Annotated in this window: 164 protein-coding genes and 4 pseudogenes; 108 read left to right on the forward strand and 60 right to left on the reverse strand. The window is 62.5% G+C overall.

Going from position 1 to position 165,007, the window contains the following annotated elements; all coding sequences use genetic code 11:
- Positions 1-169: 169 nt before the first annotated feature.
- The 5 genes from imuA (at position 170) to PSUB009319_RS14020 (ending at position 8,277) form a co-directional block, all read left to right on the forward strand.
- Positions 170-1,135 (forward strand): translesion DNA synthesis-associated protein ImuA, encoded by a 966-nt coding sequence (gene imuA / locus PSUB009319_RS14000; RefSeq protein ID WP_124382837.1) that lies wholly within the window; start codon positions 170-172, stop codon positions 1,133-1,135.
- Complete coding sequence (locus tag PSUB009319_RS14005; protein ID WP_124382838.1) at positions 1,068-2,651, forward strand: DNA polymerase Y family protein; 1,584 nt, start codon at positions 1,068-1,070, stop codon at positions 2,649-2,651. The genes imuA and PSUB009319_RS14005 overlap by 68 nt, the downstream gene beginning before the upstream one ends.
- Before the next feature lie 7 nt (positions 2,652-2,658).
- The gene (locus PSUB009319_RS14010; protein WP_124382839.1) at positions 2,659-5,892 is read left to right on the forward strand and encodes an error-prone DNA polymerase; all 3,234 of its coding nucleotides are present in this window, start codon (positions 2,659-2,661) and stop codon (positions 5,890-5,892) included.
- A gap of 526 nt (positions 5,893-6,418) precedes the next feature.
- A complete protein-coding gene (locus PSUB009319_RS14015) occupies positions 6,419-6,961 on the forward strand; it encodes a helix-turn-helix domain-containing protein (RefSeq protein ID WP_124382840.1) in 543 nt (180 codons plus the stop codon).
- Positions 6,962-7,107: 146 nt separating this feature from the next.
- Positions 7,108-8,277 carry an SLC13 family permease gene (locus PSUB009319_RS14020; protein WP_374704196.1) on the forward strand — a complete coding sequence of 390 codons (1,170 nt, stop codon included), beginning with the start codon at positions 7,108-7,110 and terminating at the stop codon, positions 8,275-8,277.
- Between the two features lie 76 nt (positions 8,278-8,353).
- Here the strand turns inward: PSUB009319_RS14020 and fusA are convergent, their stop codons facing one another.
- Together fusA and PSUB009319_RS14030 are read right to left on the reverse strand one after the other, a co-directional pair.
- Complete coding sequence (fusA, locus tag PSUB009319_RS14025; protein ID WP_124382842.1) at positions 8,354-10,456, reverse strand: elongation factor G; 2,103 nt, start codon at positions 10,454-10,456, stop codon at positions 8,354-8,356.
- Positions 10,457-10,584: 128 nt separating this feature from the next.
- Positions 10,585-11,325, reverse strand: coding sequence for a Crp/Fnr family transcriptional regulator (locus tag PSUB009319_RS14030; RefSeq protein ID WP_124382843.1), 741 nt, complete (start codon positions 11,323-11,325; stop codon positions 10,585-10,587).
- A gap of 143 nt (positions 11,326-11,468) precedes the next feature.
- Between PSUB009319_RS14030 and PSUB009319_RS14035 the strand changes: the two genes are divergently transcribed.
- Entirely contained in the window at positions 11,469-12,002 is a 534-nt protein-coding gene (locus PSUB009319_RS14035; RefSeq protein ID WP_124382844.1) for a DUF962 domain-containing protein, read from the forward strand.
- Between the two features lie 15 nt (positions 12,003-12,017).
- Here PSUB009319_RS14035 and PSUB009319_RS14040 read toward each other — a convergent pair whose 3' ends face one another.
- Positions 12,018-12,845 (reverse strand): crotonase/enoyl-CoA hydratase family protein, encoded by an 828-nt coding sequence (locus PSUB009319_RS14040; protein ID WP_124382845.1) that lies wholly within the window; start codon positions 12,843-12,845, stop codon positions 12,018-12,020.
- Positions 12,846-12,865: 20 nt separating this feature from the next.
- Positions 12,866-13,204, reverse strand: a complete 339-nt coding sequence (gene fdxA / locus PSUB009319_RS14045) for a ferredoxin FdxA (RefSeq protein WP_124382846.1) — start codon at positions 13,202-13,204, stop codon at positions 12,866-12,868.
- Between the two features lie 744 nt (positions 13,205-13,948).
- Here fdxA and PSUB009319_RS14050 point away from each other — a divergent pair.
- Entirely contained in the window at positions 13,949-15,418 is a 1,470-nt protein-coding gene (locus PSUB009319_RS14050; RefSeq protein ID WP_260392983.1) for an MFS transporter, read from the forward strand.
- A 431-nt stretch (positions 15,419-15,849) separates the two neighbouring features.
- Here the strand turns inward: PSUB009319_RS14050 and PSUB009319_RS14055 are convergent, their stop codons facing one another.
- Both PSUB009319_RS14055 and PSUB009319_RS22925 read right to left on the reverse strand, forming a co-directional pair.
- Positions 15,850-18,252, reverse strand: coding sequence for a beta-glucosidase (locus PSUB009319_RS14055; RefSeq protein WP_124382848.1), 2,403 nt, complete (start codon positions 18,250-18,252; stop codon positions 15,850-15,852).
- Positions 18,253-18,310: 58 nt separating this feature from the next.
- Positions 18,311-18,478, reverse strand: coding sequence for a hypothetical protein (locus tag PSUB009319_RS22925; protein ID WP_185453472.1), 168 nt, complete (start codon positions 18,476-18,478; stop codon positions 18,311-18,313).
- A gap of 559 nt (positions 18,479-19,037) precedes the next feature.
- Here PSUB009319_RS22925 and PSUB009319_RS14060 point away from each other — a divergent pair.
- Entirely contained in the window at positions 19,038-20,084 is a 1,047-nt protein-coding gene (locus PSUB009319_RS14060; RefSeq protein ID WP_124382849.1) for a porin, read from the forward strand.
- A gap of 271 nt (positions 20,085-20,355) precedes the next feature.
- The gene (locus PSUB009319_RS14065; protein WP_221620964.1) at positions 20,356-21,528 is read left to right on the forward strand and encodes a beta-propeller fold lactonase family protein; all 1,173 of its coding nucleotides are present in this window, start codon (positions 20,356-20,358) and stop codon (positions 21,526-21,528) included.
- A gap of 31 nt (positions 21,529-21,559) precedes the next feature.
- Here PSUB009319_RS14065 and PSUB009319_RS14070 read toward each other — a convergent pair whose 3' ends face one another.
- The 5 genes from PSUB009319_RS14070 to gudD all read right to left on the reverse strand — a co-directional run bounded on the left by PSUB009319_RS14070 (position 21,560) and on the right by gudD (position 26,732).
- The gene (locus tag PSUB009319_RS14070; protein WP_124382850.1) at positions 21,560-22,327 is read right to left on the reverse strand and encodes a FadR/GntR family transcriptional regulator; all 768 of its coding nucleotides are present in this window, start codon (positions 22,325-22,327) and stop codon (positions 21,560-21,562) included.
- A 350-nt stretch (positions 22,328-22,677) separates the two neighbouring features.
- A complete protein-coding gene (locus PSUB009319_RS14075; RefSeq protein ID WP_260392984.1) occupies positions 22,678-23,502 on the reverse strand; it encodes an NAD(P)-dependent oxidoreductase in 825 nt (274 codons plus the stop codon).
- Positions 23,503-23,534: 32 nt separating this feature from the next.
- Complete coding sequence (locus tag PSUB009319_RS14080) at positions 23,535-24,299, reverse strand: aldolase/citrate lyase family protein (protein WP_124382982.1); 765 nt, start codon at positions 24,297-24,299, stop codon at positions 23,535-23,537.
- 164 nt (positions 24,300-24,463) lie between these two features.
- Positions 24,464-25,348 carry a 2-hydroxy-3-oxopropionate reductase gene (glxR, locus tag PSUB009319_RS14085; RefSeq protein WP_124382851.1) on the reverse strand — a complete coding sequence of 295 codons (885 nt, stop codon included), beginning with the start codon at positions 25,346-25,348 and terminating at the stop codon, positions 24,464-24,466.
- 46 nt (positions 25,349-25,394) lie between these two features.
- Positions 25,395-26,732, reverse strand: a complete 1,338-nt coding sequence (gudD, locus tag PSUB009319_RS14090) for a glucarate dehydratase (RefSeq protein ID WP_124382852.1) — start codon at positions 26,730-26,732, stop codon at positions 25,395-25,397.
- Positions 26,733-27,079: 347 nt separating this feature from the next.
- Between gudD and PSUB009319_RS14095 the strand changes: the two genes are divergently transcribed.
- The 6 genes from PSUB009319_RS14095 (at position 27,080) to PSUB009319_RS14120 (ending at position 32,590) form a co-directional block, all read left to right on the forward strand.
- On the forward strand, positions 27,080-27,382 hold the full coding sequence (locus PSUB009319_RS14095; RefSeq protein WP_124382853.1) for a hypothetical protein: 303 nt from the start codon (positions 27,080-27,082) through the stop codon (positions 27,380-27,382).
- 51 nt (positions 27,383-27,433) lie between these two features.
- Positions 27,434-28,420, forward strand: coding sequence for a TRAP transporter substrate-binding protein (locus PSUB009319_RS14100; protein ID WP_124382854.1), 987 nt, complete (start codon positions 27,434-27,436; stop codon positions 28,418-28,420).
- A gap of 12 nt (positions 28,421-28,432) precedes the next feature.
- Positions 28,433-28,954: a TRAP transporter small permease gene (locus PSUB009319_RS14105; RefSeq protein WP_260392985.1), complete on the forward strand. Its 522-nt coding sequence runs from the start codon at positions 28,433-28,435 to the stop codon at positions 28,952-28,954.
- The gene (locus PSUB009319_RS14110; protein ID WP_124382855.1) at positions 28,945-30,297 is read left to right on the forward strand and encodes a TRAP transporter large permease; all 1,353 of its coding nucleotides are present in this window, start codon (positions 28,945-28,947) and stop codon (positions 30,295-30,297) included. The genes PSUB009319_RS14105 and PSUB009319_RS14110 overlap by 10 nt, the downstream gene beginning before the upstream one ends.
- A 171-nt stretch (positions 30,298-30,468) precedes the next feature.
- On the forward strand, positions 30,469-31,446 hold the full coding sequence (locus tag PSUB009319_RS14115; RefSeq protein ID WP_124382856.1) for an aldose 1-epimerase: 978 nt from the start codon (positions 30,469-30,471) through the stop codon (positions 31,444-31,446).
- A 70-nt stretch (positions 31,447-31,516) separates the two neighbouring features.
- Positions 31,517-32,590 (forward strand): Gfo/Idh/MocA family protein, encoded by a 1,074-nt coding sequence (locus PSUB009319_RS14120; protein WP_124382857.1) that lies wholly within the window; start codon positions 31,517-31,519, stop codon positions 32,588-32,590.
- Between the two features lie 200 nt (positions 32,591-32,790).
- On the opposite strand, the gene PSUB009319_RS14125 is transcribed toward PSUB009319_RS14120, so the two are convergent.
- Together PSUB009319_RS14125 and PSUB009319_RS14130 are read right to left on the reverse strand one after the other, a co-directional pair.
- Positions 32,791-33,246 carry a universal stress protein gene (locus PSUB009319_RS14125; RefSeq protein WP_124382858.1) on the reverse strand — a complete coding sequence of 152 codons (456 nt, stop codon included), beginning with the start codon at positions 33,244-33,246 and terminating at the stop codon, positions 32,791-32,793.
- 80 nt (positions 33,247-33,326) lie between these two features.
- Positions 33,327-34,337 carry a zinc-dependent alcohol dehydrogenase family protein gene (locus tag PSUB009319_RS14130; protein ID WP_124382859.1) on the reverse strand — a complete coding sequence of 337 codons (1,011 nt, stop codon included), beginning with the start codon at positions 34,335-34,337 and terminating at the stop codon, positions 33,327-33,329.
- 155 nt (positions 34,338-34,492) lie between these two features.
- On the opposite strand from PSUB009319_RS14130, the gene PSUB009319_RS14135 reads away from it, so the two are divergent.
- Positions 34,493-35,725 carry an MgtC/SapB family protein gene (locus PSUB009319_RS14135; RefSeq protein WP_124382860.1) on the forward strand — a complete coding sequence of 411 codons (1,233 nt, stop codon included), beginning with the start codon at positions 34,493-34,495 and terminating at the stop codon, positions 35,723-35,725.
- Here PSUB009319_RS14135 and PSUB009319_RS14140 read toward each other — a convergent pair whose 3' ends face one another.
- Positions 35,726-35,908: a DUF2892 domain-containing protein gene (locus PSUB009319_RS14140; protein ID WP_124382861.1), complete on the reverse strand. Its 183-nt coding sequence runs from the start codon at positions 35,906-35,908 to the stop codon at positions 35,726-35,728. It abuts the gene before it with no gap.
- Positions 35,909-35,941: 33 nt separating this feature from the next.
- Positions 35,942-36,409 (reverse strand): CBS domain-containing protein, encoded by a 468-nt coding sequence (locus PSUB009319_RS14145; RefSeq protein ID WP_124382862.1) that lies wholly within the window; start codon positions 36,407-36,409, stop codon positions 35,942-35,944.
- Positions 36,410-36,695: 286 nt separating this feature from the next.
- On the opposite strand from PSUB009319_RS14145, the gene PSUB009319_RS14150 reads away from it, so the two are divergent.
- The 6 genes from PSUB009319_RS14150 to PSUB009319_RS14175 are packed head-to-tail and all read left to right on the forward strand — an operon-like array spanning position 36,696 to position 40,427.
- Positions 36,696-37,196, forward strand: coding sequence for a universal stress protein (locus tag PSUB009319_RS14150; RefSeq protein ID WP_124382863.1), 501 nt, complete (start codon positions 36,696-36,698; stop codon positions 37,194-37,196).
- Positions 37,197-37,236: 40 nt separating this feature from the next.
- Positions 37,237-38,076, forward strand: coding sequence for a universal stress protein (locus PSUB009319_RS14155; RefSeq protein ID WP_124382864.1), 840 nt, complete (start codon positions 37,237-37,239; stop codon positions 38,074-38,076).
- Between the two features lie 33 nt (positions 38,077-38,109).
- Positions 38,110-38,763: a BON domain-containing protein gene (locus PSUB009319_RS14160; RefSeq protein ID WP_124382865.1), complete on the forward strand. Its 654-nt coding sequence runs from the start codon at positions 38,110-38,112 to the stop codon at positions 38,761-38,763.
- Between the two features lie 46 nt (positions 38,764-38,809).
- Positions 38,810-39,340 carry a flavodoxin family protein gene (locus tag PSUB009319_RS14165; protein ID WP_124382866.1) on the forward strand — a complete coding sequence of 177 codons (531 nt, stop codon included), beginning with the start codon at positions 38,810-38,812 and terminating at the stop codon, positions 39,338-39,340.
- A gap of 46 nt (positions 39,341-39,386) precedes the next feature.
- The gene (locus tag PSUB009319_RS14170) at positions 39,387-39,749 is read left to right on the forward strand and encodes a TraR/DksA family transcriptional regulator (RefSeq protein WP_124382867.1); all 363 of its coding nucleotides are present in this window, start codon (positions 39,387-39,389) and stop codon (positions 39,747-39,749) included.
- 30 nt (positions 39,750-39,779) lie between these two features.
- On the forward strand, positions 39,780-40,427 hold the full coding sequence (locus tag PSUB009319_RS14175) for a BON domain-containing protein (protein WP_124382868.1): 648 nt from the start codon (positions 39,780-39,782) through the stop codon (positions 40,425-40,427).
- A gap of 87 nt (positions 40,428-40,514) precedes the next feature.
- Here PSUB009319_RS14175 and PSUB009319_RS14180 read toward each other — a convergent pair whose 3' ends face one another.
- Positions 40,515-41,315, reverse strand: a complete 801-nt coding sequence (locus tag PSUB009319_RS14180; RefSeq protein ID WP_124382869.1) for a helix-turn-helix domain-containing protein — start codon at positions 41,313-41,315, stop codon at positions 40,515-40,517.
- Positions 41,316-41,567: 252 nt separating this feature from the next.
- Between PSUB009319_RS14180 and PSUB009319_RS14185 the strand changes: the two genes are divergently transcribed.
- From PSUB009319_RS14185 to mgtA, 3 genes are all read left to right on the forward strand, one after another.
- On the forward strand, positions 41,568-42,956 hold the full coding sequence (locus tag PSUB009319_RS14185) for a PAS domain-containing sensor histidine kinase (RefSeq protein WP_124382870.1): 1,389 nt from the start codon (positions 41,568-41,570) through the stop codon (positions 42,954-42,956).
- Complete coding sequence (locus tag PSUB009319_RS14190; protein ID WP_124382871.1) at positions 42,953-43,600, forward strand: response regulator transcription factor; 648 nt, start codon at positions 42,953-42,955, stop codon at positions 43,598-43,600. Before PSUB009319_RS14185 ends, PSUB009319_RS14190 begins: the two co-directional genes overlap by 4 nt.
- A gap of 484 nt (positions 43,601-44,084) precedes the next feature.
- On the forward strand, positions 44,085-46,712 hold the full coding sequence (gene mgtA / locus PSUB009319_RS14195) for a magnesium-translocating P-type ATPase (RefSeq protein ID WP_124382872.1): 2,628 nt from the start codon (positions 44,085-44,087) through the stop codon (positions 46,710-46,712).
- 31 nt (positions 46,713-46,743) lie between these two features.
- On the opposite strand, the gene PSUB009319_RS14200 is transcribed toward mgtA, so the two are convergent.
- The 5 genes from PSUB009319_RS14200 to PSUB009319_RS14220 form a co-directional block, all read right to left on the reverse strand.
- Positions 46,744-47,394 (reverse strand): phosphoribosyltransferase, encoded by a 651-nt coding sequence (locus PSUB009319_RS14200; protein WP_124382873.1) that lies wholly within the window; start codon positions 47,392-47,394, stop codon positions 46,744-46,746.
- Between the two features lie 4 nt (positions 47,395-47,398).
- Entirely contained in the window at positions 47,399-48,082 is a 684-nt protein-coding gene (locus PSUB009319_RS14205; protein WP_124382874.1) for a dienelactone hydrolase family protein, read from the reverse strand.
- A 35-nt stretch (positions 48,083-48,117) separates the two neighbouring features.
- The gene (locus PSUB009319_RS14210; RefSeq protein WP_124382875.1) at positions 48,118-48,582 is read right to left on the reverse strand and encodes a cyclic nucleotide-binding/CBS domain-containing protein; all 465 of its coding nucleotides are present in this window, start codon (positions 48,580-48,582) and stop codon (positions 48,118-48,120) included.
- 22 nt (positions 48,583-48,604) lie between these two features.
- The gene (locus PSUB009319_RS14215; RefSeq protein ID WP_124382876.1) at positions 48,605-49,090 is read right to left on the reverse strand and encodes a hypothetical protein; all 486 of its coding nucleotides are present in this window, start codon (positions 49,088-49,090) and stop codon (positions 48,605-48,607) included.
- Positions 49,091-49,274: 184 nt separating this feature from the next.
- Positions 49,275-50,825 carry a bifunctional aminoglycoside phosphotransferase/ATP-binding protein gene (locus tag PSUB009319_RS14220; RefSeq protein ID WP_124382877.1) on the reverse strand — a complete coding sequence of 517 codons (1,551 nt, stop codon included), beginning with the start codon at positions 50,823-50,825 and terminating at the stop codon, positions 49,275-49,277.
- Positions 50,826-50,952: 127 nt separating this feature from the next.
- Between PSUB009319_RS14220 and PSUB009319_RS14225 the strand changes: the two genes are divergently transcribed.
- Genes PSUB009319_RS14225 through phbB form a run of 4 tightly spaced genes read left to right on the forward strand, consistent with a single transcriptional unit; the run spans position 50,953 to position 53,963 of the window.
- Positions 50,953-51,990, forward strand: coding sequence for a zinc-dependent alcohol dehydrogenase family protein (locus tag PSUB009319_RS14225; protein ID WP_124382878.1), 1,038 nt, complete (start codon positions 50,953-50,955; stop codon positions 51,988-51,990).
- A gap of 47 nt (positions 51,991-52,037) precedes the next feature.
- Complete coding sequence (locus PSUB009319_RS14230; protein WP_124382879.1) at positions 52,038-52,691, forward strand: nitroreductase family protein; 654 nt, start codon at positions 52,038-52,040, stop codon at positions 52,689-52,691.
- 8 nt (positions 52,692-52,699) lie between these two features.
- Entirely contained in the window at positions 52,700-53,209 is a 510-nt protein-coding gene (locus PSUB009319_RS14235; protein ID WP_124382880.1) for a hypothetical protein, read from the forward strand.
- A 7-nt stretch (positions 53,210-53,216) separates the two neighbouring features.
- Positions 53,217-53,963, forward strand: a complete 747-nt coding sequence (gene phbB, locus PSUB009319_RS14240) for an acetoacetyl-CoA reductase (RefSeq protein WP_124382881.1) — start codon at positions 53,217-53,219, stop codon at positions 53,961-53,963.
- A 25-nt stretch (positions 53,964-53,988) separates the two neighbouring features.
- Here the strand turns inward: phbB and PSUB009319_RS14245 are convergent, their stop codons facing one another.
- Positions 53,989-54,306, reverse strand: coding sequence for an HPF/RaiA family ribosome-associated protein (locus PSUB009319_RS14245; protein ID WP_124382882.1), 318 nt, complete (start codon positions 54,304-54,306; stop codon positions 53,989-53,991).
- Positions 54,307-54,690: 384 nt separating this feature from the next.
- Between PSUB009319_RS14245 and PSUB009319_RS14250 the strand changes: the two genes are divergently transcribed.
- From PSUB009319_RS14250 to PSUB009319_RS14265, 4 genes are all read left to right on the forward strand, one after another.
- Positions 54,691-55,284 carry a rhomboid family intramembrane serine protease gene (locus tag PSUB009319_RS14250; protein WP_124382883.1) on the forward strand — a complete coding sequence of 198 codons (594 nt, stop codon included), beginning with the start codon at positions 54,691-54,693 and terminating at the stop codon, positions 55,282-55,284.
- A gap of 64 nt (positions 55,285-55,348) precedes the next feature.
- Entirely contained in the window at positions 55,349-56,137 is a 789-nt protein-coding gene (locus PSUB009319_RS14255) for a polysaccharide deacetylase family protein (protein ID WP_124382884.1), read from the forward strand.
- Positions 56,130-57,392, forward strand: coding sequence for a putative glycoside hydrolase (locus PSUB009319_RS14260; RefSeq protein ID WP_374704197.1), 1,263 nt, complete (start codon positions 56,130-56,132; stop codon positions 57,390-57,392). The genes PSUB009319_RS14255 and PSUB009319_RS14260 overlap by 8 nt, the downstream gene beginning before the upstream one ends.
- On the forward strand, positions 57,347-59,740 hold the full coding sequence (locus tag PSUB009319_RS14265) for an exo-beta-N-acetylmuramidase NamZ domain-containing protein (protein WP_124382886.1): 2,394 nt from the start codon (positions 57,347-57,349) through the stop codon (positions 59,738-59,740). Before PSUB009319_RS14260 ends, PSUB009319_RS14265 begins: the two co-directional genes overlap by 46 nt.
- A gap of 52 nt (positions 59,741-59,792) precedes the next feature.
- On the opposite strand, the gene PSUB009319_RS14270 is transcribed toward PSUB009319_RS14265, so the two are convergent.
- The 3 genes from PSUB009319_RS14270 to PSUB009319_RS14285 all read right to left on the reverse strand — a co-directional run bounded on the left by PSUB009319_RS14270 (position 59,793) and on the right by PSUB009319_RS14285 (position 61,826).
- Complete coding sequence (locus PSUB009319_RS14270) at positions 59,793-60,119, reverse strand: hypothetical protein (protein WP_124382984.1); 327 nt, start codon at positions 60,117-60,119, stop codon at positions 59,793-59,795.
- Positions 60,120-60,366: 247 nt separating this feature from the next.
- Entirely contained in the window at positions 60,367-60,855 is a 489-nt protein-coding gene (locus PSUB009319_RS14275; RefSeq protein WP_124382887.1) for a hypothetical protein, read from the reverse strand.
- 593 nt (positions 60,856-61,448) lie between these two features.
- The gene (locus tag PSUB009319_RS14285; protein ID WP_260392986.1) at positions 61,449-61,826 is read right to left on the reverse strand and encodes a hypothetical protein; all 378 of its coding nucleotides are present in this window, start codon (positions 61,824-61,826) and stop codon (positions 61,449-61,451) included.
- A gap of 417 nt (positions 61,827-62,243) precedes the next feature.
- Between PSUB009319_RS14285 and PSUB009319_RS14290 the strand changes: the two genes are divergently transcribed.
- Positions 62,244-63,176 (forward strand): 1-phosphofructokinase family hexose kinase, encoded by a 933-nt coding sequence (locus tag PSUB009319_RS14290; RefSeq protein WP_124382889.1) that lies wholly within the window; start codon positions 62,244-62,246, stop codon positions 63,174-63,176.
- Positions 63,177-63,266: 90 nt separating this feature from the next.
- Here the strand turns inward: PSUB009319_RS14290 and PSUB009319_RS14295 are convergent, their stop codons facing one another.
- The gene (locus tag PSUB009319_RS14295; protein ID WP_260392987.1) at positions 63,267-63,839 is read right to left on the reverse strand and encodes a BCAM0308 family protein; all 573 of its coding nucleotides are present in this window, start codon (positions 63,837-63,839) and stop codon (positions 63,267-63,269) included.
- Positions 63,840-64,118: 279 nt separating this feature from the next.
- Between PSUB009319_RS14295 and PSUB009319_RS14300 the strand changes: the two genes are divergently transcribed.
- Positions 64,119-65,414, forward strand: coding sequence for an erythromycin esterase family protein (locus PSUB009319_RS14300; protein ID WP_124382890.1), 1,296 nt, complete (start codon positions 64,119-64,121; stop codon positions 65,412-65,414).
- A gap of 64 nt (positions 65,415-65,478) precedes the next feature.
- On the opposite strand, the gene ftsH is transcribed toward PSUB009319_RS14300, so the two are convergent.
- The 3 genes from ftsH to PSUB009319_RS14315 form a co-directional block, all read right to left on the reverse strand.
- Positions 65,479-67,416: an ATP-dependent zinc metalloprotease FtsH gene (ftsH, locus tag PSUB009319_RS14305; protein WP_124382891.1), complete on the reverse strand. Its 1,938-nt coding sequence runs from the start codon at positions 67,414-67,416 to the stop codon at positions 65,479-65,481.
- Positions 67,417-67,571: 155 nt separating this feature from the next.
- Positions 67,572-67,826: a hypothetical protein gene (locus PSUB009319_RS14310; protein ID WP_124382892.1), complete on the reverse strand. Its 255-nt coding sequence runs from the start codon at positions 67,824-67,826 to the stop codon at positions 67,572-67,574.
- Positions 67,827-67,840: 14 nt separating this feature from the next.
- Positions 67,841-68,341 carry a lecithin retinol acyltransferase family protein gene (locus PSUB009319_RS14315; protein ID WP_124382893.1) on the reverse strand — a complete coding sequence of 167 codons (501 nt, stop codon included), beginning with the start codon at positions 68,339-68,341 and terminating at the stop codon, positions 67,841-67,843.
- Positions 68,342-68,681: 340 nt separating this feature from the next.
- On the opposite strand from PSUB009319_RS14315, the gene PSUB009319_RS14320 reads away from it, so the two are divergent.
- The 23 genes from PSUB009319_RS14320 (at position 68,682) to acnB (ending at position 98,778) form a co-directional block, all read left to right on the forward strand.
- Positions 68,682-69,104, forward strand: a complete 423-nt coding sequence (locus PSUB009319_RS14320) for an Hsp20/alpha crystallin family protein (RefSeq protein ID WP_124382894.1) — start codon at positions 68,682-68,684, stop codon at positions 69,102-69,104.
- Positions 69,105-69,121: 17 nt separating this feature from the next.
- Positions 69,122-70,486 (forward strand): MBL fold metallo-hydrolase RNA specificity domain-containing protein, encoded by a 1,365-nt coding sequence (locus PSUB009319_RS14325; protein WP_124382895.1) that lies wholly within the window; start codon positions 69,122-69,124, stop codon positions 70,484-70,486.
- A complete protein-coding gene (locus tag PSUB009319_RS14330) occupies positions 70,483-71,427 on the forward strand; it encodes a ribose-phosphate pyrophosphokinase (RefSeq protein ID WP_124382896.1) in 945 nt (314 codons plus the stop codon). The genes PSUB009319_RS14325 and PSUB009319_RS14330 overlap by 4 nt, the downstream gene beginning before the upstream one ends.
- Positions 71,428-71,453: 26 nt before the next feature.
- Positions 71,454-71,732, forward strand: coding sequence for a DUF1488 domain-containing protein (locus PSUB009319_RS14335; protein WP_124382897.1), 279 nt, complete (start codon positions 71,454-71,456; stop codon positions 71,730-71,732).
- Positions 71,733-71,751: 19 nt separating this feature from the next.
- Positions 71,752-73,299: a thymidine phosphorylase family protein gene (locus PSUB009319_RS14340; RefSeq protein ID WP_124382986.1), complete on the forward strand. Its 1,548-nt coding sequence runs from the start codon at positions 71,752-71,754 to the stop codon at positions 73,297-73,299.
- A gap of 15 nt (positions 73,300-73,314) precedes the next feature.
- Positions 73,315-73,959, forward strand: a complete 645-nt coding sequence (locus PSUB009319_RS14345; protein WP_260392988.1) for a hypothetical protein — start codon at positions 73,315-73,317, stop codon at positions 73,957-73,959.
- 300 nt (positions 73,960-74,259) lie between these two features.
- Positions 74,260-75,345 carry an efflux RND transporter periplasmic adaptor subunit gene (locus tag PSUB009319_RS14350; RefSeq protein WP_124382898.1) on the forward strand — a complete coding sequence of 362 codons (1,086 nt, stop codon included), beginning with the start codon at positions 74,260-74,262 and terminating at the stop codon, positions 75,343-75,345.
- Positions 75,345-78,458 carry an efflux RND transporter permease subunit gene (locus PSUB009319_RS14355; RefSeq protein WP_124382899.1) on the forward strand — a complete coding sequence of 1,038 codons (3,114 nt, stop codon included), beginning with the start codon at positions 75,345-75,347 and terminating at the stop codon, positions 78,456-78,458. The genes PSUB009319_RS14350 and PSUB009319_RS14355 overlap by 1 nt, the downstream gene beginning before the upstream one ends.
- The gene (locus PSUB009319_RS14360; RefSeq protein ID WP_124382900.1) at positions 78,455-79,711 is read left to right on the forward strand and encodes a TolC family protein; all 1,257 of its coding nucleotides are present in this window, start codon (positions 78,455-78,457) and stop codon (positions 79,709-79,711) included. The genes PSUB009319_RS14355 and PSUB009319_RS14360 overlap by 4 nt, the downstream gene beginning before the upstream one ends.
- A gap of 45 nt (positions 79,712-79,756) precedes the next feature.
- Positions 79,757-80,281 (forward strand): cytochrome b, encoded by a 525-nt coding sequence (locus PSUB009319_RS14365; RefSeq protein ID WP_124382901.1) that lies wholly within the window; start codon positions 79,757-79,759, stop codon positions 80,279-80,281.
- Positions 80,282-80,316: 35 nt separating this feature from the next.
- The gene (locus tag PSUB009319_RS14370; protein WP_124382902.1) at positions 80,317-82,608 is read left to right on the forward strand and encodes a heavy metal translocating P-type ATPase; all 2,292 of its coding nucleotides are present in this window, start codon (positions 80,317-80,319) and stop codon (positions 82,606-82,608) included.
- Positions 82,609-82,613: 5 nt separating this feature from the next.
- A complete protein-coding gene (locus PSUB009319_RS14375; protein WP_124382903.1) occupies positions 82,614-83,258 on the forward strand; it encodes a hypothetical protein in 645 nt (214 codons plus the stop codon).
- 50 nt (positions 83,259-83,308) lie between these two features.
- Positions 83,309-83,749: a universal stress protein gene (locus PSUB009319_RS14380; RefSeq protein WP_124382904.1), complete on the forward strand. Its 441-nt coding sequence runs from the start codon at positions 83,309-83,311 to the stop codon at positions 83,747-83,749.
- A 67-nt stretch (positions 83,750-83,816) separates the two neighbouring features.
- Complete coding sequence (locus tag PSUB009319_RS14385; RefSeq protein ID WP_374704198.1) at positions 83,817-84,290, forward strand: universal stress protein; 474 nt, start codon at positions 83,817-83,819, stop codon at positions 84,288-84,290.
- A 252-nt stretch (positions 84,291-84,542) separates the two neighbouring features.
- Positions 84,543-86,291: an alpha/beta hydrolase gene (locus tag PSUB009319_RS14390; protein WP_124382905.1), complete on the forward strand. Its 1,749-nt coding sequence runs from the start codon at positions 84,543-84,545 to the stop codon at positions 86,289-86,291.
- Entirely contained in the window at positions 86,292-87,806 is a 1,515-nt protein-coding gene (locus tag PSUB009319_RS14395) for an efflux transporter outer membrane subunit (RefSeq protein ID WP_185453473.1), read from the forward strand. It begins immediately after the preceding gene.
- Positions 87,803-88,876, forward strand: coding sequence for an HlyD family secretion protein (locus PSUB009319_RS14400; RefSeq protein ID WP_124382906.1), 1,074 nt, complete (start codon positions 87,803-87,805; stop codon positions 88,874-88,876). Before PSUB009319_RS14395 ends, PSUB009319_RS14400 begins: the two co-directional genes overlap by 4 nt.
- Positions 88,840-91,656 carry a ribosome-associated ATPase/putative transporter RbbA gene (rbbA, locus tag PSUB009319_RS14405; protein ID WP_124382907.1) on the forward strand — a complete coding sequence of 939 codons (2,817 nt, stop codon included), beginning with the start codon at positions 88,840-88,842 and terminating at the stop codon, positions 91,654-91,656. The genes PSUB009319_RS14400 and rbbA overlap by 37 nt, the downstream gene beginning before the upstream one ends.
- Before the next feature lie 12 nt (positions 91,657-91,668).
- The gene (locus tag PSUB009319_RS14410; RefSeq protein WP_124382908.1) at positions 91,669-92,820 is read left to right on the forward strand and encodes an ABC transporter permease; all 1,152 of its coding nucleotides are present in this window, start codon (positions 91,669-91,671) and stop codon (positions 92,818-92,820) included.
- Between the two features lie 9 nt (positions 92,821-92,829).
- The gene (locus PSUB009319_RS14415; RefSeq protein ID WP_124382909.1) at positions 92,830-93,336 is read left to right on the forward strand and encodes a hypothetical protein; all 507 of its coding nucleotides are present in this window, start codon (positions 92,830-92,832) and stop codon (positions 93,334-93,336) included.
- Between the two features lie 9 nt (positions 93,337-93,345).
- The gene (locus PSUB009319_RS14420; protein ID WP_124382910.1) at positions 93,346-94,791 is read left to right on the forward strand and encodes a bifunctional enoyl-CoA hydratase/phosphate acetyltransferase; all 1,446 of its coding nucleotides are present in this window, start codon (positions 93,346-93,348) and stop codon (positions 94,789-94,791) included.
- On the forward strand, positions 94,788-95,966 hold the full coding sequence (locus PSUB009319_RS14425; RefSeq protein ID WP_124382911.1) for an acetate/propionate family kinase: 1,179 nt from the start codon (positions 94,788-94,790) through the stop codon (positions 95,964-95,966). Before PSUB009319_RS14420 ends, PSUB009319_RS14425 begins: the two co-directional genes overlap by 4 nt.
- 226 nt (positions 95,967-96,192) lie before the next feature.
- Complete coding sequence (gene acnB / locus PSUB009319_RS14430) at positions 96,193-98,778, forward strand: bifunctional aconitate hydratase 2/2-methylisocitrate dehydratase (RefSeq protein ID WP_124382912.1); 2,586 nt, start codon at positions 96,193-96,195, stop codon at positions 98,776-98,778.
- 91 nt (positions 98,779-98,869) lie between these two features.
- Here the strand turns inward: acnB and PSUB009319_RS14435 are convergent, their stop codons facing one another.
- A complete protein-coding gene (locus PSUB009319_RS14435) occupies positions 98,870-100,090 on the reverse strand; it encodes an ISL3 family transposase (protein ID WP_124382913.1) in 1,221 nt (406 codons plus the stop codon).
- Between the two features lie 161 nt (positions 100,091-100,251).
- Positions 100,252-101,955 carry a hypothetical protein gene (locus tag PSUB009319_RS14440; protein ID WP_124382914.1) on the reverse strand — a complete coding sequence of 568 codons (1,704 nt, stop codon included), beginning with the start codon at positions 101,953-101,955 and terminating at the stop codon, positions 100,252-100,254.
- A gap of 351 nt (positions 101,956-102,306) precedes the next feature.
- On the opposite strand from PSUB009319_RS14440, the gene PSUB009319_RS14445 reads away from it, so the two are divergent.
- Genes PSUB009319_RS14445 through PSUB009319_RS14470 form a run of 6 tightly spaced genes read left to right on the forward strand, consistent with a single transcriptional unit; the run spans position 102,307 to position 109,428 of the window.
- On the forward strand, positions 102,307-103,200 hold the full coding sequence (locus tag PSUB009319_RS14445; RefSeq protein WP_124382915.1) for a LysR family transcriptional regulator: 894 nt from the start codon (positions 102,307-102,309) through the stop codon (positions 103,198-103,200).
- Between the two features lie 60 nt (positions 103,201-103,260).
- Positions 103,261-104,415: a putative 2-aminoethylphosphonate ABC transporter ATP-binding protein gene (locus tag PSUB009319_RS14450; RefSeq protein WP_124382916.1), complete on the forward strand. Its 1,155-nt coding sequence runs from the start codon at positions 103,261-103,263 to the stop codon at positions 104,413-104,415.
- Between the two features lie 7 nt (positions 104,416-104,422).
- Positions 104,423-106,198, forward strand: coding sequence for a putative 2-aminoethylphosphonate ABC transporter permease subunit (locus PSUB009319_RS14455; protein WP_124382917.1), 1,776 nt, complete (start codon positions 104,423-104,425; stop codon positions 106,196-106,198).
- Positions 106,199-106,241: 43 nt separating this feature from the next.
- On the forward strand, positions 106,242-107,120 hold the full coding sequence (gene phnX / locus PSUB009319_RS14460) for a phosphonoacetaldehyde hydrolase (protein ID WP_124382918.1): 879 nt from the start codon (positions 106,242-106,244) through the stop codon (positions 107,118-107,120).
- Between the two features lie 55 nt (positions 107,121-107,175).
- The gene (locus tag PSUB009319_RS14465; RefSeq protein WP_124382919.1) at positions 107,176-108,192 is read left to right on the forward strand and encodes a putative 2-aminoethylphosphonate ABC transporter substrate-binding protein; all 1,017 of its coding nucleotides are present in this window, start codon (positions 107,176-107,178) and stop codon (positions 108,190-108,192) included.
- Positions 108,193-109,428, forward strand: coding sequence for a TIGR03364 family FAD-dependent oxidoreductase (locus PSUB009319_RS14470; protein ID WP_124382920.1), 1,236 nt, complete (start codon positions 108,193-108,195; stop codon positions 109,426-109,428). It abuts the gene before it with no gap.
- Between the two features lie 90 nt (positions 109,429-109,518).
- Here the strand turns inward: PSUB009319_RS14470 and PSUB009319_RS14475 are convergent, their stop codons facing one another.
- Entirely contained in the window at positions 109,519-110,202 is a 684-nt protein-coding gene (locus PSUB009319_RS14475; protein WP_124382921.1) for an HAD family phosphatase, read from the reverse strand.
- Between the two features lie 45 nt (positions 110,203-110,247).
- On the reverse strand, positions 110,248-111,183 hold the full coding sequence (locus tag PSUB009319_RS14480) for a LysR substrate-binding domain-containing protein (protein WP_124382922.1): 936 nt from the start codon (positions 111,181-111,183) through the stop codon (positions 110,248-110,250).
- 230 nt (positions 111,184-111,413) lie between these two features.
- Here PSUB009319_RS14480 and PSUB009319_RS14485 point away from each other — a divergent pair, with 230 nt between their 5' ends.
- The 4 genes from PSUB009319_RS14485 to PSUB009319_RS14500 all read left to right on the forward strand — a co-directional run bounded on the left by PSUB009319_RS14485 (position 111,414) and on the right by PSUB009319_RS14500 (position 116,676).
- Entirely contained in the window at positions 111,414-111,833 is a 420-nt protein-coding gene (locus PSUB009319_RS14485; protein WP_124382923.1) for a F0F1 ATP synthase subunit epsilon, read from the forward strand.
- A gap of 273 nt (positions 111,834-112,106) precedes the next feature.
- Complete coding sequence (locus PSUB009319_RS14490) at positions 112,107-114,089, forward strand: TonB-dependent siderophore receptor (RefSeq protein WP_124382990.1); 1,983 nt, start codon at positions 112,107-112,109, stop codon at positions 114,087-114,089.
- A complete protein-coding gene (locus tag PSUB009319_RS14495) occupies positions 114,086-114,667 on the forward strand; it encodes a YfiR family protein (protein ID WP_124382924.1) in 582 nt (193 codons plus the stop codon). The genes PSUB009319_RS14490 and PSUB009319_RS14495 overlap by 4 nt, the downstream gene beginning before the upstream one ends.
- Positions 114,664-116,676, forward strand: coding sequence for a bifunctional diguanylate cyclase/phosphodiesterase (locus PSUB009319_RS14500; RefSeq protein WP_124382925.1), 2,013 nt, complete (start codon positions 114,664-114,666; stop codon positions 116,674-116,676). The genes PSUB009319_RS14495 and PSUB009319_RS14500 overlap by 4 nt, the downstream gene beginning before the upstream one ends.
- 38 nt (positions 116,677-116,714) lie before the next feature.
- Here PSUB009319_RS14500 and PSUB009319_RS14505 read toward each other — a convergent pair.
- Positions 116,715-117,533: pseudogene (locus tag PSUB009319_RS14505) on the reverse strand (EamA family transporter); the annotation flags it as partial.
- A 342-nt stretch (positions 117,534-117,875) separates the two neighbouring features.
- Here PSUB009319_RS14505 and PSUB009319_RS14510 point away from each other — a divergent pair.
- From PSUB009319_RS14510 to PSUB009319_RS14520, 3 genes are all read left to right on the forward strand, one after another.
- Entirely contained in the window at positions 117,876-118,340 is a 465-nt protein-coding gene (locus PSUB009319_RS14510; protein ID WP_124382926.1) for a hypothetical protein, read from the forward strand.
- Positions 118,341-118,356: 16 nt separating this feature from the next.
- Positions 118,357-118,617, forward strand: coding sequence for a hypothetical protein (locus PSUB009319_RS14515; protein WP_124382927.1), 261 nt, complete (start codon positions 118,357-118,359; stop codon positions 118,615-118,617).
- Positions 118,618-118,684: 67 nt separating this feature from the next.
- The gene (locus PSUB009319_RS14520) at positions 118,685-118,879 is read left to right on the forward strand and encodes a hypothetical protein (RefSeq protein WP_124382928.1); all 195 of its coding nucleotides are present in this window, start codon (positions 118,685-118,687) and stop codon (positions 118,877-118,879) included.
- A gap of 61 nt (positions 118,880-118,940) precedes the next feature.
- On the opposite strand, the gene PSUB009319_RS14525 is transcribed toward PSUB009319_RS14520, so the two are convergent.
- The gene (locus PSUB009319_RS14525) at positions 118,941-119,933 is read right to left on the reverse strand and encodes a DNA-binding protein (protein WP_124382929.1); all 993 of its coding nucleotides are present in this window, start codon (positions 119,931-119,933) and stop codon (positions 118,941-118,943) included.
- Positions 119,934-120,337: 404 nt separating this feature from the next.
- Here PSUB009319_RS14525 and PSUB009319_RS14530 point away from each other — a divergent pair, with 404 nt between their 5' ends.
- Entirely contained in the window at positions 120,338-121,012 is a 675-nt protein-coding gene (locus PSUB009319_RS14530) for a cytochrome c family protein (RefSeq protein WP_124382930.1), read from the forward strand.
- A 199-nt stretch (positions 121,013-121,211) separates the two neighbouring features.
- On the opposite strand, the pseudogene PSUB009319_RS14535 reads toward PSUB009319_RS14530, so the two are convergent.
- Positions 121,212-121,945: pseudogene (locus PSUB009319_RS14535) on the reverse strand (IS6 family transposase).
- 91 nt (positions 121,946-122,036) lie between these two features.
- On the opposite strand from PSUB009319_RS14535, the gene PSUB009319_RS14540 reads away from it, so the two are divergent.
- The 6 genes from PSUB009319_RS14540 to PSUB009319_RS14565 all read left to right on the forward strand — a co-directional run bounded on the left by PSUB009319_RS14540 (position 122,037) and on the right by PSUB009319_RS14565 (position 126,035).
- Positions 122,037-122,834 carry a hypothetical protein gene (locus PSUB009319_RS14540; protein WP_124382931.1) on the forward strand — a complete coding sequence of 266 codons (798 nt, stop codon included), beginning with the start codon at positions 122,037-122,039 and terminating at the stop codon, positions 122,832-122,834.
- Between the two features lie 81 nt (positions 122,835-122,915).
- Positions 122,916-123,254 carry a hypothetical protein gene (locus PSUB009319_RS14545; RefSeq protein ID WP_124382932.1) on the forward strand — a complete coding sequence of 113 codons (339 nt, stop codon included), beginning with the start codon at positions 122,916-122,918 and terminating at the stop codon, positions 123,252-123,254.
- Positions 123,254-123,673, forward strand: coding sequence for a DUF2231 domain-containing protein (locus tag PSUB009319_RS14550; protein WP_124382933.1), 420 nt, complete (start codon positions 123,254-123,256; stop codon positions 123,671-123,673). Before PSUB009319_RS14545 ends, PSUB009319_RS14550 begins: the two co-directional genes overlap by 1 nt.
- Positions 123,674-123,720: 47 nt before the next feature.
- On the forward strand, positions 123,721-124,440 hold the full coding sequence (gene folE, locus PSUB009319_RS14555; protein WP_124382934.1) for a GTP cyclohydrolase I: 720 nt from the start codon (positions 123,721-123,723) through the stop codon (positions 124,438-124,440).
- Positions 124,441-124,511: 71 nt separating this feature from the next.
- Positions 124,512-125,237 (forward strand): ferredoxin--NADP reductase, encoded by a 726-nt coding sequence (locus PSUB009319_RS14560; protein ID WP_124382935.1) that lies wholly within the window; start codon positions 124,512-124,514, stop codon positions 125,235-125,237.
- An 87-nt stretch (positions 125,238-125,324) separates the two neighbouring features.
- Entirely contained in the window at positions 125,325-126,035 is a 711-nt protein-coding gene (locus tag PSUB009319_RS14565) for an RNA polymerase sigma factor (protein ID WP_124382936.1), read from the forward strand.
- Positions 126,036-126,230: 195 nt separating this feature from the next.
- Here the strand turns inward: PSUB009319_RS14565 and PSUB009319_RS14570 are convergent, their stop codons facing one another.
- The 10 genes and pseudogenes from PSUB009319_RS14570 to PSUB009319_RS14610 all read right to left on the reverse strand — a co-directional run bounded on the left by PSUB009319_RS14570 (position 126,231) and on the right by PSUB009319_RS14610 (position 135,675).
- Positions 126,231-127,127, reverse strand: a complete 897-nt coding sequence (locus PSUB009319_RS14570) for a hypothetical protein (protein WP_124382937.1) — start codon at positions 127,125-127,127, stop codon at positions 126,231-126,233.
- Positions 127,124-127,330 carry a transposase gene (locus PSUB009319_RS14575; RefSeq protein WP_374704199.1) on the reverse strand — a complete coding sequence of 69 codons (207 nt, stop codon included), beginning with the start codon at positions 127,328-127,330 and terminating at the stop codon, positions 127,124-127,126. Before PSUB009319_RS14575 ends, PSUB009319_RS14570 begins: the two co-directional genes overlap by 4 nt.
- 122 nt (positions 127,331-127,452) lie before the next feature.
- Positions 127,453-127,646, reverse strand: a pseudogene (locus tag PSUB009319_RS23275) (hypothetical protein); the annotation flags it as partial.
- Between the two features lie 465 nt (positions 127,647-128,111).
- Positions 128,112-128,789, reverse strand: a complete 678-nt coding sequence (locus PSUB009319_RS14580) for a TIGR04283 family arsenosugar biosynthesis glycosyltransferase (protein WP_124382938.1) — start codon at positions 128,787-128,789, stop codon at positions 128,112-128,114.
- Entirely contained in the window at positions 128,786-130,909 is a 2,124-nt protein-coding gene (locus PSUB009319_RS14585) for an FAD-dependent oxidoreductase (RefSeq protein ID WP_306308031.1), read from the reverse strand. Before PSUB009319_RS14585 ends, PSUB009319_RS14580 begins: the two co-directional genes overlap by 4 nt.
- Before the next feature lie 32 nt (positions 130,910-130,941).
- Positions 130,942-131,904, reverse strand: a complete 963-nt coding sequence (gene arsS, locus PSUB009319_RS14590; RefSeq protein ID WP_124382939.1) for an arsenosugar biosynthesis radical SAM (seleno)protein ArsS — start codon at positions 131,902-131,904, stop codon at positions 130,942-130,944.
- A gap of 23 nt (positions 131,905-131,927) precedes the next feature.
- Positions 131,928-133,016 (reverse strand): inorganic phosphate transporter, encoded by a 1,089-nt coding sequence (locus tag PSUB009319_RS14595; RefSeq protein ID WP_124382940.1) that lies wholly within the window; start codon positions 133,014-133,016, stop codon positions 131,928-131,930.
- A 25-nt stretch (positions 133,017-133,041) separates the two neighbouring features.
- A complete protein-coding gene (locus PSUB009319_RS14600) occupies positions 133,042-134,079 on the reverse strand; it encodes a methyltransferase domain-containing protein (RefSeq protein WP_124382941.1) in 1,038 nt (345 codons plus the stop codon).
- 60 nt (positions 134,080-134,139) lie between these two features.
- A complete protein-coding gene (locus tag PSUB009319_RS14605; protein ID WP_124382942.1) occupies positions 134,140-134,778 on the reverse strand; it encodes a TIGR04282 family arsenosugar biosynthesis glycosyltransferase in 639 nt (212 codons plus the stop codon).
- 174 nt (positions 134,779-134,952) lie between these two features.
- Positions 134,953-135,675: a hypothetical protein gene (locus PSUB009319_RS14610; protein WP_260392990.1), complete on the reverse strand. Its 723-nt coding sequence runs from the start codon at positions 135,673-135,675 to the stop codon at positions 134,953-134,955.
- Positions 135,676-136,024: 349 nt separating this feature from the next.
- On the opposite strand from PSUB009319_RS14610, the gene PSUB009319_RS14620 reads away from it, so the two are divergent.
- From PSUB009319_RS14620 to PSUB009319_RS14650, 7 genes are all read left to right on the forward strand, one after another.
- Positions 136,025-136,459, forward strand: coding sequence for a c-type cytochrome (locus tag PSUB009319_RS14620; RefSeq protein ID WP_124382945.1), 435 nt, complete (start codon positions 136,025-136,027; stop codon positions 136,457-136,459).
- Between the two features lie 10 nt (positions 136,460-136,469).
- On the forward strand, positions 136,470-136,856 hold the full coding sequence (locus PSUB009319_RS14625; RefSeq protein WP_124382946.1) for a thioredoxin family protein: 387 nt from the start codon (positions 136,470-136,472) through the stop codon (positions 136,854-136,856).
- A complete protein-coding gene (locus tag PSUB009319_RS14630) occupies positions 136,856-137,584 on the forward strand; it encodes a cytochrome c biogenesis CcdA family protein (protein ID WP_124382947.1) in 729 nt (242 codons plus the stop codon). The genes PSUB009319_RS14625 and PSUB009319_RS14630 overlap by 1 nt, the downstream gene beginning before the upstream one ends.
- Positions 137,585-137,705: 121 nt before the next feature.
- Complete coding sequence (locus tag PSUB009319_RS14635) at positions 137,706-137,915, forward strand: DUF2892 domain-containing protein (protein ID WP_124382948.1); 210 nt, start codon at positions 137,706-137,708, stop codon at positions 137,913-137,915.
- Positions 137,916-137,918: 3 nt separating this feature from the next.
- Entirely contained in the window at positions 137,919-138,452 is a 534-nt protein-coding gene (locus PSUB009319_RS14640; RefSeq protein WP_124382949.1) for an RNA polymerase sigma factor, read from the forward strand.
- Between the two features lie 43 nt (positions 138,453-138,495).
- On the forward strand, positions 138,496-139,056 hold the full coding sequence (locus tag PSUB009319_RS14645; protein WP_124382950.1) for a carboxymuconolactone decarboxylase family protein: 561 nt from the start codon (positions 138,496-138,498) through the stop codon (positions 139,054-139,056).
- A gap of 109 nt (positions 139,057-139,165) precedes the next feature.
- A complete protein-coding gene (locus PSUB009319_RS14650; RefSeq protein WP_124382951.1) occupies positions 139,166-140,023 on the forward strand; it encodes a peroxiredoxin in 858 nt (285 codons plus the stop codon).
- A gap of 70 nt (positions 140,024-140,093) precedes the next feature.
- On the opposite strand, the gene PSUB009319_RS14655 is transcribed toward PSUB009319_RS14650, so the two are convergent.
- Genes PSUB009319_RS14655 through PSUB009319_RS14665 form a run of 3 tightly spaced genes read right to left on the reverse strand, consistent with a single transcriptional unit; the run spans position 140,094 to position 142,122 of the window.
- The gene (locus PSUB009319_RS14655; RefSeq protein ID WP_221620965.1) at positions 140,094-140,312 is read right to left on the reverse strand and encodes a hypothetical protein; all 219 of its coding nucleotides are present in this window, start codon (positions 140,310-140,312) and stop codon (positions 140,094-140,096) included.
- On the reverse strand, positions 140,309-140,923 hold the full coding sequence (locus PSUB009319_RS14660) for an RNA polymerase factor sigma-70 (protein ID WP_124382952.1): 615 nt from the start codon (positions 140,921-140,923) through the stop codon (positions 140,309-140,311). Before PSUB009319_RS14660 ends, PSUB009319_RS14655 begins: the two co-directional genes overlap by 4 nt.
- A 56-nt stretch (positions 140,924-140,979) precedes the next feature.
- A complete protein-coding gene (locus PSUB009319_RS14665) occupies positions 140,980-142,122 on the reverse strand; it encodes an FAD-dependent oxidoreductase (RefSeq protein ID WP_124382953.1) in 1,143 nt (380 codons plus the stop codon).
- 194 nt (positions 142,123-142,316) lie between these two features.
- On the opposite strand from PSUB009319_RS14665, the gene mtnP reads away from it, so the two are divergent.
- Positions 142,317-143,189 carry an S-methyl-5'-thioadenosine phosphorylase gene (mtnP, locus tag PSUB009319_RS14670; RefSeq protein ID WP_185453474.1) on the forward strand — a complete coding sequence of 291 codons (873 nt, stop codon included), beginning with the start codon at positions 142,317-142,319 and terminating at the stop codon, positions 143,187-143,189.
- A gap of 45 nt (positions 143,190-143,234) precedes the next feature.
- On the forward strand, positions 143,235-143,936 hold the full coding sequence (locus tag PSUB009319_RS14675; RefSeq protein ID WP_124382954.1) for a TVP38/TMEM64 family protein: 702 nt from the start codon (positions 143,235-143,237) through the stop codon (positions 143,934-143,936).
- A gap of 63 nt (positions 143,937-143,999) precedes the next feature.
- Here PSUB009319_RS14675 and PSUB009319_RS14680 read toward each other — a convergent pair whose 3' ends face one another.
- Together PSUB009319_RS14680 and PSUB009319_RS14685 are read right to left on the reverse strand one after the other, a co-directional pair.
- Entirely contained in the window at positions 144,000-146,450 is a 2,451-nt protein-coding gene (locus PSUB009319_RS14680; RefSeq protein ID WP_124382955.1) for a cation-translocating P-type ATPase, read from the reverse strand.
- A gap of 25 nt (positions 146,451-146,475) precedes the next feature.
- Positions 146,476-146,697, reverse strand: a complete 222-nt coding sequence (locus tag PSUB009319_RS14685; RefSeq protein ID WP_124382956.1) for a heavy-metal-associated domain-containing protein — start codon at positions 146,695-146,697, stop codon at positions 146,476-146,478.
- A gap of 127 nt (positions 146,698-146,824) precedes the next feature.
- On the opposite strand from PSUB009319_RS14685, the gene PSUB009319_RS23280 reads away from it, so the two are divergent.
- The gene (locus PSUB009319_RS23280) at positions 146,825-146,956 is read left to right on the forward strand and encodes a hypothetical protein (RefSeq protein ID WP_260392991.1); all 132 of its coding nucleotides are present in this window, start codon (positions 146,825-146,827) and stop codon (positions 146,954-146,956) included.
- A 165-nt stretch (positions 146,957-147,121) separates the two neighbouring features.
- Here PSUB009319_RS23280 and PSUB009319_RS14690 read toward each other — a convergent pair whose 3' ends face one another.
- Entirely contained in the window at positions 147,122-147,343 is a 222-nt protein-coding gene (locus PSUB009319_RS14690) for a hypothetical protein (RefSeq protein ID WP_124382957.1), read from the reverse strand.
- 349 nt (positions 147,344-147,692) lie between these two features.
- Between PSUB009319_RS14690 and PSUB009319_RS14695 the strand changes: the two genes are divergently transcribed.
- Genes PSUB009319_RS14695 through PSUB009319_RS14725 form a run of 7 tightly spaced genes read left to right on the forward strand, consistent with a single transcriptional unit; the run spans position 147,693 to position 150,974 of the window.
- Complete coding sequence (locus PSUB009319_RS14695) at positions 147,693-147,956, forward strand: glutaredoxin (RefSeq protein WP_124382994.1); 264 nt, start codon at positions 147,693-147,695, stop codon at positions 147,954-147,956.
- Positions 147,956-148,378 carry a heavy metal-responsive transcriptional regulator gene (locus tag PSUB009319_RS14700; RefSeq protein WP_124382958.1) on the forward strand — a complete coding sequence of 141 codons (423 nt, stop codon included), beginning with the start codon at positions 147,956-147,958 and terminating at the stop codon, positions 148,376-148,378. The genes PSUB009319_RS14695 and PSUB009319_RS14700 overlap by 1 nt, the downstream gene beginning before the upstream one ends.
- A complete protein-coding gene (locus tag PSUB009319_RS14705; RefSeq protein WP_124382959.1) occupies positions 148,375-148,644 on the forward strand; it encodes a thioredoxin family protein in 270 nt (89 codons plus the stop codon). The genes PSUB009319_RS14700 and PSUB009319_RS14705 overlap by 4 nt, the downstream gene beginning before the upstream one ends.
- Entirely contained in the window at positions 148,634-149,329 is a 696-nt protein-coding gene (locus PSUB009319_RS14710) for a cytochrome c biogenesis CcdA family protein (RefSeq protein ID WP_124382960.1), read from the forward strand. The genes PSUB009319_RS14705 and PSUB009319_RS14710 overlap by 11 nt, the downstream gene beginning before the upstream one ends.
- A 9-nt stretch (positions 149,330-149,338) precedes the next feature.
- Positions 149,339-149,737: a hypothetical protein gene (locus PSUB009319_RS14715; protein ID WP_124382961.1), complete on the forward strand. Its 399-nt coding sequence runs from the start codon at positions 149,339-149,341 to the stop codon at positions 149,735-149,737.
- A gap of 26 nt (positions 149,738-149,763) precedes the next feature.
- The gene (locus PSUB009319_RS14720) at positions 149,764-150,078 is read left to right on the forward strand and encodes a heavy-metal-associated domain-containing protein (protein ID WP_124382962.1); all 315 of its coding nucleotides are present in this window, start codon (positions 149,764-149,766) and stop codon (positions 150,076-150,078) included.
- A complete protein-coding gene (locus PSUB009319_RS14725; RefSeq protein ID WP_124382963.1) occupies positions 150,075-150,974 on the forward strand; it encodes a transporter in 900 nt (299 codons plus the stop codon). Before PSUB009319_RS14720 ends, PSUB009319_RS14725 begins: the two co-directional genes overlap by 4 nt.
- 244 nt (positions 150,975-151,218) lie before the next feature.
- On the opposite strand, the gene merA is transcribed toward PSUB009319_RS14725, so the two are convergent.
- The 4 genes from merA to merT are packed head-to-tail and all read right to left on the reverse strand — an operon-like array spanning position 151,219 to position 154,016.
- The gene (merA, locus tag PSUB009319_RS14730) at positions 151,219-152,904 is read right to left on the reverse strand and encodes a mercury(II) reductase (RefSeq protein WP_124382964.1); all 1,686 of its coding nucleotides are present in this window, start codon (positions 152,902-152,904) and stop codon (positions 151,219-151,221) included.
- 37 nt (positions 152,905-152,941) lie between these two features.
- Positions 152,942-153,361, reverse strand: a complete 420-nt coding sequence (gene merC / locus PSUB009319_RS14735) for an organomercurial transporter MerC (protein WP_124382965.1) — start codon at positions 153,359-153,361, stop codon at positions 152,942-152,944.
- Between the two features lie 15 nt (positions 153,362-153,376).
- Positions 153,377-153,652 (reverse strand): mercury resistance system periplasmic binding protein MerP, encoded by a 276-nt coding sequence (merP, locus tag PSUB009319_RS14740; RefSeq protein ID WP_124382966.1) that lies wholly within the window; start codon positions 153,650-153,652, stop codon positions 153,377-153,379.
- Between the two features lie 13 nt (positions 153,653-153,665).
- On the reverse strand, positions 153,666-154,016 hold the full coding sequence (gene merT, locus PSUB009319_RS14745; protein ID WP_124382967.1) for a mercuric ion transporter MerT: 351 nt from the start codon (positions 154,014-154,016) through the stop codon (positions 153,666-153,668).
- A gap of 71 nt (positions 154,017-154,087) precedes the next feature.
- Between merT and merR the strand changes: the two genes are divergently transcribed.
- Both merR and PSUB009319_RS14755 read left to right on the forward strand, forming a co-directional pair.
- On the forward strand, positions 154,088-154,507 hold the full coding sequence (merR, locus tag PSUB009319_RS14750; protein WP_124382968.1) for an Hg(II)-responsive transcriptional regulator: 420 nt from the start codon (positions 154,088-154,090) through the stop codon (positions 154,505-154,507).
- Entirely contained in the window at positions 154,504-155,304 is an 801-nt protein-coding gene (locus PSUB009319_RS14755; RefSeq protein ID WP_124382969.1) for a YiiX/YebB-like N1pC/P60 family cysteine hydrolase, read from the forward strand. Before merR ends, PSUB009319_RS14755 begins: the two co-directional genes overlap by 4 nt.
- Positions 155,305-155,463: 159 nt before the next feature.
- Here the strand turns inward: PSUB009319_RS14755 and PSUB009319_RS14760 are convergent, their stop codons facing one another.
- Positions 155,464-155,679 carry a hypothetical protein gene (locus tag PSUB009319_RS14760; RefSeq protein ID WP_124382970.1) on the reverse strand — a complete coding sequence of 72 codons (216 nt, stop codon included), beginning with the start codon at positions 155,677-155,679 and terminating at the stop codon, positions 155,464-155,466.
- A 396-nt stretch (positions 155,680-156,075) separates the two neighbouring features.
- Here PSUB009319_RS14760 and copK (PSUB009319_RS14765) point away from each other — a divergent pair, with 396 nt between their 5' ends.
- From copK (PSUB009319_RS14765) to PSUB009319_RS23475, 3 genes are all read left to right on the forward strand, one after another.
- On the forward strand, positions 156,076-156,360 hold the full coding sequence (gene copK / locus PSUB009319_RS14765) for a periplasmic Cu(I)/Cu(II)-binding protein CopK (protein WP_124382971.1): 285 nt from the start codon (positions 156,076-156,078) through the stop codon (positions 156,358-156,360).
- Positions 156,361-156,486: 126 nt separating this feature from the next.
- The gene (gene copK / locus PSUB009319_RS14770) at positions 156,487-156,777 is read left to right on the forward strand and encodes a periplasmic Cu(I)/Cu(II)-binding protein CopK (protein WP_124382972.1); all 291 of its coding nucleotides are present in this window, start codon (positions 156,487-156,489) and stop codon (positions 156,775-156,777) included.
- On the forward strand, positions 156,767-156,976 hold the full coding sequence (locus PSUB009319_RS23475) for a transposase (RefSeq protein WP_374704200.1): 210 nt from the start codon (positions 156,767-156,769) through the stop codon (positions 156,974-156,976). Before copK (PSUB009319_RS14770) ends, PSUB009319_RS23475 begins: the two co-directional genes overlap by 11 nt.
- Here PSUB009319_RS23475 and PSUB009319_RS22930 read toward each other — a convergent pair.
- Positions 156,930-157,208: a hypothetical protein gene (locus PSUB009319_RS22930; RefSeq protein WP_185453475.1), complete on the reverse strand. Its 279-nt coding sequence runs from the start codon at positions 157,206-157,208 to the stop codon at positions 156,930-156,932. The two genes, PSUB009319_RS23475 and PSUB009319_RS22930, sit on opposite strands and share 47 nt — an antisense overlap.
- Before the next feature lie 17 nt (positions 157,209-157,225).
- Between PSUB009319_RS22930 and phaZ the strand changes: the two genes are divergently transcribed.
- From phaZ to PSUB009319_RS14795, 4 genes and pseudogenes are all read left to right on the forward strand, one after another.
- Positions 157,226-158,455, forward strand: a complete 1,230-nt coding sequence (phaZ, locus tag PSUB009319_RS14780) for a polyhydroxyalkanoate depolymerase (RefSeq protein WP_124382973.1) — start codon at positions 157,226-157,228, stop codon at positions 158,453-158,455.
- A gap of 54 nt (positions 158,456-158,509) precedes the next feature.
- Positions 158,510-158,923, forward strand: a pseudogene (locus PSUB009319_RS23285) (transposase); the annotation flags it as partial.
- 157 nt (positions 158,924-159,080) lie between these two features.
- Entirely contained in the window at positions 159,081-159,377 is a 297-nt protein-coding gene (copK, locus tag PSUB009319_RS14790) for a periplasmic Cu(I)/Cu(II)-binding protein CopK (RefSeq protein ID WP_124382974.1), read from the forward strand.
- Between the two features lie 47 nt (positions 159,378-159,424).
- Positions 159,425-160,576, forward strand: coding sequence for a patatin-like phospholipase family protein (locus PSUB009319_RS14795; protein ID WP_374704201.1), 1,152 nt, complete (start codon positions 159,425-159,427; stop codon positions 160,574-160,576).
- 65 nt (positions 160,577-160,641) lie between these two features.
- On the opposite strand, the gene PSUB009319_RS14800 is transcribed toward PSUB009319_RS14795, so the two are convergent.
- Both PSUB009319_RS14800 and PSUB009319_RS14805 read right to left on the reverse strand, forming a co-directional pair.
- Entirely contained in the window at positions 160,642-161,292 is a 651-nt protein-coding gene (locus tag PSUB009319_RS14800; protein WP_124382975.1) for an NrsF family protein, read from the reverse strand.
- Positions 161,292-161,921, reverse strand: coding sequence for a sigma-70 family RNA polymerase sigma factor (locus tag PSUB009319_RS14805; RefSeq protein ID WP_306308032.1), 630 nt, complete (start codon positions 161,919-161,921; stop codon positions 161,292-161,294). The genes PSUB009319_RS14800 and PSUB009319_RS14805 overlap by 1 nt, the downstream gene beginning before the upstream one ends.
- Before the next feature lie 160 nt (positions 161,922-162,081).
- Here PSUB009319_RS14805 and PSUB009319_RS14810 point away from each other — a divergent pair, with 160 nt between their 5' ends.
- The 4 genes from PSUB009319_RS14810 to PSUB009319_RS14825 are packed head-to-tail and all read left to right on the forward strand — an operon-like array spanning position 162,082 to position 164,573.
- Positions 162,082-162,402, forward strand: a complete 321-nt coding sequence (locus PSUB009319_RS14810; RefSeq protein WP_124382976.1) for a DUF2282 domain-containing protein — start codon at positions 162,082-162,084, stop codon at positions 162,400-162,402.
- Between the two features lie 14 nt (positions 162,403-162,416).
- Positions 162,417-163,307, forward strand: coding sequence for a DUF692 domain-containing protein (locus PSUB009319_RS14815; RefSeq protein WP_124382977.1), 891 nt, complete (start codon positions 162,417-162,419; stop codon positions 163,305-163,307).
- Positions 163,279-164,106 (forward strand): DNA-binding domain-containing protein, encoded by an 828-nt coding sequence (locus PSUB009319_RS14820; RefSeq protein WP_124382978.1) that lies wholly within the window; start codon positions 163,279-163,281, stop codon positions 164,104-164,106. Before PSUB009319_RS14815 ends, PSUB009319_RS14820 begins: the two co-directional genes overlap by 29 nt.
- Positions 164,103-164,573 carry a DoxX family protein gene (locus PSUB009319_RS14825; protein WP_124382979.1) on the forward strand — a complete coding sequence of 157 codons (471 nt, stop codon included), beginning with the start codon at positions 164,103-164,105 and terminating at the stop codon, positions 164,571-164,573. Before PSUB009319_RS14820 ends, PSUB009319_RS14825 begins: the two co-directional genes overlap by 4 nt.
- The last annotated feature ends 434 nt before the right edge of the window (positions 164,574-165,007 follow it).

Raw genomic sequence — 165,007 nt, forward strand, 5'->3', positions numbered from 1 at the left:
AGCGCGCTCTTGCGCTTGGCCGTCCAGCGCTTGATGTCTTCTTCCATCTTCGTGCTCATCGTCGTTTCTCCTATTGTGACGTGAGCAGGTTTTTCACTGGGTCAATACACTCGCTTACTTGTGATACTGTATATTTATACAGTATTCATCGGCTTGTCTTGGCGTTCCCATGTTTGCGCTGTCCCCATCTCTTTTTCTCGCCGAAGATAAGGCGGAATCTCCTGTCACCGCTGGATGCGCGGTGCCGGGGCCGCGCTCGCCTGCGTCGAAAATCCGAACGGTGTCCTTGCCCGAAACGCTGCACCCAGCGTTATGGCGTGCGGGCCGTCTGGCGGGGGGCGGCGGACGCGTTCTGACTACCGGTTATGATCTGTTGAATGCCGAGCTGCCCGGCGGTGGCTGGCCTCTTGGCGGATTGACCGAGCTGCTGTGCTCGCAATCCGGCATCGGTGAGTGTCGGTTGCTGCGCCCAGCTTTGTCTACGTTGTGCACAAGCGCAGGGCGCATCGCGCTTATTGCCCCGCCGTATTTGCCGAATGCGGTGCGGTTGGTTGGGTGGGATTTTTCTCCTGAACAAATCGCCTGGGTGCGCACTGACAAACCGACCGATTTGCTATGGGCAGCCGAGCAGGTTCTGCGCAGCCAAGCCTTCGGTGGTGTGCTGATTTGGCTGAATCAGGTGCGCCCCGGGGCGCTGCGCAGGCTGCAAGTGCTGGCGCAGGCTGGCGAGAGTGCCATCTGGGTGTTCCGGCCGGCACAGGCGTTGCGCGAATCATCGCCAGCGGTGCTGCGGTTGGGGCTGGAGCCCGCCGGTGCCGATGCGCTGTCCATCCTCCTCCACAAGCGACGTGGGCCGTTGCGTGAATCGCCGTTGTTGCTGCCGCTGGCTGATCCTCTTCAGGCTGGTCGCGCTTCCGTCCGTCCGTTGCCTGCGCAGCCTGCCGAACCGTTCACCATGGATCCAGCCACGGCGAGGCTGCTGGCTGCGCTTTCGTCTTCTTCGTCTTCTTCGGCTTCTGCTGCGTTTGATTCTTTGTCAGGCGCTTCCGATCAAAACATTCCCGACCATGCCGTTCTGGATCGCGGTGCATCTGCCCCGTCTCCCACTCGACGCGCTTCGACCCCAGTGGCCTGACCCAGCCGCGCTACCTTTGCCGGTAATGGTGCTGGAGCAGGAGCGTGTGGTGTCGGCCAACCGTCTGGCGATGCGTGAAGGCGTACATGTGGGCCTGCGCCGGGCGGGCGCACAGGCATTGGCGCCGCACGCCATACAGCTTGACCGTGACGTGGGGGCCGAGGCGCGATTGATGCAATCGTTGGCGCTGGCGCTGTTGGCATTTACGCCGTATGTCACGTTGGACGTGGTGGATGAGGCGACCGTGTTGCTGGAGGTCGAGGCCAGCTTGCGTTTGTTCGGCGGGCATCGTGCGCTGTGTCGAGCCGTGAAGTATTGCGCGGTTCGGTTGGGCGCCCTACCGCAGCTTGGCTCCGGGCCGACGGCACGTGGTGCAGCATGGCTTGCCAGTGGGCAGCCGGCGCCATTACGTGGGCGTCGTCGCACAGTAGCGCGTCAGGGGTGTGCGCGGCGAGCGGTGCGGCAGGAACGCTTGTCTGCATTGCTTGATCAATTGCCGGTCGATGCGGTGGCGCGTCTCACGCGGCCCGATTGGCTTGAGGGCCTGGGCTGTCGCACGCTTGCCGATTTGCGTGATTTACCGCGTAGTGGCCTGCGCCGGCGCTGCGGGCCATTGCTGGTGGATACGCTCGATGCGGCGTATGGCGACGGCTACGAGAGCTTTGCGTGGTTTACTGCGCCACTGCGTTTCGATGTGTCGTTGGAATTGTTGGGCCGCATCGATAGTGCGGAAGGTGTGCTGGCCGCATCGGAGCAGTTGTTGTTGCAGTTGGTCGGTTGGCTGTCGGCGCTTCAATTGGGCGCCAAGACGTATCGGCTCACGCTGGAGCATGAACGCCGGCGCGGTCGGAGCAGTGAGGGTGCAGCCTCATCCACGCCTGTGGAGATCGCGCTGGCGCAGCCGGTTCGTACGCTGGCGCACTTGTCGCGGGTGCTGCATGAGCGCGTGCATCGGCTCACGCTGATCGCCCCCGTGGTTGAACTGCGCCTGACGGTGACTGACGCTACGCCGCTTGTGCCGCCCACGGCATCGCTGTTTCCCGAACCTGGCGGCCGCGCTGAAGATGCTGCGCGCCTGATCGACACGCTCATCGCCCGGCTGGGTGCTGAGAACGTGCGTTACCCACAGCCGTGTGCTGACCATCGTCCCGAGCGCGCCAACCACTGGGTTGAGGTGAATGCCGCGACCACCGCGCAGAGTCGTGCCGCGGCGCGTCAGGCATTGGCGCAATGGCACGCGCAGCAGCCGGAACGGCCGCTGTGGCTGCTGGAGAAGCCGATTCCGCTGCTGACACGTCAACACTATCCGTATTACCGCGGGCTGTTGCGGCTGGTGTCGATGCCCGAGCGCATCGAATCCGGCTGGTGGGACGACGACCTCATCAAGCGCGATTATTTCATCGCGGAGGGAGAGCGGGGCGTGCGCTATTGGGTGTATCGCGAGCGCGTTTCTGCTGGCAAGGTCAGCGCGGGAGATGAAGACGCCCGCTGGTATCTGCACGGCCTGTTTGGTTAAGCGCATCATGGCGACAGCTACACCACTCCCCGCTCTGCCCGACTATGCCGAGCTGTATTGCATCAGCAACTTCACGTTTCTGATCGGCGCGTCGCACCCGCACGAATTGGTGGAGCGTGCCAAGCTGTATGGCTATCAAGCACTGGCGCTGACCGACGAATGTTCTGTGGCGGGCACAGCGCGCGCGCTCGTGGCGTCGAAAGAGCACGACCTGAAGCTCATCATCGGTAGCCGTTTCACCGTGCGTGATGCCGATGGAGAACCCTGGCTGCGGCTGGTGCTGCTGGCGCAGAACATCGAGGGTTACGGCAACCTGAGCGAGGTCATCACGCATGCGCGATTGGCGGCACCCAAGGGCGAGTATCGTTTGTTGGCCGATGACTTGGCCGCGCCCAAAGGTGAGCTTGCCCACCTGCGCGGTGTGCCCGACTGCCTGGCAATCCTGCTGCCTGACTACGACCCTGATCCGCAGCAACTGCTGGCCCAGACGTGGTGGTGCCAGCACGTATTCGATGATCGGCTATCGATTGCACTGGAGTTGCCGCTACGCCATGCGGATGATCGTCATCGCGGCACGGTCGCGGCAGTGTCGGAACAGATCGATGTGCCCATGGTTGCGACCGGTGGCGTGCAGATGCACACGCGCCAGCGCAAGCCGCTGCACGACGTGCTGACCGCTATCCGCCTGTCCAAACCACTTTCTGAATGCGGGTTGGAACTCGCCCCCAGCGCTGAACAGGCGATGCGCACGCGCATGCAGCTCGGGTTTTTCTATCGGGGTGAGCGTGGTGAGAAGGCTTTGCAGCGTGCGGTGGAGTTGGCCAGCCTGTGCACATTCGAGCTAGACCAGATCAAATACGAATACCCACGCGAAGTTGTGCCCGACGACATGACACCTGCCGCGTATCTGCGTGCGCAGACCATGGCCGGTGCCGCGCGACGCTATCCGAATGGTGTGCCCGATAAGGTCGTCGCGCAAATTGAGGAAGAGCTCGAGCTGATTGCCGAACTGGAGTACGAGCCATTCTTCCTCACCGTCTATGACGTGGTGAAGTTTGCCCGTAATGAGGGGATCCTGTGCCAGGGGCGCGGCTCGGCGGCCAATTCGGCGGTGTGTTTCTGTCTGGGAATCACCGAAGTGGATCCGAGTGACGGCAATACGTTGTTCGCACGCTTTCTCTCGCGCGCACGCAATGAGCCGCCCGACATTGACGTCGATTTTGAGCACCAGCGCCGTGAAGAGGTCATCCAATACATCTACAACAAGTACGGCGTGACACGCACGGCTTTGGCGGCCGCGCTCATCACTTATCGCACGCGTAGCGCACTCCGTGACGTGGGCCGCGCGTTGGGCATTGACTTGGGGATTGTCGAGCAGGTAGCCAAGGGCCAAGCATGGTGGGACACCCGCAAGGAATTTGCCCAGCGTGCAGGCCAGCAGGGGCTGGACCCCGAATCCCCGCTGGTGTTGCGCTGGGCTCAAATGGTGGATCAGTTGCGTGGGTTTCCGCGCCACCTGTCGCAGCACGTTGGTGGATTTGTGATCGCGCAGAACAAGCTCTCTCGCTTGGTGCCGATTGAGAACGCGGCCATGGAAAACCGCCGCGTCATTCAGTGGGACAAAAACGATCTCGAGTCACTGCGTCTATTGAAGGTCGACGTGCTGGCGTTAGGCATGTTGACGGCGATTCGGCGCACGCTCGATATGGTGGATGCACTGCCGGGCCGCCGAGCGCATTACAAAACGACCGACAAGCTCGCCATGCAGAACCTGCCGGGCGAGGACGAAAAAACCTACAACATGATTTGCCGCGCCGAGACCATCGGCGTATTCCAGATCGAATCGCGCGCGCAGCAATCGATGCTGCCGCGCTTGCGTCCACGCGAATACTACGATCTGGTCATCCAGGTGGCCATCGTTCGCCCTGGGCCGATTCAGGGCGGCATGGTGCATCCATACCTGCAGCGACGTGAGGCCGTGCGTAATGGCAATACCGATTGCGTGACGTACCCCGGCCCCGAGGTGAAGGCGGTGCTCGAGCGCACGCTGGGTGTGCCGATTTTTCAAGAGCAGGTCATGGAGATCGCCATGGAGGCGGGCGATTTCACGGCCGATGATGCCGACCGCCTGCGTCGCGACATGGCCAACTGGAATCGCAAGGGGAATCTCACAGAGCACCAGGAGCGATTGCTGAGGGTGATGGTCGAGAAAAAAGGCTATGACCGTACTTTTGTTGAAGCGCTGTGCAGCCAGATGGAGGGCTTTGCCGAATACGGCTTCCCAGAAAGTCATGCGGCGGGCTTTGCCAAGTTGGCCTACGTCAGTAGCTTTCTGAAATGCCACGAGCCTGCGGCGTTCTTTGCTGCGTTGCTCAACAGTCAGCCGATGGGATTCTATTCGCCGTCACAACTGGTGCAGGAGGCGCAGCGTAGCCGGGTGCGTGTGCTGCCGGCAGATGTGACGGCCAGCGTCTGGGACAGCACGTTGCATCCCCGTACCGATCCCGGTGTCGATGGCGTGGAGCAGCCTGACATCCGCCTTGGCCTGAGTCGCATCCGCGGCATGCGCAAGCCGGCTGCCGAGCGCATCGAAGCGGCTCGCGCTCAAGCGCCGTTTATTAGCGTGGAGGATCTCGCTCATCGTGCGGCGCTCGATCGCCATGACTTGAATGTGCTGGCCGCTGCCAATGCGCTCAAGCCGTTGGCTGGGCACCGTCGCCAGGCGTTATGGCAAACACTCGCATTGCAGGAGCCCGGACAGGATCACGTGTTGCTGCGCCAGGCACGTCCGGTGGAAGCGCCGCTCGTTCTGCCGGCCCCCCCCATCGGCGAAGAGGTGATGGCCGATTACGGCAGCCTGGGGCTGTCGTTGCAGAGCCATCCTGTCGGGCTGCTGCGCGCAAAGCTCGAACGCATGCGCTTTGCCACCGCCGCGACGCTGGCCGGCTATCGTAACGGGCAACTGGCACGCGCCTGCGGCATTGTCACAGTGCGGCAGCGGCCGGGCACAGCCAACGGCACGATCTTCGTTTCCATTGAAGACGAGACGGGCGCCATCAACGTCATCCTCTGGCCGCGCTTGGTCGAGCGCCAGCGCCGCGAGCTGCTGAATGCGCAATTGCTGGGCGTCTACGGCAAATGGCAATGTGAGCGCGAAACTCGGCATCTGGTCGCCCAGCATCTGGTGGATCTGACCCCACTTCTGGGGCGCCTCGCCACTTCCAGCCGCGATTTTCATTGATTCCCACCCAGGCCGAACCGACCGCCGCGTCACCTCCGGCACGGCAATTGCGTGATGAAAGGCACGCGCAGCCGTCTGGCCGTGACGTAGAGGGCCCACGCAGCTTTCATCGGTTGCGCCCCCTCCAATCGGTGGATAGGGCAAGCGCGGATCGACGGAACGTGATACGGGTGTAAGGATTTGCGCTTGGAGCGTCACAAAAATGGCATGCCAAGCGAAGAAAACGGCATTTATGAGGGAACTGACCTTCAAGGCGCCTTGTCCCCATCAATGGGGTGGATGAGATGCGTTTTCATCACGCGTCGATATTGGGTGCAGTCGAAATTACGTCTACTCTGTAGAAAACACATCACGGAGGCAGCCTCCCCAAAATGTGTGCAACGGCGTGCATAGACGCAACCACCGCCGCTGCCGCGCTGTGTACGACCGCGGATGAAGGTGCAGCCCACCCGACCCGCATATTTTCAGCCCATCGTTCGGGTTCAGGCCCGGCGGTGTTTCCCATCTCAGGTGCAGGAGCGAACAGATGGAACAGCCTTTCAAGCAGTTACACAGTCTGCGCAAGTCGCGCAAGCTCAAACAGGAAGATGTCGCCAAGATGGCCGGTATCTCCCGCGAGGCGTATTTGCGCGCGGAATCCGGTCGTGCCGATCCCCGCCTGTCGACGCTGATGGCCGTGGCCGGCGCGCTGGGGCTGGAGGTCGTTCTGGCTCCGCGTGAAGCCGTGGCCGAGATCGAACGCGTGATCGCCAGTCACCCGACCCAGCCGACCCAAGGTGGCAGTGGGACGGAAGCCGGCCACGAGCGTTCAGAACACGGTTCGATGGGAGGCGCGGGCGGTGGTCATGGTTTGGCAGGCCAGTATCGCGGGCCGGAACGCCATCCGCAGTCGGCCTATCATCCGGGCGCCACGCATAGCCAAGCCGGCCAGCAAGGTGCACCGCATGCCGGCGGCAGCGCCGAAGACCGTTCGCGCATGACGTCTTCCGACAGACCGGCCGCTGGCGGTTCCGCGGGCAGCTCGGATCGCCCGGGCGGCTCGGGCGGCTCGGGCTCGCGCGAATCGTAAGCTGAACCCTCTCGTACATGCCGGGCACGCAGGCGCGCGCCCGGTTTGCGATTGAGCGCACGAGGCAGGCGCACGTACAATCAGCCGGGCAAACCGCGCCCTGTTGGTTTGTGCGCGTTTGCGCCAACGTTTTCTCCTTCCTCTGTATGCAGGACGATTTGTCTCGCACGCGGTCACGCATGTCCATCGCGCAAGCCGTGCCGCAACACCCGCCGTTCTGGCACAACCTCAAACAAGACGTTTTCTTCTGGTCGCTGCTGGCTATCTGCAGTGCGCTGACGCTCGCAGCGCCCAAGCGCATCGTTGAATATCCAGCACTGATTGACTGGCACACCATTGCCGCGTTGGCCGGTTTGCTGATCCTGACCAAGGCGGTGGAGGCGAGCGGCATGCTTCAACTGCTTGGCCGACGCCTCGTCGATGTGGTCAGCAGCCAGCGCGTGCTTGCGCTCAGCCTGGTGGCGGCTTCGGCGGTGCTCTCGACGGTGCTGACCAACGACGTGGCGTTGTTCGTGATCGTGCCGCTTACCGTCGGCTTGCGGCGGGTCGCCAGCCTGCCGGTGGCGCGGCTGGTGATATTCGAAGCGCTGGCGGTCAATGCGGGTTCGGCACTCACGCCGATCGGCAACCCGCAGAACCTCTTCCTGTGGCATCAATCGGGGCTGTCGTTTGGCGCGTTTGTCTGGCAGATGGCGCCGATGGTCTTGTTGCTGATGGCCTTGTTGCTGGCGGTGACGTGGCTCGCGTTTGCCTCGCATGAAATCCATCTGCATGCCGAAACCGACGACGTGGAATTGCACAAGCGTCTGTTGGTGCCGGCACTCGTGTTGTACGTGCCGTTTCTGGTGCTGACCGACCTGGGCCACCCGCTGGTGGCGGCCGGCGGACTGATCGTGCTCTACCTCGTCGGGGCGCGCTATGTGCTGGCGCGGGTGGACTGGGGGCTGCTACTGGTGTTTATGTTGATGTTCATCGACCTGCGGCTGGTGGCTCAGCTTGGCATCGTGCGGCAGGCGCTGGACGCGCTGACGTTGAACAATCCGATGCATCTGTACTGGGCCGGCATTGGCGTGTCCCAGTTCATCAGCAACGTGCCGGCGGCGATCTTGCTGGCTGAGTATTCGCATGACTGGCCGATGATTGCCTTTGCGGTGAGCGTGGGCGGGTTCGGCACGCTCCTCGGGTCATTAGCCAACCTGATTGCGTTGCGCATGCTGGGCGAGCGGCGTGCCTGGTGGGTGTTTCATGCGTACTCGATGCCGTTTCTGCTCGCTGCGGCGGGCCTCGTGTATACGTGGCTGGTGTGGTTGCGTTAGGCCGGCACGGTATCCCAATCTTCGTAAAGCAGTGCGGCCGCACAAGGCGGCCGCGCTGGATAAAGCGAACGGCGTATCAGACTTTCTTGGCTGATATCACCGCCTCAGACACATTACGCGGGGCCTCAGCGTAGTGCTTGAACTCCATCGTGTAGGTTGCGCGGCCTTGTGTGGCGGAACGCAGCGCGGTGGAGTACCCAAACATCTCTGCCAGCGGCACCTCAGCCTTGACGATCTTGCCGCCGCCGCCCGCAATATCTTCCGTGCCCTGCACCATGCCGCGCCGCGAAGACAAGTCGCCCATCACGTTGCCCATGTAGTCTTCGGGCGTTTCCACTTCCACGGCCATCATTGGTTCGAGCAGGATGGGGCCAGCCTTGCGCATCGCGTCTTTGAAAGCCATTGAGCCGGCCATGCGGAACGCGTTTTCGTTCGAGTCCACGTCGTGGTACGAGCCGAAGGTCAGGCGCACCTTCACGTCCACCACCGGGTAGCCGGCCAGCACACCTGTATTGAGCGTGTCGCGAATGCCCTTGTCCACCGCCGGGATGAACTCGCGCGGAATCACACCACCCTTGATCTCGTCGACAAACTCGTAGCCCTTGCCCTCGTTCGGCTCCAGCGTGATGACCGCGTGACCGTACTGGCCGCGTCCGCCCGATTGTTTGACGAACTTGCCTTCGACGTCTTCGGCGGCCTTCTTGATGGTTTCGCGGTAGGCCACCTGCGGTTTGCCGACCGTTGCTTCCACACCAAATTCGCGCTTCATGCGATCGACCAGGATTTCCAGATGGAGCTCGCCCATGCCCGAGATGATGGTCTGGCCGGATTCCTCGTCGGTCTTCACGCGGAACGACGGGTCTTCCTGCGCCAGGCGGTTCAGGGCAATGCCCATCTTTTCCTGGTCGGCCTTGGTCTTGGGCTCCACGGCCTGGCTGATGACGGGCTCGGGAAATTCCATGCGCTCCAGCACGATCACGTGTTCCGGGTCGCACAGCGTTTCGCCGGTCGTCACATCTTTCAGGCCCACGGCGGCGGCGATGTCGCCGGCCAGCACTTCCTTGATTTCTTCGCGCTGATTGGCGTGCATCTGCAGGATGCGGCCCAGACGCTCCTTTTTCTGCTTGACCGAGTTGTAGACGGTGTCGCCCGAATTGATCTTGCCCGAATACACGCGGAAGAACGCGAGCTGGCCGACAAACGGGTCGGTCATGATCTTGAAAGCCAGAGCCGAGAAGGGCTCGCTGTCACTGGCGTGGCGCTCGAGCGGTTCGTCCTTCTCGCCATGACCCTGGATAGACGGAATGTCTACCGGCGAGGGCAGGTAGTCGACCACCGCGTCGAGCATGGCTTGCACGCCCTTGTTCTTGAACGCAGAGCCGCACAGCATCGGTTGGATTTCGCCGGCAATGGTGCGCTTGCGCAGAGCGCGCTTGATTTCTGCCTCGGTCAGCTCTTCGCCCCCGAGGTATTTGTTGAGCAGATCTTCATCCGCCTCCGCTGCGGCTTCGACCATTTTTTCGCGCCATTCCTGTGCGGTGGCCAGCAGGGCGGGATCAATGTCGGTGTACTCGAACTTCACGCCCTGCGAGGCATCGTCCCACAGGATCTCTTTCATCTTGACGAGATCGACCACGCCGCGAAATCCGTCTTCTGCGCCAACAGGAATCTGGATCGGCACCGGGTTGCCCTTCAGGCGCTCGCGCATTTGGCGCTCGACACGGAAGAAGTCTGCGCCAATGCGGTCCATCTTGTTGACGAACGCGATGCGCGGCACCTTGTACTTGTTGGCCTGGCGCCAGACGGTTTCAGACTGCGGCTGCACGCCGCCCACGGAGTCGTACACCATGCACGCGCCGTCGAGCACGCGCATGGAGCGTTCCACCTCGATGGTGAAATCGACGTGTCCTGGGGTGTCGATGATGTTGATGCGGTATTCCGGGCGGTCGCCGGCCATGCCGCGCCACATGCAGTGCGTGGCCGCCGACGTGATGGTGATGCCGCGCTCCTGCTCCTGCTCCATCCAGTCCATCGTGGCCGCGCCGTCATGCACCTCGCCTATCTTGTGATTGACCCCGGTGTAGAACAGGATGCGCTCGGTCGTGGTGGTTTTACCGGCGTCGATGTGCGCCGAGATGCCGATGTTGCGATAGCGCTCGATGGGGGTCTGGCGGGGCATGATGTTTCTCTTCCCTTGAAGGACACTCGCAACGCCGACTCCGCACCATGCGAAGGGCGAATGTGCGAGTGGGAACACATTATAGGATTGGTCCTATCTCATCGCCTGTAGGGGTATTGGTCGGAATTTCACCCTCGTGCGGCCTCATATGCCAGCTTATGCGCCACTTCACGCAGGCCGGCAAAGTCCAGCAACTCGATTTCCCCATAGGCAAGTTTGAGAATGCCACGCGCCTGGAAATCCTTGAGCACGTGGTTGACGGTCTGACGAGACAGCGCCAGCAGTTGCGCAAGCTGCTCCTGTGGCACGCGCAGCACTCGGCGGCTGCCCAGGCGCAGGTCGCCATAACCGTCGGCCATGAGTAGCAGGCGCCGCGCCACGCGCACAGGGGCGGGCAGCAGGGCGGTTTCTTCCAGCACCGCAAAGGTCAACCGCAGCTTGTGGGTCAGCAGCAGCGCGAAGGCGTGCACCAGGGCCGGAGTGTCGTCCAGCAAGGCGATCAGCGCGGTTTGTGGCATATGCAGCAATGTCGTAGTGCCGTCGGCGCGGGCGTCGTGCGTGCGCGGCTGGCGATCGAACACGCCGATCTCGCCAAACCAGTTGACGGGTTCGAGCACCGCCAGCAGGGCTTCGCGCCCATCTGCGCTGGTGGCGCCAATGCGGATCATGCCTTCCACCACGCAGTACAGGCCGTCGGGCGGGTCGCCGCGCAGGAAGAGGATTTCTCCCGCCCCCAGGCGTCGCACAGCAGCAATGCCGATCAGCGCGTCCTGCAAGGGCGCCTCCAGCGTGCCGAACCAACTGCTTGCGTGCAGGCGTTCGCGGTACGGCGCTGCGTCCAGCGTGGACAGTGTGGCGGGGCGATCCATGGGGCTGAGGAAAACCTCGGAAACGTGGAATTTGTCGGCTATGCGACAGAGCGCTGTGCCATCCACTGACTAGGATGAAATGATCATAACGAGCGCGCGGCTGGAGCGTCCATGCTGCAAACGCACAAAAACCGGAGACCCTCATGCGGACCCTGTCTGATCATCTTTCCAACTACGCCGCCTATCACCAGGACGGCCGCAATATCGCCACGCATTTCGTCGGCATTCCGGCGATTGTGCTGGCGGTAGCGGTGCTGCTGTCTCGGCCTGTGCTGGCAGACCTGTCGAGCGTGGCCGTGACGCCCGCGTTGATTGCGCTAGCGCTAACGACGCTGTTTTACCTGCGTCTGGATGCGATGTTCGGCGTGGTGATGTTCGCACTCATCGGCGTGTGTGTATGGGCGGGTAACCGTGTGGCCGCGCATTCAACGGCGGCTTGGTTGTCAGTGGGCATTGGCCTGTTTGTGATCGGCTGGATCATCCAGTTTGTCGGCCATTATTACGAAGGGCGCAAACCGGCGTTTGTCGACGATCTGGCGGGTTTGGTGATCGGGCCGTTGTTCCTGGTCGCGGAAACAGCGTTTGCTCTGGGTTTGCGAACAAAGCTGCGCGACGAGGTGATCAGCCGCTCGCGCGCGATGCGTGCCTCGATGGGGAGCAAGCACGCTACCGCCTGAGCGTATCGCTTGCGCTTATTTTCTTTCGAATTGCGTGGCCGGTTGAAAGAGCGGCGCGCGGTTCTGCATCCCAGCCAACACCGCCTCGCGCTGGTTCGCCCCGCCGATCAGCCGGTCTTGCTCGACCGACTCGGCCAGCAGAATGGCCGCAGTGTCGCCATCTTGCACCACACGCATCAGGCGCTTGCCGGCGCGAATGGCGTCTGGGCTTTTTTGCGCGATGTCACGCGCAGCCGCCAGTGCCGCTGCGCGTGGATCGTCCACTACGTGTGTCGCCAGGCCCAGGGCGCAGGCTTCTTCGCCGTTGATGACGCGGCCGCTGTAGATCAGCTCGCGCAACTGGTCCGGGCGCACCAGGCCGCGCGTGAGCGCCATGCCGCCCATGTCGGGCACCAGCCCCCATTTGATTTCCATGACAGACAGGCGCGTGTCGGCGCTCACGTAGCGCACGTCTGCGCCCAGCGCGATCTGCAACCCGCCGCCGTAGGCAACGCCATGCACTGCGGCCAGCACCGGTACCGGCAGATCGCGCCATACCGTGCAGGCGTACTGCGGCAGATTGGCGACGCCATGCGTGCGCTTGGCGAGACGGCCGGCGCTGATATCTGCGTTGGCGTCGTGGTTGCCCAAGCTGGCCATGCTGCCCATGTCCAGCCCTGCGCAGAAGGCGCGCCCCTCACCGGACAGCACCACGGCGCGCAGGTCTGCTTCGTTCATCAGGCGCTGCCCAATGGTGACGAGCGCCTCGAACATGGTCGGGTCGATGGCGTTCATCTTCTCGGGGCGGTTGAGCCGGACTTCGGCCACGCCAGCGTTGATGCTGAGCAGGATGCGATCAGTCATGGGGAGCGTTGTCCTCGGATTTATTCGGGGGCGATGACCAATGCGTTGCGCTTGTCCTTTACCTGCGCCCAGCGAGCATGGTCGACCAGTGGCGGTTGCACTTTGGTCAGGCGCGGCCAGTCGGCGCGGCGTGAGAGCTGCGCGTTCAAGGCGATGAAGTCTTGCTGATCGGCCGGCACTTCGGCTGCCGGATAAATTGCGCCCACCGGGCATTCCGGCACGCAGATCGAGCAGTCGATGCATTCATCCGGATCGATCACCAGGAAGTTCGGGCCAGCGTGGAAGCAGTCCATGGGGCAGACCGCCACGCAATCGGTGTATTTGCACTGGATGCAGGATTCGGTGACGACATAGGGCATAACGGCGCGGGGTGTTCAAAATCTGTTCAAAACGCGTTCGAAATTATGCCGCATCGATCTGAACTCTGACAGGGGGCAGTCCGCGCGAGTCTGCATGCAATGCGGCCATCTCGTCCGAGGTGTGGCCGAGCAAAGCTTTTGTGTCTATATGCCCTTGTTTGAGGCAGCTATAGCTGAGCTGCCAGTTCCGGATGGTTGAGCGGTCCTGGCCGGAAATGAGAGCTAAGAGCATGGCGGTTTGCAGCCATAAGGCGACCTCGGGTGCGCATTTGTATATGGATCAAAACGCATCGAGCGTCATGTGCCAGCGCAACCGACTTGCTGAACATGCGGACCTTTGCCAGTTTTTAACAGCATCCCTAACGTGAACGGCAATCCGACGCGTCTCTTGTGATATGGCGAGAAATTATTGAATGGTGCTGTGTTGTAGTCCGCGCCATTGCTTGATGATGATCTGCCCCAACAGCGAACGCCGACGTCGTTATAATTTAATAACTCTAGTCGCTACCTGACTTGGCAAAGAAGTGGAACTGGCGATGCTTGGCGCAGGAGCTTTCTGCAACGTCCATTGCTTTTCACCGACACGGTTTCTTGTCGGAAGCGGGATTCTTTTGGCAACAAGCATCTGTCTTTGCATCGAGAGCAAGGATTGTCATCGGGGTTTGCCTTCATTGAAGGTTCTAAAGGTTGTTCTTCCCAATGCAACACAGGCCATTGCTGAGCAGCCATCCGGAGTTGTCTGCGGTGCGCGTCTATCTCATCGGACTCGCGCTCGGTTGCTCCACGGGCGTCGATTTCTGGGCGAGCGCCATGATGGGTGTCGCCGGCACCCATATTCGTGGCGGCGTGCACGCCTCGCCCGAAGACTTTCTCTGGGCCATGACGTCATATGCGGCGGCGGCAGTGGTGGCGAACCTTATGCTGCGCCGCCTCGCGCACGACATCAGCTACCGCGGCTTCACCGTGACTGGCTTGGCGATTGCCGCCGCAGGCGCCGTACTTTGCGCCTTGAGTCGTAATCCGCTCGAATTGGCTCTTGCGCGCGCTGTCCAAGGGTTCGGAGCTGGCGGCTTGTTTGCTGCCTCACGCATTATCATCCAACTTGTTGCGGCCCGGCAGGAGCGGCTCCCTCTGTTTATCGGGTTCAACGCGGGTAGCATGGGGCTGCCAGCGGCGGCGCCGTGGATCACCGCACAACTGGTAGAGAACGCAGACTGGCAGATGATCTTCGTTGTCCAAGCGGCGATCGCCCTGGTGACGCTGGTTTTTGTCTTAACCACGTATCCGCCACGGTTGACCGCCACACTATCGCCTTGGGATGTTGAGTACCACGCGATGGACTGGGCCACCGTGATCCTGTTTGGCGCCGGCGCCCTGGTTCTGTTGCACGGATTGGGCGATCTACGGTTTTACGAGCTGGCCAGTTCCCCCTCGGTGGCGCTGACTCCGATCATTGGGGTCATGCTCTTTGTTCTGGGTTTCTTCTATTTATTCCGCCATCCGGACCCGTGGCTCAATCCAATGCTGTTGCTGGGCCGCCGTTTTTTAGTCGGACTCGCTTTCTACGCACTCTATTATTTCCTGAGCGGCCTGTGGACCTATGTCATTTCGACGATGCTACAGAGCGGACTCGGGTTCACGTTCCAAACTACGGGCACGGTCTTGAGCGCCACCTCGTTACTGGGGTTTGGCGCAGCCGCCATATTTACCATCTGGGGTACAGCATTGCCCGGTGCGCGCCGCTATATCGCGCTCGGCTATCTGATCTTTGCCTTCGCGGCCTGGCTGCTCGCGCAGCGGATGATGCCAGGCGCGTCGATCGCGGTCATCTTACCGGTGCTTGCCCTGCAAAGCTTGACGCTGCCGTTCATCCTGATGCTTGTGGCGGGGCTGACATGGGCCGAATTCACAGTGGAAGATTTCGCCCATGGCTACCAATTCAAGAACGTAGTGCGGCAGATCGCGTCGGCTGCGGGAACAGGGATGGCAAGCCTCTGGCTGCAATATGAGCAGGTCATGGCGCGCACGCATCTAGTGGCGAAGGTTACGCCCTACGATTTAAAGGGGGTAATCGAGCCCTCAGAGTTGGTGCGCTTGTCACGATTGATCGATCAGCAAGCAACGCTGATCGGCACTGGCAACCTGTTGGCGCTCCTCGCATTCGCCTGCGCGGTGATTGCCATGGTTGCAGGACTGCAGCGCGTCTTGAAGTAGTTCGCGCGATCGGTGGTTCGCACACTGCGTATCGCCGGCCCCCTCCGACACGGGATACGCGTGGCGTTACGACGCAGGCTTCGTACCACCTTGCGTTGCAAGGATGTGTGCCACCGTGCGCAGCGCAACGGCAAGGCCGTTTTCGGTGGAATTGCAGGTGCCGGCTGTGGGTAAGACGCCCGTGCTGGCAAAGTACAGATTCTCGTGATCGTGACTCCAGCCTCCTCCGCTGAGCGCGCGGCCACGCCGCCGTTGAACTGCGCGTGCCAGTCGTCGGGCAATGCTGGGCGGTCTGCTGTTCGCCTATATCGTCTCGCAGAGGAGGCGAAAGAAAAACGCCACGATGCAAATCGTGGCGTCAAGGAGGAGACAGCTTTGCAATTAGGCGTTGCGTGATTGATGTCAGCAGTCTTTGTTGAAACCTTTCCAGCTTATTGTGTGATCGTGCCGGCCAGCGTCAGCTTTCTGGACGAATTCCCGACAAATACAGAAGACGCGCCGCTCGCGGGTTTCCAGAGTTGTGCGTCCTTGTCCCACGTGCTCAAAGGATGGTTGCTCGCATTCGGGTCGATCGTGATCGACACGGTTTTTGACGCACCCGCATCGAGCCAGACTTTCTGGAAGCCGATCAAGCGCTTCGGAGGCTCTCCGGTCGCGGACGGCAATGCAACGTACACCTGCGGTACTTCGGCGCCTCGCAGCTTGCCAGTATTCGTTACGACAGCCGTGACGTTGTACGTACCGTTCGCCCCAGGTGAGACCGTGGCATTCGTGATCGTGAAGCTGGTGTATGACAGCCCGAAGCCAAATTCGAAGGCAGGATTCTTGTTCATGGCGTCATACCAGCGGTACCCCATGTTCAGTCCTTCCGAATAGGAGACCGTCGGGACGCCGTTGATTGCGACGCCGGGGTACTGCACTGCCGAGATCGCATCCATGAAACCTTGTCCGGCTTGCGGAATGGTTACGGGCAGTTTGCCGGAGGGGTTGGTTACGCCAAAGAGCAGGTCCGCGACGATATGCCCGTCTTCCTGGCCAGGGAACCACGCTTCAAGAATGGCGGCAGGGGCAGACGTGCCGCCCGTCAGGAGCGATGGATCAAGCGATTCGGCCGCGTTGTCCTTGAGAACCAGAACCGTGTTCTTGTTTGCCGCGACGATGCTCTGAACCATTGCGAAGGTATTGCTGCTCTTAACCGTGCTGGTCGTGGTCAGCTTGTTGGCTTTCGGGCCATACCAATCCAGCGTATTCAGATATTTTCCCGGATCCAGAGTCAAGCCCGTGCTGTCCGTGAACGTTGTCTGGTCCGCACCTTCTTCAGCGATCGCGCCGGCCATCACGATCACAGCATCGGCGCCAGCCGCCGTCGATTGCACCTGGGCAAAACTGACCGATACACCGTCGATGGTTGCATTGACATTGGCATCGTCGACCAGGGCGAGATGCACTTTTGCCCCCGAATTTCCAAGGCTCGTCAGCACGTCTTGAATGCCTTGCACCGGCGACACCGTGTAGAACGGGACCACATCGGAACTGCCGCCACCAGCCCCCATCACTTGGCCCACGGTACTTCCGCCGGCCACGGCCTGCTGCGCATAAACCTGGGAGGCTTTTCCGATCACCACCACGTTTTGCACCGACTTGCTCAATGGCAGCACGCCATTGTTCTGCAGCAGCACGGCAGATTGCTCGCCAATTGTCTTGGCGCTTGCGCCGCCGGCGGCTTTATCGATCGGGGTCTGTACCAGTGGCCGATCAAAGATGCCTGCCTTGAACATTTGCGTGTATCGCCGTGTCAACGCAGTGTTCATATCGGATTCCTTGATCTGCCCGGCCGCGAGTGCCGCGTTGAGTTTGTCCGATGTCCACCACGTCGTCACGCCCGGGATGTTCACGCCAGGCATCTCGTGGTCCATGCCAGCGAGCATCGTCGCGGCAGTGCTATGCGCAGCAAAAAAGTCGGACTGCACGTAGCCTTTGAAACCCCATTGGTCGCGCAGGATCGTGGTGAGAATCTGCTTGTTCTCGCACATCGAGAGCCCGTTGACGGCGTTGTACGAGCACATGGCTGCGCCAACCTGGCCGTCCTTGACCGCCATTTCAAACGGCAGCAGATAGAGTTCATGCAAAGTGCGGTCGTCGATGTTCTCCTGAATCGTCATGCGATTCGTTTCCTGTTCGTTCGCGACCAGGTGCTTCGCCATCGCGATCATCCCGTGCGACTGCACGGCCTGGATTTCCGCGGTCGCCATGGCACCCGCCAGATAGGGGTCTTCGCCCATGTACTCGAAATTTCGACCGCCAACCGGCAATCTGGCCAGGTTAACGCCAGGTGCCTCGAAAACGTGAAGCGCGAGATTGTTGCCTTCCGTTCCGATGACATTGCCAAACTGAGTTGCCACACCAGGGTCGAAAGAGGCCGAAACCGCAATTGCGGACGGCAATGCAGTGGCCTTCGCTGAACTCGGATCGGTGAACGCTGCGAAGCCGCCTGCGGTGGATGTGGATACGCAGTCGTTTTGGCCGATGCCAACCGGACCGTTCGTGATGCGCAGCGTCGGAATGTGATATTTGGGCAATCCAGGAACGTGACGGGCTCCATAGCATTGGGGGAGTTCGGCAATGACTCCGGGTGCACCGACGAGCTGCTCTTCCTTGTCGGCCAGGGCCATTGCCGCCACCAGCAGGGCGGCGCGCTGCTCCGGTGCGAGCGCGGTATTCATCCATGCGTCAGTCGAGGCGGTCGTGCTATCCGAGCCGCCGCCGCATGCGGCCACAAATATTGCGATGCCAGCGGCAATCGCTGTTCGCTTATTCAAAGAAAATCTTTTCATAGTCTCACTCCTCTTTTGGTGGTGGTTGCCGATTGCGATTGAATGGTGCGTTGTTGTATCAATCCAGGAGCAGTACCGCGGGCTTGGCGCGCGCCGAAAGCGCGGGTTGATCGCTTGCTGCCTGATTGTTCGCATCGGATTCACCGCCACCGCAAGCGGTGATGCCCAGCGCCACGCCTAAGGCTGAACCCCAAAGCGCCAGGGGCTTGCCGATTTTCTTGCTCATGCTTCCGTCTCCTCTGCGGGGTGGTTGTTGCTGATTGCGGTTGAATGGCGCGCTTATTCAAGGCGGGCGCTCTCGTGATCTCAATGCGTGGCCTGTGCCAATCACGTGCCTCGTGTCGAGCGGCGGGATGACACCCAATTGCATGTTTGGTCGCGTGGCGAAGGACCGATATTTCGAAATGCCGACCGGGCCTACTGTCGTGCATGAACCGTCTCCCGGTCCGGGCGCTGGTGTGCCTGTCACTCGGCGATGCATCCGGCCAGTGCGCTCCCTTGTCATACTATGACGTACGACTGATGGTAGTGATCAGACAACTTGAGGGCAAGCTCAAGGATCTAGGTGTATTCCATTAAATGGCTATAAGTACCGCGCTATACAGCCATTAGACTAGTTATAGCGGTTGTCGGTAAGGCGCTACGAGGCTGCGATTGGGTGAGTGTTGATGTTGCGTGATCGGATGTCAATATGTAGGATGTCACATGACATGAGTGTGCGGAAAACACTGCGAAAAGGGTGTTGAGCCGAAGCTCGGTCCAATCTAAAACGACAGGAGGAGAACTTGAAAAAGCAGATCACGACGTTTGCAGCATTCGGAGCGCTGGCGACTTGCGCGCATGCCGCACCATCGGGTGTCAATCTGTATGGGTTGGTAGACACCACCATCCGATACAGCACGAATGAGAGCGCAGCAGGAAACAGCAAGCTGCAAATGACCGACGGCGTTCTGACTGGCAGCCGTTGGGGTATGTACGGTGCTGAGGACCTGGGCGGCAACTACCAAGCCATCTTTGTTCTGGAATCGGGCTTTGCCCCGGACACCGGCAACAGCTTGCAAGGGGGCAGGCTGTTTGGCCGCAAAGCCTACGTTGGTCTGCAGGGAGACTTTGGAACGATCACGCTGGGCCGCCAGTACACGGTCATTCACGAAGCGATCGCGAGTACCGATGTCATGGCGCTGGCGAACCTGGGGCTGGTGGGATTCCAGGGAGGTAATTACACCGGCGGCGTACGTCAGGACAACATGCTCAAGTACACGGGCGTCTTTGGCGGATGGACTCTGGCAGCCCAGCACGCGTTTGGCGAGGTTGCGGGGAGCTTCACCAGGTCGTCGTCCACAGGGGGCAGCGTGACTTATGCCGATGGCCCCTTCAAGGTGGTTGGCGGCTATCAAGTCATCCGCAACACCACGACGTATTTCGTGCCGACCCCGAACAGCGATCAGAAGGTGTGGATGCTGGGCGGCACCTATAAGATCGGGCCGGCCACGCTCTTTGCAAATTACGTCAATAACCGTGTGGACGCCGCAGACTACCGGAACCAGACGATTGACCTGGGTGTGAACTACGCAATCACGCAGGCAGTGTCACTGATGGCACTTGGCAACTACGATCGACTCCAGCATGCGGGGAACTCAGGCCGGCGTTTTACCGGCGCGGTGATGCTTGATTACGCTTTCAGCAAGCGCACCGATGTGTATATCGAGTCCGACTACACCAAGCTGAACGGCGCCTGGACCACGCTGGCTGGGCAATCCAATTTCACCACGCCATTCTTCGGGAATAGCACCCGGCTGGGTGTCATGGCAGGGCTGCGCCACAAGTTCTGAGTCATGCTTGCGCTCGAGCCCGGCTGCCTGGTGGGGGCAGGGAGGGGGCGCATCCAGACAACATCCGCCATCTGAATGGATTTTGCGAGCCGCGACCTGGCGTCGTGGCTGTGCCATCGTTGGGCTGCGTTGGGAGGGTGGGCCTGATCGGTTGGTTCACAATCCGCGAACATCCGCCTTCGGAGTCATCGTTGAATGGATTGGCCCACTGCGTGGCCAACCTTTCTATCGAAGGAGGCGTGTTTCAACAAGCACCCGAGCAGAAACAACTATGCAACAACTGAGGCGAATGATTTTTCCGGCAGCGCCAGTGATGCCACTGACCTCCGCCGGCGTGGCGGGCGCACGTGGCAAGACCTACGTTTATGTCTCGAACGCCGAGGACGGCAATATCGACGGTTACGAGATGGACGTCTCGACCGGATCTTTAACCTCGATTGGAAAAACGCAGGCTGGCAAGCTGGTAATGCCAATGGCGCTCAGCGTAGACAAGAGGCACCTCTACGCCGTGATCCGCTCGCAGCCCTTCGTCGTCCTGACTTATGCGATCGATGCGCTGACCGGACATCTTTCGCAGCAAGCAAGCGCGCCGTTGCCCGACAGCATGGCGTATGTTTCCACTGACTTGACGGGGCGATTCCTGTTCACGGCGTCGTATGGTGGTAACAAGATTGCGGTCAACCCAATCGAAGCCTCCGGTTTGGTGGAGTCCGGTGCGACCCAAGTCATTCCAAGCGGAGAGAACGCGCACTGCATTCGCGTGGACCGCTCAAACAGGTATGGCTACGCAGCGAATCTTGGCAGCAACCAGATTCAGCAATTTCGATTTGATGCCAATAGCGGCAGATTGACCGAGAACCCCACCCCACGGGTCAAAGCGCGGCCTGGAGAGGGCCCGCGCCACCTCGTGTTCTCGCCAGACAACACGTCTCTGTATGTCCTGAACGAGCTGTCGGGGAATGTCGCGCAATTTTCGATCGACGACGCAAGCGGCGTGCTGACAGAAGTGGCTTATACCGGGACGGTGCCTCCCGATTCGCCACTCGAACCAGGTTTTGCGCGCACAACGATCGCGGCTGCGGTATCGCCTGCGAAGAACGCGCAGACTGCCGGTGACGAGAAGGCGCGCATCTGGGCGGCCGATCTTCAGATCACGCCGGACGGGAAATTCCTCTACGCGTCCGAGCGCACCGACAGCAAGATCGCGCTGCTTGCTGTAGAGGCGGGCACCGGCAAGCTGAAGTACGTCAAGAACTACCCGACTGAGACCCAGCCGCGCGGCATGCGTATTGACCCGAGCGGAACGTACCTCATCGTAGCTGGCGAAAAATCTGACCGTTTGGCGGTCTACAGGATCGACCGGGATAACGGTGAGTTGGAATGCGTTGGTCGCATTCCGGTGGGGCGTGGCGCGAACTGGGTGGAGATTGTCACATTACCTTGACCCGGCTTCAGCGGCAGTCTGTCGGGAACGCTCAGACGCTGTTCGGCACAGACGCATCAAGGGCAGACGTGCTGGATTGCGCGTGGGCTCGGCGCAATCTGTCACGGCTGTTCGTCAGATGCATGCGCATCGCGGCCCGGGCCGCCTCCGAATCCCGATGGAAAATGGCATCGAAAATGCTGCGGTGCTCGCGGATGACAGTGGCGCGTGCTTCCGGTGAATTCAGGTAGCTAACCTGCGACGGATCGATCCGGCTGCGCGGAATCAGCGTCTTGTCGAGTTGAGAGAGCACGGTAACGAAATGCTGGTTACCGGTAGAGCGCGCAATGGCCAGGTGAAAGCGCAGATCCGACGCCATGCTGTCGTTGCCGGCGGCCTTATCCTGTTCAAGCGCGTCCAATGCAGCGCGGATGGTCTCAAGGTTTTCAGGGGTGGCCCGCTGTGCAGCCAGACCGGCGCATTCGGTCTCGAGCGCAACGCGCAACTCCAGCATCGCCAGAATGTCCTGCAGCGTGGAGGCGGTTCCCAGCTGGATCGTGTTTTCTGTGCGAGGCTCCAGCACGAAGCTACCGATACCGTGCCTCGTTTCAACGAGCGCGTTGGCCTGCAGTCGCGAAATGGCTTCGCGCACCACCGTGCGGCTCACGCCCAACGCGTCCATCAGCTCGGATTCGGTGGGCAGCTTGTCGCCAGGGCGCAGGGCTCCTGAGAGAATGCGTTCTTTGACGTGGTCGACGACGACCTCCGCCAAGCTTTGGGTCCGCCGCACGAACGGTTCTGGGGCGCCAGGGGTGAGCATGCCGTCTCCGGTGCGTGGGTTCCGAGTTCGCCGAGGGTTTGATTGCATCATTGTCATAATTATAGTCCTGCGCGTGCCACGCGGCGACACGCACCGGGCGCTGCGGACCGTACACTCCGCGCTGCGCAATTTGAGTGATTCGACGTGCATACTACGCCGCCGTCGTGCGCAACCTCGTCATCCAGAAAGATTTCGACGGCCTTTGGAGCACGACGATCTACCTGATCATCTGCGCCCGATTGCTGCCTGCAATTAGCCAGTGGCCCGCGCTTGCCGCAAGTTGCGCAAGATGTGCTCGCCTGCGTTATCGCGGCATTTGTCCGGTGCGCAACAGGCGTGAATCGCGCATCTCAGTCGCGCGGGGTGACCGTCACGAATTTCCCCCCTTGATAAATGGCGGCGGGATCCAGCGGGTCGATTGTCGGTTGGCGCGCTTCGACCGTGGCACGGAAGTTATCTGAGGTGTCCTGCGGTCGATAACCGATGTGCCTGGCGTGGCGGTTGTCCCACCAGCTGCTTTGATTGTCCGAGACGCCATAAATGATCGTGTGTCCAACGATCGGTGCTGTGAGCGCCGAGACGATCAGTCGTTCCAGGTCATCGAAACTCAGCCAGGTCGATAGCATGCGTCGGTCCTGTGGTTCCGTGTATGAAGACCCGATGCGCAAGCTGACGGTTTCGATGCCCCATCGATTCCAATAGAGCTCGGCCAGATTTTCGCCGAATACCTTGGACAAGCCGTAATAGCCGTCGGGCTTGGCGGGCATACGTGTGTCGATCACCTCATCTTGACGATAGAAGCCGGTGACGTGATTCGAGCTGGCGAACACGATGCGCTTGGTTCGGTGCTTGCGCGCAGCTTCGTAGAGGTTGACCATGCCGACAATATTGCCGGCCAGAATCGGTTCCCAGGGCTGTTCGGTCGACACGCCGCCCATATGGACGACTGCATCGACGCCTTCCAACAGGTCTGTCACCTGCGCTTTGTCTTCAAGCGCAGCGATGACGATCTCCTCGTCGGGTTGCGCTTCGCCCATGGGGCTGCGATGACTCAGGCGCAGTGTGTCGCAATAGGCTTTGAGGCGAGGGCGCAGTTCTCGCCCGAGGTTGCCGGCGGCGCCGGTCAGTAGCAGCCGTGGCACGCGCAGCGCGGTGTTCTGTAGGTTCAGCATCATGCCTGAAACGGTTCTTAAGGGTTCACAACGTCTCACGCCCGGAAGCGAGCGGCCAGATTCTGGGCGCTGTCGCGCAATAGATTTTGGTCTGCGCCGACGGCAACGAACAGGCAGCCTTGTTCAACAAAATGGCGCGCCAATGACTCATCTCCGGTCAGGATGCCTGCGGCTTTGCCGCACGCGCGGATACGCTGGATCGCATCGTCAATCGCGGCCAACACTACCGGATGTTTGGGATTGCCCAAGTGCCCGAGCGCGGCCGACAGATCCCCTGGGCCAATGAAGACGCCGTCGATGCCGTCGACATTGGCGATGGCCTCCAGATTTTGCAGCCCCTGTACCGTCTCCACTTGCACGAGCACGCACAACTCCTCTGTGCAGCGCTGCCCGTAGTCTTTGACGCGACCGTAATGGCTGGCGCGCGGTGCGCCTGCGAAACCGCGCACACCATGCGGTGGGTAGCGCGTATAGGCGACGGCATTGCGTGCTTCTTCCTCGGTCTGCACGTAGGGCACCAACAGCGTCTGGACACCGACGTCCAGCAGCCGTTTCATAGTCACCATGTCATTCCAGGGCGGCCGCACAATAGGTGCCGCCGTGCCACCGGTCATGGCCTGCAGTTGTGCAAGGATGTCAGGCACTTCATTGGGAGAATGCTCCATGTCGAGCAGCAGCCAATCAAAGCCGCAGCCCGCCAGGATCTCTGTACTGATGTTGCTGCACAAGTGCGACCACAAGCCAATCTGTTTTTCACCGGCCAGGATTGCGTGTTTGAAACGGTTGATGGGTAGTTCCATGGTGTGCGCAGCCGAGTGGGACCGTTGATAGGAGCGAGTTGGCGCGTCGGTTGCCAGCGCAGTCTGGATCAGCGGCCTGCAAATCGTTGAGATGGATTCACGCAAGCCCCGTGGTTGCCGCGTGATCGAGGGCACCGAAGAAAACGGTGCCCTTCCGTATCGACTTAGTTACCGGCAATTTGAAAGTTGGCTGCAAACTCGAGCGCCCGAACCAGACCGGAGTGATCCCACCCGGCACCGCCATGTGCGACGCAACTGCTCATCAACTGCTGCGCACTCGCGGTATGCGGCAGGCTTAACCCCAAGGTTCGCGCGCCTTCCAGGGCGAGATTGAGATCTTTCTGGTGAAGCTCGATGCGGAACCCCGGATTAAACGTGCGCTTGATCATGCGTTCGCCATGCACTTCCAGAATGCGGCTTGCGGCAAAACCGCCCATCAGCGCCTCGCGCACTTTGGCTGGATCGGCCCCGGCTTTGGCAGCAAAGAGCAGCGCTTCACCAACTGCCTCGATGTTGAGTGCCACGATGATCTGATTGGCGACCTTGCAGGTTTGGCCATCACCGTTGCCGCCGACTAGCGTGATGTTCTTGCCCATGCGCTCGAAGAGCGGGCGCACCCTTGCAAAGGCGGTTTCACTGCCCCCCACCATGATGGTGAGGCTGGCGGCCTTGGCGCCCAATTCGCCGCCGGAAACCGGGGCATCGAGGTAATCGCAACCCAGGCTGTTGATCTTTTTGGCAAAAGCCTTGGTGGCGATGGGCGAAATGGAGCTCATGTCCACAACGGTTTTCCCGGCGCTCAGTCCTTTGACCAAGCCCGACTCGCCGAAGAGCACTTCTTCTACGTGCGGCGTATCCGGAACCATCAGGAAAACGATGTCTGCAGCCTGCCCGACTTCCGCTGCCGTGGTGCACGGCGTGGCACCTTGCTCCAATAGCTCCGCGGGCACTCCGCTGCGAGACTGGGCGAATAACGTGTGGCCAGCAGCCAGTAGATGGCTTGCCATGGGCGCGCCCATGATCCCCAAACCGATGAAGCCTAGTTTCATTATTCCGCTCCTAATGAAGGAAATATCGTATAGCGTTGCGCGTGCCTTATCGGACCATGCAAGGCATCTTGTTGTTGTACTGCCAGCCCGGGATCAGGTACTGCATTGCTGCGGCGTCGTTACGGGCGCCGAGGCCATGCTGAAGATAAAGCTGGTTCGCTTTCATGACCGCTGTCATGTCGAGCTCGATGCCAAGGCCAGGTTTTTTCGGAACCTCGATATAGCCATCCTTGATTTGCAACGGATTCTTGGTCAGGGACTGGCCGTCTTGCCAGATCCAGTGCGTATCAATGGCAGTGACCTTGCCGGGCGCCGCGGCCGCGCAGTGCGTAAACATGGCCAGCGAGATATCGAAATGGTTATTGGAGTGCGAGCCCCAGGTCAGATCGAACATCTGGCAAAGCTGCGCCACGCGCACCGAGCCTTGCAGCGTCCAGAAATGCGGGTCGGCCAACGGAATGTCGACCGACTGGAGCTGAATGCTGTGAGACATTTCACGCCAGTCGGTGGCAATCATGTTGGTTGCGGTCGGCAATCCGGTGGCGCGGCGGAATTCCGCCATGACCTCGCGACCCGAGAACCCGCCTTCAGCGCCGCAAGGATCTTCGGCATAGGCCAATTCCTTCGATCGATCGCGCAGCAGTCGGATCGCATCTTTCAGATACCAGCCGCCGTTCGGATCGAGCGTGATGCGGGCTTCAGGAAAGCGCTCGTGCAGGGCGACGATGGCTTCCACTTCCTCTTCACCCCGCAGCACGCCGCCCTTGAGTTTGAAATCCTGGAACCCGTAGCGGGCCTGCGCCGCCTCGGCGAGGCGCACCACGGCTTCGGGCGTGATTGCGACTTCATGGCGAATGCGCAGCCACTCGTCTTCGGCGTCCGGATTGCTTTGGTATGGCAGCGCTGTCTTGGTGCGATCGCCGACGTAGAACAGGTACCCCAGAATTTGCACGCGTTCGCGCTGTTGGCCTTCGCCAAGCAGGGCTGCCACAGGCACGTTCAGGTGTTTGCCGACCAGGTCGAGCAAGGCGCTTTCCACCGCAGTGACCGCGTGAATCGTGATACGCAAGTCAAAGGTCTGTTGGCCTCGGCCGCCTGCGTCGCGGTCCGCAAATGCGGCACGAACGCTATTGAGGATGCGGTTGTAGTCACCAATAGGCTGACCCTCAAGCAATGGGCGCGCATCCTCAAGTGTCTGGCGAATCTTTTCGCCGCCCGGGACTTCGCCCACGCCGGTATTGCCGCTGGAATCCGTCAGGATGACAAGGTTGCGTGTGAAATACGGACCATGGGCGCCGCTCAGGTTGAGCAGCATGCTGTCGTGACCCGCAACGGGGATCACCTGAATTTGAGTGATGGTGGGGGTATTGGCTGATGTTGGCATGGTATTGCACTTGTTAGATGACGTCGTACAACTATACGTTAGATCGATTAGCGAGGGAACCCCCTTTTTTTACAGTGGATTGCAAGGGGGTCGACCCTAGGGGCAGCACTGATTGCTGGCGCAGTCGCCTGCTCGCTAGATTTGTTGTTTGACGCTCAGTACGGCGCCGATTCCAGTCTGTCCGGGCGCTCCTGGGCACCAGGGTGAGTGGTGCAGGCTTGCATTTTTTCTGCGGGTAAACGCTAGACCATAATTCTCGGCCGGGATGATAGACTTCCTAGTCATATGACAACATATAACATGGTTGGTGGAAAAGACTAAGAGGCTAGGAGTAAGGGAAAGGGCAGGTGGTTTCCCTTGATGCTTGCAACGGGATGGCTCGCGTGAAGTATGGCGGTGTTGCTTGTCCGTCTTGCCGGCCAGCGTGTGATAGCGGGAACCGTGATAAGTCGTCTTTGTCGGTTAAAACTTTTGGCTTGGATGGACGCGACGTATATCGGCATTCATTCTTAGCAAAGGCAAGTCGGGTTGATGTGCCGTGGTTTTTCTCCGGCGTATTGGCAAAGGCAAACGACGTTTTGATGCCTGTCGGCCTGGCGGATGATTCGGTTGAATCGATTGAACGAAATAATGAATATGTGCTTGAGTAAAATTTAAGCCACCAGAATTAGAAATTCATGACGTATAAGATAGGAGATCACATGAAAGTTCAGTCTAAGATCATTGCGGGCCTGATTGGTGCAACCGTGCTTGCGCTTTCGGCTTCATCAGCAATGGCGCGTGTATTCCGTTCTTCGGAAGTTCACAACAAGGATTTTCCGACCACCCAGGCGGTTCGGTTCATGGGTGAGAAGCTTTCGCAGGCTACCGGCGGAAAGGACCAGATCAAGGTTTTTGCTGATGGCGCGCTGGGCTCTGAAAAGGACACGGTCGAGCAGGTCAAGATCGGGGCGCTGGACATGGTGCGTGTGAGTTCAGCGTCGTTTCACGGCATCGTGCCCGAGTCCGTCATTCCGTCCTTGCCCTTCTTGTTCCGTGATATGGAGCACTTCCGCAAGACCATGTACGGCCCGCAGGGCGACAAGATTCTCGCCGCCTTCGAAAAGGCGGGTTTCATCGGGCTGGCGCTCTATGAAAGTGGCGCGCGGTCGGTGTACGCGAAGAAGCCCATCTACTCGGTGGCCGACATGAAGGGGCTGAAGATTCGTGTGCAACCTTCAGATTTGTTTGTGAGCCTGGTGAATGCCGCCGGGGCATCGCCCACGCCGATGCCGTTTGGCGAGGTCTACACCGGCCTCAAGACCGGCCTGATCGACGCTGCTGAAAACAATATTCCGTCTTACGAAGAAGCCAAGCATTTTGAAGCGGCTCCTGTCTTCTCGGAAACCATGCACGTCATGACGCCTGAGGTGTTGGTGTTCTCGAAGAAGGTCTGGGATACCTTGTCCAAGGAAGAGCAGACTGCGATTCGCAAGGCCGCGCGGGAATCGGTGGACTACTACGTGAAGCAGTGGAGCGTCCGCGAGAAGGATGCCGCGCAAGCCGTGGTCAAGGGTGGGGCCAAGATCATTCCGGCGGCCAAGATTGATCGCAAGAGCTTTGTCGATGCCGAGCGTCCGGTTTGGGACAAGTTTGCCACGACGCCAGAACTCAAGAATCTGGTGAGTGAAATCGTGAATACAAAGTAAAGCTTGAGTCCGATGGCCTTCATCATGGGTTGGTTAAAGAAGTGCAATGCGATCCTCGAACGGGGCGTGCTCTATGTCGCCGGAGCATGCCTCGCAGGATTGGGGATCATTGTGGTCTACGGCGTGGTGCTGCGGTATGTGTTCAACGCCTCACCGCCATATGTGGAGCAATTGGCTCTGCTGCTGGTGATCGCAGTGGCCATGTTTGGAGCGGCAGCCACGGTACGCGAAGCCGGTCACATCGGATTGGATTCGCTTGTGAACCGGCTGCCAAAGCTCGCGCAATTCTGGTGTGGTGTCGCGGTTGATGTGCTGATCATCGTGTTCGCAGTGGGTTTGTTCACCGGAAGCGTGCAGATGAGCCTCTCCACGCGTCACGACATGATCCCGACGCTGGGCATCTCGGAGGCCTCGCGCTATATCGCGCCGATTGTGGCGAGTGTGCTTATCGCGCTGTTCTCACTTGAACGCTTGTTGAATGCCTTTGCCAAGGATGCCTTTGCCAAGGACAAGGGAGTGGTATCTTGGAATTGACTGTACTGTGCCTGAGCTTTGTCGCCTTCCTGCTGCTGGGCGTGCCGGTTGCATTCGGCATCGGCCTGGCCTGCCTCGCCACTTATCTGGTTGAGGGCCTGCCGCTGGAAACGTCGATTCAGATGATGGTTTCCGGAATGAATGTCTTCTCATTCCTCGCCATTCCGTTCTTCATCTTTTCTGGCGAGCTGATGCTGCATGGCGGCATTGCGGACCGGATCATGAATTTTGCGCGAAGCCTGGTCGGCCACTGGCGTGGCGGGCTGGGTCTGGCAAACGTCATGGCCAGCACGCTATTCGGCGGGGTTTCAGGCTCGCCGGTTGCCGACACTTCGGCAATGGGCGGGGTCATGATCCCGATCATGAAGCGTGAAGGCTATAGCGCCGATTACGCAGTGAACGTCACCACCCACGCGTCGCTTGCCGGCGCGCTGATGCCGACCTCGCACAATCTGATCATTTACGCCTTTGCGGCTCAAGGCGCAGCAGGCGCCATCGCTGGGCACACGATCAAGGGTGTTTCCATCGGCGATCTCATGTTCGCCGGGTTGATCCCGGTGTTCTGGATCATGGTGTGCATGTTGATTGCCGCGTACTGGCAAGCCGTGCGAAACGGTTACCCCAAGCGTGCAGACGGTTCCTCGCTCGTCGAGAAATTCCCGGGCTGGCGCGCGGTGCTGACCTACCTGGTTGCTGCGGTGCCAGGTCTGCTGGTGATCGCTGTGATTCTTGTGTGTGTGATGGGCGGGATCACAACGGCCACCGAGGCGGCAGCAATCGCGGTGTGCTACTCGTTGTTTCTGACGGTGATCGTCTACCGCACCATGAGTCGCAAAAGGCTGGTCGAATCGTTGATCAAGGCATCGAAGACCACCGGCATCATCCTGTTGCTGATTGGCGTGTCTAACATGCTGCGCTGGCAGATGGCGTATCTGGAAATCCCGGAAGCGATCGAGGCCGCTTTGATGCATGCCACGACGACGCCATGGCTGATGTTGCTGTACATCAACATCATTCAGATCATCCTGGGCATCTTCCTGGATATGGCGGCGCATATCCTGATCACGACGCCGCTGTTTCTCCCGATCGCGATTGCGATGGGTGTTGGTCCGGTGCAATTCGGCATGATGCTGTTGCTCAATTGCGCACTGGGGCTGGTGCATCCTCCGGTGGGAACCGTGCAATTTGTCGGCTGCGCAATCGGTAAGATTTCAATTGGCGAAGCGACAAAGACTGCGTGGCCGTACTACTTGGCAATATGTGCTGCGATCACCCTCGTGACCTACGTTCCGGCGTTTTCTACGTGGTTGCCATCGTTGATCACAGGGCACCCGGTTTTCTAGCGTATTGCTTTTCGCTCGGCGCGCAGAGGGTCGACGAAGAGAGTCGGGAGGGGCATGCCTTAACGGCGTGCCTCTTTTTTTCTTATGCGTTTCGGGCGGGCTTTGGCTTGTTGGCAGACGCTGAAGCCGTCCTCCGATGCCTTGCGCAACCGATTTAAAAAGGGGCTGTAGATGCGCGCAATTCCGTCTCGTATTTCAGGTGCCCTCGCGCCGGGCCCTGCCTGGCTGGCGCCAGGTCCGGTTCATACACTGCGAGCTGGTGCGCTGACGATGACGATTGCACCCGCCGCGGGCGGGCGCATTGGCTCGCTGAGTTCGACCACGGCAACCGGCAATCGTATTGACTGGCTTGTGCCGATGCCGGACGCTTGCCTGCAAAACGGTTTCGATGGGCTGGCATGGCCCAAAGCGGGTTGCTATCCGCTGCTGCCGTTTTCCAATCGTATCCGGGGTGGCCGCTTTCTTTGGCGGGGGCGCGAAATCTGCCTGGCCCCGCATCCTGGGCAAGCCCATGCCATGCACGGCATTGCCCACGCACGCGCTTGGCAGGTCGAGCAACTGACGCAGTCGTCCATCCAGCTTAGCCTGCGCTACTCACCCACGCCGGGTGGTTGGCCATGGGCTTTCTTCGCCATGCTCACATTCGTATTGACGCCTGAGGGGCTGCAAGCGGAGATGGTGCTGCACAACGAGAGCGACAGCGATATGCCCGCAGGTGGTGGCTTTCACCCGTACTTCGCGCGCACGCCGCGCACGCGGGTGCAATTCGATGCCGACACGGTGTGGCCAATGGATGCGGAAGAGGTCGCCACAGGGCGCAGGCCTATCGGCCCCGATGAGGATTTCCATGATGGACGCTTGCTTCCCGAGGATAGCTTCAGCGTTTATTACGGCGATTGGCATCAGGTGGCCAGCGTGTTTGGAGACGGCGGATCCACGCTGACGTTGCGTGCGGATGATCCGCTCACGCACTTCATCCTGCACGCCCCCGGGGGCAGTCCTTACTTCTGCCTCGAACCGGTCTCGCACGTGGCGGATGCGCTTAACCTGGCTGCCGATGGGTGGGAGGGGACCGGTTTGCGTGCGCTCGCGCCTGGTCAGGCATTACGGCTGACAATGCAGCTCACATTGTGCGCGGGGCAGTCCTGAAGCGGACAGCGCAACGGGTTGCTGTAGGGCATCAGGTCTATTGGAAATCGCTTGCGTCAGGAAAATCAACATGAGCGCCACTGATCAACAACAAACGATCGGCTTCGGGCTGGTCGGAGCCGGGATGATTGCCGGTTATCACGCGCGGGCCATTCATGCGGCGAGCCACTCGCACAATATCCGGCTCGTAGGCGTGGCGGGTTTGAACGAGGCGCGTGTCCGCGATTTCGCCATGCATCATGACATTCCGTTCCATACGACGGAGCTTGATGCATTGCTCGCGCGCCCTGACGTTCACGTGGTGTGTATCGTGACCCCGAGCGGCGCCCATCTGGAGCCCGCGCTCAAGGCCATTCGTGCTGGCAAGCACGTGATTGTTGAAAAGCCGCTCGAAGTGACGTTGCAGCGGGTGGACGAGATGATCGCGGCGGCCAATCTGGCTGACGTCAAGCTCGCCGCGATTTTTCAGGCGCGCTTCGGGCGCGGCGCGCAAGCCGTCCGGGCAGCACTCGACGCCGGCCGCTTCGGCCGCCTCTGCCTCTGTAGCGCGTATGTCAAATGGCATCGCAGCGTTGATTACTATCGCGGCTGGAAGGGCACCTTAGCGCTGGACGGCGGCGGCGCGGTGATGAACCAGGCAATTCACGCGCTCGACTTGTTACAGTGGTTTGCCGGGATGCCGACCGAAGTGTTCGCCTGGACGACCCGGCGCGTGCATGTTGCGATTGAAGCAGAAGACACCGCATGCGCTACGTTCAAGTTTGCGAACGGCGCGCTCGGCGTGCTTGAGGCGACGACGGCTGCCTACCCGGGATGGGAACGGCGCATTGAGGTCTGCGGTGAGCGTGGTTCCGTTGCGATCGAGGATGACCGCATCGTGTGCTGGGATTTTGCGCAACCCGATCCAGAGGATGCCGCGCTCGTCGCGCAATCCTCCCAGGCGGGCTCGGCGTCGGGCGCAGGGGCGCCGAACCAGATCAATATGGACGGGCATCGGAAGCAGATTGAAGAGCTGATTGACGCAATACGCACTGGAGCGGCACTGACGATCGACGCCACGCAGGCACGCAATACGGTCGCCCTGGTACGCGGCGTTTATGCATCCGCGCAGGAAGGCAAACCGATCAGGCTGGCAACCGGCTGACCCGTGGCGGGGCAATCATTGCAGCTTTGTTGCATCAGACCATCGTTATGAGTGCCAGCTCGCTTTACGTGATGTCTGCAGCAGCGCGAGAAGTCAATGCGCTGCCCATGCACGCTCGCTCAGCCCGGCATTGTGCCGCTCGTGTTTTTCGGGGCGAAAAATCACGCAAAAACGTCGGCAAATCATGATTGCCAGCCGCGTCACTCATCGATTTCGCTGCGGACCATCAACACCGGCTTGTTGGTTTTGCGCACCACGCCTTCGGCCACGCTGCCCAGCACCAGATGCTTGAGCCCACGTCGGCCATGTGTGCCCAGCACGATCAGGTCGGTGTTGGTTTCATTGGCTTCCGCAACAATCGTTGCGGAGATCTGCCCCGGCACAATGGATTTTTCCAGCAACTTGGTCGAATGCTTGACGCCCGCTGCGTCCAGCTTCTTTGATACCTCGGCCAACGTGTCTCGGCCATATTCGACCACTTGCCTGGCGTAGGCAATCGAGTCGGCTCCAACCATGTCGAAGGTCACGTCGCTGCTGTCGGCGACAAACAGGGCTTCGACTTCCGCGCCCGTCGCCTTGCTGACCACAATGGCTTGGTGCAGCGCAAGGTAGGACGCGTGGCTGCCGTCGACGGCGAGCAGAATTCGCTGATACATGGTGATCTCCAACGCGTTGCACAGTCGGGCACCGCTTGTTATCAGCGTAGACAGCGTAGCGCCCAGGCTGTTGATGCGTGTCAAATGTCTTCCGAAGACACCCGCAGAACGGCAGCGCCGGCCACCCGCCCGGCGCGGAGGTCTTCCAACGCGGTGTTGGCGTTTTGCAATCGATAGGGTGTGACGTGAACCTGCAAGGGGATTTTCGCCGCGAGGCGCATGAGCGCGAGTCCATCAGCTCGCGTCAGGTTTGCGACGGAGACAAGCTTGCGCTCTTCCCATAGCAACCGGTACGGAAACGCCGGGATGTCACTCATGTGAATGCCGCCGCAAACGACCGTGCCACCTTTGACCACGGCCTGCAGCGCTTGCGGTACGAGCGCGCCGATCGGTGCGAAGATCAGCGCGGCGTCGAGCGGTTCCGGTGCGGGGGTGCCGCTGGCGCCTGCCCACCTGGCACCGGTGTCCAGCGCAAGTTGCTGAGCTGCAGTGTCGCCGGCCCGGGTGAAGGCAAAGACTTCGCGTTGCTCCGCCACGGCAATCTGCGTGATGAGATGGGCTGCGGCGCCAAAGCCGTAGATGCCAATCCGGCGCACATCTCCGGCCATGCGCAGCGTGCGGTAGCCGATCAGGCCGGCGCAGAGCAGCGGAGCAGCATGGGCATCGTCGTACCGCTCGGGAATCGGCAGGCAATACCGCGCGTCGCAGACGACATACTGCGCATACCCGCCATCGCGCGTATATCCGGTGAAGGCGGGGTGGTCGCACAGGTTTTCGTGGCCGTGCATGCAGTACGGGCAGACTCCGCATGTCCAGCCGAGCCACGGCACGCCGACGCGCTCGCCTGGGGCAGGCGTCGTCACGCCTTCGCCGCACGATTCGACGATGCCGACGATTTCGTGACCGGGAATGAGGGAGGGCTTCGGGGTGGTCAGTTCGCCGTCCACGATATGGAGATCGGTGCGGCAGACGCCACACACAGACACAGCGATCCGGACTTCTCCCGGCCCGGGTGTGGGCATCGGCACACGGCGCCAGACCAATGGTTTTCTTGCTTCTTCCATCACCATGGCCTGCATTGGTTCAGACATGGCCGTCTCCGAGTGTGGCGCGTCTGTCCAGTATGGATGGGGCGCGCGGGGCTGTCGCTCTTGCGCTCGACCATCGACTGCGCCAGATCAATCGGAAAGCGTTGCCGCGCGCGATACTGAATAAACGCAACGCAACTGCCATCCGTATCCACTGAATGTCTTCACTGCTGTCTTTCTCGGTTGCCTTGGGCGTGGGGCTGGCGATTGGCCTTGAGCGCGAGCGTAGTCACGCCGCCAGTACAGAGCTGCCGGCAGGCATGCGAACGTTTGCGATTGGCGCACTGGCTGGTGCCATTGCGGCGAGCTTGCCGATACCGTTTTCTGTGCCAACCGTCTTGCTGACGGTCTCGGTGTTGGCGGCCCTGGGGTATCACCATTCAGCCAATGTTGACCCTGGTGTGACAACGGAACTTGCGCTGGTTGTGACGACGCTATTGGGCGCCTATGCCGTGAGTGAACCTGAGATGGCGGCCGGTCTTGGCACAGTCCTGCTCGTCCTGCTCTACGCCAAAGCGGGCTTGCACCGGTTCGCACGCTCTGTCATTACTCAGCGTGAACTTGCCGACCTGCTGATCCTTGCCGTGGCGGCATTGCTGATCTGGCCTGCGGTTCCGGATCGAGCCATGGGGCCATTGAACGCCTGGAATCTGCATACGCTCTGGCTGGTTGCGCTGCTGGTCATGCTGACCGGCAACGCAGGCCATTTTGCGACGCGATGGTTTGGAGAACGTATCGGCTTGCCGCTTGCGGGCCTGTTCAGCGGGTTTGCATCGAGTGTGGCAACAATCACGGCCATGGCCGCGCGCGTCCGAAAAGATCATCGCCGCGTTGACGGTGCGGTTGCCGCAGCGCTGCTGTCCAACGTTGCCACGCTGGTGCAGATGCTGCTGCTGATTGCCGCCATCAACATCGACTTGCTGCGCGTGCTGGCTGGTCCGCTGGCGGCGGGCATGATAGCGATCGTGGCATGGTCTGCTCCATGGATATGGCGCGGCAGTGAGCCGCTTCAGGGGCAGGAGGCGCCTGAGAGCTCGGCGTCATCCATCAACTGGCGCGTTGCGATCGGTTTTGCGCTATGGACGGCGGCGTTGCTGCTTGCCGCAGCCGCCGCGCGCGCATCGTTCGGGACAGCAGCGGTGGTGGCCGTCACCGTGTTTGGTGCGTTTGCCGATGTGCATGCCGCGACCGCATCCATTGCGACGCAGGTTGCTGTCCACACGCTGCAGACCTCGACGGCAGGTGCGCTGGCGATGCTTGCGCTGACAGCCAACACGTTCTCGAAGGTTGTTGTGGCCATCAGCGGAGGCCGTGCTTTTGCCGGCAAGGTGACTGCCGGTCTGCTGACCATGCTCCTGTCTAGCTGGGCAGTGTTCTGGTTTGTCGCCTAGTCAATCACGCCCAATGCCCAGCACCCAATAGAGCGGACACATGCGGATCAGGCCCGTCACCAGCGGTATCAGCCCCAGCCAGCCCACCCATGCAGGTACCTTGCCAAAAAACGCCAGCAGGATCATGACGATGCCGATCAAGATGCGGACGACGCGATCCGCGGTTCCGACATTGGGAAACATGGCAATTCTCCTGAGGAATGGCTGGGTGATGGCTCAGAGAATCAGATCGGACGGCACGTGCTGGCGAGATTCGGTCGCGTTGTCTCGGCCCAGAATGCCGGCCAGCAAGGTCCATTCGCCGCCCATCGCGCGGATGGTGTCGTCCAGGCTGAGCATGCCCACCAGCCGCTGCTGACGATCGATCACTGCCAGACGGTGCAGGCCGTGGCTCAGCATCGAGCGCAAGGCTTCACTGATCACGGCGTCATCGTGGATGGTCAGAAGGCCCCGGGTCATGACTTCCGATACGGCGGTCTGGGTGCAATCGCTGCGGCTGGCAATGCCGTGCACCACCATGTCCCGGTCTGTCACGATGCCCACCACGCGCGAACCGCCGGCGGTGTGTTCCGTAATAAGCAACGCCCGCACGCTTTCGTCCCGCATCAAACGGGCGGCCTGCTGCAGCGTCGCCGTCGCTTGGACGTGGACGATGCGGCGGGAGCAAATCTCGTCGACCCTCATGCTGAACTCCGATGCGCGTACGTTTTCACTATAAGAACGGGCCGGTGTCAGAAGTTGATCCCGCACAAGGTGCCGTGAGCTTTCCAAGACTGCGCCAAAAGGGCAGCGGATAGCGGACGAGTCTATCGAGCACTCGGCTTAAGCCATTGAGGCAGATCAAGTGGCGTTGCGCGGGGGGGCTGTGAGCCAAACGCTGATGTAAATCAAGGGGTGATCCGCCTGGTGGTCCAACATGGAATTTAGCGAGCCCGCTTGGGGCAGATCACGGATTCGATGGAGGCACATCATGTACGACAGGATTCTGGTAGCGGTGGATGGCAGCCCTACGGCAGATCGTGCGCTGGACGAGGCAATTCAACTTGCACAAAAGCTTGGGTCTGAGCTGGTCATTGCTCACGTGGTCGACAACTCGTATCTGATGTACGACGTTGGCTACATCGATGTCGGCGCCTTTACCGAGGCATTGGTCAAACAAGGCAAGCAAATCGTTGCCGACGCGCGGGCCAAAGCCGAAAAGGCAGGTGTGCACGTGCACAGCGTGGTGGTTGATGATCCCATCGGAACCTTTGATATTGGCACTGCCATTGAGCAGGCGGCCCACAACGTCGGCGCTCAAGCCCTGGTGCTGGGCACGCACGGGCGTCGCGGTTTCCAGCGTTTGTTCCTGGGCAGTGTGGCCGAGAGCGTTGTGCGCCGGAGCACGCTGCCGGTGCTGCTCGTTCGTGCGGTGCAGACGGAAACACCGCACGTGCCTACGGAACCGCTGAGCAATGCCGTCATTGCCTAGCCGGGCACCGCATCCTTTGACACGACATCGGGATCTGATCATGAGCTATGCCAGCGTGATGGTGCATCTGGACCGCAGCGAACGCGCCAGCCACCGCCTCAACCTTGCGGCCCAGTACGCACAGGCGCACGGCGCCAAACTCGTCGGCATCTATGCGAGCTTTGCGCCAAGCCTCAGCTGGTTCTACATGATGGAGAACGCTGCACGCTATCTGGAGGAAGACCGTATCCGGCGCGACAGCATCCGGGACGCCGTGCACGCGCGCTTTCGCCAGGCGACGCAGAGCCTTGGGGTGGAAACCGAATGGCGTGCAATGGAAGGCGACCCCGTGGCACTCGTACTGCGCGAAGCGCGGGAGACTGATCTTCTTGTCGTCGGACAACGCAACCATGATGAGCCGGATGAATTTGTCGCCGGCGATTTTGTGGAAACCCTGATCCTGGAGTCGGGCCGCCCGGTGCTGGTGGTGCCGTATGCGGGCAACTTCACGGCATTGCCGCAGCGCGTTCTGGTGGCCTGGAGCGGTGGCCGCGAATCGGCCCGCGCGCTGCACGACGCCATGCCGATGATGACGGGCGCAAATGTGCACGTGCTGCAGATCAGCAGCACGCAGCCAAAGCACTGGGCCGAAGAAACCACGGTGGGTCAGGTGGCGCGTGCGCTAAACGCGCGCGGCATTCATGCCACGGTGGAAGAGGCCAACTGCGCAGATTCCGACACTGCCGTGGGTGAGTTGCTGCTCTCGCGAGCGGCCGACTTCAATGCCGATCTGATCGTGATGGGCGCCTACGGGCACAGCCGCCTGCGCGAACTCGTGCTGGGTGGGGTGACGCGCACCCTGCTGAAGACAATGACCGTGCCGGTGCTGATGTCGCACTAAGCCTTGATCCCGATTGCGCATCAGGAGATCACCATGAAGAACGATATCCAGCTCAAGCACGATGTCGAAGAAGAATTGCAATGGGACCCGGCGGTAGATGCCAGCCGCTTTGCGGTGCAGGCCAAGGACGGCGTCGTCACGCTCTCCGGCAGCGTCGACTCGTTCGCCGACAAGCATGCCGCGGAGGGAGCGATTGGGCGTGTTGCCGGCGTGACCGCGCTTGTCATCCATGTGGATGTGCGTATACCGCCCAATATGGAGCGCCCGGATGATGAGATTGCGCAGGCGATCAGCAGTGCGTTGCATTGGAATGCATCGGTGCCGCCGGATGCTGTCCAGATCACTGTCGAAGACGGAGCCGTGACGCTGCGCGGTGAAGTCAACCAGGACTTCCAGCGCCGTGCCGCGCTGGACACCGTGCGCAGAGTGCGCGGCGTGAAGTCCGTGGCCAATGCGCTGACATTGCGCGCCGCTTCCGGCCCGGCCGATCTGAACGATCGCATTGCAAAGGCTCTGCAACGCCTGGCTGCGGTCGACGCCTCGCGCCTCAATGTTTCCGTGGCGGACGGAACGGTGACCCTGTATGGGCCGCTGCGCAACCTCAACGAGTGCCGTGCGGCCCGCGAGGCCGCATGGGACGCACCGGGCGTGCGTGCCGTCGTCGATCAGATGTGGGTTGGCTCCTAGAGGCGATTGCCCCGTTCCACTGCTTTCGAAATCCCTGGAGTACGAGATGGAAAAGAAGCTGATTGTGTACTACTCGCGCACCGGTACGGCACGTCAGGTGGCCGAGCAGATGGCTGCGCAGAGCGGATGGCAGCTTGCCGAGGTGACGGACGAGCATCCGCGCGCCGGCTTCCTGGGAGATGCGCGTTGTGTCATCGAAACGATATTCCATGCACGCGCCAAATATCGCTATGAAGGTCCGCCGCTTGGTGAAGTCGAGCACGTGATCGTGATCGCACCGATCTGGATGGGCCACCTGGCTTCGCCCATGCGGGACTTCCTGGTTGATCAATTGCCGGTGTCCAGGCACCTGTCCGTGATTTGTGTCATGGCGGCCCGCGGGGCATTCAGTGCTGTCGAAGAAATCATGCGTATCACCGCCACTATTCCTGCGCCGGTGCTCGCGCTGTTCCAGCGCGACGTGCTCAGCGGGTTGTCGCAGGAGGAGATCGCGGGCTTTATCGATCAGGTGAAGACCGCCGGCCGGTGGGAGCAATCGAGACAGCGTCCAGCGTGGCTGTCGCCAACGGAAGCCTGAAGCCGCATACACCGCTCGACGCTGAATCAACAGAAGGAGACTGGGCATGACCCGCTTTACCGAGGCGCAATGGAAACGGCTGAGGAGCTTGCTCGACGAAGAGGAAGCACGCGTGCAGCGCCAGTTGTCGGCGCTGAGTCCATCGGTGGTGCCGGTGCCGCGTGAGGCACCGTTCGAAAACGCAGATCTTGCCGATGAAGAGGCCGGGGACCAAACGAACGACGTCATGCTCGCCCGTTACCGAAGCGAGCTTGAGCAACTGAACGCTGCACGCGAGCGTATGCAGCAGAACAGCTACGGTATCTGCGTCGATTGTGGCGAAGCGATTCCGTTTTTACGCCTGCAAGCCCAGCCGACTGCCACGCGCTGTCTGCCTTGCCAAACAGCGCGTGAGCGCCGCTGGGCATAGCGAGGCGACTCTATCTAGCAGGAGCAAGGTATGAAAAGCGATCTGGGTATCAAGCAGGACGTCAACGACGAACTGCTTTGGGAGCCTGCGGTGGATGCCGCAGCGGTGGGTGTAGAAGTGGACAACGGCGTGGTGACACTGACCGGCCACGTGCACAGTTACATGGAGAAGCTCGCAGCCGAGCACGCAGCCGAACGTGTTGCTGGTGTGCGTGGTGTCGTGCAGAAGATCGAAGTCCGCCTGCCGGGCGCGTACACCGATGCGGACGTTGCTCAGGCGGCCCGCTCCGCACTTGAATGGCATGTCAGCCTGCCGTCCAACCGTATTGAGGTTCTGGTCGAGAATGGCTGGGTGACGCTGTCGGGTGAGGTGGACTGGCCCTACCAGAGCGAACTGGCCGCTCACGCCGTGGGGTCGCTGCGTGGTGTGGCGGGCCTGATCAACCGGTTAAGTATCAAGACGCGCGTGGCGCCGGCCAATGTCGCCGAGCAGATCGGCGCCGCACTCAAGCGGCATGCCGCGCGTGAGGCCGGCCACATCCGCGTCTCCGTCCAGGGTGGCACGGTGACGCTCAGCGGCCACATCGGTTCCGCATCGGAGCGGCGTGCGGCCAAAGGCGCGGCATGGTCCGCGCCTGGTGTGACAGAAGTCATCGATCATCTCCAGATCGCGACGTAAGGTTGCAAACCAGGCAGGAAAACAAACACGCCGCCCCACCAGAAAAAAGTGGGGCGGCGTTTTTTGTGTTTGTAGTGAGCGGAGCGATCAAAGCTCCGTCAGTGCCGCCTTGTCAGTCAGTTCGATGTTCTTGCCGCTCACGACGATCCAGCCTTCGCGGTGGAACTTCGACAGCGCACGGCTGACAGTCTCAAGCTGCATGCCAAGGTAGCTGCCAATTTCTTCGCGGGTCATGCGCAGCGTGAAACTCGAAGCGGAGTAACCGCGGTCCTGCATGCGCGTAGAGAGGTTCAGCAGGAAGGTCGCAACACGCGCTTCCGCGCTCAGCCCCGCAAGCAGCAGCATGAGTCCTGACTCGCGCACGATCTCTTCGGCCATCAGTTGGTGAAGGCGATGTTGCAGTGGGCGGATGTCCTGGCACAGGTCTTCAATGCAATGGAAGGGCATAGAGCAGACGGTACTGTCTTCCAGGGCAATTGCATCGCAAGTGTGACGGTCGGCGGCAATGCCGTCGAGGCCAAGCGTTTCGCCCGACAACTGGAAGCCGCTGACGTGGCTTGCGCCGTTGGGATGCGACACCACAGTCTTGAACGAGCCTGAGCGGACGGCATACAGCGCATGGAAGCTATCGCCGGCGCGAAAGAGGGCTTCGCCTTTGGCGATCTTGCGCCAGGTGTGAACCATTCTGTCCAGGCTATCTCGTTGCGCGGAGGGCACGGCGCTCGCGATGCACGCCCATTGCATCACGCAACTGCTGCACTGGCTGTTGGGAACCAGCGGCGTTGTCAGATGGGCCTGCGTTGCATCGCGCACAAGCCTGAGCGGGGCAAGCGTGGCAGGACGGCGGGTGTCGACGGGTGCTTGGTGCTCTGCAGTATGCGGGATCATGGGGCGGCTCCGGGAAGGTATCTGTGGTCTTTTGGCACGCACCCCGGGTGAGGTGGTGGGTATCCGGCCACTGCGCTTCATCAACGCCGGTGTCCGTAAGTCCAGTATCGGAGGCGCGGCGTTTGCGCGAAATCAGGCGGCGCTGAGATGCGCGTCGGGATGCTCCATGCCCTTGTCAGGGTTTCCTGACAGCGGTGGCAGGGTTTTTCAGAGGGCGTCTCCATCACATGGCTAGTATCTCTCGCCCCCGGAATGGACTATGTTGTCTGCATCCCGACCTTTTGGCGGCGTTCGGTGGCGGATCAAGACAGTCAATCCTCGAAGGCAACGCGCAGGCGCCTGTTGCAGTTGCAATCCAGCTCAGCAGAACTCGTGGTTGGGGTGCTGGCGATCCTGCTGCTGGCAGCGTCCGTCATGCGGTTGGCGCTGGCACTTCAGGCCAGAGACGCCGCGTTTATTTTTCTAGCCTCGGCAAGTATCGCTGCGATCCTGGCGCTGGTGTTCTACTGGCTCCGGCTCAGGAAGCTACGCGCCGCCGTGGCACGTGATCTGACCCACCTGGAGAAGAGCGAAGCGCGGCTGGCCGGCATCATCCGCTCGTCCATGGAAGCGATCATTTCGGTGGATGAAACGCAACGCATCGTGCTGTTCAACCCCATGGCCGAAACACTGTTCGGATGCCCGGCCCGTCATGCCATCGGCCGCCGGCTGTCTGACTTCATTCCCGAGCGCTTTCGCGGCGCGCACGAGGCGCACGTGCGGCGCTTTGGGGTGACGGGGGTATCGGAGCGCCAAATGGGCAAGCAACGTCCGCTATTTGCCTTGCATACGGACGGGCGAGAGTTCCCGATCGAGGCGTCGATTTCCCAGATCGAAGTGAACGGCGGCAAGCTTTTCACCGTGATGCTGCGGGACACCACAGAGCGTGTCCGCGCAGAAACGGCGCTGCGGCGCTCGCAAGAGGAGTTGCAGCATCTGTCGGACAGCATTCTGGCCACGCGGGAAGAGGAGCGGCATCGTATTGCACGCGAGCTGCACGATGATCTGGGCCAGCGTCTGAGCGCGCTCAAGATGGATATCTCGTTGCTGGCGGGCGATCTCCAGGCTGCAGGGAGCGACAAAGGTTTGATTGACCAGACCCGGGCGATGCAGCATGTCATCGACGAAACGATTGCAGCCGTGCGGCAGATCTCCGCAGACCTTCGGCCGCCGCTGCTTGACGAGCTGGGCCTTGTGCCGTCCATTGAGTGGATGGCCAAGAATTTTCGTCAGCGCTTTGGCTTGGTGGTCAACGTGCATGCGCAAGAGATGTCGATGCCGGAGCACGCCGCAATCTCGGTCTTTCGGATCGTGCAGGAGGCGCTCAACAATGTCGTGCGCCATGCAGATGCCACCCGTGTGGAAATCGAGTTTTCGCAACAGGACGACATGCTCGAATTGTTCATTCAGGACAATGGACACGGCTGGAGCGGGGCGCCTCCGGCAGCGGGCGAACGCAAGCCGCTGGGGTTGCTTGGTATCCGCGAGCGGGCTCGGCTCCTGGGTGGGCAAGCGACGATCACACACACACCGGAGGGCGGCTTTCGCCTGGCCGTGCGCTTTCCCGCCGTTCATGAAACTGACGCGGAGGCCAGGATATGATCCGCGTAATGATTGCCGACGATCACGCTGTGATGCGCGATGGCGTGCGTCATATTCTGGAGCGCGCCGGGGATTTCGAGGTCGCATGCGAAGCCTCGGATGGTACGCAGGTCCTGCAACTGGTGCGTGACCATCAACCCCAGGTGATCGTGCTCGACCTCTCGCTGCCCGGACGCAGCGGACTGGAGCTGCTGCGGCAACTGCACGATGATCACCCGAGAGTGCGCGTGCTGGTGCTGACCATGCACGCTGAAGAACAGTACGTGGCGCGCGCCTTCCGTGCGGGCGCGGCCGCTTATCTGACCAAGGAGAGCGCCGCAACTGAACTGGTCACCGCTCTGCAGAAGGTGGCCATGGGCGGCACGTATGTCAGTCCGCCCATGGCGGAGAAGCTTGCACACAGCCTGGGCGAGCCCAGCGAGGAAGCTGCGCACACCCGATTGTCCGACCGCGAGATGGAGGTCTATCGCCGGCTGGTGCGTGGCGAGCCGCAAACCGACATCGCCGCCAGCCTGTGCGTAAGCGCAAAGACCATCAGCACCTACAAGATGCGGCTGATGGACAAGCTGAGGCTCTCCAGCGAAGCCGCGCTCGTGCGTTACGCCATACGTCATCGTTTGTTTTCTGACGACGATACGCTGTAGCGCGCAGGCCGAAGCCGGTGCCATGGCACATGCCAGCGAGTTAAGTCTCGCTGTGCAATTGGCGGAGCACGCACGGCAACCCCCCCCAGGTGACGACGACCGTTGCGTTGCATCAAGCCCTGACGCGCGTCCTGCGCTCTAATGATTTGCACATCCGGGTGCTTTGCCCGCAATTTCCCATGCACACCATGCCAACGCCGTCTCAATCTGCTGCAGTCAAGATCGGCTTGCCTCCATACGTGCCCATGGCGTGGGTGTCGATGCAGCCGGTATCGCCTCAGAATGTTCAGGGAAAGCGTGTTGTGGTGGCGCACGCAGCGGTGCCGAATATGCTGCGCAGTGCGTTGATTGCCGCGTTGCCCGGCCATCGCCAAGCAGCTCGAATACCTGGGCGGCGCCATCGGTGCCGGGATCGTGCCGCCGCGCCGCGCCGATCTGTGCGCTTCGCGGTTCGCCATACGGCCTGCGCGCCAGGAGGCTACTGATGCGCGGCAAGCCACGCTGGCAAGCGCTGCCCAATGTGTTGTCCGCACATTCACCGGCCGACGATCTCTCGATGTGGTCGGCACTAGCCTCGCAAGACGTGCTGGAGCGGCTGGAGACGCAGCCGCACGGCCTGACGCAGCAAGCCGCCGCACAGCGCCTGCGTGAATACGGGCTCAACCGTGTGGCCAATGGCCATCACGAGGCTGTGCTGATTGAGCTGGCGCGCCGTTCGGTGAATCCGCTGAATCTGCTGCTGATTTCGCTGGCGGGCGTCTCGGCGGTGTTGGGCGATGTACGGGCAGCCGTGCTGATTGCCGTCATGGTGGTGCTGAGCGTTGTGCTGGGCTTTCTGCAGGAGCATCGCTCGAACCGGGCGGCGGAGGCACTGCGCCGCATGGTGCATACAACGGCAACGGTAAGGCGCATCGGCTCAGACGGCGCTGAAACGAGCCAGGAAATTCCTATCGAGCAATTGGTGCCGGGCGATATCGTCCAGCTTTGCGCCGGTGACATGGTGCCGGCAGACTTGCGGCTGCTCAGCGCGAAGGACGTGTTCGTCAACCAGTCTGCCCTGACTGGCGAGGCCATGCCACAGGAAAAGCATGCGGAGCCTTCCGACAGCCACCCTGCAGCAGATTTCGATCGGCCCAATCTGTGCTTCATGGGCAGCGCCGTGGTGAGCGGCTACGCGACGGGCGTTGTCCTGACCACCGGCCACCGGACCGCCTTTGGTCATGTGGCCAACCTGATTGCCGCGCAACGCGTGCAGACCAGCTTTGATCGCGGCATTACCCGGTTCACCTGGCTGATGCTGGCGCTGATTTTGGTGATGGCGCCCACCGTCTTTCTGATCAATGGACTGACCAAGGGCAACTGGTTCGAGGCCCTGTTGTTTGCGGTGGCCGTGGCCGTTGGCCTGACGCCCGAGATGCTGCCGATGATCGTTACCGTCAATCTGGCCAAGGGCGCCATTGCCATGTCACGCAAGAAGGTCATCGTGAAGCGGCTGAATGCCATCCAGAACTTCGGTGCGATGGATGTGCTGTGCACCGACAAGACCGGCACGCTCACGCAAGACCGCATCATCCTCAAGCATCACCTGGATTTGCGTGGCGAAGAATCCGACCAGGTGCTGGAGTATGCATTTCTTAACAGCTTCTATCAGTCGGGCCTGAAGAACCTGCTGGACGTGGCCGTGCTCAAGCACGTGGAGCTGGAGCAGAGCCTGGATGTGCATGCGCGTTTCCAGAAAATCGATGAACTGCCGTTTGACTTCGAGCGCCGGCGCATGTCGGTGGTACTGGCGCGGGACGACGGCACGCACGTGCTGATCTGCAAGGGTGCTGTGGAAGAGGTGCTGGCCGTCAGTGCGCGTTACGTCAGCGGTGACGAGGCTGGCCCGCTGGAGGCAAGTCATCTCGAACAGACGCGGCAACTGGCGGAGAACCTGAATGCCGACGGCTTCCGTGTCGTGGCTGTTGCTTACAAGGAGATGCCGCCCGAGCAAAGCCAGTACGCCATGGCGGACGAGTCGGGGTTGACGTTGCTGGGGTATATCGCCTTTCTCGACCCACCACGTGATACGGCTGCGCCAGCCATTGCAGCCTTGAAGGCCAGCGGCGTGGCAGTCAAGATCCTGACGGGGGACAACGCCATTGTTGCGCGCAAGATCTGTCGCGAGGTCGGGCTGGCCGTGGAACCGGTGGTGCTTGGCACCGAGCTGGCTGCCATGTCACCCGACCAGATGGCCGATATGGCTGAACGCGCGTCGGTCTTCGCCAAGGTGTCGCCCGCGCAGAAGGCGGCCATTGTCGAGGCCCTGCATCGCAGGGGCCATGTCGTGGGGTTCATGGGCGATGGCATTAACGACGGGCCGGCGCTCAAGGCCGCGGATGTCGGCATCTCCGTGGATAGCGCGGTCGATATTGCCAAGGAGTCCGCCGACATCATCCTGCTGGAGAAAAGCCTGGCCGTGCTGGGGGAGGGCGTGACGGAAGGGCGCAAGGTGTTCGGCAACATCGTCAAGTACATCAAGATGGGCGCCAGCTCAAACTTCGGAAACATGTTCAGCGTGCTGGGCGCCAGCCTGTTTCTGCCCTTTCTGCCAATGGCACCGGTGCAGGTGCTGCTCAACAACCTGCTCTACGACTTCTCGCAAACCGCCATTCCGACCGACAACGTGGACGACGATTACCTCGTCAGGCCGCGACGCTGGGAGATCGGCAGCATCCTGAAATTCATGCTGTACATGGGCCCCGTCAGTTCGTTGTTTGACTTTGCGACCTACGCGCTGCTGCTTGGCGTTTTTCACGCGTGGGCCGATCCGTCGCTCTTCCAGTCGGGGTGGTTTGTTGAATCGCTCCTCACGCAGACACTCATCATCCACATCATCCGTACGAGCAAGGTGCCGTTTGTGCAAAGCCGTGCAAGCACTGCCCTGGTGCTGACCAGCGTTGCCATTGCCTGTGTGGGCGTAGCCATGCCGCTAACCCCGGTCGGCGCATTGTTTGGCTTTGTTCCGCTGCCAGCGGCCTACTGGCCCTGCTTGGCGGCAATCGTGTTGGCCTATGGGTTGTGCGCTTACGTGACAAAAGCTTGGTATGTGCGCAGGTATGGTCTGGATTGATGCCGGGCGTGACGCGGTTGCCGAAGTCGGGTCAGCTCGCCTTGCGTTCGGTTTGCGCGGATGCGCCCAGCGCTGCACGCACCTCGGCATCTTCGACTTGCGGAAAGTTGTCGTAGTGGAGGCCGACCGCGCGGAAGCCCTGCGGCGCGTAGAGGCAGACGACATCGTCGGCCAGCGGCCGAATGTCTTCCAGGCTATCGGGTGCGGCCACAGGCACCGCGCAGATGAGGCGTTGCGGATGACGCTGGCGGATGGCGTGGAGTGCCGCCTTCATGGACGCCCCGGTCGCCAGGCCATCATCGACCACGATCACAACGCGCCCCTGTACGTCATATGGCTCACGGTGGGGGGTATAGAGCGCACGGCGCCGGCGGATGACGTCCATCTGTTCGGCGCTTTCCTGCTCGAGATATGTCGCATCCGCGCCGATGCGGCCCGCGTACGGCGCGATGTAACTCCAGCCGCCTTCCTCAACGGAGCCAACCGCCAGTTCGGGATTGAAAGGCGCCCCGAGCTTGCGAACCAGCACGACATCAAGCTGACCATCGAGTGCGGTTGCGATAAGTGCGCCCATGGGAACGGCGCCCCGCGGGATGGCCAACACCAGAGGATGCGTGCCCCTGTACTGGTCCAACGCATTCGCCAGCATGCGCGCTGCATCCAATCGATCTTTGAATCGCATGGGGTTACCTCGCGTGTTGTTGGGGTTGCGTGACCGAGCTCAGATGACGGACAAACCATGCCCGCGCCAGTTCGGCCACTTGTTCGAGCGCGCCTGCTTCTTCAAAAAGGTGCGTTGCGCCGGGCACCGTGTCGAGGGCTTTCTCACAATGCATCTGGCTCAAAGCTTGCCGGTTGAGGTCGAGGACGTCCAAATCGGCTGCGCCGACGATCAGCAGGGTCGGGCAGGCGAGTTTGCCCAGCGCGCGCTGGCCGGCAAGATCCGGGCGGCCGCCGCGGCTGACGACCGCTTCGATCGGGCAGGCGTCGTCCGGCTCGGCTGCCGCCAGGATCGCGGCTGCGGCACCGGTGCTGGCGCCGAAGTATCCGAGGCGCAACCTGCGTTCGCGGGCAATGCTGCCTACCGCGTGTGTGGCTGTATGCAGCCGCCGCGCCAGGAGAGCGATGTCGAACCGGCATGAGGCGTGTGCCGCCTCTTCGGCGCTCAGCAGGTCGAACAGCAGTGTGCCCAGTCTGGCAGCGTGGAGTTGATCGGCAACATACCTGTTGCGCGGGCTGAGCCGTGAACTGCCGCTTCCATGCGCAAAAATCACCAAGCCGACCGCGTTGACCGGGCAAGTCAGGCTGCCCTGGAGCACGGCGTCGTCAGCCACGATGTCCATGCTTAGAGAAAGCGGCTCGGCGTTCATGGAGCGGAGTTCCTGAAATTGGGGTGGCAGCCGGATTACACGCTCAGCGGCGGCTGGACGCTACCGGTCGTTTCGCGCTCACGCTCGTTATGAACGAGGCGGGCGATCAGGCTCCATTCTGTGGCCATCGCGCTCAGCACATCGTCCAGAGACAGCACGCCAATCAGTGCGCCGTCAGACGTCACGCCAACACGCCGGACGCCGGCGGAAAGCATTTCCTGCAACGCGTCGCTCAGGCTTGCATCGAGCGGTACGTTGAGGATGCCGCGGCTCATGACATCGGCCACGCAGGTCTGAGACGGGTCAATGCCAACGGCGACCGCATCGAGCACCATGTCGCGATCCGTGATGACGCCGATCGCGCGAGCCCCAGAGGGGGTGTTCTCCGTCACCACCAGCGCACCGACATGTTTTTGGCGCATCTGCTGCGCCGCCTCCTGGAGCGTGCACGAGAGCGGAATGTGGACTGCATTGTGTGAATAGACGTCCTGAACTCGCATGATGGGCTCCTTGGCCTGTCGATCAGGCGGCCTGCTCAGCTCTTGCCTTTGCGGGGCGTGCCGGTCCGTTCTTCTTCGCCTCGGAGTCTGGCAGAGCCATGAGGTTGAAACTGTCAAAGAAGGCCTTCAGCGAATCGGAAGAGGCGGCAAACAGTTGGGAGGACGATTGCCCTTCCGGTTGTTGCATCTGCTGAGTCCATTCCGTCAACCGGCGCAAATAGGCGGCCTGGAGCTTGTTCGTAAAGTCGATCCATGTCTGCAGCGCCGCGGCGCCGTGGGTCGATTGCATTTTCATAAAGATGCTTTGTGCGGTGGCCAGCGATGTCCAGTCATGCGTGCCGCTCAGTTCATGTTCCAGCTCGCGCACATCTTCCAGCGCAGCCTCGGCCAGCTTGAGGCGGAATTGGGCCAGGTCGATTTGCACCTCGAGCATGAAGCTGGCGGTGCGGCTCATATCGCGCATGGCGGCGCATGCCAGGTTGCATGCCATATCAGCGGGTTGTTGCATTGTGATCTCCGGTGGGGTTTTGGCGGGCAGGTGAGCAGGGCCGCTGAATGCGGTATCCCTATGCAGCGTAGGCACTCTGCAAGTGTGTGCGTTGATATGGCGCAAATTGGCGGCCGCGCGCGAAACATCATCGCTCCAGCGCTTGGTTTCAAGGCACTTGATTGCCTGAGCCTGCCTGGTGAAATCACTGCCCTCTGCTTCTGATGTAAGGCACCACGTTGGACATGTCGCCAAGGACGACATGTGCCCGCTCTTGCATGTTGAGCGGTTGTTGTGTGGCGATCTGGGCTTCCAGCACATGCAGGTCTGCCTCGGATGCGTCGAGCCCGCTGCGCATGCGAGCGCGGATGCGCGTGCGCAGCGTTTGGACGTCGGCAACGCAGTCTACGATGGCCACTGCCACGCCCAATCGGCGGGCCAGCGAGAAGAATCGTCTGCGCTGGTGCTCGGCCAGGAACGTGGCATCGGCAAGCATCGGAAAACCGGCGCGTGCCCCCAGCTTGCAGACAGCGGCCAAGCGTCGATAGGTACGTTCGACTGCACGCGGCAGGTACCGATCGACAGCGGCAACATACCGGAAGCGTTGGCGTTCCACGTCGGAGCGCACGCGGATCATCCCTTCTGCTTCGGCAAGCTGTGCGGCGCGGGTGGATTTTCCGCTGCCGGCAAGGCCATGCATGAGAAGAATGCAGGCGTCGTCTCGGCAGAGCAGCGCCCGGCACAGCTCAAGCATGCGGTGTGCCTCGCCGCGCGGCCTGGCAGCCAAATCGGGTGTTCCCTCCAACTGATGGGCGCGCTCCAGCAGCACCCGGGCGCGCACGAGCGCGCGCATCGATGCGTAGAAGGGCAGTACCGCCAACCCGCCATAGTCGCCACATCGTTCGAGATAACGGTTGATCAGGCGATACGCCAGCCCATGCAGACCCGCGGCGAGCAAGTCCATGAATAAAAAGGCGGTGTCGTACATGGTGTCGATCGACCGAAGCGACGGTGAGAATTCCAGGCAGTCGAACGGCGTTGGCTGGCCACTGATCAACACGATGTTGCCCAAGTGCAGATCGCCATGGCATTCGCGGATGTGGCGGCTGCGCCGGCGTGACGCGAATGTCTCTTCGAGGCGATCTGCGCGCTGGCGAAGAAGCGATACGGTGGCCGCCGCAATCAGCGGTTCAGTGCTGAGGGCAATGACCCCCGCTGCGCAGTCCTCAAGCACGCGCCGAATGCTTGCCGGTGTTCCATCGTCTGACCCAGGGCCGCAGACAGGCGCGGTTGCGTGGAAGTCTGCAATCAGGTCGGCCAGCGCGTCGATCTCTTCCGGGCGGAGTCGCCCATCATGCGCCAATGCACTCAGTACGTCCTGCTGGGCAAACCGGCGCATGCAGACCGCGTACTCACAAGGTGTGCCTTGCCCATTGACGCGGATGGCGCCCGTGGCCGGATCGAGCGAAATGGGCACCACGCCAAGGTACAGCGCAGGGGCAAGGCGGCGGTTGAGGCGGCATTCCTCCTCGCAATCGTTTTGCCGCGCGCGGAGCGTCGAAAAATCGACGAAGTCCAGCTTGATCGGCTTGCGCACCTTGTACGCAAATTCTCCGGCCAGGAGGACCCACGACAGATGGGTTTCGATCATCTGCAAATCCGCAGCGGGGTGCGGATACGCTGCCGCTTCAAGCATGCGAGTGACCAACGCGTCGGCTGGCTGCGTGCGTGCAATGGTGGTGGCTTGTTCGGCCATGCGCGGGTCTCGCCTCCTGATACTGGAGATCAATATCGCGCGGTTGCTGCCATGCGCCCTGACGTAGATCAACGTCCGCGCAGGGTGGTTGCCTAGCATGGAGTCATCGTCCTCTTCGGTGATTCCCATGAAAGCACTCGTCTACGAAGGGCCCGGCAAAATCACGCTGTCAGAGAAGCCGAAGCCGGAATTGCAGACACCCGGAGACGCAGTGGTGCGCGTAACGTTGACGACCATCTGCGGTACCGATCTGCACATCATCAAGGGCGACGTGCCGACCTGCGAGCCAGGGCGCACGCTGGGCCACGAAGGCGTGGGCGTGGTGGAATCAGTCGGTGCGGCCGTGACATCGCTCCAGCCGGGTGACCACGTGCTGATCTCATGCATTTCGTCTTGCGGAAAATGTACCAACTGCCGGCGCGGCATGTACTCGCACTGCGAGACGGGCGGCTGGATCCTGGGCAATCGCATCGACGGTGTGCAGGCCGAATACGTCAGGATTCCGCACGCCGAGACCAGCCTTTACAAACTGCCGCCTGGCGTCGATGAAGAGGCGCTGGTCATGCTGTCAGACATCTTCCCGACCGGGTTCGAATGCGGCGTACTCAATGGCCGCGTCCAGCCTGGCAACAGCGTGGCAATTGTCGGTGCGGGACCCATTGGGCTGGCCTCGTTGCTGACGGCGCAGTTCTACTCGCCGGCGCAGATCATCATGATCGACACGAACGCGGCGCGGCTGGAAGTGGCCGGCCGGCTGGGCGCAACGGCCTGCATCGACGTCTCCGGTGAAGACGCAGTTGCCGCCGTGAAGCGGCTGACGGATGGCGTGGGGGTCGATTGTGCGATCGAGGCGGTGGGCGTGCCAACCACGTTCGAACTCTGCCAGCAACTGGTTGCGCCAGGCGGGGTGATTGCGAACATTGGCGTGCATGGCGTGAAGGCCGATCTGCATCTGGAAACGTTGTGGAGCCAGAACATTGCCATCACCACGCGGCTGGTGGATACGGTCAGCACACCGATGCTCCTCAAAACGGTGCGCGCAGGCAAGCTGCTTCCGGGGCAGCTCATTACGCACCGGTTCAGGCTCGATGACATCCTCACCGCCTACGACACCTTCCGCAACGCCGCGAAGACTCAGGCGCTCAAGGTGATCATCTCCGCCTAGGCGGCAACACGTGTCCGACGGGTTTTCAGTTTTGTGAGGGGGATGCCATGAGCGAGGCGGTGCTTCTGTCTTATGACCCTGTGCAACATCTACTGCCGCAGCCAACGTCTCACGCCGCGCCGTCAACCATTGCGCTGGCGCCGCCGCTACTGGATGGCGGCAACACTCTGACCGCGGCGCTGACCAAGCGGAAAAGCGTGCGCGCGTTTGCGCCCACGCCACTGTCATTGCAGCAACTGAGCGAATTGCTGTGGGCGGCGAACGGCATCAACCGCCCGGCAACAGGCGGGCGCACCGCACCTTCGGCGCATGGCCTGAACGAGATCGATATCTACGTCGCCCTGCCAGAAGGCGTTTATCAATACGAACCTGTGGCGCACCGCTTGCGGCTCAAGCATGCCGTGGACGCGCGCAACCTCACCGGGTATCAGGATTTTGTGGGCAGGGCGCCGCTGGATCTGGTGTACGTGGTGAACCATGCGCGTGCAGATCAGATGCCAGAAGCCGTGCGCGAAACCTTTGCCGGCGTAGCGGCGGGGGCGATCTCGCAAAACGTGTCGCTTTACTGTGCCTCGGCCGGGCTGGGCTGTGTAGTGCGTGGCTGGCTTAATCAGCGTCTTTTGGCAGAAGCCTTGTCACTCAATGAAGATGAAGTTCCGGTGCTGGCACAGACGATCGGCCGCCCTGGCGCAGAGCAATGAGGTATGAAATGAGCCAAGCATGTCGTCTTTTGCCACGCTGCCTTCTGGCCGCGTTGGCTTTGGCCGCGAGCGCGCACGCGGGTGCAGTTGGGCCGGACGCGGTGGCGGCTCCGGAGGTCCGCTCCCAGAACGAAATCGCGTATGTGTCGGGCGGTGTGGGGAGCGACGAGCGCGACACCATGCGCGCGATGGCGCGTCGTTTCAATGTGCGGCTGAACGTGGTGTCGGTCAAAACCGGCGAGGCGCTGTCGGATGTGGATGTCTCGGTTGCGGATGATCGCGGCAAACTCCGTTTGCGCGTGCGCACGGAGGGGCCGCTTTTGTATATGCAATTGCCTCGCGGGCGCTATCAGATAACGGCTGCGTATCAAGGTGTAATGCAGACCCTGAGCGTTCGCGCAGGCGCGCAGCCGGTTGATGCCGTTGTGCGGTTGCGTGTCGAACCGGGAACAGACCGGTGGCTCTTGTGTAAGCGTGGTTGCCCCCGCGCCGGCCGACATCCGGCGATAGCGCGATGAGGCCGTCATGACAGCACAGCGCATTGCGCTTATCACCGGTGGCATGGGCGGGCTGGGGGAAGCCATTGCCATCCGTCTTTACGCGCAAGGGCATCGGGTTGTGGTCACCCATTCGCTGGGCAATACGCATGTGACCTCATGGGTGGCAGAGCAGCATGCCCAAGGGCGTCTGTTTCAGACGTTTTCGGTGGATGTGGCTGACTACGACGCTTGCCAACGCTGTGCATCTGAGGTGCTTTCGATCGTGGGCCCGGTCGACATACTGGTGAACAACGCCGGTATCACGCAGGACATGACCTTCAAGCGCATGACGCTGGATGCCTGGCGGAACGTGCTTGCCACCGATCTCGACTCCGTCTTCAACATGACCAAGCCGCTGTACGCAGGCATGATCGAGCGCGGTTGGGGCCGCATCATCAACATCTCGTCGGTCAACGGATCGCGGGGCGCGTTCGGGCAGACGAACTACGCGGCGGCCAAGGCCGGCATACACGGGTTCACCAAGGCACTGGCCCTTGAGTGCGCCGCAAGGGGTGTAACCGTGAACACGATTTCGCCCGGTTATCTCGCCACCCGAATGACGCGCGATATTCCTGACGAAATCATGCAAGAGCGGATTCTTCCGCAAATCCCGATAGGACGCCTGGGCAGGCCGGAAGAAGTGGCTGCCTTGGTGGCCTTTTTGTGCGGCGAGGACGCTGCCTACGTTACGGGTGCCAACCTGGCCGTGAATGGTGGCTTGCACATGCAATAGCGCGTTTGCACGCCCACGATATGCCTCAAGACTGTGACGAGCGTTTGCCATTGGCTTGCACGAGCATGCGTTCCACATGCGTGAAAGCTTCGTGAAGCGCGACGTATGGGTCTTCGTTGGACGTGTTGCTCGAAACATGCGTCTGATGCGGTGTGAACACGTGGATGTGGACGTCGAATGGCTTGCCATGGTGCTGATGCTTGGCTCCCACGGCCAGGCTGACGCGGCAGCGCAGCAGATCGCCACGAAGACGCTTCAGGCGCTCCACACGGTCGATAACCGCTTCTTCGACGGCCTTGGAATGCGGAATCCCCTGGAACGAAATATCGACTGGCACGCTCATGGTTTGGCTCCGGTTGGTCTGGTTGCTGGTGTGGACATTGATGCTTCATTTTTGATCGCACGATTTCCGGCACCTTGACTCGGATCAAACCAACCGGCGCGGCCGGCGGCATGTTGCGGTGCAGACACAAATAGCCCGAGGTGGTGTGTGAGTTCGGTCGTCACATGGTCCGCTTCAACAACGGACGCAGCGTGTCGAGCGAGTGCGCATTGAGTCCGTTTGCTTGCCCCAGCCACGTACAAGCGCACCTTCCGACTTTGCCGGGCTGCATTCAATGCCGCGCGTGGCTTTGCAGGATCACGAAACGCTGTCGAACCGGCTTGCGCGAGATCAACCCGGCAAACGCGCGCCGCCGTATCGTGGGCAGAGATCAAGGGTGCTTTCATGATCAAGCTGCTCATCCTGATGAACGTGGTGGTGTTCGTTGCGGAACTTTTTGCGGGAGACGAGTTGCTGCGTACCTTTGCGCTCTGGCCACTCGGCATATCGGGCGGCGGCATGCGGAGCGGATTCATGCCGTGGCAACCGCTGACATACGCCTTCCTGCATGCAAATGGTGCGCATCTGGCGCTCAACATGTTCGGTCTCTACATGTTCGGGCGCGACGTGGAACGCACCGTGGGAGCGCCTCGGACTTGGCTGCTCTATCTATCCAGCATCTTGAGTGCGGCGTTCGCGCAAATCGCTTTTACAGTCTTCAGCGTTCTGCCGGCGGGTCCGGTCATTGGCGCGTCCGGGGGCGTATTCGGATTGCTTCTCGCTTACGCCGTCCTGTTTCCCAATCGCATGATCGTTCCGTTGATCCCGCCCATCCCGATGCCTGCGTGGGCGTTTGCAACGCTCTATGCAATCGTGGAGCTGACACTCGGCGTGAGCGGAACCGAAGTCGATGTCGCGCACTTTGCCCATCTGGGCGGCATGGCGGGCAGCGGGGTGCTGCTTTGGCAGTGGTTGCGCGGCACACCACGCGAGTCATAGGTCATAGGCTGTGCAGGGTAGACGAGGCGGGCTATCCATTCATCCTCCTTCGGAGCTGCGGCTGATGAACACCTGGGTCTTCTCGTTGTGTTGCGCGCTTCTGATGCTTGCGTGCCCCGGTGCCAACGCAGAGACGCCCGCCATGGAGCCACATGTGGTGGTGCTCGTTTATCACCGCTTTGCATTGACGGCAGATAGCACCATGACGGTTCGGATGCAGACATTCGAGGCGCATCTACATGCGATCGAGGCGGCTGGTTATCGCATCGTTCCGCTAGCGGACATTCTGCGCTGGCACGAAGGCAAGCAAGACGCACTGCCCGCGAAGGCTGTTGCCATTACGGTGGATGACGGCCATCGGTCTGTGTACGAGACGTTGTGGCCCGCGCTGCGCGGCCGGAGCATACCCGTGACGCTGTTTGTGTACCCGTCTGCAATCTCAAATGCCGCATACGCGATGACCTGGCCCCAGTTGCGAGAGCTTGCCCGCACCGGCCAGTTTGAGGTGCAGTCTCACACCTACTGGCATCCGAATTTTCGCGTGGAACGTATGCACCGAGGCGCCGATGATTTCGTCAAGTTCGCCCACGACCAGTTGCGCCGCGCAAAGGCGCGCATCGAAACAGAGATCGGGGTCCCGGTGCACGTACTGGCGTGGCCGTTCGGCATCCACGATCCTGAACTGGAGCGCATCGCCCGAGAGGCGGGCTATACCGCCGCGTTCACTCTGGACGCGCGGCCGCTGCGGGCGAGTCAACCCGCCCTGGCACTGCCTCGATACCTGATTACCGATGACTGTGGAGCGCGATGCATGACGCGCATTCTCAATGCAGCCGGGGGCAATCATGAGTAGCCGCTTGTGCCTGTGGCTTGCAGCGGTGTGGCTCTCTTGCGCGCAGTTTGCGGGCGCGGCCGAGATCAGGGTGGTCGACGCACAGACTCACCTTCCTGTGGAAGGCGCTTTCACATTCGTTCAGGGCGAGAGCGGAACGACCGATGCTGCCGGCCTGGTCGCCATTCCGGCATCGGCGGTGGATGCACGCGCGGTGGTCAGCGTCCGCGCGCCTGGCTATGCACGTGCCGAGCTGGTGCTTGGCGGCCCGCAGCCCGCAGTCGGGATATCGCTCAAGCCGATCAGGCCGAAGGCGGTTTATCTGTCGGTACAGGGCGTATCCAACCGATCCTTGCGCGATGCGGCTGTCGCCCTTCAGGGCGAGACGGCCATCAATGCGCTGGTGATCGACATGAAGGGCGACCGGGGAGATACACCTTATCCGAGTGCAGCCCGTGTGACAGCGGGCGCGGCCCCCGAACAGAACAACGGTGTGGCCCGGATCAACCAGTTCGCCGCCGTGATTCGGCAACTCCGTCTACGTGGCCTGTATCTGATTGCGCGCATCGTCGTCTTCAAGGACGACCGCTTGGCCCGGGCGCATCCCGAATGGGCCGTGCGAGACCGCGATGGAGAGGTCTGGCGCGATCGTGAAGACCAACAATGGATCGACCCCGGTGTGCAGGCCGCCTGGGCCAGCACGCTTGACGTGGCGGAAGAGGCTGCAAGACTCGGGTTTGATGAGATCCAGTTCGACTATCTTCGTTTTCCGGACGCCAATGGCTTGCAGTTTCACCAAGCCAACACGCAAGCACACCGGGTTGCGGCCGTTACGGGTTTTCTTGCGCGGGCCAGAGAGCGGCTGCGGCCGTACAACATTTACCTGGCGGCGGACATTTTCGGCTACGTTTGCTGGAACACCGACGACACAGCGATCGGCCAGCAGATCAACACACTGGGCGCTGTGGTCGACTACATCTCGCCCATGCTCTATCCATCTGGCTTCACGTGGGGCTTGCCCGGCAGCAGAAACCCCACCGAAAAGCCTGGCGAGATCGTCTCGCGTTCCCTGGCGGAAGCGAAGCGCCGCACAGGTTTGCCGGGCGTGAGGTTCCGGCCATGGCTGCAGGCGTTCCGGGACTATGCTTTTGATCGTCGTGAGTTCAATGCCGAGATGATTCGCGCCCAAGTCGACGCTGCCGATGCGGAAGGTACCAACGGGTGGATGCTATGGAACGCGCGCAATCGTTACGACCCAGCCAATTTGCCGCGATAGTCGCGGTACTGGCGGTGGTGCTGCTGGCCTGCACGCAGACCCTGCGCGCCGAGCCCGCCGCCACCGGCCTTGGGCCGCTGGGCACGCCTGTGCCCATGCGCGAACTGGAAGCCGTGGTGGCGGCGCAGATTGCCGATGCCAATGTGCCCGGGGCGGTCGTGGCGATCGGTGATGCCAGCGGGTTGCGCGAACGCGTCGCGCTGGGCGAGCGATCTGTTGGACTCGCCGCTGAGCCGATGACCGAAGACACCATCTTCGATCTGGCATCGCTCACCAAGGCAGTGGCCACTGCCACGGCGGTATTGCAGTTGGCAGAGCGAGGACGTTTGGAGTTGGATGCACCTGCCAGCCGTTACTGGCCCGCCTTCGCAGACGGAGGCAAGGCGCGCATCACAATACGGCAGTTGCTCATTCACACATCCGGTTTGCCTCCCGGCCTGGCCGCCCGAGCGGAACTCCGGAGTCGCGCCACGGTGCTTCACGCGATCGGGATCATGCCGCCGATTGCGGAGCCGGGGCTCCGTGTCATCTACAGTGATCTCAACTATGTTGTGCTGGGCGAGATCGTCCAGCGTGTCAGCGGGATCGGGCTGGACGCATGGTGTGCGCAGCAGATCTTTCGACCGCTTGGCATGCGCGACACCGCATTCCGTCCGAGCCACAAAGCGATCACCCGCATCGCGCCAACCATCATTCGCAACGGACGATGGCTTCGCGGCAAAGTGCATGATCCGACGGCCGCTGCACTGGGTGGTGTCTCCGGCAACGCGGGCCTGTTCTCCACGGCGGATGACCTCGCGCAGTTCGCCAGGATGCTCCTCAACGGGGGCCGCTTCGAGGGGCGCCGTATCCTGCAACCGGACAGCGTTGCCCTGCTGTTGACGCCAGACGCCTCGACTGCAGTGGAGGCAACACGCACGCTGGGATGGGAAGTCCAGGCGCCGTTGACGCCCAACCGCTATCGCGCGCCGCGCGCGGGGCTCCTCCAGCACCTGGGCTATACCGGCACCGGCTTATGGATCGACTTGGTAACGCGCAGATTCGTGATTGTGCTCACAAGCCGGCTGTATCCGGACGAGCAGGGTAACGCCATGCCGTTGCGTGAAGCCGTGCTGAATCTGGTGTCGAGCACCGCGCCGCCGCTCTCCGGCGAGCAGATCGCAGTGCGCGCCCCCACCATGGCCGATGCGGTGAACAGTGCCGGACGCCGCTTACCCATGGCGGTCGGCCCCGTGCGATCAGGTATCGATGTATTGGAGGCCAGCGGCTTCGCACCGCTTGCCGGAAAGCGGGTCGGCTTGGTCACGAACCACAGTGGCCTGGATGCGCAGGGGCGGCGCACCATCGACGTACTCAGTCAGGCGCCGGGCGTGCGGTTGACGGCGATCTTTGCACCGGAGCATGGCATCGGTACGGATCTCGACGCGCGCTTTGGCGACACGATCGACACACGCACCAACGTGGTCGTCCATAGCCTGTATGGCAACAGCAAAGACATACCACGCAGCGCGCTGGCCGATATCGACGTTCTGGTGTTTGACCTCCAGGACGCCGGCGTACGCTTCTTTACCTACCTTGCCACCCTGGGGGCGACGCTGGAAGCCGCAGCTAAGGCCCACATCCCGGTGCTGGTGCTGGACCGTCCCAATCCGATACGCGGTGATCTCGTTGGTGGGCCGGTATCCGATACGGCTGACCGCTCATTGACAAACTATGTGCCTCTGCCGCTTGTGCACGGCATGACGATCGGCGAGCTTGCCAGATTGCTGAATGATCAGTTGCACATCGGCGCAGCGCTGCATGTCGTGGCCATGGAGCAGTACGACCGCGCAATGCGCTTTGCCAATACCGGGCTGGGTTGGGTTCCGCCATCACCAAACCTGCGCGATTTTGCTGCCTTGGAGCGGTATCCGGATGTGGGGTTGATCGAGGGCGCAAGTGTCAGCGTGGGCAGGGGCACGTCGGCGCCGTTCGGCATGGTGGGAGCACCGTGGATGGACGGCACAGCGGTAGCGGAAGCACTCAATGCCCTGGATACCGGCGCCACCTATACACCCGTCCATTTCGTTCCAGCGGAGGGGCCATACCATGGCCGCTCGTGCTCGGGTGTGGCGATCCACCGGACGTCAGCGCTGACGCGCCCGGGCCGCATCGGTTTGGCGCTGGCCCGGGTACTGTCGCAACGCTATCCGGAGCATTTCAAGTTGGAGGCGATCCGCACGTCCGTTGCGTCGGAGACGGTCTGGGCGATGCTGCGTGATGGCGTTTCGCTAGACGCGATCGAGCATGCCTACAGCGCACAGACCGATGCCTTTCTCTCGCAGCGAGCGCCCTATTTGCTCTATTGACGATGGCAGCCACGCGCGCAGATGGAGCCCGCTGGGGCAATAACAGATGCTGCTACTTCATCTGATTGCCGCCATCCGTGTATGGGTCACGTTTGCCCTTTGCGCCTTCTGTGTACGGGTCAAACTTGCCGCGCCTCGACCCTTCTGTGTACGGGTCACGTTTGCCCTTTGCACCCTCTGTGTACGGATCAAACTTGCCGCGTCTTGATCCCTCTGTGTACGGGTCGCGTTTGGCTTGTTTAGCGCCGTCCGTGTAGGGGTCCACCTTGCGGGCCGCCTGTCCTTCGCCGTTCTGTGCCGCGTCGGGCTTACTCTGTGCGTACGCTGCAGTGGAAGCCGCTGCGACCACGAGCAGAGTCATCATGAGTTTTCTGCGCATTTTGTGCTCCTGCAAACAAATCAAATCCAACCGCTGGATCAAAAACCTGTTCTATCCACCACGTGCTTGCCCGATGGCTATTTCAAGAATAGGCAGCTGCTAGAGACCCTCGTTGACAGGAATCAAGCGGCTTTCTTTCGTCGATGCCATGCATGGCACATGGTTTTCGGCATTAGGCATTAGGCGTTCGGCATTAGGCGTTCGGCTTTTGTTTTGGCCGCCGTATTCCCATTCGCCCGGACAGCCGTCAGGCGCCTTGCGCGCTCTTGGGCGTTGTTTGCGGCTGCGACAGCGATCGGGTTTGCGTAGCCGATGCGGCTATCACGTTGAAGGTGTTGACCAACGTCTGCCAGGCGTCGAGGGACGCGGTCAACAGTTGTGCGGCAGGCGCAGCCGCCCCGGGCCGATGTTGGAACGGGGTGCTCCACTCTGTCGCCTGGCGCAGATAAGACTGCTGTGCGTCATTGAGAAGGTCGCCCCACTGGCGGGCAGCGTTTGCGCCCAGGCTGGCTTGCAGCTCCATGTATGCGCTCTGCGCCGAGGCCAGTGCGTTCCAGTCTTTGATGGCATCCAACTGGTCTTCCAGTTGGCGCAGATTCTCTAGCGCGGTTTCTGCCATCTTGACGCGAAGGCGCGCGAGCTGAAGCTGGCTACCGACGAAGAACTCGGCTGCGCGGCTGGCGTCGCGCATGGTGGCTCGGGCAAGGTTACAGACTGCATCAGTAGGCTGCGGCATCACGATCTCCGGTTGATAAGACTGCAGGGTAGGCACTTCGCCGTGGCCGGAATTGACCTGACGCAAGTCTCTGGATCGGCTTGCCGTATGCCCCTGACAGGACGGTTTTCCTGAGGCGATTGGCTGCCTGAGCCCCCCCAGAAAAAACTTCGGATGGCAGTGTCCGGCATCGGATCTGCTGGGCAGACCGGCGCCTAATCCAGATCCCACGCTGGATAGTCCGACAGAACGTCAGCCCGCGAGCGGCATGCGAGCAGCGGGTCGTCCGGTCCAATCCAGGCCGCGCGCACGTTCGCGCAGACGTCACGAAACCGCGCAGTGCTGATGCCCATGCGATTGGCTGCCGTTGCCCAGTGTGTAAAGACTTTTGAATGAACAGCCAGATACCTCTGGCGCATGTCTGGTTCTCGCGGAAACATGCCATCGGCGGGAGAAAAATCGGGGCACCTCAAGTAGAGGTTGAACCAGAAGAGCGCCGCATACGCCCGGAGAATCTCTTCCACTGACTCTGGACACGCCGGATTGAAGGCGACATGGGGGCACGGGCAATCGGTCTCACAGAAATATGTCGTACGCATGTTCGCGCGCCCCGGTTATCCGACGTGCTGAGGGTGCGTGGCGACGGAATACGCGCGCAGCGGATTGGCGATGGCGTCCACCGTCACCGTCATCTCCAGCCCACCAACGCCAGGCAAGCGGAGCAGGGCCATCTTCAGGTAGGTCAGTGGGCGGGCATTGCAGACGTGGCCAGTCATGCGAATGCGTCCATGCTCAGCGCTGATATGGATTTCGTTTGCCAACGTCGGGGCAAACCAGTTGGCGGCCGTCTTTGCCAAGACGGCAAGCGCCGGATCAGGGAGCAGACAGGCATTGGCATCCGGAAGAAATACCGTTGCCAGCGCATCTTCGTTGATGTGCCGAACGGGTGCCGCTTTCGCGAGCTGATGATGGATGGCTGCGGGAGCGATCATGGCGAAGGCGGCGTGTCAAAGTGTCTTGCCACCACTGTAGGAGACTGCCTGGAAGCGCACTTGATCGTAAGCAAAGCTTGATGATCAGGGTGCAGTGCTGGCAGAACCGAAGTCGAGCGATGGTTCCTGTATCAAGCCGGGCGTTTCTGTGCATGCACCCGCTCGCCTGTTCGAGACAGCCCGTGCAAACGCATCGGTGGACACGGCCGGCGCCGGGTGTGCTTGACGTAAGCAGGTATTGCGTTGTTGAGGCAGGTCAACGCGCGCGACGCAGTGCCCAATAGGCTAATAGATCAGTTCGCTTTGATGCGGCTTCGCTGTTGAGCCTGGGTTGATTTCCCTAAGAGGGCGACGGGATCGAAACGCGGATGTGCAGCATGACCACCGGCTGCCCTCCGCAGCTTCTTGAGGTGTGCAATGCCGGAAATTGTCACGCTTACGGTCAATCCCGCAATCGACATCGCCACGTCGGTGGAGCGCTTGACGGATACCCACAAGATGCGCTGCACCCCGGCGCGCTGTGACCCCGGAGGCGGCGGAATCAACGTTGCCCGCGTTGTTCATCGCCTGGGTGGGGATTGCCTGGCCATTTACCTTGCCGGCGGCCCGGTGGCCGAGCGATTGGGGCGTCTTCTGTCGGCAGAGGGCTTATCGTTCGTCGCCCTCGGGATCGAAGGGCAGACGCGCGAGAATTTTTCCGTGACGGAACTGTGCAGCCACCGCGAGTTCCGGTTCGTGATGCCGGGGCCGGCCGTCTCGGAAGCGGAATGGCAGCGCTGCCTGGAGTATCTGGATGCGCTGCAACCTGCGCCGCGCTACCTCGTGCTAAGCGGAAGCCTGCCGCTCGGGGTGGCCGACGATTTCTACGCGCGCGCCATTGACAGGGCCAAGGTTCATGGCAGCCGCGTCGTACTGGATGCCTCGGGTCCGGCATTGCGCATGGCATTGCCGCATGCGCCATACCTGATCAAGCCCAGCCTGAACGAGCTCCGACAACTCACAGGGCGCGCGTTGGAGACGGAAGCGGATTGCAGGCAAGCTGCTCGAGAGATTGTCCGCAATGGGCACGCGCATGCCGTCGCGCTCACGCTGGGCGCAGGCGGGGCCATGCTCGTCACGCAAAAAGATGTTGTCCGCTCACGTGCGGTCGCAACGTCATGCCTGAGCACCATTGGGGCGGGTGACAGCTTCGTGGGCGCAATGGTGTGGGCGCTTAACCGGAATGCCGGGATACACGAGGCATTTCGATACGGCATGGCCGCCGCTGCAGCAGCGTTGGGCCATGCCGGTACTGAACTTGGCAGCGCCGCCGAGATCGAGCAGCGCTATGCAGAGGTCTCCGTGTCTTGAGGCGCGCCTGCCTGAGCTTGATGGATCGGGGCAAGCCGCCGCTTGGCTTGCAAGGGCGGCTGGTGGCGTTACGGAGCGTCCCTCCTGATGCTACCGGCTCCATTTCACGTGCAGTTCGGTTTCTGCGTTGCCATAGTCAAACGTCAGGTGCCCGTGGAATGCATGGTGGATTGCGTGGCCGATGTCGCGCGCCAGATGAAAACCGGTCGTCAGGATGTCCGTGCCGCTGCTCGTGCATTCGACAGCCATGATGCGTTCCATCGGATGATCCAGGCGCAGATCTGCCTCGCGGTGGCGAGCGAGCGTCAGGATCTCTTCCCGATGGGCCGCCTCAAAGTCCCCCGACAGGTGGATTCGGGCTGCCGGCATCTGGTCGGCGGCACGCTGGCATGCCGAGCAGATCAATGAAGTTGCCCCCGGTGGTGGACTGCGCCACAACCAGCGGCCCTTGAGGTAAACGGCACCGCAAACCGGGCAACAGCTTGCGGCCGGTGCCTTGTCGGGTTGCCGATACCGGTTGTGGATCGGCTCAACGGCAAATGGGCTCCAGCGTGCCGGCCGCACTCGTTCGGATTGAGAGCGTTGTTTCATATTGACTCCTGTGAGGGCGAATTCCTCCGGCCTGCTGCAGAGCAGAATCTGCAACACGGTGGCGGTGGACAATTCTCAGAGTACTTCCCGCCGCGCGACGCAATTTGGGCTGAGTCAAGTCCGTGCGTAACAGTGCCCATCGAGCCAGGCTTCAGTCGAGCCGCATCGCGCCAGCAGGCACCACAGCCAACACGGCAAGCAGCGGTTCGGGCGGCGTTCAAGTGGGGTGCATCTTCCATGGCGTCCAGACGCCCACGCCGAGTCGCCCGCAGCTTGCGATAGCGCAATCAATGTGCGGCGGCGCTGTCTAGACTGCAGATACCACCGCTGCATCCGTGGAGCCCATCGCCCGTGTCTGCCCCTCTCACACCTTTCCTTGGCGTGCGCGAAGTGGCCAGCCGCCTCACCGGCAGCGCCGCCGACTACGACCACCTGCTGGAGATGGCCCGCGCAAAGCGCTACGTTCTTCTTGGCGAGGCTACGCACGGAACACGCGAGTTCTATCAGACACGTGCAGACATCACGCGGCAGTTGATTGTGCAAGGCGGCTTTGACGCCGTCGCTATTGAGGGCGACTGGCCCGACGCCTGGCGCATCAACCGCTATGTTCAGGGCGAGGGCACAGACACCGCTGCCGAGGCGCTAGGCGATTTCCAGCGGTTTCCTGAGTGGATGTGGCGCAATCGGGAGATGCTCGACTTCATCACTTGGCTGCATGCGCACAACGCGGCCCTTGCTACCCCGCAACGTGTGGGCGTTTATGGGTTGGATCTGTACAGCCTGTACCGGTCCGCCGAGGCTGTCGTCGAATACCTGCAGAAGACCGATCCGGAACAGGCAGCGGTGGCACGCATGCACTATGCGGCGCTGGACCACGTGCGTGAACCAATGACGTACGGCTACGAAGCTGCCGCAGGTTTGAGGTTGCCAGCGCAACGCGAGGTGATCGAGCAACTGCGCCGGTTTCGGGCGAGCGAGGCCAGGTTGATCGAGCAGGATGGCACCGCCGCCATCGACTCGCATTTCTTTGCCGAGCAAAACGCCATCGTCGTTGTCAACGCAGAAGCGTACTACCGCGAATCATTCGGACGCCGCGTCAATACGTGGAACCTGCGCGATGCGCACATGGCACAAACGCTGTTCGGTTTGGCTGCGTATCGGCAGCGCCGTGGCGGCGACGGGCGGATCGTCGTGTGGGCGCACAACTCCCATGTGGGTGATGCGCGGGCAACGGAATCCGCCAGCCGGCATGAATGGAACCTTGGGCAACTCGTGCGTGAGCAGGTTGGCGGTGCCGCATTGCTTGTCGGCTTTACGACCTATACCGGCCACGTATGCGCCGCATCCGAGTGGGGCGGCGAGGCCGAGCGGAAATGGGTGCGGCCAGCGCGGCCGGACAGTTGGGAGCATCTGTTCCACAGCACTGGGCTGGATCGCTTCTTCCTTCCGCTTGGCGATGCGGCGGCAGATGTGTTTCGCGAGCCGCTGCTGGAACGGGCAATCGGTGTGCTGTACTTGCCGAAGACCGAGTACGCCTCGCACTATTTCGATGCGGCCATCGGCGCGCAGTTTGACGCGCTGGTCCATCTGGACGAAACCTCTGCCATCGAGCCTTTGAGCACTTTGAGCACCGCGCTGCTACCGTGACCACACGTGTCCGCCGGGTTGCATTGCGTGTGTCATGTGTCATGTGTCATTTGGCCAGTGCAGGTTACTGCGGCTGTTGCGCGGGCAACGGCGCGTGAGCGCTGGCGGGGGCGCCCGCTTCTGACTTCGGAGTCGGCATTGGGGTCACGTTGCCAGCCAGAATCATGTCCAGGTCGTGGCGGTCAGCCACCTCTTTGTCCAGCAGCATGCGTGACAGCGCTTCCAGTTTGGGGCGCTGGCCTTCGAGCGTGGCCCTCACGCGGGCACTGGCATCGGACAACACCTTGCGGACTTCCGCATCGATCAACTGCGCTGTGTCTTCGCTATATTCCTTGCGCTCGCGCTGCATCAAGCCTGCCCCGGCGAGCAGCGGGTTCGGTGTCTGCTCATAAGTGGCCAGACCAAGCTGTTCGCTCATGCCGAACTGGGTGATCATCTGGCGGGCCATGTCAGTTGCGCGTTGCAAGTCATTTTGCGCACCGGTCGATACGTCGTGGTACACGATCTGCTCGGCAATGTAACCGCCCAGCAGCACGTCGAGCCGGTCCAGCAATTCACTGTGCTTGAGCAGGTAGCGGTCCTCCGCCGGGGTCTGTTGCGTGTAGCCCAGGGCGGCGATACCTCTTGGAATGATGGAAACCTTCGAAACGCGATCGGCCAGGGGCCTGTGCTCGGCCACGATGGCATGGCCTGCTTCGTGGTAGGCGATGGTCTCCTTTTCCTTGGCGTTCATCACGCGGTTCTTCTTCTCCAGGCCGCCCACGATGCGGTCAAGCGCCTCGTCAAAGTCGGCGGTCTGCACGGCGGGTTTACCGTCGCGCGCGGCAAGAAGTGCCGCTTCATTGACCAGGTTGGCCAGGTCGGCACCAGCAAAGCCCGGCGTTCGAGCGGCGATCTTGCTCAGGTCGACATCGGCCCCCAGCGTGACGTTTCTGGCGTGGACCTTGAGAATCTGCTCTCGCCCTTTGAGGTCTGGACGGTCAAGGGCGACATGGCGGTCAAACCGGCCGGGACGAAGCAGGGCAGGGTCGAGTATTTCGGGCCGGTTCGTTGCGGCCATGATGATGACGCCCTTGTCGCTGTCAAAGCCGTCCATCTCGACCAGAAGCTGGTTCAGCGTCTGTTCGCGCTCTTCATTGCCGCCAACCAGGTTGAACGCACGCGTCTTGCCCAAGGCATCGAGTTCATCGATGAAGATGATGCACGGCGCCATGGCTTCAGCCTGACTGAACAAATCCCGCACGCGCGCCGCACCTACGCCAACGAACATCTCAACAAACTCCGACCCGCTCATGCTGAAAAATGGCACGGCTGCCTCACCAGCAACTGCCTTGGCAAGCAGCGTCTTGCCCGTTCCGGGCGCACCCACAAGCAACACACCCTTGGGAATCCTGCCGCCCAAGAGCTGATACCGCAGGGGCTCTTTCAGAAAACTGACGATTTCCGACAGCTCTTCCTTGGCTTCGTCAATGCCGGCAACGTCGGCGAAAGTCACGCCGGTTTCCTTTTGCATGTAGATCTTTGCCTTGCTCTTGCCGATTTCCATCAGCCCGCCGGCGGCTGCCCCGCCCATGCGCCGGATCAGAAAGCTCCAAACAGCGAAAAACAGGAGCGCAGGCACAACCCACGACAGGAGCGTGCTCAACCATTTGTTGTCTGGCCGGCCGACAAACCGCACCTTGGCCGCCTCCAGTTCCTGAACAAGGGCCGGGTCATTCACGCGAAGGGTCTGGAAAGGATGGTCGCCCTTGCCCGTACGCCGGATGACATCGATCTGCTGCTGCGTCAGCAACGCCTCGACGCCTTCCGTCGAGAAGGTGCCGGTGATGTCCTGGTCACCAATGGCAACGTCCTTGATCTTGCCCGCATGCAAGAGGAGCTTGAAGTCGCTGTAGGGAAGGGTGTTGACCTGCTCGGACATGAACAGCGTTTGGAACGCCAGCATGCTCAACGCGACGATGACGGCGTACCAGAGCGAAAACCTTTGTTGCTGCGGCTTCATACTCTCTTTCACTTTCTCACCTTCGCATGGTCTCGTCCGCCAGCCGATATCCCGGTCGAACCTTGATGTTCGTGCTTGGGCCGGAAAGTCGGTTGATGCGGATCAATCAGGCCCCAAGTCGGTGTTGCCTTCCCGAAGGAAGACTTGCTTTGCCGCTATTGGTGGCGGACGTGTGGCGGACGTGCGGCGGACGTGCGGCGGACGTGCGGCGGCGGAAACAGCCTCCAGCAGCCCGCCTGATGACGGAAGAAGATGATGACAAACGGGCGGGCGGATGTCGTCAGCTCCACCCGCACGCAGCCGCAATCAACGCCAGGGCAATGCAGGCGCGTGATTTGCAGATGCGGTGTGTCGCTCAGGCCAAACCACTTGGCAATCAGCTCGCGCAACGAGGTGTCGTATTGGGGCATGGTGCTTGCCGGTGTCATGCGGCCTGAGCCTGTGGCTGCGCAGTCCGCCAATCGGAGGGCAGTGTCAGCAGCATCAGCTTGAATAGCGTGCGCGCAGCCCGCAGGGGGCTTTTCAGGCACGCCTCCACCTGTGCGCTGCGGCATTCTCCAAACAGGCACCACGAACAGAAGTGCTCGCAGTTGTTGGTCAGCAGCCGATAATCGCTTTCGCCCAGGCGCGAACCGGCACGGCGGGCGACTTCGTCGCCGTTGTAGCAGGGGCTGGCGTCGCGCTGGATGCTCACTGCAAAACCGCATGCAAAGCTGCCAATGGAGATACGCTCCACCGGCCCCCGGCGCTGACGGCGAGAAAAGCCGGCGTAGTGAATCACCTGCCCGTTGCCGACATAGATGCCATGGTGTTCGTATCCATCGCGTTCTGCCACAAGGTGTGCGCCAACGGGAAGCACTGTGTCAAAAGCGGCAAGGTCGTGCGAGTCGTTCCACTGGACGATGCATTCAATGTTCTGGCTCATGGCGCGCTCCGTTGTGCTGGCTGGGCGGTGTCGGGCACCGGGGGGCGATTCGACAAGGCGCTGCGTTGCTTGTTGGCCTGCCACCAGTATTGGCGGCACGCTCGCCAGCGTCATGCAGGCTGTGCTGAGAATGCTGTCGGAACTGCGGGTTCTCATGTCAGGAAAGCCTGACAAGGTGGCCGGCACCTCAGAAGCGATGTGCTCGATACGAGCCCCAAGACACCCACGCGACGGCCACCGTGCGCCGCCGTTGATCTGCCGCAAGGCGCTCCGGCACCACCGTGCCACGATGAATCTGCTGGTCCCAAGATCCCCAAGGGCCGTTCATCAGGAGGCAGTCATGAGTCAACTCAAGCGTTATGACCCGTTCGCCATTGAACCGGTTGGCGACATTTTCCAAGGGCTTCTGCGCTCGTTCCGCGGCGGCATGGATGGCGCGCTGCCGTTCAAGGTGGATGTGACAGAGTCTGAGAAGGCGTACAGCGTGGTTGCGGAAATCCCGGGCGCGAAGAAAGAAGATATCGACGTGACGGTCGATCGCGGGACGGTCATGATCTCGGCCAAGGTGGAGCGCCAGTCCGAGCAGAAAGAAGGCGAACGCGTGATCCGCAGCGAACGCTATAGCGGCTCGATGCAGCGCATGTTCACGCTGGATGCGGCAGTCGATGAAAACAAGGTTGACGCCACGTACGAGAATGGGTTGCTGCGTGTGACGCTGCCCAAGAAGGAAGCGTCACCACAGCAGCGCGTCACGATTCGCTGAGCGCCAGGGGGTGCGGCATGCGGCTGCAATTTCTTGGCGCGACCGACACGGTGACCGGCTCGAAATATGTGCTCGAGACCGGCGAGCACCGTGTCATGGTCGACTGCGGGCTGTTTCAGGGCTACAAGTCTCTGCGCTTGCGCAACTGGGACAAGCTTGCCGTCAACCCGCACCACATCAATGCGGTTGTGCTAACGCATGCCCATATCGACCACAGCGGCTACTTGCCGCTGCTGGTCCGTAACGGGTTCCACGGCCCGGTCTATTGCACGAAAGGTACGGCAGAGCTGTGCAACATCCTCTTGCCTGATAGCGCTCGGCTTGCGCAGGAGGATGCAGAGTACGCAAATGCCCACGGGTTCTCGCGCCATCATCCCGCCTTGCCGCTCTATGACGAGAAAGACGCTGCCAAGGCATTACGCCGCTTGCATCCTGTTAGCTATGGCGAGCGCTTTCCCGTTGTCGACGGCGTGGAAGCCGAGTTCCACCGTGCAGGGCACATCATCGGGGCGGCCACGGCGACATTGTTGGCCGAAGGCCGTCGCATCGTCTTTTCTGGCGATCTGGGGCGGCAGGTCGATCCGGTCATGCGGCCACCGGAGCTGATAGCGCAGGCCGATACCCTGCTGGTCGAATCGACGTATGGCGATCGCGTGCATCCAGAAGGTGACCCGCTCGATGCGCTCCAGCAGATTGTGCAGCGGACAATCGGGCAGGGCGGCACGCTGCTGATTCCTGCTTTTGCCGTGGGCCGTACGCAAGAACTGTTGTATTGCCTCTATACGCTGATCCGCGAGCACCGGATTGCGCATGTGCCGATCTACCTCGACAGCCCGATGGCCGAACTGGCGACCGAGGTGTTTGCGCGTCACGTTGACGATCTGCATATTGGGGCTGCCGACTGCCAGGCTGCTTGTGCGTTGGCCATCCCGGTGCAGAGCCCGGAGCAGTCGATGCATCTGGGGAACGATCGCGCGCCCAAGATCATTCTTGCGGCCAGCGGCATGGCAACGGGTGGCCGCGTGCTGCATCACCTCAAGAGCGTGGGTGGCGGCAAGCGCAACGCCATCCTGATGTCAGGCTTCCAGGCGGCCGGCACCCGGGGCGCCGCTTTGCTGGCGGGCCAGCGGGCGTTGCGCGTGCATGGCCGTGAGGTGGCTATTCGTGCTTCAGTCGAGCAGATCCAGAATCTTTCCGCCCATGCGGATGCCAATGAACTGATGACCTGGTTGCGCGGTTTCACGCAGCCGCCACGGCAGACCTTTATCGTGCATGGCGAGCCGGCCGCCAGCGACGCCTTGCGCCAGCGCATCGAGCATGAACTGCAGTGGCCCGTCTGCATGCCGGAGTATCGCCAGTCTTACGATCTGGAGGGCGCATGACCGCCCCGGCCGTGGGTTTGGACCCGCAGCGTGTGCTGATTGCCATGCCGGGCTGTGAAGCCGCCACCAAGCGACTTGCCATCCCGCTGCGTGCGGAGTTGGGGCATGCCGCAGTCAGCCACTTTCCGGATGGCGAATCCTACGTGCGGCTCTACACGCCGGTGCGTGGCGTGGAAGTCGCCATTGTCTGCACCCTCGATCATCCGGACGAGAAACTGTTGCCGCTGCTTTGGCTGGCGATTGCCGCCCGCGAGAGCGGCGCGCTGCGCGTTGGACTGATTGCGCCGTACCTGCCGTATATGCGACAGGACGTCATCTTCAATGTGGGCGAGATTCGCGCTGCAGAACACTTTGCTGGCTTGCTGAATCCCGTATTCGACTGGCTTGTCACGGTGGATCCGCACTTGCATCGCATTTCGCATTTGTCGAATGTCTATCGGATGCCGACGGTCGCTGTGGAGGCTGCGCCTGCCATTGCCGCATGGATACAGTCCCATGTACAGGCGCCGTTCCTGATCGGGCCCGACGACGAAAGCAGGCAGTGGGTCGAGCATGTGGCCGGCATTTGCCAGGCGCCATGGGCAGCATTGGCCAAGACGCGGCACAGCGCGTGGCGGGTGGAAATTGCGGCGTTGCCACACATTCCGCCAGGGTGCGTGCCCGTGCTTGTGGACGACATCATCTCGACCGGGCGCACGATGCTTGCCGCAGCGGATTTGCTGCGGCAAGCCGCCCAACCGCAGCCCGTTTGCATTGGGGTGCACGCCGTGTTCGCCGCCGACGCGTACAGCCAACTGTGTGCTGCCAGCGCGGATGTCGTCACGTGCGACACCGTCCAGCATCCCTCGAACCGGATTGCGTTGACGGGGCCGCTGGCCGACGCCATTTCACGCATGTTTGATTACCCGCTGCCTTCGAGCAAGCAGGTGCTTGTCCGATAAGCGCGCTTTCGCATCTGGAGGTCATCATGAAACAGATCCGCTTCCTGCCTGACGACCCGACATATTGCGCAGCAGGGCCACGTCTGCAATGCGGCGCGTCGGTCGACGGCAGCTTCGCAAGCTACGCAATCACGGCGGAGGCTCTGGAGGACCACTTTGGCGCGCGCTCCTGTCAGTCGGACGACCTGCTCAGCGCGTTCCGGGTGCACCGCGGTGATATCGAAAACGTCGCACGTGCATTGTTCGAGCAGACAGGTTCCAAGGAGATCACGCTGCACAGCGGGCATTTTCGCTTTGCCGGCTGACGCGCGTGCCATGAGTGCCATGCGTGCTGCCACGCTGCCCTCGGTTGATGCGCCGACGACGCCATGTGAGCACCTCACGTTCAAGGCGCTTGGGGTCGACACATGGCAAGAACATGTCATCTACATGCACCCCGACAGCGCGATCTGTCGATCAGAGGGTTTTGCCGCGCAGGCGCGTGTGGAAGTCCGCATTGGGCAACGATCGCTGATCGCTACGCTGAACCTGGTGGGGTCGGGGCTGCTGGAGAAGCATGAGGTCAGTCTGTCAGCCAGCGCGGTGGATTCGTTGATGGCGCGCCCCGGGGACGAAGTGGGCGTCACGCATGCGCCGTCGCTTGAGTCTCTGCGGGCCCTGCGTGCCAAGATCTATGGCGCGCATCTGGACGCAAGGCAATTGCAGGAGATCATCGCTGACATCTCGCACGAGCGCTATGCCGATGTGCATATCGCAGCATTCCTGAGTGCTTGCGCGGCTGGCCGCATGACAGTCAGAGAGACCATCGACCTGACACAAGCAATGGTCGATTCTGGCGAGCGCTTGCAGTGGGATCGCGCGGTCGTGGCGGACAAGCACTGCGTGGGCGGTCTGCCCGGCAATCGCACCAGTCCCATCGTTGTTGCCGTCTGCGCGGCGGCAGGGCTGTTGTTGCCCAAGACCTCGTCACGCGCCATCACCTCGCCAGCGGGCACCGCTGACATGATGGAAACACTCACCCGCGTCAACTTGAGCGCCGCGGAGCTGCGCGCTGTTGTGGGGCAGGTTGGCGCGTCGCTCGCGTGGGGCGGGGCGTTGAGCCTCAGCCCGGCAGACGATGTATTGATTCGCGTGGAAAGGGCGCTGGATGTCGACAGCGATGCACAGCTCGTGGCGTCTATTCTCTCGAAGAAGATTGCAGCGGGATCGACCCATGTGCTGATCGATGTGCCTGTGGGTCCCACGGCCAAAGTCCGCAGTGTTGAAGACCTTGAGCGCCTTGAAATGCTGCTCAAACGTGTGGCCCAAGCGTTTGGCGTTCAGGTGCTGATGCTGCGTACGGAGGGCACGCAGCCGATTGGTCGGGGGATTGGCCCCGCGCTGGAAGCGAAAGACGTTTTGGCTGTGCTCCAGAGGTCTCCAACGGCGCCATTCGACTTGCGGGAGCGATCTCTATTACTGGCTGGCGCATTACTTGAGTTTTGCGGGACAGCCGCCGCCGGAACCGGCCTCGACATGGCAACCGGCTTGCTGGATAGCGGTAATGCATGGCGAAAGTTCGAGGCGATCTGCGAAGCGCAGGGTGGCTTGCGCATCCCCGGAGAGGCCGTCTTCCGCCGCGACGTCGTTGCCGAGCAAGATGGCATCGTCACCAACATCGATAATCGCCACCTTGCGCGCATCGCAAAACTTGCGGGCGCGCCGATGCGCCAAGTCGCGGGTGTGCAGATGCATGTGCGACTGCGCGATCAGGTGAGTGTGGGGCAACCGATGTTCACCATCCACGCACAAGCCTCGGGCGAGCTGGAGTATTCCTCGGCATATGCGTTGACGCATTCTGTGGTGGGTCTGTCCCCAATGGGAATCGTCTGACCTCAAGCTGTCTTGATGCATGCCCATGAAGCCCGGGGCAGCGTATCGATTGAAGACGTGCTTGCCGCATCGTTGGCTGCAGCTCCTGAACACGTAACGATACGCATGCGAGTTGCATGCCAGCCGCCGCCGGGTGAGCCGGTTGCCCGGCGCCGCCATACCCATGGCACATTGCGTTACAATTCAAAAATGCCACGTGCGACCGCAAGCATCTCGCTTCGGGCCATGCTGTTGTTGACCATCGTGTTGATGCAGCTGCTAAGCCCGCTTCTGCACGGCCATCTCGGAACTCCGAAACAATCTGGCCTGCACGTGCACGCCGCACTTCCTGCCGCGGTTGATTCTCATTTCCAATTCACGTCGTTTGCCCACCGTTCCCCCTCTGATGAATCGGTCTGGACCGGTCTTCATGACTGGGCGTTGACGAGCCATGAACCCTTCGAGGTGGATGTCGAGCCTGCCATTGGTCCGGCGAAGCTAGCCGCATTTCTGTGGGCAGCGTCGGCCGCCGGGGTATCCGCTTTAACGTTCCTGCTGCTTGCGGCGCTTGCTGGCGCCGCTGTCTTACGTCCCGCCTATCGGCCAACGCCAGTTCGAGCGCGCTCGCGCGACCGCGTCAATCGGCCCCCTCCAGCCCAAGCGCCCCCGCTGCAGTCCTGATCCGTATCCGGTTGACGGCCGGCGGGGCGTGTTGCACCGCAACTTGTTGACTTGCAACAAGCTCCTCGTGTTTGCATTGGCGATGATGAATGTGTCAGAAGCGCTGCCTTCTGGTGCGTTGGGCTCGTCCAACGCTGCACGGCGGTAGTGACTCCGCTTTCCACTGGCCATCCACCCGAAAAAGTTGGTCGTTCGCATCGCATGGAGCTGTTGAACGACGGTTGGTCTTCAGGTCGCTCGCGTATGCGCGGCAATCAGAGGTGGCGTCCATAGCGTTGCCTCCGAGGATTGGAGTCAGGCATGTATTTCAAACGAATCGTCGCGGCCAGTGCGTGTATTGCCCTGACTGCGTTTCCTCTTGAGCAAGCCGCTGCCCAAGCAGTTGCTCAGACGCTGCCACTGTCGGCTGAACAGGCGCGCGCGCTCGGTGTGCGCTTGAGCCCGGTCGCCGCTTCTTCGGGGTTGGAGGTCGGCACGCACGCGCGCGTTGTCTTCAAGCCGGATGCGCAGTATGTGGTGGCGGCCCCATACGCGGGCATGGTGCCCCGGGTGTTGGTGTCGGTGGGGCAAACCGTTCGCGCGGGCCAGCCGCTGGCAGGCTTTCTGAGCCCGCAGCTCTTCGAGACCAGCCGCGCACTGACGGAGGCCAATTCGCAGGCGCGGCTCGCACAGCAATCGCTCGCCCGCGACAAGGCGCTGTACGACGACGGCATCATCGCTGCAAGCCGCTGGCAGGCAACGCAGGCGAGGGCCGGCGAAGCCAATGCCATGGTCAAGGCGCGCCGGGCAGAGCTGGCCTCCGCGGGCATCGCATTCAGTGGCGCGGGTGGCGAAGCGCAATTGGTCGCGAGCCGTGGCGGCGTGGTGGCCGAAGTCAATGCTGTTCCGGGCACGCGAGTAGAAGCGGCGGCACCGCTTTTCAGGATCGTTGATCCGACCGCGCTGGAACTGGACATGCTTGTCGGCCGCGATATACCGGTGCCCCCTACAGGTGACCGCGTGGAGGTCGCGCAACGCGGCGCGGCCGGTGTCGTCATTGGCGTTTCGCCCTCCGGTGATGGCACAGCAGGTGTGCGTGTGCGCGCATCGCTGGAGCGACGTGGGGACTTGCGCGCAGGAGAGAGCGTCAACGTCACGCTCAAGCTGCGCGGTCCGGCCAATGCAAGCGGCTCGGGACTGTTGCGGGTTCCTGTGGCTGCGTTGGCCTACGTGCGAGGCGTGCCGGGCGTATTCGTCGCGACCGACAAGGGCGTCCGCTTCCAGGATGTCGCAGTTGCCAGTACAGACGAGGCTGTCGCCGTCATTCGTGCCAACCTGCCAGCGGGTACACGCGTAGTGGTGACAGGTGTTGGGGCGCTTAAGGGCTTGCTGGCAGGAGAACAGTGATGTTGCCCCGCCTGATTGAGTTCTCTTTGCGCCAACGCGTGCTGGTGCTGATCGCGGCCGGTGTGCTTGCTGCGGCCGGCGTCTGGGCGTATCTGAACCTGCCGATCGACGCGTTTCCCGATATCTCGCCGACACAGGTCAAGGTTGTGCTCAAAGTGCCGGGCATGACCCCGGAGGAGGTTGAGCAGCGGGTCTCGACGCCAATTGAGCAGGAGTTGCTCGGCCTGCCGCACAAGACGATCGTGCGCTCGGTGTCCAAATACGGCATCAGCGACGTCACCGTCGATTTTGAAGAGGGGCAGGACGTCTATTGGGCGCGCCAGCAAGTATCGGAGCGTCTGGCCGGCTTGGCGCGCGATCTGCCGTCGACCGCTGTGGGCGGGCTGGCGCCCATCACCACGCCGCTGGGCGAGATGTTCATGTTCACGGTGGAGGGCGATGGCTACTCATTGGCCGAGCGGCGCCGCGTGCTGGACTGGGTGATTCGGCCGGCGCTGCGCACCGTGGCAGGCGTGGCCGACGTCAACGCCCTCGGCGGCGAAGTGCGCAGCTATGAGGTGACACCGGACCCGGCCCGGTTACGCGCCCGCTCCATCACCCTCGAGCAATTGCGTCAGGCGCTGGACGCCAACAATCGTAACGACGGGGCAGGACGGCTGGATCGCGGGGACGAGCATTGGGTCGTGCGCGTAGAAGGTGGCGTACGCGGGCTGGATGATTTGCGTGCGATTGTCGTGGTGCCGGCACAGAGCCAGTCTTTCGCCCCTGCTGTCACGGTTGGCGATGTGGCGACCGTGCGGCTGGGCGAGGCCACGCGCAACGGCGCTGTCAGCAAAGACGGCAACGGCGAAGCGGTTGAAGGATTGGTGCTGGGCCTGCGTGGCACCGATGCCCGCAAGCTGGTTGAGGCAGTGCAGGAGCGGCTGGATGCGCTCGGCCCACAGTTGCCAAAGGGCATGTCGACCCACGTTTTTTACAACCGCGGCGAGCTGGTGACGCGCGCGGCCAATACCGTGGTTCGCGCCTTGATTGAAGCCAGCGTGCTGGTCGTCATCACGTTGTACCTGTTCCTGGGCGGCGTGCGGGCGGCGCTGGTAGTGGCAGCCACACTACCGCTGTCGATGCTGGCGACCTTCCTCCTGATGCGCTATGTGGGCTTGACGGCCAACCTGATGAGTCTTGGTGGGCTCGCCATTGCACTGGGCATGCTCGTAGACGCAGCCGTGGTGGTGGTCGAGAACATCGAAACGGCCATGGCGCGCGCGCAAGACCACAAGACAGATCCTGCGCTACGCGGAGCGGTCATCCGCCATGCAGTGGCAACGGTAGCGGCACCCATGCTGTCCGGTGTTTCGGTGATTGCCATCGTGTTTCTGCCGCTGCTGTCATTGCAAGGTCTGGAGGGCAAGCTCTTCGGGCCGGTGGCGCTCACCATCGTGCTGGCGCTGGCCTCGTCCGTGGTGATTGCCTTTACGGTGGTTCCGGCGCTCGCGTCTTTGCTTTTGCTTGCGCATGCAGATGAGCCGCCTTGGTTGATGCGTAAGGTCGCGAGCGGTTTTGCGCGAATCCAGGCATGGACAACAACGCATCGCCGCATTGTATTCAGTCTGGCAGCGGCGGCGTTGGCGCTGGCCGTGGTGTTGTACATGTCGGTCGGCAAAACGTTCATGCCGACGATGGATGAGGGCGATCTGATTGTGCAACTGCAGAAAGCGCCATCCGTTTCGCTAGCGGCATCGCTGGACATCGACCAACGCGTGCAGCAGGCGCTGCTCAAGGCGGTGCCGGAAATACGCTCGATCGTCGCACGCTCGGGTTCGGATGATCTTGGCCTGGACCCGATGGGCCTGAACGAAACCGATACGTTCCTCGTGCTCAAGCCCAAGGATCAGTGGCGCGGCAGCAAGGAAGACATTGCGATTGCGATCCGGCGCGTGATGGAGCGCTTCCCCGGCGTGATCTACGGGTTCACACAGCCCATTGAGATGCGCGTCTCGGAGATGCTGACCGGCACGCGCGGTGACGTTGCCATCAAGCTTTTTGGCAGCGATCTTGCCGCTATCGATGCGGCGGCGCAGGCCATTGCTACCAAGGTCCGCACCATCCCGGGTGCGGCTGAGGTGATCGCGCCCAGCAACAGCGGCGTGCAATACCTGAAGGTGTCGCTGGACCGGGCTGCGGTCGGCCAGGCGGGCTTTTCCGGCGATGCGCTGCAGGCGCAACTGCGCGCGCTGATCGAGGGCGACCGGATTGGCGTGGTGCCCGAGGGCATCGTCCGCACGCCGTTGATCTTGCGTGGCGGCGCAGGCTTGCGGCAGGCACCAGAAAACCTGACCAACCTCCTGGTAACGGCACCAGATGGCAAAGCATGGCCGCTCACCTCTCTGGCGCGTATCGAACGCGTGGATGGACCTGTGCGCATCAACCATGAAGACGGTGCCCGCTTTGCCGTCATCCAGGTCAATGTGGATGGCCGAGACCTGGCAGGTTTCGTGCAGGAAGCCCAGGCAGCAGTTGCTGGCATTGGCACGTTGCCAAAGGGGTTGCGGGTAGTGTGGGGCGGCCAGTTCGAGAACCAGCAACGCGCCGCAGCGCGCCTTGCCTTGGTTGTCCCGTTGGCCCTGGGCGCCATCTTTCTTTTGCTGATGTTGACGTTCCGCTCTGTGCGGCAGGCGGTGCTCGTGGTCGCCAACATTCCGTTCGCGCTAGTGGGGGGCATTGCAGCGTTGCGGATGTCGGGCGAGTACATGTCAGTGCCAGCCTCCGTAGGTTTCATCGCGTTGCTCGGGATCGCGGTGCTTAACGGTGTGGTGCTGGTTTCGCACTTCAACACGCTGCTGGAGTCTGGCCTGAGCATGGCAGAAACCGTACGCGCGGGCGTGCGAGACCGTCTGCGGCCCGTCCTGATGACGGCCTGCATTACCGCACTGGGGATGATTCCGCTACTGCTGGCCAGCGGGCCAGGGTCAGAAATTCAGCGGCCGCTGGCGATCGTTGTATCGGGCGGACTGATCTCTTCGACCGCGCTGACGCTGCTGGTTCTGCCCCTGCTGTTTGAACGCTTTGGGTTGCCACGGCTGCGTGCGGCCGCCGGGCAGGGAGATTCGCAATGAGGTTGGATCTGTTTCGCATCGCATTGGCTGGAGCGAGCACGACGCTGCTTTGGAGTGCCATAGCGCAAGCGCAGGTTTCGCCAGGCTATCTCCCCCCGGAGAGCGCGGTGCGCGAGGCCGTCGCGCAGTCGCCAGACGTGCTGGCGGCAGAGGCCCGCCGTGATGCCGTACTGGCCCGGGCTGAAGGCATTCGCGCCGGCACGGCGGAAACTGTTGTGCGCGCAATCGGCCAAGGGCGCCGGGTGCGCGACCCTTCCGAGCGCCATGCCGAAGGGCAGATCACTGTGGAGCGGCCATTGCGGCTGTGGGGCAAAGCACAAGCCGATGGGCAGCTTGCCGATGCGGCTGCCGAGACCGGTCAGCTTGCCGTGAAGGATGCGCGCCATGAGGCATCGCGTCAGATTCTGGCCCTCTGGTTTGGTGCCGTGCGCGCAGGGCAGGCACGCCAGACCGCACAGGAGAATGCCAAAGCGGCCGCCGATTTGGCGGCGCTGACGGCCCGAAGGGTTCAACTTGGCGATGCCTCACGCCTGGATGCCGAACTGGCCGCAGCCGACCGCGCGCGCATGCAAGCCGCGCTGGCGACAGCCGCCGCAGCGGAACAGACAGCGCAGGCGGAGTTGCAAGCCCGGTTTCCGGGGCTGAGCCATCCCGCGTTTGGCGCCGATACCGCGCTGCCCCCATTGCCGCAGGAGCCACCAGATCGATTACGTACCGAGTACATTCAAGATAGCCACGAATACCGGCTTGCCATGGCAGAAGAGGCTCAGGCACAGCAACAGGCAAAGCGCGCAGATCTGGAGCGTCGGCCTGACCCGACTGTCGGCATGTTCGTTACGGTGGAGCGCGGCGGTGCGGAACGCATCATGGGCGTGAGCGTTGCCATGCCGATCGGGTCGGCGCATCGGCGCTCAGCGGCTGAGGCGGCCGCTGCTGACGCAGAAACGGCTGCACAGCGCAGGCTGGGTGCTGCGCGTCGGCTGGGCGCCGAATTCGATGTGCTTTACGGCAACTTGCAAGGCAAACGGACGAGCACGCAAGCGCAGATGGAAGCGGCTACGCTGCAGAGAAGCGCATCCGACAGGGCAACGCGCGCATATCGTGCAGGTGAGTCGGGCTTGCCTGAACTGCTGGCGGCACGCCGTAGTCTGGCCGAGGCCCTGCTGGCCGAACGGCTCGCCCGCATCGACCTGCTTGAGGCAGACAGCCGCCTCAAGCTTGATCTGCATCAGATGTGGGACTTTGATGATTGATCTGCAACAGCCTGGCCCCTCCCTCAACGCATCCTGGATAACGCTATGCAATCCGAACTGAAATACGCCCTCCCCATGCGCTCGCTCCATTGGCTGGTGGTTCTGGCGGTGTTGGTCGCCGTTGTGGCCATCGAAATTCTCGACTTCTTCCCTAAAGGCAGCGCCACGCGTGCCGCGCTGTTCATGGTCCATCAGACTGCGGGGCTGACTGTGCTCGCGCTGATGGTGCTGCGCTTGTTGGCCCGATTTGGCATTCAGGCGCCGCCCCCCGTCCCTGGCTCACCGTTGATGCAGCTTGCAGCACGACTCACTCACGGCGTGCTCTATGTCCTGATGGTCGGGATGCCCGTTCTGGGCCTGTTGGCACTGGCCTGGGGAGGCAAGCCGATTCAACCGTTCGGGTTGAATTTGACGCTGGCGCTCACGCAAGACAAGACGTTGGCGAACTTGTCCAAAGAGGTTCATGAGTCGGGTGCCACGCTCGTCTATATCGCGGTCGGGCTGCATGCCGCCGCGGCGCTCTGGCACGAGTTCATCCTGAAAGACCGGCTGCTGCGCCGCATGATCTAGTGCGCATGAAAATGGCCCCGACAGGAAACTCGACAATGCGCGCCACGCGCCTGCTGGCCAACGTTGCATTGCTTGCCTTGTCGGCGCTGACCTTGGTGGCGGGGTTATGGGCGCAGTACCTCGGTGTTGATGCACTGGCGCGGCAACTCTGGCTGATTGGGGTCGTTCCGAACTGGCTGGCGCTGGTTGTCACGATTGTCCGATCGCTGATGCGGCGGCAGGCTGGGGTAGACATTCTGGCGGTCATGTCGATCAGCTTTGCGCTCTTGTCAGGCGAGGTGCTGGTCGCCGCGGTGATTGCATTGATGCTCGCGAGCGGGCGCGCGCTGGAAGATTTTGCTCAAGCGCGTGCGCAGCGCGAAATGACTGCGTTGCTCAGCCACGTGCCCAAGTGGGCCAATCGCTTCGATGGCGGACAGTGGCGCCAAGTCAGTCTGGAGAAGGTTCAAGCGGGTGACCGGTTGCTGGTTCGGCACGGCGAAGTCGTGCCGGTGGACGGCACCTTGTCTGAGCCTGCCGATCTTGATGAATCCACGTTGACGGGAGAATCACTCACCAGCCATCGCCTGGCGGCAGATGCAGTTTGCAGCGGCGTGCTGAATGTGGGCGCCGCTTTTGAAATGATCGCAAGCGCGTCGGCCGAGAAGAGTACGTTCGCGGGCGTTGTCCGGTTGGTCAGTGTTGCGCAGGCCGAGCGGAGCCCTTCCGTCAGGCTGGCGGATCGCTACGCGTTTGCTTTTGTGGGCTTCACGGTTTTCCTGGCGGGGGCAAGCTGGATGCTCACCGGTGATTCGGCCCGCTGTCTAGCCATACTCGTCGTGGCCACGCCGTGTCCGCTGATCCTGGCCGTACCTGTCGCGATCGTGTCAGGCCTGTCGCGTTGCGCCAAGCGAGGCGTGCTGGTCAAAGGCGGGGGCGCTCTGGAACGGCTTGCGTTGGCCGACACGCTGTTTTTCGACAAAACAGGGACGCTGACCAGCGGATATGCACGACTTGTCGACATTGAGTGTGCGCCGCAATATGCGTCCGATGTTGTACTGAGTTTGGCAGGGTCACTCGCACAAGCATCGAATCACGTCACGGCAGAGGCCGTCGCCAAGGCCGCGCGCGAACGTGGCGCCACGCTGGGGCTGCCGAGCGCGGTCGTCGAAAGCCCCGGCGCAGGTGTTCGCGGCCACGTTGACGGACACATCATTTCCATCGGCACGTTGCCTTATGTCTTGGGCTCGTCTGATGTGCCTTCCTGGATAAAAGGGTTCGTCAAGCGCGTGAGCTACGCCGGTGCGGCGGCTGTCTTTGTCGGTGTAGACGGTGAACTGGTGGGCGGATTGCAGTTGATTGACCGCGTCCGCCTTGAGGCGCCTCGTGCGCTGCGGCTTTTGCGTCAAGATGGCATCACACGACAGGCGATGTTGACCGGCGATCGGCCGGACGTTGCCGAATCCGTGGGCGCCATGTTGGGGGTGACAGAGGTTTATGCGGCACTGTCACCTGCGGCCAAGCTTGCAGCGATTCGGGGTGCCCGCGCTGACGGCAAGGTGATCATGGTTGGCGATGGCGTCAACGATGCGCCCGCGCTCGCCGCTGCCGACATTGGCGTGGCAATGGGCGCGCGCGGCGCTGCAGCCTCTTCGGAAGCCGCTGACATTGTCTTGTTGGTGGATCGCCTGGATCGCCTGGTTGACGCCGTCCGGATTGCGCACCGCACACGCCGGGTAGCGCTGCAGAGCGTGATGATCGGCATGTCGCTGTCGCTGCTAGCCATGGTTGTCGCAGCGCTCGGTTACCTCCCGGCGTTGGCAGGCGCAATGCTGCAGGAGGTCATCGACGTCCTGGCCATCGCCAATGCGCTGCGAGCGCTGCGGCCAACCGAAGATGAAGCGGCACGGTTACTCGCCTCTGCCGAGGTTGAGCGCCTCAAGGCCGAACACGCAGAGCTTGAGCCCATCATGAGCCGAATCCGCCTGATTGCAGACTCGCTACCCCATATGGCGGGCGGTACTGCGAGAGCCGAGTTGTTAGCGTTGAATCAATCTTTGGCAGACGTCTTGTTGCCGCATGAACGCCGAGACGATACCCAGCTCTATCCTGACGTGGCCCGCCTGCTTGGCGGAAACGATCCGATGGCCGCAATGAGCGCCATGCATCGCGAGATATTCCGCGTGACGAACCTGCTGGGCAGGATCGTTGCGGATGTTTCCGCCGATGGCCCCGATGCCGTTGTCACACAAGAGCTGCAGCGCTTGTTGTATGGGCTGGATGCCATCCTGCGGTTGCATTGCGCGCAGGAAGACGAGATGTTCCATGTGCTCGGTGCTGAGGCTTGATCGTCATGGCAAACCTGCTCGTATTGTTCGCAACCATCCTTTTGTTGAACGTGATGCCGGCCTTTGCGCCGCCGACGTGGATGGTGATGTCGTGGATCGGCTTCTCGCGGCCAGATGCCAATGCAGTGCTTCTTGCGGGCATTGCCGCTTGCGCAGCAACCGTCGGCCGCCTGGTGTTGGCGCGGCTCTCTTGCGCGCTTGTGCGCAACCGCTGGATGCGTGAGGCCGATCGTCAGAACATCGATGTTGTGCGCGCCTGGCTGGAAGCCCGCAAAGGTATGACGGTCGGGCTGATGCTGGCGTACGCATTCAGCCCGTTCCCCTCCAATTACATCTTCATTGCATACGGTTTGACCGGGATGCGGCTATGGTTGATCGGGCTTCCGTTCTTTGCTGGCCGCTGGATAAGCTATCTGACCTGGACGCACATTGCCCAGATTGGCGCCCGCTATCTGGCTGACGAGACCGAGGTGGGCGGGGTCTATATGGGAGCGTACTTTGTCGTGTCCCAGGTCGTGTTTCTGGCGTTGGTTTATGGGTTCGCCAAAGTGGATTGGCGGTACTTCTTGCAAGCGAAGCGCTTGCGCTGGCGGCAACCAGAATCCGTTGCAGCATCTTCCAAAGATGCACGAACCAAAGCAGAACGCTGATCTGCTTCTTCTCTGTATCGCCACCCAAGGCGCAATTTCAGGAGATCGACATGTACAACATCATCTTGGTCGCAATCGACGGCAGCCCAACATCGCAGCGCGCTCTGGATGAGGCGATCCGGTTGGCGGCTGCGCTTGGCTCAAAGCTGGTCATCGCACATGTCATCGACAATGCCCATGTCAAATGGGATCTTGGCTCTCTGAGCACGCGACAGATTACCGATACGTTGATCCGGCAAGGGCACACGCTTGTGGCACAGGCGCTGCACACCGCGCAACAAGCGGGTATTGAGGCCTCAGTCGTGACCACAGACGACCCGCTGGCTTACATCGAGGTCGCAACGGAACTCGAGAAGCTGGCATTGCAGGTTGAGGCGCAGGTCATGGTGCTGGGTACTCACGGCAGAAGGGGCGTACGGCGAGCGCTGCTGGGCAGTGTCGCTGAAAGCGTAGCCCGGTCGTCGTCGTTGCCGGTGCTGCTGGTCCGTTAGGCGGGGCCGCTCATGCGGGAGCGCCGCCTCGACGTCTGTTGATTGAGATCAGCGCGTACGATCGCGCATGCAGTACGTTGTCAGTATCCACCGACTCGGAAAGGCTATCGAGATGACCCAGAACATTGTTTTGGCCACTGACGGTTCTGCTTACTCAGATGCAGCTGCGCGTTGCATCGCCAGCCGCCAATTGCTCATGCAAGACATTACGGTGCATGTGCTTCATTGCACGCCGGAGGTCAGTGGAGAAGTGAAGACCTTTCTCGGAAAGGCTGATCTTGCCGCGTGGCATCGGGAGGAGAGCGAAAAGGCGATGGCCTCTGCCGTCGAGATCCTGCGCAACGCAGGTATTCCCTTTGAAGCGCATGGATTGATCGGGTTCGCTCCAGAGCGCATTGTTCAATACAGCCGTTCGGTTCAGGCCGGAGCAATCGTCATGGGTTCACATGGACGCGGTGCATTCGTTGATGCCGTGCTGGGGTCCGTGGCCAATCGCGTTGTCGCGCGGGCGCCATGTCCCGTTCTTCTCGTCAAAGAATAGGGGCATCCGAAAACGGGTTATGAGCGTGTCGTTGTGCTGTAGTCAACCCGATTGCGGTAAGACCACTTCGCGCGCCACCGCCGTGTGTTGCCACCACAACTGCTGTGGCAACTGCAAGAAACCGCAGATGTCGTTTCTGTGAAACTGTCTAGAGTCCGCACTCTTGTCTCGGTTTGAGATGTGTCAACTCTGGGCGGTGGCTGCTGGCATCTAATGGATTGCATATTGGCAATCGTTTGACGCCCCCGAACCATGCGCACCGCCCCCGTGCCGTCTTTGCCGACTGCAGAGCAAATCGATCTGCCGTTTCACGCCGCCCTTGCTCGCACTTCGAATTCGCTGTCGCTTGCATCCATGCAACTGGCGCTGCTCGATTGGGCACTGCATCTGGCCGTTTCGCCCGGCAAGTGTCTGGATCTGTGCCGCCTGGCGCTGACGCAGGCCGAACGACTCGACGGCTACATCCGGAACTGCATGGCCTGCGGCCCGCAGGACGTGTGTCTTTGCATCCAGCCGCCGGCACGCGACCGTCGTTTTCTGGCTGACGAGTGGCGCCTGTGGCCGTTCAACGTGCTGCATCAGTCCTTCCTGTTGACCGAGCAATGGTGGGAGGCGGCCACGCACGGTGTGTGGGGTGTCGCCAAGCACCATGAGGACGTGGTTGCCTTTGCTGCGCGTCAATGGCTCGACATGATGTCGCCAGGCAACCAACTGGCAACCAACCCCGTTGTCCTGCGTCGGACCTTTGAGCAGCACGGCACCAACCTTGTGCGCGGCGCGCTCAATGCGCTTGACGATCTGGAGCGCTCCATGAGCGGCGCACCGGCTGCGGGTACTGAACGCTTTATGGTGGGCCGCGACGTGGCCATAACGCCCGGCAAGGTGGTTCTGCGCAACCGCCTGATCGAGCTGATCCAGTACACGCCGACCACGCGCAAGGTCCAGGCCGAGCCCATCCTGATCGTTCCGGCATGGATCATGAAGTACTACATCCTGGATCTGTCACCGCAGAACTCGCTGATCCGCTATCTGGTAGAGCAGGGCCATACCGTGTTCTGCATCTCCTGGAAGAACCCGGACGAGGCTGATCGTGACCTCGACATGGACGACTACCTCAAGCTCGGTGTTTTTGCCGCGCTCGATGCCGTGAATACCATCGTGCCGGGCCAGCGCGTACACGCTACCGGCTACTGCCTTGGTGGCACGCTGCTGGCCATTGCCGCGGCCGCCATGGCACGCGATGGCGATGCTCGGCTGGCGTCCATGACGCTCTTTGCCGCGCAGACAGACTTCTGCGAGCCGGGCGAACTGGGCCTGTTCATCGACGAGGCGCAGGTCAGTCTGCTTGAAGCACAGATGGAGCAGACCGGCTATCTGCGCGCCAGCCAGATGGCCGGAGCCTTCCAGATGCTTCGGTCGTACGACTTGCTGTGGTCGCGCGTGGTGGGTGAATACCTGCTGGGCGATCGCGCGCCCATGAACGATCTGATGGCCTGGAACGCTGATGCCACGCGCATGCCCGCACGCATGCACAGCCAGTACCTGCGGCACCTGTTCCTGAACGACGACCTGAGCGAGGGCCGTTACCCCGTCAACGGCAAGCCGGTGGCCTTGAACGATATCGACCTTCCCATTTTCGTGGTGGGCACGCTGACCGACCACGTGGCGCCGTGGCGCTCGGTCTACAAGCTGCATCACCTGACCGAGGCGGCGCTCACGTTCGTGTTGACAAGCGGCGGCCATAACGCCGGCATCGTCAGCCCGCCGGTCAATTCGCATCGGCGGTTTCAGATGCAGACGCGCCACGTCGGCGAGACATCGGCGGCGCCAGATGACTGGCTGGTATCCGCACCCACGACCGACGGTTCGTGGTGGCCGGCATGGCATGCATGGCTGGTCGGGCATGCATCGGGCGCGACACTGGTGAAGCCACCGACGATGGGCGCCCCAGGACTGCCGCCACTGGCCGATGCGCCCGGCAGCTACGTGCTGGAGAAATAAATGCGTGTGCAGAAACAACGCGGGGCGTGTGGCAGGGGCGCCGGCATGCGTGTGGTCACTACGGCGGTCACCACCACTGTGCTGGCACTGTCGGGTTGCATCTCGATGGCGCCGCCTTACGAGGCGCCCGTGCTGCCCGTGGCCCAGCACTACGAAGCCGACGATGGCCGTGACGGCCTGTCAGCCGCGGCCACCGGCTGGCAGGCGTACTTTACGGACACGCGCCTGCAAGCGTTGATCGGGCAGGCGCTGGAGAACAACCGCGACCTGCGCACTGCCGTGCTGCGCGTGGAAGAAGCGCGTGCTGCGTTTGGCATCCAGCGGGCGGAGGCATTTCCGCACCTCGACGCTCAGGCTGGCATCAACCGCCTGAGCATTCCGTCGGACCTGAGCCCCTTCGGCATGCCGATACGTGTAAGCCAATACCAGGTGGGGGCCGGTGTCTCCAGTTGGGAGATCGATTTCTGGGGGCGCGTGCGCAACCTCAACGACGCCGCACTGGAAAGCTACGTGGCTTCCGACGCCGCGCGCCGTGCGGTGGCGCTTGGGCTGATCGCACAGGTGGCCGACAGCTATCTGGTGCTGCGTGAACTGGACGAGCGCATCGCGCTGGCGCAACAAACCGTGGACAGCCGGACCGAGACCCTGCGCATCTTCTCGCGCCGTGTGGCGGTGGGGGCGACTTCACGATTGAACCAAACGCAGGTTGAGACCCTGCTGACCCAGGCGCAGGCACTGCTGACGCAATTGCAGCAGGCGCGCGACGCGCAGGCGCACGGGCTGGCGTTGCTTGTCGGCAAGCCCATCGACTTGCCGCCGCTGGCAGAGCCGCTTGATGAACACCGCATGCTGGCCGAACTGCGCGCAGGCTTGCCTTCCGATCTGCTGACCCAGCGCCCGGACATTGTTGCCGCAGAGCACCGGCTGCGTGCCGCGCATGCCAGCATTGGCGCCGCCCGCGCAGCGTTCTTCCCGCGCGTGGCGCTGACCGGCGCTTACGGCACGATCGGTCCGGAACTGGGCAATCTGTTTGCACCCGGCACACGCGCCTGGGTTTTTGCCCCGAGCATCAGTCTCCCGCTGTTTGAGGGCGGCAAGCTGCGCAGCAACCTCGACCTGGCAGAAGCCCGCCGGGACCTTGCCGTGGCGGGTTACGAGAAGACCGTGCAGAACGCTTTCCGCGACGTGTCCGACGCGCTCTCCGCACGCAAGTGGCTTGCCGAACAGCTTGACATCGCGCAGGCCGCACTGGCAGCGCAGACTGAACGCGCGCGGTTGTCGCAACTGCGCTTTGACGCAGGCGCATCGACGTTCCTGGAAGTGCTCGACGCCCAGCGCGATCTGCTGGCTGCGCAGCAGCAACTGGTGCAGGTGCGCCGTGCGCTTCTCTCTAGCCGCGTTGGCCTGTATGCGGCGCTGGGTGGCGGCACGCAAGCCGCTGAGTCCGCATCCGAACCGCAACCCCATCTGAGCCTGACGCCGCCCCCGCGCGTACCGGGCGGAACAACACCATGACCATAACTTCCCAACAACGATGGATTGCGCTGCTCGCTGCCGCCCTGGTGGTGGCCGGTGGGGTGTTCGCGTGGAAGGCTTTACGGCAAGAGGGGCCCGGCAAGGGCTTTGTGAGCGGCAACGGCCGCATCGAGGCCACCGAAATCGACGTGGCCACCAAGCTACCCGGTCGCGTGCAGGACATCCTGGTGGATGAGGGCGACTTCGTGACGGCCGGCCAGCCGCTTGCGCACATGCAGGTGCAGACGCTGGAGGCGCAGCGCGACGAGGCCCAGGCGCGGCAGCAGCAAGCTGTCTCTGGCGTGGCGAGCGCACAGGCCCAGGTGGCCGTACGCGAGGCGGATCGGCAGGCCGCACTGGCGCAGATCGCCCTGCGCGAGAGCGACCTGGATGCCGCGCAGCGGCGGCTGGCGCGTTCCGAAACGCTGTCGCACGAGGGGGCATCGTCGATGCAGGAGCTGGATGACGACCGCGCCCGCGTGCACAGCGCCAAGGCCGCACTGGTGGCGGCCCGCGCGCAAGCCGAGGCGGCGCAGGCAGCGGTATCGGCAGCCCGTACACAGGTGGCGGGCGCCGGTGCCACCGTCAAGGCGGCAGACGCAACCGTACTGCGCATCAAGGCCGATATCGATGACAGTGCCTTGACCGCCCCGCGCGACGCACGCGTGCAATACCGCATCGCCCAGCCTGGCGAGGTGCTGGCTGGCGGCGGACGCCTGCTCAACCTGGTGGATCTGTCCGACGTCTACATGACCTTCTTCGTGCCGGAGACGGACGCCGGCCGCATCGCCATGGGCAGCGAGGTGCGTATCGTGCTCGACGCCGCGCCGCAGTATGTGATTCCTGCGCGCGTGTCGTTTGTGGCCAGCACCGCGCAATTCACCCCCAAGACCGTTGAGACGGCCAGCGAGCGCCAGAAGCTGATGTTCCGCGTCAAGGCGCAGATTGACCGCGATCTGCTGCGCAAGCACCTGAAGCTGGTGAAGACGGGCCTGCCCGGCATGGCGTGGCTCAAGCTCGACGCGCAAGCCGAATGGCCGCCCAACCTGGCAATCAAGGTGCCGCAGTGACCACGCTTGCCGATCCGCCCGCCTTGCACGACGCGCGCCTTGTGGCACCGGTCGCCAGCCTTGCTGGCGTGAGCCTGCGCTACCGAAAGACGCTGGCGCTGGATGGTCTGACGCTCGACCTGCCTGCCGGCTGCATGGTCGGGCTGATCGGTCCGGACGGCGTGGGCAAGTCCAGCCTGCTGTCATTGGTGGCCGGCGCGCGGGCCCTGCAGGACGGCACCGTGCATGTGCTGGGCAGCAACATGGCCGATCGCCGTGCGCGCGCCGCGGTCGGCCCGCGCATCGCTTACATGCCGCAAGGGTTGGGGCGCAACCTGTACCCCACGCTGTCGATCGAGGAGAACCTTCAGTTCTTCGGGCGCCTGTTCGGCCACGATGCTGCCGAGCGTCGCCGCCGCATTGATGCACTCACGGCCAGCACTGGCCTGCGGCCGTTCCTCTCGCGGCCTGCGGGCAAGCTGTCGGGCGGCATGAAACAGAAGCTGGCGTTGTGCTGCGCGCTCATCCATGATCCGGACCTGCTGATCCTCGACGAGCCGACCACGGGCGTTGATCCGCTCTCGCGCAGGCAGTTTTGGGACTTGATTGCCCGTATTCGCGCTGGCCGCCCAGGCATGAGCGTGATTGTGGCCACGGCGTACATGGAAGAGGCCGAACGTTTTGACTGGCTGGTCGCCATGGACGCGGGGCGGGTGCTTGCCACCGGCACACCAGCCGGCCTGCGCAGCCGCGCCGGTACCGATTCCCTTGAAGCCGCGTTCATTGCACTGCTGCCGCTGACGCGCCGGCAGGGGCATCAGGCCGTGGTGGTGCCGCCCTTGTTGGCCGCCGCAGAAGACGATGTGGCCGTGCAGGCGAACGGCCTGACCATGCGCTTTGGCGACTTTGTGGCGGTTGACCACGTCGACTTCCGTATCCGTCGCGGAGAGATCTTCGGTTTTCTCGGCTCCAACGGCTGCGGCAAATCGACCACCATGAAGATGCTCACCGGCCTGCTGCCTGCCAGCGAAGGTCAGGCGTGGTTGTTCGGCCATCCGGTCGACCCGAAAGACATCGACACACGCCGGCGCGTGGGCTACATGTCGCAGGCGTTCTCGCTGTATGGCGAACTCACCGTGCGACAGAACCTCGTGCTGCATGCGCGCCTGTTCCAGGTGCCCGAACTCGAGCTGCAGTCGCGTGTGGCTGAGATGCTGACCCGCTTCGGGCTCCAGGAGGTGTCCGACAGCCTGCCCCAGAGCTTGCCGCTGGGCATGCGGCAGCGCCTGTCGCTGGCCGTGGCGATGGTGCACAAGCCTGAACTGCTGATCCTGGATGAGCCGACCTCCGGTGTGGACCCGGTCGCGCGTGACATGTTCTGGCGCCTGATGATCGACCTCGCCCGGCGGGATCGCGTGACCATCTTCATCTCAACGCACTTCATGAACGAGGCCGAACGATGCGACCGCATCTCGCTCATGCATGCCGGCCGCGTGCTGGTGAGCGATGCGCCTGCGGCGCTGGTGCACGCGCGTGGCACACAGACGCTGGAGCAGGCGTTCATTGCCTATCTGCAGGAGGCTGCCGAAGCGGCTGCGGGCGCCGACGAGGTTGCCGCACCGCTGCCGGCGCGCGCAGCCGAAGCCAACGCGCTGAGCGGAACGTCCGCCCACCGCCGCTTCAGTTTTGCGCGCGCATTGAGCTATTCGCACCGTGAGACGCTGGAACTGCGCCGCGACCGCGTGCGCGCCACGCTGGCGCTGCTGGGCACAGCCATCCTGATGTTCATCATCGGATACGGCATCAGCCTGGATGTGGAGAACCTGACCTACGCCGTGCTCGACCGCGACCAGACCGCGCTCTCGCGCGACTACACGCTCAATCTGGCGGGCTCGCGTTATTTCATCGAAAAACCTCCGATTCACGACTACGCTGAGCTGGACCGCCGCATGCGCAGCGGCGAGTTGTCGCTGGCGATTGAGATCCCGCCGGGCTTTGCGCGCGACGTGGAACGCGGCGCGGCCGTGCAGATCGGTGCCTGGGTGGATGGCGCCATGCCCACCCGCGCCGAAACCGTGCGCGGTTACGTGCAGGCCATCCACCAGCTCTGGCTGGCCGATGCGGCCGTGCACCGGCTGGGCATGCGGCTCACGCTGCCAAGTACCGTTGAAACGCGCTATCGCTACAACCCCGACGTGAAGAGCCTGCCCGCCATGGTGCCCGCTGTGATCCCAATGCTGCTGATGATGATTCCCGCCATGCTGGCGGCGTTGTCGGTGGTGCGGGAAAAGGAGCTGGGCTCCATCATCAATTTTTACGTGACACCGGTGACGCGTGCGGAATTCGTGTTGGGCAAGCAGGTGCCATATATCGTGCTGGCCATGCTGAACTTTCTCTTGCTGGCGCTGCTGGCGGTGACGGTGTTCGGTGTGCCGATCAAGGGCAGCTTTGCGACGCTCGCATTGGGGGCGCTGATCTTCGTGACGTGCTCGACGGGTTTCGGGCTGTTTGCCTCCACCTTCACGCAAAGCCAGATCGCGGCCATGTTCGTCACCATGATCGGCACGATCATTCCATGCGTGCAATTTGCCGGGCTGCTCAATCCTGTGTCGTCGCTGGAAGGGGCGGGTGCGCTGATCGGGCGCGTGTATCCGGCCACGCATTTCCTGACCATCAGCCGGGGCGTGTTCAGCAAGGCGCTGGATATGGGCGCGCTGGGCAGCGCATTCTGGCCGCTCCTGGCGGCGGTGCCGGTCATTCTGGGTGCCACATTGCTGATGCTGCGCAAGCAGGACCGGTAGGAGCACCACGCCATGCCAAGCCTTCTGACCGATCGCCGCACCGCTCGCCTGAGCAACATCTTCCGGCTGGGCATCAAGGAATTGCGAAGCCTGTTGCGCGACCCGATGATGATGGTGCTGATCGTCTACACCTTCACGCTGTCGATCTACGTGGCGGCCACCGCCATGCCCGAGAGCCTGCACAATGCCTCGATCGCCATCGTCGATGAAGACAGCTCGCCGCTGTCAGCGCGCATTGTCTCGAGCTTCTATCCGCCGCATTTCCGCACACCGGCGCTCATTCCGCTCACCGAGGTGGACCCGGGCATGGACAGCGGCCGCTACACATTCGTGCTCGATATTCCGCCCGATTTCCAGCGTGACGTGCTTGCCGGGCGCGCTCCGTCAATCCAGCTCAACATTGACGCCACGCGCATGAGCCAGGCCTTTACCGGCAACGGCTACATCCAGCAAATCGTCTCGGGCGAGGTGAACGCGTTCCTGCAGCGTCACCGCGCCGCGCCCGCCACGCCGGTCGATCTGGTGCTGCGCACGCGCTTCAACCCCAATCTGGAACAGACGTGGTTCGGCTCGTTGATGGAGATCATTAACAACGTGACCATGCTGTCGATCATCCTGACCGGCGCCGCACTGATCCGCGAACGCGAGCACGGCACGATCGAGCATCTGCTGGTGATGCCTGTCACGCCGTTCGAGATCATGATGTCCAAGGTCTGGTCGATGGGGCTGGTGGTGGTGCTGGCCGCGCTGGTAGCACTGGTGTGCGTGGTGCAGGGCGCGCTGCATGTACCGATCGAGGGCTCGATCCTGCTGTTCATGCTGGTGACCACGCTGCATCTTTTTGCCACAACCTCCATGGGGATCTTTCTTGCCACGGTGGCGCGGTCCATGCCGCAGTTCGGCATGCTGTTGGTTCTGGTGCTGCTGCCGCTGGAGTTGCTCTCGGGCGGTACCACCCCGCGCGAGAGCATGCCCACTGTGGTGCAGTACATCATGTTCGCCGCGCCGACCACGCAATTTGTCTCGGCGTCGCAAGCCATTCTGTACCGGGGTGCGGGGCTGGGGGTCGTGTGGCCGCAGTGTCTGGCCATCTGCGTAATCGGCGCCGTGCTGTTTGTCGCATCACTGACGCGCTTTCGCCAAACCATCAGCCAGATGGCTTAAGGAGCCAATATGGATACATCCGCCAACCTTCCTCTCGCGCTCCAAAAGGCGCACCTCGCATGTGGCCTGCAGACGTTGGGTTTGCTCAAGGCAGCGCGGCAGCGCTGGTATGAACTGGGTGCCGAGCTGCTGGCCGAAGACGTTGCCCGCACGGAGTCTGCACTGGCTGCGCTGCAAAGCGTTGAAGACTGGAACGCGTTTGCAGCATTGCTGCCCAATGCATTCTGGCAGACCAATCAGCGTGCCGTGCAGGTGCTGCAGGGTGTGCTGCAGACGGCTATCTCGAACCAATCGAGCCTGGTGGCAGATTCTCAGCGCGTCATGCTGGAATGGCAGCAGGCTTGCGTACGCGCACTGAGCACGGCGGGCAATGCCATGCCGGTGCACACGGCGCTGCAGGGCATGCTGTCGGCGTTGGGCGCGCAGGGCGACACATTCATCCGCTCCGCATTCGTGCAGCCAAACCTTGTGCCTGCGCCCGGCAAGAGCAACGGTCAACTTCACAAAGCTTCCTGACGAACACGCATGGGCCCCGATCATTTGCCTGCACCGCCGGCGTTGCTGCCGGCCGGTGATCTGAGCGTGGTGCGCAATCGCACCTTTGACGAAATCGCCATTGGCGACACTGCCGCCATGCTGCGCACGCTAACGGCGGAAGATATCCAGCTCTTTGCGGTGCTGTCGGGGGACGTCAACCCGCAGCATCTGGACCCGGAATTTGCGGCATCCACGCGCTTTCATGGCGTGATTGCGCACGGCATGCTGGGCGGTGCACTGATTTCCGCTTTGCTTGGGACCCGGTTGCCGGGGCCGGGAACGATCTACCTTGGGCAGACGCTGCAATTCCTTGCACCGGTGCGCGTTGGCGACACCTTGACGATCCGCGTGACGGTGGTCAGCAAGGAGGAGGAAAAAAAGCGGCTCAAGCTGGCATGTACTTGCACAAATGACAGCGGCACGGTCGCCATCACGGGGGAGGCCGAAGTCATCGCGCCCACCGAACGGATTGAGCGTGCGCGTACCACGCTGCCTGATGTGCGTATTACCACCAGCGGTGACGGCATCCACCGGCTGCTCGACCATGTGCGCCCCCTTGGGGCGATCCGTATGGCTGTGGTTCACCCGTGCGATGCGCTGAGCCTGTCTGCCGTGATGGACGCGCGCACTGAAGGCCTCATCGTGCCCTGTCTGGTCGCACCCCGTGCCAAGTTGATGCGCATAGCCGCCGAGGCCGGCCTGGACCTCAGCGACATGGAAATCGAAGATGTGCCGCACAGCAGCGCTGCTGCCAGCCGCGCAGTGGAGCTTGTCACGCAGGGCAGGGCAGAAGCGCTCATGAAGGGCAGCCTGCATACCGACGAGCTGATGGCGGCGGTGGTGTGCGCGGAGTCAGGGCTGCGTACCAAACGTCGGATCAGTCATTGCTTTTTGATGCAGTCGCCAGCGTATCCGCGGCCGTTTATCGTCACGGATGCTGCCATCAACATCGCACCGACCCTGGAGCAAAAGGCGGACATCATCCGCAACGCCATCGATCTGGCCCATGCGATTGGCGTTGAACGGCCTCGGGTGGCGATTCTTGCAGCGGTCGAGACCGTGAACCCGCGTATGCCCGCCACGCTCGATGCGGCCGCGCTGTGCAAGATGGCAGACCGCGGCCAGATTGAGGGCGGTGTGCTGGACGGGCCACTGGCTTTCGATAACGCGGTATCAGCCGCCGCAGCGCGCATCAAGGGCATTGTTTCGGAAGTGGCAGGGCAGGCCGATGTGCTGGTGGTGCCCGATTTGGAAAGCGGCAACATGCTCGCCAAACAGTTGGAATACCTGGGTGGGGCCGCCAGCGCGGGCATTGTGCTCGGCGCCCGCGTGCCCATTGTTTTGACCAGCCGCGCTGACTCGCGCGAATCGCGCATCGCGTCGTGCGCCATTGCCACGTTGCTGGCTCACCGCTACCGCAACTTACCCCCATGAACGATTGCATCGCCGTACTGAACTGCGGCTCGTCGAGCATCAAGTTTGCGTTGTTCGATGCCACCCTGCATCCATTGCCGCGCACGCCCATGTGGAGCGGGAAAGTGGAGGGCATCGGCACTGACCACCCCACGGCGACAGCGGCTAGCGCGCCGACGCAGGCGCTGGAGCTTGACGCTGCGCAGCCGTATCACGCGGCGCTCATGCACATTCGCCAGCGTGTCGAGCAAAGGCTGGGCGGCCGTCGGCTGCTGGCCGTGGCACATCGGGTCGTGCACGGCGGCTCCAAGTATTTCGCGCCGGTACGTGTGAACGCGGAGGTGCTTTCCGATCTACGCAGCTACATTCCGCTGGCGCCGCTGCATCAACCGTTTGCACTGGAGGCCATCGAGGCGCTTCTGTCGAGCTTGCCTGACGTGCCGCAGGTGGCCTGCTTCGATACGGCGTTCCACAGCACGCTGCCACAGGTCGAGACGATGCTGCCACTGCCCTACGCCGCATGGGAGCGTGGTCTGCGGCGTTATGGCTTTCATGGGTTGTCGTACGAATACATGTCGATTGCTTTGCCGCAACGGCACGGCGATATCGCCCTGGGGCGCACCATCGTCGCGCACCTGGGCAGCGGTGCCAGCCTGTGTGCAATGCATGGGCTGAAGAGCGTGGCTACAACCATGGGGTTTTCCGCGCTGGATGGCCTGATGATGGGAACGCGGTGCGGCTCGCTTGATCCGGGTGCGGTGCTCTACATGATGGAGACGGAGCATCTTTCCCCCGCACAGGTCGGCAACGTGCTGTATCACGAATCGGGGCTGCTGGGCGTGTCAGGGTTGTCTTCCGACCCGCGCGATCTGATTGCGCACGAGGCCGACAACCCGCGGGCAAAGGCAGCGCTGGCGCTATACGTGCGCCGGATTGTGCGTGAGATCGGCGCCCTGGTGGCGGTGCTCGGTGGCCTGGATTTTTTGGTGTTTACGGCAGGTATTGGTGAACACAACGCCGTACTGCGCGAACGCGTTGTGGGCGCACTCGGTTATTTGGGCGCTGCACTGGATGACGCGGCCAACCAGGCGCATGCAGCAATCATTTCCAGTTCAGCGAGCGGGATTCGCGTGGCGGTAGAGCCGACAAATGAGGAATGGGTGGCAGCACGGCACGTGATTCAGCGCAATCTGTAGGGCGGTCACGCTCGTGACGTGCTGTGCGGGGGTGTGCAGAAATCGCCCAGAACCATGCAGCATCGATCTGAGCCCCACAGGGGCTCGCATCGTTGACTCTTATATAAGATATAAGACATTTGACCGCGTGGGGGTATTGCGATTAGAATCGCGCCCAAGCGGCGCCCGGAACAGCTTCGGGCGCCTGAAAAGACTTCCCCGGTAACGTCATCTCAGCAGGTCTCCCATGCTTGAAAACTTTCGCGCTCACGTGGCCGCCCGCGCCGCGCTCGGTATTCCTCCCCTGCCGCTGACGGCTCAGCAAACCGCCGAACTGGTGGAGCTGCTGACGAACCCGCCCGCAGGCGAAGAGCAGACCCTGCTCGACCTGATCACTCACCGCGTGCCTGCTGGCGTGGACGAAGCCGCCCGCGTGAAGGCCGGCTTCCTGGCCGCCGTGGCCAAGGGCGAAACCGCCTGCCCGCTGATCTCGCGCCAGCGCGCCACCGAGCTGCTCGGCACGATGCTGGGCGGCTATAACATCGCCCCGCTGATCGAGCTGCTGTCGGATGACGCCGTGGCCGCCGTGGCTGCCGATGCGCTGAAGAAAACCCTGTTGATGTTCGACCAGTTCCATGACGTGAAGGAACTCGCCGACAAGGGCAACGTGCACGCAAAGGCCGTGCTGCAAAGCTGGGCCGACGCCGAGTGGTTCACCAGTCGTCCGGAAGTGCCGGAAAGCCTGACCATTACCGTGTTCAAGGTCACGGGCGAAACCAACACCGATGACCTGTCGCCGGCCCCGGACGCCACCACCCGCCCGGACATTCCGATGCACGCACTGGCGATGCTGAAGAACGCGCGCCCTGGCATCACGCCCGAAGAAGACGGCAAGCGCGGCCCGGTCAAGTTCATCGAATCACTGAAGGAAAAGGGCCACCTGGTTGCGTACGTGGGCGACGTGGTCGGCACCGGCTCCTCGCGCAAGTCGGCCACCAACTCTGTGCTGTGGTTCACGGGCGAAGATATCCCGTTCGTCCCGAACAAGCGTTTCGGCGGCGTGTGCCTGGGCGGCAAGATCGCCCCGATCTTCTACAACACGATGGAAGACGCCGGTGCGCTGCCAATTGAGCTCGACGTGTCGCAGATGGAAATGGGCGACGTGGTCGAACTGCGCCCGTACGAAGGCAAGGCGCTGAAGAACGGCGCCGTGATCGCCGAATTCCAGGTCAAGTCCGACGTGCTGTTTGACGAAGTGCGCGCCGGCGGCCGCATTCCGCTGATCATCGGCCGCGGCCTGACCGCCAAGGCGCGTGAAGCGCTGGGCCTTGCACCGTCCACGCTGTTCCGCCTGCCACATCAGCCGGCCAACAGCGGCAAGGGTTTCTCGCTGGCCCAGAAGATGGTCGGCCGCGCGTGCGGTCTGCCGGAAGGCCAGGGCGTGCGCCCGGGCACGTACTGCGAACCGAAGATGACCTCGGTCGGCTCGCAAGACACCACGGGCCCGATGACCCGCGACGAATTGAAGGACCTCGCTTGCCTCGGCTTCTCGGCCGACCTCGTGATGCAGTCGTTCTGCCACACGGCCGCGTATCCGAAGCCGGTGGACGTGAAAACGCACCAGACGCTGCCGAACTTCATCAGCAACCGTGGCGGCATTGCGCTGCGCCCCGGCGATGGCGTGATCCACTCGTGGCTCAACCGCATGCTGCTGCCCGACACCGTCGGCACCGGCGGGGATTCGCACACGCGCTTCCCGATCGGCATCAGCTTCCCGGCAGGCTCGGGCCTGGTCGCGTTCGCGGCCGCCACTGGCACGATGCCGCTGGACATGCCGGAGTCCGTGCTGGTCCGCTTCAAGGGCAAGATGCAGCCGGGCGTCACGCTGCGTGACCTCGTCAACGCGATCCCGCTGTACGCGATCAAGCAGGGCATGCTGACGGTCGCCAAGCAAGGCAAGAAGAACATCTTCTCCGGCCGCATTCTCGAAATCGAAGGTCTGCCCGACCTGAAGGTCGAGCAGGCGTTTGAATTGTCGGATGCGTCTGCCGAGCGCTCGGCCGCCGGTTGCACGGTCCACCTGAACAAGGAACCGATCATCGAGTACCTGAACAGCAACATCACGCTGCTGAAGTGGATGATTGCCCAGGGCTATCAGGACCCGCGCAGCCTGCAGCGCCGTATCGCGGCGATGGAGCAGTGGCTGGCCGACCCGCAACTGCTGCAACCGGATGCCGACGCCGAATACGCGGCCGTCATCGAGATCGACCTGGCCGATATCCACGAACCCATCGTGGCCTGCCCGAACGACCCGGACGACGTGAAGACGCTGTCTGACGTTGCAGGCGCGACGATCGATGAAGTGTTCATCGGCTCGTGCATGACCAACATTGGTCACTTCCGTGCCGCGTCGAAGCTGCTCGAAGGCAAGCGCGACATTCCGGTCAAGCTGTGGGTCGCACCGCCCACCAAGATGGACCAGAAGCAACTGACGGAAGAAGGCCATTACGGCGTGTTCGGCACGGCCGGTGCGCGCACCGAAATGCCGGGCTGCTCGCTGTGCATGGGCAACCAGGCACAAGTGCGCGAAGGCGCGACGGTCATGTCGACGTCGACCCGCAACTTCCCGAACCGTCTGGGCAAGAACACGAACGTGTACCTGGGCTCGGCAGAACTGGCGGCGATCTGCTCGCGCTTGGGCAAGATCCCGAGCAAGGACGAGTACATGGCCGATATGGGCGTGCTCAGTGCCAACGGCGACCAGATCTACAAGTACATGAACTTCGATCAGATCGAGGACTTCAAGGAAGTGGCCGACACCGTGAAGATGTAAGTGCGTTGTCGCGGCTACGGCGGGTTGTTTTTGCCGTAGCGGTATGAAAAAGGCGCCGTCGGCTGAATGCCTGCGGCGCCTTTTTTTTGGTTCATCGAGGAATTCCGGGGAACGCGGCGCGGATCTTGAGGAAGAAGTATTCCTCGTCGCGGTACCCATAAGCCCGGCGTTTGATGACCTTGATGGTGTTGTTGATGCCTTCAACGACGCTGGTGTTGAGCGGGTGGCGGCAGCGGGCCAGAATTCCATGCCAATAGACTTGCAGGCGCTGGGCGAACAATTGCAAAGCGGCGATCCCGCTCTGCCGCGCCTGCTCAAACCATTGCTCCCAAGCCTTCTGCGCCCACGCGGGCTTGCGATAGAACCAGAGCCGTTTGAGTTCGTCGCGTAGCACGTAGACGCACAACAGTGGCTGGTTGGCGCTCAGCAGCTCCTTCAAGTGCACCGCCTGCTCGGGTCTCAGGTTGTGGCGATTGCGCAGCAACAGCCACCGGCTCGACTTCAGAACCTTGCGGGCCGGCTTGTCATGCCGGAGTTGATTGGCCTGGTCCACCCGCACCCGGTCGATCACCTCACGCCCGTACTTGGCCACGACGTGGAACAAGTCGTAGACCACCTCGGCTTGCGGGCAATGCTCATTGATCTCCAGTTCGTAGGCAGTCGTCATGTCGATTGCCACCGCCTCGATGCGCTGGGCGACACCTTCGGGAAGCTGTTCGAAGAAGGCGCGGGCGGTCTCGCGAGAACGCCCTGGGCCGACCCAGAGCACCTGCCGCCCGATCGGATCGACCACCACCGTGGCATAGCGATGGCCTTTATGGAGTGCGAATTCGTCCATGGCCAGATAACGGATCGTCGACCAGTCCGGTTCGGCCACACGCGCTCGCAAGCGCATCTTGTCGATCGATTTGACCGTGTGCCAGCCTAGATCGTAGAACGCGGCCACCGCCTGTACGCTACTCGACTGCAGTAGCTTCTCGCACGCCTCTGCGAATCGCTGCGTCACTCTTTGGTAGCGGCCCAGCCAGTCCAGCTTCTCCAGTCGCGGTCCGCCGCAACGTTCGCACCAGACGCGCCGGCGCGGGACGTGAAGCACCACCCGGTACTCGAATAGCGGCAGATCACGTACCCGCCGAACCGTCGTCTCATGGATCTGCGAGCAACGCGCACCGCACTGCTCGCAGTGCATGACCTTGCTCACTGGCTTCAGATAGAGCGATAGCGTATGGCTCTCGCCTTGCGGCCACTCCACGCGTTCCAGGCGGTAACCCTTCCAGCATCCCAACGCCTGCAGTGTCTTGCGATCCAGCATTCCTCCTCCCAACACCTGTCCTTGTCGGCGTCAGCATACGGAATGTGGCAATTCAGACCCACGGAATTCGTCGAAGAACCTTTTTTTTTCCTGCGGCGGTGCGCAGGCTGAACGGACGGGTGACGGGCCAAGGGAGCGGTCTCCCTCGGCCGTACGGCGCGTCAGTGGATGATGATCGATACCGTTGAGTACGCCGGTACCGTGATGGTCTCGCTATACGTGCCGGCCTTCGTGCCACGTGCGACCGGGAACTGGCCGAAGCCTTGCAGCGTGGCCGGCACGGAGGTCGGCATGGTGCGCTGGCCGCTGTAGTTCGGGCCGTTCAGCGCGGGAATCGAGAAGCCGCTGTCCGAGCGTGCCGGATACGCGAAGCCCGATGGGCTGCCCGGCACCGGCAGCAATGCCACTGCCGTGCCCCAGCGGCCAAGCGCGTCGCCCAGGCCCGTACCGCCGCCGGCCTGGATGGCGCCGCTCAGCACCGTGGCCGAATCCGTCGATGAGAAGTTCTGCAGCAGGTTGGTGTAGTACGCAATGCCGTACTGGCGCAGCAGGAAGCCGCCCAGGCTGCCCGAGATCGGATACCCCGGGCACGACGACGACAGCGACGGATCGAACGCCGTCAGCGAGCAGTCGTACGCGCTTTGCAGCCAGGCCGGGAAGCGGCTGTCACGCACGTTGTTGAAGTTCGGGTCGATCTGGCTGGAGAGCACGTCTTCCATCGTCATCGCCGTCATTTCTTCCAGCCACGTGCCGTACATGTACTGCGAGCCGTGCAGCACGCCGCGCTGGTAGAAGTTGGCCATATGCGTGAACTCGTGGCCGAGCGTCGAGATGACGGTATTCAGCCCGTCTGTGCCACCCAGGTAGACGGTTTCCGAATCCACATACAGCGACAGCGACTGATTCGACAGCGGCTGCGAGCTGGTGGTGAAGTTGTTGCGCGCCCAGAAGTAACCGATGCGGCCATAGGGCTGGCCATCGGGCTGGATGTTCAGCACCACGATGTCGAGTGCCTGGTTCGGATCGATCAGGCTGGCCGAGCTGGAGTAGCTACCCCACGGCTGGCCGACCAGGGAGGTGGCCAGTGTGTAGATCGACTGCGTGCCCGAAGCAAACTTGGTGATGAGCGTGTTGATGGTGCCGTCGGTGATCTTGCCGGTGCCGTATTCGCTGTCTTCCACCCACAGGTTGACGATGCGGCCATCGGCAGCCGTGGCCTGCTGACGCAGTGTGGTGGTGCGCACGGTGGCAGTGCCGTCTGGTTGCTGGTGGTTCCACGTGCGCTGGGTGCCGACGCTGGACACCGACTGCGGGCGGAGCGCCGTGCTGTTGGACGCGCCCTGCGTCTTGAGCGGGCCGGCACCGGTGGCGTAGCCGTCCAGCGCGTGGAGGTTGAAGCCGGAGATCTGGCGGTCGAACGCGGCGTTGGCGTCATTGCCGGCCACGTCCGCGGCGGTCTTGGGGATCGGTGTGCCGGTGGCGTTCAGCAGACCCAGGCCCGAGAGCGATACGGACGGCATCGGCTGCGCCGCTGCGCTCTGGTTTGTGTAGATGAGCGTCACGCTCTGGCCCGTGAGCCCTGCAATCGACACCGGAACCGAGCCGGCCGAGCCGCCCGTATTGGTGGCCTGCCACACGCCCACGCCCGAGCCAGCATACGTATTGCCCAGCGCACCGCAGTTCGACCCGCTGCACGCCGATGCCACGGTGATATTGGCCGATGAGCGTTGCGTGGCAGCCGGGGTGGCCCCCGAGTTGCCGCCCCCACCGCCCCCGCCGCATGCAGCCAGGGCGCCTGTTGCTGCCACCATCATCGCGATGGTCCATTGCTTCGTGCCGCGCACGTTGTTGCTGCTGCGTTCCATCCACTTCTCTCCAAATCCGCAAGTACCGAATGCCGGCGCGGGGGCGGCTCGTGACTGCCCTCAAGCGCAACATGCGGACGGATTCTCAAGGTGACGTGGCGGATTCGATTCGTGGAAATAACGGCCTCACAGCCCTCAATTCCCCCCAATGTGGGGGTGCGCGAAGTTTGCATTGTCGAAAAGGTTGAAAAAGTCGTAGCCCCGGGGTGTAGAAGCAGAAAACGGAGGAGGGCACCCAGCGCCACTTGAGCGACGCGCCGGTCCGCTAGAATGGGCCGCTTCTTGTTCCCAGCGCATTCATAGATAGCGCCTTCCTCGTCTCGGAGGGGGCGCTCAATACTTTCCCCGCCGATGCTCGTTGCGCAGCTCAAATCGTTCTTCATGGTTGCTCGCCTGGGCAGCATCACGCTGGCCGCCAAGCAGCTCGGCCTGTCGCAGCCGACCGTGACTTCACAGATACGCGCCCTGGAAGAGGCTTATGGCGTGGAGCTGTTCTACCGCGGCGGGCGCCGGCTGGCCCTGGCAGACGCAGGTGTGCGGCTGATGCCGCTGGTCGACCAGCTCGTACGCCAGGAAACCGAGATCGATTTCTTCCTGCGTAACTCCGGCGACATGGGCTCGGGCCACCTGCGCATCGGCGCCACAGCACCGTACTACGTGCTCGACATTGTTGACCGGTTCTGCAAGAGCCACCCCGGCATCGACGTGAGTATCGAAGCGGGCAACTCGGTGCAGATGCTCGAAGCGTTGCAGGAGTATCGGGTGGACGTGGCATCGTCGTCGCAGCGGGTGGATGATGCGCGCTTTCTACGCATTGAGCTGGCGCGTGATCCGCTTGTGCTGGTGGTGCACCGCAGCCACGCGCTGGCCGCGCAGACGAGCGTGCCCGTGTCCGCGCTGTCGCAATGCCGGCTGCTGGTGCGCGAAGTGGGCTCGACCACCCGCGCAATGACTGAAACGATGATGGCCCATGCGGGCGTGACGCCGGCGTCTACGGTGGAGATCGGCAGCCGGGAGTCCATCCGCGAGGCCATCACGCGCAACCTTGGCGTGAGCGTGATCGCCCGCCAGGAGGTGCCGAGCCACGCTGATCTGCGTGTACTGCCGTTCGAGGGCATCGAGGGTGGCGTGCCGGAGTTGAGCGAATACCTGTACTGCCTGCAGGATCGGCGTGAGGCACGCTTGATTGCCGCCTTCCTGAGTGAAGTCCGGCCGGTTTCGTCATGGGCCGGACCAAAATCCTGAAATGCGCGCATTGGCGTTTTTAGGGTAACTGCCACATGGGGTACATGTCGGCTGGCTACAGTGGCGACCGATTTTGCTACTGCCCGCGCCCCCGTGCCCATACCCCAGCTTGTTACCAACCCGACTTCGGGTTCCGCCACGCCGTTCCTGTCCGTGCGGCAGGTCTCGCGCCGCTTTGGCGCGTTCACGGCACTCGACGGGGTGTCGCTGGATGTGGCGCAGGGCGAATTTGTCTGCTTGCTGGGCCCCTCAGGCTGCGGCAAGACGACCTTGCTGCGCATCATTGCAGGGCTGGAGGCGCAAGACGGCGGCCAGATCGTGGCGGGCAGCCGCGATATTTCCAATCTGCCGCCGCGCGAGCGTGACTACGGCATCGTCTTCCAGTCGTACGCGCTGTTTCCTAATCTGACGGTTGCGCAGAACGTTGCCTATGGGCTGGATACCAGCAACGGCAACCGTGCGCGCATGCAGGAGCGGGTCTCGGAGATGCTCGCGCTGGTCGGCCTGACCGGCAGCGAGGCGAAGTACCCGTCGCAGTTGTCCGGCGGGCAGCAGCAGCGTGTGGCGCTGGCCCGCGCGCTGGCGCCTGCACCGTCGCTGTTGCTGCTGGATGAGCCGATGTCGGCACTGGACGCCCAAGTGCGCGAGCATTTGCGCGTCGAGCTGCGCCGCCTGCAGCGCAAGCTGAACGTGACCACGCTGATGGTCACGCACGACCAGGACGAGGCGATGGCGATGGCTGATCGCATCGCCGTCATGTCCAACGGGCGCATCGAGCAGACGGGCTCACCGGCGGAGATCTATTCGCGCCCAGCCACCGGGTTTGTTGCCGGCTTTGTCGGGCAGGCCAACTGGCTGCCGCTGCAGCACGCGGAAGATGGCACGCCCACCCTGGCCGGCCAGCCGCTGCTGCTCGATCCGGCTTTCGCCGCAGGTTCTTCCGGGTCGGCATGGGCTCAGGGCCGCCTGTTCTGCCGCCCCGAAGCCGTCACGCTGCACCCCGACGATGATGCCCCCAACCGCCATCTCGCCCGCGTGGTCGACCAGATTTACCTGGGCAGCCGCACGCGCGTGACGTTGTCGATTGACGGTTTGGCCGATGCCCTCCTGGTGGCTGAAGTGGCATCGAGCGCGCTGCAAGCCGGTCGCGGTGGCCTGGGTGACAGCAAGCTGTGGATCGCGCTCGAGCGTAACGGCCTGCGTGTGTATGCCTGAGACCGCCATGTCGATGCTGCCCCCTGAGGCCAACGTGGTTGCGGCCACCCGATCCGAATCCCCCCGCGAACCGGCTCGCACCGCACGCACAGTGTTCTGGCGTACCGACGCACCGGTGCTGACTGGCATGAAGCTCGGCTGGCTGCTGTTGCTGACCGTCGGCCTGCTGTTGCCCACGGCGATGATGCTGTTGCAGGCCACGGGCCTGGTCGCCAGCGCCCGCAGCACGGACGAGCACGGCCTGGCGCTGGTCGCGCACGTGGTGGGGGCGCCCAATTTTCTTGCCATGGTGGGCCGCACGCTGGCCGTGTCCGGCGCAGTGGCTTTCATCGTGGTGCCGCTTGCGTTTGCCCTGGCCTACGCGGTGCAACGCACGCGCATGCCGCTGCGCGGCACGATGCGCACGCTGGCGATGCTGCCGCTGTTTGCGCCGTCGCTGCTGCCGGGCATTGCGCTGGTCTATCTGTTCGGCAACCAGGGCGTGTTCAAAGCCTGGATGAACGGCACCAATATCTACGGCTTTTGGGGCATCGTGCTGGGCGAGGTGTTTTACACCTTCCCCTACGCGCTGATGCTGCTGCTCGCCACGCTCACGCTGGCAGACGGCCGCCTGTATGACGCCGCACGTGCAATGGGCGCAAACCCGTGGCGCACGTTCCGCACGGTCACGCTGCCGGGCGCACGCTACGGCCTGTTCGGTGCCTTCGCGCTGGTCTTTACGTTGGTTGCCACCGACTTTGGTGTGCCGACCGTGGTGGGCGGCAGCTACCAGGTGCTGGCCGTAGAGGCCTACAAGGCGGTGGTGGGGCAGCAGCAGTTTGCGCGCGGCGCCGTTATTGGCCTGATGCTCCTGCTGCCCGCGTTGCTGACGTTTGCCGTGGAGCGGCTCGTGCAGCGCCGCCAGCATGCGGCGCTGGCCAGTCGCGCGCAGCCGTATTACCCGCAGCCGGATCGCGTGCGCGATGGGCTCTTCCTGTTGCTGAGTGCCTTGGTGGTCGGCGGCATTTTGCTGATGCTGGCCACGGCGGTTGGTGCATCGCTGGTCAAGCTGTGGCCATACAACCTTGAGCTGTCGCTGCGCAACTACGACTTCGACAACATGGATGGCGGCGGCTGGCTGGCGTATCGCAACAGCCTGAAGCTTGCCGCGCTGACCACCGTGTTCGGCACCGCACTGATCTTTACCGGCGCATGGCTGGTCGAAAAAACACGCGCTGCAGGATGGTTGCAATCCGGGCTGCATTCCGCCATCCGCTTTGCGGTGCTGCTGCCGATGGCCGTGCCGGGCCTCGTGCTGGGCCTGGGTTACGTGTTCTTCTTCAACCATCCGGCCAATCCGCTCAATGGCCTGTATGGCGGCATGGCGTTGATGGTGCTCTGCACGATCATGCATTGCGCCACGGCCGCGCACCTCACGTCGGTGGCTTCGCTGGGGCAGCTTGATCCGGTGTTCGAGGCGGTATCGGCCTCGCTCAAGGTATCGGCGCTGCGCACGTACTGGCGCGTGACGCTGCCGATGTGCGTGCCGGCCGTGCTGTCGTGCGCGCGCTATCTGTTCGTGTCGGCCATGACCACTGTGTCGGCGGTGATCTTCCTCTACAGCCCCGACACCGTGCTGGCGTCCGTGGCCGTGCTGAATATGGATGATGCCGGCGACATCGGTCCGGCTGCGGCCATGTCCACGCTCATTCTTGTCACGTCGATCGTTGTATCGCTGCTGCTGGAGCTGGCCACGCGCGGCATCGTGCGCCGCACGCAGGCCTGGCGCACGGCGGCCCATTGAATTTGTCGTCCCTAACAGCACAAAGCAGAAAGGAAGCATGAACATGAGTGATTCCTCCCTAATCACGGCGCGCCAGGCTGGCGCAGACCGCCTTAACCCCGGGAGCACGCCGCTGCGGCTGGAGGCCGCCGTGCTCGACTGGGCTGGCACCGTGGTCGATTTCGGCTCGTTTGCCCCCACGCAGATCTTCGTGGAAGCGTTTGGCGAGTTCGGCGTGGCCATCACGCTGGAAGAAGCGCGTGGCCCGATGGGCCTTGGCAAGTGGGATCACATCCGCGCGCTGTGCAATGACGGCGCGATTGCGGCGCGCTTCTCGCTCGCGCACGGGCGCATGCCCACCGATGATGACGTGACTGCCATCTACAACCGCTTCATGCCGTTGCAGATCGAAAAGGTGGGTGCGCATTCAGCAATGATTCCTGGCGCGCTGGACACCATCGCCGCGCTGCGCGAAGCGGGCTTGAAGATCGGCACGTGCTCGGGCTACCCGCGCGTGGTGATGGACCGCGTGGTTGATCTGGCCGCCACGGCCGGTTACACGCCCGATTGCGTTGTCGCGTCCGATGAGGTGCCGCGTGCCCGTCCGTGGCCTGCGCAGGCACTGCGCTGCGTGGTTGATCTCGCCATTGGCGATGTGGCTGCGTGCGTAAAGGTGGACGACACCGTGCCCGGTATCGAAGAAGGCCGCCGCGCCGGCATGTGGACTGTTGCGCTGCTGATGTCGGGTAATGCGCTGGGCCTGCCGTATGCGCAATACGCCGCGCTGTCTGCGGATGAACGCGCGCGCCATCGCGTGGCCATTTCGGCGGGTTTTGCCGCCTGCCGCCCGCATTACGAGGTCGACACGATTGCCGATCTGCCCGAGGTTGTGGCCGACATCAACCGCCGCCTGGCGCGCGGTGAACGCCCACAGTGCATTTGAGTTTGTTGTCCTGTTTGTTGTCCTTTCCCCTGCATCACACCATACCGAGGAAACCATGACCGCACGTCTTTCCCTGCTGGCTGTTGCCGCTACGATGGCGTTTGCCACGTCGGCTTTTGCCAAGACCACGCTGACTGTGTACACGGCGCTGGAAGCTGACCAAGTGAAGGCGTATCAGGACGCCTTCGAGAAGGCCAATCCGGACATCGAAATCAAGTGGGTGCGTGACTCCACCGGCGTTGTTACCGCCAAGCTGCTGGCCGAGAAAGCCAACCCGCGCGCTGACGTGGTGTGGGGCCTGGCCGCATCGAGCCTGGCCATCCTGGACAAGGAAGGCATGCTGACGCCGTACGCACCGGCCGACCTGTCGAAGATCGGCGCCACGTACCGCGACCACGCCAACCCGCCGGCATGGGTGGGTATGGATGCCTGGGGCGCCGCCATCTGCTTCAACACGGTCGAAGCCGAAAAGCAGCACCTGCCGAAGCCGACCTCGTGGGCTGACCTGACCAAGCCCGTGTACGCCGGCAAGATTGTCATGCCGAACCCGGCCTCGTCGGGCACGGGCTACCTGGACGTAAGCGCATGGCTGCAGATGCTGGGCGAGCAGAAGGGCTGGGCTTACATGGACGCCCTGCACCAGAACATCGGTCAGTACACGCACTCGGGCTCGAAGCCTTGCAAGATGGCGGCGTCGGGTGAATTTCCGATCGGCATTGCGTTTGAATACCGTGCTGTGAAGTCGAAGAAGGAAGGCGCACCGATCGATATCGTGCTGCCGTCGGAAGGGCTGGGCTGGGACGTGGAAGCCACTGGCATCATGAAGGGCACCAAAAACCTGGACGCCGCCAAGAAGCTGGCTGACTTCTCGGCCAGCCCGGTTGCCATGGCACTGTACGAAAAGAACTTTGCCGTGGTTGCCACGCCGGGCTTCTCCAAGCCCGACCCGCTGCTGCCGGCCGACTACGAGAAGCATCTGATCAAGAACGACTTCGCGTGGGCCAGCGCCAACCGCGACCGTATCCTCGCCGAGTGGACCAAGCGCTACGACGGCAAGTCGGAGAAGAAGTAAGTGATTGAAGCTCCCCTGATTCCTGCGGCTCAAGGGAGCCTGGATGCCAGCACCGACGTCGCAATCGTCGGGGCTGGCATTTTGGGCTTGGCGCATGCAGCGGCTGCCGTCAAACGCGGCCTGCGTGTGACGGTGTTCGAACGCAGTGATATTGCCGTTGGCGCGTCCATTCGCAATTTTGGGCAGATGCTGGTGACCGGCCAGCCACCCGGCATCATGCTCGACCTCGCGCGCGAAAGCCGCGCCCTGTATCTCGAGTGGGCTGACAAGGCTGGCATCTTCGCGCGTGCCAACGGTGCGCTGCTGTTTGCCCGCAATGCAGCAGAAGAGGCCGTGCTGGATGAATTCATGTCCACGCGCGCAGCGGCCTTTGGCTACAACGTGCGTCTGCTGCGCAGCGCCGATCTGGCCGGTCTCTATGATGGCCGTTTCATGCGCCACCGCGCCGCGCTGCAGGGTTTTGATGATTTGCAACTCTATTCGCGTGAAGCCATTCCGGCGCTGGCTTCGTGGCTTGCCACGCAAGGCGTGCGCTTTCATTTCGGTACCCTGGTGCGCCACGTGGATGGCGGCCGGCTGGAGACAACCGCGGGCGTGTGCAACGCCCAGCGCGTGATCGTCTGCAGCGGCCACGATTATCAGACGCTGTGCGCAGATCAGCTTCGCGCGCTGCAACCGCAGGTCTGCCGCCTGCAGATGCTGCGTGTGACCCCCGAAGACGGCTTCCGCCTGGAGCACGCGGTGCTGACGGGCCTCTCGTGCACGCATTACGGTGCATTTGCCGATCTGCCGACCGCCCAGGCGCTCGCTATGCAGATCGAGCATCAACGCCCCGAGCTGCAACGCCACGGCATACACCTGCTGGTGAGTCCCACGCCATACGGCGACTGGATCGTTGGCGATTCGCACGACTACGGCCAGGACGCCCGCCCGTTCAATGCCGAGTCGGTTGACAACATCATGCTGGACCTGGCGCGTGACACCTTCGGCAGCAAGCTGCGCGTGGTAGAGCGCTGGCAGGGCGTGTACGGCGCCAAGTGCCACGTGCCCGGCAGCGGCGCGTTCTCGATCACCCGCGTTGACGACCGCACCACCGTCGCGCTGATGCACAGCGGTATTGGCATGAGCGTGGGCCCGGCACTGGCACATCGGCATGTCGATGCGCTGGTCGACGGCACGGCGCTGCCGCAGTGGACGCCGCCTGCCAGCCTGCCAGCAACAACGGTTGCCGCCTGACGTGGCTTCACTGCGCGGCTTTGCTGCGCAGCTTCACTCGGTACAAAACGAAAACGCCCGCAGGGTTTGCGCCGTGCGGGCGTTTTGTATTCAAGCAGCGAAGAGATCGATGATGGGCCAGCCGCGCGATTCGGCCACGGCGCGCAAGGTGGTGTCTGGGCTCACGGCCACGGGGTGCGAGACGGCTTCGAGCAGCGGCAGATCGTTGCGCGAATCGCTATAGAACACGGTGCGCGAGAAGTCCGCCATGCGCTGGCCGCGCTGCGCAAGCCATTCCGTCACGCGCACGATTTTGCCGGCGCCAAACGTGGCGGTGCCCTGCAGCTTGCCCGTGAACGCGCCATCGCTGCGGCCGTTGATGGTTTCGCCTTCCAGCGCCAGCAGATGCGGCACATTGAAGGCCGCAGCAATTGGCTCGGTCAGATAGCGGTGCGTGGCGGTGACGATGCAGCAGAGATCGCCGTCGCGCAGGTGCGTGTCGACCAGTTGCCGTGCGCGCGGCAGCATGACGGGCGTGATGACTTCGCGCAGGAACGTGGCGCGCCATGCGTCGAGCCGCGTGCGCGGATGCTGGGCCAGCAGGCCGAGCGAGAAGCGCGCGTGGCGGCCGAAATCCAACGTGCCGTCGCGGTACTCGCGCATCCAGCGCTCGTTGGCCTGTTCAAAGGCACTTCGATCTACTGCGCCCTGGGCGACCAGGAAGCGGCCCCATTCGTATTCGCTGTCAATGGGCAGCAGGGTGTGGTCCAGGTCGAACAGGGCAAGCGATTGCATACAGCAGACAGGCAGCGGCGGTTGAAAAACCGCGAGGTTATGTCCCTAGCGCGTCGCGGTTGTGTCCATTGCCATAACTTTGGCGATAAACGCATCAGCTTTTTTCTTGGGCCCCTGGGCAAGAGGCGAGTCAAGGCAGTCAAGGAATGCGCGCACGAGCCGGGCGTCCTTGCGCTCCTTCAGGAAGTACAGATATTCGTGGATGACCGGTGCATTGTCGGCAAACGGCAGCACCCGCACGTCGGGCCGGCGCGGTGCTTCACGCGCCGGAACGATGCTGCAGCCCAGCCCAAGGCTGATTGCCTCGTAAATGGCTTCGCGGCTGCCGATGATGCTCGTGTTGGCGGGCTCCACCCCGGCCGCGGCAAAGGCGTCTTCGGTCACGCGGCGGGTGACGGAGCCGGGCTCGCGCATCAGCAACTGGCAGCCGGCAATGTCGCCCAGCGCAATGTTCGGGCGTCGTGCGAGCGGGTGGTCCAACGGCACCACCAGCACCATCGTGTCTTCTGCCAGGGTAATGCGGTGCAGGCGTTCGTCATCCACGGCGTGCGACGAGACAGCCAGGTCGATACGCACTTCCGACAGCGCCTCGAGCATTTGCTGCGAGTTGCCGAATTCGATGGTGATCTCAATGGTCGGATGGCGCGCGCGAAACGCCGCCACACTGGGCAGGATGTAGTACGGGCCCGTGGCGCCCACGCGCAGGTTGCCGGTGCGCAAATCGCCGGCATTGCGCAGCAGGAAATCGACGTCGCCTTCCTGCTGTGCGAGCCGCTCGACGATGGGCATGAGGCTCACACCCAGGTCAGACAAGTCCAGGCGGCTGCCGCGGCGGTGGAACAGCTCCACACCGTACATCTCTTCCAGTTGGCGGATGCGCCCGGTCACAGTGGGCTGCGACAGGCGCAAGCGTTTGGCGGCAGACGTGACGCTGCCCTGGCGTGCCACCTCAAAGAACGACATCAATAGATAGCCCAGCATGCTTGTGTTTCCCTGATATGTCTGTCTGGAGGTCGGGCGCACAGTTTAGGCAGCGTTTGTGACGGCTCACACCGTGAAACCTTACGGTCAGCCACGGCCGCCTGCGCGCCCGGGGCAATTGCCATGCGCATGTCAACACGGCGTGCGCTCAATAGAAGCGCTTTTCGAGCAGGGCGCCGGGCGCACATCGTGCTACCTTGTGAACCTGTGCGCGAAACAGAGGAGACACCATGCCGGTGCTGAAGGTCGATGTCGTCACGGCAGAAGAGCGCCTGTACGAAGGCAACGCCAAGTTTGTGGTCATCCCTGGCACCGAGGGTGAACTCGGCATCCTGCCCGGCCATGAACGTCTGCTCACGCGCATGCGCCCCGGCACCGTGCGCGTCACGCAAGAGAACGGCGAAGAGGTGATCCTTTTTGTGGCCGGCGGCTTTGTCGACGTGCAACCTGAACAGGTGATAGTGCTGGCCGACACCGCCGTCCGGGCGCACGACCTGGACGAGGCCAAGGCACAGCAGGCGCGCAAGGCCGCAGAAGAGCACTTGCAGAACAGCAACAGCAAATTCGATTACGCTCGCGCGCAGTCCGAGCTGGCCGAAGCCGTTGCGCAACTGGCCGCCATCGAGCGTTTGCGCAAGCGCCGGCGCTGAGTCCGCGCATTACCACCGTGTCAGGGCATATCGCCCCGCCCACGGAGGGGTAAAGAATCGCGCTGGGCCTCCGTTTTAGAGCAGAACCATCGAATTCCCGTGGAACGTCCTTCAGAGACGTGATTGCTTCTGCTTGACTTGCTGATGTCGCCCTTCGTTGTGATTGCCCGTGCGCTTGTGCTTGGCTGCCGAAAGCAGTTGCTGGCCAAGTTTTCAATTGCGCTGCTGCTGCCACCGTCGCGGCAGAATTTTGCGCGAAAGCGGCAAGCGCAAATGTTTGCGATGCTCGGTGCGTTGCTTTGCACAACGGCGCGCGCGCAGAGCGCACCGGCAGACCTGACCGAGTTGCCCATCGAGCAGCTCATGCAAGTGCAGGTGGTGGTGACGGGCGTATCCAAGTATGCGCAAACGGCCAGTGAGGCACCCGCCAACGTTTCGGTCATCACGGCGGCTGATATCAAGGCCTACGGCTGGCGCACGCTGGCCGACATCCTGCGCAGCCTGCCGGGGCTCTACACAAGCTACGACCGCAACTACACCACGCTCGGCGCGCGTGGTTTCCTGCGCACCGGCGACTACGACACCCGCCTGCTCCTGCTGATCGACGGCTACCGCACCAACGACCCGATCTTTGACCAGGCATCGGTGGGCACCGAATCGATGCTCAACGTCGACCTGATCGAGCGCGTGGAATACGTGCCGGGCGCGGGTTCTGCAGCGTACGGGTCGAACGCGTTGTTTGGCGTGATTAACGTCATCACCAAGCGCGGGCGCGATATCGGCGGCGTGCAGGTGAGCGGATCCACCGGCAGCTCCAATGCGCCAAACACCCGTGAAGGCCGAGTCACCTGGGGCAAGCGCGCGGAGAACGGCGCGGAATGGCTGCTCTCGGCCAGCGTCGACGATTCGCCGGGCCGCGATCTGTACTTCGCCGCGTTCGACAAGCCCGGCGTGAGCGATGGCGTTGCGCGCGGCATGGATTTCGACCGCGCCAAGCGGCTGTTTGCCAAGGGCAGCTTTGGCGAGTTCGGGCTGACCTTCGGCTACGTCGATCGCACGAAGGGTGTGCCGACAGCGCCATACGCCCAGAGTTTCAACGACCCGCGCTCGCGCACCGTCGACACGCGTCAAATGTTCAACGGCACCTGGCAACACGTGGTGGACGACATGACCGACGTGTCGGCGCGGGTGTACTGGGGCCGCTATGTCTCGCTGGGGGATTACACCTACAACCCGCCTCCCGCCGGCATCAACCGCGACGTGTTCGACACCGCGTGGTATGGCACCGAAGCCAAGCTCGTAACGCGCCGCATTGAACGGCACACGCTGGTCGTCGGGGCAGAGCTGCAGCGCGACTACCGCGACGCAATGCGCAATTTCGATACGGTGCCTTACGCCAGCTACCTAGACGATCACCGCAGCAACAATCGCGTGGGCGTGTACGTGCAGGATCAATTTGTGCTCCATCCGAGTTGGGTGCTGGACACGGGCCTGCGCTACGACCACACGAGCTTCGCACCGGGCATCTTGAGCCCGCGCGTGGGCCTGATCTGGCATGCCGCCCCCACGACCACCGTCAAGGCGATCTATGGCATGGCCTATCGCGCGCCCAACGATTACGAACTGAACTACCAGACCAGCGCGCCTGGCGGCCAGCAGGTGAACACAGGGCTGTCTGCCGAGCGCATCCGCACGTATGAAACGGTGGTCGAGCAGCAAGTGGCCGTGGGCGGTAAGGCAACGTTGTCGGTGTTTCAGAATTACATTACCAACCTGATCAGCCAGAGCGCAGACCCGAACACCGGGCTGCTCTATTTCAGCAACGTGGCGCGGGTGCGCACGCGCGGCGCAGAACTCGGCTACGAGCAGAACTGGCCGGGCGGCACGCGGCTGCGCACGAGCTACAGCTTCCAGCACTCTGAAGATATCGATACGGGCCAGACACTGAGCAACTCGCCGCGTCACATGCTCAAGATCAACGCCACGGCACCGCTGTGGCGCGATGACTGGCGCGCGGGCGTCGAGGCACAGTACATCAGCAACCGGCTCACGGCATCGGGCGCGGTCGGCGGCTACTGGATCGCCAACCTGACGTTGCTGGCGACGCGGTTGGCGCCCAATCTGGAGATGTCGGCAAGCCTCTACAACGTGTTCGATCGGCGCTATGCCGATCCGGTCGGGCCGGAACAAGCGCAGCCCTCCATCCAGCAGGATGGCCGTGCCTGCCGCCTGAAATTCACCTACACCTTCCGATGAGCACCCCGCACGGCACCGCCCGACGCGCCCGATGGTCACGCCCGCGCAGGCTGTGCGCGGCGCTGGGCGTTGCGCTGGCGGGCGCGGCATGCATGGGCACGGTGGGCGTCGTGCACGCCCAGATGCAGGCCAGCGAGGCGCAGGTCAAGGCGGCGTTCATCTACAACTTTGCGCTCTTCACCGACTGGCCGGCCGACGCCATGCAGGTCGACGCCCCGATCGTGGTGTGTGTAACCGCCCAGCATCCGTTGCAGGCGGCATTGGAAAAACTGACAGGAAAACCCGTGCGCGGACACCGCCTGGAGATCAGAAAGATCAACGACGGCGCCGTCGCAGGCTGTCATGTCCTGGTGTTCGATGCCCGCACCGCGAACGGTGTGCGCGTTGATCCTGCCATGCCCGTGCTGACGGTGTCCGACAGCCCAGGCAGCGGGCGCGCTGCGGGCAGCCTGGAACCGATGATCGCGTTGACGCTGCATGATGACCGCGTGGTCTTCGACATCGACGCTGTGGCCGCGCGGCAAGCCCGTCTGCGGCTGAGTTCGCAATTGCTGCGCTTGGCAAGGACCGTGCAATGAGCCAGTCCCTCATGACCCAACGGCCCCGACTGGGGCAGTCCATGGTGCGGGCCAATATGGCCGGTGCCGGTGCCGCGCTGGCCATTGCCGGCTTCCTGCTCATCGTGTTCCAGTTCATCGCGCTGCATGCGGCGCTGGTGCGCGACGTGCATGTGCAGGCGCGTATTGTTGGTGCCAACAGCGTGGCCGCGCTGCTGTTCAATGACCGCCGCGCGGCGGAAGAAACGTTGGGCGCGCTGGAGGCATCACCGTCGCTGCGGGCGGCCGGCATTTTCAGTGCGCTGCGCAAGCCGCTGGCGCTGTATCAGCATGGCGACGCCGCGCCCGTGCGCGCGCCCGATGCCGCCATGCTGCGCGAGTCCGATGTCTCCGCGCTGACCACGCTGGAGGTGGTGGAGCCGGTGGAGTCGGAGCGGCGCGTGATCGGCTACGTGGTGGTGCGCTCAAGCCTGACCGAGCTGTACAGGCAACTGCTTGGCTATGCCGTGCTGACGGTGTCGGTGGGCATTGGCGCGATGGGGCTCGCGTATCTGGTGATCGCCCGCATGCGCCGGGCGGTGCTGCAGGCAGAGGCTCACCTGGACTACCTCGCCCACATCGATTCGGTCACGGAACTGCCGAACCGGCACGCCTTCAACGAACGCCTGCAGGTGTCGCTCAAGCGCGCGGGCCAAGTGGGCGCGGTGGGGCTGCTTTTGCTGGATCTGGACAACTTCAAGGTCGTCAATGACACGCTGGGCCACAACAATGGCGACCGCCTGCTGCGTCAGGTGGCGCGGCGCTTGAACGACGTGATCGACCAGGCCAACCTGCGTGCCGTGCTGTGCCGCATCGGCGGCGACGAGTTTGCCGTGATTGCCGAGCTGTCGGGCCGTGCGCAGATTGCCGAGGCGGAAGCCGCCACGCTGGCCGACGGGCTGGCCAAGCGCATTCTTGCCGCGCTGGCCGCGCCGTTTGCACTCGACCTGCACCAGATTTACGTGACGGCCAGCGTGGGTGTCAGCTTGTATCCGCATGACGCGCGCGACGTGCAGGCGCTCACGCGCAATGCGGATACGGCGATGTATCACGCCAAGAACCACGGCAAGAATGCTGCCGCCAGCTTCACGTCGGATATGGACCAGCAGGCGCGCCGCCGCCTGCGTGTGGAAGCCGACCTGCGTCGCGCGCTCGACCGCGAAGAACTGCTGCTTGCCTATCAGCCGCAAGTGCGCCTGCGCACTGAAGACGCACACGATGCGGCGATCTCCAAAGCGAACGTCTACGGCGTGGAAGCGCTGGTGCGCTGGCGCCATCCGGAGATCGGGGTGATCGGCCCCGGCGAGTTCATCGCCGTGGCCGAAGAAACCGGGTTGATCGTGCCGCTCGGCCTGTGGGTGCTGCGTACCGCGTGCGAACAGGCCGTGCGCTGGATGCGCGAAGACGGCATCACGCTGCGTGTGGCCGTCAATCTGTCTGCCCGGCAAACGCGTGATCCGGCGCTGATGGAAAACGTCATGGACGTGTTGCGCGAAACCGGCATGCCCGCGCATCTGCTCGAACTCGAAATTACCGAGAGCGTGCTGATGGAAGACATCGAAGACAACATCGCGCTGCTCCAATCGCTGCACGCGGCGGGCATCAGCCTGTCGATTGACGATTTCGGCACGGGGTATTCGTCGCTGGCGTATCTGCAGCGCTTCCCGATCCAGAAGCTCAAGATCGACCGCAGCTTCGTGCAGCGCATGCCTGGCGACGGCGAAGCGATTGCCGGTGCGATCATCGCCATGGCGCACAGCCTGCGCATGCAGGTGGTGGCCGAAGGCGTGGAAGACCCCGAGCAACTCGCGCTGCTGCGCGACGCCGGCTGCGACCTGGGGCAGGGCTACCTTTTCTCGCGCCCGCAGCAGGCCGAGGCACTGATGGCATGGCTTAACCGCCTGGATGGCGATGCCGAGGGTGAGCCGCCCGAAGCTGCCGGCGCAGAGTGGGTGGAAGCCGGGACGTTGCCGTCGTCGCTGGGCGGATAGAACTCGGGCGCTTGGGGGGCAGGCGGGTTCAGGCCACCTCAGGCTGCCGCCCGCCGTGCCGCTCGCGTGGCCCCCGCTGTCAGCACGACCACTGCCGCCAGGATGATGCCCGTCGCGCCCAGCGTTTGCGGTGCGACCACTTCATCGGCCAGCCATGCGCCCATCAGCAGGGCGATGGGCGGGTTCACATACACATAGCTCGTCGCCATGACAGTGGACACGCGTTCCACCAGCGCCATGTAGGCCGTGAATGCGATGGCCGAGCCGAACACCACCAGATAGCCCCACGCCAGCGCCGCATGCATGCCGATGTGCTTGGGCCATGGCTCACCCGTGATCAGGCTGAGCAGCACCAGCGCGACGCCGCCAAAGGCCATCTCCAGCACGAAGGCGGTGGTGCCGCGTGGCATGTCGATGCGCTTGGAGAGCTGTGAGCCGAATGACCACGAAGCGATGGCAGTTGTGAGCGCCAGCACGCCAACCGTGCTGGCCTGGAACTCCGCCCCGCGAAACAGCACGGCAATGCCGATGCTGCCCAGCGCAATGGCGCCAATCTCATAGGGGCGCAAACGGCCGCCCGCCAGCAGCGTCCACAGCGTGGAGAACAGCGGCATCGACGCGATCATCACCGTGGTGGCACCCGATGAAATCGTCTGCTCGGCCACCGCTGTCATGCCCATGCCGCCCACCAGCATGAATGTACCGATCAGTGCACAGTTGCGGATCTGGCGCCAGCTTGGCCGGTTTTCCGGCTTCCCGCGCTGGCGCAAGAGAACCAGTGGGGCGAGCAACAGGGCTGCTGCCAGAAAGCGCGAGCCCATCATCAGGAAGGGCGGCAGGTCGGTCAGCGCAAAGCGGGGTAGTCGTCCTTTTCGTGCATTTTCTTACGGCTTCGTCCGGAATCCTCTTTTTATTCAGCGGGTTACGGATTTGACGATTTCGCGCAAGCCGTCCTTTTCGTGCGATTTCTTACGGTTTCACGGCTCTGGCCAGTTGGGCGCGGCTGCGGCGGGCAGCATGTTCACTGCGCAGTGAATATGCCGTTTTTGCCGAATATTGACGCTGGCCGCGCCGTCCAGCGAGTTGCCCGTTACGCTGCTGGGCCCGCTATGCCGAGGTGCGTTCGGTGGGAGCAGAACCACTTTTTCATCACCCGTTGGCATAATTGCTGGGCAAAAATTCATCTTTCGGGGAATGGGGTGGAAGTCGATCAGGCGCATTGCAGCGACATCGAGATTTGGAATGTCCGGCTTCGCAACCATGAGCCGTATGCGTTCACGCGCCTGAAGCGTGCGTTTGTATCCGACGATTCGCGCCACCGGGTCGTGATGGTCGATGCCAAGAAATTGCTCTCCTGTGCAGATCGCGACACCACGGACTACGTGCTGCCAAGGGTGGAGGACTGGTATCCGGGCAAGGTCCGCGGCATCTGTGAGTTCCTCGATCCTAGCCAAGCAAGAATCCCTGAGATGCCCTATGTCACTTTCAGGGTGCGAAACAGGCGCACACTGCTCGGTCTAATTGGCTTGGACAAGGAAGGTGTCGCCTCCTTCCGAAACGGCCAGCATCGTGCGCGCTACATAGTGTTTGCCGGCGCTACGAGCTTTCCGGTTGAAGTGCATGAAACGGAAGCAGCTTTGCTCGAACGCTACTGCGGCACTTGATTCGAGTCGGTCGGTCATGCCTATCCGCTTCCCGAGGACAATCCTGATCGAAGAAGCTCGCCTTGCAGAGGGGGCTGCCTCGTTGCGCCTTGACTGCGAGAGCATTACCGTCGCGCCGGGCGGCCTCACCGTCGATGGCGTCGAGGTGCGGCAACTGCTGGCCTTGGGCTGGACACCACGCTGCCTGTCCTTCGAATCGAATGGTCAAGCCTATCACTTCGACATCAACGGGGTCGCCGTCATACGACCGAGCCGCGCAGTATTCCCCTTTGCCTAGAGGCCTTTTTCATTGTCAGGCGAACTCCAGCGCGGCCACACGTGGGCGCAGAACTTGCATGGGAAGAATGACCTATTCTTCAACCATCACCCGTGCACCTCCCCCGCACATCATGAAGCCGCACATTCAGCATTCGCATCGCGCGTATCGTTCAGCCGAGCCACATTATGGCAGCCGCTACTACCTTGGGGTTGCCGCCTTCCTTATCGCAATCGGCCTGCTGTATCTCGCTTGGTTTCTTCTTTGGTCGATTCGGGCGTGAGTGGTCAATTGCGACGGACGGACCGTCAAGGAGCATCCTTCGCGCGCAAAATCTTAGCGTTTCAGGTCGCCGGCCCAGCCAAGCCGAGCTGCGCCCGGTAGTCGGTCAGTAGCGTCTGCTGGGCTTCCAGGCGTGCCGCCAGTTTGGCCAACTCTGCTGCCATCTGCTCACGTTCCGCACGCACGGCCGCGAACCCGTCCGTCTGCGTCTGCACCGTTGTGCGCAGCGCGTCCCGTTCCGCTTCTGCTCGGGCCAAGTCTGCGCGCGCCTGGTTCAGCGCCGTCAGAGTCTGTTCGCCACGTGCCTCCGACTCACGGACACGCTTCGCCGCGGCCCCGGCTTCGGCTACCAGCCTCGCGCCATCCTTGTTCAACTGCGTGATCTCTCCCTGCTTGATGATCAGTGCCTGATTGGCCTGCCGGATTTCCGCCTGCAGTTGTTGGACCTGCTGCTCGTGCCGGCGCGCGTCCTGATCCCGTTGCTCTTTGCTAGCGTTGCGGAAGTGGTCCAGTGCCTGGTGGGCATGCTGCAGCTTCTCCTCCAGCGAGCGGCGGAAGCCTTCATGCTCGGCCAGCCGGGCCGTGAGGTCCTGAACCTGCTGTGCCGAGCGCTCAGCCTCGATGGTGCGCTGCTGCAGCGCCGTCTGCGTGTCACTGTGCGCGGCCCGCACGTTGGCAATGTTGGAGTGAGCCTGCGCCAACTCGGCGCGCAGCGCGGCGAGATCTGCGGACAGCTTGTCGGCCTCCGCCTGGGCCTGTTGGCGCTGCGCGGCCGCGGCGGTGATTTGCTGATCAATTGTCGCCTGCGCCTCTTCGTGCAGGCGCGCCGCCAGCCGGGCCACCAGATCCTGGATGGCGTCGGAGAGCGAACCGGTGCGCGTCAGCGCCGTGCCGTCCTCCTCTTCCAGTTCCTTCAGGTAGCGGTGGATGGTCGTTTTCGAGCCGGTGTTGCCTAGCGCGATACGTATCGCATCGATCGAGGGGTGCTGCCCTTGGGCAGCCAGCGAATCGCGGGCGCGCTTCACGTCCAAGCGGCTCAGTCCTGCACGGGCCATGGTGCTCCTACAATTTGATACCGTAATACGTACCATGTATATACGTACCAAATTGAGGCGTCAAGCTACAGAATTCTGGTAATTTTTCACACACGATAATGGTGGATTATCACGTGTGAACGCCTGCGAGGGAGGCTCAGGGCCGGGCCTTCGGTACGAAACCCCGACAAAGGCATGATTCCTGTGATGCTTGCCGAGCGTCACTTCCTCACAGCCGGAAGAAGGAGCGCGCCGCGGTCCGTAACCCGCGCCAGCCAACCCTGCGCAGCCCCAGTTCGCCGCCTGGCGAGATGTCGTGCGATCGTGCTGACTCTGTCCCGCCTCTATATGCTGTATGAGTATTCCTTCATCGTTCCCTGGCTAGCGGCTCGAAGGTGATCCGATACGCAAACAGGAGCCGTCAAATGATTCAACGTCCCGATCTTCGTGTGATCGCGGCCGCTTTGGCCCCACTTGTCTTTAACGCGCCGGCGCGCGCCGAGAGTGACCTTGCGCATGGCGCACAAGCCGCCCGCGCGTGCATGGCCTGCCATTCGTTTGCACCGGGCCGCCACATGACGGGCCCGAGCTTGGCGGGCGTTTTGGGCCGCAAAGCCGGCACAGCCGACGGTTTCGCGCGCTACTCTGACGCCCTCAAGCAATCAGGTCTGGTCTGGGACAAGCGGAACCTGGACGCGTGGCTCAAGAATCCGGCGGCGCTGGTGCCGGGTAACGCGATGACCTTTCCCGGTATTGCCGATGTACGCACGCGAGCCGATCTGGTCGCCTACCTTGAAGCCGTTTCCACGGGGCGCGTGAAGGTGCCCGATCGTGGCCTGCCGAACTTGAAGGAGCTCGACGCGGCGTCGCGGGTCACCTCAATCCGCTACTGTGGCGATACCTATCGCCTGACCACCGCCGACCGGAAGACCCAGGCCTTTTGGGAGTTCAACCTGCGATTCAAAACCGATGGCAGCGCTGCGGGCCCGGCTGCCGGTCAGCCTGTGCTGATCGGCACAGGCATGCAAGGTGACCGCGCCGCCGTGGTGTTCGCACGCCCCGAGGAAATCTCGACCTTCATTCAGAGGCGGTGCCCATAAAAACTGGCCACTCAACCTGCGGCACCCGGAATTCTGTGGCGATGCCACTGCAGAGCTGCGGCCGGGGAATCGGGCGATTCTCAATTCTTCCCGTTGTCGTTCCACGCCCGCGAGAGGCTGTCGAGGAAAAGGCTTGCAGACTGGAAGGCGCTGTCAACTTGTCGATAGCAAGGCAAGGCAGTGGCACGGGGGACACTGATCAGAAGGCAGTTGACGGATTTTGGGCCACTTCAGTGAATTCTTGCCAGGCAGCGAATCTCGCTGCAAGGTGTTTGCGGTAGAGCGAAGCACGCAGCAGATGCCGTTTCAGCGCGAAGTGTTGTCGGATCGGACCGAAGCTCGAAAGGAAAGCCTGCGTACGTTTGCGGTCGCGAAAGCCTCGCATACGCCGCTCGCGTTCGCGGGTCGGCTGGTGGTTATTCTCGGCTCGATTGTTCACGCGCGCGGCGGCTCTCACGAACACGTGCTTGACGCTGGCCAGCTCTGGAATGTCGGCCATTGCGGCCGGGTAGCTGCGTAACTGATCGGTGACGATCTTGCGGGGCGCCGGACATGAGCGAAGCACGCGCTGGAAGAAGCGTTTGGCGGCAGCCTTGTCGCGCCGCTTCTGCAACAAGATCTCCAGTTCGGCGCCATGCTCGTCGACCGCTCGCCACAGCAGATATGGCTCGCCGCGCAGCGTCACGAACATCTCATCGAGAGGCCAGGTGCTGCCTGGTTTGCGCCGTGCAGCCTTCACGCGATGGGCATAGCCGGCGCCAAATTTGTCACACCAGCGGCGAATTGTCTCGTAGGGAACGACCAACCTCGCTCGAACAGCAGTTCCTCGATGTCGCGCAGGCTCAGGTTGAAGCGGAAATACCTGCGCACCGCGTGGCTGATGACCGCCGCCGGAAATCGGTGGCCGTGATAGAGCGATTTGGTCTTCGTCATCCCGTCATCTTATGCGGCCGCCTCGCTAACGTGACAGCACCCGCCCAAGGCATCCTGCATTCCGGAACGTGGCTAAACCTCACTCCATCCAATGGTCAGACGCAGGCTAAAACAACCTGCCAAACAGCGTCAGGCGCTGCGTCCATCACGGCATTTTCTACTGGCGATCACTATGACCTACTTATCAGCACCGCAACCAGCGCCTTCGCTTCGATTCACGCTTTCCGCAGCCGCAGCCTGTTTGGCCTTGTTCACCTTCGCCTCTGGGAGCGTCAGCGCCCATGACGCGACTGCGCACGCACCAACCGGACGGGTGGTCGGAAAGGCGGTATCGGCCGGTCAACGCAGTGCGAGCATGAACGCGCTGTACTCTGCCATGCAGACTCTGTGGGCTCAGCACATGGAGTGGACTTACGCAGCGGTAACGGCGTACGTCTCCAACCCGGCTGCCTTTGACGCAACGGCCGCGCGTTTGCTCAAAAATCAGGAAGACATCGGCAATGCGATCAAGCCGTTTTACGGTGAAGCTGCCGGCGATGCTTTGAGCAAGCTGCTCAAGGAGCACATTGGCGCAGCGGTCGAGGTGGTCAAACAGGCCAAGGCCGGTAACAAGCCTGCGCTCGATAAGACAGTGGCGGCAGCCTACGCCAACGCGCAAGAAATCGCGGACTTCCTCGCCAAAGCCAACAAAAACTGGCCCCGGGAGACGGTTCGCTCAATGATGAAGGGCCACATCGATACGGCGCTGGTCTACGCCACGGCGGTGATTCAAGGCAATTACGCCGAAGGAATTGCCGAATACGGCAAGGCTGAAGCCCACATGTTGCACATGGCCGACGCGCTCAGCGCCGGATTGATTGCCGCATTCCCCGACAAGTTCAAGAGCTAATCCAACAACTCAGAGGAGATCTCTGCAAGCCCAAGACGGTGACTTGCAAGCAATCTCCCCAACTTCTCTGGAGAAAAACAAATGCTTAACTACGCCATCGTCGTATTTGCCATCGCCGCCGTTGGTGGCTTGGTGCTGGCCGCGCATGTGCTGCGCGATAAGTTCGCCCCTTGGGTGTTGTCGCTATTGCACGCACTGCTCGGCGCAGCGGGCCTGGCTTTGCTGATCGCACTGCTCGTCCAGGGCAATGCGCCGCAGAAAGTGCTGATCAGCTTCGTGCTGATGCTGGTGGCAGCGCTGGGTGGATTCTTCCTGGCCTCGTTCCATGTGCGTAAGAAGCTACCGTCCAAGGCCGTGGTGGTGATTCATGCCGGCGTCGCAGTCGCGGGCTTTCTGACGCTGGCAAGCGTGCTGCTGTGATGTCGCGCCATCCTCTGCATCCGGCACTGGTGCATTTCCCCATCGCCTGCTGGTCGCTGGCTGTGGTGGCAGATTTCACCGGCCTCTGGCTCGGCGAGGTCGCTTGGCGTTGGTCAGGCGGACTCTTCGCAGTTGGCTGTGGCATGGCCTTTGTGGCCATGCTCACAGGCTTGATCGAACTGTCTCATGTGCCCGAAGGCCCCGCTATGCGGACTGCTTACTGGCACATGGGCGCGGTGCTCGTTGCCTGCACACTATTTTGCACTCGCCTGCTGCTGCGGCTGGAAGACCTGCGGCCGCTGGAACCTAACACGATTTCGTTGCTGATGGATGCGGGCGGCTTTATCTGTTTGGTCGGCGGCGGCTGGCTTGGCGGAAAACTGGTGTATCACCACGGCGTCGGACGCTCCAGCAACTAGGTTGTGTGCGCGTCGCTATCGCAAATTATTGATAGAGGAATTTATCCATGCTGCTCGAACCTGTACTCCAGGAAAAGCCTACCGTAACTAAAGCGAGCGTATCCGACCGCATCTGTCGTCGCCTCATCGAGGCAGGGCAACGTTTCCATGCGAACGACAATATCGCCGACTTCATCCGTGACGGCGAGTTGGACGAACTGCGTATAGAGGTTGAACATGAGTTGCAAGGCGTGCTGCGCTCACTGGTGATTGATACCCGGAACGACCACAACACCGCCGAGACGGCGAAGCGGGTCGCCAAGATGTTCGTGCACGAGGTATTTCGGGGCCGCTATGAAGCAGCGCCGGCGGCTACGGCGTTTCCGAACGTGTCGCAGCTCAACGAACTGATGATCGTCGGCCCGGTGACGGTGCGCAGCGCGTGCTCCCATCATTTGTGTCCGATCCTGGGCAAGGTGTGGATTGGCTTGCTGCCCAATGCGTCGTCCGATCTGATCGGCCTGTCCAAGTATGCGCGCCTGGCCGAATGGGTGATGAACCGGCCGCAGATTCAAGAGGAGGCCGTGGTCATGCTGGCTGACGAGTTGGAGCAACGCATCCGACCCGACGGCCTGGCCATCGTCATGGAAGCCAACCACTTCTGCATGCACTGGCGCGGGGTCAAGGACGATGGTGCGCTGATGCGGAACTCCGTCATGCGGGGGACGTTCTTGAAAGACGCGACGCTACGGGGTGAGTTCTTGAGCCTGCTCGGGAGCCATCGTTGATGGTGCGAATATTTTGTCGGCCGGTCCCATCCTGTGGGTATAGCCGGCTATTTAACACCTGAGGGTTCATCATGTCTGAGTACACCGTTAGACTCACCGCCCATCGTCGGGTTGCTGAGGGCACTATGGCCTTTCACCTCGAAAAACCTGCTGGTTTTGAATTCAGACCGGGACAGGCCATGGAGCTCATCCTGCCGGGGCAGCATGCTGACGCTAATTCTTCAGACGTCCGCCATGTCTTTTCCATCGTCAGCGCACCGCACGAAGACGAACTAATTATCGCCACCCGCATGCGCGACAGCGTATTCAAACGAACGCTAGGTAACCTGCCCATCAGCACAGAAGTTCAGATCGACGGCCCCTTCGGCTCGCTCACTCTGCACAAAAATACGGCGCGCGCGGGTGTACTCATCGCCGGCGGGATCGGGGTGACTCCGTTCATGAGCATACTGCGGGACGCGACGAAGCTCCAGATACCGCAAGATCTGCTGCTGCTGTATTCCAACCGCCGCCCTGAAGACGCGGCATTTCTCACCGAACTACAGCAGCTCGAAAAGCAAAACCCAAGGTTCCGCCTCATGGCAACCATGACGGACATGGAACACTCGGCGCAAAGCTGGGATGGTGTAACCAGAAAAATGGACAGTGCATGGATCAAACATGCTATCGAGGGGCTGGCCGATCCGATTTTCTATGTTTCGGGCCCACCGGCCATGGTTGAGGCCATGCGCCAGACGTTGGTGGCAGCCGGTATGGACGAGGACAATGTGCGCAGCGAGGAGTTCTATGGTTACTGAGTCAAGGTCTTGTCCGTCAGAGCCGGCCACGGCCACGGCGGTAGATCGTGGCTCGCCCCATTCGTTCGATGTCCAGGAGACAACCAGTTGAACACACAACACCAGACGCCAGCTCCCATTTCGTCGCTCACCACAGAGACCGAGCTCGTGTCACGCGCCGCCCAAGGAGACGAAGCTGCTTTCGAGGCAATCATGCGCCGCCACAACCGGCTGTTGTTTCGTACGGCGCGCAGCATTCTGAAAAGCGACCTGGACGCCGAGGAGGCGCTTCAGGAGGCCTACCTGCGTGCCTGGCGCGCATTGGAGGGTTTCCGTTCGGACGCCAAGCTCTCAACCTGGCTGGTGCGGATCGTCGCCAACGAGGCGCTTGGCCGCCTGAGACGAAAGGTTGCGCAAGTCATTCCACTGGATGCCGCCATGAACTCCATCGAGCCAGAAATCCAGTCATCGCTGACCGATGACCCTGACTATCGACCTGAAAACCTCGTCATGCGTGCCCAGATGCGCAAGCTGCTTGAGGCGCGTATCGACATGTTGCCTGAGACTTTCCGCGCCGTGTTCATGTTGCGCGCGGTCGAAGAAATGAGTGTGGAAGAGGTTTCACAGGCGTTGGACATTCCTGAGGCCACGGTGCGAACCCGATTCTTCCGCGCCCGCAGCATGCTGCGTGAGGGCTTGGCCAGCCAAGTCGATGTCGCGCTGAACGACGCCTTCGCCTTCGCTGGCGCACGCTGCGATCGGATCGTCGCAGGTGTGCTAGCAAGAGCAAACGCCGAAGGATTGGTCTCCAAGGGTTAGCGTGCTTGTAGAACCTCAATCTACTGATCCCCAGGCCCTTGGCTGGGCATCAGGTTCGACTAAGTAGCTTTATTGTAAGCAGTCCTTCAACAACGCCTCTCAGCGAGAAGTTGTCATCGCCCACGGCAAGAGCGCGGCATAGTTATCGGCGGTCTTGGCCAGCGGAAGCTTCCTGAACAGCCAGACGAACCTACCTCACAGCTGCAGACGGAAATAAGCGATGTTGGTAACGAGGCCAGGCAGCAACCATTGGAACAGGCGTGTCATTTCCAATATCTCCTCGAACGGCGCATCCCTTTCGGCTGCCGCGCGGAGCGTCTGAGAGGTGATGCCGCCGGGATTGGGCAGTGTACGGGCGATCTCCACGGCACGGTCATGGACCAACTGGGCCAGCTCCTCATGGGCCGGCGTGCCAACAATCCTTCTCAAGTCGCCCCAGGCCATCGCGAAATAGCTCGGCCAGCGTGCAAGGGCACGATAATCGGTGTTCACGAAGGGCAGCCCCAGCGTCGCTTTGACGTCTTCATAAACCATCCGAGTCGGCACATCGGCGTGGTGCGCTTCCATCAAGACGAACGGCACGCGGAATTCTGGAGCATGGCGGCCTGTAAAGACCTCCACGGAGCGATCGCCGTCCATTGCTCCCCCCTCGAGCAGGTAGCGGGTGATAGTGGCGACGAGTAGATAGGGAAAATTGCCATGCGAGAAAACCTCGATCATGGCGCGAATGTCATCGATCTCGCGCGGTGCATAGCCGATCGCGGCCAAACGGGCCGCGATCGGCGGAGGATCGACGGCTGTCACACCGGCTTCGGTCAGGCGGCGCAGATCCTGGAATCCCTCGACGAAGGCACTGCTGGCGCAGAGCTTAATTAAGCCGTCCCACAGCGTGTCATAGAAGGTGCGGTAATGCGCGTAGGCCATGGTGATCACGCCCATCCATGGCACTTGGAAGATTGTCTTCATGGCTTCGTAGCGCTGCTTGAGGGCGCCCTCGGCCTCGTATTCCGGAACGGGGTGGATCGCCGGAACGGATCCGGGCCGGCGGCGTGGTAGCTCCATTGTGATTCCCTTGTTGGTTCTGATAATCATATGGCCGGCTCTTGCGAGCTGGATCTGCTGACGTCCCCCACATAGACCCACTGCGGGCCTCTTTTCCTCTTCTTGTTGACGGGCGCAAGTATGGAGATCGGCGTGTCGTCCGCGTGCAGTTTGGTCGCCGCCATCACGTACCAGCGCAGCGCGTCGGTCAGCAGATCGCACAGCGCTTCGCTTTGACCAACCCAGCGCCCCATGCCGGCCGGGTCGCATACGGGGCAACGAAATCACGGAGAACATTGTGGCCACACACAAAGAGTTGTTGGCCCAGAAGGCTAGGCTTGATGAGCGGCGCGCGTCAAGGTAGTTGTCGCCTCGTTCATGTAGCCAGCAGCTGTCTATCAACGAATCCCGAACGAGTCTTGACGATGGAGTCCCGTTCGGGGTTCAAGATCACTGCCTCAAAGGGTCTCCAGTTCCGGATAGCGCCTGACCAGCGGCGCGGATTGCGGTGTCGTCGCCCGCATGACGCTGCGCAGGGCTGACGTAGCGGATGCCGTTGTGCCGGTGTTCGGTTGTTGCCGCCTAGCCTAAGGTTGATAGCAGGTGAAAGTACCTCCCAACGAGAGGTTCGCTCGCAAGGCTGGAAAAGTTTCAATCTCCAAGAAAAAGTGCGTACCGCATCGAGCCGCGAAATGTCCCGCACTGCCTTGGCTCGCAATGCGGCGACACTGAACGAGCCGAAATTGCCTTGACAACGGCTAGCCGCTTGCACGCTTGTCGATGGGCTTGGGTATAAGCGAATGATGCCCCGACCAGCCAGTCAAAGGCACGTTGGCTACCCGTAATCTTTGCGGGCTTGGCGCTCAGTCTATGGGAGCGCGCTCGCCAGGATTCGCAGCAGGGCCAGACCGATCAAGCCAAAAAGAAAACGCCAACCGTAGCATCGGCCGAGGCGATACGCAGCGCTTGTCGCTATGGTTTTGCCTATGCTTACCGTCGACCTTCAATCATAGAAAAACAGTGCGAACACCCACCTCAGCGATAAAGCCGGGCCAGCCTTGCCGCGCTGACACCCGCAAAATAAGCCAACCGCAGCCCCCACATCAGCAGCACAGTTCGCCATACGCCATGCATCTCCCACCGCCGGCCCGAGGTCACAGCCGTCGAGTGAAGGCATAGCGGAGGCGACAGCCGTTTGAGGCGGCGTGACAACTCGACGTCTTCCATCAGCGGCTGCGCCGGAAAACCGCCAACCTCGGCAAAGACGTCCCGTAGCACGAACATCGCCTGATCGCCAGTCGCGATACCGGTCAGACGCGAACGCGAGTTCATCATGCGGGCAATCAGCCACAGCATTGGCGGCCGGCCGGTAATGCGCACGTCGAAGCGCCCCCACGCTCGGCCGCTTCCGGTGAGCGCTGCCAGAACCAGCTTGTCGGCACGCTCGGGCAGCCGCGTGTCGGCGTGCAAGAACAGCAGCACCTGCCCGGTTGCCTCGGCAGCACCTGCGTTCATCTGATTTGCCCGACCGCGCGGCGAGCGTAGCACCCGGTCAGCCAGCGGCACGGCCAGCGCGGCCGTGTCATCGCGGCTCCCGCCATCGACTACGATCACCTCCACCCCTTCCCGGCGCAGCGGCAGCAACGCCGAGAGGGTGTGCTCGATCTGCCCAGCTTCGTTCAGCGTGGGTATGACAATCGATAGCCACGTCATGCGCCCTTCCTTTGCCAGGCGTGGTAATGCTCGGCCCAATAGAGCAGCCACGCCGGCACATGCGCTCGCTGCCACGCGCCGGCCGTGTGCCGATTCGCCTCGGCCCAGGTCGGATAAGCATGTATTGTGCGCAGGATCTGGCGCAGGCCGAGTCCATGACGCATTGCCAGCACGAACTCGGCGAGCAGTTCGCCTGCGTGCGCCCCGACGATGACCGCGCCGAGAACGCGATCCCGCCCGGGTGGCGTCAGCACCTTGACGAAGCCACCGGCGGCTTCATCTGCGATGGCACGATCCAGCTCATCGAGCCGATAGCACGTGACCTCATAGGCGATGCCGCGCTCGCTCGCTTCCCGCTCAGACAAACCGACGCGGGCGACCTCCGGATCGGTGAATGTGATCCACGGGATCACCGAGTGGTCAACCTTGAAGCGCCTGAAGCGACCAAACAGTGCATTGACGCTCGCGTACCACGCCTGGTGAGCGGCAGTGTGGGTGAACTGATACGGGCCAGCTACGTCGCCGCAAGCGTAGATATTCGGGTACAGCGTCTGCAGATAGCCATCGGTTTCGATAGTCTTCTTGTCGGTCAGCGGGATGCCCAGCGCTTCGAGCCCGAATCCTTCAGTACGCGCTTTTCGGCCGACTGCACAGAGCACGGCATCGCATTCGACCGTGATGTCTTCATCGCCTTGCCTCAACCTCAGCCGCTTGCATTGGCCGTTGCGTTCGACGCGTAGCGTCCGGCAGCCAGTCAGCACCCTGACCCCATCGCGTTCGAGCGCCGTGCGCACGGCGTGCGAAACCTCACCGTCTTCGCGCACCAATAGCTGCGGTGCACGTTGGATCTGGGTCACCCGGCTGCCGAGGCGGGCAAATGCCTGCGCCAGTTCGCAGCCGATCGGACCGCCGCCGAGCACGACCAGTCGCGCGGGCTGTTCGGTCAGCGACCACAGCGTTTCCGAGGTGAGGAAGCCGGCCTCCAGCAACCCGGGGATGTCCGGCACGACCGGGCGCGCACCGCTGGCGATCACGATCGCCCGGCCCGTCAGCGTGCGGCCGTCGACTTCGACCGACCATGGCGATGTGATGCGCGCATGGCCGCGGATCACATCGACGCCCAGTTGCCGATAGCGTTCGGCCGAATCGTGCGGCTCCACCGCTTGGACTACCCGTGCGATGCGCGCCATTGCCTCGGCGAAATCAAACTTCACCTCGACTGCTCGGACACCGAGCGCGCTGGCGTGATGACATTGGTGCAGAAACCTGGCGGTACGGATCAAAGCCTTGGACGGTACACAGCCGGTGTTGAGGCAGTCGCCGCCCATTTTGTGGCCTTCGATCAAGGTAACCTTGGCCTTGGTCGATGCGCCAACATACGCAGTGACCAGCCCGGCAGCACCGCCGCCGATCACAATAAGGTTGCGATCGAAGCGGCGCGGCCTTGACCAGCGCCGGTAGACACGCCGCTGCCGGAACCATGCCAATAGCCGGCGCGCGAGCAGCGGCAGCACGCCGAGCACGACGAACGACAACAGCACACCCGGCGTCAGGATGCCGCGCACGCTGGTCAACTGGGCCAGCCGGGTGCCGGCGTTCACGTAGGCCAGCGTCCCTGGCAGCATGCCGATCTGGCTCACCCAGTAAAACGTCCACGCACGCAGCGGCAACAGACCGGCCACCAGGTTGACCAGGAAGAAAGGAAACAGTGGGACCAGCCGCAGCGCGAACAGATAGAGGGGGCCCTCGCGCGCGAAACCCTGTTCGATTGTCGCAAGCCTGTCGCCAAAGCGTTGCCGGACGGTGTCGCGGAACAGATAACGCGCCAGCAAAAACGCCAACAAGGCGCCGAAGCTCGACGCGAAGGACACCAGCAGCGTGCCTGCTCCCAGCCCAAACAAAGCGCCACCGGCCAGCGTTAGCACCGCGGCACCCGGCAGAGACAGGCCGGTAAGCGCAATGTAGAGCGCGAGATAAAGCAGCGGAGCCAGCCACGGATGGCGCTCAGCCAACGCCCGAATCGCTGCCTCACCCGCCTTGAGGGAATCGAAGCTCAGATAGCGCTCGAGGCCCAGCCCCCAGAAGCCCGCCAGCAGCGTCACGACCAGGAGCAGCAGCACAAGCTTGGATCGTTTCATGTGTCGCTCCCCTGTTACATGAGCGCGCCGCCGCAACTGCTACCTTGTCCAGCGGTACAACCGTAGCAGTGGTCAGCGATCACGATCGGCTGCCCGATCATGTCTTGCTTTAGCAGGTCGCGCAGATGCGGATGGGGCGTGCCCGACCAGCGCAGCGGCAGTTGCAGCATCTGGTTGAAGTCACAGTCGTACAGATAGCCTTGCCAGTCGACGCTGATCAGGTGGCGGCACATCACTCCCTCAAGATTGGCCGCGCAATGGTTCTCGCGCAGTTGCTGCATGTAGCTGGCGAACAGCCCCTTCGAGACCAGCATGCTGCCGAAGCGTTGGATCGGCATATTAGCGAGCACATACAACTGGTTGAAGACAATGCCGTATCGCTCGGATAGCTCGCGTTGATACGCCGCTTGGAGTTTCGCCTGGGCTGGTGGCAATACCGGTCCTTGCGGGTTGTAGACCAGATTGAGCGTGAGCGCGCTGCCGGGCCGACCGTAACCGCGCGCATTCAGTTCTCGCAATGCCGCGATACTCTTGTCGAACACGCCGGCGCCGCGCTGGCGGTCAACGTTATCGGACTCGTAGCACGGTAACGACGCAACCACTTCGACCTGCTTGTGGGCCAGGAAGTCGGCCAGATCCTGTTGGCCCGGCTCGAACAGGATGGTCAGGTTGCAGCGGTCGATCACCCGAACCCCGAGCGCTCGTGCGCGGCTCACCAGATCCCGGAAATGCGGGCTAAGCTCCGGCGCGCCGCCTGTCAGGTCGAGCGCCGTGAGCCGGCGCGCGGCGAGCACAGCCAGCACCAGTTCGACCGTGTCGCGGTCCATCATCTCGGTGCGGTTCGGTCCCGCGTTGACGTGACAATGCACGCAGGCCTGGTTGCACCTATAGCCCAGGTTGACCTGCAAGGTGTCGAGCGTCGTGCGACGGATCGCAGGGAAGTCGGTGACTTGCAGCAATGGCAGCGTGGCATGCATGGTGAACTCCTCTCCTGACCGCCCTACAGCGCGCGCACGGCTTGCGTTGCCAACCAGGCCAACGTGGCAGCCAACGGTAAGGTTGCGACCCAAGACAGCCCGACATTGCGTACGGTCGCCCAGTCGAGATTGCGCGCGCCCGCCCCGGCGATCGAACCGACTGCGACATGGGTGGTGGACGCCGGCAGACCGAATTTGCTGGCAAACAGCACCAGGGCGGCGGTGATCAGGTTGGCGGTCAGCCCTTGCGCACTGTCCATCCGCGTCATGCGTTGACTCATCGTGAGGGCGACCTGCCGCGCGTAAAGCAGGCCGCCGGCCGCCATGATCGCGGCGATCGCCACCACCGACACCGACGCTCGGACCCCATGTGCGGCCAGCAGCAAGGCCGCCAGCTTTGGCGTGTCGTTCACCCCGCGCGCGAAGCAGATCAGTGCGCCGGACAGCGTGTGAACGTGGTCGGCCAGCCTGCCGAGCGAGAAACGTGCGACCGGCTGCGGCAGCGTATTGCAGTGCGCCGCCGGCGCAATCACTAGGCTCGGCGCGGCTGCCTGCCATCGGGCGGTGCCATTTGCCAGGGGCTCCGCCAAGGCAACGGGCGGCAGCACGCAGGCGCAATCGCGCTGTGAGGCCCGGCGCAGACGAACCAAGGGAGTGATCGCGAAACCGAGGGCGGCAGCAATCAGGGGGCTCGTGACCATCGGCAACAGGAAGTTGCTGGCAAGTTTGCCGTAGTGGATTTCGCCGCCGTGCTGGCCGAGTGCCGCACCAATCAAGCCGCCGATCAGCGCGTGGGTGGTCGACACAGGAAGGCCGGCGCGCGTCGCGATGAAGACTGTCAGCGCAGCGCCCGTCCCGACACTTGCGAGAAACAGCGGTGCGCTGGCGATGGCGTCGGGCACCAGCGCCTTGCCGGAAAACTGTTGTACCAGTGTATCGGCCAGCAGCAGCGACGCCACGCTGCCGGCTACCGTGGCGACAGTGGCCAGAAGGAGCGCGGTGCGATAGTTCAGCGTCCCCGCCCCCCAGACGGTGGCGAACCCCTTGAAGTTGTCGTTGGCGCCGTTGCTGAATGCGACGAACAGGGCGGCGCCGATCAACAGGGTGTCCATGGTGTGCTCCTTGATGCGGTCGCGTTCAGCAGCAACCGCTGCCGCATGGCGCAGCGTTCTGGTCGAATGGCAATCCGCCGCCGCATCCTGCGAACAGCCCGTAGTGGTGCGAAAAGTCGCCGATAAAGTCGAAGTGCGGGGCAAAGCGGCTGTCGTGCAACATGTGCCAGGTATTGCCGCACACTGGAAACACGCGACCGGTTTCAATGCCGTGGTGTTTGTCTAGCACGAAACGGTGCGGCTGATTAGGAACCGTGCCCCGGTAGATCACTGCCTGCCCGTAGTCTTCGCAGGCACTTTCCAGCCCAGCCAGCTTGAACAGACGCCAGGTGGCCGAATAGAAGCGGAGGTTGCCGGCCTTGCCGGCCAACTGCGGATCGTCGATGACCAGCGGGCGATCCGTCACCAGCCGTGGGTCGGTAAAGCCGCACGCATGGGCAAGCCGCAGAAAATCGTTCCAGTACAGCGCCCCGCCCAGGCATTCACCGTAGAGCACGGGGTCGTTGCGTACCGCTTCCGGCACGCGCCGGTCGGCGTAGACGTCGGAGAAATAGAATTCGCCGCCCGGCTTTAACAGCCGATGGACCTCGCGCAGTACCGCCGCCTTGTCCGGCGACAGGTTGACCACGCAGTTCGACACGATCACGTCGAAGCTGTCGTGTTCCAATCCCATTGCGTCGAGATGCTCGATATAGCCTTGTCGGAACGCCACATTGGCGAAACCGAACTGCCTGCTGTGGTGGGTGAGGTACTGCTCGGCGACGGCAAGCTGCTCCTCGGTCATGTCAACGCCGACCACCTGGCCACATGCACCGACCAACTGAGACAGCAGGTACACGTCGCGTCCGGCGCCGCAACCGAGGTCGAGTATGCGGCAGCCCTCCAGCAGCGGTGGACAAACCAGCCCGCAGCCGTAGTAGCGAGCGGAGACTTCAGGATGAATGCGAGCCAGGAGCGGCTTGAGCCAGGCGGGGGTGTCCGACGGGTCGCAACACGCGGAGGTCTTCAGGTCGTCGGAATGTTGAAGCTGGCGCCCGTAATAGTCTTTGACGAGATCGTGCATGGTGCGTCTTCCTTGAAATCGGACAAACCTACCCATTGGTCGTCCTCCAGCGAGCTTTGCTTACACGATGGTGGCACTGCGCCCTTTCGGCAGCGCCCAGTCCGCGGGCAGCCGGGCCAGGTCAGCCGGTTCGTCGACGTCGTGCAGCATGGCCCCCTGATGCAGCGACCAGCCGAGCCGCGCGATGCGAGACGCGGTGTCGAACGCGACGCAATCTGTGCTCCAGGCAATGTCGGTGAACAGCGAAGGGTGATAACGGGAGAGTCCAAGCAAAGCATAGCCGCCGTCGGCGGCGGGATACAGCACCGCGTCGTGCTGGCGAAGCGCCGTGGCGGCTGCGCGCAACAACACCGCGCTCAATTCGACGCAATCGGTACCGATCAGCAGCACGGCTTGGCCAAGTCCGACCGCCAGCGCTGCCGCGCGTGCAAGCCGTGCGCCCAGGTCGCCATTGCCTTGCTCCTGCACCGCGACCGTGTCGGGCAGTCTGACGCCTTGCCACTCTGGTGCGTCGATTGTGGGTGTCACCCGCAGCTCTACCGGCCCCAGTCTGGCCGCCAGCGCGCTGGCCAGCGTGCTGTCGAGCATGCGCTGCGCGATCCGGGCGGCACCGAGGGTACCGAGTGCCGGGATCAGACGCGTTTTGGCAAGCCCAGGGTATGGGGCTTTAGCGAAGATGATGATTCGGACCGACTGCATCGCAGGTTCTCGTTTTCACGACGTATTGCTCTCGTCTCTGGACGACAAGCACAAGCCGTAGTGGTATTGGAGGAAGGGATTCTTACAGCCAGACCATCGCCCGTCGCCCGCCCGTGCCGGAGAAACCGGCGGCGCTTGAACGATTCCGTTATCTACGCCGCCGGCCGCTCGTTGTTAGAGCCGATCCAGCTTCGCATCAACATTAATGGCATGCGCTGAGAGCACCTCGAGCGATTCGTTGGAAAGAACATTGCTACCCTCGAATCCGAAAAGCACCTCGTCTCGCCTGACAAGCAAGTCCTGTATTTCGAGTCTGAAAAGGCGCACCACCGATTCGATGACCGCATCGACCCCCACGTTGCCGGTGTCCAGGAACATACGGTCCAGCAGCTCGGCTGTTGTATCGGCGCTGAGCATCAAATCACCCGTCACCCAGCTATTGACTGTAAAAAGGCTTATCGGGAGCCCTTTCGCATCAAAGCCGATGCCCAGCAGGTGCCTCGTGTCGGCGAGACACTGGGCCCCAATGGCAAGTTCCGCGAACGCCAGTTCCCGCTTCGACTGCAGCCGCCGCGACCACAGCTTGCGTCGTGCAAACAAATGAATATGTCCATGCTCCGAGGTGCCGGGCCGGTCGTCCGGGGAGTGCGAGTGATAAAACCACTGGTAACCGCCATTCGCATCGATGGCGTCGTCGTCCGGATAGTGCGCCCATTGTCTCGGAACCTGGCCGGCTAACAGGCCACTCAAAAGATGTGTACCTTGCTGGGCCAGGCCCGCATAGACACCGAGCAAGCGCAAGCCAGCGACGCGCGCGGCGTCACTGGCCGGACTCTTTGAACGTCGGGTCCGCGCCACGGATATCAGCTCTTGGGCGCGCACTTGTTCGCGCCGCACTTCGCCTTTTCCATGCTCTTCTTGGGAGCACACTTGCCCGCGCATTTTGCACCGCACTTGGCCATCTCAGCCTTGGGGTGGCACTTTGCCGTGCCTTTCGTCTCCTGTGCGGCAGCCGGCAATGCCAGAGTCGCAGCGGTCAGGGCGGCCAGGGATGCGAGTTTCAACGATGTCTTCATAATGGTTCCTTGGTAAGGTGTCGTTTGAGGCTGCAGAAGGCTTCCTCGCCCACTAAGAGGGTCCGAATCACCAAACGGGTTCGCGCAACATCAAATATTTTTTGGGGGCCGCGAACCGTTCTCGCACCTGACCGCCTCTTAGTGGGTGTCACTCCCACGAAAGGATTGCAATGACGAAACACTCGCTCGCCATCCTGACGGCGCTATGCGCCGCCTCGACTCTGTTTTCCTCCTCCGCTTCGGCGGCAGATGATGCAGGTGCGCTGACCGTGCGCCCCGCCGGCTACAAGCCCCGCCCGGGCGACGCCAAGCTCGGCGAAAAGCTCTTCAACGACCCCAAGCTTTCGACGAATGGCATGTCCTGTGCGTCCTGCCACGCCAACCACGCTTCCTATTCGGACAGCTTCGCCAAGCCCTATCCCCATACCGTTGCCATGGCCAGGGACCAGTTGGGCCGCAAGCAGGTCTACCTGGACGAGATGATTCAAGCCTGCATGATCATGCCCATGGCAGCCAAGCCGCTACCTTGGGACTCGAAGGAATTGGCAGCGCTGGTTGCGTTCGTCGAACAAGAGCAAAAGACCTTCAACCCCGTGAAACGTTAAAGGAGACGTTATGAGAATGCTGCGAACCGCCATTGCGATTGCCCTTGCCGCCTTGGCCTCGTTGGCCATGGCGGGTGAAATCAAGCCCTACAGTGCACAGGCGTTTGACCAACTGACCCATGCGGGCAAGCCCGTCGTGGTTGAGGTCAGCGCAAGCTGGTGCCCGACCTGCAAGGCACAAAAGCCCATTCTCGAGGGCCTCATGAAGCAGCCTGCCTACCAAGACGTGACAGTGCTGACCGTTGATTTCGACACCGACAAGACCGCCCTGAAGAAATTCAAGGTCGGCACGCAAAGCACGCTTGTGGCCTTCAAGGGAGTATCGGAGGTGGCGCGCACGGTCGGCGACACAACGCCGACCGGCATCGAAAGCCTCATCAGGCAGACGGTCAACTGATGGAATTCGGTCTTGGCGCCTACGGTTTTGGCTTGCTGGCAGGGCTGCTTTCGACGCTGTCGCCTTGCGTGCTGCCGCTCGTTCCCATCCTGCTGGGGTCGGCTACGAGTGTGCACCCGCGCGCGCCGCTTGCGCTCGCCGGTGGGTTGGCGCTTTCCTACGCGACCATCGGAACCCCGCTCGCTTGGGCAGGGGCCGCACTGGACATCGACGCGGGTGTTTTCCGCTATGCGGGCGCGGCGGCGCTCGCTCTGCTTGGCGTCGTCCTGATGTCAAGTAGCCTGCAGCAGCGTTTCGCCACCGCCACATCGGGCCTCGGCGACGCCGGAAACGGCCTGATTTCCAAGGTGCAACCCGACGGCCTCTGGGGGCAGTTCGTCATCGGTGTCGTGTTGGGGGTGGTGTGGAGTCCCTGCGTGGGCCCAACCCTGGGTGCGGCCGTCGTGCTGGCCAGCCAGGGCTCTCATTTGCCGCAGGCTGCACTGCTCATGGGCGTGTTTGGAATCGGCGCTGCCTTGCCCGTGGTGGCCTTGGCTTACGTCTCCCGGAGCGCCATGGGCAAAATGCGCGGCAAACTCATCCGGGCGGGAAAGACTGGCAAGATTCTGATGGGCGTCATCATGGTGGCCATTGCCGGACTGATCCTGAGTGGGTCCGATAAAACCATCGAGGCCTGGCTGGTGAGCCATTCTCCCGCATGGCTCACCGCATTGACCACGCGTTTTTGATCCTGATGCCTTATCCTCCCCGTGACAACTTCCTGCCTCAGCCGCGAACCGTTCTGCCTGGTGGACACCTCTTAGTTTTCGAGGACTGTCCTCAACCACGAACAGATAAAAGGAAATCGCCATGTTCTATGTGAAGAATGTTCCAAATTGGGAGCACGTCTTGCGCGTCATCTTGGGTCTGATGGGCCTGGGCTACGCCATCGTGAACTGGGCGCATTCAGGACTGGCCGTAGGCCTGGGCATCATGGGCGCGATGCTGGCCATGACCGGCCTGGTCGGGTTCTGCCCCATGTGCGCGATGGTGGGTCGCAATTTGGATAAGAGGCACTGAGCCATGGCGGCAAGCGGCGTCGAGCGTGACAATCTGGTACTGGCAGCGCAGACGGGAGACCCGGCTGCCATCTCTCGGCTGTTGGCCGTCTGTCAGGCCGATGCCCGGCGCTATGCCTACAAGCACTGCCGAGCCGGCGATGTCGACGATGCCATACAGGAATCGCTGCTTGTCGTCTCGCGCAAGGTCAAAGGACTGAAGGCGGCGGCGGCCTTTTCCGCCTGGCTCTTCACGGTCATCAAGCGCGAGTGCCGCAAGCTTGAGCGGATGATGTTCAGACACGAACCGCTGTCGGAAGAACACGCGGAGGAACTCCTCGCCCGCAGAAGTGACGATGCACTGCGCGTGGACCTTGCTAACGCTCTCGAGTCCCTCCCCGCGCACTATCTGGAAGTGGTTCTGCTACGCGATTTCGAAGAGCTGACGATTGCCGAGATAGCGGAACACCTGGGCGAGCCACAAGGCGCCATCAAGAGCCGGTTGCACCGCGCACGGGAACTGGTACGCGAATACATGTTGGGCCCCGACACGCGGTAAGCGACCGCAACCCATTTTTTTTCTTCGTTCAAGGAAGATGAGCATGTCCTACCTCAAAACACTTGCAGCCGTTGATCATGGAACCGCAGAAGGCAAGCAAAAGGAAATACTCGACGCTGCCCTCAAACAGGTTGGCTTCATTCCCAACATGTATGCCAACATGGTCAATGCGCCGGCGGTTCTCAGCACCTATCTGCATGGCTACGGGCTTTTCCGGGGAGAATCTGGTTTTTCCCCGGCAGAGCAAGAGGTCGTCTTTCTGGCTGTGAGCCAGGTCAACGGCTGTACCTACTGCACGGCAGCGCACAGCATGATTGCTGACAAGATGTCCGGCGTTCCCGCGCCTGTGCTGAGGGCCATTCGGGAGGGGCAGCCCATCCCCGACACCAAGCTGGCCGCTCTTTTCAGCCTGACCCAAGAAATTGTTCGGACGTACGGCCAGCCCAGCGAAGGCAAGGTCGCCGCCTTTCTTGAAGCCGGCTACAAAGAGCAAGATGCGCTTTACATCATCCTGGCCGTCGCCGTTAAAGTCCTGAGCAATTACTCGAACCACGCCTTCGGAACCGAAGTCGATGCGAGATTTGCGGCCTATAAGGTGGGGTGACGCATCGCTTCAGTCGCGGCCAATGCCACGGTCGTGAACGGATAGAGCCGATACCCCGACGCAAGCCGGTCGGCTGGGCTGATCCGACAAGACAAAGAAGGAACCACCTGTGAATCGACTGAAATCCATTTTTGTCAGTACCTTCATGGTGTTTCTGGTCGCAGCACTCGGCCATGCCTGCTATATGCTGTTGCAGCGGGGACTGACCGCCGCAGCCTGGTTGGGCGTCGGGTTCGCGGCGGCAGCCAACTTGGGCTTTTTCGCCCGGTTGTTCACCAGCGACTCGGCGCGGACGTCGGAGCGCCTGTTACCGTTGCTGGCGGCAACGGTGGCCGGAGGGCTGGGAACCGTCTGGAGTGTGGCCACCGGCCCCGGGCCGGCAGAAGTCCTTCCTGTGCTCTATGCGGGCCTCGCCGTCATCGGCTGTCTGCTCTACGTATTCTGGTATTCGAGGCTCGGCCGCGCGGATAACCCGCATCTCAAGGTTGGGCTGCCGTTGCCGCGTTTCGAGTTGGAAGATGTGGCCGGCACCACTGTCGATTCCAGCCAGTTCCTCGGCAAACCGGTGCTGTTGCTGTTCTTCCGCGGCAATTGGTGTCCGCTGTGCATGGCGCAGATCCGCGAGGTCGCGGCGCAGTATAGGGAACTCGACCGGCGCGGCATTCAGGTGGTCCTGATCAGTCCGCAGCCGCACGACAATACCCGCGAACTCGCCGCGAAGTTCTCGGTGCCTTTCCACTTTTACGTCGACCGTGGCAACCGTGCAGCGGAGAAGCTCGGCATTTTGGCCAAGCATGGCCTGCCGGCCGGGCTGCAGACGCAGGGGTACGATTCGGATACCGTGTTTCCGACCGTTGTGATGACGGACGCCAGTGGCACGATCTCGTTTGCTGATCTCACCGACAATTACCGCCTTCGCCCCGAGCCAGAGACGTTTCTACGGGTTGCCGATCAATTGGGTCGGTGAGAGAGCGGTATTTACCCTGGCGGTCTCGATTGCCGCGACGCCGCGCGTAGCGAGCCAATCGCGCTGCGCTCTAGCGATCTTGCGGCGTGCCGGGCGCTTCTTCGTCCGGGTCCGGTTTGCGCGCGTAGGTCCTGGCGATTAGGCGCATCGTATGCATCTGCTTACCGGCATTACGGCAGCCGGAGCACATCATCGTGTGTATGTTCAGCGTGGCGCGTTCTTTGATGGTCAGGCGGCGTTCCATCGACTCGGAGAGCAGACGGGTGGCATCGAAGCAGTTCAACATCATTGGGCTCCCTGAGCAAACCAGTTGTCTTCCAGACACTCGCGCAAGCGCAGGCGCGCTCGGTGCAGCATGACGAACAGATTGCTGGTGGTGATGCCGACGGCCTCGCAGATTTCTTCTTTCTCGAGCTCGACCACTTCACGCATCATGAACACCCGTGCCTGCTTCGGCGGCAGCCGCTCAAGGCAGGCTTCGAAGATTTTCCAAAATTGTTTTTGGTTGAACGACGCTACCGGGTCGCTCCACGGGATCGGACGCTCGTCAGGCTCCCAGAAACCCTTGCGGTCGAACAGCGCAGTGAAGTCTTCATCTTCCTCGTCCTCGCGCAGCAGGCTGCTGGCATTGACCAACCGCTGATTCCGCCGCAGAACATCGGCGATCTTGTTTTTCAGGATCGCCAGCACCCAGGTCTTGAGTGCGGCCCTGCCGCCGAACGAATCGGCGTTCTTCAGCGCACCGATCAATGCTTCCTGTACGGCATCTTCCGCCTGGTGCGAATCGCCGAGTTGCAGCGTGGCAAACTTGAGCATCTGCCGGCGCAGATCCTCGATGAAGGAACTGTCCTGCAACGCGTTCCATGCCGAGGACGCGGGCTGGCTGCTTTCATGGTTCATGCCCAGACCTTTTCTCGATTTCGTTCTTTGCCGCACTATAAGTGGAATGCAGGTCATCACTGTCTGCGGAGCCGGTCAAAAGGCTTTGCCGGCGTGCGAGATATGCAGTGACGGCTGATGAAACGACGGTCGATCCAGCTCTTCCATTGCCAGACCCAGGCTCCCTCGGCACTCCAGCCGCCCCAAGAGGCGATGGCGTACTTGGAGCCAGTGGAAATCAGATAGAGCGAGCAGGCGCGCGGCGTGTATGCCCGCATTGGGCCACCGCCGATTGCCGCGCGCAAGTTGTTGGCCAGCACAGGGCCGGCGTGTACCGCATGCACACCAGAGCGCGCCATTGTCGCGTCCACGCGTGTGCAGACGTCGCCAGCGGCGAATACGTTCGCATGCGAGCGGCTGCGCTGGGTGGCATCCACCGCGACATACCCATCCGGATCAAGCGCCAGTTTGGACAAGGCGAGCCAGCACGGCGCCTGGGTGCCGGTGGCGGCGATGATGCGATCGGCTGCCAAGTGGCGGCCATTGGCTAGCAGCAGCCCGGATTCCGTCGCGGCGGCACGCGAGCGATGCACGGCGATGCCGCGAGCGGCCAGCAGGCGCTCGACCCGCGCAACGACCGACGACGAATGACCCGCCAACATGGCTGACCCGGACGTCACCAGTTCGACTTGCACGCGCAGGTCGCGCTGCTTGAATGCCTGGGACGCGGCAAACGCCAATTCCACGCCAGCCGCTCCGCCGCCGACGACGGCCAAACGCAAATCAGCCCCAGCTACCGAATATTCGATCAATTTCTGCCAGGAAAGCACGAAGGCGCCGATTGGGCGCACCGGCAGCAACCGCTGGTGCGCGGCGTGCAACCAGGACAAATCCGCCTCGCCGCCGACATCGAGCGACAGGAGGTCGTACTCGATATGCGTGCCATCTGGCAAAGCGATGCAGCGGCGCTCGGCGTCCAGCCCCGCCACCGGTGCCAGAACCAGCCGAGCGCCGGCTGCCTCCGCTAACGGCAGCAAGTCGATGCAGCACTGCTCAAGCCGGTAGTGCCCGGCCATCCAGCCTGGCAGCATACCGGAGTAAATCAATTGTGGCTCGGGCGTTACCAGAACGACCTCGACCGACCGGAGTGGGCACCGTGCCAACGCGCGGAGCACACCCAAGTGAGCATGCCCGCCGCCGGCCAGGATCAGGCGCTTCATACGTGCCCGCCTGTCCCGTTTGTGGCGCAGCGGTCGCGTCCACGCGTTAAGGCCGAAAGCATGGCCATTCCCCTCTCGATATTTCGATCGAACGGTAGTCGCGCCAAGGCCGCGGTTTCTTACAGCCGCTCTGTAAGATCCACCACCGTTCCGACGACTACGTTCCAAATCTCGGCAAGACAGGAGGACGAACCGTGTCGGACATCAGGATCGGCATCATCGGCGGTAGCGGGCTGTATCAAATGGAAGGAATCGAGCAGGTGCAGGAACACGAGGTGGCCACCCCGTACGGCGCGCCATCCGACCGTATCGTGACCGGAGTCCTGCACGGGGCGCCGGTTGCGTTTCTGGCGCGCCATGGTCGCGGCCACCGCTATCTTCCGGGCGAGGTTCCATACCGCGCCAACATCTACGCGCTGAAGGCGTTTGGCGTACGCTATCTGATTGCGATCTCGGCAGTCGGGTCGCTGCAGGAGTCTGTGCGCCCGTTGGACATGGTTCTGCCCGATCAATTCATCGACCTGACCCGGCGCCGCGAGAGCACCTTTTTCGGCAACGGAGCCGTTGCGCATGTCTCAATGGCGCAGCCCGTCTGCCCTGTATTCGCCGACATGATTGCGCAGGCATTCCTTGATGCCGGGCTCGAAGGTACCAACCTGCATCGGGGTGGCACCTATGTCTGCATCGAAGGCCCGGCGTTCTCGACCTACGCCGAGTCGCAGTGGTACCGCAACATCGGCGGCAGCGTGATCGGGATGACCAACATGCCGGAAGCCAAGCTCGCACGCGAAGCGGAGATGGCCTATGCCACACTGGCCTTGGTCACCGACTACGACTGCTGGCACCCGCGCGAGGCGCCGGTCACCGCTGAACTCGCCATCGCCAATCTGTTGCAGAACGCAGCCAATGCGCAGCGCGTGGTCAGCCAGGCCGTACGGCTTGTGGCGCGAGACTGGCCACCTTCGCAGGCGCATCGCGCGCTGGCCGCCGGGCTCGTCACGCAGCCAGCCACGATGGATCAGGCAACCCGGGCGCGTCTGGACACGTTGATTCGCGACTATCTCTGAGCTGCGCAGCGAATCTTCGGTGTCCTTACGGCACAGGAACGAACCATGTGGGCCAATCGCGCTGCGCCGACTGACCGCCGCCTATTACGACGGCGGCGATGGGCGATTGTGGCGGTGTTGTTGGTGGCAAGTGGCTGCGCCGTGGCGCTTTGGTTGGCGTCGCATCGCTTGTCATTCGATTTCCCTATCACCGAGCAAGGTGCGGTGAGATGGGTGCGCGCACGAGGCGCTTGGGGCGTACTCGGCTCGCTTGCGCTGATGGTCGCGCATTCGTTTCTGCCGTTCCCCGCCGAGATAGTGGCACTGGCCAATGGCATGGTCTACGGCCCGCTCTGGGGAGCCGTCATCACCTGGTGCGGGGCAATGCTGGGGGCGGCAACCGCCTTCGGACTGACCCGACGGCTGGGCTATCCGTTTGTGGAGCGCTTGCTATCTCCGGATGCCCGAGATCAGTTGGCGCGCTGGTCACACTTGCATGGCGCTACCGTGCTGCTGGCCTGCCGCTTGATGCCAGCGATTGCCTTCAACCTCATCAATTACGCGGCCGCGCTGGCCGGCCTCTCGTGGTGGACCTTTCTATGGACCACCGCGCTCGGCATTCTGCCTCTGACGATTCTGCTCGCCGTACTGGGGGACCGCATCCTAGCCGTCCCGTTCTTGGGCTGGCTGGCGATCAGCCTTGTTGCCGCCGTCTTTGGAGGGCTGATGGTCCTGCGCCGCGCCAGAAAGCCGGGCTCGAAGGCGTAGGCCAGCGCGACCAGCCAGATCATGAGGGCGGTGGGCGCCCCAGGTGCGGGGTTGCCGGGATGCTCACGCGTTCTTTTCATTGATATCAAGCTGCCGCCCCACGCTCATCACCGCATTGAAGAAGAGCGAAGGCTTGCCCCACAGCGAGTTGAAAAAGATCGCCGTCACGCTGCCGGCCATCGCCGCCATGGCCCACACCGGGTAGATCAGGCCGGTGGCGGCCACCGGGATACCGATGCCGTTGAAACAGAACGCCAGCGCCACGTTCTGCAGCATCTTGCGGTAGCCGCGGTGGCTGATCTCGTGCGCGATGAGCACGGATTCGATGCGTGAGTTGAGAATGATGATGTCGGCCGACTCGATCGCAATGTCGGTGCCGCTGCTCATGGCAATGCCCACGTCGGCCTGCATGAGCGCGGGGGCATCGTTGATGCCGTCGCCTACCATCGCCACCCGGCCGGTTTTCTGCAGCGTGCGGATGATCTCTGCCTTGCGTTTTGGCAACACCCCGGCGTGAACTTCGTCAATGCCGGCCTCGGCAGCAATGCGGCGGGCCGCGCGCTCGTTGTCGCCGGTGAGCAGCACCGGCGTGAGGCCGGCGCGGCGCAGTGCGGCCACGGTCTTGGCCGCATCCTCGCGCAGCCGGTCGCCCAGCGCGATCACGCCCAGCGCCCGGCTATCGCGCGCCACCGCGATCACGGTGCGTCCCGCATCCTCCAGCGCGTGGATGCGCTCAGCCAGCGGCGCGAGGGTGATGCCGCGTTCCGCGAGAAAGGCGGGGCTGCCGACCAGCACCTCCCGCCCGTCGAGGGTCGCCGTCACGCCCCGGCCGGCCTGTGCAGAAAAGGCTTGCACGGCGGGCGGCGTGATCCTGCGCTCGAAAGCGGCATCGACGATCGCCTGGGCGAGCGGATGCTCGGAGGTGGATTCGGCCGCGGCGGCCACGGCGAGCAGTTCTTCTTCACTGGCCGCAAGCGGCACGATCTCGCGCACCAGCGGATGGCCTTCGGTCAAGGTGCCGGTCTTGTCCAGTACGATTCTCTTCACCAGCCGATAACCCTGGAATGCTTCGCCGGTGCGCATCAGGATGCCGCGCTCGGCCGCTTCCCCGGCGCCGCGCACGATGGAAAGCGGCGCCGAGATCCCCACGGCGCATGGATAGCCCATCACCAGCACGCTCAGGCCGGCAAACACAGCGCGTTGGACGTCCGCGTGTCCGGTGACGAGATACGAGCCGAGGAGCCAGCCGACGACTGCCAATGCAGCCACCACCAGCACCGAAGGGGTGTACACACGCAGGATCCGGTCCACCAGATGGAGCAGGCCCGGCTTGAGCGCACGCGCGTCTTCCACTTGGCGGATGACTTGCTGCAGAAACGTTTCTTCCCCGATCGCCGTCACCCAAACCAGCAAGGTGCCCGCCTGGTTGATCGACCCGCCGACCACCCGGCTGCCCTCGGTCTTTTCCACCGGTACGGGTTCGCCGGTGACGATCGATTCGTCGACTGCCGAATGCCCGCTCACCACCTTGCCGTCGACCGGAATACGCTCGCCTGGGCGGATACGGACCTGGTCGCCGAATGCAACCTGCTCGATCGGCAACTCCATTTCGCGATCGCTACGCACCACGCGCGCTGTTGCTGGCTGCAGGTCGAGCAGTTTTTTGACGGCCTGCGAACTGCGCGTCTTGACAATAAGCGAAAGCCATTCCGAAAAGATGTGGTAGGTCGCCATCATCACCGACACGGCGAAGAATGGCGCCGTGGGGTAGGCCGGCAGGCGCCAAACCAGACCGATCACGCCGCCCGCGATGCCGGAGAAGGCGCCGATCTCGAGGAGCACGTGCTGATTGAGGATGCCGCGCCTGAACGCTTGGAAGGCCATCAAAAGGATGTGGCTGCCGATGCCGAAAACGAGGACAAGCGCCAGCGCGCCAGTGATCCACGGCGCGGCCGATACCAGCCCGCCTGTGCGCCGCACGGCGTAAAGCGCGAAGCCGACCGCGCATAGCGCGAGAGTCCAGCCGAGCGCGACGCCGGTGCCGCGTGGCTTCAAGGCCATGAACAGAAAGACAACCAAGCTGGCAAAGACCACCACAGCGAGTACAGTCGACCACAAGCCAACGGGGTTGGCCACCAGCGCGATCGCCGCCAAGCTGCAGCCGACTGCGGCGATGAAGCGCCGGCCTTCGCGCACCAGGGCGGCTTCTTCCTCCTCAAACGGGCGCACTTTGCGCGGATCGGAGATCGTGTAGCCGATATCCTTGAGCGTTTGCAGCAGTTCCTCCGGCTGGACGAGGCGCGGATCGTATTCGATCAGGGCCTGCTCATGGGTGAGGCTCACCGCGACCTTTTCGACGCCCGCGCGCTTGCCCAGGGCTTTCTCGATGGTGCCGGTGCACAGCGAGCAGTGCAGCCCGCCGATGCGCGCTCGGATGCGCGCCCGGCCGGGACGATTGGAGGGCTCCTCGCTCCAATAGCGGGGAACGGATGCGGCAGAAGTTTCGCTCGTCATGATGCCCCCGTTCGTAGCAGGCCTTTCAGCCTCGGTGTTGCCCCACAACCTGGTAACCGCCTTGCTCGATCAGCGCCGCCAGACGCGCTTCGCAGATGGTCTGCGGATCGTAGAGGACACGCGCCTCACCCTCGTCAAACGATACGGAGGCTTTGCGCACGCCAGCGCTGCGCTCCAACAAGACCTGGATCATGGCCGCGCAGCCAGTGCAGTGCATACCCTCGACCTTGAATGTGATGGTCTTCATGGCTAGCTCTGGCGTTTCCTGGATTCACTTTAGACCTTGGCGTGTACTCCAAGGTCAAGTCCCGGGGTGGGCAAAATGTGCCTTGCGGGCCGGAACCAATGCGCACGGAGCCCGCTACGAAATCGTCATGCCGTTCGCCCTGGGGCCGAAGATGGACGGTGCCATCGAGGAACTGATCGCCGAGATGCCGGGCAACGCGGATGTGCGCGATTGCTGGGGCGAGGCCGCGCTTCGCGTTCCGGTGACCGACGCCTACTGAAGCTGATCCGGCGAACTTGACGCCCGCTGGGTTCCCATCAGGGCGGACAAAGTCTCCGGCCATCACCGGACATTGGGACTTCGCCCTAAACATAGGGCGCCAGATACGATCAGGGCCCGCCAACCCAAGCAGCGGGCCCTGATCGCGCAGGCGCTCTGTAACGTCTTAACTGGGCGAGCCTTCGGTGGAGGGGTAACGCGTGTCGCCACGCCATGCACCTTCCGTGTAGACGTCAAATTTCCCTGCCTTGCCACCATCGGTATAGGGAGAACGCGCGTCCGTAATGCGTGCGCCGTCCGTGTAAACGTCGCGCGTCATGCCGGCATACGCCGCCCCCGTGCCAAGAGCGGCACCCGCCATCACCAGAAGCAAGATTCGCTTTGCCATTTCCGCACCTCCAGTCATCAAGACGGACCAATTCCCGGAGGAAGCGGCCCACGCATGACCTCCCTACGAATAAGTTCGCGGGCGATTCTGAAAAGGTTACGGACATGCGAGTGTTACCCGCGCATGCATTGAAAGTACGAATGTCTCGTCGCGTGCTCCTTCGCATGCAGACACACGAACATGTTGAAACCGGAAACGATTTCGAGACTGACGGGAGCAGACATGGTCGCATTCTTCCGTCCTCATATTCGACTTGACTCTGGAGTGTGCTCCAAGGTTTATCCTGAAATGGCGATGGAAGAGCGGCCGCATGGCTGCGTCCATCGCGGAGAAGGAAAGGAGCCCGGATATGACTATCAAACGCAAAGTTGAAGTATTCAGCGCCGGCTGCCCGGCCTGCGCCGATGTAGAAGCCCTTGTGAAACGCCTGGCCTGCCCGTTGTGCGAAATCGATGTGCTCGACATGCGCGATATCGCCGTGGCGGAACGCGCCAAGGCGTCGGGCGTGCGCTCGGTGCCGGCCGTGGTGATCAACGGTCAGCTCGCCGGCTGCTGCGCAGGACGCGGCGTCGATGAAGCCAGCCTGCGCGCCGCCGGCCTCGGCCAACCGTGATGCTGACCATCGGCAAGCTCGCCAAGGCGGGCGACATCAGCCCCGACGCGCTGCGCTATTACGAGCGCGAGGGGCTACTCGCCCCGGCGGCCAAGACAGACAGCGGCTATCGCCTCTATGGGGAGGACGCGGTGCGCCGGGTGCGCTTCATCCACCACGCCCAGGCGTGCGGCTTCACGCTGGCGGAAATCAGGGACCTCTTGCACCTGCGGCAGGCTGATATGGCCTGCTGTAGCGATGTACGCAGCCGCGCCGTCGAAAAGAAGCTCCAACTTGCCGCCAAGATTCGCGCCATGCAGGCGATGTCGGCGGCGCTTGATCTGCTGATCGCCGAATGCGCCGATGGCACGCAAGCGGTCGATGACTGCCCGATCCTGGCTGCGCTGGAGCGGCTCGATGACGGTTCGGAGCGCGCGCCATGAAGATCGAGCTGTTTTATTCCCCCGGCTGTGCCAAGTGCGTGGCCGCGACAGCGGCGCTCAAGGCCGCGGCCCTGGCCGCCGTATCCGGCGTGGAGTGGCAGGAAGTGAACGTACTCGACTCCCTCGACCGCGCGGTCGAGCTTGGGGTACTGACACTGCCCGCGCTCGCCGTGGATGGCGAGTTGGTGTTCACCGCACTGCCGTCGCCCACGCAGCTCGCAGTCGCGCTGCGCCGCCGTCACGCGGAGCGCGGCCATGGAACTTGAGACGCTGCGACAGCTTGCCTCCCAAGGACTATGGGCTGCCAGCGGGATCAGCCTGCTGGCAGGGGTGTTGTTCAGTGTGAGCCCCTTGGCCATCGCCGCGCTGCCGGTGCCGCTGGCCTACGTGACCCGTGCCCGCGAGCCTCGGGAGGCTGCTCGTTACGGCCTTGCCTTCATTGCTGGTCTGATCGGCACGCACGCGCTCCTGGGCGCCGTGGCGGGGCTCGGCGGTCAAAGCGCGCAAGCACTGCTGGGGCGCTGGTGGGGGTTACTGCTCGGACCCTGGCTGATCGTTCTGGGACTCTTGTGGACCGGATGGATCAGGCTGCCGTTGCCGGCGATCGGGTTCAAGGCCCATCGGGTTGGCAGTGCCTGGGGCGCGTTTGTGCTCGGCATCCCATTCTCGGTCGCCATCTGCCCGTCCTGCACCCCGGCGCTCGTCGTGCTGATGGGCGCGGCGGCTGCCAGCGGCTCGCCGCTTACCGGGGCGGCCATGCTGACCAGTTTCGCCGTCGGCCGCGCGATCCCCCTGGCCTTGGCGTCGGCTGCGATGGAGTGGATCGAGCAACTGAAACCACTCGGGCGTTTCCGCCGCGCTTTCGAGCTGCTGGGGAGCCTGCTGCTGATCGTTACCGGCCTGTATCTACTCAATGGCTACTTCGCCGTTTTCCCTTGGCTGACTTGGTAGCAGAACGCTATGAAAACCGATTCCTCGCAGTTTGGGCAACGCAGTGCCAGTTGGCTGGCGCTGTTCGCCTCGACCGGCACGCTGATCTGCTGCGCGCTGCCGATCCTGTTCGTCACCGTGGGTCTGGGCGCAACCGTGGCGGCGGCCACCAGCGCCGTACCGTTCCTGGTTACCTTGGCCCTGCACAAGATCTGGGCGTTCGCCGGTTCCGGGCTGATGCTGTTCGTCTCCGGCTGGTTGCTCTACCGGCCCGGTCGTGCCTGTCCGAGCGACCCGGAACTGGGACGCCTGTGCGCGCGTGCCCAGCGCTGGAACCGGCGGATTCATGGATTCTCGGCAGCCGTCTGGGGCGTCGGCTTCTTCGCCGCCTATCTGGCGCTGCCGATCCGTATCTGGCTCGGCTACTGAGCCGTTCATTCTCAAAGGAGATCATCATGGAAAGGTTTCATCTGAGACACATAGCAGCGGCCTTGGCGCTCAGCCTGCCGCTTCTGGCGTTCGGCGCTGAGCGCCAAGTGGTGGACATCGCGGTCAAGGGCATGACCTGCCCGTTCTGCGCCTACGGGCTGGAGAAGAACCTGGGCAAGGCGAGCAACGTCGATCACGCCGCTGCGAGCCTGAAGGAGCAGAACGTGCACATCGTGCTTAGAGCTGGCGCGCAGCCCGACATCGGTCGCTACAAGCAGCTCATCCACGACGCCGGCTTTACGCCCGGCGAGGCGCATGTCGCTACCGAGGAAGTTAAATGAAACGCTCTTCCATGCATAAAGCCTGGATAGCCGTGCTGGGTGTCTGGGGAGGCGTGGTTTGCGCTGCGCCGATTACCTTCAATACAGCCCTGCCCATTTCCCAGGACGAATGGATTCTGCGCGAGCAGTTCGTATTCATGAAAAGCGCCAACGACCCGACGCCGATGAACCGCCGCATGGAGGTGTCGGGTCTCATGACGATGCTCGGCTATGGCGTGACCCGCGACCTCGCGGTGTTTGCAGTATTGCCATATATGGACAGGCGCTTGTCGATGAACATGGGCGGGTCGGACGTGTCACGCAGCCAGGCGGGCTTCGGCGATGCGATGTTCCTGGGCCGATACACGGCCTATGAGGACAACGCACCTGGGAGCACCATCCGCGTCGCGCCGTTTCTCGGTGTCAAAGCACCGACCGGCAACGACCACGCATCGGATCGTTTCGGGCGCCTGCCGCCGATGCTGCAGCCGGGCTCCGGCTCGTGGGACTGGCAAGGCGGTGTGGTGGCGTCCTACCAATCCCTGGATTGGGGAGGGGATGTGCAGCTTGCGCATCAATCCAATGGCAAAGCCAACGGCTTCCGGGCCGGCGCGATCACCCGTCTTGATCTGTCGGTCCAGCGCCGGCTGTGGCCCGGCACGCTGAGCGAAGGCGTCCCCGGCTTCCTCTATGGCGGGTTGGAGGCCAACCTCATCCATACCGCCAAGGATCGGGTGAACGGGATGGGTGATCCGAACTCGGGCGGCACCACGCTGTTTCTAACCCCGACCCTGCAGTATGTGACCCGCAAATGGGTGCTTGAAGCCGGCATCCAGATTCCTATTTCGCAGCACCTGAACGGCACCGCACTCAAGAACAATTACATCCTGACTACCGGCTTCCGTCTCAACTTCTAACGTTCATGGTCGCCGCCGTTGGGGCTATCCATGATGAGAATCCATTTCGGCATACCGGCGTGCAGCGGACATCATCCTCGCCAGCCGCCGATCGCGCACCGCCAGCGCTTCGCGCCTTGCCGCGACCAGCGCGCGCAAGTGCGCCAGGCATTCGTTGGCGTCTCCGTCCCCGCCATCCAGCGCATGGCGTAGCCGCGCCAGCTCGGCTTGAGGTAGCTGCCCACGGCATCCTCCTTTCTTCCCGCTACCCGGCGCAGCAGGACAGTTGCTTCACGTCCTTGCTGAAGGTCTGTGCCGCGAGCTTCAGCCCTTCCACCATCGTCAGATAGGGGAACAACTGGTCGGCCAGCTCCTGCGCCGTCATGCGCGCGCGGATGGCGAGTGCCGCAGTCTGGATCAGCTCGCCGGCTTCCGGGGCGACCGCCTGCACGCCGATCAGCTGCCGGCTGCCTTCCTCAATGACCAGCTTTATGAAGCCGCGTGTGTCGAAGTTGGCGAGCGCGCGCGGCACGTTTTCGAGCGTGAGCAGACGGCTGTCGGTCTCGATGCCATCGTGATGCGCTTCAGCCTCGCTGTAGCCCACGGTCGCGACCTGCGGATCGGTGAACACCACCGCTGGCATGGCAGTCAGATCGAGTTTGACTTCACCGCCGGTCATGTTGACCGCCGCGCGGGTGCCAGCCGCTGCCGCGACGTAGACGAACTGCGGCTGGTCGGTGCAGTCGCCCGCCGCATAAATGTCAGGGCTGCTGGTGCGCATGCCGGGGTCGATCACGATGGCCCCCTGCGCATTGACGTTGACGCCCGCCGCCTCCAGGTTCAGATCGCGAGTATTGGGCGTACGGCCGGTAGCGACCAGCAGCTTTTCGGCGCGCACTTCGCCATGCGCGGTGGTCAGCATGAATTCGCCGTCCGCATACGTGACCTGGCTGGCCTGCGTATGCTCCAGCACTTCAATACCCTCGGCGCGGAACGCCGCGGTGAGCGCTTCGCCGATACTCGGGTCTTCGCGGAAGAACAGCGTGCTACGCGCCAAGATAGTGACTTGGCTGCCCAGCCGGGCGAAGGCTTGCGCCAGTTCGACGGCCACTACCGACGAGCCGATCACGGCCAGACGCTCCGGGATCGCGTCGCTCGCCAGCGCCTCAAGCGATGTCCAGTAGGGGGTGTCCTTGAGGCCGGAGATTGGCGGAATGGCGGGGCTCGCCCCGGTGGCGATGAGGCACCGGTCGAAGGCCACCGTGCGCTCGAAGTCCTCGATCAGCCGCACTGTGAGGTTGCGGTCGTCCTGGAAGCGCGCTTCGCCATGCAGCACAGTGATGGCCGAGTTGCCGGCGAGGATGCTTTCGTACTTGGCATGTCGCAGTTCATCGACACGTTTCTGCTGCTGGTCCAGCAGCTTCTCGCGCAGGATCGCTGGCGGCGTGGGCGGCAGGCCCGCATCGAAGGGGCTTGCCCGACGCAGGTGGGCGATGTGGGCGGCGCGGATCATGATCTTCGAGGGCACGCAGCCGACGTTGACGCAGGTGCCGCCAATCGTGCCGCGCTCGATCAGCGTCGCGCGCGCGCCAAGCTCCGTAGCTTTCAGCGCCGCCGCCATCGCGGCCCCGCCGCTACCGATGACTGCGATATGCAGCCCGCCATCGTTGTGTCCGGCCTTGTCGCCGCCACCGACCCAATCACGCACTCGGCCGAGCAGCCCGCTGCGCGCTGGCGTGGTCGGGGCATCGGCCAGCGCCGCGCGATAGCCGAGTCCGGTTACCGCGGCAATCAGGGCTTCGGGTGACGTGCCGGCGTCGATGGCGAGCTGGGCGCTGCCCTCGGCGTAAGACACCTGCGCCGATTGCACGCCGGGCACGTTTTCCAGCGCCTCCTTAACGTGAGCCGCGCAGGAGTCGCAGGTCATGCCGGCGATCTTTAACTGTGTCATAGAGTCGTACCTCTCAATGCGTGGGGGGCCATGGCCGTCAGCCGTGCTTCGCGGGCAGCTCGCAGCCATTCGGCCCGCAGCGACGGTGCGCGGGCGAAACGAGATCCCAGATCGACACCCCGACCATCAAGGCCAAGCCGACGTAGAGCAGCAATTCGCTCCGCCAGCCATCAGTCAAATACACCGCTGCCAGCACCAGGAGCGGGCCAATCATGCCGAGCAGGCTGCGATGCCATTGCCGATGGCGCAGCCAGCCCAGCGCGTTCGCCAGCAGCGCAAGGGCAGCGAACAGCGGGATCAGGATAGTGATGAATAGCCCCTCCCATTGCTGCAGGAAACCGAGGCCGATGGCCGCCCCCAGGCTGGCGAGGGCGGGAAAACAGGCGGCGCAGCCCATCGCCGAGACGACGGCTCCAAGCACTCCGGCCTTGTCGGCAATCCGCGCGATCGGTTTCATGGCGTCGCTCCCGGTTCAGCGCTTGAGGCTGGACGGATAGCCGGCGTCCTCGGTCGCACGGGCCAGCTTCTGGACGTTGGCTTTGGCGTCATCGAAGGTCACCACGGCTTCCCGCCTCTCGAAGCTCACGTCCACCTGGCTGACGCCCTCGACCTTGGAGAGCGCCTTCTTGACCGTGATCGGGCAGGCCGCGCAGGTCATGCCGGGCACGGAAAGCGTCACCGTCTGCGTGGCGGCCCATGCGGGAACGACGGCAGTGGCGAGGGCGATCGTGGCGAACAGCGTTTTCATAGTGGACTCCTGATCAGTAGAAGAAAGGCAACACATAGGGGAAGCCAAGCGCGACCAACACGAGCGCGGCCACGATCCAGAAAATCAGCTTGTAGGTGGCGCGCACCTGCGGAATCGCGCAGACCTCGCCCGGCTTGCACGCCGTTGCCGGCCGGAAGATTCGCCGCCTGGCGAAGAACAAGGCAACCAGCGCCGTTCCAATGAAGATCGGGCGATACGGTTCCAGCGCGGTCAGGTTGCCGATCCAGGCGCCGCTGACCCCCAAGGCGACCAAAACCAATGGTCCCAGGCAACAGGTGGAAGCAAGGAGGGCGGCCAGCCCGCCGGCAGCGAGGGCACCACGCCCGGTTTGCGGTTCCGGCATCAGATTCTCCTTTCGAGGTTTCGGCTCGTGCAGTAACGTTAGTTCCGTAGTCAAGTACGGAGTCAAGCGGGATGGAAAACAGGTTGAAGAACCTGACCATCGGCGCCTTTGCTGAGGCGGCTGGGGTCAATGTGGAGACGATCCGCTTTTATCAGCGCAAGGGCTTGCTTTTGGCGCCCGAGCGGGCGTTCGGAAGCATCCGGCGCTACGGTGCGGCGGATGTGGCGCGGGTCAGTTTCATCAAGGCAGCGCAGCGGCTGGGGTTCAGCCTCGAAGAGATCGCCGGATTGTTGAAGCTGGAAGATGGCGCCCACTGTGAGGAGGCCCGCGTGCTGGCTGAGCACAAGCTGCGCGACGTGCGCGACAAACTGCGTGACCTGCGCCGCATCGAGGCGGCGCTCGCCGGCTTGGTGCGCGCCTGTGGCGCTACAGGGGGCACGGTCTCCTGCCCGTTGATCGACTCGCTGAAACGCCCCCGGAGGTCAGTATGAGAACGCCTCTCCAAACCTTCGGGAAGTGGCTGGCGCGCTACCTGACGGGTGTTTCGCCGGGTCCATATCCGAACCCACCCACTGATCCCGCTCTGCTTGCCGATGCGATTCAGCCATGCGATGTCTTGCTGGTGGAGGGGAACCGGCGCATCAGTACCGCGATCAAGTACCTTACGCAGTCGACGTGGTCGCACGCGGCGCTCTATGTTGGCCGTGATCTTGGCCACGATCGCAACGGCGAGCCACTGGTTTTTATTGAAGCCGACACCGTGGAGGGAGTACGAGGCGTGTCAATCGCGGAATTCAGCGGCTTGCACACGCGGATCTGCCGGCCTTTCGCGATCACGCCAGCCGACGCGATGCGGGTTGTCGACTACGCGATCGCACGTCTCGGTCAACGCTACGACCTGAAGAATGTCTTCGATCTGGCGCGTTACCTGATTCCCACGCCGCCGGTGCCGACGCGCTGGCGCCGAAAAATGCTGGCCTTGGGAAGCGGCGATCCAACTCAGGCGATCTGCTCGACGCTCATCGCGCAAGCCTTCCAAGCCGTGCGGTATCCGATACTGCCGATCATCACGCGCCGCATGGCGAACGATCCGATGTGCGAGGCGTGCGTCAAAGAGATACTCCACATCCGCCATCACAGCCTGTTCGTGCCGCGCGATTTCGACGTGTCGCCCTATTTTGAGGTCATCAAGCCGGGCGCCCCACAAAGGCTGGACTACAAAAACCTGGAGTGGGCCGATCTGCCAGCAGAAGAAAGTCACGACTTGAGCTCGTCTCCTGAAGCGTGATCCTGCCCCGCGCGGAAAAAAGCGACAACGCTAGAGGCGCCCCGCGCTGTAGGGTTTTCTCTCGTGGGTGCAAGGTATGCGACGGGCGGCTGGCCCGTTCGCGCAAAAAAAAAAAGACGGCGCACCGCCCCCTCGTCAGTCGCGCCGTAGACGTCTTGACTATGCCCCGTCAGTGAATGGGTCGCGTTTGTCGCCGATTTTGGCGCCGTCGGTATAGACGTCGTATTTCCCGGCTTTTCCACCATCGGTATAGGGGTCGCGCGGACCGGAAAGACTGGCGCCATCCGTATAGACATCCCACGTCGTGCGGCCATACGCGACGCCCGCGCCAAGGGCGATCACCGCGCCGACGAGAAGCAAGAGTTGTTTGATCATTTGGGCACCTCCAGCGATCAGGGACCAACCTCTTCGCCGGGAGCGGCGAGCCCTCGATCGAAGTCGTTGTCATCCATAGATTCGCCACCACGCCTGCAAAGGTTACGCGCGACCGAGGGCAAGTGCTTTGCATCCGTCTGAAGGCACGATGCCCCCCGGCACGCGTCGCCGTTCAATCGAGGAGGAAACCTTTTGGGGCCCGCAAGCGAATCTTTGGACAGGGACAGAGGCTCGAATGTCCTTTCGTTTGCTGACAGTACGCAGTCTGGCAAGCAAGCGGTTGTGCCTGTGCATCCGAACGCGCCACACGTGCCTCAGGCAAGGCTGTGAGTCGGGTCGGCAAATCGGGCTACCACTTCGGGCCGGTGTTACGTTACTTACCAATGGAGGCTAGCCATGTATCGGGATTTCGTCATTGCCGCCGTCGTTGCCGTCGCTCCGTTGTTCGCCTTCGCAGCTGACATGACCGACGTCGTGAAAACCTACGAGCTCAAGAACGGCTCGACCGTGTATGTCTTCAAGAACGGAAACATGGGCGTCGAGAACAAATTCGGCCAGGCGGTCAGAGTAAAGGAGGGGCAGGTGATGGAAACCAAGGACGGCACCACGATCGTCATGAAAGGCAACGAGCTCGCCCGCGTGGAGGTGCTGCTCCTCAGGCGGAACCGTTACGGGTATTGAGAGATTAGGCCGCGCGGGGCGCAAGAGGGGGAGCACCGTGGACGACATCAACGTGCCGGCGCCTCCTAACAGGTGGCTCGATTCGCCGACCCGACTCACACGTTACGTTACCAATGGAGGTTAGCCATGTATCGGGATTTCGTCATTGCCGCCGTCGTTGCCGCGGCACCGTTGTTCGCCTTCGCGGCTCCCATCGACATGCGCGATGTCGTGAAAACCTATGAGCTCAAGGACGGCTCGACCGTGTATGTATTCAGGGACGGAAAAATGGGCGTCGAGAGCAAATTTGGCCTGGCGGTCGGCGGGGTAAAGGAAGGGCAAGTGATGGAAGCCAAGGACGGCACCACGATCGTCATGAAAGGCAACGAGGTCGCCCGCATGGACGCGCTGCTCAAGCAGAGACGTTATGGGTATTGAGATTAGGCCTCGCGGGGCGCAACAGGAGGAGTGCCGTGGACGACGTCATGCGCTGTGTAAGAAAATTGCCGCCGTCCATGGCGTCGGCCCCATCACCGCCACGGCCATTGTCGGCGCGATCGGCGACGCAAAGCAATTCCGGAACCAGCACCCTAAAACCTGGTTTTTGTGCCGGCGGCCGCTTTCGGGCACGCCGTGATTTTGCCAAGGACAGGGCATGCGACCACGGAGACGCTGCAAGGCACCCCCTGGAAAGAGTTCATCGCATCGCTGTAGCCGATATGCAGCGCGCGTGCGACGGTTTGCTCCCGCGCCGACGCGGCGCTCTGGCTGGCCGCCATCGCGAGCCGGTCAGCGCGAGCACGCCCGCCGCGCCACTTGGTATAAATCAATCGCCCCTCCCACAGGTTTGCAACAGTGGATTTGGCCATCCTCCGAGGATCGCTCCATGTGGTATGCGCTCGTCGAACAGCAACGTCACTGGCTGCGCCTGTGCAGCGAGTCGGCACGGCAGGCGCTGAGCATGTGGCCGGCCACGACGCAGCCGCATGTGGCAGCGTCGTATTACGACGATCTGTTCGCGTCGTTGCTTCACCCTGCGGTGGCACCGCCGCCTTTCGCGCTCGGGCAGCTCGTGCTCGACGGCCGCCAACACGCGATTGCCGAAACGGTCGTGGTCGACGCACCGTTCTGTGCGCTGCGCCGCTTCTCGTGCGTCGGCCGCACGCCCGCGCCCCGCGCAATCCTGCTTTGCGTGCCACTGTCGGGCCACGCGGCCGTGATGATGCGCGAGACGGTCGCACTGTTGCTCGAGGACGGCGACGTGTACGTTACCGACTGGCTGAACGCGCGCGACGTGCCGCTCGACGCGGGCCGCTTCAGTCTCAACGACTACGTGCGGATGCTCGACGGCTTTCTCGGCACGTTGTCCGCCGACAGACGGCCGCTGCACGTCGTTGCGGTCTGTCAGGCGACGTATCCGGCGCTCGGCGCGCTCGCGCTGCGTGCGAGCAGTGGCTTCAGGCCGCCCGTTAGCGTTGCGATGATCGGCGGCCCGCTCGACGCGCGGCGCAATCCGAGCATGCTCGGCCGCGCGGCCGAATCGCGTTCGCTCGAATGGTGCCGACGCAACCTGTTTGACATCGTGCCCGCCGGCTTCGCCGGACACGGACGCGATGTGTTTCCCGCGTATCTGCAGCTGGCGGAAATCGTTGCCGTCTATCCGTTTCGCTATTTGTCGCTCATCGACAGCTACGCGGACGCGACGTCGCACGACGACCCCGACGCGCTCGCCGACGCACAGTGCGCGCTGCGTGATTACATGGCACTGCTCGACATGCCCGCCGAATATTTTCTCGACATCGTTGATCAGGTATTCCAGCGGGCCTGTCTCGCGAACTGCACGTGGCGTGTCGACGGCGAAGCGGTGCGGCCCGACGCGTTGCGCGACACCGTGCTTATCACCATCGAGGGGCGTCTCGACCCGATCACGGGCGCCGGGCAGACACATGCCGCGCACGGGCTGTGCGCAGGGATCGACGACGCGAGGCGGTATCATCTGGATGTCGAGGCGTGCGACCACTACGGGCTTTTTACCGGACCTCACTGGCGCACCGTCGTGCATCCGGCGCTGCAGGCCGCCTTCAGCGCCGGCGAGCGCGGCGCGCATCTGTCATAGGTAGGACACTAGACAGAGGTGGCGCCGCCGGCGCACGGTGGGCACGTCATGCTGATGCCCGAGGACACGCCACTCGACGAGTTGGTTCGCACCGCCCATCGGCGCTGGCGCATCGAGCGTGACCACCAGGATCTGCAGCAAGACTGTGGCCTGGACCATTACGAAGGACGTGGCTGGCGAGGATTCCATCACCACGCCAGCCTGAGCATTGCCGCCTACGGCTTGCTGATGGCTGAGCGCCTGCTCGCCGAGCACGCCGGCGACAGTAAAAAAAACTTCATCGCACAAGTGCCTGGCGTTCCCCGGGATTACATCCCGCGCGACAGCCCTGCGCGCGCGCAGCGCCATGTTCCGACCTCGATCACGAGCCTGCGCCATAACCTGAGCTACCGCCGATGCCCCGCACAAGTGCCGCCGTTCAATCGAGGAGGGAAACCTTTTGAGTCCCGCGAGCGAATCTTTTGGTAAGGAGAGGTTCGAATGCCCGTCCGTTTGCTGACAGCACGCAGTCTGGAAAGCAAGCAGCTGTGCCTGCGCAGACGTGCCTCAGGCAAGGCGCCTACGCGAAGCGGTAGCCCGATTCGCCGTCCCGTCTCACACGTTATGTTACGAATGGAGGCTAGCCATGTATCGGGATTTCGTCATTGCCGCCGTCGTTGCCGTGGCACCGTTGTTCGCTTTCGCGGCTGACATTGACATGCGCGATGTCGTGAAAACCTATGAGCTCAAGGACGGCTCGACCGTGTATGTCTTCAGAGATGGGAAAATGGGCGTCGAGAGCAAATTCGGGCGTGCGGTCCGGGTAAAAGAAGGGCAGGTGCTGGAAACCAAGGACGGCACCACGATCGTCATGAAAGGCAACGCGGTCGCCCGCATGGACGCGCTGCTAAAGGAAAGCCTCTACGGCTACGGTGGGCGTTGATCAGGCCTGGCCGCGTCGGGCGCAACAGGAGACGTGCCGTGGACGACATCAACGTATCAGCCTCCACCAGCGGGGGCGGTACAAATCCTCGCGAGGACTTGGCACTGCCTGGACAAGTGGTGCTGGTCCTGCAGGGAGGCGGCGCACTGGGAAGCTACCAGGCGGGCGTCTATCAGGCGCTTCACGAAGCCGGCATCGAACCGGACTGGGTCATCGGCACGTCGATCGGCGCCATCAACGGGGCGATCATCGCCGGCAACCCGCCGGCCGAACGGCTGGACCGTTTGCACCGCTTCTGGGATAGCGTGACGTGCGGCGTCTCGTCCCCGCTGGCCAGCACCTCCGCAGCGGCCGAGAGCGCCCTTTGCAAGTTAAGCGCGGTCCTCAACGGACTTCCTGGATTTTTCCGGCCCCAGCCCCGTGCATGGCTCAGCCCACAATTGCAACTCGGCCCCGACGCGGCCGCGTATTACTCTACGGCGCCGCTGCGCGAGTCGCTCGCCACGCTGGTGGACTTCGATTATTTGCGTGAACGCCATGTGCGGCTGACCGTGGGCACGGTGAATGTGCGCACCGGCAACCAACACTATTTCACGAACCGCGATACCACGCTGACGCTGGAACACGTGATGGCCTCCGCCGCGCTTCCGCCGGCATTTCCTGCCGTGCGCATTAACGGGGAAAGCTACTGGGACGGCGGCATCCATTCCAATACGCCGCTCGAGGCAGTGCTTGATGACAATCCCCGACGCAGCTCGGTCATCTTTGCGGTGCAATTATGGTCGCCGCAAGGCACCGAACCGGAAACCATCTGGGAGGTGATCGGCCGCCAAAAGGACATTCAGTACGCAAGCAAGGCCGAAACCCAACTGGCACGCCAGCGCCAGATTCATCGCTTGCGGCACGTCATCCGCGAACTCGCCCAATACATTGCGCCGGCCGAGATTGATTCGCCGGCGGTCAAGGCGCTGTTGCAATGGGGATGCGGGACCACGATACAGGTCATCCAGCTGCAGGCACCGCATTTGGACAACGACGATCACGCCAAGGATATCGATTTCAGCGCCGCGCAGTTACTGGCACGTTGGGAAGCCGGTTATCGTGCCACTAGGCGAACGATCGAGCTCGCCCCTTGGCGAGACAAACTGGATCCTGTGGAAGGGATTGGGGTGCATGCTGTCACGATGTCGCCCGCCTGAGCCCTGACTCGCAGATCACGAAGAGCACGGGCGCGCTCGAGGTTGAACCCGCGCGTTCGGCACCCTCAGCGTGGCGCTAGCCAGTCCCACAGCCGCTGACCACACACGCCACTGATACCGACCAATACCAGCGTGGCCCCGAAGTTCCATAGCAGAATCAAGGCCGTGGCATCCAGCGGGTGAAGGATGGACAGCGCTACTGCCGCCAGTGCGGCAATGGCCAAGCTGCCGCACATCGCCACAGGCGCGGGCGAGAGCCACGCCACATAACGCAGCATCATCAGCAAGGCACCTGAAAGCGGCACGCTGACCATCACCAGCGTGCCGAAGCAACGCGCCGTTTCCCCGAGCCAGATGCCGTCCGGTCCGATATTGACCCAATCGGTGAGGCACCCGTAGCCGATCGTGGTGACCCAGACCGCCAGGGCCGGCGCAGGCAGGAGCAGCCATCGGCGCGAACGCCCCGGGATGCTTGCAACGAATGTTGCTACGGCAGCCAATACACCCGTCAATGCGGCGGCCGCGACACCGACTGAGAACACCGGCTGCCGCAGCTTGAGCGCCAAATCCGGCCGCACGCCATGCACGAGCGCGACAAGCGCCAGTACCAGCATGGCAAGCAGCAACCAGGACGCAGCCCGCACGACGGGCGGCCGCAGCCGCCGTACCGGCCTCGCATCGGCCGCCAAGGATTCGATCAGATCTAGGGTCCGCATTACGGCTTGCTATCTCGTGATTCCAACAGTTTGCGCAGTGTCTTCAGTGCGCGATGCGTTGCCACTTTCAACGCGGCAACGGACATCCCGCTGGCCGCGGCGGCCTCCTTCAACGACATCTCCTCGAGTTTCAACATCCGCACTGCCTCGCGCTGTCCTTTGGGCAGGCGCGCCACCGCCTCGTGCACAACGCGCGCATCCACTGTCCTCTCTGATAAGTTCGATTCATCGGCAAAAAAGGTTTCCAACTCGGCATCGAGTGCGGTTTCGTGCAGCCCGATGCGCCCCTGCCGGCGCAAGCAATCGATAATGCGCCGCTTCGCGATGGCAACCAGCCAAGGTCCGAACGGCCTCGCCGGATCGTAGGTGTGGCGGACCGCATGTATGGTCAGCAGCACGTCTTGCACCGTGTCTTCGACATCGCTGCGGTTGCGGAAATAACGCGCAGCGAACGCTCGCAGATAGGGGGTGATTTCTTCGAGCAGGCGCCGATAGGCTTCTCGGTTGCCGCCTTGTGCCTGGGCCATGGCGACCGACCAGTCTGTCGTACCATCAGCCCGCGATGTCGCTGCATCGGACGAATGGCCGTCAGGCCCAGCCGCGCCGTGAGCCTCGTTCATGTCACGCATGGCACTGTCTCGCGGGTAGAGGAGCATGCTTGCATTCTGTGTCATAGCCAGCTATTTGTCGCCCAAATAGATTCCGTCGAACCGGTAACCTTTGGTCGGGCTTGGACGAATTTTCTTACGCGGTCACGATTCCAGACCGGAACCCTTAGGAGAACGCAAGATGGACAAGCATGCATTGGCCGCCACCACGCTGTCGGCCGCACTCGGGCTCGCCTTCGGCGCGGCAGCCTTGCCAGCTCAGGCGCAGGCCACGAAAGACATGAGCGGGATGCCGCAGATCGTCAAGGACAACATGGCCAAGATGGCGAAGAACCACCTGGAAAAATGTTATGGCATCAACGCCGTATCGAAGAACGATTGCGCGGAAGGTGCCCACTCCTGCGCCGGACAAGCGACCCAGGCGCGCGATCCGAAGTCGTTTGTGATGCTGCCTGCCGGCGACTGCAGCAAGATTCAAGGTGGCAGCGTCAAGCCGGCCTGAGCCAGGGGCAAGCGATGACTGTCGCGCGTGTTGCAACGCAACGCGAGCCCAGCCCGATTCCGGCGCGCGCCGGGGTCGGGCTGCGCTTCAAGCACCACCAGGCGGTGGTTGAGACGCGTCCGGCCGTTGCGTGGTTCGAGGTCCATACCGAGAACTACATGGGCGGGGGCGGCGCGCCCGCGTATCTGGACGCGATCCGCCAGGACTATCCGATCTCGCTGCATGGCGTGGGCCTGTCGCTGGGCAGCGCGGACGGGCTGGACGCCGGCCACCTGGCACGCGTGCGCGAGGTCGTCCAACGGGTCGACCCCGGCCTGGTTTCCGAGCATTTGTCCTGGAGCGTGGCCGGCGGAACCTACTTCGCCGACCTGCTGCCGCTGCCGATGACGGTCGAAGCCCTGAACGTCGTCTGCCGGCATATCGATCAGTTCCAGAGCGCGCTCAAGCGGCGCATCCTGGTGGAAAACCCGTCGACTTACCTGCGTTACCCGCACTCGACGATTCCCGAATGGGAATTCCTCGCCGAAGTCGCGCGCCGCACCGGTTGCGGCATCTTGTGCGACGTCAACAATATCTTTGTCAGCGCCAGCAATCACGGCTGGGATGCGACGACCTACCTCAACGCGTTGCCGGTGTCGGCCATCGGCGAGATCCATCTGGCCGGCCACAGCGTCAGGCAGCTCGAACAGGGGCAGATCCTGCGCATCGACGATCACGGCTCGCGGGTCTGCCCGGCGGTGTGGGCGCTTTACGCAGAAGCGCTCAGGCGCTTTGGCCCGGTTCCCACGCTGATCGAATGGGACACCGATGTGCCGGAACTGAACGTCCTGATGGAAGAGGCGGCAATCGCAGAGGCGGTATTGGAAATCCAGCGCAATGAAAGCTTGTGCCCCGACACTCTCTGAGCTGCAGCGTGCGATCAGCCGGAACCTGCTGCGCAGTGCCGGCGTCGACGCGGTCAGCGACGTCCTGGATTACGTGGCTGCGGACGGGCTGGAGCCGCACAAGCGGCTCGGCATCTACGACAACACCGCCACCAGTACGCTGGTCAAAGCGCTGCAGCTCTCCTTCCCGGCAATTCAATCGCTGGTGGGCACCGAATTCTTCGAAGGCGCGGCGCGTCTGTTCATTGAAGCCTCGCCACCACAAAGTGCTTGGCTGGATGCGTATGGCTCAGCCTTTCCCGATTTTCTGGCGCAGATGCCAGAAGCGGCCTCGCTTGCCTACCTGCCGGACACCGCAAGGCTCGAGTGGGCCGTCAACACCGTACTGCATGCGCCCGACATGCAGCCGCTCGATCTGGAACGCTTAGCGCAACAGGCTCAAGCCAAACCGGCAGACATCGTTTTCGTGCCGCATCCGGCTGTGCGGTTGCTCCAATCCAACTTTCCTGTGGACACGATCTGGCGGGCGGTGCTGAACCGCGATGACGGTGCCCTGGGGGCTCTCGACTTGGCCGAGGGTCCGGTCTGGCTACGTGTCTTGCGAACGCCCGTCGGCGTCGATGTCGGCCGGCTGGAGGAGCCTCAGTGGCGCTTTGCGACCGCGCTGTTCGCCGGACGCCCGTTGCACGCGGCACTTGAGGACGCCGCCTCTTCCGAAGCACAGGCGTGGCTCGGCGGGCTGCTGGCAGATGGATGCTTTGCCGCCATTGACCTCGGCAGCCGGACTCCCGATTCGACCCTTTGGAGCTGGAACCCATGACCTACCCGACACAACCCACGCTCCCATCCACCGGCTTTGCCTTGCGTGTACGACGCATAGTGGCATGGCTGGACCGAGTTCCACATACGGTCCTTGCGCTGCCCCTGCGGCTCGCTGTTGCCACGGTCTTCTGGAATTCGGCGATGACGAAACTGGCGAATTGGGAAACCTCCCTTGAACTGTTTCGCGAAGACTATCGGCTACCGTTGCTTCCGCCCGATCCGGCCGCCTACCTGGCGGCATCGATTGAGCTGACGGCACCCATTCTGCTCGTGCTGGGATTGGCGACGCGGCCGGTCGCGCTGATCCTGCTCGGCATGACAACGGTGATCGAAGTGTTCGTCTATCCGCTGGCATGGCCCACCCACATTCAGTGGGCGGCCATGCTGCTGGTGCTGCTGTGCCGCGGTGCCGGCGGCTTTTCGATCGATGCCTGGCTGCGCAAGCGCTGGTTCGGCATGCAATGAGTCTTGAACCTCCGCGTTTTGGAAAACGCGAACCCGTGCAGCGGAGGTAGAGCTAACCGCAGCACCCCAATTTGCTGCTGCACGGGCGGGCACGAAACAGAGGCGACCGGCTAAAACATGCCGCCGTCGCCTACCTTCGGCTCAGCAACTCCTCACCCTGGACTGCGGGCATTCGCGATTGAACTGGCAGGCGTCCGCGGGCATCGTTTCCTGCCGGATGAAGCCGCTGAGCGGACAGGTCAGCCCCGATCCAAGGTTCCATCGGCGTCCCGGAAGGATCTCGTCGACTGCCTACCGAATCTGCTGCGGCGCGCTCCAAGGCAATTGATTCTCTTTTAAAATCAATCGCTTACCGAAGATGTGGCGGATTTTTTGCGATTATGCGCAGCGCCGGATTATGCGCAGCGATACGAGCTTGATCCCAGTGCGACTAT

It is taken from the genome of Ralstonia sp. SET104 (assembly GCF_003851545.1).
In the GTDB taxonomy this organism is placed as follows: Bacteria; Pseudomonadota; Gammaproteobacteria; order Burkholderiales; family Burkholderiaceae; genus Ralstonia.

What these genes read in the sequence shown, in the direction of transcription:
- imuA (WP_124382837.1), top strand. Translation starts at nt 170, where the DNA reads ATGTTTGCGCTGTCCCCATCTCTTTTTCTCGCCGAAGATAAGGCGGAA.
- PSUB009319_RS14005 (WP_124382838.1), top strand. Translation starts at nt 1,068, where the DNA reads ATGCCGTTCTGGATCGCGGTGCATCTGCCCCGTCTCCCACTCGACGCG.
- PSUB009319_RS14010 (WP_124382839.1), top strand. Translation starts at nt 2,659, where the DNA reads ATGGCGACAGCTACACCACTCCCCGCTCTGCCCGACTATGCCGAGCTG.
- PSUB009319_RS14015 (WP_124382840.1), top strand. Translation starts at nt 6,419, where the DNA reads ATGGAACAGCCTTTCAAGCAGTTACACAGTCTGCGCAAGTCGCGCAAG.
- PSUB009319_RS14020 (WP_374704196.1), top strand. Translation starts at nt 7,108, where the DNA reads ATGCAGGACGATTTGTCTCGCACGCGGTCACGCATGTCCATCGCGCAA.
- fusA (WP_124382842.1), bottom strand. Translation starts at nt 10,456, where the DNA reads ATGCCCCGCCAGACCCCCATCGAGCGCTATCGCAACATCGGCATCTCG.
- PSUB009319_RS14030 (WP_124382843.1), bottom strand. Translation starts at nt 11,325, where the DNA reads ATGGATCGCCCCGCCACACTGTCCACGCTGGACGCAGCGCCGTACCGC.
- PSUB009319_RS14035 (WP_124382844.1), top strand. Translation starts at nt 11,469, where the DNA reads ATGCGGACCCTGTCTGATCATCTTTCCAACTACGCCGCCTATCACCAG.
- PSUB009319_RS14040 (WP_124382845.1), bottom strand. Translation starts at nt 12,845, where the DNA reads ATGACTGATCGCATCCTGCTCAGCATCAACGCTGGCGTGGCCGAAGTC.
- fdxA (WP_124382846.1), bottom strand. Translation starts at nt 13,204, where the DNA reads ATGCCCTATGTCGTCACCGAATCCTGCATCCAGTGCAAATACACCGAT.
- PSUB009319_RS14055 (WP_124382848.1), bottom strand. Translation starts at nt 18,252, where the DNA reads ATGAAAAGATTTTCTTTGAATAAGCGAACAGCGATTGCCGCTGGCATC.
- PSUB009319_RS22925 (WP_185453472.1), bottom strand. Translation starts at nt 18,478, where the DNA reads ATGAGCAAGAAAATCGGCAAGCCCCTGGCGCTTTGGGGTTCAGCCTTA.
- PSUB009319_RS14065 (WP_221620964.1), top strand. Translation starts at nt 20,356, where the DNA reads ATGCAACAACTGAGGCGAATGATTTTTCCGGCAGCGCCAGTGATGCCA.
- PSUB009319_RS14070 (WP_124382850.1), bottom strand. Translation starts at nt 22,327, where the DNA reads ATGCTCACCCCTGGCGCCCCAGAACCGTTCGTGCGGCGGACCCAAAGC.
- PSUB009319_RS14075 (WP_260392984.1), bottom strand. Translation starts at nt 23,502, where the DNA reads ATGATGCTGAACCTACAGAACACCGCGCTGCGCGTGCCACGGCTGCTA.
- PSUB009319_RS14080 (WP_124382982.1), bottom strand. Translation starts at nt 24,299, where the DNA reads ATGGAACTACCCATCAACCGTTTCAAACACGCAATCCTGGCCGGTGAA.
- glxR (WP_124382851.1), bottom strand. Translation starts at nt 25,348, where the DNA reads ATGAAACTAGGCTTCATCGGTTTGGGGATCATGGGCGCGCCCATGGCA.
- gudD (WP_124382852.1), bottom strand. Translation starts at nt 26,732, where the DNA reads ATGCCAACATCAGCCAATACCCCCACCATCACTCAAATTCAGGTGATC.
- PSUB009319_RS14100 (WP_124382854.1), top strand. Translation starts at nt 27,434, where the DNA reads ATGAAAGTTCAGTCTAAGATCATTGCGGGCCTGATTGGTGCAACCGTG.
- PSUB009319_RS14105 (WP_260392985.1), top strand. Translation starts at nt 28,433, where the DNA reads ATGGCCTTCATCATGGGTTGGTTAAAGAAGTGCAATGCGATCCTCGAA.
- PSUB009319_RS14115 (WP_124382856.1), top strand. Translation starts at nt 30,469, where the DNA reads ATGCGCGCAATTCCGTCTCGTATTTCAGGTGCCCTCGCGCCGGGCCCT.
- PSUB009319_RS14120 (WP_124382857.1), top strand. Translation starts at nt 31,517, where the DNA reads ATGAGCGCCACTGATCAACAACAAACGATCGGCTTCGGGCTGGTCGGA.
- PSUB009319_RS14125 (WP_124382858.1), bottom strand. Translation starts at nt 33,246, where the DNA reads ATGTATCAGCGAATTCTGCTCGCCGTCGACGGCAGCCACGCGTCCTAC.
- PSUB009319_RS14130 (WP_124382859.1), bottom strand. Translation starts at nt 34,337, where the DNA reads ATGTCTGAACCAATGCAGGCCATGGTGATGGAAGAAGCAAGAAAACCA.
- PSUB009319_RS14135 (WP_124382860.1), top strand. Translation starts at nt 34,493, where the DNA reads ATGTCTTCACTGCTGTCTTTCTCGGTTGCCTTGGGCGTGGGGCTGGCG.
- PSUB009319_RS14140 (WP_124382861.1), bottom strand. Translation starts at nt 35,908, where the DNA reads ATGTTTCCCAATGTCGGAACCGCGGATCGCGTCGTCCGCATCTTGATC.
- PSUB009319_RS14145 (WP_124382862.1), bottom strand. Translation starts at nt 36,409, where the DNA reads ATGAGGGTCGACGAGATTTGCTCCCGCCGCATCGTCCACGTCCAAGCG.
- PSUB009319_RS14150 (WP_124382863.1), top strand. Translation starts at nt 36,696, where the DNA reads ATGTACGACAGGATTCTGGTAGCGGTGGATGGCAGCCCTACGGCAGAT.
- PSUB009319_RS14155 (WP_124382864.1), top strand. Translation starts at nt 37,237, where the DNA reads ATGAGCTATGCCAGCGTGATGGTGCATCTGGACCGCAGCGAACGCGCC.
- PSUB009319_RS14160 (WP_124382865.1), top strand. Translation starts at nt 38,110, where the DNA reads ATGAAGAACGATATCCAGCTCAAGCACGATGTCGAAGAAGAATTGCAA.
- PSUB009319_RS14165 (WP_124382866.1), top strand. Translation starts at nt 38,810, where the DNA reads ATGGAAAAGAAGCTGATTGTGTACTACTCGCGCACCGGTACGGCACGT.
- PSUB009319_RS14170 (WP_124382867.1), top strand. Translation starts at nt 39,387, where the DNA reads ATGACCCGCTTTACCGAGGCGCAATGGAAACGGCTGAGGAGCTTGCTC.
- PSUB009319_RS14175 (WP_124382868.1), top strand. Translation starts at nt 39,780, where the DNA reads ATGAAAAGCGATCTGGGTATCAAGCAGGACGTCAACGACGAACTGCTT.
- PSUB009319_RS14180 (WP_124382869.1), bottom strand. Translation starts at nt 41,315, where the DNA reads ATGATCCCGCATACTGCAGAGCACCAAGCACCCGTCGACACCCGCCGT.
- PSUB009319_RS14185 (WP_124382870.1), top strand. Translation starts at nt 41,568, where the DNA reads ATGGACTATGTTGTCTGCATCCCGACCTTTTGGCGGCGTTCGGTGGCG.
- PSUB009319_RS14190 (WP_124382871.1), top strand. Translation starts at nt 42,953, where the DNA reads ATGATCCGCGTAATGATTGCCGACGATCACGCTGTGATGCGCGATGGC.
- mgtA (WP_124382872.1), top strand. Translation starts at nt 44,085, where the DNA reads ATGCGCGGCAAGCCACGCTGGCAAGCGCTGCCCAATGTGTTGTCCGCA.
- PSUB009319_RS14200 (WP_124382873.1), bottom strand. Translation starts at nt 47,394, where the DNA reads ATGCGATTCAAAGATCGATTGGATGCAGCGCGCATGCTGGCGAATGCG.
- PSUB009319_RS14205 (WP_124382874.1), bottom strand. Translation starts at nt 48,082, where the DNA reads ATGAACGCCGAGCCGCTTTCTCTAAGCATGGACATCGTGGCTGACGAC.
- PSUB009319_RS14210 (WP_124382875.1), bottom strand. Translation starts at nt 48,582, where the DNA reads ATGCGAGTTCAGGACGTCTATTCACACAATGCAGTCCACATTCCGCTC.
- PSUB009319_RS14215 (WP_124382876.1), bottom strand. Translation starts at nt 49,090, where the DNA reads ATGCAACAACCCGCTGATATGGCATGCAACCTGGCATGCGCCGCCATG.
- PSUB009319_RS14220 (WP_124382877.1), bottom strand. Translation starts at nt 50,825, where the DNA reads ATGGCCGAACAAGCCACCACCATTGCACGCACGCAGCCAGCCGACGCG.
- PSUB009319_RS14225 (WP_124382878.1), top strand. Translation starts at nt 50,953, where the DNA reads ATGAAAGCACTCGTCTACGAAGGGCCCGGCAAAATCACGCTGTCAGAG.
- PSUB009319_RS14230 (WP_124382879.1), top strand. Translation starts at nt 52,038, where the DNA reads ATGAGCGAGGCGGTGCTTCTGTCTTATGACCCTGTGCAACATCTACTG.
- PSUB009319_RS14235 (WP_124382880.1), top strand. Translation starts at nt 52,700, where the DNA reads ATGAGCCAAGCATGTCGTCTTTTGCCACGCTGCCTTCTGGCCGCGTTG.
- phbB (WP_124382881.1), top strand. Translation starts at nt 53,217, where the DNA reads ATGACAGCACAGCGCATTGCGCTTATCACCGGTGGCATGGGCGGGCTG.
- PSUB009319_RS14245 (WP_124382882.1), bottom strand. Translation starts at nt 54,306, where the DNA reads ATGAGCGTGCCAGTCGATATTTCGTTCCAGGGGATTCCGCATTCCAAG.
- PSUB009319_RS14250 (WP_124382883.1), top strand. Translation starts at nt 54,691, where the DNA reads ATGATCAAGCTGCTCATCCTGATGAACGTGGTGGTGTTCGTTGCGGAA.
- PSUB009319_RS14255 (WP_124382884.1), top strand. Translation starts at nt 55,349, where the DNA reads ATGAACACCTGGGTCTTCTCGTTGTGTTGCGCGCTTCTGATGCTTGCG.
- PSUB009319_RS14260 (WP_374704197.1), top strand. Translation starts at nt 56,130, where the DNA reads ATGAGTAGCCGCTTGTGCCTGTGGCTTGCAGCGGTGTGGCTCTCTTGC.
- PSUB009319_RS14265 (WP_124382886.1), top strand. Translation starts at nt 57,347, where the DNA reads ATGGAACGCGCGCAATCGTTACGACCCAGCCAATTTGCCGCGATAGTC.
- PSUB009319_RS14270 (WP_124382984.1), bottom strand. Translation starts at nt 60,119, where the DNA reads ATGCGCAGAAAACTCATGATGACTCTGCTCGTGGTCGCAGCGGCTTCC.
- PSUB009319_RS14275 (WP_124382887.1), bottom strand. Translation starts at nt 60,855, where the DNA reads ATGCCGCAGCCTACTGATGCAGTCTGTAACCTTGCCCGAGCCACCATG.
- PSUB009319_RS14285 (WP_260392986.1), bottom strand. Translation starts at nt 61,826, where the DNA reads ATGATCGCTCCCGCAGCCATCCATCATCAGCTCGCGAAAGCGGCACCC.
- PSUB009319_RS14290 (WP_124382889.1), top strand. Translation starts at nt 62,244, where the DNA reads ATGCCGGAAATTGTCACGCTTACGGTCAATCCCGCAATCGACATCGCC.
- ftsH (WP_124382891.1), bottom strand. Translation starts at nt 67,416, where the DNA reads ATGAAGCCGCAGCAACAAAGGTTTTCGCTCTGGTACGCCGTCATCGTC.
- PSUB009319_RS14310 (WP_124382892.1), bottom strand. Translation starts at nt 67,826, where the DNA reads ATGCCCCAATACGACACCTCGTTGCGCGAGCTGATTGCCAAGTGGTTT.
- PSUB009319_RS14315 (WP_124382893.1), bottom strand. Translation starts at nt 68,341, where the DNA reads ATGAGCCAGAACATTGAATGCATCGTCCAGTGGAACGACTCGCACGAC.
- PSUB009319_RS14320 (WP_124382894.1), top strand. Translation starts at nt 68,682, where the DNA reads ATGAGTCAACTCAAGCGTTATGACCCGTTCGCCATTGAACCGGTTGGC.
- PSUB009319_RS14325 (WP_124382895.1), top strand. Translation starts at nt 69,122, where the DNA reads ATGCGGCTGCAATTTCTTGGCGCGACCGACACGGTGACCGGCTCGAAA.
- PSUB009319_RS14330 (WP_124382896.1), top strand. Translation starts at nt 70,483, where the DNA reads ATGACCGCCCCGGCCGTGGGTTTGGACCCGCAGCGTGTGCTGATTGCC.
- PSUB009319_RS14335 (WP_124382897.1), top strand. Translation starts at nt 71,454, where the DNA reads ATGAAACAGATCCGCTTCCTGCCTGACGACCCGACATATTGCGCAGCA.
- PSUB009319_RS14340 (WP_124382986.1), top strand. Translation starts at nt 71,752, where the DNA reads ATGCGTGCTGCCACGCTGCCCTCGGTTGATGCGCCGACGACGCCATGT.
- PSUB009319_RS14345 (WP_260392988.1), top strand. Translation starts at nt 73,315, where the DNA reads ATGCATGCCCATGAAGCCCGGGGCAGCGTATCGATTGAAGACGTGCTT.
- PSUB009319_RS14350 (WP_124382898.1), top strand. Translation starts at nt 74,260, where the DNA reads ATGTATTTCAAACGAATCGTCGCGGCCAGTGCGTGTATTGCCCTGACT.
- PSUB009319_RS14355 (WP_124382899.1), top strand. Translation starts at nt 75,345, where the DNA reads ATGTTGCCCCGCCTGATTGAGTTCTCTTTGCGCCAACGCGTGCTGGTG.
- PSUB009319_RS14360 (WP_124382900.1), top strand. Translation starts at nt 78,455, where the DNA reads ATGAGGTTGGATCTGTTTCGCATCGCATTGGCTGGAGCGAGCACGACG.
- PSUB009319_RS14365 (WP_124382901.1), top strand. Translation starts at nt 79,757, where the DNA reads ATGCAATCCGAACTGAAATACGCCCTCCCCATGCGCTCGCTCCATTGG.
- PSUB009319_RS14370 (WP_124382902.1), top strand. Translation starts at nt 80,317, where the DNA reads ATGCGCGCCACGCGCCTGCTGGCCAACGTTGCATTGCTTGCCTTGTCG.
- PSUB009319_RS14375 (WP_124382903.1), top strand. Translation starts at nt 82,614, where the DNA reads ATGGCAAACCTGCTCGTATTGTTCGCAACCATCCTTTTGTTGAACGTG.
- PSUB009319_RS14380 (WP_124382904.1), top strand. Translation starts at nt 83,309, where the DNA reads ATGTACAACATCATCTTGGTCGCAATCGACGGCAGCCCAACATCGCAG.
- PSUB009319_RS14385 (WP_374704198.1), top strand. Translation starts at nt 83,817, where the DNA reads ATGCAGTACGTTGTCAGTATCCACCGACTCGGAAAGGCTATCGAGATG.
- PSUB009319_RS14390 (WP_124382905.1), top strand. Translation starts at nt 84,543, where the DNA reads ATGCGCACCGCCCCCGTGCCGTCTTTGCCGACTGCAGAGCAAATCGAT.
- PSUB009319_RS14395 (WP_185453473.1), top strand. Translation starts at nt 86,292, where the DNA reads ATGCGTGTGCAGAAACAACGCGGGGCGTGTGGCAGGGGCGCCGGCATG.
- PSUB009319_RS14400 (WP_124382906.1), top strand. Translation starts at nt 87,803, where the DNA reads ATGACCATAACTTCCCAACAACGATGGATTGCGCTGCTCGCTGCCGCC.
- rbbA (WP_124382907.1), top strand. Translation starts at nt 88,840, where the DNA reads ATGGCCGCCCAACCTGGCAATCAAGGTGCCGCAGTGACCACGCTTGCC.
- PSUB009319_RS14410 (WP_124382908.1), top strand. Translation starts at nt 91,669, where the DNA reads ATGCCAAGCCTTCTGACCGATCGCCGCACCGCTCGCCTGAGCAACATC.
- PSUB009319_RS14415 (WP_124382909.1), top strand. Translation starts at nt 92,830, where the DNA reads ATGGATACATCCGCCAACCTTCCTCTCGCGCTCCAAAAGGCGCACCTC.
- PSUB009319_RS14420 (WP_124382910.1), top strand. Translation starts at nt 93,346, where the DNA reads ATGGGCCCCGATCATTTGCCTGCACCGCCGGCGTTGCTGCCGGCCGGT.
- PSUB009319_RS14425 (WP_124382911.1), top strand. Translation starts at nt 94,788, where the DNA reads ATGAACGATTGCATCGCCGTACTGAACTGCGGCTCGTCGAGCATCAAG.
- acnB (WP_124382912.1), top strand. Translation starts at nt 96,193, where the DNA reads ATGCTTGAAAACTTTCGCGCTCACGTGGCCGCCCGCGCCGCGCTCGGT.
- PSUB009319_RS14435 (WP_124382913.1), bottom strand. Translation starts at nt 100,090, where the DNA reads ATGCTGGATCGCAAGACACTGCAGGCGTTGGGATGCTGGAAGGGTTAC.
- PSUB009319_RS14440 (WP_124382914.1), bottom strand. Translation starts at nt 101,955, where the DNA reads ATGGAACGCAGCAGCAACAACGTGCGCGGCACGAAGCAATGGACCATC.
- PSUB009319_RS14445 (WP_124382915.1), top strand. Translation starts at nt 102,307, where the DNA reads ATGCTCGTTGCGCAGCTCAAATCGTTCTTCATGGTTGCTCGCCTGGGC.
- PSUB009319_RS14455 (WP_124382917.1), top strand. Translation starts at nt 104,423, where the DNA reads ATGTCGATGCTGCCCCCTGAGGCCAACGTGGTTGCGGCCACCCGATCC.
- phnX (WP_124382918.1), top strand. Translation starts at nt 106,242, where the DNA reads ATGAGTGATTCCTCCCTAATCACGGCGCGCCAGGCTGGCGCAGACCGC.
- PSUB009319_RS14465 (WP_124382919.1), top strand. Translation starts at nt 107,176, where the DNA reads ATGACCGCACGTCTTTCCCTGCTGGCTGTTGCCGCTACGATGGCGTTT.
- PSUB009319_RS14475 (WP_124382921.1), bottom strand. Translation starts at nt 110,202, where the DNA reads ATGCAATCGCTTGCCCTGTTCGACCTGGACCACACCCTGCTGCCCATT.
- PSUB009319_RS14480 (WP_124382922.1), bottom strand. Translation starts at nt 111,183, where the DNA reads ATGCTGGGCTATCTATTGATGTCGTTCTTTGAGGTGGCACGCCAGGGC.
- PSUB009319_RS14485 (WP_124382923.1), top strand. Translation starts at nt 111,414, where the DNA reads ATGCCGGTGCTGAAGGTCGATGTCGTCACGGCAGAAGAGCGCCTGTAC.
- PSUB009319_RS14490 (WP_124382990.1), top strand. Translation starts at nt 112,107, where the DNA reads ATGTTTGCGATGCTCGGTGCGTTGCTTTGCACAACGGCGCGCGCGCAG.
- PSUB009319_RS14495 (WP_124382924.1), top strand. Translation starts at nt 114,086, where the DNA reads ATGAGCACCCCGCACGGCACCGCCCGACGCGCCCGATGGTCACGCCCG.
- PSUB009319_RS14500 (WP_124382925.1), top strand. Translation starts at nt 114,664, where the DNA reads ATGAGCCAGTCCCTCATGACCCAACGGCCCCGACTGGGGCAGTCCATG.
- PSUB009319_RS14515 (WP_124382927.1), top strand. Translation starts at nt 118,357, where the DNA reads ATGCCTATCCGCTTCCCGAGGACAATCCTGATCGAAGAAGCTCGCCTT.
- PSUB009319_RS14520 (WP_124382928.1), top strand. Translation starts at nt 118,685, where the DNA reads ATGACCTATTCTTCAACCATCACCCGTGCACCTCCCCCGCACATCATG.
- PSUB009319_RS14525 (WP_124382929.1), bottom strand. Translation starts at nt 119,933, where the DNA reads ATGGCCCGTGCAGGACTGAGCCGCTTGGACGTGAAGCGCGCCCGCGAT.
- PSUB009319_RS14530 (WP_124382930.1), top strand. Translation starts at nt 120,338, where the DNA reads ATGATTCAACGTCCCGATCTTCGTGTGATCGCGGCCGCTTTGGCCCCA.
- PSUB009319_RS14540 (WP_124382931.1), top strand. Translation starts at nt 122,037, where the DNA reads ATGGTCAGACGCAGGCTAAAACAACCTGCCAAACAGCGTCAGGCGCTG.
- PSUB009319_RS14545 (WP_124382932.1), top strand. Translation starts at nt 122,916, where the DNA reads ATGCTTAACTACGCCATCGTCGTATTTGCCATCGCCGCCGTTGGTGGC.
- PSUB009319_RS14550 (WP_124382933.1), top strand. Translation starts at nt 123,254, where the DNA reads ATGTCGCGCCATCCTCTGCATCCGGCACTGGTGCATTTCCCCATCGCC.
- folE (WP_124382934.1), top strand. Translation starts at nt 123,721, where the DNA reads ATGCTGCTCGAACCTGTACTCCAGGAAAAGCCTACCGTAACTAAAGCG.
- PSUB009319_RS14560 (WP_124382935.1), top strand. Translation starts at nt 124,512, where the DNA reads ATGTCTGAGTACACCGTTAGACTCACCGCCCATCGTCGGGTTGCTGAG.
- PSUB009319_RS14570 (WP_124382937.1), bottom strand. Translation starts at nt 127,127, where the DNA reads ATGATTATCAGAACCAACAAGGGAATCACAATGGAGCTACCACGCCGC.
- PSUB009319_RS14575 (WP_374704199.1), bottom strand. Translation starts at nt 127,330, where the DNA reads ATGGGGCGCTGGGTTGGTCAAAGCGAAGCGCTGTGCGATCTGCTGACC.
- PSUB009319_RS14580 (WP_124382938.1), bottom strand. Translation starts at nt 128,789, where the DNA reads ATGACGTGGCTATCGATTGTCATACCCACGCTGAACGAAGCTGGGCAG.
- arsS (WP_124382939.1), bottom strand. Translation starts at nt 131,904, where the DNA reads ATGCATGCCACGCTGCCATTGCTGCAAGTCACCGACTTCCCTGCGATC.
- PSUB009319_RS14595 (WP_124382940.1), bottom strand. Translation starts at nt 133,016, where the DNA reads ATGGACACCCTGTTGATCGGCGCCGCCCTGTTCGTCGCATTCAGCAAC.
- PSUB009319_RS14600 (WP_124382941.1), bottom strand. Translation starts at nt 134,079, where the DNA reads ATGCACGATCTCGTCAAAGACTATTACGGGCGCCAGCTTCAACATTCC.
- PSUB009319_RS14605 (WP_124382942.1), bottom strand. Translation starts at nt 134,778, where the DNA reads ATGCAGTCGGTCCGAATCATCATCTTCGCTAAAGCCCCATACCCTGGG.
- PSUB009319_RS14620 (WP_124382945.1), top strand. Translation starts at nt 136,025, where the DNA reads ATGACGAAACACTCGCTCGCCATCCTGACGGCGCTATGCGCCGCCTCG.
- PSUB009319_RS14625 (WP_124382946.1), top strand. Translation starts at nt 136,470, where the DNA reads ATGAGAATGCTGCGAACCGCCATTGCGATTGCCCTTGCCGCCTTGGCC.
- PSUB009319_RS14630 (WP_124382947.1), top strand. Translation starts at nt 136,856, where the DNA reads ATGGAATTCGGTCTTGGCGCCTACGGTTTTGGCTTGCTGGCAGGGCTG.
- PSUB009319_RS14635 (WP_124382948.1), top strand. Translation starts at nt 137,706, where the DNA reads ATGTTCTATGTGAAGAATGTTCCAAATTGGGAGCACGTCTTGCGCGTC.
- PSUB009319_RS14640 (WP_124382949.1), top strand. Translation starts at nt 137,919, where the DNA reads ATGGCGGCAAGCGGCGTCGAGCGTGACAATCTGGTACTGGCAGCGCAG.
- PSUB009319_RS14645 (WP_124382950.1), top strand. Translation starts at nt 138,496, where the DNA reads ATGTCCTACCTCAAAACACTTGCAGCCGTTGATCATGGAACCGCAGAA.
- PSUB009319_RS14655 (WP_221620965.1), bottom strand. Translation starts at nt 140,312, where the DNA reads ATGATGTTGAACTGCTTCGATGCCACCCGTCTGCTCTCCGAGTCGATG.
- PSUB009319_RS14660 (WP_124382952.1), bottom strand. Translation starts at nt 140,923, where the DNA reads ATGAACCATGAAAGCAGCCAGCCCGCGTCCTCGGCATGGAACGCGTTG.
- PSUB009319_RS14665 (WP_124382953.1), bottom strand. Translation starts at nt 142,122, where the DNA reads ATGAAGCGCCTGATCCTGGCCGGCGGCGGGCATGCTCACTTGGGTGTG.
- PSUB009319_RS14675 (WP_124382954.1), top strand. Translation starts at nt 143,235, where the DNA reads ATGTGGGCCAATCGCGCTGCGCCGACTGACCGCCGCCTATTACGACGG.
- PSUB009319_RS14680 (WP_124382955.1), bottom strand. Translation starts at nt 146,450, where the DNA reads ATGACGAGCGAAACTTCTGCCGCATCCGTTCCCCGCTATTGGAGCGAG.
- PSUB009319_RS14685 (WP_124382956.1), bottom strand. Translation starts at nt 146,697, where the DNA reads ATGAAGACCATCACATTCAAGGTCGAGGGTATGCACTGCACTGGCTGC.
- PSUB009319_RS23280 (WP_260392991.1), top strand. Translation starts at nt 146,825, where the DNA reads ATGCCGTTCGCCCTGGGGCCGAAGATGGACGGTGCCATCGAGGAACTG.
- PSUB009319_RS14690 (WP_124382957.1), bottom strand. Translation starts at nt 147,343, where the DNA reads ATGGCAAAGCGAATCTTGCTTCTGGTGATGGCGGGTGCCGCTCTTGGC.
- PSUB009319_RS14695 (WP_124382994.1), top strand. Translation starts at nt 147,693, where the DNA reads ATGACTATCAAACGCAAAGTTGAAGTATTCAGCGCCGGCTGCCCGGCC.
- PSUB009319_RS14700 (WP_124382958.1), top strand. Translation starts at nt 147,956, where the DNA reads ATGCTGACCATCGGCAAGCTCGCCAAGGCGGGCGACATCAGCCCCGAC.
- PSUB009319_RS14705 (WP_124382959.1), top strand. Translation starts at nt 148,375, where the DNA reads ATGAAGATCGAGCTGTTTTATTCCCCCGGCTGTGCCAAGTGCGTGGCC.
- PSUB009319_RS14710 (WP_124382960.1), top strand. Translation starts at nt 148,634, where the DNA reads ATGGAACTTGAGACGCTGCGACAGCTTGCCTCCCAAGGACTATGGGCT.
- PSUB009319_RS14715 (WP_124382961.1), top strand. Translation starts at nt 149,339, where the DNA reads ATGAAAACCGATTCCTCGCAGTTTGGGCAACGCAGTGCCAGTTGGCTG.
- PSUB009319_RS14720 (WP_124382962.1), top strand. Translation starts at nt 149,764, where the DNA reads ATGGAAAGGTTTCATCTGAGACACATAGCAGCGGCCTTGGCGCTCAGC.
- PSUB009319_RS14725 (WP_124382963.1), top strand. Translation starts at nt 150,075, where the DNA reads ATGAAACGCTCTTCCATGCATAAAGCCTGGATAGCCGTGCTGGGTGTC.
- merA (WP_124382964.1), bottom strand. Translation starts at nt 152,904, where the DNA reads ATGACACAGTTAAAGATCGCCGGCATGACCTGCGACTCCTGCGCGGCT.
- merC (WP_124382965.1), bottom strand. Translation starts at nt 153,361, where the DNA reads ATGAAACCGATCGCGCGGATTGCCGACAAGGCCGGAGTGCTTGGAGCC.
- merP (WP_124382966.1), bottom strand. Translation starts at nt 153,652, where the DNA reads ATGAAAACGCTGTTCGCCACGATCGCCCTCGCCACTGCCGTCGTTCCC.
- merT (WP_124382967.1), bottom strand. Translation starts at nt 154,016, where the DNA reads ATGCCGGAACCGCAAACCGGGCGTGGTGCCCTCGCTGCCGGCGGGCTG.
- merR (WP_124382968.1), top strand. Translation starts at nt 154,088, where the DNA reads ATGGAAAACAGGTTGAAGAACCTGACCATCGGCGCCTTTGCTGAGGCG.
- PSUB009319_RS14755 (WP_124382969.1), top strand. Translation starts at nt 154,504, where the DNA reads ATGAGAACGCCTCTCCAAACCTTCGGGAAGTGGCTGGCGCGCTACCTG.
- PSUB009319_RS14760 (WP_124382970.1), bottom strand. Translation starts at nt 155,679, where the DNA reads ATGATCAAACAACTCTTGCTTCTCGTCGGCGCGGTGATCGCCCTTGGC.
- copK (WP_124382971.1), top strand. Translation starts at nt 156,076, where the DNA reads ATGTATCGGGATTTCGTCATTGCCGCCGTCGTTGCCGTCGCTCCGTTG.
- copK (WP_124382972.1), top strand. Translation starts at nt 156,487, where the DNA reads ATGTATCGGGATTTCGTCATTGCCGCCGTCGTTGCCGCGGCACCGTTG.
- PSUB009319_RS23475 (WP_374704200.1), top strand. Translation starts at nt 156,767, where the DNA reads ATGGGTATTGAGATTAGGCCTCGCGGGGCGCAACAGGAGGAGTGCCGT.
- PSUB009319_RS22930 (WP_185453475.1), bottom strand. Translation starts at nt 157,208, where the DNA reads ATGGCCAAATCCACTGTTGCAAACCTGTGGGAGGGGCGATTGATTTAT.
- phaZ (WP_124382973.1), top strand. Translation starts at nt 157,226, where the DNA reads ATGTGGTATGCGCTCGTCGAACAGCAACGTCACTGGCTGCGCCTGTGC.
- copK (WP_124382974.1), top strand. Translation starts at nt 159,081, where the DNA reads ATGTATCGGGATTTCGTCATTGCCGCCGTCGTTGCCGTGGCACCGTTG.
- PSUB009319_RS14800 (WP_124382975.1), bottom strand. Translation starts at nt 161,292, where the DNA reads ATGCGGACCCTAGATCTGATCGAATCCTTGGCGGCCGATGCGAGGCCG.
- PSUB009319_RS14805 (WP_306308032.1), bottom strand. Translation starts at nt 161,921, where the DNA reads ATGCGTGACATGAACGAGGCTCACGGCGCGGCTGGGCCTGACGGCCAT.
- PSUB009319_RS14810 (WP_124382976.1), top strand. Translation starts at nt 162,082, where the DNA reads ATGGACAAGCATGCATTGGCCGCCACCACGCTGTCGGCCGCACTCGGG.
- PSUB009319_RS14815 (WP_124382977.1), top strand. Translation starts at nt 162,417, where the DNA reads ATGACTGTCGCGCGTGTTGCAACGCAACGCGAGCCCAGCCCGATTCCG.
- PSUB009319_RS14820 (WP_124382978.1), top strand. Translation starts at nt 163,279, where the DNA reads ATGAAAGCTTGTGCCCCGACACTCTCTGAGCTGCAGCGTGCGATCAGC.
- PSUB009319_RS14825 (WP_124382979.1), top strand. Translation starts at nt 164,103, where the DNA reads ATGACCTACCCGACACAACCCACGCTCCCATCCACCGGCTTTGCCTTG.